This window comes from Klebsiella michiganensis, from assembly GCF_002925905.1.
Taxonomy (GTDB): Bacteria; Pseudomonadota; Gammaproteobacteria; order Enterobacterales; family Enterobacteriaceae; genus Klebsiella; species Klebsiella michiganensis.
Map to the genome: position 1 here is coordinate 516,025 of NZ_PRDB01000002.1, position 230,686 is coordinate 746,710.

Annotated in this window: 199 protein-coding genes, 5 tRNA genes, 4 pseudogenes and 1 other annotated feature (2 of these 209 running past the window's edge); of the genes and pseudogenes, 89 read left to right on the forward strand and 119 right to left on the reverse strand. The window is 54.8% G+C overall.

The window, feature by feature from the left end; all coding sequences use genetic code 11:
- The 5 genes in view from CDA56_RS09575 to drpB are tightly spaced (at most 56 nt apart) and all read right to left on the reverse strand, a layout consistent with a single transcriptional unit that may run on beyond the window.
- Positions 1 to 144: the 5' portion of a very short patch repair endonuclease gene (locus CDA56_RS09575; RefSeq protein ID WP_025106100.1), read on the reverse strand. The gene continues 351 nt to the left of window position 1, outside the view; 144 of the gene's 495 nt are visible here — the first part of the coding sequence; it begins with the start codon at positions 142 to 144; the stop codon falls past the left edge of the window.
- Positions 125 to 1,558 carry a DNA cytosine methyltransferase gene (locus tag CDA56_RS09580; RefSeq protein WP_025106099.1) on the reverse strand — a complete coding sequence of 478 codons (1,434 nt, stop codon included), beginning with the start codon at positions 1,556 to 1,558 and terminating at the stop codon, positions 125 to 127. The genes CDA56_RS09575 and CDA56_RS09580 overlap by 20 nt, the downstream gene beginning before the upstream one ends.
- A gap of 56 nt (positions 1,559 to 1,614) precedes the next feature.
- A complete protein-coding gene (locus CDA56_RS31665; protein ID WP_422875597.1) occupies positions 1,615 to 2,001 on the reverse strand; it encodes an HD domain-containing protein in 387 nt (128 codons plus the stop codon).
- A complete protein-coding gene (locus tag CDA56_RS31670; protein WP_422875596.1) occupies positions 1,905 to 2,309 on the reverse strand; it encodes an HD domain-containing protein in 405 nt (134 codons plus the stop codon). The genes CDA56_RS31665 and CDA56_RS31670 overlap by 97 nt, the downstream gene beginning before the upstream one ends.
- A 42-nt stretch (positions 2,310 to 2,351) precedes the next feature.
- Positions 2,352 to 2,633, reverse strand: coding sequence for a cell division protein DrpB (gene drpB / locus CDA56_RS09590; RefSeq protein WP_004852229.1), 282 nt, complete (start codon positions 2,631 to 2,633; stop codon positions 2,352 to 2,354).
- A 627-nt stretch (positions 2,634 to 3,260) separates the two neighbouring features.
- Here drpB and CDA56_RS09595 point away from each other — a divergent pair.
- From CDA56_RS09595 to CDA56_RS09610, 4 genes are all read left to right on the forward strand, one after another.
- The gene (locus CDA56_RS09595) at positions 3,261 to 4,331 is read left to right on the forward strand and encodes a porin (RefSeq protein ID WP_025106098.1); all 1,071 of its coding nucleotides are present in this window, start codon (positions 3,261 to 3,263) and stop codon (positions 4,329 to 4,331) included.
- Between the two features lie 644 nt (positions 4,332 to 4,975).
- Complete coding sequence (locus CDA56_RS09600) at positions 4,976 to 5,365, forward strand: GtrA family protein (RefSeq protein WP_064375799.1); 390 nt, start codon at positions 4,976 to 4,978, stop codon at positions 5,363 to 5,365.
- A complete protein-coding gene (locus tag CDA56_RS09605; RefSeq protein ID WP_102803762.1) occupies positions 5,362 to 6,354 on the forward strand; it encodes a glycosyltransferase family 2 protein in 993 nt (330 codons plus the stop codon). The genes CDA56_RS09600 and CDA56_RS09605 overlap by 4 nt, the downstream gene beginning before the upstream one ends.
- Positions 6,351 to 7,808 (forward strand): glucosyltransferase domain-containing protein, encoded by a 1,458-nt coding sequence (locus CDA56_RS09610; protein ID WP_104011307.1) that lies wholly within the window; start codon positions 6,351 to 6,353, stop codon positions 7,806 to 7,808. The genes CDA56_RS09605 and CDA56_RS09610 overlap by 4 nt, the downstream gene beginning before the upstream one ends.
- Before the next feature lie 441 nt (positions 7,809 to 8,249).
- Here the strand turns inward: CDA56_RS09610 and CDA56_RS09615 are convergent.
- A tRNA-Ser gene (locus CDA56_RS09615) sits at positions 8,250 to 8,339 on the reverse strand.
- A gap of 90 nt (positions 8,340 to 8,429) precedes the next feature.
- On the opposite strand from CDA56_RS09615, the gene mtfA reads away from it, so the two are divergent.
- Together mtfA and CDA56_RS09625 are read left to right on the forward strand one after the other, a co-directional pair.
- Positions 8,430 to 9,230 carry a DgsA anti-repressor MtfA gene (mtfA, locus tag CDA56_RS09620; protein ID WP_161505340.1) on the forward strand — a complete coding sequence of 267 codons (801 nt, stop codon included), beginning with the start codon at positions 8,430 to 8,432 and terminating at the stop codon, positions 9,228 to 9,230.
- Between the two features lie 100 nt (positions 9,231 to 9,330).
- Positions 9,331 to 9,406: transfer RNA gene (locus CDA56_RS09625), tRNA-Asn, on the forward strand.
- A 280-nt stretch (positions 9,407 to 9,686) separates the two neighbouring features.
- Here CDA56_RS09625 and CDA56_RS09630 read toward each other — a convergent pair.
- From CDA56_RS09630 to CDA56_RS09640, 3 genes are read right to left on the reverse strand one after another with little or no spacing between them, the layout of a single operon-like run.
- Positions 9,687 to 10,898: an aminotransferase class I/II-fold pyridoxal phosphate-dependent enzyme gene (locus tag CDA56_RS09630; protein WP_102803809.1), complete on the reverse strand. Its 1,212-nt coding sequence runs from the start codon at positions 10,896 to 10,898 to the stop codon at positions 9,687 to 9,689.
- 21 nt (positions 10,899 to 10,919) lie between these two features.
- A complete protein-coding gene (locus CDA56_RS09635; RefSeq protein WP_102803810.1) occupies positions 10,920 to 12,251 on the reverse strand; it encodes an LLM class flavin-dependent oxidoreductase in 1,332 nt (443 codons plus the stop codon).
- A gap of 4 nt (positions 12,252 to 12,255) precedes the next feature.
- Positions 12,256 to 13,341, reverse strand: coding sequence for an iron-containing alcohol dehydrogenase family protein (locus tag CDA56_RS09640; protein WP_102803811.1), 1,086 nt, complete (start codon positions 13,339 to 13,341; stop codon positions 12,256 to 12,258).
- A gap of 366 nt (positions 13,342 to 13,707) precedes the next feature.
- On the opposite strand from CDA56_RS09640, the gene purB reads away from it, so the two are divergent.
- From purB to CDA56_RS09660, 4 genes are all read left to right on the forward strand, one after another.
- Positions 13,708 to 15,090 (forward strand): adenylosuccinate lyase, encoded by a 1,383-nt coding sequence (purB, locus tag CDA56_RS09645; RefSeq protein ID WP_102803812.1) that lies wholly within the window; start codon positions 13,708 to 13,710, stop codon positions 15,088 to 15,090.
- Positions 15,087 to 15,623: a GNAT family N-acetyltransferase gene (locus tag CDA56_RS09650; protein WP_102803813.1), complete on the forward strand. Its 537-nt coding sequence runs from the start codon at positions 15,087 to 15,089 to the stop codon at positions 15,621 to 15,623. The genes purB and CDA56_RS09650 overlap by 4 nt, the downstream gene beginning before the upstream one ends.
- Complete coding sequence (locus CDA56_RS09655) at positions 15,624 to 16,808, forward strand: amidohydrolase (RefSeq protein WP_102803814.1); 1,185 nt, start codon at positions 15,624 to 15,626, stop codon at positions 16,806 to 16,808.
- 238 nt (positions 16,809 to 17,046) lie between these two features.
- Positions 17,047 to 18,381, forward strand: a complete 1,335-nt coding sequence (locus CDA56_RS09660) for an MmgE/PrpD family protein (RefSeq protein ID WP_048260957.1) — start codon at positions 17,047 to 17,049, stop codon at positions 18,379 to 18,381.
- A 2-nt stretch (positions 18,382 to 18,383) separates the two neighbouring features.
- On the opposite strand, the gene CDA56_RS09665 is transcribed toward CDA56_RS09660, so the two are convergent.
- The 5 genes from CDA56_RS09665 to CDA56_RS09685 all read right to left on the reverse strand — a co-directional run bounded on the left by CDA56_RS09665 (position 18,384) and on the right by CDA56_RS09685 (position 22,771).
- On the reverse strand, positions 18,384 to 19,145 hold the full coding sequence (locus CDA56_RS09665) for an amino acid ABC transporter ATP-binding protein (RefSeq protein WP_102803815.1): 762 nt from the start codon (positions 19,143 to 19,145) through the stop codon (positions 18,384 to 18,386).
- Positions 19,138 to 20,076 (reverse strand): amino acid ABC transporter permease, encoded by a 939-nt coding sequence (locus CDA56_RS09670; RefSeq protein ID WP_064375754.1) that lies wholly within the window; start codon positions 20,074 to 20,076, stop codon positions 19,138 to 19,140. The genes CDA56_RS09665 and CDA56_RS09670 overlap by 8 nt, the downstream gene beginning before the upstream one ends.
- Positions 20,073 to 20,969 carry an ABC transporter substrate-binding protein gene (locus CDA56_RS09675; protein ID WP_025106085.1) on the reverse strand — a complete coding sequence of 299 codons (897 nt, stop codon included), beginning with the start codon at positions 20,967 to 20,969 and terminating at the stop codon, positions 20,073 to 20,075. The genes CDA56_RS09670 and CDA56_RS09675 overlap by 4 nt, the downstream gene beginning before the upstream one ends.
- Positions 20,970 to 21,373: 404 nt before the next feature.
- Complete coding sequence (locus tag CDA56_RS09680; RefSeq protein WP_102803816.1) at positions 21,374 to 22,333, reverse strand: quinone oxidoreductase family protein; 960 nt, start codon at positions 22,331 to 22,333, stop codon at positions 21,374 to 21,376.
- A 42-nt stretch (positions 22,334 to 22,375) separates the two neighbouring features.
- Positions 22,376 to 22,771: a RidA family protein gene (locus tag CDA56_RS09685; protein ID WP_025106083.1), complete on the reverse strand. Its 396-nt coding sequence runs from the start codon at positions 22,769 to 22,771 to the stop codon at positions 22,376 to 22,378.
- A gap of 142 nt (positions 22,772 to 22,913) precedes the next feature.
- Here CDA56_RS09685 and CDA56_RS09690 point away from each other — a divergent pair, with 142 nt between their 5' ends.
- The gene (locus CDA56_RS09690; protein WP_048260953.1) at positions 22,914 to 23,834 is read left to right on the forward strand and encodes a LysR family transcriptional regulator; all 921 of its coding nucleotides are present in this window, start codon (positions 22,914 to 22,916) and stop codon (positions 23,832 to 23,834) included.
- A gap of 59 nt (positions 23,835 to 23,893) precedes the next feature.
- Here CDA56_RS09690 and CDA56_RS09695 read toward each other — a convergent pair whose 3' ends face one another.
- Entirely contained in the window at positions 23,894 to 24,796 is a 903-nt protein-coding gene (locus tag CDA56_RS09695) for a LysR family transcriptional regulator (RefSeq protein ID WP_029946881.1), read from the reverse strand.
- A gap of 127 nt (positions 24,797 to 24,923) precedes the next feature.
- On the opposite strand from CDA56_RS09695, the gene CDA56_RS09700 reads away from it, so the two are divergent.
- On the forward strand, positions 24,924 to 25,331 hold the full coding sequence (locus CDA56_RS09700) for a cupin domain-containing protein (RefSeq protein ID WP_049070312.1): 408 nt from the start codon (positions 24,924 to 24,926) through the stop codon (positions 25,329 to 25,331).
- Between the two features lie 73 nt (positions 25,332 to 25,404).
- Here CDA56_RS09700 and CDA56_RS09705 read toward each other — a convergent pair whose 3' ends face one another.
- The 3 genes from CDA56_RS09705 to CDA56_RS09715 all read right to left on the reverse strand — a co-directional run bounded on the left by CDA56_RS09705 (position 25,405) and on the right by CDA56_RS09715 (position 29,692).
- Positions 25,405 to 26,334, reverse strand: coding sequence for an alpha/beta hydrolase (locus tag CDA56_RS09705; RefSeq protein ID WP_049083415.1), 930 nt, complete (start codon positions 26,332 to 26,334; stop codon positions 25,405 to 25,407).
- Positions 26,335 to 26,522: 188 nt separating this feature from the next.
- Positions 26,523 to 29,210, reverse strand: coding sequence for a cation-transporting P-type ATPase (locus CDA56_RS09710; RefSeq protein ID WP_014838863.1), 2,688 nt, complete (start codon positions 29,208 to 29,210; stop codon positions 26,523 to 26,525).
- A 50-nt stretch (positions 29,211 to 29,260) separates the two neighbouring features.
- Positions 29,261 to 29,692 carry a universal stress protein gene (locus tag CDA56_RS09715; RefSeq protein WP_014229901.1) on the reverse strand — a complete coding sequence of 144 codons (432 nt, stop codon included), beginning with the start codon at positions 29,690 to 29,692 and terminating at the stop codon, positions 29,261 to 29,263.
- Between the two features lie 533 nt (positions 29,693 to 30,225).
- Here CDA56_RS09715 and CDA56_RS09720 point away from each other — a divergent pair.
- The 3 genes from CDA56_RS09720 to CDA56_RS09730 are packed head-to-tail and all read left to right on the forward strand — an operon-like array spanning position 30,226 to position 35,335.
- A complete protein-coding gene (locus tag CDA56_RS09720) occupies positions 30,226 to 31,311 on the forward strand; it encodes an efflux RND transporter periplasmic adaptor subunit (RefSeq protein WP_103815211.1) in 1,086 nt (361 codons plus the stop codon).
- Positions 31,311 to 34,373, forward strand: a complete 3,063-nt coding sequence (locus CDA56_RS09725; RefSeq protein ID WP_102803818.1) for an efflux RND transporter permease subunit — start codon at positions 31,311 to 31,313, stop codon at positions 34,371 to 34,373. Before CDA56_RS09720 ends, CDA56_RS09725 begins: the two co-directional genes overlap by 1 nt.
- Before the next feature lie 38 nt (positions 34,374 to 34,411).
- Complete coding sequence (locus CDA56_RS09730; protein WP_165795146.1) at positions 34,412 to 35,335, forward strand: acyltransferase; 924 nt, start codon at positions 34,412 to 34,414, stop codon at positions 35,333 to 35,335.
- A gap of 34 nt (positions 35,336 to 35,369) precedes the next feature.
- On the opposite strand, the gene pagP is transcribed toward CDA56_RS09730, so the two are convergent.
- Positions 35,370 to 35,945 (reverse strand): lipid IV(A) palmitoyltransferase PagP, encoded by a 576-nt coding sequence (gene pagP, locus CDA56_RS09735; protein WP_025106074.1) that lies wholly within the window; start codon positions 35,943 to 35,945, stop codon positions 35,370 to 35,372.
- 226 nt (positions 35,946 to 36,171) lie between these two features.
- Here pagP and CDA56_RS09740 point away from each other — a divergent pair, with 226 nt between their 5' ends.
- Complete coding sequence (locus CDA56_RS09740; RefSeq protein ID WP_014229906.1) at positions 36,172 to 37,104, forward strand: nucleoside recognition domain-containing protein; 933 nt, start codon at positions 36,172 to 36,174, stop codon at positions 37,102 to 37,104.
- Here the strand turns inward: CDA56_RS09740 and CDA56_RS09745 are convergent.
- On the reverse strand, positions 37,096 to 38,637 hold the full coding sequence (locus CDA56_RS09745) for an alpha/beta hydrolase (protein ID WP_103815217.1): 1,542 nt from the start codon (positions 38,635 to 38,637) through the stop codon (positions 37,096 to 37,098). The two genes, CDA56_RS09740 and CDA56_RS09745, sit on opposite strands and share 9 nt — an antisense overlap.
- A gap of 169 nt (positions 38,638 to 38,806) precedes the next feature.
- On the opposite strand from CDA56_RS09745, the gene CDA56_RS09750 reads away from it, so the two are divergent.
- Together CDA56_RS09750 and CDA56_RS09755 are read left to right on the forward strand one after the other, a co-directional pair.
- Positions 38,807 to 39,064, forward strand: a complete 258-nt coding sequence (locus CDA56_RS09750) for a histidine kinase (protein WP_014229908.1) — start codon at positions 38,807 to 38,809, stop codon at positions 39,062 to 39,064.
- Positions 39,065 to 39,196: 132 nt separating this feature from the next.
- Entirely contained in the window at positions 39,197 to 40,651 is a 1,455-nt protein-coding gene (locus CDA56_RS09755; protein ID WP_014229909.1) for an AMP nucleosidase, read from the forward strand.
- A gap of 760 nt (positions 40,652 to 41,411) precedes the next feature.
- Here the strand turns inward: CDA56_RS09755 and CDA56_RS09760 are convergent.
- The 3 genes from CDA56_RS09760 to CDA56_RS31675 form a co-directional block, all read right to left on the reverse strand.
- Positions 41,412 to 41,487: transfer RNA gene (locus tag CDA56_RS09760), tRNA-Asn, on the reverse strand.
- A 125-nt stretch (positions 41,488 to 41,612) separates the two neighbouring features.
- On the reverse strand, positions 41,613 to 43,070 hold the full coding sequence (locus CDA56_RS09765; protein WP_102803820.1) for an EmmdR/YeeO family multidrug/toxin efflux MATE transporter: 1,458 nt from the start codon (positions 43,068 to 43,070) through the stop codon (positions 41,613 to 41,615).
- An 8-nt stretch (positions 43,071 to 43,078) separates the two neighbouring features.
- A complete protein-coding gene (locus tag CDA56_RS31675; protein WP_219538927.1) occupies positions 43,079 to 43,258 on the reverse strand; it encodes a DUF5951 family protein in 180 nt (59 codons plus the stop codon).
- Positions 43,259 to 43,264: 6 nt separating this feature from the next.
- Here CDA56_RS31675 and CDA56_RS09770 point away from each other — a divergent pair.
- A tRNA-Asn gene (locus CDA56_RS09770) sits at positions 43,265 to 43,340 on the forward strand.
- A 52-nt stretch (positions 43,341 to 43,392) separates the two neighbouring features.
- Here CDA56_RS09770 and CDA56_RS09775 read toward each other — a convergent pair.
- A pseudogene (locus CDA56_RS09775) lies at positions 43,393 to 43,572 on the reverse strand (type II toxin-antitoxin system PemK/MazF family toxin); the annotation flags it as partial.
- A 3-nt stretch (positions 43,573 to 43,575) separates the two neighbouring features.
- On the opposite strand from CDA56_RS09775, the pseudogene CDA56_RS09780 reads away from it, so the two are divergent.
- Positions 43,576 to 43,862 (forward strand): annotated as a pseudogene (locus CDA56_RS09780) (molybdopterin-dependent oxidoreductase); the annotation flags it as partial.
- A gap of 161 nt (positions 43,863 to 44,023) precedes the next feature.
- On the opposite strand, the gene CDA56_RS09785 reads toward CDA56_RS09780, so the two are convergent.
- Positions 44,024 to 44,938 carry a LysR family transcriptional regulator gene (locus CDA56_RS09785; protein WP_102803821.1) on the reverse strand — a complete coding sequence of 305 codons (915 nt, stop codon included), beginning with the start codon at positions 44,936 to 44,938 and terminating at the stop codon, positions 44,024 to 44,026.
- A gap of 100 nt (positions 44,939 to 45,038) precedes the next feature.
- Between CDA56_RS09785 and CDA56_RS09790 the strand changes: the two genes are divergently transcribed.
- A complete protein-coding gene (locus CDA56_RS09790) occupies positions 45,039 to 46,037 on the forward strand; it encodes an aldo/keto reductase (protein WP_014229982.1) in 999 nt (332 codons plus the stop codon).
- Between the two features lie 37 nt (positions 46,038 to 46,074).
- Here CDA56_RS09790 and CDA56_RS09795 read toward each other — a convergent pair whose 3' ends face one another.
- A complete protein-coding gene (locus tag CDA56_RS09795; RefSeq protein ID WP_025106068.1) occupies positions 46,075 to 47,001 on the reverse strand; it encodes a LysR substrate-binding domain-containing protein in 927 nt (308 codons plus the stop codon).
- A 179-nt stretch (positions 47,002 to 47,180) separates the two neighbouring features.
- Between CDA56_RS09795 and CDA56_RS09800 the strand changes: the two genes are divergently transcribed.
- A complete protein-coding gene (locus tag CDA56_RS09800) occupies positions 47,181 to 47,786 on the forward strand; it encodes a glutathione S-transferase family protein (RefSeq protein WP_047723405.1) in 606 nt (201 codons plus the stop codon).
- 121 nt (positions 47,787 to 47,907) lie between these two features.
- Here CDA56_RS09800 and ldtA read toward each other — a convergent pair whose 3' ends face one another.
- The 3 genes from ldtA to nac all read right to left on the reverse strand — a co-directional run bounded on the left by ldtA (position 47,908) and on the right by nac (position 50,902).
- Positions 47,908 to 48,849 carry a L,D-transpeptidase gene (gene ldtA / locus CDA56_RS09805; RefSeq protein ID WP_009653331.1) on the reverse strand — a complete coding sequence of 314 codons (942 nt, stop codon included), beginning with the start codon at positions 48,847 to 48,849 and terminating at the stop codon, positions 47,908 to 47,910.
- A 78-nt stretch (positions 48,850 to 48,927) separates the two neighbouring features.
- Entirely contained in the window at positions 48,928 to 49,878 is a 951-nt protein-coding gene (gene cbl / locus CDA56_RS09810) for an HTH-type transcriptional regulator Cbl (protein ID WP_103815219.1), read from the reverse strand.
- A 106-nt stretch (positions 49,879 to 49,984) separates the two neighbouring features.
- Positions 49,985 to 50,902, reverse strand: a complete 918-nt coding sequence (nac, locus tag CDA56_RS09815) for a nitrogen assimilation transcriptional regulator NAC (RefSeq protein WP_046878091.1) — start codon at positions 50,900 to 50,902, stop codon at positions 49,985 to 49,987.
- 330 nt (positions 50,903 to 51,232) lie between these two features.
- On the opposite strand from nac, the gene CDA56_RS09820 reads away from it, so the two are divergent.
- Positions 51,233 to 51,308, forward strand: a tRNA-Asn gene (locus CDA56_RS09820).
- A 150-nt stretch (positions 51,309 to 51,458) separates the two neighbouring features.
- On the opposite strand, the gene CDA56_RS09825 is transcribed toward CDA56_RS09820, so the two are convergent.
- Positions 51,459 to 51,944 (reverse strand): hypothetical protein, encoded by a 486-nt coding sequence (locus CDA56_RS09825; protein WP_014229986.1) that lies wholly within the window; start codon positions 51,942 to 51,944, stop codon positions 51,459 to 51,461.
- Positions 51,928 to 52,749, reverse strand: coding sequence for a winged helix-turn-helix domain-containing protein (locus CDA56_RS09830; RefSeq protein ID WP_064358839.1), 822 nt, complete (start codon positions 52,747 to 52,749; stop codon positions 51,928 to 51,930). Before CDA56_RS09830 ends, CDA56_RS09825 begins: the two co-directional genes overlap by 17 nt.
- A gap of 803 nt (positions 52,750 to 53,552) precedes the next feature.
- Here CDA56_RS09830 and CDA56_RS09835 point away from each other — a divergent pair.
- The 9 genes from CDA56_RS09835 (at position 53,553) to CDA56_RS09875 (ending at position 62,217) form a co-directional block, all read left to right on the forward strand.
- A complete protein-coding gene (locus CDA56_RS09835; RefSeq protein WP_009653324.1) occupies positions 53,553 to 54,053 on the forward strand; it encodes a helix-turn-helix transcriptional regulator in 501 nt (166 codons plus the stop codon).
- A 39-nt stretch (positions 54,054 to 54,092) separates the two neighbouring features.
- Positions 54,093 to 54,635, forward strand: coding sequence for a type 1 fimbrial major subunit FimA (gene fimA / locus CDA56_RS09840; RefSeq protein WP_014229989.1), 543 nt, complete (start codon positions 54,093 to 54,095; stop codon positions 54,633 to 54,635).
- Between the two features lie 72 nt (positions 54,636 to 54,707).
- Entirely contained in the window at positions 54,708 to 55,247 is a 540-nt protein-coding gene (gene fimI, locus CDA56_RS09845; protein ID WP_014838896.1) for a type 1 fimbrial minor subunit FimI, read from the forward strand.
- Positions 55,248 to 55,293: 46 nt separating this feature from the next.
- On the forward strand, positions 55,294 to 56,004 hold the full coding sequence (locus tag CDA56_RS09850) for a fimbria/pilus periplasmic chaperone (protein WP_102803822.1): 711 nt from the start codon (positions 55,294 to 55,296) through the stop codon (positions 56,002 to 56,004).
- 74 nt (positions 56,005 to 56,078) lie between these two features.
- Positions 56,079 to 58,718 carry a fimbrial biogenesis usher protein gene (locus tag CDA56_RS09855; protein ID WP_103815221.1) on the forward strand — a complete coding sequence of 880 codons (2,640 nt, stop codon included), beginning with the start codon at positions 56,079 to 56,081 and terminating at the stop codon, positions 58,716 to 58,718.
- A gap of 10 nt (positions 58,719 to 58,728) precedes the next feature.
- Positions 58,729 to 59,256, forward strand: a complete 528-nt coding sequence (gene fimF / locus CDA56_RS09860) for a type 1 fimbrial adaptor subunit FimF (RefSeq protein WP_014229993.1) — start codon at positions 58,729 to 58,731, stop codon at positions 59,254 to 59,256.
- 12 nt (positions 59,257 to 59,268) lie between these two features.
- The gene (gene fimG / locus CDA56_RS09865; RefSeq protein ID WP_102803432.1) at positions 59,269 to 59,772 is read left to right on the forward strand and encodes a type 1 fimbrial minor subunit FimG; all 504 of its coding nucleotides are present in this window, start codon (positions 59,269 to 59,271) and stop codon (positions 59,770 to 59,772) included.
- Between the two features lie 17 nt (positions 59,773 to 59,789).
- Positions 59,790 to 60,695: a fimbrial protein gene (locus tag CDA56_RS09870; protein ID WP_014229995.1), complete on the forward strand. Its 906-nt coding sequence runs from the start codon at positions 59,790 to 59,792 to the stop codon at positions 60,693 to 60,695.
- Positions 60,682 to 62,217 (forward strand): EAL domain-containing protein, encoded by a 1,536-nt coding sequence (locus CDA56_RS09875; RefSeq protein WP_177986813.1) that lies wholly within the window; start codon positions 60,682 to 60,684, stop codon positions 62,215 to 62,217. The genes CDA56_RS09870 and CDA56_RS09875 overlap by 14 nt, the downstream gene beginning before the upstream one ends.
- On the opposite strand, the gene CDA56_RS09880 is transcribed toward CDA56_RS09875, so the two are convergent.
- Positions 62,196 to 63,524 carry a 6-phospho-alpha-glucosidase gene (locus CDA56_RS09880; protein WP_014838902.1) on the reverse strand — a complete coding sequence of 443 codons (1,329 nt, stop codon included), beginning with the start codon at positions 63,522 to 63,524 and terminating at the stop codon, positions 62,196 to 62,198. The two genes, CDA56_RS09875 and CDA56_RS09880, sit on opposite strands and share 22 nt — an antisense overlap.
- 11 nt (positions 63,525 to 63,535) lie before the next feature.
- Entirely contained in the window at positions 63,536 to 65,068 is a 1,533-nt protein-coding gene (locus CDA56_RS09885) for a PTS transporter subunit EIIC (protein WP_102803430.1), read from the reverse strand.
- A 259-nt stretch (positions 65,069 to 65,327) separates the two neighbouring features.
- Between CDA56_RS09885 and CDA56_RS09890 the strand changes: the two genes are divergently transcribed.
- Positions 65,328 to 66,026, forward strand: coding sequence for a GntR family transcriptional regulator (locus CDA56_RS09890; protein ID WP_102803429.1), 699 nt, complete (start codon positions 65,328 to 65,330; stop codon positions 66,024 to 66,026).
- Between the two features lie 92 nt (positions 66,027 to 66,118).
- On the opposite strand, the gene CDA56_RS09895 is transcribed toward CDA56_RS09890, so the two are convergent.
- From CDA56_RS09895 to CDA56_RS09910, 4 genes are all read right to left on the reverse strand, one after another.
- Entirely contained in the window at positions 66,119 to 66,457 is a 339-nt protein-coding gene (locus tag CDA56_RS09895; protein ID WP_049079461.1) for a DUF1869 domain-containing protein, read from the reverse strand.
- 1 nt (position 66,458) lies between these two features.
- Positions 66,459 to 66,791, reverse strand: a complete 333-nt coding sequence (locus CDA56_RS09900) for a TehB family protein (RefSeq protein ID WP_049079460.1) — start codon at positions 66,789 to 66,791, stop codon at positions 66,459 to 66,461.
- 205 nt (positions 66,792 to 66,996) lie between these two features.
- The gene (locus tag CDA56_RS09905; RefSeq protein WP_025106060.1) at positions 66,997 to 68,922 is read right to left on the reverse strand and encodes a putative bifunctional diguanylate cyclase/phosphodiesterase; all 1,926 of its coding nucleotides are present in this window, start codon (positions 68,920 to 68,922) and stop codon (positions 66,997 to 66,999) included.
- A gap of 10 nt (positions 68,923 to 68,932) precedes the next feature.
- The gene (locus tag CDA56_RS09910) at positions 68,933 to 69,430 is read right to left on the reverse strand and encodes a putative pterin-binding protein (RefSeq protein ID WP_025106059.1); all 498 of its coding nucleotides are present in this window, start codon (positions 69,428 to 69,430) and stop codon (positions 68,933 to 68,935) included.
- 303 nt (positions 69,431 to 69,733) lie between these two features.
- Between CDA56_RS09910 and shiA the strand changes: the two genes are divergently transcribed.
- Positions 69,734 to 71,059 (forward strand): shikimate transporter, encoded by a 1,326-nt coding sequence (gene shiA, locus CDA56_RS09915; RefSeq protein ID WP_025106058.1) that lies wholly within the window; start codon positions 69,734 to 69,736, stop codon positions 71,057 to 71,059.
- Between the two features lie 18 nt (positions 71,060 to 71,077).
- Complete coding sequence (locus tag CDA56_RS09920) at positions 71,078 to 71,809, forward strand: lipoyl protein ligase domain-containing protein (protein ID WP_170064936.1); 732 nt, start codon at positions 71,078 to 71,080, stop codon at positions 71,807 to 71,809.
- On the opposite strand, the gene CDA56_RS09925 is transcribed toward CDA56_RS09920, so the two are convergent.
- Positions 71,802 to 72,719 carry a LysR family transcriptional regulator gene (locus tag CDA56_RS09925; protein ID WP_004852363.1) on the reverse strand — a complete coding sequence of 306 codons (918 nt, stop codon included), beginning with the start codon at positions 72,717 to 72,719 and terminating at the stop codon, positions 71,802 to 71,804. The two genes, CDA56_RS09920 and CDA56_RS09925, sit on opposite strands and share 8 nt — an antisense overlap.
- Positions 72,720 to 72,831: 112 nt before the next feature.
- Here CDA56_RS09925 and CDA56_RS09930 point away from each other — a divergent pair, with 112 nt between their 5' ends.
- Positions 72,832 to 73,221 (forward strand): tautomerase family protein, encoded by a 390-nt coding sequence (locus CDA56_RS09930; protein WP_102803427.1) that lies wholly within the window; start codon positions 72,832 to 72,834, stop codon positions 73,219 to 73,221.
- On the opposite strand, the gene CDA56_RS09935 is transcribed toward CDA56_RS09930, so the two are convergent.
- The 6 genes from CDA56_RS09935 to CDA56_RS09960 form a co-directional block, all read right to left on the reverse strand.
- Complete coding sequence (locus tag CDA56_RS09935; RefSeq protein WP_032693836.1) at positions 73,218 to 74,222, reverse strand: LacI family DNA-binding transcriptional regulator; 1,005 nt, start codon at positions 74,220 to 74,222, stop codon at positions 73,218 to 73,220. The two genes, CDA56_RS09930 and CDA56_RS09935, sit on opposite strands and share 4 nt — an antisense overlap.
- Before the next feature lie 123 nt (positions 74,223 to 74,345).
- The gene (locus CDA56_RS09940) at positions 74,346 to 75,287 is read right to left on the reverse strand and encodes a sugar phosphate isomerase/epimerase family protein (RefSeq protein ID WP_032693837.1); all 942 of its coding nucleotides are present in this window, start codon (positions 75,285 to 75,287) and stop codon (positions 74,346 to 74,348) included.
- Positions 75,284 to 75,733, reverse strand: coding sequence for a PTS mannitol transporter subunit IIA (locus CDA56_RS09945; protein WP_014230008.1), 450 nt, complete (start codon positions 75,731 to 75,733; stop codon positions 75,284 to 75,286). Before CDA56_RS09945 ends, CDA56_RS09940 begins: the two co-directional genes overlap by 4 nt.
- 23 nt (positions 75,734 to 75,756) lie before the next feature.
- On the reverse strand, positions 75,757 to 76,767 hold the full coding sequence (locus CDA56_RS09950) for a Gfo/Idh/MocA family protein (protein ID WP_014230009.1): 1,011 nt from the start codon (positions 76,765 to 76,767) through the stop codon (positions 75,757 to 75,759).
- 21 nt (positions 76,768 to 76,788) lie between these two features.
- On the reverse strand, positions 76,789 to 78,213 hold the full coding sequence (locus tag CDA56_RS09955; protein WP_102803425.1) for a sugar porter family MFS transporter: 1,425 nt from the start codon (positions 78,211 to 78,213) through the stop codon (positions 76,789 to 76,791).
- 379 nt (positions 78,214 to 78,592) lie between these two features.
- Positions 78,593 to 79,324 (reverse strand): HPP family protein, encoded by a 732-nt coding sequence (locus CDA56_RS09960; RefSeq protein WP_102803424.1) that lies wholly within the window; start codon positions 79,322 to 79,324, stop codon positions 78,593 to 78,595.
- A 185-nt stretch (positions 79,325 to 79,509) separates the two neighbouring features.
- On the opposite strand from CDA56_RS09960, the gene CDA56_RS09965 reads away from it, so the two are divergent.
- The gene (locus CDA56_RS09965) at positions 79,510 to 80,619 is read left to right on the forward strand and encodes an adenosylhomocysteinase (RefSeq protein ID WP_046877346.1); all 1,110 of its coding nucleotides are present in this window, start codon (positions 79,510 to 79,512) and stop codon (positions 80,617 to 80,619) included.
- A gap of 368 nt (positions 80,620 to 80,987) precedes the next feature.
- Here the strand turns inward: CDA56_RS09965 and cobS are convergent, their stop codons facing one another.
- The 8 genes from cobS to dacD all read right to left on the reverse strand — a co-directional run bounded on the left by cobS (position 80,988) and on the right by dacD (position 89,131).
- Positions 80,988 to 81,728 (reverse strand): adenosylcobinamide-GDP ribazoletransferase, encoded by a 741-nt coding sequence (cobS, locus tag CDA56_RS09970; protein ID WP_014230013.1) that lies wholly within the window; start codon positions 81,726 to 81,728, stop codon positions 80,988 to 80,990.
- 70 nt (positions 81,729 to 81,798) lie between these two features.
- A complete protein-coding gene (locus CDA56_RS09975) occupies positions 81,799 to 82,011 on the reverse strand; it encodes a bifunctional adenosylcobinamide kinase/adenosylcobinamide-phosphate guanylyltransferase (protein WP_004852374.1) in 213 nt (70 codons plus the stop codon).
- A 193-nt stretch (positions 82,012 to 82,204) separates the two neighbouring features.
- The gene (locus tag CDA56_RS09980; protein WP_004103624.1) at positions 82,205 to 82,540 is read right to left on the reverse strand and encodes a DUF496 family protein; all 336 of its coding nucleotides are present in this window, start codon (positions 82,538 to 82,540) and stop codon (positions 82,205 to 82,207) included.
- Positions 82,541 to 82,708: 168 nt separating this feature from the next.
- Positions 82,709 to 83,767 (reverse strand): FUSC family protein, encoded by a 1,059-nt coding sequence (locus CDA56_RS09985; protein ID WP_004103626.1) that lies wholly within the window; start codon positions 83,765 to 83,767, stop codon positions 82,709 to 82,711.
- Positions 83,768 to 83,865: 98 nt separating this feature from the next.
- The gene (sbmC, locus tag CDA56_RS09990) at positions 83,866 to 84,339 is read right to left on the reverse strand and encodes a DNA gyrase inhibitor SbmC (protein ID WP_014230015.1); all 474 of its coding nucleotides are present in this window, start codon (positions 84,337 to 84,339) and stop codon (positions 83,866 to 83,868) included.
- A gap of 81 nt (positions 84,340 to 84,420) precedes the next feature.
- Positions 84,421 to 85,908 carry a group II intron reverse transcriptase/maturase gene (gene ltrA, locus CDA56_RS09995; protein WP_161952885.1) on the reverse strand — a complete coding sequence of 496 codons (1,488 nt, stop codon included), beginning with the start codon at positions 85,906 to 85,908 and terminating at the stop codon, positions 84,421 to 84,423.
- A gap of 466 nt (positions 85,909 to 86,374) precedes the next feature.
- Positions 86,375 to 87,811, reverse strand: a complete 1,437-nt coding sequence (locus CDA56_RS10005) for a capsule assembly Wzi family protein (RefSeq protein ID WP_047723374.1) — start codon at positions 87,809 to 87,811, stop codon at positions 86,375 to 86,377.
- A 153-nt stretch (positions 87,812 to 87,964) separates the two neighbouring features.
- Positions 87,965 to 89,131 (reverse strand): serine-type D-Ala-D-Ala carboxypeptidase DacD, encoded by a 1,167-nt coding sequence (gene dacD / locus CDA56_RS10010; protein WP_064404619.1) that lies wholly within the window; start codon positions 89,129 to 89,131, stop codon positions 87,965 to 87,967.
- A gap of 180 nt (positions 89,132 to 89,311) precedes the next feature.
- On the opposite strand from dacD, the gene sbcB reads away from it, so the two are divergent.
- A complete protein-coding gene (gene sbcB, locus CDA56_RS10015; protein WP_102803423.1) occupies positions 89,312 to 90,736 on the forward strand; it encodes an exodeoxyribonuclease I in 1,425 nt (474 codons plus the stop codon).
- Between the two features lie 105 nt (positions 90,737 to 90,841).
- Here sbcB and fusA read toward each other — a convergent pair whose 3' ends face one another.
- Entirely contained in the window at positions 90,842 to 92,944 is a 2,103-nt protein-coding gene (gene fusA, locus CDA56_RS10020; protein WP_025107724.1) for an elongation factor G, read from the reverse strand.
- 238 nt (positions 92,945 to 93,182) lie between these two features.
- Between fusA and CDA56_RS10025 the strand changes: the two genes are divergently transcribed.
- On the forward strand, positions 93,183 to 93,494 hold the full coding sequence (locus CDA56_RS10025; protein ID WP_014230020.1) for an ArsR/SmtB family transcription factor: 312 nt from the start codon (positions 93,183 to 93,185) through the stop codon (positions 93,492 to 93,494).
- An 18-nt stretch (positions 93,495 to 93,512) separates the two neighbouring features.
- Here CDA56_RS10025 and nifJ read toward each other — a convergent pair whose 3' ends face one another.
- A complete protein-coding gene (gene nifJ / locus CDA56_RS10030; protein ID WP_102803422.1) occupies positions 93,513 to 97,028 on the reverse strand; it encodes a pyruvate:ferredoxin (flavodoxin) oxidoreductase in 3,516 nt (1,171 codons plus the stop codon).
- Positions 97,029 to 97,432: 404 nt separating this feature from the next.
- Between nifJ and nifH the strand changes: the two genes are divergently transcribed.
- The 14 genes from nifH to nifM all read left to right on the forward strand — a co-directional run bounded on the left by nifH (position 97,433) and on the right by nifM (position 110,802).
- Positions 97,433 to 98,314 (forward strand): nitrogenase iron protein, encoded by an 882-nt coding sequence (nifH, locus tag CDA56_RS10035; protein WP_004852391.1) that lies wholly within the window; start codon positions 97,433 to 97,435, stop codon positions 98,312 to 98,314.
- Between the two features lie 16 nt (positions 98,315 to 98,330).
- Positions 98,331 to 99,779 (forward strand): nitrogenase molybdenum-iron protein alpha chain, encoded by a 1,449-nt coding sequence (gene nifD / locus CDA56_RS10040; protein WP_014230022.1) that lies wholly within the window; start codon positions 98,331 to 98,333, stop codon positions 99,777 to 99,779.
- A gap of 55 nt (positions 99,780 to 99,834) precedes the next feature.
- Positions 99,835 to 101,397: a nitrogenase molybdenum-iron protein subunit beta gene (gene nifK / locus CDA56_RS10045; RefSeq protein ID WP_004852393.1), complete on the forward strand. Its 1,563-nt coding sequence runs from the start codon at positions 99,835 to 99,837 to the stop codon at positions 101,395 to 101,397.
- Between the two features lie 39 nt (positions 101,398 to 101,436).
- On the forward strand, positions 101,437 to 101,655 hold the full coding sequence (nifT, locus tag CDA56_RS10050) for a putative nitrogen fixation protein NifT (RefSeq protein WP_004122392.1): 219 nt from the start codon (positions 101,437 to 101,439) through the stop codon (positions 101,653 to 101,655).
- Positions 101,656 to 101,665: 10 nt separating this feature from the next.
- Positions 101,666 to 102,328, forward strand: a complete 663-nt coding sequence (locus CDA56_RS10055; RefSeq protein ID WP_104011308.1) for a NifB/NifX family molybdenum-iron cluster-binding protein — start codon at positions 101,666 to 101,668, stop codon at positions 102,326 to 102,328.
- Positions 102,329 to 102,666: 338 nt separating this feature from the next.
- Positions 102,667 to 104,040 (forward strand): nitrogenase iron-molybdenum cofactor biosynthesis protein NifE, encoded by a 1,374-nt coding sequence (gene nifE, locus CDA56_RS10060; RefSeq protein ID WP_104011309.1) that lies wholly within the window; start codon positions 102,667 to 102,669, stop codon positions 104,038 to 104,040.
- A 10-nt stretch (positions 104,041 to 104,050) separates the two neighbouring features.
- The gene (nifN, locus tag CDA56_RS10065; RefSeq protein ID WP_104011310.1) at positions 104,051 to 105,436 is read left to right on the forward strand and encodes a nitrogenase iron-molybdenum cofactor biosynthesis protein NifN; all 1,386 of its coding nucleotides are present in this window, start codon (positions 104,051 to 104,053) and stop codon (positions 105,434 to 105,436) included.
- Positions 105,423 to 105,893 carry a NifB/NifX family molybdenum-iron cluster-binding protein gene (locus tag CDA56_RS10070; RefSeq protein WP_014230028.1) on the forward strand — a complete coding sequence of 157 codons (471 nt, stop codon included), beginning with the start codon at positions 105,423 to 105,425 and terminating at the stop codon, positions 105,891 to 105,893. Before nifN ends, CDA56_RS10070 begins: the two co-directional genes overlap by 14 nt.
- A 194-nt stretch (positions 105,894 to 106,087) precedes the next feature.
- Positions 106,088 to 106,912, forward strand: coding sequence for a Fe-S cluster assembly protein NifU (gene nifU, locus CDA56_RS10075; protein ID WP_014230029.1), 825 nt, complete (start codon positions 106,088 to 106,090; stop codon positions 106,910 to 106,912).
- 30 nt (positions 106,913 to 106,942) lie between these two features.
- Positions 106,943 to 108,145 carry a cysteine desulfurase NifS gene (gene nifS / locus CDA56_RS10080; RefSeq protein ID WP_102803417.1) on the forward strand — a complete coding sequence of 401 codons (1,203 nt, stop codon included), beginning with the start codon at positions 106,943 to 106,945 and terminating at the stop codon, positions 108,143 to 108,145.
- A gap of 14 nt (positions 108,146 to 108,159) precedes the next feature.
- Complete coding sequence (gene nifV / locus CDA56_RS10085; protein ID WP_104011311.1) at positions 108,160 to 109,302, forward strand: homocitrate synthase; 1,143 nt, start codon at positions 108,160 to 108,162, stop codon at positions 109,300 to 109,302.
- Positions 109,302 to 109,562 carry a nitrogenase-stabilizing/protective protein NifW gene (locus CDA56_RS10090; protein ID WP_014230032.1) on the forward strand — a complete coding sequence of 87 codons (261 nt, stop codon included), beginning with the start codon at positions 109,302 to 109,304 and terminating at the stop codon, positions 109,560 to 109,562. The genes nifV and CDA56_RS10090 overlap by 1 nt, the downstream gene beginning before the upstream one ends.
- Complete coding sequence (locus CDA56_RS10095; protein WP_046877504.1) at positions 109,559 to 110,005, forward strand: nitrogen fixation protein NifZ; 447 nt, start codon at positions 109,559 to 109,561, stop codon at positions 110,003 to 110,005. The genes CDA56_RS10090 and CDA56_RS10095 overlap by 4 nt, the downstream gene beginning before the upstream one ends.
- A complete protein-coding gene (gene nifM / locus CDA56_RS10100) occupies positions 110,002 to 110,802 on the forward strand; it encodes a nitrogen fixation protein NifM (protein ID WP_046877505.1) in 801 nt (266 codons plus the stop codon). The genes CDA56_RS10095 and nifM overlap by 4 nt, the downstream gene beginning before the upstream one ends.
- 22 nt (positions 110,803 to 110,824) lie before the next feature.
- Here nifM and CDA56_RS10105 read toward each other — a convergent pair whose 3' ends face one another.
- A complete protein-coding gene (locus CDA56_RS10105; protein ID WP_025107735.1) occupies positions 110,825 to 111,355 on the reverse strand; it encodes a flavodoxin in 531 nt (176 codons plus the stop codon).
- Positions 111,356 to 111,675: 320 nt separating this feature from the next.
- Here CDA56_RS10105 and nifL point away from each other — a divergent pair, with 320 nt between their 5' ends.
- From nifL to CDA56_RS10125, 4 genes are all read left to right on the forward strand, one after another.
- The gene (gene nifL, locus CDA56_RS10110; RefSeq protein ID WP_104011312.1) at positions 111,676 to 113,163 is read left to right on the forward strand and encodes a nitrogen fixation negative regulator NifL; all 1,488 of its coding nucleotides are present in this window, start codon (positions 111,676 to 111,678) and stop codon (positions 113,161 to 113,163) included.
- A complete protein-coding gene (gene nifA, locus CDA56_RS10115) occupies positions 113,160 to 114,734 on the forward strand; it encodes a nif-specific transcriptional activator NifA (protein WP_009654466.1) in 1,575 nt (524 codons plus the stop codon). Before nifL ends, nifA begins: the two co-directional genes overlap by 4 nt.
- A gap of 164 nt (positions 114,735 to 114,898) precedes the next feature.
- On the forward strand, positions 114,899 to 116,305 hold the full coding sequence (nifB, locus tag CDA56_RS10120; RefSeq protein WP_104011313.1) for a nitrogenase cofactor biosynthesis protein NifB: 1,407 nt from the start codon (positions 114,899 to 114,901) through the stop codon (positions 116,303 to 116,305).
- Positions 116,305 to 116,808 carry a nitrogen fixation protein NifQ gene (locus tag CDA56_RS10125; RefSeq protein WP_004852408.1) on the forward strand — a complete coding sequence of 168 codons (504 nt, stop codon included), beginning with the start codon at positions 116,305 to 116,307 and terminating at the stop codon, positions 116,806 to 116,808. The genes nifB and CDA56_RS10125 overlap by 1 nt, the downstream gene beginning before the upstream one ends.
- A gap of 73 nt (positions 116,809 to 116,881) precedes the next feature.
- Here the strand turns inward: CDA56_RS10125 and CDA56_RS10130 are convergent, their stop codons facing one another.
- The 4 genes from CDA56_RS10130 to CDA56_RS10145 all read right to left on the reverse strand — a co-directional run bounded on the left by CDA56_RS10130 (position 116,882) and on the right by CDA56_RS10145 (position 120,281).
- Positions 116,882 to 118,240 carry an APC family permease gene (locus CDA56_RS10130; RefSeq protein ID WP_004122426.1) on the reverse strand — a complete coding sequence of 453 codons (1,359 nt, stop codon included), beginning with the start codon at positions 118,238 to 118,240 and terminating at the stop codon, positions 116,882 to 116,884.
- The gene (yoeI, locus tag CDA56_RS31680; protein ID WP_096335043.1) at positions 118,230 to 118,292 is read right to left on the reverse strand and encodes a membrane protein YoeI; all 63 of its coding nucleotides are present in this window, start codon (positions 118,290 to 118,292) and stop codon (positions 118,230 to 118,232) included. The genes CDA56_RS10130 and yoeI overlap by 11 nt, the downstream gene beginning before the upstream one ends.
- Positions 118,293 to 118,527: 235 nt before the next feature.
- The gene (locus tag CDA56_RS10140) at positions 118,528 to 119,418 is read right to left on the reverse strand and encodes a LysR family transcriptional regulator (protein ID WP_104011314.1); all 891 of its coding nucleotides are present in this window, start codon (positions 119,416 to 119,418) and stop codon (positions 118,528 to 118,530) included.
- Between the two features lie 38 nt (positions 119,419 to 119,456).
- Positions 119,457 to 120,281: an SDR family oxidoreductase gene (locus tag CDA56_RS10145; protein ID WP_004852412.1), complete on the reverse strand. Its 825-nt coding sequence runs from the start codon at positions 120,279 to 120,281 to the stop codon at positions 119,457 to 119,459.
- Between the two features lie 175 nt (positions 120,282 to 120,456).
- Here CDA56_RS10145 and hisL point away from each other — a divergent pair, with 175 nt between their 5' ends.
- From hisL to hisIE, 9 genes are all read left to right on the forward strand, one after another.
- Complete coding sequence (gene hisL, locus CDA56_RS10150; RefSeq protein ID WP_009654477.1) at positions 120,457 to 120,507, forward strand: his operon leader peptide; 51 nt, start codon at positions 120,457 to 120,459, stop codon at positions 120,505 to 120,507.
- Positions 120,483 to 120,605 (forward strand) — a sequence feature (His leader region). Its footprint overlaps the gene before it by 25 nt.
- A 46-nt stretch (positions 120,606 to 120,651) precedes the next feature.
- Entirely contained in the window at positions 120,652 to 121,551 is a 900-nt protein-coding gene (hisG, locus tag CDA56_RS10155) for an ATP phosphoribosyltransferase (protein WP_014230042.1), read from the forward strand.
- 39 nt (positions 121,552 to 121,590) lie between these two features.
- Positions 121,591 to 122,895 carry a histidinol dehydrogenase gene (gene hisD / locus CDA56_RS10160; protein ID WP_032719822.1) on the forward strand — a complete coding sequence of 435 codons (1,305 nt, stop codon included), beginning with the start codon at positions 121,591 to 121,593 and terminating at the stop codon, positions 122,893 to 122,895.
- Positions 122,892 to 123,953 carry a histidinol-phosphate transaminase gene (gene hisC / locus CDA56_RS10165; RefSeq protein ID WP_009654461.1) on the forward strand — a complete coding sequence of 354 codons (1,062 nt, stop codon included), beginning with the start codon at positions 122,892 to 122,894 and terminating at the stop codon, positions 123,951 to 123,953. The genes hisD and hisC overlap by 4 nt, the downstream gene beginning before the upstream one ends.
- The gene (hisB, locus tag CDA56_RS10170; RefSeq protein ID WP_025107741.1) at positions 123,950 to 125,017 is read left to right on the forward strand and encodes a bifunctional histidinol-phosphatase/imidazoleglycerol-phosphate dehydratase HisB; all 1,068 of its coding nucleotides are present in this window, start codon (positions 123,950 to 123,952) and stop codon (positions 125,015 to 125,017) included. Before hisC ends, hisB begins: the two co-directional genes overlap by 4 nt.
- Positions 125,017 to 125,607, forward strand: a complete 591-nt coding sequence (gene hisH / locus CDA56_RS10175) for an imidazole glycerol phosphate synthase subunit HisH (protein WP_046877512.1) — start codon at positions 125,017 to 125,019, stop codon at positions 125,605 to 125,607. Before hisB ends, hisH begins: the two co-directional genes overlap by 1 nt.
- Positions 125,607 to 126,344, forward strand: a complete 738-nt coding sequence (hisA, locus tag CDA56_RS10180) for a 1-(5-phosphoribosyl)-5-[(5-phosphoribosylamino)methylideneamino]imidazole-4-carboxamide isomerase (protein ID WP_025107742.1) — start codon at positions 125,607 to 125,609, stop codon at positions 126,342 to 126,344. Before hisH ends, hisA begins: the two co-directional genes overlap by 1 nt.
- A complete protein-coding gene (gene hisF / locus CDA56_RS10185) occupies positions 126,326 to 127,102 on the forward strand; it encodes an imidazole glycerol phosphate synthase subunit HisF (protein ID WP_004852424.1) in 777 nt (258 codons plus the stop codon). The genes hisA and hisF overlap by 19 nt, the downstream gene beginning before the upstream one ends.
- Positions 127,096 to 127,695 carry a bifunctional phosphoribosyl-AMP cyclohydrolase/phosphoribosyl-ATP diphosphatase HisIE gene (hisIE, locus tag CDA56_RS10190; RefSeq protein ID WP_004852427.1) on the forward strand — a complete coding sequence of 200 codons (600 nt, stop codon included), beginning with the start codon at positions 127,096 to 127,098 and terminating at the stop codon, positions 127,693 to 127,695. The genes hisF and hisIE overlap by 7 nt, the downstream gene beginning before the upstream one ends.
- Before the next feature lie 83 nt (positions 127,696 to 127,778).
- Here hisIE and CDA56_RS10195 read toward each other — a convergent pair whose 3' ends face one another.
- From CDA56_RS10195 to CDA56_RS10225, 7 genes are all read right to left on the reverse strand, one after another.
- Positions 127,779 to 129,098: a glycosyltransferase gene (locus tag CDA56_RS10195; protein WP_104011315.1), complete on the reverse strand. Its 1,320-nt coding sequence runs from the start codon at positions 129,096 to 129,098 to the stop codon at positions 127,779 to 127,781.
- A gap of 131 nt (positions 129,099 to 129,229) precedes the next feature.
- Positions 129,230 to 130,375, reverse strand: coding sequence for a glycosyltransferase family 4 protein (locus CDA56_RS10200; protein WP_025107744.1), 1,146 nt, complete (start codon positions 130,373 to 130,375; stop codon positions 129,230 to 129,232).
- Entirely contained in the window at positions 130,376 to 131,269 is an 894-nt protein-coding gene (locus CDA56_RS10205) for a glycosyltransferase (protein ID WP_032693856.1), read from the reverse strand.
- Positions 131,266 to 132,420 (reverse strand): UDP-galactopyranose mutase, encoded by a 1,155-nt coding sequence (glf, locus tag CDA56_RS10210; protein ID WP_004852435.1) that lies wholly within the window; start codon positions 132,418 to 132,420, stop codon positions 131,266 to 131,268. Before glf ends, CDA56_RS10205 begins: the two co-directional genes overlap by 4 nt.
- An 18-nt stretch (positions 132,421 to 132,438) precedes the next feature.
- Positions 132,439 to 134,331: a DUF4422 domain-containing protein gene (locus CDA56_RS10215; protein ID WP_104011316.1), complete on the reverse strand. Its 1,893-nt coding sequence runs from the start codon at positions 134,329 to 134,331 to the stop codon at positions 132,439 to 132,441.
- Between the two features lie 13 nt (positions 134,332 to 134,344).
- Complete coding sequence (locus tag CDA56_RS10220; RefSeq protein WP_104011317.1) at positions 134,345 to 135,085, reverse strand: ABC transporter ATP-binding protein; 741 nt, start codon at positions 135,083 to 135,085, stop codon at positions 134,345 to 134,347.
- The gene (locus CDA56_RS10225) at positions 135,085 to 135,852 is read right to left on the reverse strand and encodes an ABC transporter permease (protein WP_004138730.1); all 768 of its coding nucleotides are present in this window, start codon (positions 135,850 to 135,852) and stop codon (positions 135,085 to 135,087) included. The genes CDA56_RS10220 and CDA56_RS10225 overlap by 1 nt, the downstream gene beginning before the upstream one ends.
- Positions 135,853 to 137,157: 1,305 nt before the next feature.
- Between CDA56_RS10225 and CDA56_RS10230 the strand changes: the two genes are divergently transcribed.
- The 4 genes and pseudogenes from CDA56_RS10230 to CDA56_RS10245 all read left to right on the forward strand — a co-directional run bounded on the left by CDA56_RS10230 (position 137,158) and on the right by CDA56_RS10245 (position 142,838).
- Positions 137,158 to 138,165, forward strand: a complete 1,008-nt coding sequence (locus CDA56_RS10230) for an NAD-dependent epimerase (protein WP_104011318.1) — start codon at positions 137,158 to 137,160, stop codon at positions 138,163 to 138,165.
- Positions 138,166 to 138,328: 163 nt separating this feature from the next.
- Entirely contained in the window at positions 138,329 to 139,564 is a 1,236-nt protein-coding gene (locus CDA56_RS10235; RefSeq protein WP_197710594.1) for an alpha/beta fold hydrolase, read from the forward strand.
- A gap of 233 nt (positions 139,565 to 139,797) precedes the next feature.
- Positions 139,798 to 140,918, forward strand: a protein-coding gene (locus tag CDA56_RS10240; RefSeq protein ID WP_104011319.1) for an IS3 family transposase whose coding sequence is annotated in 2 segments (ribosomal slippage) — positions 139,798 to 140,056 and positions 140,056 to 140,918 — 1,122 coding nt in all. Because the reading frame shifts where the segments join, the coding sequence is not laid out codon by codon here.
- A 407-nt stretch (positions 140,919 to 141,325) separates the two neighbouring features.
- Positions 141,326 to 142,838, forward strand: a pseudogene (locus CDA56_RS10245) (IS3 family transposase).
- Between the two features lie 38 nt (positions 142,839 to 142,876).
- On the opposite strand, the pseudogene CDA56_RS31685 reads toward CDA56_RS10245, so the two are convergent.
- Positions 142,877 to 142,951: pseudogene (locus CDA56_RS31685) on the reverse strand (hypothetical protein); the annotation flags it as partial.
- A gap of 92 nt (positions 142,952 to 143,043) precedes the next feature.
- Between CDA56_RS31685 and CDA56_RS30695 the strand changes: the two are divergent.
- On the forward strand, positions 143,044 to 143,166 hold the full coding sequence (locus CDA56_RS30695) for a small membrane protein (RefSeq protein WP_139536111.1): 123 nt from the start codon (positions 143,044 to 143,046) through the stop codon (positions 143,164 to 143,166).
- A 130-nt stretch (positions 143,167 to 143,296) separates the two neighbouring features.
- On the opposite strand, the gene CDA56_RS10255 is transcribed toward CDA56_RS30695, so the two are convergent.
- The 22 genes from CDA56_RS10255 to galF all read right to left on the reverse strand — a co-directional run bounded on the left by CDA56_RS10255 (position 143,297) and on the right by galF (position 170,936).
- A protein-coding gene (locus CDA56_RS10255) for an IS3 family transposase (RefSeq protein WP_170064937.1) occupies positions 143,297 to 144,525 on the reverse strand; the annotation gives its coding sequence in 2 pieces (ribosomal slippage) (positions 143,297 to 144,210 and positions 144,210 to 144,525; 1,230 coding nt in all).
- A gap of 412 nt (positions 144,526 to 144,937) precedes the next feature.
- Entirely contained in the window at positions 144,938 to 146,104 is a 1,167-nt protein-coding gene (gene ugd, locus CDA56_RS10260) for a UDP-glucose 6-dehydrogenase (RefSeq protein WP_104011322.1), read from the reverse strand.
- 193 nt (positions 146,105 to 146,297) lie between these two features.
- Positions 146,298 to 146,852 (reverse strand): dTDP-4-dehydrorhamnose 3,5-epimerase, encoded by a 555-nt coding sequence (rfbC, locus tag CDA56_RS10265; protein ID WP_104011323.1) that lies wholly within the window; start codon positions 146,850 to 146,852, stop codon positions 146,298 to 146,300.
- A gap of 15 nt (positions 146,853 to 146,867) precedes the next feature.
- Positions 146,868 to 147,758, reverse strand: coding sequence for a dTDP-4-dehydrorhamnose reductase (gene rfbD, locus CDA56_RS10270; protein WP_104011324.1), 891 nt, complete (start codon positions 147,756 to 147,758; stop codon positions 146,868 to 146,870).
- Between the two features lie 32 nt (positions 147,759 to 147,790).
- The gene (gene rfbA, locus CDA56_RS10275) at positions 147,791 to 148,660 is read right to left on the reverse strand and encodes a glucose-1-phosphate thymidylyltransferase RfbA (RefSeq protein ID WP_104011325.1); all 870 of its coding nucleotides are present in this window, start codon (positions 148,658 to 148,660) and stop codon (positions 147,791 to 147,793) included.
- A 16-nt stretch (positions 148,661 to 148,676) separates the two neighbouring features.
- Entirely contained in the window at positions 148,677 to 149,741 is a 1,065-nt protein-coding gene (rfbB, locus tag CDA56_RS10280) for a dTDP-glucose 4,6-dehydratase (protein WP_104011326.1), read from the reverse strand.
- Positions 149,742 to 149,979: 238 nt separating this feature from the next.
- Positions 149,980 to 151,386, reverse strand: coding sequence for an NADP-dependent phosphogluconate dehydrogenase (gene gndA / locus CDA56_RS10285; protein WP_104011327.1), 1,407 nt, complete (start codon positions 151,384 to 151,386; stop codon positions 149,980 to 149,982).
- 216 nt (positions 151,387 to 151,602) lie between these two features.
- Positions 151,603 to 153,048, reverse strand: coding sequence for an MOP flippase family protein (locus CDA56_RS10290; RefSeq protein ID WP_104011328.1), 1,446 nt, complete (start codon positions 153,046 to 153,048; stop codon positions 151,603 to 151,605).
- Positions 153,049 to 153,202: 154 nt separating this feature from the next.
- Positions 153,203 to 154,243, reverse strand: a complete 1,041-nt coding sequence (locus tag CDA56_RS10295) for a glycosyltransferase (protein WP_104011329.1) — start codon at positions 154,241 to 154,243, stop codon at positions 153,203 to 153,205.
- Between the two features lie 27 nt (positions 154,244 to 154,270).
- Positions 154,271 to 155,032: a glycosyltransferase family 2 protein gene (locus CDA56_RS10300; protein WP_104011330.1), complete on the reverse strand. Its 762-nt coding sequence runs from the start codon at positions 155,030 to 155,032 to the stop codon at positions 154,271 to 154,273.
- Between the two features lie 98 nt (positions 155,033 to 155,130).
- Entirely contained in the window at positions 155,131 to 155,994 is an 864-nt protein-coding gene (locus CDA56_RS10305) for a beta-1,6-N-acetylglucosaminyltransferase (RefSeq protein ID WP_104011331.1), read from the reverse strand.
- A 24-nt stretch (positions 155,995 to 156,018) separates the two neighbouring features.
- Positions 156,019 to 157,074, reverse strand: a complete 1,056-nt coding sequence (locus tag CDA56_RS10310) for a glycoside hydrolase family 43 protein (protein WP_170064938.1) — start codon at positions 157,072 to 157,074, stop codon at positions 156,019 to 156,021.
- A gap of 521 nt (positions 157,075 to 157,595) precedes the next feature.
- The gene (locus CDA56_RS30700) at positions 157,596 to 158,444 is read right to left on the reverse strand and encodes a hypothetical protein (protein ID WP_139536109.1); all 849 of its coding nucleotides are present in this window, start codon (positions 158,442 to 158,444) and stop codon (positions 157,596 to 157,598) included.
- 20 nt (positions 158,445 to 158,464) lie between these two features.
- Positions 158,465 to 159,352 (reverse strand): glycosyltransferase, encoded by an 888-nt coding sequence (locus CDA56_RS10315; RefSeq protein WP_170064939.1) that lies wholly within the window; start codon positions 159,350 to 159,352, stop codon positions 158,465 to 158,467.
- 270 nt (positions 159,353 to 159,622) lie between these two features.
- Entirely contained in the window at positions 159,623 to 160,834 is a 1,212-nt protein-coding gene (locus CDA56_RS10320) for an EpsG family protein (RefSeq protein ID WP_104011334.1), read from the reverse strand.
- Positions 160,835 to 160,854: 20 nt separating this feature from the next.
- Positions 160,855 to 162,279 (reverse strand): undecaprenyl-phosphate galactose phosphotransferase WbaP, encoded by a 1,425-nt coding sequence (wbaP, locus tag CDA56_RS10325; RefSeq protein ID WP_104011335.1) that lies wholly within the window; start codon positions 162,277 to 162,279, stop codon positions 160,855 to 160,857.
- A 109-nt stretch (positions 162,280 to 162,388) separates the two neighbouring features.
- Positions 162,389 to 164,569: a polysaccharide biosynthesis tyrosine autokinase gene (locus tag CDA56_RS10330; RefSeq protein WP_104011336.1), complete on the reverse strand. Its 2,181-nt coding sequence runs from the start codon at positions 164,567 to 164,569 to the stop codon at positions 162,389 to 162,391.
- Between the two features lie 17 nt (positions 164,570 to 164,586).
- Positions 164,587 to 165,021: an arsenate reductase/protein-tyrosine-phosphatase family protein gene (locus CDA56_RS10335; RefSeq protein WP_104011355.1), complete on the reverse strand. Its 435-nt coding sequence runs from the start codon at positions 165,019 to 165,021 to the stop codon at positions 164,587 to 164,589.
- Complete coding sequence (locus tag CDA56_RS10340; protein WP_104011337.1) at positions 165,021 to 166,160, reverse strand: polysaccharide export protein; 1,140 nt, start codon at positions 166,158 to 166,160, stop codon at positions 165,021 to 165,023. Before CDA56_RS10340 ends, CDA56_RS10335 begins: the two co-directional genes overlap by 1 nt.
- A 73-nt stretch (positions 166,161 to 166,233) precedes the next feature.
- Positions 166,234 to 167,667, reverse strand: a complete 1,434-nt coding sequence (locus CDA56_RS10345) for a capsule assembly Wzi family protein (RefSeq protein ID WP_104011338.1) — start codon at positions 167,665 to 167,667, stop codon at positions 166,234 to 166,236.
- A gap of 1,173 nt (positions 167,668 to 168,840) precedes the next feature.
- Positions 168,841 to 169,470: a phosphatase PAP2 family protein gene (locus CDA56_RS10355; RefSeq protein ID WP_104011340.1), complete on the reverse strand. Its 630-nt coding sequence runs from the start codon at positions 169,468 to 169,470 to the stop codon at positions 168,841 to 168,843.
- Between the two features lie 578 nt (positions 169,471 to 170,048).
- Positions 170,049 to 170,936 carry a UTP--glucose-1-phosphate uridylyltransferase GalF gene (galF, locus tag CDA56_RS10360; protein ID WP_104011341.1) on the reverse strand — a complete coding sequence of 296 codons (888 nt, stop codon included), beginning with the start codon at positions 170,934 to 170,936 and terminating at the stop codon, positions 170,049 to 170,051.
- Positions 170,937 to 171,610: 674 nt separating this feature from the next.
- Here galF and CDA56_RS10365 point away from each other — a divergent pair.
- Positions 171,611 to 173,197, forward strand: coding sequence for a TerC family protein (locus tag CDA56_RS10365; protein ID WP_104011342.1), 1,587 nt, complete (start codon positions 171,611 to 171,613; stop codon positions 173,195 to 173,197).
- A 1,956-nt stretch (positions 173,198 to 175,153) separates the two neighbouring features.
- On the opposite strand, the gene asmA is transcribed toward CDA56_RS10365, so the two are convergent.
- The 4 genes from asmA to alkA all read right to left on the reverse strand — a co-directional run bounded on the left by asmA (position 175,154) and on the right by alkA (position 179,305).
- Positions 175,154 to 177,001, reverse strand: a complete 1,848-nt coding sequence (gene asmA / locus CDA56_RS10370; protein WP_104011343.1) for an outer membrane assembly protein AsmA — start codon at positions 176,999 to 177,001, stop codon at positions 175,154 to 175,156.
- Positions 177,002 to 177,028: 27 nt separating this feature from the next.
- Entirely contained in the window at positions 177,029 to 177,610 is a 582-nt protein-coding gene (gene dcd, locus CDA56_RS10375; RefSeq protein WP_004852489.1) for a dCTP deaminase, read from the reverse strand.
- A 90-nt stretch (positions 177,611 to 177,700) separates the two neighbouring features.
- Positions 177,701 to 178,342 carry a uridine kinase gene (udk, locus tag CDA56_RS10380; RefSeq protein WP_004122537.1) on the reverse strand — a complete coding sequence of 214 codons (642 nt, stop codon included), beginning with the start codon at positions 178,340 to 178,342 and terminating at the stop codon, positions 177,701 to 177,703.
- A 114-nt stretch (positions 178,343 to 178,456) separates the two neighbouring features.
- Positions 178,457 to 179,305, reverse strand: a complete 849-nt coding sequence (alkA, locus tag CDA56_RS10385; RefSeq protein WP_104011344.1) for a DNA-3-methyladenine glycosylase 2 — start codon at positions 179,303 to 179,305, stop codon at positions 178,457 to 178,459.
- Between the two features lie 136 nt (positions 179,306 to 179,441).
- On the opposite strand from alkA, the gene yegD reads away from it, so the two are divergent.
- A complete protein-coding gene (yegD, locus tag CDA56_RS10390) occupies positions 179,442 to 180,794 on the forward strand; it encodes a molecular chaperone (RefSeq protein ID WP_104011345.1) in 1,353 nt (450 codons plus the stop codon).
- A gap of 97 nt (positions 180,795 to 180,891) precedes the next feature.
- On the opposite strand, the gene CDA56_RS10395 is transcribed toward yegD, so the two are convergent.
- Positions 180,892 to 182,175: a citrate synthase gene (locus CDA56_RS10395; protein WP_025107768.1), complete on the reverse strand. Its 1,284-nt coding sequence runs from the start codon at positions 182,173 to 182,175 to the stop codon at positions 180,892 to 180,894.
- Between the two features lie 841 nt (positions 182,176 to 183,016).
- On the opposite strand from CDA56_RS10395, the gene CDA56_RS10400 reads away from it, so the two are divergent.
- From CDA56_RS10400 to CDA56_RS10410, 4 genes are all read left to right on the forward strand, one after another.
- Positions 183,017 to 184,978, forward strand: coding sequence for a sensor histidine kinase (locus tag CDA56_RS10400; RefSeq protein ID WP_224272324.1), 1,962 nt, complete (start codon positions 183,017 to 183,019; stop codon positions 184,976 to 184,978).
- Positions 184,975 to 185,673, forward strand: a complete 699-nt coding sequence (locus CDA56_RS10405; protein WP_104011346.1) for a response regulator transcription factor — start codon at positions 184,975 to 184,977, stop codon at positions 185,671 to 185,673. The genes CDA56_RS10400 and CDA56_RS10405 overlap by 4 nt, the downstream gene beginning before the upstream one ends.
- A gap of 366 nt (positions 185,674 to 186,039) precedes the next feature.
- Positions 186,040 to 186,180 (forward strand): small membrane protein, encoded by a 141-nt coding sequence (locus CDA56_RS30705; RefSeq protein ID WP_139158507.1) that lies wholly within the window; start codon positions 186,040 to 186,042, stop codon positions 186,178 to 186,180.
- A gap of 108 nt (positions 186,181 to 186,288) precedes the next feature.
- On the forward strand, positions 186,289 to 186,906 hold the full coding sequence (locus tag CDA56_RS10410; RefSeq protein ID WP_104011356.1) for a helix-turn-helix transcriptional regulator: 618 nt from the start codon (positions 186,289 to 186,291) through the stop codon (positions 186,904 to 186,906).
- Between the two features lie 296 nt (positions 186,907 to 187,202).
- Here the strand turns inward: CDA56_RS10410 and CDA56_RS10415 are convergent, their stop codons facing one another.
- The 7 genes from CDA56_RS10415 to CDA56_RS10445 form a co-directional block, all read right to left on the reverse strand.
- Positions 187,203 to 188,477: a dicarboxylate/amino acid:cation symporter gene (locus tag CDA56_RS10415; protein ID WP_004852509.1), complete on the reverse strand. Its 1,275-nt coding sequence runs from the start codon at positions 188,475 to 188,477 to the stop codon at positions 187,203 to 187,205.
- A 234-nt stretch (positions 188,478 to 188,711) separates the two neighbouring features.
- On the reverse strand, positions 188,712 to 190,226 hold the full coding sequence (locus tag CDA56_RS10420) for an ABC transporter substrate-binding protein (protein ID WP_025107772.1): 1,515 nt from the start codon (positions 190,224 to 190,226) through the stop codon (positions 188,712 to 188,714).
- Positions 190,207 to 191,241 (reverse strand): ABC transporter ATP-binding protein, encoded by a 1,035-nt coding sequence (locus tag CDA56_RS10425; protein WP_180343614.1) that lies wholly within the window; start codon positions 191,239 to 191,241, stop codon positions 190,207 to 190,209. The genes CDA56_RS10420 and CDA56_RS10425 overlap by 20 nt, the downstream gene beginning before the upstream one ends.
- A complete protein-coding gene (locus tag CDA56_RS10430) occupies positions 191,241 to 192,215 on the reverse strand; it encodes an ABC transporter ATP-binding protein (protein ID WP_104011348.1) in 975 nt (324 codons plus the stop codon). Before CDA56_RS10430 ends, CDA56_RS10425 begins: the two co-directional genes overlap by 1 nt.
- Positions 192,212 to 193,057: an ABC transporter permease gene (locus CDA56_RS10435; RefSeq protein ID WP_014838967.1), complete on the reverse strand. Its 846-nt coding sequence runs from the start codon at positions 193,055 to 193,057 to the stop codon at positions 192,212 to 192,214. The genes CDA56_RS10430 and CDA56_RS10435 overlap by 4 nt, the downstream gene beginning before the upstream one ends.
- Positions 193,054 to 193,992 carry an ABC transporter permease gene (locus tag CDA56_RS10440; protein WP_032750562.1) on the reverse strand — a complete coding sequence of 313 codons (939 nt, stop codon included), beginning with the start codon at positions 193,990 to 193,992 and terminating at the stop codon, positions 193,054 to 193,056. Before CDA56_RS10440 ends, CDA56_RS10435 begins: the two co-directional genes overlap by 4 nt.
- A complete protein-coding gene (locus tag CDA56_RS10445) occupies positions 193,992 to 194,891 on the reverse strand; it encodes a proline iminopeptidase-family hydrolase (RefSeq protein ID WP_104011349.1) in 900 nt (299 codons plus the stop codon). The genes CDA56_RS10440 and CDA56_RS10445 overlap by 1 nt, the downstream gene beginning before the upstream one ends.
- Positions 194,892 to 195,093: 202 nt before the next feature.
- Between CDA56_RS10445 and CDA56_RS10450 the strand changes: the two genes are divergently transcribed.
- Together CDA56_RS10450 and CDA56_RS10455 are read left to right on the forward strand one after the other, a co-directional pair.
- The gene (locus CDA56_RS10450; RefSeq protein WP_049106536.1) at positions 195,094 to 195,846 is read left to right on the forward strand and encodes a helix-turn-helix transcriptional regulator; all 753 of its coding nucleotides are present in this window, start codon (positions 195,094 to 195,096) and stop codon (positions 195,844 to 195,846) included.
- A gap of 84 nt (positions 195,847 to 195,930) precedes the next feature.
- The gene (locus CDA56_RS10455; protein WP_009653988.1) at positions 195,931 to 196,827 is read left to right on the forward strand and encodes a proline iminopeptidase-family hydrolase; all 897 of its coding nucleotides are present in this window, start codon (positions 195,931 to 195,933) and stop codon (positions 196,825 to 196,827) included.
- A 7-nt stretch (positions 196,828 to 196,834) separates the two neighbouring features.
- Here the strand turns inward: CDA56_RS10455 and CDA56_RS10460 are convergent, their stop codons facing one another.
- On the reverse strand, positions 196,835 to 197,953 hold the full coding sequence (locus CDA56_RS10460; RefSeq protein ID WP_004852529.1) for a succinylglutamate desuccinylase/aspartoacylase family protein: 1,119 nt from the start codon (positions 197,951 to 197,953) through the stop codon (positions 196,835 to 196,837).
- A 14-nt stretch (positions 197,954 to 197,967) separates the two neighbouring features.
- Here CDA56_RS10460 and CDA56_RS10465 point away from each other — a divergent pair, with 14 nt between their 5' ends.
- A complete protein-coding gene (locus CDA56_RS10465; RefSeq protein WP_004122605.1) occupies positions 197,968 to 198,423 on the forward strand; it encodes an Lrp/AsnC family transcriptional regulator in 456 nt (151 codons plus the stop codon).
- Here CDA56_RS10465 and CDA56_RS10470 read toward each other — a convergent pair whose 3' ends face one another.
- From CDA56_RS10470 to CDA56_RS10485, 4 genes are read right to left on the reverse strand one after another with little or no spacing between them, the layout of a single operon-like run.
- Positions 198,424 to 199,149 (reverse strand): ABC transporter permease, encoded by a 726-nt coding sequence (locus tag CDA56_RS10470; protein WP_004122607.1) that lies wholly within the window; start codon positions 199,147 to 199,149, stop codon positions 198,424 to 198,426. It lies immediately after the preceding gene.
- Positions 199,146 to 199,838, reverse strand: a complete 693-nt coding sequence (locus CDA56_RS10475; protein ID WP_004852534.1) for an ABC transporter permease — start codon at positions 199,836 to 199,838, stop codon at positions 199,146 to 199,148. The genes CDA56_RS10470 and CDA56_RS10475 overlap by 4 nt, the downstream gene beginning before the upstream one ends.
- Before the next feature lie 58 nt (positions 199,839 to 199,896).
- The gene (locus CDA56_RS10480; protein ID WP_049074035.1) at positions 199,897 to 200,670 is read right to left on the reverse strand and encodes an ABC transporter substrate-binding protein; all 774 of its coding nucleotides are present in this window, start codon (positions 200,668 to 200,670) and stop codon (positions 199,897 to 199,899) included.
- A gap of 28 nt (positions 200,671 to 200,698) precedes the next feature.
- Positions 200,699 to 201,460 carry a dimethylarginine dimethylaminohydrolase family protein gene (locus tag CDA56_RS10485; RefSeq protein ID WP_009653947.1) on the reverse strand — a complete coding sequence of 254 codons (762 nt, stop codon included), beginning with the start codon at positions 201,458 to 201,460 and terminating at the stop codon, positions 200,699 to 200,701.
- A 382-nt stretch (positions 201,461 to 201,842) separates the two neighbouring features.
- Between CDA56_RS10485 and CDA56_RS10490 the strand changes: the two genes are divergently transcribed.
- The 8 genes from CDA56_RS10490 (at position 201,843) to yegS (ending at position 215,781) form a co-directional block, all read left to right on the forward strand.
- Entirely contained in the window at positions 201,843 to 203,096 is a 1,254-nt protein-coding gene (locus CDA56_RS10490; protein WP_086531187.1) for an MdtA/MuxA family multidrug efflux RND transporter periplasmic adaptor subunit, read from the forward strand.
- Positions 203,096 to 206,218, forward strand: a complete 3,123-nt coding sequence (locus tag CDA56_RS10495) for an MdtB/MuxB family multidrug efflux RND transporter permease subunit (protein ID WP_004852541.1) — start codon at positions 203,096 to 203,098, stop codon at positions 206,216 to 206,218. Before CDA56_RS10490 ends, CDA56_RS10495 begins: the two co-directional genes overlap by 1 nt.
- Positions 206,219 to 209,296, forward strand: a complete 3,078-nt coding sequence (gene mdtC / locus CDA56_RS10500) for a multidrug efflux RND transporter permease subunit MdtC (protein ID WP_104011350.1) — start codon at positions 206,219 to 206,221, stop codon at positions 209,294 to 209,296. It abuts the gene before it with no gap.
- 1 nt (position 209,297) lies between these two features.
- On the forward strand, positions 209,298 to 210,713 hold the full coding sequence (gene mdtD, locus CDA56_RS10505) for an MFS transporter (RefSeq protein WP_004852546.1): 1,416 nt from the start codon (positions 209,298 to 209,300) through the stop codon (positions 210,711 to 210,713).
- The gene (gene baeS / locus CDA56_RS10510) at positions 210,710 to 212,245 is read left to right on the forward strand and encodes an envelope stress sensor histidine kinase BaeS (protein ID WP_009654018.1); all 1,536 of its coding nucleotides are present in this window, start codon (positions 210,710 to 210,712) and stop codon (positions 212,243 to 212,245) included. The genes mdtD and baeS overlap by 4 nt, the downstream gene beginning before the upstream one ends.
- Positions 212,242 to 212,964 carry an envelope stress response regulator BaeR gene (baeR, locus tag CDA56_RS10515; protein WP_004852549.1) on the forward strand — a complete coding sequence of 241 codons (723 nt, stop codon included), beginning with the start codon at positions 212,242 to 212,244 and terminating at the stop codon, positions 212,962 to 212,964. The genes baeS and baeR overlap by 4 nt, the downstream gene beginning before the upstream one ends.
- Before the next feature lie 317 nt (positions 212,965 to 213,281).
- A complete protein-coding gene (trhP, locus tag CDA56_RS10520) occupies positions 213,282 to 214,643 on the forward strand; it encodes a prephenate-dependent tRNA uridine(34) hydroxylase TrhP (RefSeq protein WP_009654001.1) in 1,362 nt (453 codons plus the stop codon).
- A 244-nt stretch (positions 214,644 to 214,887) separates the two neighbouring features.
- Positions 214,888 to 215,781: a lipid kinase YegS gene (gene yegS / locus CDA56_RS10525; protein WP_009654032.1), complete on the forward strand. Its 894-nt coding sequence runs from the start codon at positions 214,888 to 214,890 to the stop codon at positions 215,779 to 215,781.
- Here the strand turns inward: yegS and CDA56_RS10530 are convergent, their stop codons facing one another.
- From CDA56_RS10530 to dalD, 12 genes are all read right to left on the reverse strand, one after another.
- Positions 215,782 to 216,252: a hypothetical protein gene (locus CDA56_RS10530; protein WP_014230103.1), complete on the reverse strand. Its 471-nt coding sequence runs from the start codon at positions 216,250 to 216,252 to the stop codon at positions 215,782 to 215,784. It lies immediately after the preceding gene.
- On the reverse strand, positions 216,239 to 217,039 hold the full coding sequence (locus CDA56_RS10535) for a winged helix-turn-helix domain-containing protein (protein ID WP_032719859.1): 801 nt from the start codon (positions 217,037 to 217,039) through the stop codon (positions 216,239 to 216,241). Before CDA56_RS10535 ends, CDA56_RS10530 begins: the two co-directional genes overlap by 14 nt.
- A 416-nt stretch (positions 217,040 to 217,455) precedes the next feature.
- On the reverse strand, positions 217,456 to 218,229 hold the full coding sequence (locus CDA56_RS10540; protein ID WP_014230105.1) for an ABC transporter ATP-binding protein: 774 nt from the start codon (positions 218,227 to 218,229) through the stop codon (positions 217,456 to 217,458).
- 10 nt (positions 218,230 to 218,239) lie between these two features.
- Positions 218,240 to 219,103: an ABC transporter ATP-binding protein gene (locus CDA56_RS10545; RefSeq protein ID WP_032719918.1), complete on the reverse strand. Its 864-nt coding sequence runs from the start codon at positions 219,101 to 219,103 to the stop codon at positions 218,240 to 218,242.
- Positions 219,075 to 219,980, reverse strand: a complete 906-nt coding sequence (locus CDA56_RS10550; protein ID WP_032719861.1) for an ABC transporter permease — start codon at positions 219,978 to 219,980, stop codon at positions 219,075 to 219,077. The genes CDA56_RS10545 and CDA56_RS10550 overlap by 29 nt, the downstream gene beginning before the upstream one ends.
- The gene (locus tag CDA56_RS10555) at positions 219,977 to 221,014 is read right to left on the reverse strand and encodes an ABC transporter permease (protein ID WP_103814578.1); all 1,038 of its coding nucleotides are present in this window, start codon (positions 221,012 to 221,014) and stop codon (positions 219,977 to 219,979) included. The genes CDA56_RS10550 and CDA56_RS10555 overlap by 4 nt, the downstream gene beginning before the upstream one ends.
- On the reverse strand, positions 221,011 to 222,633 hold the full coding sequence (locus CDA56_RS10560) for an ABC transporter substrate-binding protein (RefSeq protein ID WP_064357849.1): 1,623 nt from the start codon (positions 222,631 to 222,633) through the stop codon (positions 221,011 to 221,013). Before CDA56_RS10560 ends, CDA56_RS10555 begins: the two co-directional genes overlap by 4 nt.
- Before the next feature lie 119 nt (positions 222,634 to 222,752).
- Positions 222,753 to 223,907: a mandelate racemase family protein gene (locus tag CDA56_RS10565; RefSeq protein WP_103814580.1), complete on the reverse strand. Its 1,155-nt coding sequence runs from the start codon at positions 223,905 to 223,907 to the stop codon at positions 222,753 to 222,755.
- A 299-nt stretch (positions 223,908 to 224,206) separates the two neighbouring features.
- Complete coding sequence (locus CDA56_RS10570) at positions 224,207 to 224,869, reverse strand: HAD family hydrolase (protein ID WP_047723268.1); 663 nt, start codon at positions 224,867 to 224,869, stop codon at positions 224,207 to 224,209.
- A 48-nt stretch (positions 224,870 to 224,917) separates the two neighbouring features.
- Positions 224,918 to 226,195, reverse strand: a complete 1,278-nt coding sequence (dalT, locus tag CDA56_RS10575; RefSeq protein WP_025107791.1) for a D-arabinitol transporter — start codon at positions 226,193 to 226,195, stop codon at positions 224,918 to 224,920.
- 69 nt (positions 226,196 to 226,264) lie between these two features.
- Positions 226,265 to 227,728 (reverse strand): xylulokinase, encoded by a 1,464-nt coding sequence (gene xylB, locus CDA56_RS10580; protein WP_103814582.1) that lies wholly within the window; start codon positions 227,726 to 227,728, stop codon positions 226,265 to 226,267.
- 9 nt (positions 227,729 to 227,737) lie between these two features.
- Complete coding sequence (gene dalD / locus CDA56_RS10585; protein ID WP_032693709.1) at positions 227,738 to 229,105, reverse strand: D-arabinitol 4-dehydrogenase; 1,368 nt, start codon at positions 229,103 to 229,105, stop codon at positions 227,738 to 227,740.
- Between the two features lie 206 nt (positions 229,106 to 229,311).
- Here dalD and CDA56_RS10590 point away from each other — a divergent pair, with 206 nt between their 5' ends.
- A complete protein-coding gene (locus CDA56_RS10590; RefSeq protein WP_064380163.1) occupies positions 229,312 to 230,253 on the forward strand; it encodes a sugar-binding transcriptional regulator in 942 nt (313 codons plus the stop codon).
- Positions 230,254 to 230,267: 14 nt separating this feature from the next.
- Here the strand turns inward: CDA56_RS10590 and CDA56_RS10595 are convergent, their stop codons facing one another.
- Positions 230,268 to 230,686, reverse strand: partial view of a LacI family DNA-binding transcriptional regulator gene (locus tag CDA56_RS10595; RefSeq protein ID WP_025107794.1) — the end only. It continues 583 nt past the right edge of the window; 419 of the gene's 1,002 nt are visible here — the last part of the coding sequence; the start codon falls outside the window, past its right edge; its stop codon occupies positions 230,268 to 230,270.

The following is a 230,686-nucleotide window of genomic DNA, read 5'->3' on the forward strand; positions in this document are numbered from 1 at the left end:
GCCGGGCAGCGCGGCATCCTGTACGGTAAAAGAGAATCCGGCGCCCGCCAGTAGCCCAGCCAGCCGTTTCTCTATTGCCGTATCGCGGGTGCCTATCGCGCGCATGTTTTTACTGCGGGTGGCTTTATCGTGAACGTCGGCCATGGTTAATCTCTTGCTCACGCCTGGCAACCGCTTGTTCAATACGCGGCGCCAGCAGCTTCGCCACCGCCGCAAATACCGGCACGACGACGGAATTGCCAAACTGGCGATAGGCCTGGGTATCCGAGACCGGAATACGGAAGCGATATCCCTGCGGCGTCTCAAAACCCATAAGCCTCGCGCACTCGCGGGGCGTCAGCCTGCGCGGACGACGAAGCTGGTTTTCAGGGTCATCAAAATGCTTTTCGCCCAGAGGCCGATCCCAGCCCCGGTCAATGAGGATTTCCGCGCCATCTTTGTAATAGCGCGCAGAGAGCGTTCGCGCCACGCTGTGCGGATTCGTTGGGTCGACGAGCCCGTAGCCAAAACCGTTCCCCCGCTCCTGGTGCTTACGCGCGTAGCGATAGAGATACTTCCACAGCACCCTGGTGAGAATAAATTTGTCGTCAACCGCGGGCTCCAGCAGCTCGCCAAAGGTCGGCCGGCGAGTGGGATAGAGAGCGGCGATATCGCGCAGGGTAAATCCCTCATGCAGCTGGAGATCGCGCCGGAAACCCACCAGCACAATACGCTCCCTGTGCTGGGGTAAAAAATAGCGCCCGTCGATGACTTTAGGGTCATCCGCCCCGGTATGCGCCGCGTCGGCAACCTCGTACCCCAGCTCATCCAGCGTCTGCATAATGATACGAAACGTCCGCCCCCGATCGTGACTCTTCAGGTTTTTGACGTTCTCCAGAACAAAAATCGGCGGCTGACGGGCGGCGATAATCCTGACCACGTCAAAAAACAGCGTCCCCTGCGTTTCGCAGGCAAAGCCGTGAGCGCGACCAAGGGCATTCTTCTTCGACACGCCGGCGAGAGAAAACGGCTGGCAGGGGAAGCCGGCCAGTAAAACGTCATGCTGCGGGATAGTCTGGCGTATATGCTGCGCGGCTTCTTCCTCGCTCACCTCAGGGAGATGACTCAAAGTCACATCGCGGATATCTTCATTGAAACGATGCTGCTCAGGATCGCAGTACCAGTTGGCTTTATAGGTGCGCACCGCATGTTTATTCCATTCGCTGGTAAACACGCATTGCCCGCCAATCGCTTCAAAACCGTGGCGAATACCGCCGATACCAGCAAACAGATCGACGAAGCGGAACCCATAATGCGGATGATGCGCCGGCGGCTCCGGCAGGAGCGTGCGCAGGTGGGCCTGCTCCTGGCGGGTGATACGACCTGCCGCGCGCGCTACCGTCGCAACGCGCTTGAGGATAGCCGGGCTCCAGTGCTGCTCGCCGACGGCAATTAACTGCGCGACCAGCGTTTTGACATCGTATATCGCCATTAGCTGACGCAATAGCGCCTGCGCGTCTTCTCCGGTATGTTCAACCTTCAAAGACGGGGGATTTTCCTTGGATAAATTTTGCGCCATAACCTCAACCAGCCCGACTATTTTTGCAGAGGTTACCATAAATAGCGCGGTCAGTTTTATGCTAGTGGATCAAAGCGCTGCAAAACCTCAGCATCAAGCGCCATCGGCTCTCCGCGAAGCTCTGCGCTCAGCTTGGCCATAAACTGCACCAGAAAACGCGCATTGTGCACCGCCATTGCCCTGCCCTTTTCTGTCTGCATCGTTTTCGGTAAACGCAGCAGCTTGCACTGGAAGTGATCCAGCGCATACGTTTTGTCATCCAGTTCCCGCCGGTCAGCAAAGGGATCGCGGGCATCAAACAAGCTATTGTTCAGCGCGCCGGACACCGCAAATACGCGCGCCAGCCCTATCGCCCCCAGCGCCTCAAGGCGATCGGCATCCTGGACGATTTTCGCTTCTTCACTTTGCGGTGCAATTGCCGCGCTAAAACTGTGGGCTTCAATCGCGTGTAAAACCGCCGCGTAGCGTTCCGGGGGAAATCAGGAAAAGCGGACTGAAGGATAGCCAGCGTTTTTTCCGCCGCCATCGCGGAAGAACGGCTTCGCTCAGGATGGTTTTTCGCCAGACTGACAATGTCATGAAAGTAGCAGGCAGTGAGGATCACCAGACGGTCGGCAGCGGTCTCTTCGGCCAACTGCTGCGCGGTAGCCCATACCCGGCGGAAGTGTGAAATATCGTGAGCAGCATCCTCTTGCCCGTGATGTTGGCTTAGCCAGGCTTCAAATCGTTGCTGCCAGTGATAAAGGTCCATGCGAGTTCCTTTGATATAAGGCCAGCAACGAGCATAGCAATTTTAATCGTGATGTTCATACATCTGCGGATTAGGACGCGTGTACCAGGCGATCGCCCCGAGAAGGGTCCCGACAATACCCAACACAAGAAAACCCAGCAGCGCACCAATCCATTTTCCTGCCGTTGAGCCGAGCTCGCCGTCAATCGTCGCTCCGGGCACGCTTTCAATCTTCCCCACAACCCACCAGTAACGCGCCATCGCCCACAGGAAATAGCCGCAAAAGGCGTAAAATGCCCACAGCGCCAGTTTCCCGCCAGGACTTCTTTTCGCTTTATCTTCCATTCATTTGTTCTCCATCTACTTCACAACCCCTATCACCCACCGGTAAAAAATGTGATATTGGTCACATTATATAGCGAAAACGCCTGCAAAACAGCAGATCCCTCTCTCACGGGTTCGATTTTGCGCACTGGTCGGGAGCACGACCCTATCGCCTGCTACATATAGTCAATGAATTCATTTCGTTTTTAAATAATACAAATTAATGAATATAACTGAATTTCTGAGACCATATCCCCCCCACCTTCCCTGCCTCAAATATCATATTTGCTTGCTCGCCCTTCGCTTTATCTTTACAGAAAAGCGGCGGCAATAAGAGATTGAGAAATAAACATATAACATATAAATACAACCCCGCAATTCATAGAGCACATGAAGCTTATGGACAACAAAAATCATACAAAACCAATCATAAACCAATGTTATTAAAAGACATAAACACAATAAATAAATTTTCAAACACCAATAAAATTTAAATATAATGAATAGAACAGAAACATTTTGTAATATTAGATATAATTTAGTTACATTTTTAATTTAAAGAAAAATGAACTTCGTCGTTAGTATTTAATAGTCACCCCGGAAGGAATGACACAATTCATATTAATTATAATCAAAAGGGAATATATAATGAAAAGAAAAGTACTGGCAATTCTGGTTCCAGCTTTATTAGTTGCTGGCGCGGCTAATGCAGCAGAAATCTATAATAAGAACGGCAACAAACTGGATTTCTACGGCAAAATGGTTGGCGAACACATCATGACCCATGATGGCGGCAACAACAACTCTGACGATACCTCCTATGCGCGTTTCGGCGTCAAAGGCGAGACCCAGATTAGCAATGAACTGACCGGCTATGGCCAGTTTGAATACAACATCAAAGCGGACAAACCGGAAGGTCAACAGGGCAGCGCTACTCGTTTAGCATTCGCCGGTCTGAAATTCAGCGACTACGGTTCATTCGATTATGGTCGTAACTACGGCGTGGTTTATGACGCGGCGGGTTACACTGATATGCTCGTTGAGTGGGGTGGTGACGGTCTGGTTTACACCGATAACTTCATGACCGGCCGTACCAACGGCGTAGCAACCTACCGTAACACCGACTTCTTCGGCATGGTGGATGGCCTGAACTTTGCTCTGCAGTATCAGGGTAAAAACAACGATACCACCGCGAAAAAATCAAACGGCGACGGTTTTGGTTTCTCCGTTAACTACAACTTTGACGGCTTCGGTTTCGTTGGCGCCTACAGCAACTCTGACCGTACTGATGAACAAGCTGCGGACCGCAGAGGCGAAAAAGCTGAAGTCTGGAACCTGGCGGCTAAATACGATGCAAATAGTCTGTATGCATCAGTCATGTACGGTGAATCCCGTAACATGACTCCGCTGGAGAAAACGACTTTTGGCAGCTTTGCCAATCACACCCAGAACATCGAAGCCGTTGTTCAGTATCAGTTTGATTTTGGCCTGCGTCCATCCCTGGGCTATGTCTACGCGAAAGGTAAAGACCTGGGCGCCAAAGAAGACACTAATGCGGATATCATGAACTACGTTGAATTGGGTGCCTGGTACTATTTCAACAAAAACTTCAACGTTTACACCGCATACAAATTCAATCTGATCGATGATGAAGACGCGGCGGTTAGTGGCGCAGCCACCGACGATCAGTTCGCCGTGGGTATCACCTACCAGTTCTAAGACTGCCTGGTTAATCTAAAGCCCGCCTCGTGCGGGTTTTTCCGTTTTTACCAACGACTCCTCGTCCTGCATCGCGAATATCGCTACACGGCAGAAAGATGAGGCGTTGCGATCTATTAACGATTGCTCCGCAGTAAATCATGAAGATGATAATTATAGCCCCTTCGAGGCGTGATATCCTTTTTGACGGGAGACGTTGGAAGAAAATTACGTCATCATGCAAATGATATAATTAACAATAAAAAACAAAAAACTCACAATATTTTCACTCCCCTCCCTCAGCCCTATCCGGGAGATTTAAACTGTTTTTTCTTCTTGAGCGCAGCAACGTCCGCGCATAAATACCGTAACAGTAGACAAGTTAATACCGCAGCTCTGCCTGGTATGACCGCACCAGAGCACACGCCTCCGATTGCTTTCTGGCTTTTATATCACCGCCATTCGGCATTATCATATTCATACAAGCTCGGCCAGAGAAACGTAAAACAATACCCGCCGAGGAATATGTCCACGGTAATAAAAACCCGGGTTGACACCGACCACGAGTTGGCGTCAAATACTTATACTCCAGGGGCTCATTGCTTATATCGACCGTGCATTCAGTCTCTTAACCGCCCCTTTGCAAAATTGATGTAAATCAATAAATGATTAATTACACCTTGAAAAAAAATATATCCAGAGAAGCGGTCAGGTACATTATCGTTGGCCTGGCAAATACAGCCATTACGGCAGTTGTTATATTTGGCCTGATGCATGCCGGCGTGGGAGTCTACCCTTCAAATGCAACAGGTTATGTCGTTGGCATTATTTTCAGTTTTGTTATGAATGCGAAGTTCACTTTCTCAACGACATTAAGCCCCCTGAGATTTATCAAATTCCTGTCCACATGCGCTTTTTGTTACATTTTAAATTTAATAGCAATGAAAGTTTTTTTCATCGTCATACCTGATGCTATTTATACAGCGCAAGTTGTAGGTATGATTATTTACACAACAGCTGGTTTTATTCTAAACAAATACTGGTCAATGAAATGAAAGAAATTAATATAAACCACACGAGGAGCAAAATACCTTCGTTAGCAATCGTTGTTCCTTGTTATAATGAAAAAGAGGCCTTTCCATACTGCCTGGAGGGGCTTACCACGGTATTACAAAACCTCCTTGCAAAAGAAAAAATCGCTCGAAATAGTTATATCCTCTTTGTCGATGATGGCAGTAAAGACAACACCTGGGAACAAATTAAATCCACATCACAGGAAAAGTCATTCGTCCGCGGTCTGAAATTATCAAGGAACCGGGGCCATCAGATAGCCCTGCTGGCGGGGTTGGCAAACGCGGATACGGACGTTACCGTAAGTATTGATGCAGACTTGCAGGATGATATAGGTTGCATTGAGAAAATGATCGACAAATATCATGAAGGGTTTGAGATTGTTTATGGCGTACGCGACAACAGGAGTAGTGACTCAGTATTCAAAAGGGCAACAGCCAATAAATTTTATTCTCTGATGTCATGGCTGGGTGTCAATCAGGTTCCTAACCATGCGGACTTCCGGCTTCTTAGCCGTACAGCGTTGACAGCATTAAAAGATTTTAAAGAACAAAATTTATATTTAAGGGGGCTAATTCCGCTGTTGGGTTATAAGTCCAGCAGCGTTTATTATAGCAGAGATGAAAGGGTTGCAGGCGAATCAAAATACCCCTTAAAAAAGATGGTAGCACTGGCGTTAGAAGGAATAACGTCTCTGACAATTACTCCATTACGTATGATCGCCGCCGCTGGGGTTGCCACATGCCTTCTATCTTCACTAGCTGCAATCTATGCCTTCATTGAGAAGCTCCTGGGAAATACCGTTGCGGGTTGGACATCGGTAATGATTGCGATTTTCTTCCTTGGCGGTGTCCAGATGCTTTCTTTGGGGATAATTGGCGAATACGTTGGGAAAATATATATGGAATCCAAAAATCGGCCCAAATATTTTATCGAAGAGGTAGCAAAACACGAAATGAGAGGCGAGCAATGAACACTGAGGACGAACGGATGACGTCTTACTCTAAAAAAATTATTGCAATGCTTTACCTCGCGGCAATTTTCTTAGTTTATAGCCCAACGATTATATTTAGTTACGCATTTTCAGATGACTGGTCGACACTTTCCGATGTTTTTTCAGGGAAAGGTTCTCCGTTTCAATGGGATATGCAATCCGGCAGACCCTTGTATGCCGTTGCCAGACGACTTGCCTTTACGCTAGTTCACAATATCGATGACCTTGCCTATCTTAGATTTTTTACCGTAATATCGGTATTTGTGCTTTGCTTTTTCCTTTTTTCATTTATAGAAAAAAGAAACATATTCGAGCGTAAGATAACAACAATCGTATTCCCTTTACTAATATGCCTGACGCCCGCAGTACAGGTTTATAATTCCTGGGCAACATGTTTCCCTTTTGTACTATCTATACTCCTTGCCGGAATAAGTTATGCGACATTAAAACCCACCAATAAGAAAACGACAATTATAAGATTTGCAGCATCCGTCATTATTTTATGGTTTGCATTTGCCATATACCAACCAACGGCGATGGCATTTTTATTTTTCGTCATGCTTGATAACTGTCTGAAAAAAGACAAACCCTTTTCCATCCACATTGTTTTAATCAGTGGCGCAGTTTTATTTATCGGCATGCTTGGTAGCCTGCTATTTTCAAAATTTGTACCTGTATGGTTATATGGCAGTTCAATTGCACGTGCCGAGCTAACTAATAATCCACTTGAGAAGTTACGATGGTTTCTAAAAGAACCGTTGATTAACGCTATCAACAACTTTAATATAACTCCCGGCACCTTTTTCACAACGCTCTCATTAATAATTTGCGCAATAGGTTTACTTTCAATAATAAAAGGCAAATCAGGCCCGATTAAGGTTCTCATGTTTATTATCATGGGGATTGGCGCCTATTCTCCAAACTTATTAGTCAAGGAAAACTGGGCTGCATATAGATCACTGATAGCACTGGAATTCTTCACATGCGCTCTTGTTATTATTGGGTTAGATGCCTTGACAAGCAAACTCAACATAGCAAAAAAAGCGCTACCCATATTGACGGTATTCGCGATGATCGCTGCATCATACAATATCTTTAATGGTTTCATTATCCCACAAAAATCGGAGTTAAACGCATTAGCCAGCGCGCTGTCCTACAAGGTGGGGAAAACATTTACAGGGGATGTTCTTTTTGACATTCAAGATCCTGCCTATAACGCCTTTACTAAAACACAACGTTATGACGAGTTTGGCAATATTTCCCTTGCGGCTCCCTGGGCTATCAAGGGGATGGCGGAGCAAATCTTAATTAGCAAGTCAATGCATTTCAGGCTTCCCGAGAATGTTATTCTGACGGCAAAGGAGCAATGCGCCAGTGATTGCATCATTATAAACACGGGCGATGCGATGAGGAGTTCAACCTCTAACTATTGAAACTTTTCGCCACCACGCATACCGGTATATGATCCCGCGCCAGATCCGCGCGGGATAGTTTTTATCCCGGCAGCTCGGGCCTGGGTCATAAGTCTCTCTATCACCTCACAGCGCTCGACAGTCAACCATGCTTCCAGTGCTTTTCTGAGTCCGCTTCTTTTCATCCATCATCCCTTCTCTTGAGGATATCCTTACAGAATCCGTGTGTAGCAAGGGCCGTTAACTGCTTTGTTATCTGTGATACAAGACGGGCTAAGCTATTGTAAAGAGTGTGAGCTTGTGAACTAAAGAGGATAAAAGTGGATGCCCAACAAGAGGCAACATGGTAAAAAAGACAATGTTAGAGGCGAGAAAACAGAGCGATAGAAAGAAATTTTAATGCAGGGATTCATGCAGGGCAAAATCAAAAGCGCTTTGCGACTGACTGATTTTGTTGAATAGTGGCGGAGAGAGGGGGATTTGAACCCCCGGTAGAGTTGCCCCTACTCCGGTTTTCGAGACCGGTCCGTTCAGCCGCTCCGGCATCTCTCCGCTGTTGAGGTTGCTATAATGCCAGGTTCTTTGGCATTTTAATAGTTCCTGTCTCTTTAATTCAGTTCAAGTGACGACTTTGCGAGCAATATGATGTTTAAATGGCCCTGGAAAGTAGATGAAGAGTCCGGCAACGCGGAAATCCCCTGGGAAAAGGCGCTTGCTATCCCTGTATTAGCCAACCTCTCCGACCATGAGCAGCAGCAGCTGGCGCAAATGGCATCCCGCTTTTTGCAACAGAAGCGTCTGGTTGCATTACAGGGGCTGGAGCTCACTCCCCTACAGAGCGCTCGTATCGCGCTCCTGTTTTGCCTGCCGGTTCTCGAACTGGGCATCGAGTGGTTAGATGGTTTTCACGAAGTTCTTATCTACCCTGCCCCCTTCGTTGTCGACGACGAATGGGAAGATGATATCGGCCTGGTGCATAGCCAGCGAATCGTGCAATCAGGGCAAAGCTGGCAGCAAGGGCCCATTGTTCTAAACTGGCTGGATATTCAGGACTCCTTCGACGCTTCCGGTTTCAATCTGATTATTCATGAAGTGGCGCATAAGCTGGATACCCGCAATGGCGATCGCGCGAGCGGCGTGCCGTTTATCCCCCTGCGCGAGGTGGCAGGCTGGGAACACGATCTCCATGCTGCCATGAACAATATTCAGGATGAGATCGATCTGGTCGGTGAAAGCGCCGCCAGTATTGACGCCTACGCGGCCACCGATCCTGGCGAATGTTTCGCCGTGCTCTCTGAATACTTCTTTAGCGCGCCAGAGCTGTTCGCCCCGCGTTTTCCCGCGCTTTGGCAGCGTTTTTGCCTGTTCTATCGTCAGGATCCGCTGGAGAGATTACGTGAGAATACCCCACCGGATGACGGCAATAGCCCGGCAGTACACTAAAACAACGACCTGCACTAAATTTAGCCATTTGAATCAGCGAGTTAAATTTAATGTTGACACAAAAATCCGAGACCAGTAGTATTCGCCCCGTTCACACGATTCCTCTGTAGTTCAGTCGGTAGAACGGCGGACTGTTAATCCGTATGTCACTGGTTCGAGTCCAGTCAGAGGAGCCAAATTCTTGTTTTCATGCATCTTCACGAATCTTTATACGATTTAGATTCAACAGGTTAGCGTGAAAAGTCTTCCTGATGCATTTTCATTTTCCCCTGCGCATCGGGCAAGATTGGTGGTCTGATTTGGGGTCATTTCAGTTCGATTATGGAGTGGCCACCCTATGCCTCTGAACGACACTAAAATCCGCAGCTTAAAATCATCCGCTAAACCTTTCAAAGTTCCGACTCTCGTGGCCTGTACCTTTTAGTCAATCCAGGCGGTTCAATAATTACGTTGAATTTACTGAGCGGTGCTGAGTTTCGCGCAAGCCGATGCAATACGCCGCCCGGCTTCAGCTACTGTAGCGTTATCGGTGGCAATCGATAAGCGGAAATAGGGCGACAAGCCGTATGCGCTGCCGCCAACGCCGGACACGCCGCTTTCCAGCAGATAATCCAGCACGTCAGCTTCGTTTTCGATTTTTGTCCCGTCAGGCCGGTAACGTCCGATTAATCCGGCGCAGCGGCAAAAGACAAAGAAACCGCCCTGCGGCACCCGCAACTCCAGCCCATCAATATTCGCCAGAATGTCGGTTATCACATCGCGCCGTTGTTGATACGCCGCAACCTGTGGTGCAATAAAATCCAGCCCGCCGTTAAAGGCTGCAAGCGCAGCCGCCTGACTCACCGAACTGGCACCGGAACTGATTTGCGACTGCACCACGGTCATGGCGGTAATAAGCGCCTTCGGCCCGGCACCGAAACCAATCCGCCAGCCGGTCATCGCATAGGTTTTGGATACGCCGCCCACCAGCAGGCTACGCGCCTGAAAATCATCGGCCACGTTGAGCAGATTCTGATGTTCACAGCCATCAAACAGAATCTGCTCATATAAGTCATCGAGCATGACCAGCACCTGCGGATGCCCGCGCAGGACCGCGGCCAGCGCCCGTAATTCAGCGGTAGAATATACCGCACCGCTCGGGTTTCCCGGATGATTGAGTACCAGCCAGCGGGTACGCGACGTAATGCTGGCAGCCAGTTGTTCCGGCGTCAGTTTGTGACCCTGCTCCAGATGGCATTCGATAAACACCGGCGTGCCGCCGTTAAACCGCACGCTGTCCGGAAATGTCGGCCAGTACGGCACCGGTACAATCACTTCGTCGCCATCATTAAGCGTGGCGGCAAAGGCATTGAAAATGACCTGCTTGGCACCGTTGGCAATAATGATGTCTGCAACAGCGAATTCCAGCCGGTTTTCCCGCTGTAATTTCTGCTGCACCGCCTCACGCAACGCCGGAATCCCCGGCGTCGGCGTGTATTTAGTTTCGCCACGCGCAATCGCCTCGTATGCTGCCTGTTTGATGTGATCGGGTGTATCAAAATCCGGTTCGCCGGTGGTGAGATCCAAAATATCCACCCCGGCTTTTTTCAGGTCATTGGTGCGCTGTTTCGCCGCCGCATTGGCGGAAAGTGACGCGCGCTGAACGCGGTCTGACAAAGAAATCGTCATCGTAATTTTCCAACGCTAAAGTTAACTCTGAGGGTTAAAGTCAGGCTCAGGCAGACCGAGGTTTTCACGCAGCGTGCTGAATTCGTATTCTTCACGGAACAACCCACGGCGACGCAATTCGGGGATCACCAGCTCAACAAACAGCGAAAGCTGTTCCGGCATCACTGCAGGCATGATGTTGAAACCGTCTGCTCCGCCTTCTTCCAGCCAGTGCTGGAAATCATCGGCGATATCTTCCGCCGTACCGACCAGCACGCGATGCCCACGCGAACCGGCAGCAATTGCGGCCAGTTCACGTAAGGTCAGATTTTCGCGATATGCCAGATCGGTCAGCAGTTTCACACGGCTCTGATTACCTTCACCGGCAGGCACATCCGGCACCGGCCCGTCGAGCGGAAACACGCTCAGATCCATATTAAAGCGAGTGGACAGCTGGCGGATGCCGTTATCAATATCCACCAGCGAATTCAGTTCGCGCCAGGTTTCGCGCGCCTCTTCCCGCGTGCGGCCGACAATGGGCATTACACCCGGCAAAATCAGCACATGCTCCGGATTACGTCCGGCCTCTTTCACCTGCTGTTTCTGCGCACGGTAAAATGTTTGCGCTTCTTCCAGCGTTGCGGCAGCGGTAAACACGACTTCGGCGGTGGCCGCAGCCAGTTTCTGGCCGTCAGCGGAGGAACCCGCTTCGATAATTACCGGACGCCCCTGCGGCGAACGGGTAATATTCAGCGGCCCCTGTACCTGGAAATACTTGCCCTGATGGTTCACCGGTTTGATTTTCTCATTGACGAAATACTGACCGCTGGCATTGTCCGGCTGTACCGCCCCTTCCTGCCAGCCTTCCCACAGTTTGAACGTCACCTCGAGAAACTCATGCGCCACGGCGTAACGTTCGGCATGTGCGGGCATATCGTCACGGCTGAAATTACGCGCCACGTCCGTTGAAAACGACGTCACCACGTTCCACGCCGCCCGGCCGCGGCTGATGTGATCGAGAGAAGAAAAGCTGCGTGCCAGATTAAACGGATCGCTGAATGTCGTTGAAGCCGTGGCGGCCAGCCCGATATGGCGGGTTTGTACCGCCAGCGCCGACAGCAAGGTCAGCGGTTCAAGCCGCGCCATGGTGGACGGTAAACGGTAGACGCTGGTCGCCAGGGCATCGCCGATGAAGAACATATCGAATTTACCCGCTTCGGCTTTTCTGGCGATCCACGTCAGCCAGTCGATATCGGTCGGCGAACCGAGGTTTTCAGTTAAGCGCCAGCCACTGACGTGATGCCCGAGCGGCTGCACAAACAGACCAAGACGCAATTTACGCGTGTTTTCTGAAGAATATGAAGAAGAGGTCATGGCGTTATCCCTGAGAATAATGATGAACTTCAGTTGCCCGCAGGGCTTTTTCGATATTTTCCGCTGCCACTGAGAACGGCAAACGGTCGGCATTTTCGGTGGAGAATTTCACTTCGCGGGCAATGGCCGCGATGATCGTGTCCCGGTCGCCATTCAGTGGCGGCAGTGCCAGCGGCGCGCCATATTGACGCAACAACCCCAGCAACTGCAGCTCCGGCTGGCCGTTATAGCTTTCCATCAGCGACTGCACCAGCAACCCGAAACCCACTTTCTCGCCGTGCAGCCAGTCATGCAATTCCGGCTGATGGGTGAAACGGTTGTGGATCGCGTGCGCCACGCCCGGCGCGGGGGTTTCATCGCGCATGCTGTTAGCCATACCTGCCACCGCGATATTAGCGTCGATAACTTTCATCAGCGCCGGCGTGACTACATGGCGGGCGTTGTCTTTCACCGCCTGAGCGCCATATTGTTCAAAGACGTCCACCGCCAGTTGTGCTGCCTGCACTTTCAGGTTCAGCGCCAGACTATCGTCGCTTTTCTGTTTATACGGGCGGAATTCGTACCATTTAGCCAGCGCATCCACAATGCCTGCTTTGAGATAACGCACATCGTTTTGCGCAATCACATTCGTGTCGACCAGCAGCATAAGTGGCATACGCGACAATGGCTGGCTGCGCACATGCCCGCCGTGCTCATTATAAATGATGCTGACCGGCGACCAGGCGGCGCAGGTCGCGGCAACTGTCGGTATTGTCACCAGCCCGACGCCGGTCAGCAGGTTCGCCACCGCTTTGGCACAATCAAGCACCCGCCCACCGCCAATGCCCAGCACCAGCGTGGCGTTTTGTTCCCGCACGCTGACCAGATGTTTTTCGATAGCCGCATCGGTGCATTCCGTGGTGAGAAAATTGACCTGCCAGCGAATACCGGCTGCCTTCAGGCTGGTTTCCAGTTGCGGATTCACTGCCCGCCACGCTTTCGGGCTGGTGATGATCGCGATATCGGAGGAATGAACGGCAAGCAGCTCACCGGTACGTGAAAGCAGGTCGGGCTGATGATGATAGGTCTGCGGTGATTTTATGGCGAACACATCGATGCCCTGTATTTGTCGTCTGGTTAAAGAGAAACTGCCCGTAATTAAACAGGAATTTGATATGGGATATATTCAAGTGTTATTAAAAACATCCTACGAGAATTGAAAAAATTAACAAAGTGCTAAGTGGGGATTCTTATTAACTTATTCTCAATAGCATAGATTGATTTTTGCTATAGTCGATAAACCCCTTGCATGCTGTGCTGGATCAAAGAAATGATAGTGTCAGGCAGGGCTAATTTAACGCAATGAAAACAGACGCATCTGGCATCTTCCTATACCTGATACGCTATTTCGATGATTTGTTTTTAATTACGGCCTTAAAAACAACGTTAATTAACCCTTATATAAGAAGAGAGTATTATGTCCTCACATCCGATAGATTTTCTTTTACTTGGTAACAATTTTGGCACACCAGAAATGCGGGAAATCTGGTCAGAGCAAAATCGCCTGACACAGCAAATCAATGTCGAAGTTGCGCTGGCATTAGCTGAAGGTGAACTGGGTGTAATCCCGCAACAGGCCGCGCTGACCATTGCGGAGCTGGCCGATGCCAGCCAGCTGAATATTGAGGATATCGCCGCTTCTGGCGCGCAGATGAAGCATTCCCTGATGCCGGTGCTCAGCGCACTACAACAGCAATGTGGTGACGCAGGGGAATACATTCATTACGGCGCGACCACGCAGGATATCGTCGATACCGCCACCGTTTTACAGCTGGCACAAACCCTGAAAGCGATCGTCCGTGACAGCACCGCCGTGGCGAATGTGCTGAAATCTCTGGCGTGCGAGCATCAGTACACGCTGATGGCTGGCCGCACCCACGGCATGCAGGCGCTGCCGACCACATTTGGTTTTAAAGTCGCCGTCTGGCTGGATGAATTTATCCGCCATCTCGACCGCCTGAACGCCATCACGCCGCGCCTGCTGACCGGCAATATCAGCGGAGCGATCAGTACCTACGCCGCACTGGGCGAAGCGGGTCCGGAAGTTGAACGCCGCACACTGGCGCGCCTGAACCTTAATACACCGAATATCGGCTGGCAGGCCGCGCGTGACCGCTTTTCTGAATACGCCTCGGTGGCGGTGCTGATCAGCGGCACGCTGGGCAAAATTGGCAACGAACTTTACAACCTGATGCGCACCGAAATTAATGAAATCGAAGAACCATTCAGCAGTGGAAAAATCGGCTCCACCACCATGCCGCACAAACGCAATCCTGCAGCCCTCGAAGGTCTCGCCAGCCTGACCCAACCGTTGTTGCACAGCGCATCTCTGATTTATCAGTCAATGCACGTGGAGCATGAACGTGATGCGATGAGCTGGCGCGCCGAGTGGATCACCCTGCCGGAAATCTCGATTTATCTCTCTGCCCAGTTGCAAAATGCCCAAGCGATTCTCTCCGGCCTGACGGTCAATAAAGCCCGTATGCTGGCGAATTTACAGATGCAGGACGGCCTGCTGCTGTCCGAAAAAGTGATGTTTGAGGTCGGTAAAAAACTCGGCAAACAAACTGCACATCATCTGGTGTATGACTGTGCCATGCAGGCGTTTGAAAAACGGCAATCATTTAAAACTGTTCTGCTTGCGCATCCGGTGCTGGCAGCCAGTATTACTGAACAGGATCTTGACCACTGGTTAGATCCGGCTCATTACACCGGCTGCGCCGCGCAAAAAGTCGATGACGTCATCCGTTTTGCCGTGCAGTCCGGTCATCTGAGTTCTCCTGAGGAGCACGGGTTATGACGCACCATTTCAGGCGTCTGACGCTGGATGATAAACACGATTATCTGGCGCTGATGCTGGCCGCCTACGCGCCCATTAAAGCGCTCGGGATTCAGTTTGACGCGGCCACCGCCGATCTGGCACGCGTGACGCAACATCTCGACGATCATGCGGTGTTTGCGCTGTTTGATGACCAGCGAATGGTCGCTTCTGTCACCCTGCGTTTCCCGTGGGGCGCAATGCCGGGGCCGATGGGCCTGCCGCATATTGGCTGGTTCGGCACGCATCCGGACTACACCGGTCAGAGCCTCGGCAAAAAACTGCTGGGCTGGCTGGAAAACAACATTCTGATCCGCGAACTGAAAGCCCCGGCTTACTCCCTCGGCACCGCCACCAGCCATCCGTGGCTGCGCGACATGTACCTGAAACTGGGTTTTCAACCGGTCTTCGAAAGAGACCTCGGCAAAGGGCATATCACGCTGTACCTGAAAAAAATTCTCGATGAAAAAAGCCACACCCGCTGGCTGGAACGTCAGCCACCTACAGGAGTTTAAATGTCAGATATCACGCAAGACCATCAGTCTGTGGCGGCGTTCATTCAGGATTTCCGCCACCACATGCACCGCTATCCGGAACTGTCCAACGAAGAAGTTAACACCACCGCCAGCATCAGGGAGGCACTGGAGAAGTATCAAATCCGCGTGTTGGATTTGCCGCTCAAAACCGGTCTGGTAGCAGAAATTGGCGGCATCAATCCCGGTGAACTGGTGGTGCTACGTTCTGATATCGATGCTCTGCCAATTGAAGAACAATCCGGCGTGGATTACACCTCGCAAAATCCCGGTGTGATGCACGCCTGCGGCCACGATTTCCACACCTCGGCGGCGCTCGGCGCGGCGATTTTGCTGAAAGCGCAGGAAGAGTCGCTTTTCGGCACGGTGCGCATACTGTTTCAGGCGGCGGAAGAAACCGGTCACGGAGCCCCGGCGCTGATTGATACCGGCGCGCTCGATAACGCCGCCGTCATTTTCGGCATTCATAACGATCCCTCTTTGCCGGTCGGCGTTATCGGCAGCAAAGACGGCGCATTAACAGCGGGCGTGGATCGCTTTGCGATCGCCATTTCCGGTACCGGCAGCCACGCGGCACGTCCGCACGAAGGCAACGACCCGATTATTATCGCCGGACAGGTGATTTCCGCACTGCAAACCCTGATCGCCCGCAACGTGCCGTCCGCACACAACGCGGTGATATCCATCACTCAGGTTCACAGTGGCAGTACCTGGAACGTAATCCCGGATTCCGCCTGGCTGGAAGGCACTGTCCGCACCTTTAATCAGGATACACGAGAACTGATCGAGCGCCGTTTCCGGCAGGTTCTCGCAGGCATCGCTGCGGCATTTGATACCGACATCAGCCTGGACTGGCAGCCAGGCCCGCCGTCAGTGGTCAATACGGCTAAGTGGGTGGATTTCGCGCTGGCGCGAGGCGAAGGCTCCGGCTTCGAAGCCCGTCGCGTTGAAGCCAGCCCGATTGGCGAAGACTTCGCGTTCTATCAGCAAAAATTACCCGGCGCGTTCATCATGATCGGCTCCGGTGGTCCTTACGCGCTGCATCATCCGCAATTTCGCGTTGACGATCGCGCCCTGTTTCCGACTGCACATTACCTGTCGCAACTGGCGGTACAGGCACTGCAAACGCTGAGTGCGGAAATTCTCAGCAAAGAAAAAAAAGATTGAATAAGCAGAGACATTTTTCGGCGCAATGACTTCGTCAGCAAGCCATGATCATTTTTACCGGGTGGGGAATGCCCAATATCGGGCATTTCTTTCTGGCGCTGGATACGGCCGCGTTTGGTGATCCCGATGTGTTTAGTTTCAGACGCCCTTCTGGCGCAATTGCATGCTCTTTGCGAGCGTGAACATTTCGTTGATTTATTATCTCCGGTCATTCGGGCCTGAAGCGGGAAATACACCTATGACATTAACGCAGTCGCTGGCGAAACTTATCGTCAGTTCATCCCCTACTCCAGCCGCTCATGAGGCAGCCCGCGAAGGGTTACTGGATTTTCTGGCGGTTACCCTGCCGGTTTTACGCGGCGATTTACCCGATGCAGGGCTAAACAGTTTGCATCAGGTTTACCGCGCTGGCGATCGGGCCACCCACGCGTTACTGCTCGGATATGCCGGTCACGCGCTGGATTTTGATGATTTCCATCCCGACTTTCGCGGCCATCCCGGCGTGGTGATTTTGCCCGCGCTGTTGGCGCTGGCCTCACAACGGCCAGACATCAGCGGCGGGCAGTTTCTCGATGCGTACGTGACCGGCGTGGAAATGGCCGGACGCCTCGGGCTGGCCGCCGGTTCTCAGCATTACAAACTCGGTTTTCACAATACCGCCACGCTCGGCACGATTGCGGCCTCCGCTGCCTGTGCGCGGCTGGTGGATGCCACTGAACGGCAAACGGCGTTGATTCTGGGTTTAGCGGCGACGCAGTCCGCAGGGTTACGTGCGCAGTTCGGTAGTGACGTCAAACCGCTGCACGCCGGGCTGGCGGCGCAGACCGCCGTCATTGCCACACAGCTGACGCTGGCAGGCTTTCACGGCCAGGCAGACAACGTGCTTGACAGCTTTTTATCGGCTTACTGCGCCGGTCAGCAACAGCCGGAAAAACTCATTTCAGACTGGGGCGCGCCGTGGCGGATTGTCTCGCCCGGTCTGGAATTCAAACCCTATCCGACCTGCGGTGGCACGCACAGCGCTGCCGATGCCGCGCGGACTATTCGTTATGACTGGCTGCAAACCGGTCAAGGCACAGATGCACTGATCGGCGCCATCGAACGGATAGAGGTGTCTTTCCCGCCGGGCGGTGATATTGCGGCGTCGGTACGAAAACCGGCAACCGGCGTTGAAGCGCGGTTCAGCCTGGAATACGTGATTGCAGCCTGTCTGCTGCGCGGAGACTTACGCTTAGAGGATTTCACCCCGCAAGCGGTGGAAGCCGACATTGCCGCACTGGCAGAGCGTGTCTCGCGTTGCCCGGATTTCTCCGCACCGCCGGACGAGCTGAACCCCGCTGCGCGTTTTCATCAGGTGACGGTATTCCTGCGCGACGGCACTCTGCTGCAACGGCGTTTCACCCGTCAGCAAAGTCTGGCGATCCCGTTTGATTTGCCGGCGAAACTGCGCACCTGTTTGCCGGATTTCACTGACGCACAGCGGACAGAAATCGTGGCACTGAGCAGGCTGGAAAGCCGCGACAGTCTGCCACGGCTTGCAGAGATGTTGTTTGGGAAACGGGTTAAGGAATAACGTTATAAAACAGTCGACAGAAAATGGCGGACACGGACGTTCTCCGTTTCATCCAGCACGCTTTTCGTCGGCCCTGACGCCACAATTTTTCCGCCCTCCATAAAAATGACATTATCCGCCACTTCACGTGCAAAGCCGATTTCGTGGGTGACGATCACCATCGTTATCCCTGAATGCGCCAGCTTTTTGATCACCTGCAACACTTCGCCCACCAGTTCGGGATCCAGCGCGGAGGTCGGTTCATCGAATAACATCACTTCCGGGTCCATCGCCAGCGCACGGGCAATTGCCACGCGTTGTTGCTGGCCACCGGAAAGCTGCTGAGGCCAGTCATCTTCGCGGTTGTCTAAGCCGACCTGCCGGAGCAACGCGCGGGCTTTACTGACTACCTGCTGACGGTTTTGCTTCTTCACCCGCAGCGGTGCATCGATAATATTTTGCAAAACCGTACGGTGCGGAAACAGGTTAAATTGCTGAAACACCATGCCGGTACGGCTGCGCTGTGCGGCAATTTTGCGGCTGCTCAGTTCATACAGCGCGGAACCTTTCTGCTGATAACCGACCAGTTCACCTCCGATACGGATTGTGCCGCCATCGAGTTTTTCAAGATGATTGATACAGCGCAGCAAGGTGGATTTCCCTGAACCAGAAGGCCCGAGGATCACCGTGACCGAACCGGCCGGAATATCGAGGCAGATTTCATCCAGTATGGTATTACCGGAGAAACGCTTGGTGACTTTGCGAAATTCAATGGCCTCACCCATGGCTGGTTTCTCCTGCGCTGAGACTGACGGTGCTGACCGTGCGGGCTGCGCCGGTTTTCGTGACTTTACGTTTTACCTTCCTGTGGCTGCTGCGGCTGAAATGTCGTTCGACGTAATACTGAATCACCGACAGCAACGACGTCAGCAACAGGTACCATAATGTGGCGACCAGCAGCAGCGGGATCACTTCATAGGTGCGCTGATAAATAATCTGCGCCGAGAACAGCACATCCTGTAATGAAATCACCGAAACGACCGCGGTGGTTTTCAGCTGACCGATCACTTCATTCCCCGCAGGAGGCAGAATAGCCCGCATCGCCTGCGGCAAAATGGTGTGGCGGAATATCTGTGACGGGCGGTAACCCAGGGCGCGTGCCGCCTCGACTTGCCCGGTGCCGACGCTCTGAATACCGGCGCGGATAATCTCTGCGGCATAGGCAGACTGATGCATGACTAATGCAATCACGGCGGCACTGAACGGGCTAATCAGTGAGTTCGCGGAAGCGCTCCAGATTTCACCTGCCCACGGCAGAGAAATCGAAATATTCGGGTAAAGCGCGGCAATGTTGTACCAGAGAAACAACTGGACCAGCATCGGCACCCCCCGGAAAAACCAGGTATAACCCCAGCTGACAGCGACCAGCACCGGATTGGATGACAGGCGCATCAGAGCAAGAACCGTGCCGCCTGCAAAACCAAAAACCACGGAAATTGCGGTCAACCGCAACGTCATCAGTACGCCCTGAATGATTGACGGACCGGTAAAGTTTTCGGCGATTACCGACCATTCAAAACGCGGATTGCTGAGCATGGAGTTCCCCATAGCCAGCAATATCAGCAATACGATCAGGGCGCTTATCCAGCGCCCGATATATTTTTTACCGACGATCCGTAGTTCCTCCGCCTGCTGATCGTGTGTTTCACTGCTCATCCGAAAATCTCTTCATTACGTTTTGACTCTTTGACTGCGCCAAAACCGATGGACCATTTATCGAGGATCTGCTGGTAAGTGCCGTCTTTGATCAGCGAGTTCAGGGATGCCTGCACCGCCTCTTCCAGCCCCGACTGTTTAGGGAACGCCACAGATACAGGCGCATCATCCACATGAATGGTGCCGGTCAGCGTCAGCGGTTTGACCTGACTAACCTGATACGTCAGACCTTCATACGGGCCGAAGAACATCGGTACCCGACCGCTGACCACGGCCTGTACGCCTGAAGGGCGATCCGGGAATACGGCAATCTTGATCGGGGGTTTACCGGCATCAGTACAAATTTTGCTGGCCGCTTCAAGGCGCCCGATCTGCGTAGTACCCGCTCCTGCGCCCACTTCCTGCCCGCACACGGCGTCAAAAGAGGTAAATGGCGCAATGTTTGCGTCTTTACGCGAGATCACCCCCAGGCGCGACGCATCGTAATAACTGACGAAATCGACCTGCTCGAGACGTTTTTTGGTGGCATTGATATTGGATAGCGCGACGTCATAGCGACCGGATTTCAGCCCCGGAATGATGTTGTCGAAACCGCCGGTATCCTGCCAGCGCACTTCCACACCGAGCCTTGCCGCCACGGCATTCATCACATCAATCTCGCGTCCGGCGAGCGTTTTATTGTCTTCCTGGAAAAAAGTGGTTGGCGGAGTATTCGGGTTGGTACCTGCAACAATATATCCGCGTTTGGCGATGTCCGCCGGAAGCTTACTTTTCAGCGCATCATCAGCGGTGACATGAAAGGTGGTCGAAGACGGAACAACCTGCTCCGCAGCCCATGCAGAAGAGAGATTCCCGGCAATCAGCAAAGGGAGCAGTAATTTAGATAACGTCATAAAGAAGCCTTTTCCTGGTTAAAAGCTGTGAAAACCACAAAAGAGGTGCGGTAAAAGAGGCAAGGCCATCAGAGGGGTTTTATCATTTATAGAGCAACACCCGCCCTGCCTTAGACCTGATTTTGCGGGCATATACCTTTTATTGACAAATGAGAAAAAGAGATAAAGATTTCGAAAAAGTGGGAAAGTCAGGGGCAGACTTAAGAGCTCTTTTAATTCAAATTCAATGTCCACACCGTGGGCTTGCCGCCCACACTGGCCCAAAGGGTTGGCAGACTGATACGCGTCAATTATCGTATGAACCCTGACCGGATTTAACGCCTCAAAATCAGAAAGTTAGTACCATCCGAAAAACGCTGCTAATAGCATCCTGCCGCCACGCACTCATCCTGGTCAAACGCGCGTCATGGCTTCATCACGATCCGGCCAAGCGGTTTCGCTGTCTCAGCAAATTCGTGGGCCGCGGCAGCGTTAGCCAGGGGGAAGATGCGATCAATGACAACCGTGACGCGCCCTGCTGCTACAGCCTGCAGCATGTCGTCCACGCTTGTTCGAACTCCATGCCTTGCAAAAAGAGGTCCCATGAATACCCCCATGAGCGTCTGGTTAGACTGCATTGCCGGCCATAAGTCGACAGTCAGACTGTTGCCGCCGGCATTACCGACGAAGACCAGACGTCCTTCCGGAGCGAGTGCAGAAAGCGAAACAGGCAACGTCGTTCCCACCGGATCGATGACGAGGTCAACACCGGTACCATGGGTGTACTGTCGGACACTGTCCACGATGTTATCCTTTGTACGATCCACAACATGATCGGCACCAAGTTCACGCAACCGACCTCGTCGCTGCGTTCCGCTTACCACGGCGATGACCGTTGCGCCTGCTTGTGAGGCAAGCTGAACGGCCGCGAGCCCCACGCCACCCGCTGCGGCCTGAATAAGAACGGTTTCTCCCTGCCGGAGCATGCCTCGCGTGAAAAGGCAATGATGCGCGGTTCCAAATGAAATCGGCAATGCCGCCGCTTCTGCCATTCCCACCCCATCGGGTATAAGCCAGGTGCGTTCCGCGGGCACAGCCCAACGTTCCGCATGCGATCCCTGCATGTGAAAAGCAGCGACTCTGTCCCCAACCGTACGGCTTCGGACTTTCGATCCGACGGCAACAACTGTGCCCGCGGCCGCGTAGCCAACGATCCATGAAGGAAGCGGCGGCGGCGTTGAACGGCGGTTGATCAAATCGCCACCCTCAATCGAGATAGCCTCGACAGAAATCAGAATGTCGTCGGGCCCTGTGACCGGCTCCGGGACATCGACATATTTCAGGACGCCGGGAGCGCCTTCCACGTCATAGACCGCTGCTTTCATAAATTTTCCTCTGTCTTATCTTTTGACTGGCGGAAAGCCCCGTCACGCGCAGGGCAGCCTGGCAATCACCTTAATCTCAAACTGGAATCCGTAAAGCCACGTCACGCCGATCCCGGTCAACGTAGGGTAAGGCGCTTCCCCCCAATATTCTGGCAGGATACTCCAGATAGCGTCGAGATTTGACTCGGGGTCGACAACAAAGAGAGTCACGTCAACCACGTCACCGAACGTGCAGCCCGCAGCCGCGAGAACAGCATTGAGATTATTGAATGCCAGCCTGACCTGCGCTTTTAGATCGGGCTCAGGCGAACCATCCTCGCGGCTACCAACCTGCCCGGAAACGAACAAGAAACCATTGGATTTGATGGCCGGTGAATAGCGATTGCGCTCATAGAGCGCCTGCCGACCGAGGGGAAAAACGGCTTCGCGTGCTGTCATGTTTGTACCTCTGCAATGGGGCAAAATCAGCCCGGTGAACGTAAAGGCACTTTACAGGTGCGGGATCGGGCGGATAAACAAGCGACTTTGTCCATCATTGTTTGTAAAATCCAAACAATCGGTGAAAAGGGGGGGGTAAGGAATGGATCGTTTCGATGCGATGCGCGCCTTTGCTCGCGTGGTGGAAGCAGGGAGCTTCACAAAGGCTGCCCAAACGCTTCATATGAGTAAAACCACGGTGACGCAGCTCATTCAGCAGCTGGAAGCGCGCCTGCGCGTCAAGTTGCTCCATCGCACCACCCGCAGGCTCGGCGTGACTGCCGATGGCGCGGTCTACTACGAGCGCGTCATCCGCCTGCTGGCGGACATGGAGGATGCTGAAAACAGCCTGTCCAGTGCGGCGATGACGCCCAGGGGACGGCTACGGGTGGATGTGCCCAGTCCGCTGGCCCGCCTCGTCCTGGTACCGGCGCTACCGGCTTTCCACGCGCGCTACCCTGACATCCAGTTCGACATGGGCGTCAGCGACCGGGTGGTGGACCTGATCGGCGACAACGTGGATTGCGTCCTGCGCGGTGGCGACATCAACGACCAGTCCCTGATCGCGCGCCATGTCGGCGATTTGCAAATCGGCGTCTACGCCGCCCCTGGCTATGTGGAGCGCCTTGGCGCCCCTGCGCACCCGCGAGAGCTGGAAAACACCGACCATCGCATAGTGGGATTCTTGTCCTCGCGCACCGGTAAGATTGAGCCTCTGGTCCTGCGCAGTGGGAGTGAACATATTGAAATCACAGGCCGCTATGTACTTGCCGTGGATGATGGCAATGCTTACCTCGAAGCGGGGCTCACTGGCTTAGGCGTGATTGCGCTGCCAACCTATATGGCGGCAAAACATCGGGCCAGTGGCGCTTTGATTCCGTTATTTGAACAATGGCGTATCAGTCCAATGCCATTGTACCTGGCGTTTCCGCCAAACCGCCATGTCAACGCCAAACTGCGTGTTTTTATTGATTGGATCGTTGAATTGATGCAGAAGCATGTTCCCAATTCCAACAATAAGTAACGCCATCCCGGTCAGAGGATCCCTGTTTAAGAAGCCCGGCAGCCATCGCGCAGCCGGGATCACCCCCTGCGGTGCCAGCGCAGCGCGTCGACCACCAGCGTAAACGCCGCCGGAAGATGCTGTCGGCCCGGGTAGTAAAGATAGTATCCCGGGAAATGAGGGCACCAGTCGGCAAGTAGCGGTACCAGTTCCCCCGTGGCGATATATTTCGCCGCTAAGTCGTGAGGAACATAGGCAATCCCTGCTCCGTCCAGCGCGGCCTGAATCATCAGAAAGGTATTGTTAAAAACGGTTTGCCCATCAACGCGAACGCTGGTCTTTTGACTTCCCTTTTCAAACTCCCAGGCGTAAAGCCCGCCATGGGTGGGCAAACGCAAATTAACGCAGTTATGCGCCATCAGATCCTCAGGACGTCTTACTGCCGCCCTGCCGGCAAGATAAGCGGGGGCGGCAACCACCGCCATCTGCACATCGGGCGTGATGCGCACCGCAATCATGTCCTTATCCACCTGATCGCCCATCCGTACGCCGGCATCAAAACGCTGGGCGGCAATGTCGGTCAGCTCGTACCCGACGCTGAACTCAATATGAATATCCGGGTATTGCGTTAATAAAGGCCGCAGACGGGGCCACAGCACGGTGACGATGGCATGATCGTTGGCGGTGATGCGTACCGTTCCGGCGGGTTTATCTCGTGAAGCGCGCAGAGAAGCCAGTTCAGCTTCGATTTCATTCAGCCGCGGCGCCAGAACGGCCAGCAGACGGTTCCCGGCATCGGTTGGCGAAACGCTGCGCGTGGTGCGGATTAACAGCCTTACCCCGAGACGCGCTTCCAGAGCCAGCAGCGTATGGCTCAGCGCTGACCGGGAAACACCCAGAATCGCGGCCGCCCGGGTAAAGCTGCGCTCGTGAGCCACCGTGGCAAAAGCCTGCAGGTCGTTGAGTTTTTCTTTGCTCATCATTGGTGAATTCTGTGCACCAGTGTATTCATATTTGCGCATCTTATCATTTAATCAAACCTTCTCTACACTTTGTTCAACGAGTCGTAAGGGGCCGCTTAAAAGCCCGAAACTGAAATGTGGAGACATCATGAACCAACAATTTGACGGTAACGGTATCTTCCCCAAGGGGGAGAAAAACGAGGCCTATGCGCAGTATTTTCAGGGTACCAGCTACCTGAATATGCTCTCCACGGAAGGGGTCAATATCGGTAACGTGGTCTTCGAGCCCGGCTGCCGTAACCACTGGCATATCCACCATAAAGGCGGGCAAATTTTACTGGTGACCGGCGGTCGCGGCTGGTATCAGGAGTGGAATCAACCGGCGCGCGAGCTTACCGCTGGGGACGTCGTGAATATTCCCGCCGGCGTCAAGCACTGGCACGGCGCGGCCGCCGATAGCTGGTTTGCCCATATCGCCGTTGCCGTCCCTGCCGAAGGTGCGTCTAACGAATGGCTAGAGCCGGTCGCCGACGACGCCTATCGTCAGCTGCCTTAAGCATCGAAACAGCAGGGCTCGCCAGTTAATGCGCCCTGCTCTCATTCGGCGGTATGCGAAAATGCATCATCGACTAATTGCCCGAGCCCCGGGGAAAACCGCTCATCGCCAGCAGCGCGCTTTGCAGCGAGGCGCTAAACATCTCCCCGTGAGACAGTCCGGGATAGGGCCACCAGTTGACCGCCACGCCATTTTTCTTGAGCAGGGAAACCGTCTGCAGAACGTTGCCCCGGATCTCTTCTGCCCCTGCGAAAGAGGCCCGCTGGGTCGCAACCGCCCCCTCCATCAGGTACAGGGACTTCCGGTTAAACGCATCCGACTTCGCCTCGGCCATTTTTGCTAACAGCGAGGCGTTGCCCCGTCCCAGAGAAGGACTGGCAGAAAAATAGATTTGGAAGCGGGATGACGCCAGCCAGGCGTCAATGATGAATAATCCGCCATAGGAGTGCCCCCAGATAGCCCGCTGCTGAGGGTTGATCGCGATCCCGCGCTCAACTTTTTCCACGATGGTATTTTCTAATAGCTGGCGAAATGCCTCGCTGCCGCCGCTTTTCCGTCGGTCCCATCCGGCGTCGGCAGGATTCTCCTCTACTTTCGGCCGGTAGTCATAGGCTCGGGCGGGCTGATCGAAAGGCAAATTCGTTTGATAGCCGATGGCCACAATAACGGGCGGCGTTTTTTGCGTAAACGTCTCAAGCAGCGAGTCGGACAACCGGTCCATCACCGCGTTGCCGTCCAGGGCGTACAGAATCGGATACCCCTGCGCGGGCGGCGCCGCGTTCGGTATCGCCGTCCAGACCTTATAATGCCGTTCGCCATCAAGGGAATCGAAATAAGCAACGTTGAAGTGATAATACGCGGAACCGCGGTCGGCGATATTCGGCCCCAGCGGGCGCATATCCGGCCTGGCGTAAGCGTTAATGCCATAAAGCGTGGAGACCAGCGCGGCGATAAAAATCCGCCCTTTCGGCGGAGAAGCAAAACAAAATTTGCGAAGCGACATCGGTTAATTGTTTCCAGCACACCCTCGGTAGTGATAATGATTGCTAATATCAATCTCAATTGCAAGCAACGAGGTTATCCCGGGAGCGGCGCGTTGCGCCTGCCCGGGGAACCCATCATCACATTACGGGTAGCCCGGCTCGCGCTGCGCTTAGCCGGGCTACCGGGAATGCCGCGTTCTGCTCAATATCAGGCCGTACGCCATCTCCGGGTCAGCGGCTTCTCGACTTCCACAATCAGGAACATCACAAAACCGATAATAAAGGTGATAACCCAGTAGCGGAACGGCAGCGCTTCGGTACCAAACAGCATCTGCATAAACGGCGCGTAGATAATCAGCAGCTGCAGCACCAGCAGCACCCCGCTGACAATCCAGATCCCCCGGTTCGCCAGCAGCCCTTTACTCAGCGAGAAGCCGTCCGCCACCCGGCAGTTGAGCATATAGAACCACTGGGCGGTGACCAGCGTCTGCAGCAGCACCGTGCGGATAAACTCAGGCGAATAGCCGCGCGGCTGTAGCCAGGCTTCAAGCACAAAGGCGCTGACGGCAATCATCGAACCGACAAAAATCACCCGCCAGATAGCAAAGCCGTCCATTACGTGCAGTTTGGGATCGCGCGGCGGACGCCGCATGATGTTCTTCTCGCCCGCTTCGAACGCCAGGCCGAACGACAGCGTGGCGGAGGTCGCCATGTTCATCCACAGGATCAGCACCGGCGTCAGCGGAATTAAATTCCCCGCCAGCAGCGCGATAATGATCAACAGCCCCTGCGCCAGGTTGGTCGGCATAATGAAGAGAATGGTTTTCTTCAGGTTGTCGTATACCCGACGCCCTTCCCTGACGGCGCTGGCGATGGTGGCGAAATTATCGTCGGTCAGCACCATATCCGCGGCCTCTTTGGTCACTTCGGTGCCCTTAATCCCCATCGCGATACCGACATCGGCCTGCTTGAGCGCCGGGGCGTCGTTCACGCCGTCGCCGGTCATCCCGACCACCTCTTTCCTGCTTTGCAGCGCCTGCACCAGGCGGAATTTATCTTCCGGGCTGGTACGCGCGAAAATATCGAATTTCTGCGCCGCTTCGCTGAGCTGGGTATCGTCCATCACCTCCAGTTCTCTGCCGGTGATGGCGTTTTCCGCATTGCCGATCCCCAGCATCTTGCCGATGCTCATCGCGGTTTGCGGGTGGTCGCCGGTGATCATCTTCACGCGGATCCCGGCCTGCAGGCAGTCGCCGATCGCCGTAATCGCCTCCGGTCGCGGCGGATCCATCATCCCGGCAACCCCCAGCAGAATGACGCCCTGCTGCAAATCCTCATGGCTAAGCTCCGTTTGCCCGTCGGCTGCCGGTTTCCACGCCGCCGCCACCATCCGCAGCCCTTCCCGCGCGTACTCTTCGATTTTCGCTTCCCAGTAAGGCTGATCGAGCGGCGCCAGGCCATGGTCGGTTTGCTGATGCTGACACAGACGGAACAGGACATCGGGCGCGCCGGTAATCAAAATCATCTCTTCATCGCCGATGCGGTACAGCGTCGACATATATTTATACTGTGAATCAAAGGGGATTTTGCTGCGCAGCTCGGTGTTGACCGTCGGGAGCGGGACTTTCGCCGCCAGCACCTTCAGCGCCCCTTCGGTCGGGCCGCCGGTAATTTTCCACAGCCCGCTTTCGTCTTTGATAAGCTGACTGTCGTTACACAGATCGATGGTGCGCAGATAGCGTTCCAGCAGCGTGCCGGGGGCAACGGTTATCGGATCGGGCTCATCGATCGGATGAATATTCCCTACCGGTTCGTAGCTGTCGCCCTCTACGCGATAAACGTTATCAGCGGTAATAACGGCCTTCACCGTCATCTCGTTCATGGTCAGCGTTCCGGTTTTATCCGAGCAGATCACCGTCATCGCCCCAAGGGTTTCCACTGTGGGCAGCTTGCGGATAATCGCCTTCTGACGGGCCATGGTTTGCACGCCGAGCGAGAGGATTATCGAGATAATCGCCGGTAAACCTTCCGGCACCGACGCCACCGCGAGGCTAATCAACGACAGCATCAGCTCAGAAACCGGCATATCGCGGAACAGCAGGCTGAAGACAAACAGCGCGGCCATCATCACCAGAATGATGATAAAAATGGCTTTGCCGAGCTTATCCATTTGCACCAGCAGCGGCGTACGGTGTTTTTCGATATCCGACATCATCTGGTTAATATGGCCCAGCTCGGTATCGCCGCCGGTGGCGACCACCAGGCCTTTTCCGCCGCCCGAACTCACCGTGGTGCCGGAAAACAGCAGATTGGTACGATCGCCTAGCGGCAGTTCGCCGCTGAGCGCCTCGGTGCTTTTCTCCACCACCGTCGATTCGCCGGTCAGAATCGCCTCTTCCACCCGCAGGTTATGCGCTTCGATCACCCGCAGGTCGGCGGGAATGCGATCGCCTGCGCGGATGACGACGATATCGCCGGGGACCAGAGCGGTTGTCGGGATCGTTTCATGGTTGCCCTGACGAATAACCACCGCCTCGCTGGAGAGCATGTTGCGAATGCTCTGAAGCGATTTTTCCGCATTGCTCTCCTGGATATGGCCGATCAGGGCGTTAATCACCGCCACGCCGAGGATCACCAGGGTATCCACCCAGTGCCCCATGACCGCCGTCAGCAGCGCCGCCGCCAGCAGCACATAGATCAGCACATCGTTAAAATGCGCCAGAAAGCGCAGCCACGCCGGCTTTCCCGCCTTTTGCGGCAGCGCATTTTCGCCATACTGCTGCAAACGCGTCGCCGCCTCGGCGCCGCTGATGCCCTCCGGAGTGCTGTTGGTGCTGGTCAGGGTTTCTTCTACGGAGAGCTGATAGAACGGGCCGCCCGGTTTTTCTGTATTCATAGTTATCTCCTCACTCCTGTAACGGAAATCAGGACAGCCACAGGCCGCCCTTAACGCACCACAAAAACCGGAACATGGGCATAGCGAACGATTCCTGCCGCCTCCGACCCCAGCAGATGCGTCTGAATATTCGGGTTACGCGAACCGATGATCACCACATCCGCTTTCAGTTCATCGGCCAGTTTGGTCACTTCATCGCGAATGTTGCCGCTGCGAATGTGAATCTGAATATCCTTTTCCGTCAGCGCGAGTTTCTTGATCAGCTCTGCCAGCTTTTCCTTAGCAGTATTAATCAGATAGTCTTCCATTTTTCGTGCATCGGAAATAAAACCGCGCGTCAGCACCGGAGAAAAAGAGGGAATGATGTGTACCAGATGAATCTGTCCCGAAGAGCTTTGCGCAAGGAATTGGGCGTGGGACAAGGCCTTGTCCGCCAGACCGATTTCAAACACATCAACCGGCACGAGGATATTTTTATACATAGAGACAATCCTTTTATTACCTATAAAAAAAGGTGGTGAAAACAGCCCGGGCAATGGCGCTGAGGAAAAGATCTCAAGAACAAAATCTGCAAGACGTGTAGGTATAATTAAACGTAGCACACCACGATAAACATTATTAAGTCGCCAATTAATATATTGAAAAATATCACAGAGTCAGGCGCAGCCAGACAATTCGACTACAAACCCCGTAAAATCGTCGCCATCGCCGTAATTTTTGCTCTTTTTAACATTTCCGTTTTACTACGACTATCCTCATTATCAGTGGCTTGTTCACTTTCTGTCGCCCCACAATAATTATTACGATAAGAATTTACTTAGCTAAGCGTTAGCGCTAAAGGAGGAACGATGTTCGGTTACAGTCTGTTTCGCCTGAGCCTGTTTATTGCCCTGGCAATAATCGCCTGTACGGCTACCGGTTTAATTACCTATTTCGTTGTCTCGGCCCTCGCTGAATAAATACAGCGATTGTGAATAATATGTAAAACATAGCCTTTTACTTCGAGGGGAATACAGTGAACCGTTATTTTTCTCTCATTCCGCTTGTTATTTTAATAACAACGGCTTGCGATCGGAAAGCGCCTCAAATTACCCCGCTACCGCGGATGGTTAAAGTCGCCGAGGTGGTTACCATCGGTGATTCACAGCAGCGCGTATTCCCCGCCCGCATTGAGTCCGGGGACTCCACCGATTTATCTTTTAAACGCGGCGGCCAGATTGAATCGCTTGATGTGCGTCAGGGAGCCGCTATTACTCAGGGGCAGCCCCTTGCCAGGCTCAGCGCGCGGGAAGCGCAGCAGCGCGTGAATGAACGGCAAACCGCTGCCACCCTCGCCCAGCGGCAGTTCGATCGCTTCCAGACGCTGGCCGGGCGTCAGGCGATTTCGAAGGCGGAAATGGATATCCAGCGGGCCAACCGCGACGCCGCTAACGCCGCGCTGAAAATCGCCCGCGAAGAGCTGTCGCAAATGACGTTGACCGCCCCGTTCAGCGGCGTTGCCGCCAACGTGCCGGTACGTAACCACCAGGTTGTCGCCGCCGGACAGCCCATTGTGACCCTGACGCGAACCGATCTGCTCGACGTGGTGTTTAGCGTTCCGGAAAACCTCTTTACCGCGTTGGATATTCGCAACGCGCAGTATCGTCCTGTCGTCAAAATTAACGCCATGCCGGACCGCCAGTTTACCGCTGAATATAAAGAGCACACTGGCAGCAGCGACAGCAGCACGCTCACCTGGCAAATCATACTGACTATGCCGAGGCCGGCCGACTTTCCCTCGGTGGGCGGCGTAAGCGGAACGGTGACGGTCAATCTGGCAAACCTGCCCGCCAGCGCCGGTCAAAACGCGGTGGTGGTGCCGGTTGAAGCGGTGTTTAACCCGGATAATCGCCCGCGCAATGAGCCCCACGTCTGGGTGGTACAGGGAAGCGGCGACCAGCTCAAGCTGGAAGAGAGAAAAGTCGGCGTGGGCCCGGTGACCTCTCAGGGCGTGGTGATTACCGAAGGGCTCAGCGTCGGCGAGCGCGTAGTGGCGGCAGGCGTCAGCGAATTGCATGCGCAACAGCCGGTTCGTATCTGGACGCGTGAACGAGGTTTGTAATGGATATCTCCCGCCAGTTTATTAACAACCCGGTCCGCGTCTGGCTGACCATTTTGCTGCTGGGCATCGGCGGGATCTTCGCTCTGCTGAATATTGGCCGCCTGGAAGACCCGGCGTTTACCATCAAAACCGCGGTGGTGATCACCCATTATCCCGGCGCGTCGGCGCAGCAGGTGGAAGAAGAAGTCACCCTGCCGCTGGAAAACGCGCTGCAGCAGCTGCCGTATCTCGACAACGTCAGCTCAATTTCCTCCAACGGCCTGTCGCAAATTACCGTCAATATCGCCTCGCGCTACCACTCCCGCGAGCTGCCGCAAATCTGGGATGAACTGCGCCGCCGGGTGGGCGACGCCACCCGCCAGTTCCCTCCCGGCGTCGCCGCTCCGTTTGTGAACGACGATTTTGGCGATGTCTTTGGCTTCTTCTTTGCCCTCTCCGGCGAGAGCTTTACCAACCCTGAGCTGGTTCGCTATGCCGAGCAGCTGCGTCGTGAACTGGTGCTGGTCCCCGGCGTCGGCAAAGTCGCCATCGGCGGGGCGATCCCCCAGCAAATCAACATCGATGTCTCGCTGGCGAAAATGGCCGCCCGCGGAATCACGCTCAACCAGCTGGCGGCGATACTGAGCAGGTTGAACGTGGTGTCTAACGCCGGTGAGATTAAATCCGGCAGCGAATCGATCCGCCTGCATCCCACGGGCGAGTTTGCCAACCTCGACGAGCTTGGCGACCTGTTAATCAGCCCGCACGGCTCGGCAACGGCGACGCGGCTGCGCGATATTGCCACCCTCTCGCGCGGGCTGAGCGAATCGCCTTCCAGCATTTACCACGCCAACGGCCGACAGGCGGTCACTATGGGGGTGTCGTTTATACCCGGGGTTAACGTGATTGACGTTGGCCGCGCGCTGGAAAGCAAGCTGGAGCAGATGTCGGCGGAAAAACCGGCCGGGATCAACATTGACCTGTTCTACGATCAGGCGGCGGAAGTCGCCCATTCGGTCAACGGCTTTATCACCAACTTCCTGATGGCGCTGGCGATTGTGGTTGGCGTGCTGCTGATCTTTATGGGCGTACGCAGCGGCATTATTATCGCCCTGTCGCTGGCGCTCAACGTGCTCGGTACGCTGCTGATCATGTACCTGTGGGGTATCGAGCTGCAGCGTATCTCGCTGGGGGCGTTGATTATCGCCCTGAGCATGCTGGTCGATAACGCGATCGTCATCGTCGAAGGCGTGCTGATCGCCCGCCAGCAGGGGTCAACGCTGCTCATGGCGATTAACTACGTGATCCGCCGTTCGGCGCTGCCGCTGCTGGGGGCCACGGTGATTGCCATTCTCGCCTTTGCGCCGATTGGCCTGTCACAGGACTCAACCGGGGAATACTGTAAATCGCTGTTCCAGGTGCTGCTGATTTCGCTCATGCTGAGCTGGTTCTCGGCGCTGACCATTACCCCGGTGCTGATTAAATGGTGGCTGTTTAAAAATCAATCACAGCCGGTAGCGCGGGCCGACGCCAACCCGTACGGCGGGCGCTTTTACCGTCTGTACCAGCAGGCTCTGCGTGCTCTTCTGCTGCGCAAAACCATTACGCTGACCGTCATGGCGGCGCTGCTGGCCGCCGCTATCTGGGGATTCGGCTCGGTGCGGCAAAACTTTTTCCCCTCGTCAAACACGCCCATTTTCTTTGTCGATCTCTGGCTACCCTACGGTACCGATATCGCGACCACCGAAAAGATGACCAGCGATATTGAGACCACCATTAACGGCCAGCCGGGCGTGGTCACCACCGTGGCCACCGTCGGTCAGGGCAGCATGCGGTTTATCCTCACCTACAGCGGGCAACGGCAGTACAGCAACTATGCGCAGATCATGGTGCGCATGGACGACCAGCGCAGCATTGCCGCCCTGACGCAGCATGTGGATCGCTATATTGCGCGCAACTACCCGCAGGTAAACGCCAGCACGAAGCGCGTGATGTTCGGTCCCTCCGGCGACAGCGCCATCGAGGTGCGGATTAAAGGTCCGGACCCCGACCGTCTGCGCCTGCTCGCCAGCCAGGTTGGCGATATCCTCTCCGCGGACCCGGCCACCGACGGCGTTCGCAACGACTGGCAAAACCGTAGCAAAGTTATTCGTCCGCAGTACTCCCCCGCGCTTGGGCGCGAGTTAGGCGTTGATAAACAGGATATTGATAACGCCCTGGAGATGAACTTCTCCGGCAGCCGCGTTGGATTGTACCGTGAGGGAGCCGACCTGCTGCCGACGATCGTCCGCCCGCCCGCCGCCGAGCGCCAGGACGCGAATCACCTGAATAACGTGCTGGTCTGGAGCCAGAGCCGCCAGCAGTATATTCCGCTCAGTAACGTGGTCAGCGGCTTTCACCTCGAATGGGAAGATCCGCTAATCCTGCGCCGCGATCGCAGCCGGGTGCTGACGGTACAGACCGATCCCGACCCGCTCAGCCACCAGACGTCGGGGGATATCCTGTCCCGCGTGAAGCCGCAGATTGATGCGCTCGCTCTGCCGCACGGTTACAGCATTGAGTGGGGTGGCGATGCGGAGAACTCCAGCGAGGCGCAGCAGGGGCTGTTTACTACCCTGCCGCTGGGTTACCTGGTGATGTTTGTCATCACCGTCCTGATGTTCAGTTCGCTGAAAAATGCGATCGCCATCTGGCTGACCGTGCCGCTGGCGCTGATTGGCGTAACGCCGGGCTTTTTAATCACCGGGATCCCTTTTGGGTTTATGGCGTTAATCGGTCTGCTGAGCCTGAGCGGAATGCTGATCCGTAACGGCATCGTGCTGGTAGAAGAGATTGAACAGCAGAAACAGGAAAAAGCGCAGCAGGAGGCGATTATTGATGCCGCCACTTCGCGTCTGCGCCCTATCCTGCTGACGGCGTTCACCACCGTGCTCGGCCTGGCGCCTTTATTACTCGACGTTTTCTTCCAGAGCATGGCGGTCGTTATCATGTTTGGTCTGGGTTTTGCTACTATTCTGACGCTGCTGGTTCTGCCGGTAATCTACGCCTGTTTCCACAATCAGAATATGAAGCGACAACCATGAACAGTACCGGATTAAATATTATTAAAACGCTGGGATGCATGACGGCGGTGACCTTCTTCACCATTTACAACACCTGGGATAGCTATGATTATGACTATCACTGGATCCTCGGGTTTTTGACGTTTATTTCCACTATCGCCACGCCGCTGTTTTTTGTGGTGGCGGGATATCTGGATTCACAGTCTCGCCACGACTCACAATGGCAGTTGGGCAAAATCAAAAGCGTGGTGATCGTCTTTCTGTTCTGGATGACGGTGTACTATCTCTGGGAGCCCTACCAGCGCGGCTATCTTATCCAGCCGTGGTTTGTGTTTGCGTTTATTGTCATTTATACCTTTCACCCGGTTATCGAGTGGCTCAGCCAAAGACGCACAGCGTTCTTTGCCGCGGTGTTCACGCTGCTGCTGCTCTCGTATGGTTACGATCTTTTGTCCGCGCTGTACCCGGATGTTCATGCGCTGAGCCTGGCGCCGCAGTACCGCCTGTGGACCTGGCTGCTGTTTTATCTGACCGGTCAGCTGTTCAGCGACCCGCTGGTCGCCGACTGGCTCAGGCGAGAAAAAGTGGTCAAAGGCGCGATGATCGCCATTCCGTTTATTTACCTTTTTACCTGGTTTTACGAGCGGCATTTCTTTTTCGCCCTGTTTAAGGCCGACAGAAATGCGTTCATTCTGACCGGTTCACAAATCTATGTTCTGGTGGTTGCGCTGGTTATTGCCGCCAACGGCGTGCGGTTTCGCAAAAACAGCGAGTTTAAAGAGACCCTTCTCGCCACCATTAGCAAAACGATGACCGGCGTCTATATTCTCCACTACTCCGTTTTTCACCTGCTCACCGCGTTTATCCCGATTAACTCGCTGGGGACAAAATTAATGCTGATTGTCCTTACGTTTATCACTTCGGTACTGATTTCGATGCTCGCGCTGTCCAATTCGGTGGTCAAAAAAGTGATTACGATTTGACGCTCGCCGGTTCAGGTCATGGCCGCCTGCGCATTTAAAAACCGTAGCGCAGCCAGGCAAACAGTACGTTGCCGTTATTATAGGTGCCGGGAATATAGGTGAACTGCACGCTCAGACGGCGGTAGCTGGCGGAGAAGAGCGGCAAAATAATCGGCAGAGGTACGTAGTTGGCAAAGTCATCGCGGGCGGTGATCCCGGCGGTGACGCCAAGACCCAGGCGAAAGTCACGACGGCTATCAAGATACCAGCCCTTTTCCCAGCCGTAGCCAACAATCGGCTGCCACTCGTTGTGCGAATCTTTGAACATCATGGCGTAGAGCGAGCTCCAGTTACCCTCCGCGTTATATCTGGAAACGCCGAAACCTCCACCCCACGGCATTTCATTATAGTTATCCGTTTTCTCTTTATCGTACATAAAGCGGTTGTGCCAGCTGAGAAACGGCAGATATAAATCGTAGTTTTGCGGCTCATTCCAGGTCTGCGAGACGTCGTTTTTCAACCAGCTCCACCAGCCGCTGATGCGCTGCTCGCCATAGACCTTCGTTTCAGCCTGTACCGACAAGGCGAAAATAAACGCTATTCCCCACGCTAGCCGCAGACAACGTCGCATCGTTTTATCCTTAAAGAAAGTCGCCCGGTGTTCATTCAGTTTGGGAACAAAAAACAGGCTTTGCAAATATCAACCAACAAATTTTCTGCACCGTCCCGGGCTAATTGCAAGTCCAGTTAAACGCCCGTTTCAGGACAGAGAGCGCCGCCGCGGTGATTTCATTTCCTTGCCGCTGGGATTATGATGGCGCTAATTATCCTTTCTGCCCGCAGTGATTGAGAAATAGATGGACTTCATCAGCATTATTATGTCGGCGGGGAAAACCTCCGTCGATGTGGCGCTTTATACGCTGTTGCCAATCATGGTCGTCATGCTCATCGTGATGAAATATCTGGAGGTCCGCGGGGTACTGGACGCCATCGTTCGCTGGCTCGCCCCGCTGCTTAAGCCGTTCGGCTTAACCGGGATGAGCGCTTTTGCCCTGATTCAGATGAATTTTGTCAGCTTCGCCGCCCCGCTGGCGACCCTCGCGATTATGGATAAACGCGGCGCTTCGGACCGGCATATGGCCGCCACGCTGGCGATGCTTTTCGCCATGGGTCAAGGCAACGTTTTCTACCCGTTAACGCCCTTCGGCCTGCACTGGCTGGCCTCAATCATCATTTCGATTGTCGGCGGGCTGTGCGCCGCCGCGGTCACCTGGCATATCGCCGGCCGCAGGCTATCGATGGTTGAAAACGTGCGGGCCGACGCGCTGCCTGAGGCGGAGCAAAATAGCCAGGGGATTATCGCCGTTATCAACAGCGCCGGTGCCGACGCCATCCGCCTGGCCCTCGGCGCGGTGCCCATGCTGATCCTGTCGCTGGCCATCGTCGGATTTATGCAGGCGGCAGGCCTGATTGAGATGCTCCAGCGCCTGCTGCTGCCGCTGCTGCTGTGGCTGAATATTCCGGTTAACTTCGTGCTGCCGGCGCTGGTCAAATGCGTTGCCGGCGGTACGGCCTATTTCGGCGTGGTCTCCGAGCTCGTCCAGCAGGGTAAAGCGACCGTAAGCCAGATCAACGCCTCGGCGGGCCTGCTAGTGCAAACGTTCGATCTTCCCGGCATCGGCATCTTTCTGGGCGTCAGCTCGCGCTTCGTACGCCTGTTCCGCTTCGCCGCGATTGGCGCTATCGCCGGGATCGCCATCCGCACCGTGATGCACCTCACGCTATTCTGAGGCCGCCTCCTGCGAACGGAGACAGGCAGCGATATCCGCCTGCTCGCTACAGGCGATATGATGGTTAATGCGCGCCATCATCCATGGGAAAAACGGGTTGGACGTGACGCGCATCAGCGTATCCAGCCCGACGCTCAGGGTTGAGGTTTCCCCACGCAACGAGATCGTGCCGATGCTGATCCCGTAGCGATTTTTCTCCGCCGGTTCGCGGCCATAGAGCGAGTCGGTCAGCGGGAACGGCACCGCCACGTGCGATAGTGAATACATATCCTGCGGCCAGGCGATATTCAGCGGCGTCACGGTTTCGCTTCGCGTCCCGGCAAGCGTGGTGCGGGCCACCGTCTCGTAGGTGTCGGGCGCGGCGTTGGTAATCACCGTGGTGCCGTAGGGCCGAGGCGCCGGCGGCAATAACGTATTGACCGCCGAATAGAGCAAGGGACGAAATAGCGCGCGCAAATTCGCCGCCTGGTTAATATCGAAAATCACCAGTTCGCTACCGTTATCCGGCAGATAACGATAGAGCGAATCCACCACCGCCCGGGTGCTCACCGTTGAATCCATCACCGACTGAAAAGTTAACACCGGTGCCAGTTCAGAAAGCCGCTGACGCTGCGCTTCCTGCACGATTTGCTGCTGCAGCGCCTGCGACAACAGCCATGACTGCCTTGCCGCCTTCACCGGGAACGAATTGTATTTATAGGGATTAAACTCCGGGACGACGTTCAGCCACGCCGCGCGGGCGAAAGCCGGAAATACAGAAGGTAGACCGGCCAGCCCGGCAAAACGCGCAAACGCGGTAACGCCAATCATCGGCGACAGCAGGATGACCTGCTGCGGCCGGCGCAGCGATTTATCCTCAAGGCTATCGAGGGCGTACTTCAGCGCCAGCGCCCCGCCGTTGGAGTAGCCCACCACGTGCAGCGGCGCGTCATCCCCCGCCAACCGCGTCGCTTCGCGCACCGCAAGCCGGGTCGTCGCGATCCACTCTTCGCGGTCCACGGCGGTGAGCGCGCCGGGGGCGGTACCGTGTCCGGGCAGCCGCGGCGCGACGGCGACAAATCCCTGTTGCTGGTAGCGTTGCGCCAGGTAATGCACGCTGTAGGGCGAATCCGTCAGGCCGTGCAGCAGCACCGCCGCGCCGCGCGGTTTGCCCTGCGGCAGCAAAATAAAGGAACGGTTCCAGTCGGGATGAAACTTATCCGGATAGACCAAGCTTTGCGAGTAAAAGCGGTTAATGGCCGTTTTTTCAACGTCGCTCAGCGTGTCGGTAATGCTGCTTTTCATATCGCGGAAAATCGCCGCTTCCCGCGTCTGGTATTCGGCAAAAGTGGCGCGGTCAATCTCGCTGGCGCTCATTTCATTCGCCGTCCAGGTATGCCAGCGGTGCAGCGCCGGACCGCGCTGCGATTCGTAAATACGGCCAATAAAAAAGACGATCACGACCACCAGCAGCCCAATGATGGCTTTTTTCGCCACCGAGACTAATCTTAATCCCGACTTATTCAGCAGCCGGGTAAAACGCATCATTGCCATATTTCTGTCCGAATTATCTCTTTAGCTGCCAGGGCGGGCTATTATGCAGAAGGAATCCGATCCTGCGATTCACTTATTAAACATAGACTAAACCAACCGCCTGTTCTTATTGTCAGATGAGGAGCAAACATGAATTATCGCCGGAGTGTAACAGGTCAGGAATAAACAAATGGAATGGTGGATTAAGAAACTACGCGAGGCCTCGACGTCTACACATACCCACGCGGTTCTGCAAAGCGGCCAGCTAACCATCATTGCGGAACTCACTTCCTGCGGCCGGCGTCTACAGGAGGGCGATAAGCTGACGCCGTTGGCTAACGCCCTGTACTGCATTAACGACAATAAGTCGATCACCCTAAAAGTGCTCAACGCCACGCATTTCAGCGCTGAACGCTGGGGCGCCATCGCGAATATCACCGCGCATTAATCGACATCCCCCAGCATCAACTGGTTCTAATCTCAGTACTTTCTCAACTAAGCGGGTTAAATTGTCCTGCGCCTTTTTCAGTCTGTGACATACTAAGCAAAACGTCAGCAGAGCAGAAACAAGGAGTACGTCATGAATCAGAAAGCCGCCAGGCTGACCCCAGAACAGGCGCTTACGCAGCTCGAAGCGCTCTATGAAAAATCGGTCAATGCGCTGCGTAAAGCCCTCGGCGATTATATTCACCATAATATCCTCCCCGAGAATAGCGCCCGTGCGGAAGGACTGTTCGTTTACCCGCAGCTGTCGGTGTCGTGGGACGGAGCGGAACATAAAGCGTTAAAAACCCGGGCCTGGGGTCGCTTCACCCATAGCGGTTGCTATACCACCACCATCACCAACCCTAAACTGTTTCGCGCCTATCTGCTGGAGCAGCTCACCATGCTGTATCAGGATTACGATGCCGCGATTACCGTCGGGCTGTCGCAGCATGAGATCCCCTATCCGTACGTTATTGATGGCTCTGAACTCACGCTCGATCGCTCAATGAGCGCCGGCCTGACGCGTTTTTTCCCCACCACCGAGCTGTCGCAAATTGGCGATGAAACCGCCGATGGCCTGTTTCATTCGACGGAATACTATCCACTTTCCCACTTCGACGCCCGCCGCGTCGATTTCTCGCTGGCGCGCCTGCGCCACTATACCGGCACGCCGGTTGACCATTTCCAGCCGTATATGCTGTTTACCAACTACACCCGCTACGTCGATGAGTTCGTGCGCTGGGGCTGTAGCCAAATTCTCGATCCCGAGAGCCCCTATATCGCCCTCTCCTGCGCGGGCGGGATCTGGATAACGGCGGACACGGAGGCACCGGAGGAAGCGATTTCCGATCTGGCGTGGAAAAAGCACCAGATGCCCGCCTGGCATCTGATAACCAAAGACGGACAGGGGATCACGCTGATTAATATTGGGGTCGGCCCGGCAAATGCCAAAAATATCTGCGACCATCTGGCGGTGCTGCGTCCGGACGTCTGGCTGATGATTGGCCACTGCGGCGGCCTGCGTGAAAGCCAGAATATCGGCGACTACGTGCTGGCCCATGCCTATCTGCGCGACGACCACGTGCTGGATGCGGTGCTGCCGCCGGATATCCCTATTCCGAGCATCGCCGAAGTTCAGCGCGCGCTCTACGACGCCACGAAGCAGGTCAGCGGCATGCCGGGCGAAGAGGTAAAGCAGCGGCTGCGTACCGGAACGGTGGTCACTACCGACGATCGCAACTGGGAGCTGCGCTACTCGGCCTCAGCGCTGCGCTTTAACCTCAGCCGCGCGGTGGCTATCGATATGGAAAGCGCAACCATTGCCGCCCAGGGCTATCGCTTCCGCGTTCCTTACGGCACCCTGCTGTGCGTCTCCGATAAACCGCTGCACGGCGAGATTAAGCTGCCGGGACAGGCTAACCGATTCTATGAAGGGGCCATTTCCGAACATTTGCAGATTGGTATTCGGGCGATTGACCTGCTGCGCGCCGAAGGCGACCACATGCATTCGCGCAAGCTGAGAACCTTCAACGAACCGCCGTTCCGCTAAGCGCTGATATCATACGAGCAGAATACACTCAGTCCGGATCGCGTAAAATATTTACGCGGCCACCAGCCGGACTGAGCGTTATAAAATAAAGCGTTTATTTTTGTTAGGGGTAAAAATTTCTCAGAACACATCCATATGGTATATCCGCGCAATATTATTATTGCTATGCCAATTAAAAAATAAACATTTTATTAACATATAAGCATCATTTGCCACGTGGTCATAAAACGCTCAACCGGGGTCTGATTAACACTTGAATTGAGTCTCGTAACCTATTAAATTAATTAGATAAATTCACATGTCACAAAAAAGCGGTACAAAATAGCCAGCGCCAGGGAGAGATTAAAATAATCAAAGAGTTACCTATGGGCGCTACTCTACTCTGGAATCATCCTTTAATAGCGACAGGTTGTTTGCAACAAATACCTTGTTACTAAATTACCAGAGATAAAATTGCGCATGTCGACAGTAAGCAACCATGGATATGCTTATCTATCGCGACCGGCAATGTACTATTTTCGTAAAAGTATGGACGACAGCTTTATGAAATTAACCGTAGGGAATATCCGCCTGTTTATTTTATTAGCAACTCTTTTTTTCTGGACTGCCGCGATCGGGCTAATTTCCCTTATTGTATCCTGGTTTTAAGACCCTGACGGTGCGCAGGGAATGTTCTTGTGCCCCGGCGTTGCCACCATCGTGACTATGGAATAGAAAGCAAAAAGCCCGCTTAAGTTTCCTTAAGCGGGCTTCTTAAATATGGCTCCTCTGACTGGACTCGAACCAGTGACATACGGATTAACAGTCCGCCGTTCTACCGACTGAACTACAGAGGAATCGTTTGAACGAGGCGCATATTATCGATGGCGCCCCACCTTGTCAAAGGCTGTTTTCACATTTCAAACCGTTTGCCGAATAATTCTCCACTTTGGGCGAAAAGTCCCGTTTCGCCCACCGCATGTTACGTTTCTTCAACCTGCGCGCGGGTCTCGTCGGCCTGCGCTTTCGTTCGCGGATACTTCCACAGCCAGCGCCCGCTGACCATCCGGCAGTAAAACAAAACGCCGCGCACCGCCCAGTCAAGCACCATACCCAGCCAGACGCCGATCACCCCCATGCCCAGCACAATCCCCAGCGTGTAGCCCGCCACCACGCGACAGCCCCACATGCCGAGCATTGAGACCCACATGGTGTAACGCACGTCGCGCGCTCCTTTAAAGGCGCACGGCAGCGTCCAGGCCATCGCCCAGATCGGCATAAAGAAGGCGTTCAGCCACAGCAGCTCTTTCACCACCACTTTGACGTCCTCTTCGCTGGTATAGAACGAGGCGATCAGGCCGGCAAGCGGCGCGGTTCCCCAGGCGATCGCCGTCAAAATGATGGTCGACAGCCAGAAGACGTGCCACGCCTGACGCTCCGCCTGAGCGATCTGCCCTTTTCCGAGGCGTCGGCCGGTGATAATAGTCGATGCTGAACCGAGCGCGTTCCCCGGCAGGTTGATCAGCGCGGCCACGGAGAAAGCGATAAAGTTACCGGCAATCACGTTGGTCCCCATCCCGGCAACAAACATCTGCGTCAGCAGCTTACCGCCGTTGAACAAAACCGATTCAATGCTGGCGGGGATCCCTATGCCCATCACTTCCCAGATAATGGCGAAGTTAAACGGCTTAAAATAGCTCTTCAGCGAAATGCGCAGCGCCGGGTTAAAACCGATCATTAGCACCCAAATGGTGGCCACCGCGCCAATGTAGCGGGCAATCGTTAATCCCAGCCCCGCCCCGACAAACCCCATGCCGGGCCACGAGAAAATGCCGTAAATCAGGATGCTGCTGATAATAATATTGAGGATATTCATCCCGCCGTTGATCAGCAGCGGAATTTTGGTGGTCCCGGCGCCGCGCAGCGCGCCGCTGCCGATCAGGGCGATTGCCGCCGCCGGATAGCTCAGCACCGTCAGCTCCAGATAGGTCAGCGCCAGATCTTTTACTTCTTCTGTCGCATCCCCGGCGACAAAATTAATGATTTCCGCGCCGAAGGCATGGATGACCGCCGCGAGAATAATCGAGAACAGGGTCATTATCGCCAGCGACTGGCGCGCTGCCGCTCTTGCCCGCCGCCGGTCCCGTTTGCCCAGGCTAAACGCCACCACCACGGTCGTACCGAGGTCGATGGCGGCAAAAAAGGACATGATCACCATATTGAAGCTGTCGGCCAGGCCTACGCCCGCCATGGCCTCTTTACCGAGCCAGCTGACCAAAAAAGTACTCAACACACCCATCAGCAATACGCAGGCGTTTTCCAGCAAAATGGGGACCGCAAGCGGGCTGATTTCACGCCAGTAGAGGACGCGATAGCTCTTGCGTTTTTTAAACCAGGACGTGCGTTCGACGGACTGGCGTAATGCGGCGGTGACGTTCAAGGGAGACCTTAGTGAGAAAAGTTGAAACTACATTTCAAATGATGATAGAGAAAAGCTAATCCTGCAAAGCATTTTTCCCGATAAATTGTCGATAATGGCGACAATTTGTTGATGGATGCGCCAGTTGAGCCTCGGACGGCGAATAGATGTTTGACAAAAGTTTTTTCGCCGCTAAGATACGACTCCACAACGATTCCTCTGTAGTTCAGTCGGTAGAACGGCGGACTGTTAATCCGTATGTCACTGGTTCGAGTCCAGTCAGAGGAGCCATATTAGAAAAGCCTGCTTTTGAAGCAGGCTTTTTGCTTTTCTGCGTCCTGCGTTAACGTAAAATTGCATCCAGCCTGGCAAGCACTTCATTTACCACAGCGTCTGGTATGCGTTCCAGCCGCTTGCCGTTCCGGGCAGCCATATCAATGGTTCTGGGCTGGTCGCAGCGAATAACGCCCGTTGTTTTTGTCCCTGCCCCTTCCAGTGAAACGGTGAAACCAGCCGTGCGAGCAAAGTACCGCTAAAGCGCTTCCTGCTGCATGTCGGCGCCGATCTCAGCGCGCTTGTCGACTTTCAGTGCGCGGATCGCTTGATATGGCCACCGCGCTGCATCCGAAAACCCTTCTGGCGCTGGATTTTGCCGGTAAGTCGTTGGCTGTGGAGTATGGTTTTCCGCTACGATTACGGGAGCCGACCAAACTGAGGTTCAAAAACGCCAGGTATATCGCCGCCATTTTCGTCAGCGATACCAACCCCGGCGGCTACCGGGAGGATCGGGGCTACAACGGGTTTAGCGGTATTAGCGCTCGCACTGCCCCGGTATCACGGAAGCGGGCAGCGCTAACGGCGCGGGATGGCGACCGGATGATAAAGCCGCAGAAGCGTCAGGCGTATCGACCGTGCAAAATAGCGTGATAAAATCAGTTTTTCATCCCGTCTATTTTCACCCGCCGTTTCACATGCTATTGCTCCAGGATATTTTTATTCATCGACATCACCCATGTTATAAATGTTCTCAGGGGGACCGGGATATGTTTGCGGCTCGGATAGTAAATATTAAAATGATCGGCAGGATAACGATAATCAGACAGTAAGCGGACAAGCCCGCCTTCTTTAATTTTATCCTGAACCAGATTCTCATATACAAAGGCAATACCTAATCCGGATTCCGCAGCCTGTATCATCGCCGCATCGGAATCCATCACCAGATCGCCCTTCACAGCCACTTCCGTTATAACGCCCGTAGCGCTAATAAACTCCCATCGGTACAGATCCCCACCTGGAAAGCAACGATTAATGCATCTGAAATTAACGAGATCTTTTGGTGAAGAGGGTGCGCCGCATTTATTTATAAAATCCGCACTCGCCACTGGAATAAGAGATAGCGGCTCTCCAAAGGGTATGGCAATCATATCTTTAGGCACATCTTGCGTATAGCGTATACCCGCATCAAATCCTGAATCTATAATATTGACTTTTCTGTCCGTGGTGAATAACTCAAGTTTAATATCCGGATACTCATTTTTGAACGGTGCGAAGTAACGTTGAAAGAAGAGATCCAGCACAATGCGTGGCAAATTTAGTCTCACCACCCCTTCCGGCTTTGCTCTGTGCTCATTAAGGTTATCAATCACCCGCCTGTAGTCATTGAGCACAGGAGTAACGTCATTCAGAAACTCCTGGCCGATAGCGGTCAGGGAAAGACTGCGCGTAGAACGATTTAAAAGCCTCGCGCCCAGTTTCTCTTCCAGATTATTTATGGCAATAGTTAACGTTGGTGGAGAAATATTCAACTCTTTTGCTGCCTGACGAAAACTTCCATGCTTCACAATAAGAATAAGCATTTCTACATGTTGCAATTCGGGAATATTTTTCATTGTTAACATCCGTAAAATACTGCATTAGAAAGAGATTAATTGTTGTGAGTGGAAAAGGGAAGTATATATTTCAGCACATTGTACGAGTGAGGAAAATAAAATGGAAACACGTTATCTGGGAAAGAACAAATTTCAGGTGTCGGCATTAGGTCTGGGTTGTATGGGAATGAGTTTTGCCTATGGCGGAGCCGAAGAGTCGCAGGCAATTAACACCATTCACGCTGCGGTTGATTTGGGCGTCACCTTCCTTGATACCGCAGAAGTTTATGGCCCATTTGAGAATGAAGTGCTGATCGGAAAAGCAATCAAAGGCGTTCGCGATAAGGTACAGATTGCGACCAAATTTGGTTTCCGCATTCTTCCTGGCGGTCAGGGGCTTGAGCGTATGGCCGGCGTTGACAGCCGTCCTGAACATATCCGCGAAGCGGTAGAAGGCTCCCTAAAACGTCTCAACGTCGAGACTATTGATCTCCTTTATCAGCACCGCGTTGATCCCACCGTCCCCGTTGAAGACGTAGTGGGAACAATGGCAGATCTGGTCAAGGAAGGGAAAATTCTCCATATCGGACTTTCCGAGGTCTCTGCCAATACTTTACGCCGGGCCTGTGAAGTTCATCCGATCGCCGCCGTTCAGACTGAATATTCTCTCTGGACCCGCGAGCCGGAAGAAAACATTCTTAAAACTTGCCGCGAATTAGGGGTAGGATTTGTGCCCTATAGCCCGCTGGGTCGTGGATTCTTAACCGGCAAAATCACCGATCGGTCCGGCTTCGCCGAGGATGATTTTCGGCGCAATCTTCCTCGCTTCCAGCACGATGCCATGCGGAAAAACCAGCAGCTACTCAGCCAGCTGCGGGATGTGGCCGATAAATATCGCTGTACCCTGGCCCAGCTCGCTCTCGCGTGGGTGATGAGTAAAGGCGATGATATTGTCCCCATTCCCGGCGCGCGCCAAATCGCGCATTTGCAGGATAATGCCGGCGCGGCCAGCCTGGCTATTTCCGATGTGGATATTAAACTCATCGATCGCATCTTTACCCCTGACAATATTCACGGATTAAGATATACCCAGGGTGATTTTCATTTAATCGATAAGTAACATCCTGCTATAAATTCTCCCGCCTTTCCGGCGGGAGCTAAGATTTACCGTCTCGCGCACATCTCTCCTCCACCGCGCCAGTTTGCTGGCGCCACGCGGTAACCTCCTCATCAAGCCAGGCCTTAAATAGAACGGCTTCGTTTTTCTGCTCTGCGCCCTGCGATGAAACCAGCCAGTAAGGCCACGGATAAGGGGCGGTGAAAGACGTAAGCTGTACCAGCTCACCTCTGGAGAGCGCATCCTGAACTAAAGAGCGGCGTTCCAGCGCGATACCTTTACCGAGCCGGACGGCCTCCAGCACCAGGTTTGAGTCGTTGATGCACAAACCGCCTGGCACAATCTCTCTTTCAAGCCCCGCGTTGATACACCATGCTTTCCACGACTCCATGGAAAAGATAATGTTGCTCTTCGCTATCTCTGACGGCGTACGGGGGAGCACGCCGCCGTTATAGGTTGGCGCGGCCACAACGATAAGCTGATCGGAGAAAAGGTAATGGCTCTCCGTTCCTTCCCAGTCGCCTTTTCCCATGCGTATAGCCAAATCCGCCCCTTCCTGCTGCATGCTGGTTATCGCCAGGCTCGCCTGTATTCGCAGCGAGATATGGGGGTATTTCTCCCGAAACCGTTCCAGGCGAGGCAACAACCAGTGGCAGCCGAACGAGGGCACCATCGCCAGGGTCAGCTCCTGCCGGCGGGGGTTGACCTGCACCAGCCGGGTGGCATCAGCAATATGGTGCAAAGCCTCGCGGACCTGTAAGGCATAGAGCCGCCCTTCTTCATTAATCTGCACGCCGCGGCCGTGACGGATAAACAGCTTGAGGCCGACCATCTCCTCCAGCACTTTAATCTGCTGGCTGATGGCTGAATGCGTAACGTGTAGCTCTTTCGCCGCCAGCGTCACGCTGCCAAGACGCGCCACGGCTTCAAAACTACGTAAACTCGCAATAGGGGGAAAATCCGCCATGTTACCGCTCCCACAACCTGACGCGTAAAACGTGACCCACAATCTGTCAGTAATACTAACCCAACCCGTAAGATACTGAAGATATTCGCCATGACGAATTTACTGTACTGTTTCTTCACCGCCGGCAATGAAGCATTAACCCCAGCCTATTTCACCAGCACAGGAAAACAGGAATCATGATGAAGCTTATTGGCATGATGGATTCGCCTTATGTAAGGCGCGTGGCGATTTCCCTTGAACTCTACGGCGTCGAGTTTGCAAGTCACCCGCTGTCCGTATTCAGCAGCTTTGAAGCCTTTTCCAGGATAAACCCTGCGGTCAAAGCGCCGACGCTGGTGCTGGATAACGGAATTCGCCTGATGGATTCGTCGCTGATACTCTCTTATTTTGAAGCCCAGGCCGCCCCGGGGCGCAAGCTGCTGCCGGTCGCGCCGGACGCGCTGGCAAGCGATCTGCAAACGCTGGGCTTTATTCTCGCCGCGGGTGAAAAGGCGGTACAAAATGTCTATGAACACAATCTGCGCCCGGCGGAAAAGCAGCATAATCCGTGGATAGCGCGCATCACGACTCAGCTGCTGGCAGCCTGCACGGAGTGGAACAGGCTACTGGAGGAGCGTCCGGCGGCCGCGGTTCCCGATCAGGTGGCCGTAACAAGTACGGTTATCTGGACCTTTATTCAGTCAACGATCCCTCACGTGGTTCATGCGGGAGACTTTAATCATATCCGGTCCGTTGCCGAATTATTTGAAACCCATAGCGCCTTTAAAAAACATCCCTTTAGCTAAAGCATCAGCTCAATGCGATGAAGCTAAACCCTGAACGTGAATCGCCACGACAACCGAGAGCGCCCGGCAACCGCGGGCGCGTTATCCTGATGGAAGAAATCGCCTGGCGTGAGGGAAAGGGTTAAAAACCGCTACCGGCGTGCAGTGCTGCACGACCAATTTCCACCGGCATCCCTGAACGGCGTTCAAGCGCCTGCTCCGCGTGATTCACATCCACCCCCTCGCCCTTCACAAAGGCCTGAATCGCCGGCGTGATAGGGAGCGGCACCTTCCGGTCCGATTCATACTCCGCGCGGTTACGCGACAACGGTTCGTGAACTTCAACCCAGCGGCTGCCGTCCGGCTCGGCGGTATACTTCACCGGCTGGTCGATGATTTGCACGCGCGTCCCGACCGGAACGGTATCAAACAGGTATTTGATGTCGTCGTTACGCAGGCGGATGCAGCCCTGGCTCACGCGCAGGCCAATGCCGAAATTGGCGTTGGTGCCGTGGATCGCGTAGAGCCTGCCGATGTAAATCGCGTACAGGCCCATGGGATTATCCGGCCCTGCGGGCACAAACGCGGGCAGGCTTTCGCCACGGCTGGCGTATTCACGACGGGTATTGGCGGTGGGCGTCCAGGTCGGCGCCTCCTGCTTACGCTCCACGGCGGTGACCCAGTTACGCGGGGTTTCGCGTCCTGCCTGGCCAATACCAATCGGCAGAACGTCAACCGTTGTGCCATCGGGCGGATAGTAGTAGAGACGCATTTCAGCCACGTTGATCACGATCCCGTTGCGAACCGTGGCGGGCAGGATAAGCTGCTGCGGGACCACCAGCGTGGAGCCCGACTTCGGCAGGTACACGTCGACGCCGGGGTTGGCCTCAAGCATATTGCTCAGGCCCTGACCGTACTGAGCGGCGAAGGCCTCCAGCGGCTGGGTATTGTGTTGCGGAATGGTGATGGTCAGCGGGCTGCCCACCAGGCGGCTTCCTTCCGGCGGTAACGGGTAGCTCACCGCCAGAGCGCTCTGGCTGGTGAGGATCATAATAAGAGAACAAAGCAGTTTCACACGCCGCACAATTTCCCTTCCTTTGTGGCGATAATCGTGAATAAATTATAGCTTCGTTTACTCTCTCATATCTGATTTATCATCCTGCTAAATCTGATAATCGATTGCGGCCTCTTCCGGCTCCATCGCCTGACGTTTAATTTCCTCCAGCGACAGCCCTGCGTTACACAGTTCAATAAAGCGCCAGACGTAATTTCGCTGCAGCTGACCGCGCTTCAGGCCCAGCCAGACGGTATTGGCATCGAACAGATGGCGGGTATCGAGACGCGTAAAGGTATCAGATTCCCGCGCGTCGCCTGACTGTTCCGCCACCAGCCCCACGCCCAGCCCCAGCTCGACGTAGGTTTTGATAACGTCGGAGTCCTGAGCGCTTAATACGATATCCGGCATCAGCCCTTTACGGTTAAAGGCTTCGTCAATACGTGAACGCCCGGTAATCCCCTGGCGATAGGTAATAAGCGGCCAGCGGGCGATGGCATCGAGGGTTAACGGCGTCACCTGGGTCAGCGGGTGATCTTTGGGGACCAGCAGGCTGTGGTGCCAGCGGAACCAGGGGAAAGCCACCAGCGTCGGGTCGTTGCTCAAGCGCTCGCTGGCGATGCCGATATCCGCGCCGCCGTTGTGCAGCAGCGCTTCAATTTCCTGCGGCGTCCCCTGAACTAATTCAAGACGTACGTCGGAAAAGAGTTCGCGGAAGGCTTTAATCACCGGCGGCATGCTATAGCGCGCCTGGGTGTGGGTGGTGGCGATGGTTAAGACGCCGGACGCATCGTTGGTAAACAGGTCCGCCAGGCGACGAACGTTGCTGGCTTCATTCAGAATACGCTCGGCAATCGACAGCAACGCTTTGCCCGGCTCCGTCATCCCCAGCAGGCGTTTGCCGCGGCGGATAAAAATCTCGATCCCCAGCTCTTCTTCCAGTTCACGAATATGACGGCTGACGCCCGATTGCGATGTATAGAGCATATTGGCGACTTCCGTCAGGTTGTAATCCTGACGGGCCGCTTCACGAATAATTTTGAGTTGCTGGAAGTTCACCCTTTCCTCCGGGCTATCAGACATAACATATGCACTATTGTTAAAGTCTGTTGTCCCTGCTAACAAATAATAAAAACCAGCAACTTATTCCATTCAGGAATATAGCCTAACTTACTAACAATAATTCACGGTTTTCCAGCGACGGACGGCTCACCAGCGACATTAAAATTTCCTTAACCGCCTGCGCCTGCGGCGACAGACTGCCGCGTGCCGACATATTGACCGACAGCGACAGGCTCATTGACGGCGTGCTGATGCGCGCCATCCAGCCATTCGCCGCGCTGCACAGCGAACGGGCGGCGGACTCAGGCAGAACGGTGACGCCCATGCCGCTGGCAATAGCCGCCGTCAGGGTGGTAATGGATTCAATTTCGCCGATAATTTTTGCCGACAGTCGACGCAGAGTGAAGGCTTCGGTGACCCTTGCGCGAACGGCGCTATAATCACGCGGCAGGAACAGATTCATTTCCGCAACCGCCGTCAAATCCACGCTCTGCCCCGGGCAATCCCGGGTTCCGACCAGGTAGAGATCTTCCTTCAGCAGCGGCTGACTGACGATCCCGGCGACCGGAGAACGTTCATAGAGCACGGCCATATCCAGCTGACCGTCGATAAGCTTCTCGTTGAGGATCGTTCCGCTGCTTTCCTGCAGATAGACCATAACTTCCGGAAGCTCGTTACGCACCGTTTGCAGCAGCGGCATGGTAATGGCCGAAGCCGCCGTGCCCGGAGCCAGCCCAATTGACACCTGGCCGCTTAGCGTCTGACCGACGTTGTTAACCGCCAGCTGCGCCTGCTCGCACTGGCGCAGGATAGTCCGGGCGTGGGTGTAAAGGATCTTGCCCGCTTCGGTCGGCGTCACGCCGCGCTTGGTGCGGATCAACAGCTGCTGGTCCAGCTCGCCTTCCAGGGTCGCAACCTGCTGGCTCAGCGCCGGTTGTGCGATGTGCAAGACTTCAGCGGCCTGGGTCAGACTGCCGATATCGACGATTTTCACAAAATACTTCAGTCGTCTTAAGTTCATTTTGCCTCCTGTAAGGAACACCAGTACCAACACTGGCCGTTTAGATGCAGAAGGTTTTGCAATTTGCTTGCCAGCTTTTTTGCAGGGACGCAAATGCCGCTGCAGGCCGCGTAATAAGGGATACTGATAGCAAACCGCGATTTTGTTGCCCGGTAAGCGGATTGCGGTATGCCCCATTAGGGGTATAAATGCACCGCAACGGTGCATCCGGCGGCGCAATGCCGTAAAAACAGGCACTCTGCTGAAATTGTCGGCAAACGAACAAGTTAAGGTGATTCAGGCTTTGACAAGGGGGATGGTCATCGTTAATATGCGCCCCGTTCACACGATTCCTCTGTAGTTCAGTCGGTAGAACGGCGGACTGTTAATCCGTATGTCACTGGTTCGAGTCCAGTCAGAGGAGCCAAATTTAAGAAGCCTGCTTTCGAGCGGGCTTTTTGCTTTCTTACTCTCTCATTTCAGCCAGATCGTCTTCTTTGGTAACCCCCCGCACGCGTTCTGCACCCGCCTCACTCCTCTGGCTGTAACAGAGGAAAAACCCCATAACTTATTAATATCAATTGTTTACGCAAATAAACGAGGGTGAGTACAGGCTGCGGACGATCCAGCCATTTTTCATCTTTTGTATCTTAATATAGCGACCCGAGTCCGGATCGGGGCTAAAAAAGACTTTTTGCATCATTCCCTCGATCATATTGTCGGCTTTCCGCTTCGAGATGGTCGTTTGGGTTAAGTGGTAAATGTTATTGGCTTTCTTTGCATAGATGAAATGATACGATCTTTCGACATTGTACTTGACGTTATCGACGATCACTTTTCCGGAAACGTCAAAATAGCCGCTGTTATTTCCCCGCATCAGCAAGAAAGTTTTAAAGTTTGCATCAAAGCCAAATGAGCCCGATTCAATTCGCAAATTTGCGGAACAATCAAAATCGTTTTGCTGATGAAAATGATTTATCAGCCAGCCGCAAACAAAAACAGCAAATAAAATTGACAACAGAACATAAACGCTTTTTACCTTAACGTTATTCAGGAATTTCATAATCAGGCCTATAGTAGTTCTCACATGAATACAGCGCACCTGGTTTTATTTTTGAGTAGATACAGTGGGCCAAAAAAATCCTTCCCTCATTGGCTTTTAATACAGATTCCGAAATATTAAAGTAAAAAACGCTGTTGCCTAAGCACACCATTTTCTGCTTTGCGATCAGCTGGCGGACCAGAACCATCATCTTTTGCTGTTGCTCATTCGGTATGGCGTTAAAAGTTCTGACCGGGCAAGAATCAATGCTTCCCAGATAATAGCCTTCATCCTGGCCAGCCGCAAAAATCAGGCGATATCGGTCGGCACTCACGCTCCAGAAAAGGATAAGCAACACAAATAGCGCAAGCAGCGCATAGCCAGACTTTTTTGCCCATCCCGCAGAAAATTTACGTGTTCCCTTATGTGTACAGCCGCTGCTGCTTAACGCAATAGCTTCCGCATCGTTTTCATTACGTATGACAGGGGCTGAATTATCCACCCTCTCAATCAGTATGCTCGCGGACACCATAAACCCAACCCGGGGCACGGTAACGATAATCTCCTCGACACAGCCCATATTCCTGAAGATGGCTCTCAGGTCAGAAATATATTTATTGAGGCTATGGCTAGAGGTCCGCAGCCCATGCGCATCCCAGACTTTTTCAAGTATCTCGTTCCTGTAAACCACATGCTCCCTGTGGTCTAAAAGGAACTTAAGCAGGCGGCTTGTGGTGGCTGTCAGCGTGACGCATGAGTCTTCATCGAGCCATATCAGCCCGTCATCGCTCCTGAAATGGATCGTTCCTTGAATTTTGTAGATCATAAACCAGCCTTACAAATAATCCTCAGTCGCACACAATCCGCACATCAGGCACATGCGCAGTATTTTATACTGATAATAACCTTAACTTTATTGTAAATTGAATTTTAACACCTAAAAACCAATAAAAGAGAATACATATAACTAAAAAAAAACACAATGCTATTATTGCCTTCATCGAAACACACGGCGTAACCAGGCCCATCTGAGCTAACCTTGCGCCTGAAACAATATAGACCACCAGAACATCATTCGGGATGTATGAGCTGAACGCGTCCTGAAGCTGTGAGAACCGAGGAGATAAATGATGATTAAATAATACCATCACGCAATTAACTACCTGATACATGAAATGACCAGGGATGATATTTTCACCGCCTGAATTAGCGTCCTGAAGACAGCGTAAAAGCGAGAATCCGGACACCTCTATAGGGATATACACAGGCAGATAAAAAGAAATCTGATTGGCTAAAGATAAAGATGTCAGACGTTTATCAAGGAATGTTCCCTAAGAAAATTCCAATACAAAGAGTGTGCCTATTGTTCAGAGCTTAATGATAACTCAACCCTATCATTTTTAATTTACAAAAACCTATAAAAAAACAAATTATAAACCTTTAACGCCACTTACAATGAAAATCACAAACAAAACACCCACAAAATGATAACTTTGTAGTGGTTACATCTTTTAGAGCCTCAGCTGCATGCCTCATTGAGACGGGTGATGTTAGATTACTCTCAATTCGCTGAATGGTTTTATTAACGATGAGTTAAAGGTCAACCCAAGGATGAGATCGCGTTCAGATATGAATCTATCAACTAATATTTTATCTAAGGATAAATATTTCACTCTGGGCCTGATTGAACTGCTTGGAGTAGAGTTTATTGACAATTTCTTTTTGATTATAGATTTGGACTCTAACGACCTTTCGGGTTCGGAGTGGATTTATTTTTCAAATAAAAACATTGTTGCCTTCGCCTCCAGCGACTTAGCTTTTTATAAGTCCGAGCTATTTGAAAAAATAACCGTACTGGACAAAAAAAGTAATACCAGAAGCATCCTGAATTTCTTTTTAAAGAAAGAAACCTCAGGAAATTATCATACAAAGTACCGGCTAAGCCTGCGTGAAAAGCAGATGTTAAGCATGTTAAGCAGAGGGGAAAGCAACCAGGAGATCGCAGAAGAGTTTGGCGTGAAACTTAAGACTATTTATACGCACCGCCGCAACCTGATGAATAAATTAGGTTGTAAAAACAGGATTACGTTTCAAAAGTTATTTTTCAACAATAAATGTTTTTTTAAGTGAAGCATAGCTTCAGGATTATTCATAAACAGGAGTTTTATCATGAACAAATTAGCACTTATCGTTATTTCAGCACTGTCCCTGAGTTCTGCTGCGGCTCTGGCCGATACCGTTACGGTGAACGGCGGTACGGTGCATTTTAAAGGGGAAGTGGTTAACGCGGCCTGCGCAGTCGATGCTGGTTCTATCGACCAGACCGTTCAGTTAGGCCAGGTTCGTTCTGCAAAGCTGGCGACCGCAGGCAACACCAGCACGGCTGTCGGCTTCAATATCCAGCTGAATGATTGTGATACCACCGTCGCCACCAAAGCCTCCGTCGCGTTTACCGGCACGGCGATTGACAGCGCCAACCCAACGGTACTGGCCCTGCAGAACTCCGCCGCGGGCGGCGCGACTAACGTCGGCGTACAGATCCTTGACCGTACCGGTACCCCGCTGGCGCTGGATGGCGCCGCCTTCGGCGCGCAAACCACGCTGAACGATGGCACCAACGTTATCCCGTTCCAGGCTCGCTACTACGCGACTGCCGCAGCCACTGCCGGTACCGCTAACGCTGACGCCACCTTTAAAGTGCAGTACGAGTAATTTTTTCATCAGGCAGGGAAGCGCGTCGGGCCAGGACGGCCCGTTATCCGAATAAGAGTAAGGGTGATAACGATGCAAAGAATGAAGTCTGGTCTGTTGATTTTATTGCTCCCACCGCTGGCGCTGGCAGGAAACCAGTGGGACACCATGCTGCCCGGCGGGAACATGCGCTTTCAGGGGATAGTCATTGCCGAGTCCTGCCGCGTTGAAGCGGGCGACCGGCAGATGACGGTCAAGATGGGGCAAATCAGCAGCAATCGGTTTCATTCGGCCGGGGAGGACACCAACCCCGTCCCCTTCGATATTCACCTGCAGGAGTGCAGTACCGCCGTGAGCCAGCGCGTTGGCGTGGCGTTTCACGGCGTCGCCGATGGTAAAAATCCGGACGTCCTCTCGGTTGGCGAGGGTCCGGGGATCGCGACCGGCATTGGCGTTGCCCTGTTTGATAAAACCGGCAGTCAGATCCCGCTCAATGCGCCCGCAGGGGCATGGACGCAGCTGCACACGGGGCCAACGACGCTGCATTTTGTCGCCAAATATCGTTCCACCGGGAATCAGGTCACCGGAGGAGCGGCAAATGCTCAGGCCTGGTTCTCCCTGACCTACCAGTAATCAGCGCCGGTAACAGGAATTCACCGTGAGAAAGAAAGAGATAAGCATGAAAAATAGACGGGCTACCACGCGCGGGATGCGCGGTTTACTGGCAGGACTCCTGCTGCTCTCTACCGCCGGTTTTACCGCTCAGGCACAGGCCGGCGTGGCGCTGGGCGCGACCCGCGTGATTTATCCGGCCGGGCAAAAACAGGCTCAGCTGGCGGTGACCAATAACGACGACAGCACCTATCTGATCCAGTCATGGGTAGAGAACACCGATGGCGCGAAAGACGGGAGCTTTGTCATTACCCCGCCGCTGTTCGCCATGCAGGGGAAGAAAGAGAATACCCTGCGCATCCTCGATGCCACCAACGGCCAGCTGCCGCAGGACCGGGAAACGCTGTTCTGGATGAACGTCAAAGCAATCCCATCGATGGATAAATCAAAGCTCAGCGAAAACACGCTACAGCTGGCGATTATCAGCCGTATCAAGCTTTATTACCGCCCGGCCAAACTGGCGCTACCGCCGGATCAGGCCGCGGAAAAGCTGAAGTTCCGCCGCAGCGGAAGCTCACTCACGCTGATTAACCCAACCCCTTATTACCAGACGGTCACCGAGCTCAACGCCGGAACCCGGGTGCTGAAAAATGCGCTGGTCCCGCCGATGGGCGAAGCCAGCGTCAGTTTACCGTCCGATGCAGGCCGCGAGATTACATACCGGACGATTAACGACTACGGCGCACTCACCCCGCGTATGAAAGGCGTCATGCAGTAACTGACCGGGGAGCAGCGCTCTCCCCCTGAACGAAAAAAATAACGATGGCCGGGCGACTTTGGACCGGAGGGACTATGTCACATCTGAAATATGGACTCGACCACTTGGGCTCCCGGCGAATGACTCCAGGATCTGCTCGCGTATTCGCGCAGATCCCCCTTGCCCTTTTACTTTCCTCACCGGCTTTTTACGCGCAGGCGGAGCTCTATTTCAACCCACGCTTTCTGGCGGACGATCCCGCCGCCGTGGCGGATCTGTCCGGTTTTGAAAAGGGCCAGGAGCTGCCGCCGGGTACCTATCGCGCGGATATCTACCTGAATGACGGGTATATGACCACCCGCGATATCACCTTTAATGCCGCTGAAAATGGCCACGGGCTGGCCCCCTGCCTGACCCGCGGACAGCTGGCCAGCATGGGCGTGAATACCGCGGCCATTGCCGGAATCGACGTGCTGGCGGCGGATGCCTGCGTACCGCTAACCGAGATGATCAAAGACGCCACCACCCGCTTTGATGCCGGGCAGCAGCGGCTGTATCTGACCGTGCCCCAGGCGTTTATGGGCAACCGCGCCCGCGGCTATATTCCGCCTGAGCTCTGGGACCACGGAATTAACGCCGGGCTACTGAACTACAACTTCACCGGCAACAACGTGCACAACGACGTCGGCGGCAGCAGCAACTACGCGTACCTGAACCTGCAGAGCGGGCTGAACCTCGGCGCCTGGCGCCTGCGCGACAACACCACCTGGAGCTACAGCAGCAGCAGCAGCAGCAGCAGCAGTTCGACGACCAATGAAAACAAATGGCAGCATATCAACTCGTGGCTTGAGCGTGATATTACGCTACTGCGTTCGCGCCTCACGCTGGGCGACAGCTACACCAACGGCGACGTCTTTGACGGCATTAACTTCCGCGGCGCGCAGCTAGCTTCCGACGACAACATGCTGCCGGACAGCCAGAAGGGTTTCGCCCCGGTCATTCACGGGATTGCCCGCGGCACGGCTCAGGTCTCGGTCAAACAGAACGGCTATGAGATCTACCAGAGCACGGTGCCGCCCGGCCCGTTTACCATCAACGATCTCTACGCCGCAGGCAACGGCGGCGACCTGCAGGTGACCATCAAAGAGGCCGACGGCAGCAGCCAGGTCTTCTCCGTCCCCTACTCGTCCGTTCCGGTGCTCCAGCGCGAGGGCCATACCCGCTATGCCGCTACCGCCGGCGAGTACCGCAGCGGCAGCAATCAGCAGGAAAAACCGAAATTTTTCCAGGGCACCTTGCTCCACGGCCTCCCGGCGGGCTGGACGCTGTACGGCGGCACCCAGCTGGCGGACCGCTACCGCGCCTTTAACCTCGGCGTGGGGAAAAACATGGGGGAGCTGGGCGCGCTGTCGCTGGATATCACCCAGGCCAACGCCACCCTGCCCGATGACAGCGAGCATCAGGGGCAGTCGGTGCGTTTCCTCTATAACAAGTCGCTGACGGATACCGGCACCAATATTCAGCTGGTGGGCTACCGCTACTCGACCCGCGGCTACTTCAGCTTCGCCGATACCACCTACAACAGGATGAGCGGCTACAACGTCGAGACCCAGGACGGGGTGATTGAAGTGAAGCCTAAATTCACCGACTACTACAACCTCGCTTACAACAAGCGCGGCAAAGTGCAGCTTAGCGTCACCCAGCAGCTGGGGCGCACCGCCACGCTCTATCTGAGCGGCAGCCACCAGACCTACTGGGGCACCGGCAAGGCCGATCAGCAGCTCCAGGCAGGACTCAACGCCGCCATCGACGATGTCAACTGGACGCTCAGCTACAGCCTGACCAAAAACGCCTGGCAGCAGGGGCGCGACCAGATGCTGGCGGTCAACGTCAATATTCCGTTCAGCCACTGGCTGCGTTCCGACAGCAAGTCGGCCTGGCGGCACGCCAGCGCCAGCTACAGCATGTCCAACGATCTGAACGGCAGAACCACCAGCCTCGCCGGGCTGTACGGCACGCTGCTGGAGGGCAACAACCTGAGCTACAGCATGCAGACCGGCTACGCCGGCGGCGGTGAGGGCAACAGCGGCGGCACCGGCTACGCGGCGCTGAACTACCGCGGCGGCTACGGCAACGCCAACGTCGGCTACAGCCGCAGCGACGGTATCAAACAGCTGTACTACGGCCTGAGCGGCGGCGTGCTGGCCCACGCCGACGGCGTCACGCTGAGCCAGCCGATGAACGACACGGTGGTGCTGATCAAAGCCCCCGGCGCAGACAACGTCAAAGTGGAAAACCAGACCGGGGTTCAGACCGACTGGCGCGGCTACGCCGTGCTGCCCTACGCCACCGAATACCGGGAAAACCGGGTGGCGCTGGACACCAACAGCCTGGCCGATAACGTCGACCTGGACGATGCGGTGGCCAGCGTGGTGCCGACCCACGGCGCGATTGTCCGCGCGGAATTTAAGGCCCACGTCGGGCTCAAGCTGCTGATGTCGCTCATCTATAACGGAAAGCCGGTTCCCTTCGGCGCGCTGGTGACTTCTGACGGCAGCCAGGCCAGCAGCATCGTCGCCGATAACGGCCAGGTCTACCTGAGCGGGATGCCCCTGGCGGGCAAAGTGCGGGCGAAATGGGGCGAAGGTCCGAACGCCAGCTGCGAGGCTGACTACAGCCTGCCGCCGGAAAAACAGAACCAGCTGCTGATCCCGCTGTCCGCCGAGTGCCGCTAAGGAGACCATGATGAGAAAAACCCTGTATCTGCTGAGCGCCCTCGTATCGCTGGCGGTCAACAACGCCAGCGCGGCGGACAGCACCATCACCATCAGCGGCTACGTTCGGGATAATGCCTGCGCCGTGGCGGGTGAGTCGAAAGATTTTACCGTCGACCTGATGGATAACGCCGCGAAGCAGTTCCATGCGGTTGGGGCGACCACGCCGCTGGTGCCGTTTCGTATCGTGCTGTCGCCCTGCGGCAGCTCGGTTACCGCGGTGAAGGTCGGCTTTGTTGGCGTTGCCGACAGCATCAATACCGACCTGCTACAGCTCGACGGCGGCGCCTCAGCGGCGGCGGGGATGGGCGTGCAGATCCTTGACGCGCAGCAGACGGCGCTGCCGCTCAATGCCGCATCGTCAGCGATCCCCTGGACCACGCTGACCCCCGGCCAGACCAACACGCTGAACTTTTACGCCCGGCTGATGGCCACCCGGGTACCGGTGACCGCCGGACACGTTAATGCAACCGCAACATTCACGCTTGAATTTCAGTAACCGGAGGCGCTGATGAACCCGACCTATTCCGGATGGCTGCTGGCCGCGATGCTGGCGGCGTCCTCCCCGACGCTACAGGCCGCCGACGTCACCATTACCGTTAACGGCAAAGTGGTGGCCAAACCCTGTACCGTTTCCACCGTTAACGCCACCGTCGATCTCGGCGATCTCTATACCTTTAGCCTGGTCTCCGCCGGCGCCGCTTCGCCCTGGCACAGCGTGGCGCTCACCCTGAGCAACTGCCCGGTCGGCACGTCGCGGGTCACCGCCAGCTTCAGCGGTACGGCGGACGCCACCGGCTATTACAAGAACCAGGGTACCGCCGGCAACATCCAGCTTGAGCTGCAGGATGAGGGCGGCACCACGCTGAACACCGGCACGAGAAAAGAGGTACAGGTCGACGACGCCACCCAGTCCGCCAGCTTCCCGCTACAGGTCAGAGCGCTGACGGTCAACGGCGGTGCGACGCAAGGAACTATTCAGGCGGTGATTAACGTCACCTATACCTACGCCTGAGCCAGGAGAACAGAGTAATGAAAAAGATAATCACCCTGCTGTTAACGCTGCTGCTGGCGGGCTGGTCGCTTAACGCCTGGTCGTTCGCCTGTAAAACCGCCGCCGGGGTGACAATCCCCATCGGCGGCGGATCGGCGAACGTTTACGTGAACCTCGCGCCGGCGGTCAGCGTCGGGCAGAACCTGGTGGTGGATCTCTCGACGCAGATTTTCTGTCATAACGACTTTCCGGATTCCATGATCGACTACGTAACGCTGCAGCGCGGCTCGGCCTACGGCGGGGTGCTGTCGAGCTTTTCCGGCACCGTCAGGTATAACGGCATCAGCTACCCGTTTCCAACCACCAGCGAAACGGCGCGTATGACCTATAGCTCCATTGTTGATAGCCCCTGGCCTACCGTCCTCTATCTGACGCCCGTCAGTAGCGCAGGCGGCGTCGCCATTTCCGCCGGGTCGTTGATCGCGGTCCTGATCCTGCGTCAGACCAACAACAAGGATAACGACGACTTCCAGTTCGTGTGGAACATTTACGCCAACAACAACGTCGTGGTGCCAACCGGCGGCTGCGACGTTTCTGCTCGCGATGTGACGGTGACGCTGCCGGAATATCCCGCATCCGCCGCCATTCCGCTGACGGTTTACTGCGCGCAAAACCAGAATCTCGGCTATTACCTCTCCGGCACCACGGAGAACGCGGGCAACTCGATATTTACCAATACCGCCTCAGCGTCCCCTGCCCAGGGGGTGGGCGTTCAGCTGACGCGTAACGGTAGCGTCGTACCCGCCAACAGTACGGTGTCGTTAGGCAACGTAGGCACCTCGGCGGTCAGCCTCGGATTAACCGCCAACTACGCGCGCACCAGCGGGCAGGTGACCGCGGGTAACGTGCAGTCGATTATCGGAGTGACTTTTGTTTACGAATAATCTCCCGCCCCCCGGCGGCGGGCAGCCGCTCGTCGCTATCCTGTCGCCCTGTTCGCTGGCTGCCGAAGGGCTGAGCGGGATAATAGCGAAGGGAGGAGCCAGGCCCGTTGTGCTGCCCCCGGAGACGCCGCCCCTGCCTGCCGGCGTTCGCCGCGTGGTGGTGTTTCTCCCGGAAGGCCCCGCCGGGCTACTGGCAACCCTGAAGCGGGCCGCCGAGCTGCTGGCGCGGTCCCCCACGCCGCTGCCCATGCTGTTCCTGAGCCGCAGCCCGGCAAGCTGGCTGTGGCCCACCCTGGTGCATCAGGTCGCAGACCGGCGTTTGCTTACCGCCGTACGGGCCGCCGCTTCCGATTTGCCGGTCCCCTGCCTGGCGGCGCTGCTGCGCGACGCCGTGCTCGAAGAATACCCCTCTCTTGAGCAGCTGGCAGAGGATGAAACGCGAGCGCTCGGCAAGCGCCCCGCCGGGATCACCCGGCCGGAGCTGGACGCTATCCTCGGTTTACTCTGCGGCTACCGCGCCAGCGCTCAGGCTCAACGCCGCGGCATCAGCCACAAGACGCTCTACAATCAAAGAACCGCAGGATTAAAAAAAATGGTGGAACACCACCCTGAAATGGCCGCCCGCTTTCCCGGCAGTCAGATAAGAGACCAGAAAAGCGAGAGCATCGCCGCCCTTTCCGCTTTCGAGCGTGAACTTGTCCATGCGATCCACAGCCGCCAGATTTTTCCGGTATTTCAGCCCATTACCGATGAACACCATCAGGTAAAGGGAATGGAGATCCTCTCCCGCTGGAACCGAAACGGCAGCGTGCTGGCTGCCGGCGATTTTTTACCGCAAATACGCTCGGAATATGCCTGGCTGGTGCTCACCGCGTTTGTCCTTCAGGAAGCGGTGCAGAATATTAATCAGCATTCCGGCGAGTGTTATTTCGCCGTGAATATTCCCGCCGCCGTCGCCGGCAACGAGAACCTGCTTCGCATGATGGAAACCGCGCGCCAGCAGCTGCGTCAGCCGCACAGGTCGCAGAGGCTGGTGCTGGAGTTTGCTGAAAATACCGACCTCAACGGTCACGGCAAAATCGCCGAAAATATCGCCCGCCTGCAAAAGCGCGGCTTCCCTATCATGCTTGATGACTGCTTCTCGCAAAGCAGCGTGATGTTTCCGGTGCGCACGATGAGATTCAGCGCTTACAAGCTGGATATGAGCATCGTCAACGATATGCAGCGCGATCCGCACGCGCTGGCGCTGATCAGAAGCCTTATCTTCTACTGCCAGCTGACCGGCAGCCGCTGTATTGCCGAAGGCGTAGATAGCCTGGAGAAATTCAACAAACTGCAGGCGCTGGGAGTCGACCGCTTTCAGGGCAACTACCTCTCGGCGCCGGTAGGCAGGGAGAACGTGGCGGAGCTTCTTCTGCCGCTTTCGGGCGAGGCGGAGCATCGCTCCGCCATCGCGGTACCGGTAACGCCCGATGGAAAACATCGGGCATTGGCGACACTTCAGCGCAGCTCCGGCCAGTAGCCACGGTTGGCGACGATCAGTTCATCAAGGATAGCTTTTGCGACCGAAGCGCTGGGTACCGTTTTGGACAGGGTCATCGCCTGCCAGAGCTTCTGATAGCTTCCTTCAACCCAGGCGTCGACCACCAGTTTTTCAACCGCCACCTGCTGCTCCATCATCCCCTTTTGAAACAGCGGGATCTTACCCATCGCCAGCGGCTCGGGGCCATTAACGCCCACCAGGCAAGGCACTTCAACCATCGCGGTATCGTCAAAATTCGCGATAGCGCCGTTGTTTTCCACAATCAGCAGCATTCTCTCCTGGGTGTTAAAGGCGATGGCGCAGGCGAGGTCGACGATAAAGGTCGCATGCGCCCCGGCATGGAAATGCGCCTCTTTGGCACTTTGCCGGGCGACGATCTCTCTGGCCATATCAAACACCTCCTTCTCTCTCCCCGCCATCACTTCATTGGCGCGAGTAAAGTCAGGGTCTGAATGGGCAACCTCATAGTCGGCATAAAAATAGTACTTCAGATAAGTATTGGGTAACGTATCGGTATCCAGCGCAAAAACGTCCTTCACCTTTTTGAAGGTCTCAATCCAGCTCGGCGCTTTATGCTGAAAATCCTCTTTCGGACTGCAATAGCCCAGCTCGGCAACGTGGTTTTTTAACGCCGGCATTAAATCGTTGCCGGCCTTATCGGTAATGCTGGTCCACCAGCCGAAATGGTTGAGGCCAAAATAACGGACGTTCATCTCTTTACGCGATTTCAGCCCGAGAATATCGGCGAATAACCCTTCAATAGCCACCGGCATATCGCAGATATTAATAATTTTGGCCGTCGGGCGTAGCCGACGCGTGGCCTCGGCAACGATCGCCGCCGGATTGGAATAGTTGAGCATCCACGCGCCCGGCGAATACGTTTCCATGTAGTCAACCAGCTCAAGGACGCCGGCGATAGAGCGCATACCATAAGCGATACCGCCCGGGCCGCAGGTTTCCTGGCCAATCACGCCATATTTAAGCGGAATTTTCTCGTCTTTCTCGCGCATCTCATAGAGGCCGACGCGAATATGCGCCATCACGAAATCGACGCCCGTAAAGGCTTCCTGCGGGTCGGTGGTGAAGCTAAAAGCAACGTGCGGATAATGTTCAGCCACCAGAATCGCACAGGCTTCGCCAATCACGCGCTGGCGATCGTGATGATTATCATAGAGACGAATTTCGCTTAACGGAAACCTGTCCATATTTTCCAGCAGCATCATAACAATCCCTGGGGTATACGTACTGCCGCCGCCGGCTATGGTCACAACGAATTTATTTTTCATCTTCCACCTCATTATTCATGTACATCTAAATAGCGATTCACGGCATTACGGATTTTATTAACCCCTAAACCATAAATAACCTGAACGTGATTGCCTTTGATAATGACGCTGGTACCGCCGCTGGTCTTCAGAATGTGTTCCTGAATTAATGCGGGGTCCCGCACGTCAACCCGAAGCCGCGTAAAACAGTTCTCGACCGAACAGACATTTTCTTTGCCGCCAAGGCCCAGAATGACCTGCTCGCCGGAAGCCCTGTCAGGCGCGCTTACGCTTGCCGGTTGGTTAGCCCCCTCCCCCTGCTGCTCCTGGCCCGGCGTACGCATTTTGAAACGCAGAATCAGAAACTTACCGATATAAAACATCGTCGCGGTTTCCATTAACCCCAGCGCGACAAACACAGGCCAGCGCGTGAGATGCGCTCCCGCCGGAATGTTGTAAACAATAAAATCGATAATGCCGTTGGTGGCGCAGACCCGCACATCAAGCAGCCACGCCAGCATCTGGAAAAAACCGTCCAGTAATGAATAAACCAGCCATAGCAACGGTGCGGTAAAGATAAATAAGAACTCAAAAGGTTCGGTGATCCCCACCAGGAATGAAGTCACAATCAAAGGAATCAGCGTGATTTTCAACTTTTGCTTATTTTCCGGCCTGGCGGTTGTATAAAAGGCCAGGGCCATTCCGGCGGTACCGAAAATTTTCACCATACCGTAGGTGAGAAATCGCGCCGAGTCGCTTAACGGCCCGGCGCTATGGGCAATTTCAGCGAGGAAAATCGGTTTTGCCCCCACCACCGTCTGGCCATCAATCAACAGCTGTCCGCCAATGGAGGTAAAGACAAAGGGCGACCAAATCAGGTGGTGTAGCCCGGTCGGGATAAGAAAACGATTGAGAAAACCGTACAGAAAAACGCCGACGGCGCCGAAGGTTTTCATCACCCCGGTCAGCGCCGATATGCCGTGTTCAACAATCGGCCAGACGTACACCGTGGCGATGGCAAACACGCCGACCAGCGGGATCATTACGATCAGAACCAGCTTGCTGTTGCCGTAGATAGAGAAGGCGCCGCGAAACTCGATATCGACAAAGCGGTTATGAATGAAAGCCACCGCGCAGCCCAGAATGATGCCAAGAAACACGCCCATATCAATGACCTGGAAGCCAAAAATAAAGGTTTGCCCGCTGCCGTAGAGCTGCGCGTTGCTGCTGCCGGCGGCCAGGCGCTGCGTCAGGGTTAGCCAACTATTATTCGCCGCCAGGTACATAAACCAGGTCATTGCGGCAACAAAAGCCGCTTCCGCTTTTCGGGTTTTTGCCAGCCCGCTGGCCAGCCCGAGGCAAAAGAAGAAGCCAAGATTGTTCATGATGGCCCAGAGCATGCTGGAAACGTATTTCCCCAGCAGATAAAGCGAGCTCTCTTCCGCGACCCAGATTTTATTGGTTGTCATACTAAACAACGCAATCAGCAGACCAATAACCGGCAGATACAAAACCGGCCCAATCATGGCCTTCGAAAAATCCTGTAATTTTTTTACCCCGATCATCCTCACCCCCTGTCCCGCACATCGGCCGTCAGCGCCCGATACATGCGTTTCAGCCTATGCGCCGGCAGACATAATTCAGAGCGGTGAAATCGTCATCTGTGATGAAAGTCATATCTCTCTTGCGGCAACAGATATATAAGTAAAAGCAGATAAATAGATGACAGAGACAAAACAACGCCCCACGATGATAAAAATATGTTAATTATCAACAAGATAAAATAATAATCCGCTGACAGAACACACCACGAGAAATCTATAAGTGATATATAAAACAATCGCAGACAGGCTAAAAAATCGCATCAATAGCGATGAATTCGAGGTGGGAGATGCGCTACCGAGTGAAAAAGCGCTGGCCGGGGAGCTGCAGGTCTCCGTCATGACCCTGCGCAAGGCGCTCACGCTGCTGGAAAGTGAGAAGCTGATCGTCAAACGCCACGGCAGCGGTTCATACGTGGCGCGTAAGAGCAATTATCGCGGCGGGGAACTTGACGGCTTCAACTACCAGATGCACATCGGCGGCGTCACCAACTATCGCAATAAGGTCATTGAGTTCACGATGATCGATGCGCCTTTGGCTATCGCACAACAGTTGAAAATTGAGCCGGGAGAGAAGGTCTATTACGTCAGACGCATTCGGATGATTGACGACGTACCTATTCTGATTGAGAACAGCTATATACCGGTGGCGATTTTTCCCTGGCTAAGCGTTGGAAATCTGGAAAGATCGAAATTTAACTATTTCAAGAAAGAGTGCAATATCACCATCCTGGAGAGCCACCGCAGCTATACCCCGGTTCTGGCCACCCGGGAGCAAGCAGAGCTCTTACAGGTTCCACAAAACAGCCTGCTGCTACGGGTGCAGTCGATCAGCTATGCCCATAACAATATCATTGTTGATTTATCCGACATTTACCAGAATACCAACAAATACAATGTTAAACATATTACGCGCCGCTAAATACCGCGGGATACGGCTGACGCAGGCCACCGAGAGCCGTCCAGCGTCAGCTGACGATAGACGGCAGCTGACGATTCTGCGTTGGCAAATGACTACCAGCCGCAGACGTTAGTCTCTTCGTCGGACTCGTAGCCGCGGACAATATTAATCAGATCTTTTACCGCATCGGCCGCCGTCTGCGGATCCTGCAGCTCAGCCAGAGAAGCAAACTCGCTATCGACCGAGACGCCGTTATTATTGTTGGTCACCGTCAATATAAACCCCTTTCCTCCGGCGTTTTCCACCGACAGCGTGGAAATAAGCTCAGCCACGGCCTGGGTGGCAATATCAGGGACATAAAGGGCCATCGGCTTAAGATACACTTTTTCTTTTTTATCTTTATTATTCCCGTTGATCAGCGCTAACGCATAGCCTTTATTTTCACTGTTCATATTATCCCTCGATAAGAATTTTAGGATCAACGTAAAAGTCCACGTTAAATACGGTATCCTCGGTTAGCGCCTCGATGCGGTGCCACTTTTCGGGCGGAAAAACGCCAAATTCACCTTCGGCAATGGTCAGGGTTTCCACCGGTTCCGCGCTGGTTTCATCGGCATATCCGAGATAGCGTATCGCCCCTCGCATCACCGACAGGCGCGGATAGACGCCCTGCCGGGTACCGGCATCCAGATGCCGCTTCCAGATTGAGGCCGGCGCCGTCCGCTTCGTCCACAGCGGCGTGCTCCGGGTATGCACATAGTGGGTAGGAATAATGATTCGCTGCATGATTTCGCCTCTCTTAACGCACCACATATACGGTCGAAAATGGGAAAATATGTTGCATATGATATACCCCTTTTAATCATTGCGGGTATTATTTTTTACCGATACGTTTTCCTACCCCTTATTGTACTCATTAGGGATTAGATCTATTCAAAAATAAATATGGGCGATTTTAGATAAACTAGAACCGCCCATATTAAAAGGCAAATTACTTATTTTCAGGTGAACTGAGCGGTCCCGGTTTACCGATTAAATACCCCTGTACCAGGTCACAGCCTAATTTGCGTAAGGACTCCAGCTGCTCTTCTGTTTCGACGCCCTCGGCCACGATGCGCATATGCAGACTTTTACCCATGCTGATAATCAGCCGCACGATATCGAGGTCATCTTTCTGATCGGGAATGTTAATCACAAAAGAGCGGTCGATTTTTATCTTATCGAACGGGAAATAGCTTAGCCGCGATAGCGAAGAATAGCCGGTGCCAAAATCATCAATGGAGATCTGCACCCCGAGCTCGCGCAGCTGGCTCAGGATCTCGAGAGAACGGGTATTTTCGTTAAAGACGTCAGACTCGGTAATTTCCAAATCCAGCCGATACGGATCCAGCCCGGTTGTTCTTAAGATGGTTACCACGGTATCGGTCAGTGAACTGTTCATTAACTGAACCGGCGACACGTTAACCGACACTTTGAGCGGCGACGACCAGCTGGCGGCCGCTTCGCAGGCGGTTCGCAGCACCCACTCGCCCAGCTGATTAATCAGGCCAATCTTTTCCGCTACCGGAATAAATTCGGTCGGCGGGACGCTGCCGCGCAGCGGATGAAACCAACGCACCAGCGCTTCGTAGCCGTAGATTTCACCGTTCATGGTGTCGGCTATCGGCTGGTAATAAACCCTGAACTCACCTTTGTTCAGCGCCTGCATCAGGTCATCTTCAAAGGATTTATTCTCCTGCTGGCGCTGAAGCAGTCCGGGACGGAATACCTGAACGTTGCCGGAACCCTCTTTTTTCGCTTCATACAGCGCCAGGTCGGCGCATTTGTATAAATAGTCGGTACGGCTTTCCCCGTCAGAGATCACAATCCCGATACAGGCGCCAATCTGGATCAGCGAGTCGTAAATCTGATACGGCTGGCTGATCTTTTCCCGGATCACCTTCGCCCGCTCCAGCGCCATCTCTTCGGTTAAATCATGGGAAACCAGGGCAAACTCGTCCCCTCCCAGCCGGTAGAGCGTTTCTGACGTTTTGCGAAAAAAGGAGAGACGGCTGGCCAAATCCTGCAGCAGCTTATCCCCGGCATCGTGACCCTGGGTATCGTTGACGTCCTTGAAATTATCCAGGTCAAACAGCATCACGACCGCCGAGCCGTTATAGGGCCGCACCTGATTGACGACCTCCTGCAGACGTTGCCAGAAAGAGAGACGGTTGGGCATCCCGGTCAGCGAATCATGATAGGCATCGTACTGCAGACGGCGGTTCTGCACCTGAAGCTTTTCTTTTGAGGCCTGCAGGTCGGTCGCCAGTAATTTCATCCGCACGTGGGCGCGACGCAGGGTGTTATTCTGCTTCAGCATCAACAGCCCGAGCGTGATACAGAGAACAATCAGCAGAATGGAAATCGCCGAATAGATGTAATAGAGATTTTGTATTTTATCGTGGGTCAGATTAACCAGATTAAAATCCTGGGCGAGCGAGGTGGACGCGAGTGAGGTCAACGGCCCGTCCAGGGTACTCATCTCCTGCAGCATCAGCTTCAGCTGCGCTGTCGTCATGGTGTCCAGCTGCTTATCCAGCCGGTCCAGAAGATCAATCAGGCTGTTAACTATTGCCTTACGGTGAGGATCTTTGCCGATAAACTTTCCCAAATCACCCTGCTGCAGCAGCGCAATCTGGCTCATCATAATTTCCAGACGCAGGCGCACCTCATCGTGGTCGCTTCCCTTCACCCCCAGCCCCATCGCGCTGAGTCGCGCCTCGAGGCGCATGTACTCGGAGACTATCTGGGAAACGGACCACGAATCAGTATAACGGGTTAATTTTTGCAGCTCACTTTGCCGCTCATGCACCAGATAAGTTATGTAACCGGTCACAATGAAGAGCGACAAAATAATGGCAGTGAGTATTCGATTCAAGATCAAACCCTTACTCAATTATAATCTTCGAAACCTGCCATGCCGAACGGGAATAATAAATCTGATTCTGCAATTCCGGGCTACTGTCGTAAGGATAAACAATAAATAAGGGCCCTTTATCACGAATGCGCATATATTCGCCGTTCATTTTTAAAGCCAAAATTACCGGAAATTTATGAAAGTCGTCCAGGGGGACAATCGTGGTGTAATCGTTGAGCGCCAGCACCCGGGCTGACTTGCCTTTGGCGCCGACTAAATCCATGAGTTTACTGAGGGAAATGCCGTCAAAGCGGACCTTGCCCGAATACCATGGCGTGGTCGTCACCAGCGTTTCCATCCCCAGCTTTTCTAATGCGGCGAGATCAAAAACGGCGGTATCGCCCTCATTCGTATTAGCAATCAGGCCGGAAATAGTTAAAACGGGTTTGCCGACAGGCGCTGGCAGTTTTTCTGCAAAAGCGGAAGGCGAAACCATGACACAAAATAAAGCTGCAAAAATTAAACGCATTTAACTCACCCTTCCGAAATTGGAGACTTGTTAATTGTAAACCATTTAAGTCATTTCTTAAAAGGTGTCCCCGTTGGGTTCAAAAATTAAAATTAAAAACAATAAGCGAAGTCCTAAGCTCGCATTCTGAACGGGCTACAAGGGCGTTCATCCCCCGGCGAAGCAAACGCTTTATGCCTTTAAACGCCCAGAGCAGGTAAAAATCTTTTCACATGCCCTTCTGCGCGGTAGTCTCAGGACAGGCGCGAATTCGGAAAGCGTCTCATTCCAATAATTAAAAACTCAGCAACAGACAGGACAGGTATGGACTCAACGTTAATTTCTCAGCGCCCCGGCAAGGAGGCATGTTCACTCAACCGCGCCCGCAGAGCGGCCTGGGGCAGCTTCGCCGGGGCCGTGGTCGACTGGTACGACTTTCTTCTCTATGGCATCACCGCCGCGCTGGTATTTAACCGGGAATTTTTCCCGCAAATCAGCCCGGCAATGGGCACCCTCGCCGCCTTTGCCACCTTCGGCGTCGGCTTCCTCTTCCGCCCGCTGGGCGGCATTATCTTCGGCCATTTCGGCGATCGCCTCGGGCGCAAACGCATGCTGATGCTGACGGTATGGATGATGGGGATCGCCACCGCCTGTATCGGTCTGCTGCCCTCCTTCAGCCAGATTGGCTGGTGGGCGCCGGTTCTGCTGGTCCTGCTGCGCGCCGTCCAGGGCTTTGCGGTGGGCGGCGAATGGGGCGGCGCGGCTCTGCTGGCGGTAGAGAGCGCGCCGAAAAATAAGAAGGCGTTCTACAGCAGCGGCGTGCAGGTGGGCTACGGTGTCGGATTGCTGCTCTCTACAGGGCTGGTGTCGCTGATAAGCTCCTGCACCACCGATGAACAGTTCCTCAGCTGGGGCTGGCGTCTGCCGTTCCTGTTTAGCGTCGTGCTGGTGCTGGCGGCGCTCTGGATCCGCAACGGCATGGCGGAATCCGCCGAATTTGAACAGCAGCAGCGCGAACAGCAGCTGCAGCCGAAGAAAAAGCGGCTGCCGGTCGTGGAAGCGCTGTTCCGCCATCCGGGCGCGTTCTTAATGATTATCGGCCTGCGCCTGTGCGAGCTGCTGACGATGTATATCGTCACCGCCTTCGCGCTTAACTATTCCACGCAGAATCTCGGCCTGCCGCGCGAGCTGTTTCTGAATATTGGCCTGCTTGTCGGCGCCATCAGCTGCCTGACGATCCCCTGCTTCGCCTGGCTGGCGGACCGCTTTGGCCGTCGCCGCGTCTATATCACCGGGGCGCTGATCGGCACCCTCAGCGGCTTCCCGTTCTTTATGGCGCTCGAAAGCCAGTCATACTTCTGGATCCTGTTTTTCGCGCTTATGCTGGCAAATATTGCGCACGATATGGTGGTTTGCGTTCAGCAGCCGATGTTTACCGAAATGTTTGGCGCCAGCTATCGCTACAGCGGGGCCGGCGTGGGGTATCAGGTTGCCAGCGTTGTCGGCGGCGGTTTTACGCCGTTTATCGCCGCCGCCCTGGTCACCTTATCCGGCGGCGCCTGGCATAGCGTCGCTATCTACTTGACCGCAGGCTGCCTGCTCTCCGCCCTTACGGCGATGCTGATGAAACCCAGCCGCCATGGCGAATAGCGTCGATAAGGAGAAATCATGATTCAGGAACCCTGCTGGCCGCTGCGCTTTAGCCACCAGCAGCTACCGGTTGGTTACTTTGCCGATCCCACCCTTGCCGAGCAGCCGCTGTTTGCCCGGGCGCTCGACGGTGAGGCGGTGGCTCAGCTCTGGCAGGCCCCGCAGGGGTTTGTGGTGCCGGGAAGCTACCGGAAATTTGCCGAACTCCCTGCGGTGAGCGAGCAGTTCGCCGGCCAGGGATGGCCGGTCTGGCAGCGCCGCTCCGGCGGCGGGCTGGTGCCGCAGGGGCCGGGAATTGTCAATCTCAGCCTGGCCTGGCCGGTCTATCACTCGCTGGGCGAAGCCGCAGAGCCGATTTATCTTTTCCTCTGCGGCCTGTTGCAGCGCACGCTGGTGACCTTTGGCGTGGCCAGCCACTGCCGGGCGGTTAGCGGTTCATTTTGCGATGGTCGCTATAATCTGGCCTGCGGCGAGGGCGAGGAGGTGCGAAAAATAGCCGGCACGGCCCAGTACTGGCGACCGATGGCGGAAGGTCGAGGCCATGTGGTTCTCGCGCACGCGGTGGTATTGCTGGATGCCGACCTGGCGGCGGCTCACCGGGCGGCCAATGATTTCGAAGCCCGGCTTGGCAGCGGGCGGGAATACCGCGCCGATAAAACCGTGACCCTGGCGGAGCTGGTTTCAGAAGGCGCCGATTTGCTGCCCCGCTTTCGCGAGGCGCTGGCGCAGCAGCTGGAAAATATCAGCTGAAGGTCGCCTTCAGATAGCGGCTAAACGTCTCTACCGCCCGCGATACGCGCGGCGTGTAGGGGCGAATGACGTACAGACTTTCCGCAAACGCATCCACCGGCCGCCATCCCGGCAGCAGCTCCTGAACCAGCCCGCGGCCAATCGCCTCCCTGGCGCTAAAATCCGGCAGTAAGGCAACGCCCAGCCCCGCCAGCACCGCGTCGCGCAGGGATTCGCTGTTATTGGTGGCAAACGGCCCCTGCACCTTCACGCTCACCCGCTCGTCGTCGCGCTCAAAGGTCCAGTGCGGGCTTTGCGGCCCGCGCGGATAGGTGAGGCATTGATGCTGACGCAACGCGTCAGGCGAATCGGGGCGGCCAAAGCGGCGAATATAGTCCGCCGAGGCGACCACCAGGGTAGCCGTACGGCACAGCGGCCAGGCCACGTGGGTCTCCGGCAGCAGCTCGCGGCGACAGTGGCGAATAGCAAGGTCGAACCCCTCGCTGGCGAGCGACACCAGTCGGTCGGTCACCTCCAGCTGGAGATGAAGCTGCGGATGCTGGTGCAGAAAAGGGGTGATGGCCGGGACCAGCTGCTGACGTGAAAATGCGACCGGCGCGGTCAGGCGCAGCGTACCGCGCAGGGGGCCGCCTTCCTCGTCGCAGGTGCCGGTAAAGATCTCGCGAATCTGCCCAAACGGCTCGTTCAGCTCCGCCACCAGCCGCAGACCATCTTCGCTTAAGGTCACGCTGCGGGTGGTTCGGTGCACCAGCGTCTTACCGGTAACCCGCTCCAGCTCGCTGATTTTCTGGCTGATGGCGGATTTGCTGACCGCCAGCTTTTCCGCGGCGCGGGTATAGCTTTTTTGCTCCTCCAGCACCGTAAGCCAGTACAGGTGGGTCCAGTAAATTTCCGGGCGGATCTCGCGCATAGTAATTGTTCACAGATAAAAACAATGAGTTCAAATATAGCGGTTTTTGCCGGCTTCAGCACGGGTTAGCATCTCTCTCACTGAGGTAATCCGACAATAAGGACCATCTGCTATGCCATTACTGACGTTTGATATCATTGAAGGACGCAGCGAAAGCGAGATCAAAACCCTGCTGGATGCGGCACATCGCGCCGTGGTGCAGGCGTTCAAGGTGCCAGAGCGCGATCGCTACCAGATTGTTCACGAAAACAAAGCTCATCATATGATTATTGAAGATACCGGGCTGGGGCTGACGCGAAGCCGGGACGTGGTGGTGGTGAGGGTATATACCAGCCCGCGCAGCGAAGAACAGAAGCAGCTTTTTTATGCCACCCTGCTGGCTGAGCTCCGGGAGCACTGCGGGCTGAGCGGCGATGACCTGATGATCTCGGTAATCAGCAACCATAAAGGGGACTGGAGTTTTGGCCGCGGCGTAGCGCAGTACATCACCGGCGAACTTTAGCCCTGGCGGCGATGGGACTGGCGCACGATGGGTTCCCCGGTGCGCCAGGTCGCCGTCGGCCCTTCAGCTGCATCGATGAGCCGATTCAACGCCTCTTCCACCAGCCGCTCGCGCCGCTGATCGTAAGTAGTAAGCTGCCATTCCGGCGCCGCCGCTTCATCGATATTATCGAAACCGACAATACCCATCGTTAAATCGCGCTCGCGCAGCGCCTGAAGCGCGCCTATCGCCAGAATATCATTTTCACAGAACAGGGCATCCACTCTTTCGCCTGCGGACGTCGCGTCCAGATACTCGCTCATTGCCGCATATCCCCGGGTACGTAAATACTGTCCGGCAACCAGCAGAGTATCAAGCCGGCAACCTGCCTGCTCCAGCGCCGCTTCGTATCCTTCCATCCTCATTAAATGGTGCGAGGCGGTATCCGGCCCTTTCATATAGCCAAAAGTGCGATGCCCCTGCGCCAGCAGCAGTTCGGCAAGCTGTTTTCCGGCAATCCAGCCGTCAATATTGACCACCTGGATTTCCGGATGATCGGTATTACGGCCAATCTGCACCAGCGGAACGCGATGAATTTCAGTGGCAATCGCGATGAGTTCCGGCGTCAGGACCGTGGCCATAAACAAGATACCGTCAACCTGGAGCTGGTAAGCCAGCGCCATCGCCGTGCGGGTGTTTTCTTCGTCGGTAACGTTAATCACCAGCGCCATGTAGCCGCGATTCTGCAGCTGGCGGGTCACTTCGTTAAGCAGTAGCACCATATTGGGATTGCGCAGCTCGTCTACCGCCACGCCGATAATATGCGTTTGCTTTTGCGTCAGGCTACGCGCCAGTAAATTTGGTCGATATCCCAGAATATTAGCGGCTTTCATCACCTCTTCCCGGGTTTTGGGCTGGATAGAAGCCCCGGGGGTAAATGCCCGGGAAACCGTCCATTTGGAGACGCCAGCCAGTAACGCAACGTCGCTGGCGGTCGCTTTTTGTCGTTTAGGGGCGCTCATACTCGGTTTTAACGTTCCTGATAAAAAACATCCAATAGAACGTAAAATACAGCAAGATAAAATCCGCTCAACAAAAAACGCGCCGCGTTCTCCCGCCCCCCGGAGGGAAAACGCGGCCCGTTGTCACTGACTTAATGTGGCGTTGAGGGCATCAATAGACGTCCGTAGCCCTGCTTCAACGCTCATCGTCAGGTCCTCCATCTCCAGCGACACATAACCGTTATATCCGGTCATGCGCAGCACCGAGAAGAACTCTTTCCACCACTTCAAATCCTGTCCACAGCCAACCGCCACGTAGTTCCAGGTGCGGGTTTTGGTCTGCGTAACCGGCTGGTATTCCAGTAAGCCGTCGACATCCGCCAGCCCGCGTTCAATACGCGCGTCTTTGCCGTGGACGTGATAAATCACCCCTTCAAGCTTACGGGCTGCGGCAATCGGGTCTGCCCCCATGGCGATCAGATGCGACGGATCGAGATTCATGCCGATGATGTCGCCAACCGCCTCACGCAGGCGCAGCAGCGTGCTCGGGTTGTAAACCAGCTGGCTGGGGAATTCCTCGAGGGCAATCTGTTCGATGCCGTGTTCAGCCGCATGGCGGGTAAAAGCCTGCCACCAGGGAATAGCAACCTCGTTCCACTGGTAATCGATCACGCCTGGCATATAGTCCGGCCAGGAAACCGTCGAGGTGATCCAGTTAGGGATTTTATCGTCCGGCCCGCCGCCCGGCAGGCCGCTCATCATGACTATCTTTTTCACTCCCAGCTTCGCCGCCAGCTCGACGGTACGGTAGCTGCTGGCGGTGTGCTTCTCGCCAAGGGCGCCGGGGGCCAGCGGGTTACCCGAACAGTTCAGCGCGACGATCTCCATTCCGCGCTTTTCCAGCTCGCCGCGAAACGCCGCCAGCGCTGCCGGAGAAGCCAGCAGTTCTTCAGTTTTAACATGCGGACAAGGCGACCAGCCGCCTGCGGTCATCTCCACGCCCTCAATGCCGTACTGCTTGACGCGATCGAGCATTTCCGGGAACGCCAGGCCGGCGAGAACATCGGTACAGAGTGCCAGTTTCATATTCTATCCTTCTTAAATGAGTGTCCTTCGAGGATCTGCATAAACGCGTCTTTGCTGTCGGCGCTGGCCAGCAGCGTGGTTTTCACTTCGTCATCAAGCAGGTCTGCCAGATCCGCTATAACATCAATGTGTTCATTGTTTTTTGCCGCCACGGCGACCACAAGGAAGGCCACTTTACCCTCCCCCCAGCCCACGCCATCCGGAAACTGAAGCAGCTGGAAACCGGTTTGCCGCACCAGATCAATACCCTCCTTGCTGCAGTGGGGCATGGCGACCCCCGCCCCGAGCCAGGTAGAGAGCGCCTTTTCGCGCTCCACCATTGATTCAAAAAAACCCTCGCTGACGTAGCCGCTGGCCTGCAGGGAATCCGCGGCAATACGCAGCGCCTTTTTCTTTGAATTCGCCCGACAGCCAATAAAAATATCTTCTGGTTTCAGAGTTAACATGCGCCTCTCCCTTCGTTAATGGGTCAGCGGTAGAGCGCCGGACACTCCGGCAGAGAGACGGCGTGCTTTTCGCCATCCTTCAGCGACGCCAGGCCGGCATCACATACCATCGCCACGACAAATCCGTCCCACGATGATGGCCCGCTCATCTCCGCCCCCAGGTTTACCCGGTCAACGAAATTCTGCACCTCGCGATCGTAGGCGGTGGCGAAACGTTCCATGCAGGTTTTGGGGATAGCGCGGCTATAACCCTGCGCCGAACGGACGGTGGTAAGTGCCTGTTCGGTCAACGCGCTGATGGCATTTTCGCCAATCACTTCACAGCGAATGTCGTAGCCGTAATCGCAGTTAACAAACAGCTCATCATCAATACGTACGCCGGATTCAGTTTCAAAAATCACAATCAACGGATCCTGCAGATGCGCGCAGGCTCTGCGCGTTTTCTTCTGCGGTTTATCGACGCGCACCGAAACGATATTTTCGTTAAGCAGATAGCGGATAATATCGATTTCATGGGTCGCCGAATCGTTAATCGCCATCTCCAGGGTGTAGCTCTCCGGCACGGAGGCGTTGCGATGGGCGCAGTGGATGAGCAATATTTCCCCCAGTTCACCGCTATCCAGAGTGGCTTTTAGCTGGTTGTACCCCGGGTCGAAACGGCGCATAAAGCCCAGCTGCAGCATACGTTTGCCGTAGGCTACTTCAGCATCAATAATCGCTTTGGCTTCATTCGCGGTCGGGGTTAGCGGCTTTTCGCAAAACACCGGTTTACCTGCTTTAATGGCCGCCAGAATTTGTTCTTTATGTACCGGGCCAATAGAGCAAATAAAGATCGCATCCACGTCGTCTGATTGAATCATCTCGACTGCATCGTAATAGGGCTGAGCGCCATATTCGCGGGCAATAGCGTCGGTCACATTACGATTGATATCGCAGACGGCGCTGACCCTGGCGTTCTGGATAACCGTCTGGAAACGCTGGAGATGGTCGCGCCCAATCATACCCAAACCAATTAAACCGATATTAACTGTCATATATTCCTCCACGTTGCTAAATCAGAATCTGAATTTTTGTTCAATTTGTTCGAGGGTTAACCCGCGGGTTTCCGGCAGGAACTTCACCAGCAGAATCAGCATTATGACGTTGGTAGCCGCGAAGAAGCCGAAGGTCATTCCGCCGCCGTAGCTGTTGAGTAAAATCGGGAAAATAGACTGAATGATGAAGTCAAATATCCATAAACCGAATACCGCAAAACCCATTCCCAGACCGCGCATCCGCAGCGGGTAGATTTCCGCGAGCATCAGCCAGAATACCGGTGCGATCCAACCCTGCATAAAGGTCAGGAACACCAGCATCAGGGCGAGAATGATGTAGCTGGCACCGGTAAAGTTGGCGTGCAAGCCGCTGACGCCATCGACGGTTTCCATATGGAAGAAGAGCTTGAACGAGAGGCCAATCAACACCAGGCTAAGGGTGACGCCGATCTGTCCGGTAAAGAACATTTTCCGTCGGGAATGCCTGCCAATTAACAGCATCCCCAGTAGCGTGGCCAGAATAGAGACGACGCCATTAGCCACGGCGCCGGTCACCGCCGCCGCATCGCCAAGTCCGGTGGCTTTCAGCACCGTCGGCGCGTAGTACATAATGGTATTCACGCCGGTTACGCGCGTTGCCAGCACAATCATCAGGCCGATCAAAATCAGCTGCAGTACCCATTTTCTCTTCAGCTCGTCAACAAATCGGCCATGGTTGATGCCAATCTGGCTCACCTGCTGGATATCGCGGATCTCCTGCTCCACCTCTTCGGGCCGACGAATCGTTTTCAGCACCGCAACCGCTTTGTCTAATTGCCCCTTACGCACGAAGAAGCGCGGAGACTCCGGCATTACCAGCATACCAATCCACAGCAGCGCGCCGGGTAGCGCCGGAATGGCCAGCATCAGCCGCCAGTTGTGCGACATGTCGGGATAGAAATTGACAATGGAAGCGTTGACGGAGTAAGCGAGAAACTGCCCGGTGACGATCATCAGTTCGTTGACCGTCACCAGCCGTTCACGCTGCGCGGGTCGCGCTAGTTCTGAAATATAAATCGGTACCGTCACTGACGCACAGCCAACCGCCAGGCCAAGAATAAAGCGGGCGATTATCATCGACGACATATCCCAGGCGACGGCGGTACCGAGGGCGCCAAAGATAAAAATCACCGCCACCCACAGAATATTTTTCCGCCGTCCCTGTCGGTCGGACAGCCAGCCGCCGCCGACAGAGCCGATTGCCGCGCCGAATAATAAAAACGATGTCACCAGCCCTTCCTGCAGAGGAGTGAGGCCAAGATCGTTTTTCATGAAAATCAGCGCGCCGGAAATAACCCCGGTGTCGTAACCAAAGCACAGTCCACCGATGGTTGAGACGAGGGTTATTAATCTGATTTTCTTATCATTATCTGTTTTACGACTTTCAGTTATCACATGATCGGTCATTTTGTTGTCCTGTCAGGGATGAGCGTTCTATCGTTTTGTTTTTATGAATAAAAAGATCACATTGCCGAACCAGATACGGCAGGTTCTGGCATCAGGAATACATTTGCACCTTTTTGCACCCGGGTGCATTATTTAACAACTTGTTATACTCTGCCGGATTAAAAAATCCATAAAAAGTTATTTTGAAATATTCATTTCGTTAAGGGCGTCAACTTTTTGCTCATTGAATGGCCAATTTTGTCGATCGCAGTCACGATCCGCAGAGCTTGTTGCTTTCGGGGGAGAAAAATGCCTGGTTCAGGCTAATGGCCGGGGAGGAAGGCAATAAAAAGGGGAACCCGTGGGTTAATCCGCGTTCCCCAGAGAGCCGAAAAGCTCATCAGGATCGCCGGGCGCCGGCGATACGCTGTCTGGCTTTTTGTTCAATATTTTCCAGCAGCTCCTGCACGTCGTCTTCATCGATATCGAGAAACTGGCCGTCCAGCAGGGCCGCGTGAATATCATCGCGGGTCACCGACAGGCCCAGCGGTACGGCTTTGGCCTTTACCTCTTCTGCGGCCAGCGGGTGCGGGTAGCGTCGTCCCACCAGGTTGTTGAAGACGATGGCCAGCAGCGCCAGCATCAGGGAATTGAGCAATACCGGCGTCAGAACAAAGTGGTAGCCTTCACTCTGCACCCCCGCCCCGCCGAGGATCGCCGTTAACGCCACCGCCCCACCCGGCGGATGCAGGCAGCGCAGGAAATACATACCGGCGATCGCCAGCCCCGCCGCCACGCCGCAGGCCAGCGCCAGGTTCGGGATCGCCATTCCCACTGTCACGCCAATCAGCGCCGAGAGCACGTTGCCGCCGACAATCGACCACGGCTGGGCCAGCGGACTGCTCGGGACGCCAAACAGCAGCACTGCCGATGCGCCCATTGGCGCGATAAACCAGATATTGACCTCGCCTAACAGCCAGTGGCTGAACATGCTGGTCACCGCCAGTCCCGTCCCGGCGCCGAGAGAGGCCAGAACAATATGTTTTCTGGCAACCGGCAGGGCGTGCGGCTTGAGGCGACCGAGGAAAATGCGGATCCGCGAAAAGAGCGATCCGGGTAAAACGCTTAACATCGTGTAGCTCGCTTACGTCATAATAAGAACTTATGTTTCATTTTCTTTTTTTAACCTTATTTTAACAACCATGTCTTTGTCGTGGCTTTTCGTCATTCATTTTGTGAATGTAAAAACGGCGCGCGCTACGTTAAAATCCCCTCACCTCTGGGTATCAGCATTCTATGGATTGAAGGTCAAACACGTTGAATAACAAGATAAAATTAGAGAAAGAGATCGCATGGGCCAGTCAGAATATGCCGCGCACCCTGCGTCAGGTCGCCGCCCTGCCGGATCTCAGCCAGGTGCGTCTCGCCTGCTGTATGCACCTCGATATGAAAATGATCCCCCTGGTGCAGGGAATTCTGGAGAAAGGGGCGAAGGTTTTTCTTACCACCTGTAACCCAACGACGGTGCAGGATGACGTGGTCGCCTGGCTGGTAGAGCGCGGCGCGGAAGCCTGCGCCTGGCGGGATATGAGCGACGCCGACTGGCAGCAATCCTGGGAAAAAGCGATTGCCTGGCAGCCGACGCATCTGTGCGAAATGGGCGCGGATATTACCACCCTACTGCATCAGCGCGGGGAGTTTGGCAACATCGTCGCGGGCCTTGAGGCGACCGGCTCTGGCGTTAGCCGCCTGGGCGATATTCGCCCCGGCTACCCGATTTTTAACTGGGATGATTTGCCGGTTAAGGAAGGTCTGCACAACCGTCATATGGTCGGCCTGACCGCCTGGCACACCTTTTTCCAGACGACCCACCTGACCCTGCATGAGAAAAAAGTGCTGGTCATCGGCTATGGTCTGGTTGGCCAGGGGGTTGCGGCGGCGGCGAAGGCCTTCGGCGGCCAGGTGATGGTGGCGGAAATCGACCCGGCGCGGAGACTACAGGCGGCCTACGATGGCTGGCACGTCGTTGAATTACAGGAGGCGATTGCCTCCGCGGATGTGGTGGCCACGGCGACCGGCGGTAAAAAAGTCGTTAACCGCCAGGCGCTGGATAAGTCCAAAGACGGGGTGTTTATTCTCAACGTGGGTCACGTGGCGGAAGAGATTGACTGTGAGTACCTGCGCCAGTTCCGTCATGAAGAGGTCATGCCCTATATCAACGCTTACCGGATGGGCGATAAAACCGTTTATCTGATGGCGAACGGTTCAATGCTCAACCTGACCGCGGGCTTTGGCGATAGCCTGAACGCCTTTGATGTGACCCTGGCGGTAATGGCCAGCGGCATTCAGCATATCGTGACCGACGGCATGACGGCGCCGGCAGATGTTTACCTCCTGCCGCAGAGCGTATGGCAAAAAGCGCTGTAAGCACGTGCGCTGAATAATTTTCCCGGAGGCGGCGCGCTGCGCCTGTCCGGGCTACCAGCCCGCAGACGGTGATGCACCCGTAGCCCGGTCATACAGCAGCGCCACCGGGAAGAAGCCGCACCGATACATTAATCCCGGCACATTCCCCGGGTTGCGGCGCTGCGCGCCTTACCCGGGCTACCGGTCCGCAGACGGCTGTAACCCCGTAGCCCGGCTAAGCGCAGCGCGAGCCGGGAGAAACCACGCCAATCCGTCACTCCGACACATTCCCCGCAGGCGGCGCGCTGCGCCTTGCCCGGGCACCGGCCCGCAGACAGCGGTGGACTGGTAGCCCGGTCAGCGCAGCGCCACCGGGAATAAAACAATGCCTACAGCAGGGCCAGCAGAAATATGACTTCGCCCAGCTCAATCGCCGCGCCTAATGTGTCACCGGTTTGCCCGCCCAGGGTACGCTTCAGCGCCTGACCCAGCGCCCAAACCAGCACCAGAGTGATAAGCGCCGCCCGCAGACCGTTGACCCCGAGCAGCAGCGTCGCCAGCGCCAGCGCGATCCCCATGGTAATCAGCATCTGCCGCAGCGTGATTTTGCCGATAAATAAGTTGCCCAGCCCCTCTTCCCGGGCGTAGCGCTGACGATACATCAGCAGCACCGCCATACCGCGGCCGACGGCGCAGGCGGCAGCCAGCGCGGCAAGCGCCGACGTGCCGCGCAGCGCCACTTCGCTGACCACCAGCACTTTGGCAACCAGCACAAAAATCAGCGCCAGCCCGCCGTGAGTGCCCAGCCGACTGTCGCGCATGATTTCCAGCATCCGCTCGCGGCGGCGGGCGGAAAAGATGCCATCGCAGGTATCCGCCAGCCCATCAAGATGGAACCCGCCGGTCAACAGCGCCAGCGCCAGCACGCCGAGCAGCGCGGCGAGCGGGCCGCCGCACCACGGCTGCAGCAGCATCACAACGGCGCCAGCAATCGCCCCCAGCAGCAGCCCCACCAGGGGAAATGTAATGATACTGCGTTGATATTGTTCAATTTCCAGCCCCTGGGATAAACGCGCCGGGACCGGCAGGCGGCTGATAAATGATAATGCGGTAAAAAAAGACTTAATCATTGAGTGATGACTCCTGTCGATAAACCCCGCGGCAGCGGTTATTCACGCCCGCCACCGACCGTGACCTGACTTATCCGCGCGGCTGCCGCGCGGAGAAAGCCTGCCCGCGTTCTTCCAGCCGCCAGTGGGCAAGCCGGGTATCACGGTGGTGTTGAATGCGCGCGGCCATTTGGTTGTCGGAGAGCCGGGAGGTAGCGATGAAGATCGCCGAAACGAAAGAGTTGAGTAAAGATTCGGCGTCACGGCGTTGGCCGCTAAGCGCGTCGCCGGTCATCAGTATCATCGCGGCGGCACCTGTTGCAGGGACAGCATGAGATAAACCCTTCCGATATCAATATGTTTACGGCGGAAGTATACCAAATTCCTGGGTAAAGGTTCAGCGTCGCGCGGGCGGTTTTGCTAAGGAACTGTGAGGTCACGCAAGAGGAAGAAGAGAAACTCCGGCAGCGAGCGCCGCCGGAGCGCATTAACGGGGCTTACTCGGCAGATTTATCTTCGACTTTCGCTTCGCCCATCGCTTTCAGCTTTTTAGAGATATCGCGACGTTCTTTGGAGATCTCGGCGTTTTTGATGATGTAATCGTCAACGCGATCTTCGTAATCGCTCTTCATGCTGGCGATGATGCCCTGAATAGCTTCAACGCTCATGCCCGGCTTGATGTAGTCGCTCAGGTTGTCCAGCAGCAGTACGCGCTTCTGGTTATCACGGATCTTTTTCTCAACGTCCTGAATTTCACGCTGCAGTTTGTTCTTACGACGGTACAGGCGAACAAACTCCAGTACGTCCTGGAAAGAAGGCTTAGTTGTTTCCATTTTTATACCCCTAATATTTGAGATTCGGATTCGCTAAAGCGACTGCTACATAGGGCTAACATAACTGTTAGCAGCCGCTGATGACAATGTTTTTTCCTTTGCCGTTATCATAACCCTAAACGCTGCTGAATCGAAGCAAGCGATGGAAAAACCACGTGAGTCTGGTCTTTATTTACGCAACGCACGGCAGATTAAATGCGACAGCAGTTCGAGCTGGCGCGCCAGCTCGATAGTTAACCAGACATAACCGTGAATGGGCGTTTCGGAGAAATTGTCGTCCTGCTGCTCTTTGATGAGCTGGCGCAGTTCGGCCACAATTTCGTTGAGCTTTTCATTGTTGGCAAGAATCGGCTGCGGATTGCCCTCATACAATGCGTGGGCGATAGTCAGCAATGTTTGCTGGGTCATTTGCTGAGTTTCGCGCAGCGTATGAGCGTTAAGCATCACGAAGTGGCCGGGACGCGACGCCCAGTAGGCGTTGATTTGCAGCTCCAACATGCACACCAGGTTACGGCTGACGGTCTGGATCGCCTCAAAGATGGCCTTCTGGATATGCGTCTCTTTGCTGGCAGGAGTAATTAATCCGCGCATTTTCACCACGTCGTTAAGCACCTTCTGCATATGCTTTTCCAGACGCGGACGCTCAACGAGGTTCGGCGAGAAGCCCGCCTGATACAGACGGTTGAAGGCGGTGACGTAGCTGGCCATCTGGATGCGCCAGTGCAGGAAAGCCCGCTGCGGCCAGATACCGGTAAACAGCATCGCCAGCAGGGAGCCGAAGATAACGTCGCCGCTTCGCCACAGCGCGGTGGTCATGTCGCCCGGCGGCGCGCCGACCACTACCGCCAGGGTGATGCCGATCAGCAGCGCCTGGTAGGGCTTTTTGCCCAGCGCCAGCCAGCCGCAGAGGAACATCGCCACCGCGCACCACAGCAGCATAATGGGCAGAGAGATAAGCTCCAGCTTGAGCGCCACCAGCCCGAGCGCCGAGCCGAGGATCGTGCCGCCGATACGTTCAAACGCGCGCGGTACGACGTTTCCCCAGAAGGAGATAGGCCCCATCACCACCACCAGGGTGATGAGGGGCCAGGTGCCTTCAGGAACGTTAAGCAGGCGCACCAGCACAAAGGTGAGCACAAAGGCCAATGCTATTCGCACGCCATGGACGATGCGGTAATGGCGATACAGCCGAATTTCAAATGGCTTAAGTGATTTATCCGCGCGCACAACCTACTCCGACACAACGAAAAGGCCAATTGTAACTGCTTTTTCGCCGCAAGCATCACGCGAATGTAATAAACCTTGTCAAACGAAGGGACAATGTTCTACTTCACCGCCGGCTCGACCGCGACATACATATCAATATCCCAGTAGCCGTCCTGGTTACCATCGTTAAGATAGACTTCAAAACAGGGCTTCATCGCCATCTGATGGGTTTTGCTTTCCATCAGGCTCTCGAAGAACTGGTACCACGGCGTCGCAAAGTCAAAATTCTCGACTCTGGCACGGGCAACCGCATAATCCCCGCCGGCGATTTCGGTCATCATCACGCCTTCGCTACCCTCAGGAATCTGGTAGTCGTCCGCCACCGTGACGGCGGTATCGCAGCGCAGCTTTTCCGCCGGGACTTCGTCCGGGTTGTCGTAGTAAACGGCCACCCACTCCTGCGCCGGCACCTGGCTGTTATCGACCCACATCATCAGCTGTTCAAACCCCTGTTTTACCGTCTGCTCCCAGGGACCGACCAGATGAAAACCAGCAATTTTCTTCTTGCCTACGGATTTAACGTTATAGTCCATGCTGCCTCCACTGTTGATAAAATGTCGCGGTAGGGATACCCGTTACCGGGTACCCCCCGCACAGATCCCGGCGTGCGCTATTCACGCACCGGGCTCCTGCCTTGGGTGTCTGGCGGTGAACCGCTCCACAGGCCATGGATGCAGAACCCGAACCTTCGGCAGCCATACGGCTGCCAGTCTGTTTGCTTTCGTCCATGTCGTATCATCCTGCTGGCTCCTGCGCCTCAGCGCCCGTCGCCAGAGGTCTGTTACGTATATCCTGAACTTCCGCATCATGGGATAGTTGCCCGGGACTGAGTGGTAGTTCAGGTATCCCTGAACCACTCTCCTGAGCCATTTTCCCTGTTCGGGGATTGAGTAATGCCAGCGCTTTCGTAGTCCGTCCTTGATCGCTTTCAGTGTCGCCGTCATCCTGTCCCGGCGTGTCTTTCGTATCAGCATGAACCTGCCACTACGATCTTTCCCACTGATATGCGTGAACCCGAGGAAGTTGAACGTTTCTGGTTTACCTTTTCCCCTGCTGGCGCGGTTTTCGGCTGCGAAGCGGCCGAACTCCATCAGTCGGGTTTTCTTCGGATGTACCGTGAGTCCGAACTCCTTCAGTCTGCGCTGCATGGCTATACGAAAGCATTGAGCGTCGATTCGCTTGTCGAACCCGATGACTATGTCATCTGCGTATCTGACCATGACCACATTGCCTGTGGCATGGCGGCGTCGCCACTGATGCGCCCACAGATCGAAGACATAGTGGAGGTAGATGTTTGCCAGCAGCGGCGAGATAACCGCACCCTGTGGGGTGCCTTCCTCCGATGCCCGCCATTCTCCTTCCTCTGAGGTCCCGGCTGTGAGCCACTTTCGTATGAGCCTGATTACCCTCTGGTCGCCGATTCTGTGTTCTATGAACCTGATTAGCCATTCATGGCTTACCTTGTCGAAGAACTGACTGATATCGGCATCCAGTACCCAGTTTACATTGGTCCGAACCAGCCCTGTGGCCAGTGCGTCCAGCGCATTGTGCTGGCTTCGCCCGGGTCTGAACCCGTATGAAAACCCCATAAAGTCATTTTCGTAGACTGCATTCAGGATCTTAACCAGCGCATACTGGACGATTTTGTCCTCCAGTGAGGCGATGCCGAGCGGGCGCTGTTTTCCATCCGCTTTCGGGATGTAGTGCCGCCTGCCGGGCTGAGCCCTGTAACTGCCCTGATGAAGCCTCCGGTGCAGATCTGCTATGTTGACCTTCAGGTTTTCGGCGTAGTCCTTCCACCTGACACCATCAACTCCGGCAGCCGCTTTCCTGCTCAGGGAGAGGAATGCGTTCTCCAGTGCCTCTGCTGTCAGGAGGTGGAACAATGCGGTAAACCGTTCTTTCTTCCGCTGCTTCGCAGCTTCCCGCACGCGTGACAGCCTCTGTGACATACTTTCCCGGCTCTGCGTCCGGCGCATGTGTGGCTGTTCCGCGTTTCCCTTGGCCCCGCTCCTTCGCTCCACTGACTCCGCTCCTTGCGGATTGTTCGCCAGCTTCGCAGCTACTATGAGCAAGTCCGACTTCTCCTCTCCGTACATCACCGGCTTCGGCTCCTCGCCTTCCCGGTGCGGGCCATCTCCGGCACTGGCAGATGGTCAGAGGGGAGATCTCCCGGTTCCCGCGTAAAGATCGTATTGACATGCCAGGGTCTCAGACCCCGCCGGGTCCATATGGCACTCGCAGTAACGCACCCTATGATGTTGCCTTCCGTAAACAGTACAACGTCGGCACCCGGGAATTTAATATACATTTCGTGGCTCAATGGCTGGCCTGTCAACACCCCTGTCAACGCTTCGCCCCATACCTCACGGTATACAACGCATGACTCAGGGACCCTGTGGATTGCTGGTCCTTCAATGGTCGGGGACTTTCACCCCTTGATCTTTACCGGTCTCCCGGCGCACACTGTATGTATATACACATAAATTAGCAGTACTATCACCCACAGTATGTGCGGCAATTCACAAATCCGCGCGGCAAGAAGATGAAAAAATCGCCGCCATACGGTTATAAACTGAACGGTAGCTCAACGCCGATGCTGGCCCCAACATCGTCGCTGGCGCTGTGGTTAGCGTCGGTGTACCACAGGGAGGTATTCAGGCGTACCGTTGGCATAACATCGCCGCTCCAGCCCAGCTGTACGCCCTTCAGCGTATCGGCGCGCGGGAAGGCTTTATTGATTCGCTGGTTTTTTGGATTGACCTCAGCGTAGACCAGCCGCGCGCTCCAGCGCTGATTCTCTTCGGTTACCAGCTCCACCTTACCGGCATATAAACGCCCGTCGCCGCCCATCGCATCGCCCAGCGGATAGCCCTGCTGGTAGTAGCCGTCTTTATAGATAAAGTGGTTATAGATGTAGTTAGTACGGCCCATGTTCGAGCGGGTATCGTGGGCTTCCAGATACCAGTTAACCGCATTGCTGTTCCACTGGTGATGCCCTTCCACGCCGCCAAGATAGAGGTGCGCCGAGGGTAAATATCCGGCTTCGTCCTCGCCAATCATCTGGCCGTAAATGCTCACCGGCCAGCCGAGGGTGGGCGCCAGCTTCAGCTTGAAATCAAAACCGGCCAGCTGGTTGCCGGGATCGTCGGCCGAGTCGCCGGTGTTATCATTGCCGGTGAGGCCGTCCCAGAAGCTGCTGAATGAGGAAGGTCGCCCTTCGCCGCCCCACTGCATAACGCGCGAGGCTCCCAGCTCCAGCGAGGTGAGCGGTGAAAAAGTCAGGCGACCACCGAAGATTTTGGTATGCGGTACGGCTGCGTACTGGTTCATCTGGCTGGCGGAAAGCTGGTACTGCCAGGGGCCAATCCAGCTTAGCCATGAGGTTTCCGGCGCCCGCTGTTCGGCGCGCTGCAGCAGAAAACCGGTCATGGGACGCGCGGCATCGGAGCGGATCAGGCTACCTTCATAGCCCGGCCCCCACCACTGGGGGATTTGCCCGAACGCCAGCCACTGGTTCCACAGCTTAACCGCGCCGTATGCGCCGTTGGCGTTCACGCTCGAACCGTTACTGATGCGCTTGTCGCCTTCAACATTGCCCTGCAGGTGCAGATCCCACCATTCGCCGCTGTTGTTCAGGGCGAGAGAAAGCGACTGGTCGGCGGGGTAAGACTGGGCGAACCCCTGCGGCGTGCCCGGCTTATCAGTGGAGCTGTAGCCGGTAACGCGCACGTCAGCTTTCAGCGCGCTTAATCGCTGATTTACCCGACCCAGTACCACCCGCTCTGCGGACGTTGTCGGATGGGCATTGGCCAGCGCGCGCTTAATCTCCTCTTCGCTCAGAGGCCAGGTCGACAGGCTCAACGAGAGGGTTCCACGGTCGGATAACCAGGCTAAATCATTGCGGAATTCGTTATCGGCCAGAACGAGGCCGGAGGCAAAACCAGAAGTGCTAAAAACGGTGAAAAGTCCCAGAGAAAGCGCACTACGCGCAAAGTATTTCATCTTCCCAGCTCCATTTATGGCGCACAAGCGCCAGGCTTTTTCCTGAAGGGTGACCGGGTAAGGTAATGGAGTGAAAGTAAACGAAGCGCCAACCGAAGCGGCATAATAATCAAACAGCTACGAGATGCCGCTCCGGGCGGAGCGGCGGAGAAGTTACAGTTTTTGATGCAGATAATCGCTAAAGCGCGACAGCACGCCGCCCTTGCCAACGCTTTCCAGCGTCACCAGAGGCCAGTGGGCCACCACTTTATCACCATCGTAAAGGGAGATTTCGCCAACCCGCTGATGGGCGGCGATCGGCGCTTCCAGCACTTTGTTATCCAGCACGTATTTGGCCTTAATGCGCGAGACTTCCGACTTCGGCAGCGCTAGCCAGAAGTCCTGATCGGTCCCCAGCTTAATCTGCTCTTTATCGCCATACCAGATACGCTCAACGCCGACCTGCTTGCCGTCCTGCAGGACCTGGACGGTATCGAAGTTTTGCTGGCCCCAGTGCAGCAGCTTCGCCGCCTGCTGTTCACGCCCTTTCGGGCTGTCGGCTCCCATCACCACCGCAATCAGCCGGCGCTGGCCGTCCACCGCGGAGGCAATCAGGTTGAAGCCGGCGCCCGAGGTGTGGCCGGTCTTCAGACCATCGACGTTCATGGTCTTATCCCACAGCAGACCGTTGCGGTTCTGCTGGGTAATGCCGTTCCAGGTCAGGCTCTTCTGGCTGTACATATGGTAGACGTCCGGCTCGCCGTGAATAATCGCCCGCGAGAGCACCGCCAGATCGTAGGCCGAACTGTGCTGACCCGGCGCGTCCAGACCGTGGACGGTTTCAAAATGGGTATCCTGCAAATGCAGTTTTTCCACGTAGCTGTTCATCAGCGCGACGAACTGCGGCTGGCCGCCGGCGACGTAGTCCGCCAGCGCCACGCAGGCATCGTTGCCGGAGTCAACGATCAGCCCGCGGCTTAAATCGCGTACGCTGACCCGATCGCCGGGCTTAAGGAACATCAGCGAAGAACCATTAAAGACCGGGTTACCCTGCGCCCAGGCGTCTTTCCCGACGGTGACGATGTCGTCAAAGGTGATGCGCTGGCTGTCGATAGCGCGATCGACCACGTAGCCGGTCATGAGTTTGGTCAGGCTGGCGGGATTGCGCTGCTGATGCTCGTTACCGGCGGTCAGGATCTGGCCGGTGGTGTAATCCATCAGCACCCAGGAACCGGCCTGAATAGAAGGAGGCGTCACGTTGACGGGAAAATCATTGGCGGCAAATGCGCAGGAAACGCTCGCAGCGAGCAAAGATACAGCAATAAAAAAACGGCCTTTCAACGGCATATCCTCTAAATTGACAGATTCGCCGTCCTTTTTACGGAACTTCTCGTTTCAAATCAGGGTTTAATTGCAAGAAAATATGACATCGCCGACGCGTGACAAAGGGGATACCCTTCTGATGGCCCGGCAAATCGTTTACCATGAAGGCTGCTCGCCACCAGGAATAATGAACAGATTATGCAAGATAGCGCCAGCCAGCCCGGATTTTTATTTCACGATTACGAGACCTTCGGCACCAGTCCCTCGCTCGACCGACCGTCGCAGTTTGCCGCCATTCGCACCGATGAAGACCTGAATATCGTCGGCGAACCCGAAGTCTTCTACTGCAGGCTCGCCGATGACTATCTGCCGCAGCCGCAGGCGGTCATGGTCACCGGGATAACGCCGCAGGAGGCGAACGCCAGGGGCGACAACGAAGCCGCTTTCGCCCGCCGCGTTCACGATCTGTTCACGGTGCCGAAAACCTGCATCGTCGGCTATAACAACGTGCGCTTCGATGACGAAGTGACGCGCAACATTCTCTATCGTAATTTTTACGATCCCTACGCCTGGAGCTGGCAGCACGACAACTCCCGCTGGGATCTGCTGGACGTGATGCGCGCCTGCTATGCGCTGCGCCCCGAAGGGATCAACTGGCCGGAAAATGAAGAGGGCTTACCGAGCTTCCGGCTGGAGCATCTGACCGTCGCTAACGGCATCGAACACAGCAACGCCCACGACGCGATGGCCGACGTTTACGCCACCATCGCCATGGCGAAGCTGGTGAAAACCCAGCAGCCGCGCCTGTTCGACTATCTTTACGCCCACCGCAACAAGCGCAAGCTGGCGACGCTGATTGACGTGCCGCAAATCAAACCGCTGGTGCATGTTTCCGGCATGTTCGGCGCGGCGCGCGGCAACACCAGCCTGGTCGCCCCGCTGGCGTGGCACCCGGACAACCGTAACGCGGTGATTATGGTCGACCTGGCCGGAGACATCGCCCCCCTGCTGGAGCTCGATGCCGACGCCCTGCGCGAGCGGCTGTATACGCCGAAAAGCGAGCTGGGCGACCTGCCCGCGGTGCCGATTAAGCTGGTCCACCTGAATAAATGCCCTGTGCTGGCGCAGCAAAACACCCTGCGTCCGCAGGATGCCGACCGGCTGGGCATCAATATCCAGCGCTGTCTGGAGAACGCCCAGCTGCTGCGGGCCAATCCGCAGGTACGCGAGAAAGCGGTGGCGATTTTTGCCGAAGCGGAGCCGTTTGTGCCGTCCGATAATGTCGATACGCAGCTGTATAACGGCTTTTTCAGCGATGCCGACCGCGCGGCGATGAAAATCGTGCTCGAAACCGAGCCGCGCAACCTGCCGGCGTTGGATATTACCTTCGCCGATAAGCGTATCGAGCGCCTGCTGTTCAACTATCGCGCACGCAACTATCCCGGCACGCTGGATGAAGCCGAGCAGCAGCGCTGGTTAGAGCACCGTCGCCAGGTCTTTACGCCGGAGTTTTTGCAGGCCTACGCCGATGAGCTGCAGATGCTGTATCAGCAGTATGCGGACGATAAAGAGAAGCTGGCGCAGCTGAAGGCGCTGTGGCAGTACGCGCAGGATATTGTTTGATTGGCAGAAATTCCCGGGTTGCGGCTAACGCCTTACCCGGGCTACAAACGATGGCAGGACTCGTAGCCCGGGCAAGACGCCTCGCGTCGCACCCGGGAACGTTGCTTAGCCTTTGGCGCGGCTGGCGATAATCGCCTCAGCCACGTTGCGCGGGGCTTCCGCGTAGTGGTGGAACTCCATGCTGTAGGTCGCCCGGCCCTGGGACATTGAACGCAGCGTGGTGGAATAGCCAAACATCTCGGCCAGCGGCACGTCGGCGCGGATAATCTGGCTGCCGAACCGCTCCTCCATCCCCTGCACCATTCCGCGACGGGAAGAGAGATCGCCCATGATATTCCCGGCGTACTCTTCCGGGGTCTCCACTTCCACGTGCATCACCGGTTCAAGAATAACCGGGTCGGCCCTGCGCGCCCCTTCCTTGAAGCCAAATATCGCCGCCATCCGGAAAGCCATCTCCGACGAGTCGACGTCGTGATACGAACCAAACGTCAGGGTCGCCTTGATATCCACCACCGGATAGCCCGCCAGCACGCCGGTGCCCATCGCTTCGCGCAGCCCTTTTTCCACTGAAGGGATGTACTCGCGCGGCACCACGCCGCCTTTGGTCGCGTCCTCAAACACGAAACCGCTTCCCGGCTCCAGCGGTTCAAGGGTCAGCACCACGTGACCGTACTGCCCTTTACCGCCGGACTGGCGGACAAATTTGCCTTCCACCTCTTTGACCGTTTTGCGGATCGTCTCGCGATAGGTCACCTGCGGACGCCCGATATTCGCCTCGACGCCAAACTCACGCTTCATGCGGTCGACGATAATCTCCAGATGCAGTTCGCCCATCCCGGAAACGATCGTCTGGCCGGACTCCTCGTCAGTATGCAGACGAAACGACGGATCTTCCGCCGCCAGCCGCTGCAGGGCGATACCCATTTTCTCCTGATCGGCTTTGGTTTTCGGTTCAATCGCCAGCGAAATCACCGGCTCCGGAAACTCCATCCGTTCGAGGGTAATCACCGCATCCGGGTCGCACAGCGTGTCGCCGGTGGTGACATCCTTCAGGCCGACGCAGGCGGCAATGTCCCCGGCGTGCAGTTCGTCCACCTCATGGCGATCGTTGGCCTGCATCAGCACGATGCGTCCGATGCGCTCTTTCTTACCTTTCACCGGATTCCACACCGCATCGCCTTTTTTCAGCGTCCCGGAATAGACGCGGATAAAGGTCAGCTGTCCAACGTAGGGGTCGGTCATCAGCTTGAAGGCCAGCGCCGAGAACGGCTCGTCGTCGCCCGGATGACGTTCAGCGGGCCGCCCTTTCTCATCCACGCCCTGAATCGCCGGGATATCCAGCGGCGACGGCATCAGCTCAACCACCGCATCGAGCATCCGCTGCACGCCTTTGTTTTTAAACGCGCTGCCGCACAGCACCGCCTGGATTTCCCCCTTCACCGTGCGCTGGCGCAGACCGGCGACGATCTCCGCCTCGTCCAGTTCACCGGTTTCGAGATATTTGTCCATCAGTTCGTCGCTGGCTTCCGCCGCCGCCGAGACCATTTTCTCCCGCCACAGACGGGCGGTTTCCACGAGGTCGTCAGGCACCGGCGCATAGCTGAAGGTCATCCCCTGGGTGGCGTCATCCCACAAAATGGCGCGCATTTTGATGAGATCCACCACCCCGGTGAAGTGCTCTTCGGCGCCAACCGGGATCGCAATCGGCACCGGATTGGCCTTCAGGCGATCGATCATCATCTGCACCACGCGGAAAAAGTCCGCGCCGGGGCGGTCCATCTTGTTGACGAAGGCCAGCCGCGGAACGTGGTATTTATTCGCCTGCCGCCAGACGGTTTCCGACTGCGGCTGCACGCCGCCGACGGAGTCGTAAACCATCACCGCGCCATCCAGGACGCGCATGGAGCGTTCCACTTCGATGGTGAAATCCACGTGCCCGGGGGTATCGATGATGTTAATCCGGTGCGGCTCGAAGCTGCGGTCCATGCCGGGCCAGAAGCAGCTCACCGCCGCGGAGGTAATGGTGATCCCGCGCTCCTGCTCCTGCGCCATCCAGTCGGTGGTTGCCGCGCCATCGTGTACTTCCCCCAGCTTGTGGCTCATCCCGGTATAAAACAGGATGCGCTCGGTGGTGGTGGTTTTGCCGGCATCGATATGCGCGGAGATACCGATGTTGCGATAACGTTCGAGGGGGATGGGTCGGGGCATGATGCGTCCTTAGTCATTGTGACTGTTAACAGGCGGCCGGAATTGGCCGCCGTTCATATAACGGCATCTATCATAGTACAACTGTACGAGTATATTCGAACTATTTTTGCTATCGTTACTATTGGTGAAGCTGCGACGACCCGCGTGGCTTTAGAAAAGCAGTTTCGGTATATTACCGGCCAGCCGCCGATACGGGCTGCTGCTCACGGAGCTGCGCCGCCGCCGACACAGGAATATTATGATCGCCAATCACCCCGAACGTGAACAAATTCGCCTCGAAAATGTCCTTTTCGCTCTCGGCAACCCGCTGCGGCTTGAGATTATCCGTATCCTTGCCGACGGCAGCGAGCAGAGCTGTAACGCCCTGCGTCATGAAGATGTGGCGAAGTCGACCATGACCCACCACTGGCGCGTCCTGCGCGACAGCGGTGTGATCTGGCAGCGGCCTCAGGGGCGGGAGAATTTGATTTCGCTGCGCCGGGAAGATTTAGACGCGCGCTTTCCCGGCCTGCTGGATACGCTGCTTAAGGTCATGCAGCACGATAGCTAAAGGCCTGCGCGCCGGCCCCTACTCCTCACCGGCCAGCCGCCGATACTGAGCAAAGCGGGCGCGCGCATCCTCCTCGGTTCTGCTAAAAAGCGCATCCGCGAGATGCGGCGTCGTTTTGTGCAGCGAGGCGTAGCGCACTTCGCCAAGCAAAAAGTCGCGGAAGCTCTCCTCCGGCTCTTCGGAATCGAGCATAAACGGCGTCTTGCCCTCCGCTTCCCGCTGCGGATGATAGCGCCACAGGTGCCAGTATCCCGCCTCAACCGCCCGTTTCGCCTCGCGCTGGCTGCAGCGCATACCGGCTTTCAGCCCGTGGTTAATGCAGGCGGCGTAGGCAATCACCAGCGACGGTCCCGGCCAGGCTTCAGCCTCGGCGATCGCGCGCAGCGTCTGATCTTTATCGGCGCCCATGGCGACCTGGGCCACGTACACATTGCCGTAGCTCATCGCCATCATGCCAAGATCTTTTTTCCGCGTGCGTTTGCCCTGCGCGGCAAACTTCGCGATGGCCGCCACCGGGGTCGATTTAGACGACTGCCCGCCGGTATTGGAGTAAACCTCGGTATCAAACACCAGAATATTCACGTCTTCCCCGCTCGCCAGCACGTGATCGAGACCGCCGAAGCCGATATCGTAGGCCCAGCCGTCGCCGCCGAAAATCCACTGCGACCGGCGCACAAAATAGTCGCGGTTCTGCCATAGCTGCTCCAGCAGCGGCACGCCCTCTTTTTCCGCCGCCAGCCGTTCGCTGAGCCGGTCCGCGCGCTCGCGGGTACCCTCGCCTTCATCCTGCTTCGCCAGCCACTGGCGCATCGCGTCGCTAAGTTCGTCGCTGACCGGCAGCGCCAGCGCGGCGGTCATATCATCGGCGATTTGTTGACGCACCGCCTGGCCGCCGAGCATCATGCCGAGGCCAAACTCCGCGTTATCCTCAAACAGCGAGTTCGCCCATGCCGGGCCATGGCCGCGGTGGTTGGTGGTATAGGGAATCGACGGCGCGCTGGCTCCCCAGATTGAAGAGCAGCCGGTGGCGTTAGCGATCAGCATCCGGTCGCCAAACAGCTGGGTTATCAGGCGGGCATAAGGCGTTTCGCCGCATCCCGCGCAGGCGCCGGAAAACTCCAGCAGCGGGGTTTCAAACTGGCTACCTTTGACCGTCGTCTTCCGGAACGGATTGCTCTTCGGCGTCAGCGCCAGCGCATAGTCCCAGACCGGCGCCATCTGGCGCTGGCTATCAAGAGACTGCATTTTTAACGCCTTGCCGCGCGAAGGACAGATATCCACACAGTTGCCGCAGCCGGAGCAATCCAGCGGCGAAATAGCCAGATGGTAGTGGTACGCCTTCGCTCCCTGAGCGGGTTTGCTCAACAGCCCGGCCGGCGCGGCGTCCTGCTCTTCGCCGTTGAGCAGCGCCGGGCGGATCGCCGCGTGGGGGCAGATAAAGGCGCACTGGTTACACTGCGTGCAGCCCTCCGGCTGCCAGACCGGCACTTCCAGCGCGATCCCGCGTTTCTCCCAGGCGGCGGTGCCCGAGGGAAAGGTGCCGTCTTCCATGCCGACAAACGCGCTTACCGGCAACTGGTCGCCGCACTGGCGGTTCATCGGCTGCAGAATATCGCAGATGAAATCCGGCATCATGGCTGAAGCCTGCGCCACGGGCTCATCCAGCGTCGCCCAGTGCGCCGGAATGGTCACCTGATGCAGCGAGGCCATGCCCAGCTCGATCGCCCGCTGGTTCATCTCGATCACCGCCGCCCCTTTGCTGCCGTAGCTTTTTTCAACCGCCTGCTTGAGGTAATCCGCCGCGGTCTGCGGGTCGATAATCGCCGCCAGCTTAAAGAACGCCGCCTGCATCAGCATATTAAAGCGCCCGCCCAGCCCGAGCTCGCGGGCGATATCCACGGCGTTCAGGGTATAAAAATGGATATTTTCCCGCGCCAGATAGCGTTTAAAGCCGACCGGCAGATGCTGTTCCAGCTCCGCATCGGACCAGCTGCAGTTGAGTAAAAAGGTCCCGCCCGGCTTTAACCCATCCAGCAGGTCATAGCGCTCCACGTAGGACTGCTGCGAACAGGAGATAAAATCGGCCCGATGGATCAGGTAGGGCGAATTGATCGGCCGGTCGCCGAAGCGCAAATGCGAAACGGTAATGCCGCCGGATTTTTTCGAGTCATAGGAAAAGTAGGCCTGCGCGTAGAGCGGCGTTTTGTCGCCGATGATTTTGATCGCGCTTTTATTGGCCCCGACGGTGCCGTCCGAGCCCATGCCCCAAAATTTACAGGCGGTGATGCCGGCATGAGAAACCGCCAGCGTCTGCTGGCGCGGGGGCAAAGAAGTAAAGGTGACATCATCAACAATCCCGAGGGTAAACCCGTCCATCGGCAGCGGTTTATTGAGGTTGTCAAAGACCGCCGCGATATCGTTGGGCAGAACGTCCTTACCGCCAAGCGCGTAGCGGCCGCCGACAATCAGCGGCGCATCGTCGTGGTGGTAGAAGGCGTTTTTCACATCCAGGCACAGCGGTTCAGCCTGAGCGCCGGGCTCTTTGGTGCGGTCAAGGACGGCAATCCGCTGTACGGTTTTCGGCAGCTGGGCGAAGAAGTGGGCCAGCGAAAAAGGGCGAAACAGATGCACGCTGAGCAGCCCGACCTTCTCTCCCGCCGCGTTCAGCGTATCCACCACTTCCTGAACGGTGTCGCAGACCGACCCCATGGCGATAATCACCCGTTCGGCATCCGCCGCGCCGGTGTAGTTAAACAGATGGTACTCCCGGCCGGTGAGCGCGCTGATTTGCGCCATATAGCTTTCGACAATATCGGGCAGCGCCTGATAAAAACGGTTACCCGCCTCTCTTTCCTGGAAGTAGATATCCGGGTTTTGCGCCGTTCCGCGGATGACCGGATGATCCGGATGCAGCGCGTTACGGCGGAAGCTGTCGAGCGCGGCCCGGTCCAGCAGCGTCGCCAGCTGGTCATATTCCAGCACCTCGATTTTTTGAATTTCGTGCGAGGTGCGGAAACCATCGAAGAAGTTAACAAACGGGATGCGTCCCTTAATCGCCGCCAGATGCGCCACCGCCGACAAATCCATCACCTGCTGCACGTTGTTCTCCGCCAGCATCGCGCAGCCGGTCTGGCGAACCGCCATCACGTCCTGGTGATCGCCAAAAATATTCAGCGAATTGGTCGCCAGCGCCCGGGCGCTGACGTGAAAGACGCCCGGCAGCAGTTCACCGGCGATTTTGTACATGTTGGGGATCATCAGTAGCAGCCCCTGGGAAGCCGTATAGGTGGTGGTGAGCGCCCCGGCCTGCAGCGCGCCGTGTACCGCGCCTGCCGCGCCGGCTTCCGACTGCATCTCCATTAAGCGCACCGGCTGGCCAAAGAGGTTCTTTTTCCCCTGCGCCGCCCACTCGTCGACGTTTTCCGCCATCGGCGTGGAGGGGGTAATGGGGTAAATCGCCGCGACCTCGGTAAAGGCATAAGAGATCCAGGCCGCCGCGGCGTTGCCATCCATTGTTTTCATTTTTCCGGACATTGTTCAATCCTCGAAGGTGAGAGGCATCTTCGCCGCCTCAAATAAGCGGCAAACCCAGTTGTTGCCTCAAGCACAGCCTGTGCCAGCTCGCGGATGACAGAATAGTTGGCGCGAATTCAAAGCGTTATGAAGATAAAGGCAACGCAGCGCGCCGAGAGATTGCGTGGAACAAGACACAGGGGACGACAAGCTGTTGAACAGACGACAAACCGCCACAATGGCCCCGGCAGGCGGAATTGTTCTGTTTCCCACATTTGGTCGCCTTATTGTGCCGTTTTGTTTTACGCCCTGCGCGGCAATGAATTAATAAATTCATAAAAATCATATAAATAAATAAACAGGCACGGCTGGTATGTTCCCTGCACTTCTCTGCTGGCAAACACTCAACAACAGGAGAAGTCACCATGACCATGCGTCAATGCGCTATTTACGGTAAAGGCGGTATCGGTAAATCCACCACCACGCAGAACCTCGTCGCCGCGCTGGCGGAGATGGGTAAGAAAGTGATGATCGTCGGCTGCGATCCGAAGGCGGACTCCACCCGCCTGATCCTGCACGCCAAAGCACAGAACACCATTATGGAGATGGCCGCGGAAGTCGGCTCGGTCGAGGACCTCGAACTCGAAGACGTTCTGCAAATTGGCTACGGCGACGTGCGCTGCGCGGAATCCGGCGGCCCGGAGCCAGGCGTCGGCTGTGCGGGACGCGGCGTGATCACGGCGATCAACTTTCTTGAAGAAGAAGGCGCCTACGAGGACGATCTCGATTTCGTGTTCTATGACGTGCTCGGCGACGTGGTCTGCGGTGGCTTCGCCATGCCTATCCGCGAAAACAAAGCCCAGGAGATCTACATCGTCTGCTCCGGCGAAATGATGGCGATGTACGCGGCCAACAATATCTCCAAAGGGATCGTTAAATACGCTAAATCCGGCAAGGTGCGCCTCGGCGGCCTGATCTGTAACTCACGCCAGACCGACCGTGAAGACGAACTGATTATGGCCCTGGCGGAAAAGCTCGGGACCCAGATGATCCACTTTGTCCCCCGCGACAACATCGTGCAGCGCGCGGAGATCCGCCGCATGACGGTGATCGAGTATGACCCCGCCTGCCAGCAGGCCAACGAATACCGCACCCTGGCGCAGAAGATCGTCAACAACACCATGAAAGTGGTGCCGACGCCCTGCACCATGGATGAGCTGGAGTCGCTGCTGATGGAGTTCGGCATCATGGAAGAGGAAGACACCAGCATCATTGGTAAAACCGCCGCCGAAGAAAGCGCGGCCTGAGCACAGGACAATTATGATGACCAACGCAACGGGCGAACGTAATCTGGCGCTGATCCAGGAAGTCCTGGAGGTGTTCCCGGAAACCGCGCGAAAAGAGCGCAGAAAGCACATGATGGTCAGCGATCCGCAAATGGAGAGCGTCGGCAAGTGCATTATCTCTAACCGCAAATCACAACCCGGCGTGATGACCGTGCGCGGCTGCGCCTACGCCGGTTCCAAAGGGGTGGTATTCGGGCCAATCAAGGATATGGCCCACATCTCGCACGGGCCGGTCGGCTGCGGCCAGTATTCCCGCGCCGGACGACGCAATTACTACACCGGGGTCAGCGGCGTCGATAGCTTCGGCACGCTGAACTTCACCTCTGATTTTCAGGAGCGCGACATCGTCTTCGGCGGCGATAAAAAGCTCAGCAAGCTGATTGAAGAGATGGAGCTGCTGTTCCCGCTCACCAAAGGGATCACCATTCAGTCGGAATGCCCGGTAGGGCTGATCGGCGATGATATCAGCGCGGTGGCCAACGCCAGCAGCAAAGCGCTGGATAAACCGGTGATCCCGGTACGCTGCGAAGGCTTTCGCGGCGTCTCGCAGTCGCTGGGGCACCATATCGCCAACGACGTGGTGCGCGACTGGATCCTTAACAATCGCGAAGGACAGCCGTTTGAAACCACCCCTTACGATGTGGCGATCATCGGCGACTACAACATCGGCGGCGACGCCTGGGCCTCGCGCATTCTGCTGGAAGAGATGGGGCTACGGGTGGTCGCGCAGTGGTCCGGCGACGGCACGCTGGTGGAGATGGAGAACACCCCATTCGTCAAGCTGAACCTGGTTCACTGTTACCGTTCGATGAACTATATCGCCCGCCATATGGAGGAGAAACATCAGATTCCGTGGATGGAGTACAACTTCTTCGGGCCGACCAAAATCGCCGAATCGCTGCGCAAAATCGCCGACCAGTTCGACGATACCATTCGCGCGAACGCCGAAGCGGTGATCGCCAGATATGAGGGGCAGATGGCGGCGATTATCGCCAAATATCGCCCGCGCCTGGAGGGGCGTAAGGTGCTGCTCTATATGGGCGGCCTGCGGCCACGCCACGTTATCGGCGCCTACGAGGATCTCGGGATGGAGATCATCGCCGCCGGCTACGAGTTTGCCCATAACGATGACTACGACCGCACCCTGCCGGATCTGAAAGAGGGCACGCTGCTGTTCGATGACGCCAGCAGCTATGAGCTGGAAGCGTTCGTCAAGGCGCTGAAGCCCGACCTTATCGGCTCCGGCATCAAGGAAAAATATATCTTCCAGAAAATGGGCGTGCCGTTCCGCCAGATGCACTCGTGGGACTATTCCGGCCCTTACCACGGCTACGATGGTTTCGCCATTTTCGCCCGCGATATGGATATGACCCTGAACAACCCGGCGTGGAACGAACTGACCGCCCCGTGGCTGAAGTCTGCGTGATTGCCCACTCACTGTCCCGTCTGTTCACCGATTTGTGGCGCGGGAGGAGAACACCATGAGCCAAACGATTGATAAAATTAATAGCTGTTATCCGCTATTCGAACAGGATGAATACCAGGAGCTGTTTCGCAATAAGCGGCAGCTGGAAGAGGCGCACGATGCGCAGCGCGTGCAGGAGGTCTTTGCCTGGACCACCACCGCCGAGTATGAAGCGCTGAACTTCCAGCGCGAGGCGCTGACCGTTGACCCGGCGAAAGCCTGCCAGCCGCTTGGTGCGGTGCTTTGCTCGCTGGGATTTGCCAACACCCTGCCGTACGTGCACGGCTCTCAGGGGTGCGTGGCCTACTTTCGCACCTATTTTAACCGCCATTTCAAAGAGCCGATCGCCTGCGTCTCCGACTCGATGACCGAAGACGCGGCGGTCTTCGGCGGCAACAACAATATGAATCTGGGCCTGCAGAACGCCAGCGCGCTGTACAAACCGGAGATCATTGCGGTGTCCACCACCTGCATGGCGGAAGTTATCGGCGATGACCTGCAGGCGTTTATCGCCAACGCTAAAAAAGATGGCTTCGTCGACAGCAGCATCGCCGTGCCCCACGCCCATACGCCAAGCTTTATCGGCAGCCACGTCACCGGCTGGGATAACATGTTTGAAGGCTTCGCCAAAACCTTTACCGCGGACTATCAGGGGCAGCCGGGCAAACTGCCGAAGCTCAATCTGGTGACCGGCTTTGAAACCTATCTCGGCAACTTCCGCGTATTAAAGCGGATGATGGAACAGATGGCGGTACCGTGCAGCCTGCTCTCCGATCCGTCGGAAGTACTCGACACGCCCGCCGACGGCCACTACCGGATGTATTCCGGCGGCACCACGCAGCAGGAGATGAAAGAGGCCCCTGACGCCATCGATACGCTACTCCTGCAGCCGTGGCAGCTGCTGAAGAGCAAAAAAGTGGTGCAGGAGATGTGGAACCAACCCGCCACCGAGGTCGCCATTCCGCTGGGGCTGGCCGCCACCGATGAACTGCTGATGACCGTCAGCCAGCTTAGCGGCAAGCCAATTGCCGACGCCCTCACCCTTGAGCGCGGCCGGCTGGTTGACATGATGCTCGATTCCCACACCTGGCTGCACGGCAAGAAGTTTGGCCTGTACGGCGATCCGGACTTCGTGATGGGCCTCACCCGCTTCCTGCTGGAGCTGGGCTGCGAGCCGACGGTGATCCTGAGCCATAACGCCAACAAACGCTGGCAAAAAGCGATGAAGAAAATGCTCGATGCCTCGCCGTACGGGCGCGATAGCGAAGTGTTTATCAACTGCGATTTGTGGCACTTCCGTTCGCTGATGTTCACCCGTCAGCCGGACTTTATGATCGGCAACTCCTACGGCAAATTTATCCAGCGCGATACCCTGGCGAAGGGCAAAGCCTTTGAAGTGCCGCTTATCCGCCTCGGCTTTCCGCTGTTCGACCGCCACCATCTGCACCGCCAGACAACCTGGGGTTATGAAGGGGCGATGAACATTGTGACGACGCTGGTGAACGCCGTGCTGGAGAAACTGGATAGCGATACCAGCCAGCTGGGCAAAACCGATTACAGCTTCGATCTCGTCCGTTAACCATCAGGTGCCCCGCGTCATGCGGGGCCAGGAGGGAGTATGCCCATCGTGATTTTCCGTGAGCGCGGCGCGGACCTGTACGCCTATATCGCGAAACAGGATCTGGAAGCGCGAGTGATCCAGATTGAGCATAACGACGCTGAACGCTGGGGCGGCGCGATTTCGCTGGAGGGGGGACGCCGCTACTACGTGCATCCGCAGCCGGGGCGTCCCGTCTTTCCGATAAGCCTGCGCGCGACGCGCAATACCTTGATATAAGGAGCTGGTGATGCCCGACAACGATACCCTATTCTGGCGTATGCTGGCGCTGTTTCAGTCCCTGCCGGACCTGCAGCCGGCGCAAATCGTCGACTGGCTGGCGCAGGAGAGCGGCGAGACGCTGACGCCAGCGCGTCTGGCGACCCTGACCCAGCCGCAGCTGGCCGCCAGCTTTCCCTCCGCGACGGCGGTGATGTCCCCCGCACGCTGGTCGCGGGTGATGGCGAGCCTGCAGGGCGCGCTGCCCGCCCATTTACGCATCGTTCGCCCTGCCCAGCGCACGCCGCAGCTGCTGGCGGCATTTTGCTCCCAGGATGGGCTGGTGATTAACGGCCATTTCGGCCAGGGACGACTGTTTTTTATCTACGCGTTCGATGAGCAAGGCGGCTGGCTGCACGATCTGCGCCGCTATCCCTCCGCCGCCCACCAGCAGGAGGCCAACGAAGTGCGCGCCCGGCTTATTGAGGACTGTCAGCTGCTGTTTTGCCAGGAGATCGGCGGGCCCGCCGCCGCGCGGCTGATCCGCCATCGCATCCACCCGATGAAAGCGCAGCCCGGGACGACGATTCATGCGCAGTGCGAGGCGATCAATACGCTGCTGGCCGGCCGTTTGCCGCCGTGGCTGGCGAAGCGGCTTAACCGGGATAATCCTCTGGAAGAACGCGTTTTTTAATCCCTGTTTTGTGCTTGTTGCCCGCTGACCCCGCGGGCTTTTTTTTGCGTATGGACGCTCTTCCCGCGTGAGGGTCAGGCATTATTCCGTTCAGGGGAATATTCCGTTCACGGTTGTTCCGGGCTTCTTGATGCGCCTCCCCCCCTCGCTGCCAGCCTTCCAGCAACAAATAGCCATGCCAGCGCGATAGGTCGTAAAGCATTACATGCCGTCAATCCCTTGTCCGATTGTTGGCTTTGTCGCAAAGCCAACAACCCTTTTTCTTTAAATATCAAGGCACCGCTTATGGAGCGCGAATTGCATCTTCCCCCTCATCCCCCACCGTCAACGAGGTCACTATGAAGGGAAATGAAATTCTGGCGCTGCTGGATGAACCGGCTTGTGAACACAACCATAAACAAAAATCCGGCTGCAGCGCGCCCAAACCCGGCGCCACCGCCGGCGGCTGCGCGTTCGACGGCGCGCAGATAACCCTGCTGCCCATCGCCGACGTGGCGCATCTGGTCCACGGCCCGATCGGCTGCGCCGGAAGCTCATGGGATAACCGCGGCAGCGCCAGCTCCGGCCCCACCCTTAATCGGCTCGGGTTCACCACCGATCTCAACGAACAGGACGTGATTATGGGCCGCGGCGAACGCCGCCTGTTTCACGCCGTGCGCCATATCGTCACCCGCTATCATCCGGCGGCGGTCTTTATCTACAACACCTGCGTACCGGCCATGGAGGGCGATGACCTCGAAGCGGTATGCCAGGCCGCGCAGACCGCCACCGGCGTACCGGTTATCGCCATTGACGCCGCCGGTTTCTACGGCAGTAAAAATCTCGGTAACCGGCTGGCCGGCGAGGTCATGGTGAAACGGGTAATCGGTCAGCGCGAGCCCGCGCCCTGGCCGGAGAGCACGCCCTTTGCCCCGGAGCAGCGTCACGATATTGGCCTGATTGGCGAATTCAATATTGCCGGCGAGTTCTGGCATATTCAGCCGCTGCTCGACGAGCTGGGGATCCGCGTACTCGGCAGCCTCTCCGGCGATGGCCGTTTCGCCGAGATCCAGACCATGCATCGGGCGCAGGCCAATATGCTGGTCTGCTCGCGGGCGCTAATTAACGTCGCCAGAGCCCTGGAGCTGCGCTACGGCACGCCGTGGTTCGAAGGCAGCTTCTACGGGATCCGCGCCACCTCCGACGCCCTGCGCCAGCTGGCGGCGCTGCTGGGCGACGACGACCTTAGCCAGCGCACCGAAGCGCTGATTGCGCGGGAGGAACAGGCGGCGGAACTGGCGCTACAGCCGTGGCGCGAACGGCTGCGCGGCCGCAAAGCGCTGCTCTATACCGGCGGGGTGAAATCCTGGTCGGTGGTCTCGGCGCTGCAGGATTTGGGCATGACCGTGGTGGCAACCGGTACGCGTAAATCCACCGAAGAGGATAAACAGCGGATCCGCGAGCTGATGGGCGAAGAGGCGGTAATGCTGGAAGAGGGCAACGCCCGCACGCTGCTGGATGTGGTCTATCGCTATCAGGCCGACCTGATGATTGCCGGCGGACGCAATATGTACACCGCCTATAAAGCCAGGCTGCCGTTTCTCGATATCAATCAGGAGCGCGAACACGCCTTTGCCGGCTACAAGGGGATCGTCACCCTCGCCCGCCAGCTGTGTCAGACCATCGACAGTCCCATCTGGCCGCAAACCCATGCCCGCGCCCCGTGGCACTAAGGAGTTCACCATGGCAGACATTTTCCGCACCGATAAACCGCTGGCGGTCAGCCCGATCAAGACCGGCCAGCCGCTCGGCGCAATCCTCGCCAGCCTCGGGATCGAACACAGTATCCCTCTGGTCCACGGCGCGCAGGGATGCAGCGCCTTCGCCAAAGTCTTTTTTATTCAACACTTCCACGACCCGGTTCCCCTGCAGTCGACGGCGATGGACCCCACCTCGACGATTATGGGCGCGGACGGCAATATTTTCACCGCCCTGGATACCCTCTGCCAGCGCAACGCGCCGCAGGCTATCGTGCTGCTCAGTACCGGGCTGTCTGAGGCTCAGGGCAGCGACATTTCCCGCGTGGTTCGCCAGTTTCGCGAAGAGTATTCCCGGCACAAGGGCGTGGCGATATTAACCGTTAACACGCCGGATTTTTATGGTTCCATGGAAAACGGCTTCAGCGCGGTGCTCGAGAGCGTCATTGAGCAGTGGGTTGCGCCGACGCCGCGCCCGGCTCAGCGCAATCGCCGGGTCAACCTGCTGGTCAGCCACCTCTGCTCGCCGGGCGATATCGAGTGGCTGCGCCGATGCGTCGAAGCCTTTGGTCTGCAGCCGATAATCCTGCCGGACCTGGCGCAATCGATGGATGGGCACCTGGCGCAAGGCGATTTCTCGCCGCTGACCCAGGGCGGGACGCCGCTGCGCCAGATAGAACAGATGGGACAAAGCCTGTGCAGCTTCGCCATTGGCGTCTCCCTCCACCGCGCGTCATCGCTGCTGACCCCGCGCTGCCGGGGCGAGGTTATCGCCCTGCCGCACCTGATGACCCTCGATCGCTGCGACGCTTTTATTCATCAACTGGCGAAAATTTCCGGACGCGCCGTTCCCGCGTGGCTGGAGCGCCAGCGCGGCCAGCTGCAGGATGCGATGATCGACTGTCATATGTGGCTTCAGGGCCAGCGCATGGCGATAGCGGCGGAAGGCGATCTGCTGGCGGCGTGGTGTGATTTCGCCAACAGCCAGGGGATGCAGCCCGGCCCGCTGGTGGCCCCTACCGGCCATCCCAGCCTGCGCCAGCTGCCGGTGGAACGCGTGGTGCCGGGAGATCTGGAGGATCTGCAAACGCTGCTGTGCGCCCAACCCGCCGACCTGCTGGTGGCCAACTCCCACGCCTGCGACCTGGCGGAGCAGTTTGCGCTGCCGCTGGTGCGCGCGGGTTTTCCGATCTTTGACAAGCTCGGTGAATTCCGCCGGGTGCGTCAGGGGTACTGCGGAATGCGCGATACGCTGTTCGAGCTGGCAAACCTGATGCGCGAGCGCCATCACCACCTCGCCCGCTACCGATCGCCGCTTCGCCAGAACACCGAATCTTCACTCTCCACAGGAGGCGCCTATGCCGCCGATTAACCGTCAGTTTGATATGGTCCACTCCGATGAGTGGTCTATGAAGGTCGCCTTCGCCAGTTCCGACTATCGTCATGTCGATCAGCATTTTGGCGCCACGCCGCGGCTGGTGGTATACGGCGTCAAGGCGGATCGGGTCACCCTGATCCGGGTGGTTGATTTCTCCGTTGAGAACGGCCACCAGACGGAGAAGATCGCCAGGCGGATCCACGCCCTTGAGGATTGCGTCACGCTGTTCTGCGTGGCGATTGGCGACGCGGTTTTTCGTCAGCTGTTGCAGGTCGGCGTCCGCGCCGAACGCGTTCCCGCCGATACCACCATCGTCGGCTTACTGCAGGAGATCCAGCTTTACTGGTACGACAAAGGTCAGCGCAAAAATGCGCGCCAGCGCGACCCGGAGCGCTTTACCCGTCTGCTGCAGGAACAGGAGTGGCATGAGGAACCGGACCCGCGCCGCTAGCCGTGTCGTTTGTGTGACAAAGCCCACAAAACATCCCGACACTGTCGGGCGCGTCTTGTCAGGGCAAAATATAACAAATTGAAAATATTGCATTTTATTCTCTGGTATCGCATTTGCTAGTTCGTTAACGCCACCGCACTCCTGCGGTGAACCGCGCCCCGGCGTTTTCCGTCATCATCCCTGGAGCTGACAGCATGTGGAATTACTCCGAGAAAGTGAAAGACCATTTTTTTAATCCCCGCAACGCGCGCGTGGTGGACAACGCCAACGCGGTAGGCGATGTGGGGTCATTAAGCTGCGGCGACGCGCTGCGCCTGATGCTGCGCGTTGACCCGCAAAGCGAAATTATCCAGGAAGCGGGCTTCCAGACCTTCGGCTGCGGCAGCGCCATCGCCTCCTCCTCCGCGCTGACGGAGCTGATTATCGGCCATACCCTGGCCGAAGCCGGGCAGATAACCAATCAGCAGATTGCCGATTATCTCGACGGGCTACCGCCGGAGAAAATGCACTGCTCGGTGATGGGCCAGGAGGCCCTGCGCGCGGCTATCGCCAACTTTCGCGGCGAAAGCCTGGAGGAGGAGCATGAGGAGGGCAAGCTGATCTGCAAATGCTTCGGCGTCGATGAAGGACACATTCGCCGCGCGGTGCAGAACAACGGCCTGACCACCCTTGAAGAGGTGATCAACTACACCAAAGCGGGCGGCGGCTGCACCGCCTGCCACGAAAAAATCGAGCTGGCGCTGGCGGAGATCCTCGCGCAGCCGCCGCAGACGCCGCCCGCTGCGGCCAGCGGCAAAGATCCGCACTGGCAGAGCGTCGTCGAGACCATCGCTGAACTGCGCCCGCATATTCAGGCCGACGGCGGCGATATGTCGCTGCTCAGCGTCGCCAACCACCAGGTGACCGTCAGCCTCTCCGGCAGCTGTAGCGGCTGCATGATGACCGATATGACCCTGGCCTGGCTGCAGCAAAAACTGATGGAACGTACCGGCTGTTATATGGAAGTGGTGGCGGCCTGAGCCGCGGTTAACTGACCCTAGGGGGACAAGATGAAACAGGTTTATCTCGATAACAACGCCACCACCCGTCTGGACCCAATGGTTCTGGAAGCGATGATGCCCTTTTTGACCGACTTTTACGGCAACCCCTCGTCGATACACGATTTTGGCATACCGGCCCAGGCGGCTCTGGAGCGCGCGCATCAACAGGCTGCGGCGCTGCTGGGCGCGGAGTATCCCAGCGAGATCATCTTTACCTCCTGCGCCACCGAAGCTACCGCCACCGCCATCGCCTCGGCCATCGCCCTGCTGCCGGAGCGGCGCGAAATTATCACCAGCGCGGTCGAACATCCGGCGACGCTGGCGGCCTGCGAGCACCTGGAGCGCCAGGGCTACCAGATCCATCGCATCGCGGTGGATAGCGAGGGAGCGCTGGACATGGCGCAGTTCCGCGCCGCGCTCAGCCCGCGCGTCGCGCTGGTCAGCGTGATGTGGGCGAATAACGAAACCGGGGTGCTTTTCCCGATCGCCGAAATGGCGGAGCTGGCCCATGAACAAGGGGCGCTGTTTCACTGCGATGCGGTACAGGTGGTGGGCAAAATGCCGATTGCCGTGGGCGAGACCCGCATCGACATGCTCTCCTGCTCGGCGCATAAGTTTCACGGACCAAAAGGCGTAGGCTGCCTCTATCTGCGCCGGGGAACGCGCTTTCGCCCGCTGCTGCGCGGCGGTCATCAGGAGTACGGTCGGCGCGCCGGGACGGAAAATATCTGCGGAATCGTCGGCATGGGCGCGGCCTGCGAGCTGGCGAATATTCATCTGCCGGGAATGGCGCATATCGGCCAGCTGCGCGACAGGCTGGAGCATCGCCTGCTGGCCTGCGTGCCGTCGGTCATGGTGATGGGCGGTAGCCAGCCGCGGGTGCCCGGCACGGCGAATCTGGCCTTTGAGTTTATTGAGGGTGAGGCCATTCTGCTGCTGCTCAACCAGGCCGGGATCGCCGCCTCCAGCGGCAGCGCCTGCACGTCAGGCTCGCTGGAACCCTCCCACGTGATGCGGGCGATGAATATCCCCTATACCGCCGCCCACGGCACCATCCGCTTTTCCCTCTCGCGCTACACCCGGGAGAAAGAGATCGATTACGTCGTCACCGCGCTGCCGCCGATTATCGACCGACTGCGCGCGCTGTCGCCCTACTGGCACAACGGCAAGCCGCGCCCGGCGGACGCCGTCTTCACGCCGGTTTACGGCTAAGGCGGAGGTGGCTGATGGGACGCGTGCTGATTAACGATACCACCCTGCGCGACGGCGAACAGAGCCCCGGCGTCGCCTTTCGCACCAGCGAAAAGGTCGCCATTGCCGAGGCGCTTTATGCCGCAGGGATTACGGCGATGGAGGTCGGCACCCCGGCGATGGGGGACGAGGAGATCGCGCGGATCCAGCTGGTGCGTCGCCAGCTGCCCGACGCGACGCTGATGACCTGGTGCCGGATGAACGCGCTGGAAATCCGCCAGAGCGCCGATCTGGGCGTTGACTGGGTGGATATTTCGATTCCGGCTTCAGATAAGCTGCGGCAGTACAAACTGCGCGAGCCGCTAACGGTGCTGCTGGAGCGGCTGGCGATGTTTATCCACCTTGCGCATACGCTCGGTCTGCAGGTATGCATCGGCTGCGAGGACGCCTCGCGCGCCGGGGGCCAGGCCCTGCGCGCTATCGCCGAGGTCGCGCAGCAGTGCGGCGCCGCCCGCCTGCGCTATGCCGATACGGTCGGCCTGCTCGATCCCCTCACCACCGCGGCGCAAATCTCGGCCCTGCGCGAAGTCTGGGCCGGGGAAATCGAAATGCACGCCCACAACGACCTGGGTATGGCCACCGCCAATACGCTGGCGGCGGTAAGCGCCGGGGCCACCAGCGTGAATACGACGATCCTCGGCCTCGGCGAGCGGGCGGGCAACGCGGCGCTGGAAACCGTCGCGCTGGGCCTGGAGCGCTGCCTCGGCGTGAAGACCGGCGTGCATTTTCCAGCGCTGCCCGCGCTCTGTCAGAGGGTCGCCGAAGCCGCCCAGCGCGCCATCGACCCGCAGCAGCCGCTGGTCGGCGAGCTGGTGTTTACCCATGAATCAGGGGTCCACGTGGCGGCGCTGCTGCGCGACAGCGAGAGCTATCAGTCGATCGCCCCTTCCCTGATGGGCCGCAGCTACCGGCTGGTGCTGGGTAAACACTCCGGGCGTCAGGCGGTCAACGGCGTATTTGACCAGATGGGCTATCACCTTAACGCCGCGCAAATTAACCAGCTGCTGCCCGCCATCCGCCGCTTCGCCGAGAACTGGAAGCGCAGCCCGAAAGATTATGAGCTGGTGGCTATCTACGACGAGCTGTGCGGTGAATCCGCCCTGCGGGCGAGGGGGTAATGATGGAGTGGTTTTATCAAATTCCCGGCGTGGACGAACTTCGCTCCGCCGAATCCTTTTTCCAGTTTTTCGCCGTCCCCTACCAGCCCGAGCTGCTTGGCCGCTGCTGCCTGCCAGTGCTGGCAACCTTTCACCGCAAACTGCGCGCCGAGGTGCCGCTGCAAAACCGGCTGGAGGAAAACGCCCGCGCTCACTGGCTGCTGGCGCGACGACTGCTCGCAGAGAGCTATCAGCAACAGTTTCAGGAGAGCGGAACATGAGACCGAAATTCACCTTTAGCGAAGAGGTCCGCGTCGTACGCGCGATTCGTAACGACGGCACCGTGGCGGGCTTTGCCCCCGGCGCGCTGCTGGTCAGGCGCGGCAGCACCGGCTTTGTGCGCGACTGGGGCGTTTTTTTGCAGGATCAAATTATCTACCAGATCCACTTTCCGGAGAGCGATCGGATCATCGGCTGCCGCGAACAGGAGCTGATCCCCATCACCCAGCCGTGGCTGGCCGGAAACTTGCAATACGGTGATAACGTCGCCTGCCAGATGGCGCTCGCGGTCAACGGCGAAGTCGTCGTGGCCGTCGGCCAGCGGGGACGCATCGAGGCGACCGATCGCGGAGAGACCGGCGACAGCTACACCGTGGACTTTAGCGGCCGCTGGTTCAGGGTTCCGGCGCGGGCCATCACCCTTATAGAGGAGAGAGAAGAATGAACCCATGGCAACGTTTTGCCCGGCAGCGGCTGGCGCGCAGCCGCTGGAATAGCGACCCGACGGCCCTGGAGCCGGACGATACGCAGGCTTTTGAACAGGCCTGGCAACGTCAGTGCCGCATGGAGCAGGCGATCGTCGCGCGGGTCCCGGAAAGCGATATTCCGGCGGCGCTGCTGGAGAATATCGCCGCCTCCCTTGCCGTCTGGCTCGACGAGGGGGAATTTACGCCGCCGGAGCGCGCAGCCATCGTGCTGCATCACGCCCGACTGGAGGTCGGCTTTACCGATATCGCCCGCCAGGCGCCGCAGCCGGATCTCTCCACGGTGCAGGCCTGGTACCTGCGCCACCAGACGCAGTTTATGCGCCCGGAGCAGCGTCTGACCCGCCACCTGCTGCTGACGGTCGATGGCGACCGCGAAGCCGTACACCAGCGGATCCTCGGCCTGTATCGGCAAATCAACGCCTCCCGGGACGCGTTTGCTCCGCTGGCTCGCCGTCATTCCCACTGCCCAAGCGCCCTGGAAGAGGGCCGTCTGGGCTGGATTAGCCGCGGGCTGCTCTATCCCCAACTCGAGACCGCGCTGTTTTCACTGGCGGAAAACGCCCTGAGCCTCCCCGTCGCCAGCGAACTGGGGTGGCATCTTTTATGGTGTGAAGCAATTCGTCCCGCCGCGCCCATGGAGCCGCAGCAGGCGCTGGAGAGCGCGCGCGATTATCTTTGGCAGCAGAGCCAGCAGCGCCATCAGCGCCAGTGGCTGGAACAAACGATTTCCCGTCAGCCGGGCCTGTGCGGGTAGCCTCGCGGCTACCCGTTAACGCCTACAGCACCGCGCGTTTAATTTCCTCAAGCCAGCTCGCCAGACGCGCTTCGGTCTGGTCGAACTGGTTATCCTGATCCAGCACCAGCCCAATAAAGCGTTCGCCTTCCAGCGCCGCAGAGGCGCTGAATTCATAGCCCTCATTTGGCCAGCTGCCGATTATCTGCGCGCCGCGCGCGCGCAGAGCGTCGTACAGCGGACGCATCCCGCTAACGAAGTTGTCCGGGTAGCCTTTCTGGTCGCCGAGGCCGAACAGCGCCACGGTTTTCCCGCTCAGGCTGGCGTCGTCGAGGCCGCTGATGAATTCGCTCCATGATTCGCCTTCGCATCCGGCCTCAAGCCCCGGCAGCTGGCCGTCGCCGAGCGTCGGCGTGCCCAGCAGCAGCACCGGATAGGCCATAAAGTCGTCCAGCGTCGTGCGGTTAATGTTGACCGGGGCATCCGCCAGCTCGCCCAGCTGTTTGTGGATCATTTTCGCGATTTTGCGGGTTTTACCGGTATCGGTGCCAAAGAAAATACCAATGTTCGCCATATTGCGCTCCTGTCGGAAAGGGGGTTAAAAACACGCGTTCTCGCAGAGGTATTGCGAAGGTTGTGCCAGGTTTCTTTGCACTATCGCGGCTCACCCCTGCCCCAAAACGATCGCTTCCGCGCCCGCCCGCCGCCCGCAGCGGGGCCGGCGGGCCGCTTAAAATGAAAAAAGCGCTGGGTTTTCCCCTACCGGATCAATGTTTCTGCTTATCACGCCGATAAGGGCGCACGCTTTGCATGGTTATCGAGATTCGACAAACGCCGCGGCGTTCTCGTCACGGTGTCGGACAAATTGTCATAACTGCGACACAGGAGTTTGCGATGACCCTGAATATGATGCTCGATAACGCCGTACCCGAGGCGATTGCCGGTGCGCTGACTCAACAACATCCGGGGCTATTTTTTACGATGGTCGAACAGGCATCGGTAGCCATTTCCCTCACCGACGCCCGGGCGAATATTATCTACGCCAACCCGGCGTTTTGCCGCCAGAGCGGATATTCGCTGGCGCAACTGCTCAATCAAAACCCGCGCCTGCTGGCCAGCAGCCAGACGCCGCGAGAAATCTACCAGCAGATGTGGCAAACCCTGCTTCAGCGCCAGCCGTGGCGCGGCCAGCTGATTAATCAGCGCCGCGACGGCGGCCTGTATCTGGTGGATATCGACATCACGCCGGTGCTGAATCCCCAGGGCGAGCTGGAGCATTATCTGGCGATGCAGCGGGACATCAGCGTCAGCTATACCCTGGAACAGCGACTGCGCAATCATATGACGCTGATGGAGGCGGTGCTCAACAACATCCCCGCCGCCGTGGTCGTGGTGGATGAGCAGGATCGGGTGGTGATGGATAATCTCGCCTATAAAACGTACTGCGCGGACTGCGGCGGAAAAGAGCTGCTGGTCGAGCTCCAGATTTCACCGCGCAAAATGGGGCCCGGCGCGGAGCAAATCCTGCCGGTAGTGGTTCGCGGCGCGGTGCGCTGGCTGTCGGTGACCTGCTGGGGGCTGCCCGGCGTAAGCGAAGAAGCCAGCCGCTATTTTGTCGACAGCGCCCCGGCGCGCACGCTGGTGGTGATCGCCGACTGCACCCAGCAGCGCCAGCAGCAGGAGCAGGGCCGTCTCGACCGTCTGAAGCAGCAGATGACCGCCGGAAAGCTGCTGGCCGCCATTCGCGAGTCGCTGGACGCGGCGCTGATTCAGCTTAATTGCCCGATCAATATGCTGGCGGCGGCCCGTCGGCTGAACGGCGAAGGCAGCGGCAACGTGGCGCTGGACGCGGCGTGGCGCGAAGGCGAAGAGGCCATGGCGCGACTGCAGCGCTGCCGCCCTTCTCTCGAGCTGGAAAGCAGCGCCGTCTGGCCGCTTCAGCCCTTCTTTGACGACCTGTACGCCCTCTACCGCACCCGCTTTGACGATCGCGCGCGGCTGCAGGTGGACATGGCATCACCGCATCTGGTCGGCTTCGGCCAGCGTACCCAGATGCTGGCCTGCTTAAGTTTATGGCTCGATCGGACGCTGGCCCTCGCCGCCGAGCTGCCCTCCGTACCGCTGGAGATCGAGCTTTATGCCGAAGAGGACGAGGGCTGGCTCTCGCTGTATCTCAACGACAATGTCCCGCTGCTGCAGGTGCGCTACGCCCACTCCCCCGATGCCTTAAACTCTCCCGGCAAAGGGATGGAGCTGCGGCTGATCCAAACGCTGGTCGCCTACCACCGCGGCGCGATTGAACTGGCTTCGCGCCCGCAGGGAGGCACCAGCCTCGTTCTGCGATTCCCGCTCTTTGATACCCTGACCGGAGGTGAGCAATGATCCATAAATCCGATTCGGACACTACCGTCAGGCGCTTCGATCTCTCCCAACAGTTTACCGCCATGCAGCGGATAAGCGTGGTGCTGAGCCGCGCTACCGAAGCGAGCAAAACCCTGCAGGAGGTGCTGAGCGTTTTACATAACGATGCGTTTATGCAGCACGGGATGATTTGCCTGTACGACAGCCAGCAGGAGATCCTGAGCATCGAAGCACTGCAGCAAACGGAAAACCAGACGCTGCCCGGCAGTACGCAAATTCGCTACCGGCCGGGGGAAGGACTGGTCGGTACCGTACTGGCGCAGGGCCAGTCGCTGGTGCTGCCGCGCGTCGCCGATGACCAACGCTTTCTCGATCGTCTGAGCCTGTACGACTACGACCTGCCGTTTATCGCCGTTCCGCTAATGGGCCCCCATTCCCGGCCCATCGGCGTACTGGCGGCGCAGCCGATGGCGCGTCAGGAAGAGCGGCTGCCCGCCTGCACGCGCTTTCTCGAAACCGTCGCCAATCTGATCGCCCAGACGATTCGCCTGATGATCCTGCCTACCTCCGCCGCGCAGCCGCCGCAGCAGAGCCCCAGAATAGAGCGCCCGCGGGCGTGTACCCCTTCGCGCGGTTTCGGCCTGGAGAATATGGTCGGCAAAAGCCCGGCGATGCGGCAGATTATGGACATTATCCGTCAGGTCTCCCGCTGGGATACCACGGTGCTGGTACGCGGCGAGAGCGGCACCGGGAAAGAGCTGATCGCCAACGCCATTCATCATAATTCCCCGCGCGCCGCCGCCGCATTCGTCAAATTTAACTGCGCGGCGCTGCCGGACAATCTGCTGGAGAGCGAGCTGTTCGGCCATGAGAAAGGCGCGTTTACCGGCGCGGTGCGCCAGCGGAAAGGCCGCTTTGAGCTGGCGGACGGCGGCACCTTATTCCTCGATGAGATCGGCGAAAGCAGCGCCTCGTTTCAGGCCAAGCTGCTGCGAATTCTGCAAGAAGGAGAGATGGAGCGCGTCGGCGGCGATGAAACCCTGCGCGTCAACGTACGCATCATCGCGGCGACCAACCGCCACCTGGAAGAGGAGGTACGGCTGGGGCATTTCCGCGAAGACCTTTACTACCGCCTGAACGTGATGCCTATCGCGCTGCCGCCGCTGCGCGAGCGCCAGGAGGATATCGCCGAACTGGCGCATTTCCTGGTACGAAAAATCGCCCACAGCCAGGGGCGAACGCTGCGCATCAGCGATGGGGCAATTCGCCTGCTGATGGAGTACAGCTGGCCGGGAAACGTCCGCGAACTGGAAAACTGTCTCGAACGTTCGGCGGTGATGTCGGAAAGCGGCCTGATCGACCGGGACGTGATTCTGTTCAACCATCGCGATAACCCGCCGAAAGCGCTGCCCAACGGCGGCCAGACGGAAGATGGCTGGCTCGACAACAGCCTCGACGAGCGCCAGCGGCTGATTGCCGCCCTGGAAAAAGCGGGCTGGGTGCAGGCCAAAGCGGCGCGGCTGCTCGGGATGACGCCGCGTCAGGTGGCGTATCGCATTCAGATCATGGATATCACCATGCCGCGACTGTGAAGCGTTATGTGAGATTCAGGACATTGTCGCCAGCGCGGCGGAATTGCGACAATTTTACCTGGCCGGCTGTCAGCTAAAGCGTTTATTTTTCATAGCATTGCAAAAAACCCCTCTGGTATAGCATTTGCAGCAGGAAGGTATCGCCCAACCACGAAGGTACGACCATGACTTCCTGCTCCTCTTTTTCTGGCGGCAAATCCTGCCGCCCGGCGGATGACAGCGCCCTGACGCCGCTTGTGGCCGATAAAGCTGCCGCGCACCCCTGCTACTCTCGCAATGGGCATCACCGTTTCGCGCGGATGCATCTGCCCGTCGCGCCCGCCTGCAATTTGCAGTGCAACTACTGTAATCGCAAATTCGATTGCAGCAACGAGTCCCGCCCCGGGGTATCGTCAACGCTGCTGACGCCTGAACAGGCGGTCGTGAAAGTGCGTCAGGTCGCGCAGGCGATCCCGCAGCTTTCGGTGGTGGGCATCGCCGGGCCCGGCGATCCGCTCGCCAATATCGCCCGCACCTTTCGCACCCTGGCGCTGATCCGCGAACAGCTGCCGGACCTGAAATTATGCCTGTCGACCAACGGACTGATGCTGCCAGACGCGGTGGACCGCCTGCTGGATGTCGGCGTTGACCACGTCACGGTCACCATTAACACCCTCGACGCGGAGATTGCCGCGCAAATCTACGCCTGGCTATGGCTGGACGGCGAGCGCTACAGCGGATGCGAAGCGGGAGAGATTCTGATTGCCCGTCAGCTGGAGGGCGTGCGCAGGCTGACCGCCCAGGGCGTGCTGGTGAAAATAAATTCGGTGCTGATCCCCGGCATCAACGATAGCGGCATGGCCGACGTGAGCCGCGCGCTGCGGGCCAGCGGCGCGTTTATCCATAATATTATGCCGCTGATCGCCAGGCCGGAGCACGGCACGGTGTTTGGCCTCAACGGCCAGCCGGAGCCGGACGCAGAGACGCTCGCCGCCACCCGCAGCCGGTGCGGAGAAGTGATGCCGCAGATGACCCACTGCCACCAGTGCCGCGCCGACGCCATCGGGATGCTTGGCGAAGACCGCAGCCAACAGTTTACCCAGCTTCCGGCCCCGGAGAGCCTCCCGGCCTGGCTGCCGATCCTCCACCAGCGCGCGCAGCTGCATGCCAGCATTGCGACCCGCGGCGAATCTGAAGCCGATGACGCCTGCCTGGTCGCCGTGGCGTCAAGCCGCGGGGACGTGATTGATTGCCACTTTGGCCACACCGACCGGTTCTCTATCTACAGCCTCTCGGCCGCCGGCATGGTGCTGGTCAACGAACGGTTTACGCCCAAATATTGTCAGGGGCGCGAAGAGTGCGAGCCGCAGGATAACGCGGCCCGGTTCGCGGCGATCCTCGAACTGCTGGCGGACGTTAAAGCCGTATTCTGCGTGCGTATCGGCCATACGCCGTGGCAAATGCTGGAACAGGAAGGCATTGAACCGTGCGTTGACGGCGCATGGCGGCCGGTCTCCGAAGTGCTGCCAGCGTGGTGGCAACAGCGTCGGGGGAGCTGGCCTGCCGCGTTGCCGCATAAGGGGGTCGCCTGATGCCGCCGCTCGAATGGCTGCGGCGCTTATGGCTGCTGTACCACGCGGGTCAAGGCAGCTTTCCTCTGCGCATGGGTCTTAGCCCGCGCGACTGGCAGGCGCTGCGCCGGCGGTTGGGCGAGGCTGAAACGCCGCTGGACGGCGAGACGCTCACACGCCGCCGCCTGATGGCGGAGCTCAACGCCACCCGCGAAGAGGAGCGCCAGCAGCTGGGCGCATGGCTGGCGGGCTGGATGCAGCAGGAGGCCGGGCCGATGGCGCAGATTATCGCCGAGGTTTCGCTGGCGTTTAACCATCTCTGGCAGGATCTGGGCCTTGCGTCGCGCGCCGAACTGCGCCTGCTGATGCTCGACTGCTTTCCGCAGCTGGTGGCGATGAACGAACACAATATGCGCTGGAAAAAGTTCTTTTATCGTCAGCGCTGTTTGCTGCAGCAGGGAGAAGTTATCTGCCGGTCGCCAAGCTGCGACGAGTGCCGGGAGCGCAGCGCCTGTTTTGAGTAGCGGTTACCCGAAGGGGGACTGCAAACAAAAAAGCCGGAGGTTTCCCTCCGGCTTTTCACATCATCAAACGTGATTACGCGACGTCTTCGTACTGCGGTACCGGGTTGCGGAAGCTTTTGGTCACGCAGGCCAGGTAGACCAGACCAATACCGCCCCAGATCAGGCCGAGAACCATGGAGCTCTCTTCGAGGTTGATCCACAGTGCGCCGACGGTCAGCGCGCCGCACACCGGCAGAATCAGATAGTTGAAGTGGTCTTTCAGCGTTTTGTTGCGCTTTTCACGGATCCAGAACTGGGAGATCACCGACAGGTTAACGAAGGTGAATGCCACCAGCGCGCCGAAGTTAATCAACGCTGTCGCCGTGACGAGGTCGAATTTAATCGCCAGCAGGGCAATCGCGCCAACCAGCAGTACGTTCCACGCCGGAGTCCGCCATTTCGGATGCACGTAGCCGAAGAAACGCGTCGGGAACACGCCGTCGCGGCCCATCACGTACATCAGACGGGAAACGCCCGCGTGCGCGGCCATGCCGGACGCCAGTACGGTAACACTGGAGAAAATCAGCACGCCCCACTGGAAGGTTTTGCCCGCCACGTACAGCATGATTTCAGGCTGCGATGCGTCCGGATCCTTAAAGCGCGAGATATCCGGGAAGTACAGCTGCAGAAAGTAGGAAGCGCCGATAAAGATCAGGCCGCCAATCAGCGCGGTCAGGAAGATAGCCTTCGGGATCACGCGCTCCGCGTCTTTGGTCTCTTCAGACAGCGAAGAGATACCGTCGAAGCCGAGGAACGAGAAGCACAGGATGGTCGCGCCGGTAATCATCGGCACCACGTGCGCGCCTTCAGACCAGAACGGACGGGTGCTGGTCAGCGTGCCCGCGCCTTCACCGTGCATAACGCCGTAGATAATCAGGCCAACAATCACCGCCACGATGCCCATCTGCAGGATAACGATCAGGGTGTTGAAGTTCGCCACGGTCTTGATGCTGCGCAGGTTAGAGATGGTCATAAAGGCCACCAGCGCGACAACGAAGATCCACGATGGAATAGAAGGCACCAGCGCTTCAAAGTAAATTTTCGCCAGCAGAATGTTGATCATCGGCATGAACAGGTAGTCCAGCAGCGATGACCAGCCAACCATAAAGCCAACGGCCGGGCTAATGGATTTCTGCGCGTAGGTATAAGCGGAACCCGCCGACGGGAAACGGCGAACCAGTTTACCGTAGCTCAGCGCCGTGAAAAGAATGGCGATCAGCGCGAAGGCGTAAGCCGTCGCAACGTGACCATCAGTCAATCCAGAGACGATACCAAACGTATCGAACAGCGTCATCGGCTGCATATAGGCCAGGCCCATCATGACAACCGGAATCAACGTAAGCGTTTTACGTAATTCCACGCGAGAGGTTTTTGGAGTAGCGTTATGCGACATAGTTATCCCCTTTTACGGTGAACGCCAGCGCGTAAGCAAAAAATTGCCCCATTTCTTTGTATTCCTCAGCGACAACCACTGTCGGTTTTTAGTAAATATCTATCCGGTACGAAGCCCGGCCTCTTGGTATTGAATGATGTGTCTTTCAACCAAAAAAATAACCGACACTTTAAAAAAGCGTCGGCCAGTTTCTGATTTTCAGGACGCGTATTTTGCAACAACTACTGGCACGATGACAAGATGTTACAAGGCTTAATAATCACGACGATTCTCTAACAGATTAATATTCATACGATTTTAGTATTATAGACCTGATGGATAGCACTATTTGCTAATATCTCCTTTCGCCACCACTCGCCCGCCTGGCCGCAAATATCTTCATTCCAGCCTATCCACGCGCGATTGACCGGTTCAGGCACCGTGGTTTTTAATATTTGTAGCTCGCCGCGGGCGATGAAAGGCTGTACCTGAAATAGCGGCAAATAGCCCCATCCCAGTCCGGCGCACAGCAGCGTCAGCCGGGCGGAAAGATCGAATACCGCCAGGCTATCCTGAGCGTCAATCTGCGGCCACGCGCCGTCGGCCACAATCGCCCGATGACGGCGCAACGTCCGCCAGCCCAGCGGGCCGGCAATCTGCGCAAGCGGATGCCGGGGCGCAACAACAAACGCCTGCGCCACTTCTCCCAGCAGAACAGAGCCGCAGCCGCTGAGCGCCGGCGGGTCGCCCAGCACGCCGAGCAGAAGATCCGCCCGCCCTTCCATCAGCATCTGCCAGTTTGCGCCCGGGGTATCGCGGCGGAATTCAAGGCGGGTGGCGTGATGCTGGTGATAAAACGCCGCGATCGCGGGAGCCAACAGCGGGAACGGAAAGGTGGCGTCGACGTTGAGTATCAGCGCATTTTCCCAGCCCTGCTGCAGCCTGACGGCCAGCTTTTCCAGTTCGCGGGCGGTGTGCAGCACCTCGCGCCCCTTTTCCAGCAGCATCTGCCCGGTACGGGTAAAGCGCGCCCGGTGGCCGCTGCGGTCAAGCAGTTGAATATTGAGATCGCTTTCCAGCTTATGAATGGTGTAGCTCAGCGCCGACGGCGTTTTATAGAGCTTCGCCGAGGCGGCGGCAAAACTGCCCTCTTTGTCGAGGGCATCAAGAATGACGAGCACATCCAGCAGTGGTTTCATCGCTACCCCCTTACGGTACGCGATTCACCGCTGGCGCATTACTCCATCGGCATGACCAGCGGGTCGGGGTACTGGTACTCAAACCCCAGTTCGTTGCAAATACGGCTGCCATCTACGATCTTACCGCTACCGTTCTCCGGGTTATCAGAGAATACGGGGACGGGAAGCCCAAGCTCGCGGGCCATCTGCGGATAAAAGACGCCGCGCGCGGGATGCTTAGGCGCACATATATTATAGATGCGCCCGCCTTTCGGAGCCTGCAGTAACAGTTCGATCGCGGCAATCACATCCTGAAGATGCACCAGATTGACGCCGTGCTGGCCGTCCGGCGCGGATTTTCCGGCAAAAAAGCGCCCCGGATGACGAGACGGCCCCACCAGCCCGGCGAGGCGCAGAATGTCCACCGAGGTACCGGGAAGGTTATGCAGCCAGTCCTCCAGCTCTTTCAGCACCCGCCCGCTGGCGGTTTGCGGGTTGCGGGGCGAGTTCTCTTTCAGCGTGCCGCTGGCGTTGCCGTAAACCGACGTTGAGCTGGTGAATATGATGCGCGGCACGTGATGCGCCAGCGCGGTATCGACGATCTCCTGTACCGCCTGAAGATAAAAGTCCTCTCCCGGTCCGGTTCGCCGCGCCGGTAAGGTAATGACCAGCGCGTCAACGTTCATTAAGGCATCCAGATCTTCGGTGTCGCAGACCAGCTGCGGCTCCAGACGCAGCGGATAGCCGTCGATGCCGCACATCCGCGCCGCCTCGACGCCATCCTGCGTGGTCTTACTGCCGGTCACCTGCCATCCCCGCGACATCAACGACAGCGCAAGCGGCATACCCAGCCATCCTAAACCTACAATTGCGACCTTTTTCATCCCCTTGCTCCTGAATTTTCGCTGTGCTGACTTAAGGCTACGCCAGCCGGCGGCAGCTGACAATTTCTTAGGTCAATATGAAATCAATTAATGATAGAAAAAAGCCCTTGCTTTATGCGAGTGAAGTGGTTTAGGTTAAAAGGCATCAAATGCATAGTCATTCACAGAGAATTTTATGAACAGCGTTCAATTTAAAAACCACCATCATCACCATCATCCTGACTAGTCTTTCAGGCGATGTGTGCTGGAAGACGTTTGGATCTTCCAGTGGTGCATGAACGCAAAGAGAGCCCCCGGAAGATTCACTTCCGGGGGCTTTTTTTTGGACCGAATTCGGACAGATTCAGACAGGTTACAGAGGAAAATAAGAATGTTAGACAACAGCCGTTTACGCATAGCTATTCAGAAATCAGGGCGTTTAAGCGAAGATTCACGCGAATTACTCAGCCGCTGCGGCATCAAAGTGAATCTGCACACCCAGCGCCTGATCGCGCTGGCGGAAAATATGCCCATCGATATTCTGCGCGTGCGTGATGACGATATTCCGGGCCTTATCATGGACGGCGTGGTCGATTTGGGGATTATCGGCGAAAACGTGCTGGAGGAAGAGCTGCTGAGCCGCCGCGCTCAGGGCGAAGACCCGCGCTACTTCACCCTGCGCCGTCTCGACTTCGGCGGCTGCCGCCTGTCGCTGGCGACCCCGGCGGATGAACCCTGGGACGGCCCGGCGGCGCTGGACGGCAAACGCATCGCCACCTCCTACCCGCACCTGCTGAAGCGCTACCTTGACCAGAAAGGGATCTCGTTCAAATCCTGCCTGCTGAACGGCTCGGTTGAAGTGGCTCCGCGCGCCGGTCTGGCCGACGCGATTTGCGACCTGGTATCAACCGGCGCGACTCTCGAAGCAAACGGCCTGCGCGAAGTGGAAGTGATGTTCCGCTCCAAAGCCTGCCTGATCCAGCGCGACGGCGAGATGGCCGATAGCAAACAGCAGCTGATCGACCGCCTGCTGACCCGTATTCAGGGGGTGATTCAGGCCCGCGAATCAAAATACATCATGATGCACGCGCCGACCGAGCGCCTGGAAGAAGTGGTCGCCCTGCTGCCCGGCGCCGAGCGCCCGACTATTCTGCCGCTGGCGGGTGACAAGCAGCGCGTGGCGATGCACATGGTGAGCAGCGAAACCCTGTTCTGGGAAACCATGGAAAAACTGAAAGCGCTGGGCGCCAGCTCCATTCTGGTCCTGCCGATTGAGAAGATGATGGAGTAAACCGGCGGGTCGGTCACGGGATAAACAGGGGAAACAACCATGAGCTTCAACACAATTATCGACTGGAACGGCTGTAGCGCAGAACAACAGCAACAGCTCTTAACGCGCCCGGCTATTTCCGCCTCCGAGAGCATCAGCAAGACGGTGTCGGAGATCCTGAATAACGTTAAAGACAACGGCGATGCGGCCCTGCGCGAATACGGCGCGAAGTTCGATAAAACCGACGTCAAGGCGCTGAAGGTCAGCGATGAAGAGATTGCCGCCGCCGGCGCGCGCCTGAGCGACGAGCTCAAGCAGGCGATGGCCGTGGCGGTCAAAAATATCGAAACCTTCCACAACGCGCAGCGGCTGCAGGCCGTCGATGTGGAAACCCTGCCGGGCGTACGCTGCCAGCAGGTGACCCGCCCTATCGCCTCCGTCGGCTTATATATTCCCGGCGGCTCGGCGCCGCTGTTCTCCACGGTGCTGATGCTCGCCACGCCGGCGCGCATCGCGGGCTGCCAGCAGGTGGTGCTATGCTCGCCGCCGCCGATTGCCGATGAAATCCTCTATGCCGCCCAGCTGTGCGGCGTGCGCAATATCTTTAACGTCGGCGGCGCGCAGGCGATTGCCGCCCTGGCGTTCGGCACCGAATCGGTAGCGAAGGTCGATAAAATCTTTGGCCCGGGCAACGCCTTCGTGACCGAAGCCAAGCGCCAGGTCAGCCAGCGTCTTGACGGCGCGGCTATCGATATGCCCGCCGGGCCGTCGGAAGTGCTGGTGATCGCCGACAGCGGCGCCACTCCGGATTTCGTCGCCTCTGACCTGCTTTCCCAGGCGGAGCACGGCCCGGATTCGCAGGTGATCCTGCTGACGCCGGATAGCGAGATGGCCACCCGCGTCGCGCAAGCCGTTGAGCGCCAGCTGGCCGCGCTGTCCCGTGCGGAAACGGCCCGCGGGGCGCTCTCCGCCAGCCGCATCATCGTGGCTCGCGATATCGCCCAGTGCGTGGAGATTTCCAACCAGTACGGTCCGGAGCACCTGATTATTCAGACCCGCAACGCCCGCGAACTGGTCGACGGCATTACCAGCGCCGGTTCGGTATTTCTCGGCGACTGGTCGCCGGAGTCCGCCGGCGATTACGCCTCCGGCACCAACCACGTGCTGCCGACCTACGGCTACACCGCCACCTGCTCCAGCCTCGGCCTGGCGGATTTTCAGAAACGCATGACCGTGCAGGAGCTGTCGCGCGACGGGTTTGCCGCCCTCGCCTCAACGATTGAGATTCTGGCCGCCGCCGAGCGTCTGGACGCCCACAAAAACGCCGTTACGCTGCGCGTCGCAGCCCTTAAGGAGCAAGCATGAGCATCGAAGATTTAGCCCGCGCCAACGTCCGCGCGCTGACGCCGTATCAATCTGCTCGCCGTCTGGGCGGTAAAGGCGACGTCTGGCTGAACGCCAACGAATTCCCGACCGCGGTCGCGTTTCAGTTGACCGAGCAGACGATGAACCGCTATCCGGAACCGCAGCCGAAAGCGGTCATTGAACGCTACGCGCAGTATGCGGGCGTCAAGCCGGAGCAGGTGCTGGTCAGCCGCGGCGCCGATGAAGGCATTGAACTGCTGATCCGCGCCTTCTGCGAGCCGGGCCAGGACGCGGTGCTCTACTGCCCGCCGACCTACGGCATGTACAGCGTCAGCGCCGAAACCATCGGCGTGACCTGCCGTACGGTGCCCACCCTCGCCGACTGGCAGCTGGATCTGCCGGGTATCGCGGCCAATCTTGACGGCGTGAAAGTGGTGTTCGTCTGCAGCCCGAATAACCCGACCGGGCAGATTATCAACCCGAAAGATTTTCGCACCCTGCTGGAGATGGCGCGCGGTAAAGCCATCGTGGTCGCGGATGAGGCCTATATTGAGTTCTGCCCGCAGGCCACGCTGGCGACCTGGCTCAACGAGTATCCGCACCTGGTGATTCTGCGTACCCTCTCCAAGGCCTTCGCCCTGGCCGGACTGCGCTGCGGCTTTACCCTCGCCAACGCCGAGGTGATTAACGTGCTGATGAAGGTTATCGCACCTTATCCGCTCTCGACGCCAGTCGCCGACATCGCCGCCCAGGCGCTCAGCGCGGAAGGCATTGCCGCCATGCGGGCGCGCGTGGCGCAGATCCTCGCCGAACGCGATTATCTGGTCAGCCAGCTGCGCAGCATTGCCTGCGTTGAAGAGGTGTTCGATTCCGAGAGCAACTACGTTCTGGCGCGGATCACCGCCTCCAGCGCGGTATTTAAATCTTTGTGGGATCAGGGCATTATCTTACGTGACCAGAATAAACAACCTTCATTAAGCGGCTGTTTGCGTATCACTATCGGTACCCGTGCAGAGAGCCAGCGCGTCATTGACGCTTTGACTGCGGAGAATGTATGACCCAGAAGTTTCTCTTTATTGACCGTGACGGTACGCTGATTTCCGAACCACCGGTTGATTTTCAGGTAGACCGCTTCGATAAGCTGGCGTTTGAGCCGCAGGTGATCCCGGCCCTGCTGAAGCTGCAGCAGGAAGGGTACAGGCTGGTGATGATCACCAATCAGGACGGGCTGGGAACCGCCAGCCTGCCGCAGGACGAGTTCGACGGCCCGCACAACCTGATGATGCAGATTTTCGCCTCGCAGGGCGTCAACTTTGACGAGGTGCTGATTTGTCCGCATCTCCCGGCGGATAACTGCGACTGCCGCAAGCCGAAAACCAAACTGGTGCTGCCGTGGCTGGAGCAAGGGGTGATGGACACCGCCAACAGCTACGTGATTGGCGACCGCGCGACCGATATCCAGCTGGCGGATAACATGGGCATTACCGGCCTGCGCTATGACCGCGAAAAGCTGGACTGGCCGACCATTTGCGAACAGCTAACCCGCCGCGACCGCTACGCCCACGTTGAGCGCATCACCAAAGAGACCCAGGTGGATGTGAAAGTGTGGCTGGACCGCGAAGGCGGCAGCAAAATCTCCACCGGCGTCGGCTTTTTCGATCATATGCTTGACCAAATCGCCACCCACGGCGGCTTCCGCCTGGAGATTAACGTCGGCGGCGATCTTTATATCGACGATCACCACACCGTGGAAGATACCGGGCTCGCGTTGGGCGAAGCGCTGAAGCTGGCCCTCGGCGACAAGCGCGGTATCGGCCGTTTCGGCTTTGTGCTGCCGATGGACGAATGCCTGGCCCGCTGCGCGCTGGATATCTCCGGCCGTCCGCACCTCGAATACAAAGCCGACTTTACCTATCAGCGCGTTGGCGATCTGAGCACCGAGATGGTGGAACACTTCTTCCGCTCGCTCTCCTATACCATGGCGGTCACTCTGCACCTGAAAACCAAGGGCAAAAACGACCACCACCGCGTAGAGAGCCTGTTTAAGGCCTTCGGCCGCACGCTACGCCAGGCGATTCGCGTCCAGGGCGACACGCTGCCGTCTTCGAAAGGGGTACTCTGATGAACGTGGTGATCCTCGATACCGGCTGCGCCAACCTCAATTCGGTGAAATCCGCGGTGAGCCGCCACGGCTACGAGCCGCAGGTCAGCCGCGACCCGGATGTGGTGCTGCGCGCCGATAAACTGTTTCTGCCGGGAGTGGGCACGGCTCAGGCGGCGATGGACCAGCTGCGCGAGCGCGATTTGATCGAGCTGATTAAAGCCTGTACCCAGCCGGTGCTGGGCATTTGCCTCGGCATGCAGCTGCTGGGAAAACGCAGCGAGGAGAATAACGGCGTTGACCTGCTGGGCATTATCGACCAGGAGGTGCCGAAAATGACCGACCACGGCCTGCCGCTGCCGCATATGGGCTGGAACCGGGTATACGCCAAAGCGGGCGATCGTCTGTTTCGCGGCATTGAAGACGGGGCGTATTTTTACTTCGTCCACAGCTACGCGATGCCGGTCAACGTCAATACCATCGCCCAGTGCAGCTACGGCGAGGCCTTCACCGCGGCGGTGCAGAAAGATAACTTCTTTGGCGTCCAGTTCCACCCTGAACGCTCCGGCAGCGCCGGGGCGCAGCTGCTGAAAAACTTCCTGGAGATGTGATGATTATTCCTGCTTTAGATTTAATTGACGGCACGGTCGTCCGTCTCCATCAGGGCGATTACGCTCAGCAGCGCGACTACGGTAACGACCCGCTGCCGCGCCTGCAATCCTATGCCGCCCAGGGGGCCGAAGTGCTGCACCTGGTCGACCTGACCGGGGCGAAAGATCCGGCGAAGCGCCAGATCCCGCTGCTGAAAACCCTGGTTGCCGGCGTGAACGTGCCGGTGCAGGTTGGCGGCGGCGTGCGGACGGAAGAAGACGTGGCCGCCCTGCTTGATGCAGGCGTGGCGCGCGTGGTGGTGGGTTCGACGGCGGTGAAGTCGCCGGAAGTGGTGAAAGGCTGGTTTACGCGTTTTGGCCCGCAGCATCTGGTGCTGGCGCTTGACGTGCGGATTGACGCGGAAGGCAGCAAGCAGGTGGCGGTCAGCGGCTGGCAGGAGAACTCCGGCGTAACCCTGGAGGAGCTGGTGGAGAGCTATCAGTCCGTCGGCCTGCAGCACGTGCTGTGTACCGATATTTCCCGCGACGGGACGCTGGCCGGGTCTAACGTCTCGCTGTATGAAGAAGTCTGCGCCCGCTATCCGCAGGTCGCGTTTCAGTCTTCCGGCGGCATTGGCGATCTGCATGATATCGCCGCGCTGCGCGGAACCGGAGTGCGCGGGGTGATTGTCGGCCGGGCGCTGCTGGAAGGTAAATTTAACGTAACGGAGGCCATTCAATGCTGGCAAAACGGATAATCCCCTGTCTCGACGTTCGCGACGGCCAGGTAGTGAAAGGCGTGCAGTTCCGTAATCACGAAATCATCGGTGATATCGTCCCGCTGGCAAAACGCTATGCCGACGAAGGCGCGGATGAGCTGGTGTTCTACGATATCACCGCCTCCAGCGACGGCCGCGTGGTGGACAAAAGCTGGGTGTCGCGGGTCGCGGAAGTGATCGATATTCCGTTCTGCGTTGCCGGCGGCATTAAGTCGCTGGACGATGCGGCGCAAATCCTCTCCTTCGGCGCGGATAAAATCTCCATCAACTCCCCTGCCCTGGCGGATCCGACGCTGATTACCCGCCTGGCCGATCGGTTCGGCGTGCAGTGTATTGTGGTAGGCATTGATACCTGGTTTGACGCCGCGAGCGGCAAGTATCACGTCAACCAGTATACCGGCGATGAAAGCCGGACGCGGGTGACGCAGTGGGAAACCCTGGACTGGGTGCAGGAAGTGCAAAAGCGCGGGGCCGGCGAGATCGTCCTCAATATGATGAACCAGGACGGCGTGCGTAACGGCTACGATCTGGCGCAGTTAAGCAAGGTGCGCGCCGTATGCCGCGTGCCGCTGATTGCATCCGGCGGCGCGGGCACCATGGAGCACTTCCTGGAAGCCTTCCGCGACGCCAACGTCGACGGCGCGCTGGCCGCCTCGGTGTTCCACAAGCAAATTATCAACATTGGTGAACTGAAAACGTACCTGGCAGCACAGGGCGTGGAGATTAGGGTATGTTAAGTGAACAGCTGGATTGGCAAAAAACCGACGGTCTGATGCCGGTCATCGTGCAGCACGCCGTTTCTGGTGAAGTGCTGATGCTGGGCTATATGAATCAGGAGGCGCTGGCGAAAACCGAAGAAACCGGCAAAGTGACCTTTTATTCACGGACCAAACAGCGTCTGTGGACCAAGGGGGAAACCTCGGGCAATTTCCTCAATGTGGTGAGCATCACCCCGGATTGCGATAACGATACCCTGCTGGCGCTGGTTAATCCGATTGGCCCAACCTGCCATAAAGGCACCTCAAGCTGCTTTGGCGAAACCGGCCATCAGTGGCTGTTCTTATATCAGCTGGAGCAGCTGCTGGCGGAACGCAAACACGCCGACCCGGAGAGCTCCTATACCGCGAAGCTGTACGCCAGCGGCACCAAACGTATTGCGCAGAAGGTGGGAGAGGAAGGCGTGGAAACCGCGCTGGCCGCAACGGTGCATGACCAGTTCGAGCTGAAGAATGAAGCGTCGGATTTGATGTATCACCTGCTGGTGCTGCTGCAGGATCAGGGGCTGAATTTGACGGATGTGGTGGAAAACCTTCGGAGCAGGCATAAGTAAGTCATCAAAGGGAGGCGGCACAACGCCTCCCTTGCAATATCAACATCGCCAGCGCGCTGTTTGATATCACCTGTTTATCGTTGTCATGACTTTTTTCGTGCAGTTATTTCTTTAACTAGCCTCAATGGTTTCGTCATTTTCCACGATAAAGATGAAACCAAATCTGTATAGCGCTGGGTCAGTTCATGGTACGCATTTTCGATGCTGAGCAATCTCTGTTGTTGAGTTTGATACTCGTCCTCTAAACGCGTATTGCGCTGTTCAAGCTCGTGGATAATGGTGGTTTTATCGCTAACCTGCGCCTTCAGCACATCAATTTCACTTCGCTGAGATACCGTCGACTGTTTAAGAGAAGTCATTTCTTCCTGCAGCGTTGAGTTCATCATTTGTGCATGTTCAAGCTCGCGTAACGCTCTGTCTTTCAGAGAAAAAATATACTCTTCCGCTGACTGATTAACGATCCGGCCGTACGCAGCTTTGATAAAGTCATCATAAAAATCATCACGATCGATTTCTAAAGATAAGATGAACGACTTTACTTGGTTAAACAACGGGTTAAACGTACTGCCAGAAATCGTATTGAGATGCCACTCAAGAAAAACAACGGCGTAATTATTAAAATCACGACTTCTGGACGCCAGTAAATCACGATCTTGCATAAACAAACGTAGCGAAGTTAATGCCTCCAGCGCGCAGTGCCACGAATCTTCTCTGGTGGAGGAAAGCGACTCAGCGCGGTGGATAGTATGAGAGATTAAGATCTCATCAACCAGAGAGATGCGATTTGCTAACAGCATGAAACAACTCACAAAGTACAGGTCGTTTGTGGTTCTCAGCGGTTGAAACTCCAGGCCCATTGCCAGGATAGCTTCGCGTCTGAAGAGCTTATCCCATGGCCACCATATAAAGGCTCTGAAAAAATCGTCAGCAATTTCCCGTGAAGAGAAGACCTCTTTTTCAGGCAGTAAATCCTCACGCGCCGACAAAGGCATGAGAGAACGGGTATTGGTTTGCAAATCGACTGACTGGCACCGGCAGATAACAACATCCGTTTGCAGGGCCGTAGCCCGGTCGGACATTCTCTTTAACATCTCTTTATCGGCGTAATCGTCATCGTCGAGGAAAATGATATATTCGCCGGTCGCTACTCGTAAGCCGATATTTCGCGATTCGCCGCCACCGACGTTGCTCGGATTGGTGATAACCCGGACTCGCGAATCTTCACTGGCTATTTTAGTGACAATATCCAGCGTATTATCCGTTGAGCTATCGTTAACAAGGATAATCTCAATCTCTTTTAAAGACTGGGCTAACACCGTAGTAAGCGTCTCAGCAATATATTCCGCGGCGTTATGGACAGGGATAATAACGGATACAATAACGTTACTTGATTCATCAGACATTCAATCACCTTCAAAATAAGAGGCACGCAATCATTAAACTCATCATGCGTTTGCTGAGCAGTTACATAGCTTAAAATGCAACCGCTTCGGAGGTGTTTGATTTACATGAAGCTGTAATCTCTTGCGTTACATCATCCCTGAACCACATCATGATAAGTCTTTAAGGTCTTGCTAATGATCATACCGCTAGAAAACTTATCCTGAACGCGTTGCCGTCCTTTGATACCCATCTCTACTCGTGCTTTGGGATTGGCTAACAAGAATTCAAGCTTATCGGCCAGCTCCTGCGGAGAGTTACTTTTCACGATAATGCCGTTATCGTTATTAATGATCAGGCTATCGCAGCCGCCAACATCGTAGGCAATGCAGGCCCGGCCAACCGAGGAAGCCTCAAGCAGAATACGCGGCACGCCTTCGGAATAGATCGAAGGTAATGCCACAATGTTCGACTCCTCGATCAAGTCGCAGACGTTAGAGCTGTGCCCCAACCAGTTAATCAGACCTTCTTTATGCCATTGCTGGATCACCGCAAGGGATATAGCATCCTTATCGTTTTCAACGAGTATCCCGGCAACGTTTAGCGTAAAATGAATATTTCTTGCTTCGAGGATTTTCTTGGCTTCAATTAAATCCCCGAGCCCTTTACTCCAGAGCATTCTGCTGGCAAACAGCACAACCGGAACGTCACGCTCCTGCTCCAGAGAATATTTATAGATCTCCGGATTGATACCCGCGCCATCGATGACAATAGTCTGTTGATAGTCAATCCCGACAAAACCCGCCAGTTTTTTACGATCTTTATCGTGCTCAAACATAAATATACTGCGCTTATTACTGGCAATATATTTGTAGGCCATGATGGTGATATTGCGCAATAGCTTAAGCAAACCCGTATCACCTGAAAATACACGACCCAGACCGACAAAACTCACGATGACGGGACGGTTGTTTGTCCTGGACAGGAGCCCACCGATCAGACAGGGTTTAATAGTGATACAGTGTAAAAGGTCGGGATTAATTTCTTTAATGAGCTTTCGGGAGGCAAAAAAGGCCCGAAAGAAAGTTAATGCATTAAATGATTGAGCATCAAGTGGGACATTATGACACTTAAAACCGAATGTTTTAAATTTATTCAGCACTTTACCGTCGACAAAATGACTGATGATGTGAATCTCATAACCAGCATCTCGGGCGGCGATCGCACGATCAATCCAGTGCAAATCAAAATACCAATCCGAGTTTATGAAATAACACAGTTTTTTCATTGCTATATCCACTTAATGATTCTTACCGCTGATTCCTTTTACACCATGGATAATTCCACGACGCAAGTATTTAAAATATAACAATTTATTGCGTTGCCATGGCAATATTGATACATATTTAATCAACCGTAAAAGGATTGAGAGACGGCTAAAAATGGCAACTCGCGGAAAAATTCTCTTCGCCAAAATAAGATTTCGACAAAGATAATAAACCTTCCATTCGGGAACAATACATTTCCCCTGGATACTCACATCGTGGGTAAAGATGACCTCGGGAGAATAGCGAATAGCTTCGCCATCTAATGTCAGCTGATAGCCAAAATAGAGATCGTCAAAATATAAAAATAACTCGTCGTGAATACTGTGGAGATGCTTTTGCAGCACATCTCGCTGAATAATCATACCGACAAAGGAAACCGTCTGTACCGCACACGCCCGGGAAACCGACGGAAGAAACTCCGCAGGATTTCTGATGTAGCGTAATGTGTCCATAAACGATGACGGAACTTTGGCAAAAGGCATGTTCATCGGACAGGGTTGCCCCTGAAGATCCTTGACCAAAGCGGTGAACACCCGACAGTTAGCCTTTTCTAGCTGGGCAAATTTTTCCAGCGCATCGCTCTCGGGCCAGGCGTCATCATCGTAAAAGAAAACCCAGTCGCTATCGACGTTGTCGCATAAATATTGACTCCCGGCCTTAAAGCCACCCGCGCCACCGCTGTTGGATGGCAGATTAAGAACAATCACTCGCGGGTCGCTAAGGGTGGCTAACCAGGCCTGGGTTCCATCCGTGGACCCGTTATTGACAACAACGATCGCTGTAAAATTTAATTTCACCGTGTTGGCAATAGTCAGCTTTAACTTCTCTAAACGATTATACGTGACTATTAATGCGGAGCAATTCATCGCACAGAAACCGTAAATACTGGCATAGACTCATTACTGCTAAGGGAGGACAAGTACTTATCGGCTGTATTTAATGCTTCTGCGATAGTGACATCCATATCCAGATATCGATAGGTTCCAAGGCGGCCAACAAACGTCATATTCTTTTCATTTTCCGCGAGGGACAAATATTTATCGAGTAAAGCCATCTCTCCCATCTGACGAATCGGATAATAAGGGATATCCTTTTCGCCACATTCGCGGCTGTATTCCTTGTAACAGACCGATCCCTCATGGGATTCCCAGGGCGAAAAGTACTTATGTTCAGTGATACGGGTATAAGGAACATCCAGCGAGCAGTAATTCATTACCGCGCAGCCCTGATAATCGCCCTGCCAGGTGAATTTTTCAAAATCCAGAGTACGATAGCCCAGGCGACCATATTGATAGGAATAAAAAGCATCCAGCGGCCCGCTATAGAACACGTGATCGTACTGTTCTCTCTCTTCAGCGTTAAACGATTGCTGAAGTTCGATGGTAATATTTTCATGATTGGCGATTGACTCAATCATTTTCGTATAACCCAGTTTCGGCATGCCCTGAAATCTGTGGTTAAAGTAATTATCATCGTAGTTAAAACGAACCGGCAGACGCTTAAGAATCGACGCGGGAAGCTGCGAAGGCTCCATCCCCCACTGCTTGATGGTATAGCCCTTGAAGAACGCCTCATAGAGCTCTTTGCCGATAAAACGCAGAGCCTGTTCTTCAAAGGTCTTCGGTTCCAGGATCGAACTGTCCCCTTTTTCGGCAATAAGCGCCCGGGCCTCATCTGGCGAACAGGTCTTCGCAAAAAACTGGTTGATGGTATGCAGGTTGATCGGCAGAGAGAACACCTGGCCATTCACGGTTGCTTTGACACGGTTCACATACGGCATCATCTCAGCGTGCTGAGTCACATAGTTCCACACAGTTTCATTATCGGTGTGAAAGATATGCGGGCCATAAACGTGAACCATAACGTCAGTTTGCGGATCGCGCGCATCATAGGAGTTACCGCCTATGTGGTCACGCTGGTCAATAATTCTGATGTGATGACCTTGTTCAGCGAGCTGGCGTGCGATAACCACGCCGGAAAAACCCGCTCCGACGATAAGAATATTTTTACTGTTCATAATATAACTCCAGCAGCCTTAACCAAGAATTGAGCGTCTAACTTTATAGTAGTATTTTGTTATCGTGTTTCGCCTCGGTGAACCGACAGGAGCATATTTATTAAGGAAAGGCATCAACGCTTTTTTGATCTTAGTCTGAAGCAGAACTGGCGTTTGCCCTGCAGTTTGCGCAGGACTTGATGAATTTACCGGAGATAACTGACGGAAATAGGTCTCTTTTTCCCATGGCGTATTGATGACGTTTTCCAGGAAATCGTCATAAAAGTCAACCTTGTCCGTATTCCACGGTTTATTCTCTCCGGCATAGTGAATCATATTCGGGTTCATTCTGGCTTTTAAAAAGCGCATATAGGTTGCGAACTGGAGATTGGGGAAAAAGTCATCCGTATTGCCATTACCGTGATAGACATTCCACTCCAGCGGTAAAAACTCAACCCGGCCATAGAAGACTTTGTTCATGATGTCCTGGTCGAGGAACCAGTATTTCTTCTCTTTGAGCGTCTTAATCAGCGCGGAGAAGGTATCTTCCTGCACCATCTGGGCAACGTTAAAAACGATAATTCCCGCCTGGAAATACTCATCTGGATTGGTCATTTTAAGCGTTTTTTGCAGATACTCGCCGGCGGGCATCACACCATCTGCCGACTCCGACATCGCACCAAACTTGACGAAGCCTTCCATCACGATATCTTTAACGGCGGCAACAAGGTTTGTGCCGAGGTCGACATTGAGCAAAGTCGCAAGATCGGCCTTCACCACAGTATCGGAATCGATAAAAATGACCTTCTCATATTCACGGAAAAGCTGCGGAATAAACAAGCGAGCATAGGTTGATGCGCTAAAGTGCGCGCGGGTATGTACGCCATTCAATTCAGTAAAGGCATTCACATCAAAAAATCGAAGTGAAAAGTTTGTATGGGCCGAGACCAGTTTTATTAAGCGCTGCTTGTTAAGGTTACTCACCTTATTTTCCAGCACAACAATATCGTAATGGGTGTTTTTATCAGAATGGCGAACAATGGAGTTGATTAAGGCTCCACCGCTGATGGCATAGTTGTCATCAAAACTGATGACTATCGGCGCAGCGTGAGGAAAAACCGGTTCCAGCTTGCCGTTGAATGTCTCATTCGTCACGAAAGTGCGCTGAAGTTCTTTAACTTTCAGGGCCCGGTCTTGCTGCTGCTTAATAATATAAATGTTAAAAAGACGCTCAGCAATATGTCCAATAACACGCTTTTCTTGCGCGTTATAATTATTCATAGAGATGCGGCTTTCAAGATTAGTCAAAATCACGAAGAGCCATTCTGAATAATCTACGAACATATCTTTGTGCATCACAAACATGTTCGTATAATAGCCATCTGTGGCATTGTTAAACTGCTGAATAGCCGCTTTATAATCCGGATAAAGTTCTTCGACAACCTCCAGGGCAGCCAGATAGTCCTTTATATGTAAAAACTCACCTTTCTCATAATGATCGAGGTTATTTTTACTGCCGGCAGAGGTTACAGACCACTTCTTTGGTAACAGCAGGTCAAACCCTGAAATACAACCCTGGATTGCCGTGTCGGTTAAACCAAACTGCTTTTCGTACTCTGCATCAATAACGGGTGAATTAACGACGCCCCAATTATCTTCCGGAAAGCTCTGCTCTGAGGAAAAGTTCAGATGTCGGCGATAATGCATAAAGCCGACATAATCAGAAAGAGATTCATTTTTCCAAACCCAATAATGTGCTGTCAACTCACAGTAAAAAGGGTTTTTAAACGAAATATTATCACCTGTATCATCGCCAATACAGCCGATATCATTATAGGAGTTGGCTTTACCTACATGCAATGGTTTGATAATCGATGCATTAAGGAATGCGCTCGGCTTATGATGACAGGTATAGATCTTAATACTATTCATTTAATTACCAGATTTAGGCCATTGCTTGTTTATAAAGTTCGATGATTCTTTCAGCAGAACCGATTTCCCGCAGACGATGATTTTCGATCCAGACAACCCGATCGCATATCTTTTCCACATCACTCATGTTGTGGCTAACAAACAATATTGTCACGCCACGATTTTTGAACTCTTTAATCGTCTTGATACATTTGGCCTGAAAAGAAATATCGCCGACGGCAAGCACTTCATCGATAATCAAAATATCAGGCTCAACTTGACTGATAACAGAAAAACCAAGCTTCGCTAGCATACCGCTAGAATAGACGCGGATCGGCTCATCGATAAATTCCCCTAATTCCGAAAATTCAATGATGCGCTCCATTCGCTGCTGCACCTCTTTACGGCGTAACCCAAGAAGTGTGGCATTAAGAAAAATGTTCTCGCGCCCCGTCAATTCTGGATGAAAGCCGCCGCCCAGCTCAAGCATTGAAGCGACTCGCCCACGCGTGGTGACCGATCCTTTTGTGGGTTTTATCACGCCGGCAACCAGCCCCAAAGATGTGCTTTTACCTGCGCCATTTCGCCCGATGAGCGCAACGGCCTCTCCTTTACCGACCGTAAAAGAAACATCCTGAATAGCAAGATATTTGCGGCCCTTCAGTAATTGAAATGCTCTTTTGGGATAAAATATTAAATCTTTAATACCTGAGCCAATATGATGGTAAAGTGGATACTCTTTTGTCACATTATTAAAATCAATTACTGGTTCCATCACAAGATCTCTGCAAAGCGATATTTTAATTTATTAAAAATACTCAAACCGATAACCGTCAGCACTATACCCGTCAAATATAATACTGAAATATGCTCATAGTTTAAAACCCCATCCATAAATAAGTTGCGCCAGCTTAAAATCATACTCGCCAGAGGGTTATAGTCAATAACCCAGCTATATTTTGCCGGAATCATATCGGATGCGTATAAAATGGGCGTACAGTAGAACATCAACATAATACCGAGAGTCACAAATCTTTCCAGATCTCTAAAAAATAGATTCAACGTTGAAAAGATTATGGATATGCCAAAGGTGAATATCACCTGCCCGATAGCAATGAGCGGTATTCCCCACAGCCACGAAAGCGAAGGACGCATACCGTAGACAAAAAGAAAAGCGACGATGACAGGAATGGTACACAAGAAGTGTAACCCTTCCATCATGACATTACTGAGCGGGATAACTGAGCGCGGAAATACAGTTTTTTTAATAATTTGCGCATTAGCAATAAATGAAAAAAGTGAATTTGTTGCTGAGCTTGCAAACCACTGCCAGGGAAACAGCCCCGTTATTAGAAAAAGGGTATAATTAGGTATCTGAACACGCATGATCAGTTTAAAAATAAAATAGTAGATCATCGCAAAAAGCAAAGGATTGGCAATTGACCATAAATAACCAAACACGCTACTTTTATACCGTACCTTTAGATCTTTATTAGTGATAACAACAAGCAGGTCAAATAAATACCCTAGATTATACTTCATTTTTATACTCATAAATTATTCTACGAAATTTTAAGCATTTTGTTATGCACTTTAGATTTCGCGCTGTAGCTGACTAAACCCCCGTCAGCTGCGATAGCTCTAACGCCCGAACTTATAGATTGCCGGTAGATACCGTGACTTGTGCATCCGAGCTGAAAACCTAAGCACATAGATTAAAGCAAGATTTTCCCGAGTTTTGTCTCCGCTTTAATGCACTGGCAGCAGCCGACCATTGTAGATCTTGCATACCGAACTGGGACAAGTGAGATGCTGACCTGGAGATGACCAGTTAATGTGCTGTTTCATGGCAAACAGTAAAAACTGCTATTTTTCAGTCAGATACCCCCTCCCCTTAATGTTATGAGATAGCTTTAAATCACGCTACCGCCCTTGGCTGTCGCAACCAAACTGCGTAATGATTCATCTATCTTGTCTGTCAGAACCTCCAGCGCCAGTTATCACAACCACAGCGCACTGGCTCAACGCCGTCCTGAGGTTAAACAGCGGCTGTCGAAAAAGTGGCCGCCCGTGACACCGGGTGTTGCTCGCTTGAAAACGATAAAGATTCAAGCAGGGGCACACTCTCGCTGTTTGCTTTCGCCTCATCCATCAGGAATTTCTCAATTCGCTCATCCGACAAGCCTGTTTTTCATGCGTCACAGGGCTCTGTCTCCGTTATCTGCCCATTCATCTTCTGATGAATCAGCGCAAACTGTGCTCCAATATTGATTGAAATGACGCCAACAATCAGTTTAGTGTCATATTTAATGCTGCGCACAGGATAGCTGATTAAGCTGACAACACAATGGTCATGCAAATGAGCAGCAGCATTATAGCGCTGGTCTATAGGAATAAAAATGAAAATACGTTGCCAATCAATTCATATTGCAAATGATTCAGGAGGTAAACATAATTTAAACAAAATTTAGAAAAGAAAACAACCCTCTGATTTAAAAAGAAAAATCTTAAAAACCCGCCTTCAATGTGAAATAATTGTAAACTCAAACATAAAATCAATTTTAATCTGCGTTATTTCTCCGGGGCATAAACCATCCGGGCAGAACAGGGAATCCTGAGTACGCGATCAAACCATACGCAATCATTATCTTGCTAATCATAAAGCACAGATAATGAATTTCATTCAAACTACAGAACGCCAGTACAAACCCATTGATATCCGGACGCCAGCGCTTCCCCAACGAACATATGAACATAATCAGCAACGGTAAAGCAGGTGATCCACGCGGCAAGCCAGTGTAAAATCAACGAATAGATAGCGGGACACAGTCACCCCAGAGGATGAATATGAAATTTTTAGTAACTGGAGCCGCAGGATTCATCGGCTTTCATACCTGCAAGCGCCTTCTGGAGGCGGGTCATGAGGTTGTCGGCCTCGACAACATGAACGACTATTATGACGTCAATCTTAAGCAGGCCCGTCTGGATTTACTGCAATCTCCCCTGTTCAGTTTTCACAAAATCGATCTCGCGGATCGTGAAGGCATCGCCCAACTTTTTGCTCACGAGAAGTTTAACCGGGTGATCCATCTTGCCGCCCAGGCTGGCGTTCGCTACTCCCTGGAAAATCCGTTCGCTTATGCCGATGCGAACCTGATCGGCTACCTGAACATTCTGGAAGGCTGCCGTCATAATAACGTTGAGCACCTGATCTATGCCTCATCCAGTTCGGTTTATGGTTTAAACCGCAAGATGCCATTCTCGACCGACGATTCGGTTGACCATCCGATTTCTCTGTATGCCGCGACGAAGAAAGCCAATGAACTGATGGCGCATACCTATTCCCACCTTTACGGTATTCCGACTACCGGGTTGCGCTTCTTTACCGTCTATGGCCCATGGGGCCGACCGGATATGGCGTTGTTTAAGTTCACCAAAGCCATGCTGGAAGGGAAAAGTATCGACGTCTACAACTACGGGAAGATGAAGCGCGACTTCACCTATATTGACGATATCGCCGAAGCGATTATTCGTGTTCAGGATAAGATACCGCAAGCGGATCCGACATGGACAGTTGAAGCCGGGTCGTCGGCAACCAGCTCCGCGCCCTATCGGGTATATAATATTGGTAATAGTTCTCCCGTTGAATTAATGGACTATATCACTGCTCTGGAAGAGGCGCTGGGACTTGAAGCGAAAAAGAACATGCTGCCAATGCAGCCTGGCGACGTACTGGAAACCAGCGCTGATACCCAACCGCTGTACGATCTTGTCGGGTTTAAACCGCGAACGTCCGTTAAGCAGGGGGTGAAGAACTTTGTGGAGTGGTATAAAGCATATTACCGGGTAGCATAACAGGCCGTTAACAAGCGGTCTCCGCCTGGTAGCGCCCACTTTTCCTGTTGCCTGGATCAACATTGTCTTTTCGGCGGGATAGTTTGCTGGAGCCCGGTATTTTTTGGGCATACCGGATACGTGTCTGCGGTAATCGTTACCGCCGGTGGGATGGGGTCTTACTTTGAAACGGTGGCAGAGCGTGCGGAAAAAAACGTTGTTAGTACTTAACATCATTCATCATGCGCTGATGCGACGAGCAAGAAACATTGCCGGAAGCCTGCCTTGCTGGGTGGCTACGTTTGAGCAACGCTGCCCACAAAGCCGCCATCTGAAGTCGCTCATCATCGGCGGCGCTATGCTCAGTATTTGTCACAATGCGTGGTCAACGACGCCACCTGCCGCACATCAACACCCGCAGCAGCACCTTAGCGCATCGGTCAAAGCCGTTGCGAACCAACGAATATGGGTCGAAACGCCATCAGGCAACGGCCAATTACCTGTTTTCGCCGATCGTCCAATAAACCAGGCGGCCCCTGACGTTGTGCGGATTTTCATTGTCATCCATGGCACGCTACGCAATGCTGACGCGTATTACGCAACCGGGCGCAAAGTCGTTAAAAAGGCCGGGGATGCAGGTAAAGGCACCATGGTGGTTGCTCCGCAGTTCCTGACCGGCCCAGATCTCAAGGCATTTTCGCTACCGGCTCCCGTTCTCGCCTGGACTCAGGAAGGCTGGAAGGACGGAGCGCCAGCCCTGACCCCTGCGCCAATAAGCTCCTTCAGCGCACTTGATGCGTTACTGACGCATTTCGCCAACCGCGCGCTTTATCCTTCGTTATCAACGATAGTGATTATGGGCCATTCAGCAGGTGCCCAATATGTACAGCGGTATGCCGTTGTCGGCCATAAAAATGAGAAACTGGCGCAAACCGGCGTGACCGTGCGTTATGTTGTCGCCAATCCGTCCAGCTACCTATATTTCACCGACGACAGGCCTGAGAGCAAGGCGATAGCGAACGGAGCCTGTCCGCGCGCAACAGAATGGAAATACGGCTTTAAATCGGCCCCGCCCTATGTGGCGTCGCAGGATGTCAGTAAGCTTGAATCACAATACCCCTCACGCGATGTGGTGTATCTGCTCGGCCAAGCAGATACAAACCCGTATACCCATTATATCGACCGTTCGTGCGCCGCAATGGCGCAGGGTCCTTACCGACTCGCCCGGGGATTAGCCTACTTCAGCTATCTGCAAAGTCGACACCCAACCGATCTGGAGCAAAAAATTGTCGAGGTGCCGGGCGTCGGGCACGATCATTCCGCGATGTTTACGTCCGATTGCGGCATCGCCGCGTTATTTAAGCTGAATTTGCCGCAAACTTGCCCTGTTGTTGGAAAATCGGAGCCGACCACCCGGTAACTCGAGAAATGTTCGTGGGTCATTATTGTATCTGAATCAGTGTCCGGTTTTAGTTAACCATGACAGGTTCTTTCGGACCAAGTGTTTGGAAGAAGACGCTGAAATCGGCTACGATCTTGCCACCAATGCGATCAATCACAAAATACCGAAGGCAAATATCTTTGACCTGCTCCCCGTTGATTAATACACCGTGATGTTAGTAATGTCTTCATAAGCCACATGAGGACACCCCCATGAAGAAGCGTTTTTCCGACGAACAGATCATCAGTATTCTCCGCGAGGCTGAAGCCGGGGTCTCTGCCCGTGAGCTCTGCCGCAAGCACGCCATTTCCGACGCCACCTTTTACACGTGGCGCAAGAAGTATGGCGGTATGGAAGTGCCCGAGGTTAAGCGCCTGAAGTCGCTTGAGGAAGAGAACGCCAGACTCAAGAAGCTGCTTGCCGAAGCCATGCTGGATAAGGAGGCACTCCAGGTGGCTCTGGGGCGAAAGTACTGACGACAGACCAGAAGCGGGAAACCGTTGAGTTTATGTGTGATGCGACCGGTCTGTCGCAACGTCGTGCCTGCCGGCTTACAGGTTTGTCCCTGTCGACCTGCCGTTATGAGGCTCAGCGTCCGGCGGCTGATGCGTATTTATCAGGGCGCATCACTGAGCTGGCACTGGAGCGCAGGCGTTTTGGCTACCGCCGCATCTGGCAGTTACTGCGCCGTGAAGGCTTTCATGTTAATCACAAGCGTGTGTACCGCCTTTATCATCTGAGCGGGCTGGGCGTAAAACGCAGGCGACGTCGTAAAGGGCTGGCTACAGAACGTCTGCCGCTGCTCCGCCCGGATGCGCCTAACCTGACCTGGTCGATGGATTTTGTCATGGATGCACTTGCCAGCGGCCGCCGGATTAAGTGCCTGACTTGTGTGGATGATTTCACGAAGGAGTGTCTGACGATCACCGCTGCTTTCGGTATTTCAGGTGTTCAGGTCACGCGTATTCTGGACAGCATCGCGCTCTTTCGTGGCTATCCGGCGACAATAAGAACCGATCAGGGCCCGGAGTTCACTTGCCGCGCACTGGATCAATGGGCTTTTGAGCATGGTGTTGAGTTGCGCTTAATCCAGCCAGGTAAGCCAACGCAGAACGGATTTATTGAGAGTTTCAACGGTCGCTTTCGGGATGAATGCCTGAATGAACACTGGTTCAGCGATATTCTTCATGCCCGGAAAATCATTAACGACTGGCGGCAGGACTACAACGAGTCCAGACCCCATTCATCGCTGAATTACCAGACGCCGGCTGAATTTGCAGCAAGCTGGAGAAATGGAAAATTAGAAGGTAAACAAACGGACATTACTAACTGATCGTTGTATCTAATACTGGGGGCAGGTCAGCGTCATTGTAGTCTAAATTCTCTCTCAAGGCACCATTCATTATATATGCTCACTTCTTCTCATCACCGCTCTGAGCGCCTATCGGAGCAATGGTTCTGCTTTGTTCCATTGCGCCTTCCCTTCAGAGAAGCCCTCATCACAGGAGACGGAAAGCCCAGGATGTTAAGCTAATTGCGTATAACTGAGCACATATATACCCGTCAATACTTCAAGTTGCAGGTGTGTTGGCTATGTTACTCGGCCTGCGGCCACGCCCCTCAGGCTGCGTGCAGTCAGTCCACGCCGCGATGGCAGACTCATCAAGCCAGACCGTCCCCCTCTGGCAGGGTAGTTGACACCCCATACTGAAAATCCCTATGGGGGCAACGGAGCTTGATATGAAACGCTATTCACCGGAACGTAAAGCCGCCGTTTTGGCCAAATTACTGCCGCCTTACAATATGACCGTCACCGCACTTGCACGCCAGGAAGGGATATCGGAAGCTACCCTTTATCATTGGCGAAACCAGGCCAAACGGGAGGGAAAACCGGTGCCCGGAGCTAACAAAACCACCGACCTCTGGTCGACAGAAGCGCGCTTTGCCGTCATCGTCGAAACCGCCACACTCAGTGAAGCCGAACTGAGTGAATACTGCCGTCGCAAAGGCCTTTATCCTGAACAAATCGCCCAGTGGAAGCAGGCTTTTCTCCAGACGCCACAAGCGGATACCCGCCAGTCGCAAAAGCAGGCCCAAAAGAAAATCAAGGGGCTGGAGCGCGAACTGGCGCGCAAAGAAAAGGCCCTGGCGGAGGCGGCAGCGTTGCTGGTCTTGCGAAAAAAGCTGAATCACTATTACGGTGTGGAGGACGAGGACGACTGACCCCCGCTCACGAACGCACGCAATTTATCCAATGGATACCGCCGGCGCTCGTCTGCTCTGTGCTTGCCGGGAAGTGGGGTTAAGCCTGAGCACCTGGCGGCGCTGGAACGGCCAGGCTGAAGACCGTCGGCCCACGGTCGTGCGTCCGGTCCCGGCCAATAAACTGACGGCTGAAGAAGAGCATCAGATAGTCGCGGTATGTAACGAGCCGGAATATGCCAGCCTGCCGCCGGCACAGATCGTGCCACGTTTGGCGGATAAAGGCATTTACCTGGCCAGTGAGTCGACGTTTTACCGGGTGCTCCGGCGACACGGGCAGGTTCATCACCGTGGCCGCAGTCGGGCACCACAGAAAGTGAATAAACCGACCACTTATCAGGCTATTGAGCCATGCCAGGTGTGGACGTGGGACATCACCGGGTTAGCCTCACGGGTTCGTGGTCGCTATTTTTATCTGTATTTAATAGAAGATATTTTTAGCCGAAAAATCGTCGGTTACGAGGTTCATGAAGAGGAAAACGGCGAGCAGGCCGCCGCGCTCCTGCACCGCACGGTATTACGTGAAGGGTGCTACCGACACCCGTTAGTGCTTCATGCCGACAATGGTGCGCCAATGAAATCCCAGACGTTGAAAGCGAAGCTGGAAGAACTGAAGATCACCGGCTCGCACAGTCGCCCACGAGTGAGCAACGATAATCCGTATGTGGAGTCGCTGTTCAGGACGCTAAAATATGTTCCGTCGTGGCCGTCATCAGGCTTCCTGGATCTGGATGAAGCACGGCGTTGGGTCGAGGAGTTCAGGCGGTGGTATAACGAAGAGCACCGGCATAGCGCCATCGGTTATGTGACCCCGGGCCAACGGCATCGAGGGGAAGATATAAGCCTGCTGGCAAAACGAAAAGCCTTGTATGAGACGGCTCAAAAAGCCCGACCGGAACGGTGGTCAACCTCATGCCGTCAATGGCAGCGGGTCGGGGTAGTGATGCTGAATCCGGATAAGCCAGAAACTGGGTTGAAAACGGCAGCATAAAAACGAATAAGGGTGTCAACTTCGTTGACAGCTACCGCCGTCAGGGAGCCGCGCTGCCTGAGCGCTTTGTTGTAGGTGGGCCAGTTGGTGATTTTAAACTTTTGCTTTGCCATAGGAGCCCGATGCTGAAACAACTGTAACGATCAGATCCGCCAGTCACCTAAAAGTTCGATTTATTTAACAAAACCTCATTTTGGTACCAATGATGGCAAACATCATTTTTTTGGTCGTCGATGCCATCCTGCTAATCGCTTCAGTTTGTTTTCTGATTTCTTATATCAAAGTTCGGAAAAAGACTAAGCTGAATTTTAACAAACGCAAGTGGTGAAACGATAGCTTAATATAATAATTCCGTCATACTTTTGGCAGTATCGTTATTGGTTGTCTCCGCCCGCTAAATGCCGGGATAATAGTTATTACCCTCATGCACTTTCCGTACGCCCATCGTGGATTGGCCCCTATATTTCCAGACACTTTTTATCGCTTAACCCATTACTGGTTCGCCGCCGCAGATATTCCCGTGGCGAACGATATCCCAGTGCACTGTGCGGATGCCATTCGTTGTAATGTTCGAAGGCCTCCGCAAGGTTCTTTACCGCTGTTAACCCGTCAGGTTTTGGCATGATGCTGATGTAGTCGCGCTTCATCGTTTTCACGAAGCTCTCCGCCATTCCGTTGCTTTCCGGGCTACGTACCGCCGTATGTTTTGGCTCCAGTCCTACCATTCTGGCGAACTGACGCGTCTGATGAGCACGGTAGGCTGAACCGTTGTCTGTCAACCACTCAACGGGGGATGTCGGCAGCCTGTTGCCGAAGCGACGCTCTACCGCACCCAGCATGACCTCCTGCACGGTTTCACTGTCATACCCACCGGTACTGGCCGCCCAGTGAAGTGCCTCGCGATCGCAACAGTCCAGCGCGAACGTGACCCGCAGTTTTTCACCGTTATCACAGCTGAACTCGAAGCCGTCGGAGCACCACCGCTGGTTACTTTCTCCAACGGCCACTTTCCCTGTATGCGCCCGCTTCGAGGGCGGTATTGCCGGTTTACGCTCAAGCAGCAGCGCATTCTGACGCATGATGCGGTATACGCGTTTGGCATTGATCACCGCCATGTCGTCAGTTTCTGATTGTCTGCGCAGCAGTGCCCATACACGACGATAACCATAGGTGGGCAGATCGCCGATAACAGTATGGATACGGGCCAGCGCTTCAGTATCATCAGGCTTGCGCTTGCACCGACGATCCTGCCAGCCCTTCGACCGACGGGCCATGGCATGCAGTTGCGCACGTGAGACCCTGAGGCAACGACTGACAAGGCTTATTCGCCATCCTCCGGCAACAAGGGCACGTGCGCTATCCACTTTTTTTGCCGGCCATACTCAACGGCTTCTTTAAGTAGCTCATTTTCCATTGTTTTCTTTCCCAGCAGGCGCTGCAGCTCTTTGATTTGCTTCATCGCAGATGCCAGCTCCGACGCAGGTACAACCTGTTCACCCGCGGCAACAGCAGTGAGACTGCCTTCCTGATATTGCTTACGCCACTGGAACAGCTGACTGGCAGCAACGCCATGCTGACGGGCGACCAGCGACACGGTCATTCCGGGCTCAAAGCTCTGCTGAACAATGGCGATTTTTTCCTGAACGCTGCGCCGTCTGCGCTTCTCTGGACCTAGAACATCAATCATCCGGACTCCAACGACTAGTCTAAAAACTAGTATTAAGACTATCACTAATTTAAGTGATACCAACTGTCTGGAGATTCATGGGGCCAGTCTACATCGACTGTATCTATGCATAAGCAAGGACTCAGATACCATAAAAGCCTGCAAGCAGGCTTTTATTTTACCTTCTGGCGCTTATCTCCAGCATCTACATCTCAGTGACGGTAGCTCTTCACAAGGTTGACTTAACATATCCAACCTCAATGATTACGGCAAGGTGAGCAATTAAAGAATATAAGCGAGGTCACGTTTTTAGGCTCTGTAGCCTGAATGGAAGAACAGTAAGATTTGTCAGACGAATAGTTGGACGGTTCAGAAGGGAAATAACAGAGGAGAAGTTCAGGCCAGCAGCGGAGAGCACTGGCCAGAGAAAGAATCAGTCGCTGCCAAACAAATCGCGGGTATACACTTTATCAGCAACATCCGACAGCTCTTCAGCCATGCGGTTTGAGACAATCACATCCGCTTCTTGCTTGAAGGCATCAAAATCACGAACCACGCGGGAATTAAAGAACTCATCTTCCTGCATGACCGGTTCATAAATAATAACCGGGATACCTTTAGCCTTGATGCGCTTCATAATGCCCTGAACAGAGGAAGCACGGAAGTTATCGGAGCCGCTCTTCATAATCAGGCGATAGATGCCAACAACTTTAGGCTTACGCGCCAGGATAGAGTCGGCGACAAAATCTTTGCGCGTGCGGTTAGCGTCGACAATCGCGCCGATGATGTTATTCGGCACAGATTCGTAATTCGCCAGCAGCTGCTTGGTATCTTTCGGCAGGCAGTAACCACCGTAGCCAAAGGACGGATTATTGTAATGATTGCCGATACGCGGGTCGAGACAAACGCCTTCGATGATCTGCTTACTGTTCAGGCCCTGGCTTTCAGCATAGCTGTCCAGCTCATTAAAGTACGCTACGCGCAGCGCCAGATAAGTATTCGCAAATAGCTTGATCGCTTCTGCTTCAGTTGAATCAGTAAACAGCGTCGGAATATCCTGCTTAATGGCCCCTTCTTTCAGCAGGTTGGCAAAACGCTCAGCGCGTTCCGAACGCTCACCAATAACGATACGAGACGGATGCAGGTTGTCATAAAGGGCACGGCCTTCACGCAAAAACTCAGGGGAGAAAATAATATTATCAATCCCCAGGCGTTCTTTAATATCACGAGTGAAGCCGACGGGAATGGTTGATTTAATAATCATTACCGCGTCGGGATTAATTTCTGTAACATCACGAATAACGGCTTCAACGGTCGAGGTATTGAAGTAATTTGTTTTCGGATCGTAGTCAGTCGGCGTGGCAATAATGACATAATCAGCATTACGATAGGCGTCATGCTTGTCCGTTGTCGCACGAAAATTCAACGGTTTTTCCGCCAGATATTCCTGGATCTCCTTATCGACAATCGGAGAAATCTTTTGGTTGATCATATCAACTTTGGACTGAACAATATCCAGCGCAACCACTTCGTGGTTTTGCGCAATCAGGATGCCGTTCGACAAACCAACATAGCCGGTACCGGAAATAGTAATTTTCATTCGATCACACTTTAATTAGTTAACTGGATGGCGGCGAGTAGCCGCTAATTAATCAAAACTGTTGATGTTTCTACTCTTAGAAAGAATGTAAGTCAAGTAAGGTACGATATGGCGCAAGAGAGACCAGACAGGCTCTGGAAATCTGGACAGGCCCATTGCGAGCCTGTCCAGTAAGCGAAGATATATTTAATGACTATTTATATACTTCGGCAGTCTCTAAAGTATGAGCCTGCAAATCCTTCTCAGATAAAGAGAGCGCACAGCCTGCCAGCTCCGGCCACTCGATATTAATCTGCGGATCGTTCCAGATAATACTCCGCTCCGACTGCGGCGCGTAATAGTTCGTCGCCTTATACACAAACTGCACCGTCTCACTCAGCGCCAGAAAACCATGGGCAAACCCTTCCGGGATCCACAGCTGACGCTTGTTCTCCGCGCTCAACACCGCCCCCACCCATTTGCCGAAGGTCGGTGATGAGCGACGGATATCCACCGCCACATCGAACACCTCCCCTTCCACGCAGCGCACCAGTTTTCCCTGCGCATGCGGTGCCAGCTGATAGTGCAGCCCGCGTAGCACGCCTTCCTGCGACTGCGAGTGGTTATCCTGTACAAACTCCACCTTGCGACCTGCTGCTTCATCAAAGACCTTGCTGCTGAAGCTTTCAAAGAAAAATCCACGCGCATCGCCAAACACGCGCGGCTCAAAAATCAGCACTTCAGGAATGTCCGTCTTGATAATATTCATGTCTTCTCTGCCCGTTTACTTGCCCAGTACTTCTGTCACCACCCGCGCCACGCCCTGGCGCCAGTCCGGCAGCGTCACGCCAAACGTCTGCTGAAACTTCTCATTCGACAGCCGTGAGTTCAGCGGCCGTTTCGCCGGCGTCGGGTAGGCCGTGGTCGGGATACCGCTCACGTCCTTAATCGCCAGCGCCGCACCCTGCGCCCGCGCCACCTCAAAGACATATTTCGCGTAGTCGTACCAGCTGGTTTCTCCGCTCGCCACCAGGTGATAAATCCCGGCGACCGCGCGGTTGCGCTGCTCTTCACGGATGGCTATCGCCGTGCAGTCCGCCAGCAGCTCCGCGCCCGTTGGCGCACCGTGCTGGTCATTAATAATCGACAAGGATTCTTTCTCTCCCGCCAGACGCAGCATCGTTTTCGCAAAGTTGGCCCCGCGCGTCGCATACACCCAGCTGGTGCGGAAAATCAGATGCCGCGGATTACCCTGCTCCAGCGCGATTTCCCCGGCGCGCTTGGTTTCGCCATACACGTTCAGCGGCCCGGTCGCTTCATCTTCCCGGCGGTAATGACTCCCCTCACCGTCAAACACGTAGTCCGTGGAGTAATGCACCATCAGGGCATCCAGCTTCGCCGACTCCGCCGCCAGTACCGCCACCCCTTTATCATTCAGCAGGTCCGACAGCTCCCGCTCGCTTTCCGCTTTATCCACCGCCGTATGCGCGGCCGCGTTCACCACCACATCCGGTCTGACCGTGCGCACCGTCTGCGCAATCCCCTCCAGATTAGTCAGGTCGCCACACAGCTCTTTATCAAAAAAGTCCACCGCCACCACGTCACCCAGCGTGGACAGTGCGCGCTGCAGCTCCCAGCCCACCTGGCCATTTTTGCCAATCAGTAAAATTTTCATTCGTTTGATACCCTGTTTATGACCAGCAGCTATTAACGCTCGTTAAGCAGACGTTTCAGATACGCACCATATTCGGTTTTCTTCAGACGTTCCGCCTGCGCCGCCACGCCTTCTGCTGACAGCCACTGCCTGCGGTAAGCAATTTCTTCCAGACAGGCCACCTTCATTCCCTGGCGCTTCTCAATGGTATGGATAAACTGCGAGGCCTCAATCAGGCTGTCGTGCGTCCCCGTATCCAGCCAGGCAAAACCACGCCCCAGCAGCTCCACCTGCAGGTCGCCACGCTCCAGATACATCTGGTTCAGGGTGGTGATTTCCAGCTCACCACGCGCAGAAGGCTGTACTGCTTTCGCCATCTCTACAACATCGTTGTCATAAAAATAGAGCCCGGTCACCGCCCAGTCGGACTTCGGCTTCTGCGGCTTCTCTTCAATCGACAGCGCCTTAAAGTTCTCGTCAAACTCCACCACGCCAAAACGTTCGGGGTCGAGAACCTGATAACCGAACACGGTGGCTCCGGACGTTTTGCTGGCCGCCGCATCCAGTTTCCTGCCAAAACTCTGGCCAAAATAGATGTTATCGCCCAGTACCAGCGCACAGGCATCATTGCCGATAAACGTCTCGCCGATAATAAAGGCCTGGGCCAGACCGTCCGGCGACGGCTGAATCGCGTATGAAAAATTCACCCCGAACTGCGAACCGTCACCCAGCAAACGCCGGAACGACGGCATGTCATCCGGAGTCGAGATGATCAGGATGTCACGAATACCCGCCAGCATCAGCACCGAAACCGGATAGAAAATCATCGGTTTGTCATAAATCGGCAGCAGCTGCTTGGAGACGCCCTGAGTGATCGGATATAAACGCGTACCGGAGCCACCGGCCAGAACAATACCTTTCATTCTGCTTTCCTTTTTATTAGTTGTTCAGGCCAAGACGCTCACCGGCATAGGAGCCGTCCAGCACGCGCTGCCACCAGGTCGGGTTATTCAGGTACCAGTGGACCGTTTTCTCGATCCCGCTTTCAAAGGTCTCTTCCGGCACCCAGCCGAGATCGCGCTGAATTTTCGCCGCATCAATGGCGTAGCGCAGGTCATGACCCGGACGGTCCTTCACAAAGGTGATCAGGTCGGCAAACTGGCTGATATTGCCCGGCTTCTGCTCAACCACTTTATCGAGAATGGCGCAGATGGTGCGCACCACGTCGATATTCTTGCGTTCGTTATGCCCGCCGATGTTGTAGGTTTCACCGCTCCGGCCTCCGGTCGCCACTCTGTACAGCGCCCTGGCGTGATCTTCCACGTACAGCCAGTCGCGGATCTGCTCACCGTTACCGTAGACCGGCAGCGGTTTCCCGGCCAGGGCATTGAGGATGGTCAGCGGGATCAGTTTTTCCGGGAAGTGGTACGGGCCGTAGTTGTTGGAGCAGTTGGTCACCACCACCGGCAGACCATAGGTACGGTTCCAGGCGCGGACCAGGTGGTCGCTGCCCGCCTTGGAGGCGGAGTACGGGCTGCTGGGCGCGTACGGGGTCTCTTCGGTGAACAGGTCGTCGGTGCCGTGCAGGTCACCGTAGACTTCATCGGTGGAGATATGGTGGAAGCGGAAAGCCTGCTTCTGCGCCGCCTCAAGAGTTGACCAGTAGTGACGGGCCGCTTCCAGCAGGGTGAAGGTGCCGATCAGGTTAGTCTGGATAAAAGCTGCCGGACCGTCGATGGAGCGGTCGACATGGCTTTCCGCCGCCAGATGCATGACGATATCCGGGCGGAAATCGCTGAACTGCTCTGCCACGGATTTAGCATCGGTGATATCGGTCTGAGAAAACGAGTAGCGCGCATTGCCGGATACCGGTGCCAGCGACTCAAGATTACCGGCGTAGGTGAGGCAGTCTATTACGCGAACTTCATCCAGGGTATTGTCAATAATATGACGAACAACAGCAGAGCCAATAAAACCCGCACCACCGGTGACAAGAATCTTCATATTTAATTTACCTTTAATTACTTATACGAAAAGGAATAGAATCACATACACTCAATCGAACTAAAGTGATTATGATTTTTGTTTCATGAAAATATTATTGTAATAACGAATAAAAATAAATAGCCCAATTCTTAATTATTAGATAATAATGACAAAGAACTATTATCTAAAATTTATTCTCTTTATTGTTTTAATAAAACCCTCAGGGAAACCCCGAGGGTCTGAAACAACGGCGTACTTAATCTAACCACTCAGTATGGAATACACCTTCTTTATCGGTACGCTTATAGGTATGGGCACCGAAATAGTCGCGCTGAGCCTGAATCAGATTGGCAGGCAGCACCGCAGAACGGTAGCTATCGTAGTAAGCAATCGCAGCAGAGAAGGTCGGAACCGGAATACCATTCTGCACAGCGTAAGCAACGACATCGCGCAACGCTTGCTGATAGTCATCGGCAATCTGCTTGAAATAAGGTGCCAACAGCAGGTTGGCAATACCCGCGTTCTGCTCATATGCATCCGTGATCTTTTGCAGGAACTGTGCACGAATGATACAACCCGCACGGAAGATTTTAGCAATCTCACCGTAGTTCAGATCCCATTTGTATTCATCGGATGCTGCGCGCAGCTGGGAGAAACCCTGAGCGTAAGAGACAATCTTGCCCAAATACAGAGCACGACGAACTTTCTCAACAAACTCAGCTTTATCGCCTGCAGTCTTCGCTTGCGGTCCGGTAAGGACTTTTGAAGCGGCGACGCGCTGATCTTTCAGAGAGGAGATGTAGCGAGCGAATACGGACTCGGTAATCAGCGATAACGGTTCACCCAGGTCCAGAGAGCTCTGGCTGGTCCATTTACCGGTACCTTTGTTTGCAGCCTCATCCAGAATCACATCAACCAGGTATTTACCCTCTTCATCCTTTTTGGTGAAGATGTCTTTGGTGATGTCAATCAGGTAGCTGCTTAGCTCACCTTCATTCCATTCTGTGAAGGTCTGCGCCAGCTCTTCGTTAGAAAGCGCGAGGCCACCTTTAAGTAAGGCATAGGCTTCAGCAATCAGCTGCATATCACCGTATTCAATACCGTTGTGGACCATTTTAACATAATGACCCGCACCATCCGCACCGATATAGGTTACGCACGGCTCACCGTCTTCTGCGACAGCCGCAATCTGCTTAAGAATTGGAGCAACCAACTCATAAGCTTCTTTCTGGCCACCAGGCATAATCGATGGACCTTTCAACGCCCCCTCTTCGCCACCAGAAACACCGGTACCGATAAAGTTGAAGCCTTCTGCTGAAAGCTCACGGTTACGACGGATAGTGTCCTGGAAGAAGGTATTGCCACCATCAATGATGATGTCACCTTTATCCAGATACGGTTTCAGGGAGTTGATGGCGCTATCAGTACCTGCGCCCGCTTTCACCATTAACAGGATACGACGCGGCGTTTCGAGCGACTCAACGAACTCTTGCACTGTATAGTAAGGGACCAGTTTCTTGCCAGGATTCTCGGCAATCACTTCTTCGGTCTTTTCACGGGAGCGGTTGAAAACGGAGACGGTATAACCACGGCTTTCGATATTGAGCGCAAGGTTGCGCCCCATCACTGCCATACCGACAACCCCGATCTGTTGCTTGGACATTACATACTCCTGTCAGGTGTGGTCACTGCGACAAGTTCGCAGCTTAAATGTGATGGTTATGTTAGCTTAAAGCTTTTCAATCGTATAGACTAAAAACCCAAACTCAAAAGAGAAACAAAAAATTACATTATTATTGGATATACTGTCAGCTATATCATAAATATTGAAACCAACTTTGCATACCAATCTGAAAGATATTACTTTAATTCTGCATAATTATTTTAACTTTTTTATATTTATGTACTTATTTAATGCAGAAAATAATTTTTTATCAGCAACCATCATACACATCACGTAAAATAAGAAAGATAAGATACTAAGTGAAACTAATTTATAAAAACCATCTATATACTGCCAAAAAGGAACATACGAGGTTAACATGTTAATAAAAACTATCATCAACACTGTTGCTAATATTAATTTATAAATTTTCAAAAAAAACTCACCAAGAGAACCATCTAAAATATTTAGCACACACCACATAACAGGAATAAAGTTTAAAACATTAGCAATAAAGTAAAATTTTGCAAATGTTACTATATCAAATTGTACACCTAAAATAAATGAAGAAACCTGAAGAACCATTCCCAAAATGCCCAACTTCATTAAGGTATATGTTTTACCCTTAGCCATGAAAATAGTTCCTGACGTACTCAATACAGCCTGAATAATTCCTGTCGGAGCCAGCCAAGTTAAAATCGAGGCCGTTAAAATCCATTTATCTCCAAACACTAAATTAATGAATGGCTTACTCAAAATAGCAAGGCCAGTCATTAATGGAAAGACAAGAAAAAGTATGTAATACAAGGTGCTATAGTAAGTTCTTTTTAATTTTTCGTTATCATCTTGATACTCACTAAACACAGGATAGAGTGCTCTTGAGGCAACAAAGGTCATATTTTGCACTGGGAAAAGCATAATTCTATATGCTAAAGAGTAGGCCCCAAGAATGGCAGAAGATAAAAAGTGACCAATAATAATGCTATCGGCATTTCTTGAGAAATAGTTGATGAAGTTAAAAATTGTTAAATTACCACTAAAGCCAATCAGTTTTTTTATTTCAGGGATATCAATAATAGTTTTTGTATTTGGTCTCCACTCGGATTTAAACCAAAATTGAATAGTTGACATCAATGAGAGCAATATGCTCTGGAAGACTAGACTATAGACGCCAAACCCCACATAGGCAAGTATGATAGCAGTTGAGACTGCAACTACAGATGATGATATTTCAATAAAAGCGATTTCCTTGAATCGAGATTTTTTTTCCAATAAGGCAAGATGTGCGGATGCGGTACTAGCGAGAGGGAAACTTATGGATAATAAGCATAAGACCATAACTAATCTCTGCTCATGAAACACCATTGATATCACCGGTGATGATAAGACTATTATTATAGCGATTGTGATACCCATGCAAACATTAAGCCAAAATATAGCATTGACAGTTCGTTCTTGAAGATTTTTCTTCTGTATTATTGCTGCTGCCGTGCCTAAATCTCTTACTAAACCAGCAAAATTAGTTACAACTAATGCCATAGCCATTAATCCATATTCGGCAGGTGGTATTAGTCGAGCTAAAACAACAATATTCAATAACTGAACACCCACTTTAATTCCCTGTGAAAGGGCAACCCATTTAGTGTTTGATAAGAGTCCCATAAAACCTCAGTAAAGATCAAAAAAATCAGAAAGATCTTTTAAATTAGCTATAATAATAAATTATTAAAGCTAATTTATTATTATAAAAATGCCACATTATTTTTACTCTTAGCCTTTTGATTACTAAAAAATCATAATCAAAGAACACTGAACACTACGATATTAATGACATCCATTTATTCTTTATTTCTTGGCTATCAAATCTAGCAGACGTTACTTTTGCACTAGCACTTAGTTTATAATAACAATCATCATCAATAGATAAAAGATTCATTTTTTCAATAAATAGTTCTTTATTATTTACTGGAATTAAAAAACCATCTCTTTCATTCTCAATAATCTCACGAGGTCCCGTTGGACAATCAAAAGCGATAACAGGCAATGACCAAGATTTTGCCTCTAGCAATGCTAATGGCAACCCTTCATAACGTGATGTCATAAGTAACATATCACTCTGGGCATAATACTTATCAATATCTTTAACCTTACCAACTAACGTGACAGTATCTCCAATATCATAATTTTTAATCATTTCACTAAGTTGTTGCCGCAGTACGCCATCACCAGCGATGAAAAGCTTCCAATGCTTATTATTTTTAGAAAAGGATCGCCAGATATCAAGTAATAAATCAAATCCTTTTTGATACTCCAGTCGGCCTACTGCTAAAGCATGATACGACCTTTTCTGTCTATTAAAATTCTTGAAAGAAATAGGATTAACTATTGTCAAAGATTTAATACCCCATTTTTTTAGAGTTCGTTGGTCTTTATCAGTTAAAACTATTACTTTGTCATAAAATCTTAAAAAAATAAATTTCAAGAAACGCACAATGAAATTAAATGAATGGATAGCAACATGCTCACAAGCAAAAGTCTTACAGTCTTTATGTTTATTGTTAGCAAAAAGACTCCAAAAAGAGTACATAACACTCAACTTACCCATGCTTATAACAAAAACATAATCGAAGTTGTTTTCATTTATATCTTGAACAATTTTTTTTATCGAATTTTTGCAACCCTGATAACTAATTACTTTTTTTATGCTTTTATATGGATAAAAAGTTTCTCCTTCTCCAGAAACAGAAAATATAGTCATGTCATATGACTCACCATAACATTCCGTCATAAAATTACATATATTTTCCGTTCCTGCATATGAATATGCATCGTTGATTACAAACGCAATTTTCTTCAATTTACCACCCTCAAAACAAAGATTGAATTAACGATTTACCATTAAAAAAACAACAGCATTGAATATATACCAAGAGAAAAAATACATTATTTTAAAAGGATTTTGATTATATCTTTTCCTGAGAATATGGAAATGCCATTTTATTGCACTTTTTTTATTAGATGAGAGCGAATTGTTTAAAACAAAATAATTAACTAAAGATTCTTCAATTATATAAGCATGATCGTAGACATCAAAATAGTTAGCCAAGTAAATGAAATCTTCATGCCCCTGATTTTCAAAATAAACATCTACATTAGTACGTCGGATACAAACAGATGAGAAGCATACGCGAAAGTCCTTTTTTAAAAAATTATGTTTCTTTAAAATATTTGAATCATATTTAATTAAATGTTCCTTGCCATTAACTTTATAAAAATACCACGACAGCACAATGTTATATCCCTTGGATATAACATTCATTTGTTTTTCTAATTTATCAGGTAGCCACTGGTCATCACTATCCAAAAAAGTTATAATTTCTTCATCCGCAATTTTTAGACCAACATTCCTAGACTCAGCAGCACCTAAATTAACAGAATTATTAATTATTTTTATTTTATCAGACTCATAATTTTTCTTAACCAAATCTAATGAATGATCAGTAGAGCAGTCATTTATAATATACAGATGCCAATGAGTATATGTTTGCGAACATACAGATTCGATAGCTCTGATAATTGTCTTCTCTGCATTGAACATAGGCATAATAACTGCAACACTTTTTTCTTTTTCATCAACTTTGTCCATAAATTTCCCCCAAAGTGAGTATACAAATGTTAGAGCCACACATTTATATATATGTAAAAATTACATTTCCCAAAATAATAAATTTACTATTAATAAAATTAATCAAGCATTTTTATTACATCTTGATTGTAATCATTAAATTTTCTTGCAAAGTAAGGTGAATATTTTACAGCATATGTCTCATTATAAAAAAATTCATTTTCTTTGAATAAAGAGATATGTTTTTCAGTTAATGCCACTGGAGGATTTTCACCATTCCAATCAGTATACCAAATACCTGGCCTTACATTAGTAAGGAAATCAGAATTACCTATAATAGTAGGAAAAAAAGATTCTTCTGCACACCAAGATGTCTTAAAGAAGCTAACAAAAGAAGGATTCTTATCCATAAAATCAAGTATATATTCTACACAAGCAGCAGAAAGAGCACACCATGTAGAACCATGATAAATTTTACTAAAAGGATATTTTTTCTTCTTATAAAATACTCTTAAAATTCTTTCGGCAATCTTATAACTTACTGTTTTTAGTGATTTACTACGTCTATCAAAACAATCAAAATAATGATACTTAATACGTTCTTCTGGCTTTGTAGGATGAAATCCTTGCATAATAGTAATATACTCTTTTTGTTTCCCTAACAATTCCAAAAGATCAGAACGGTCTCTGATTGGATAATCCTGACCACTCATAATTACATAGTAATCAGGTTTATCTTTTCTGGCCACACTAATTAAGTCTAAAATCGCTTGTTGATGGGACCATCCCCCCCACCATACTTTTACAGTTCTAATAACAATTAAGTTTTCTTCATTTTCAGAAAAGATTGTAAAAAAATCAGGAATTATAGTTTTCTTATCTATATGGACATATACCCGAGAATTATCAACTTTAATTTTTTTAATCAACGTAATTAAATGATTGAAATTATTATAAGCCGTTATTAAATAAGCTATTTGCATTATATCACCGTATATAAATTTGAACTAATACTTCCAATTATTCTTCCACTCAATTACTGGAGAACCATTATCCCAATAAATAGGTAGCCAAACATATGAACTATCTTTCAGATTTTTTATATTCCAACGATCGGCCATAAAGATATATTTATTATTAGGGCCAACATTCTGAATTACAAAGGTCCCTTGAGAAGAAAAGGTTTTCCTGATATCATCAATATTAGTTGAACGCGTAGGATTTCCTAAAGGAAACCACGGTCCAAAAATATTATCACTATACGCACTCCTTGCATCGGTGGGGCTGAACCCTTTTAAACCGGAAGTGATCATATAATATCTTTTTTTATACTTGAAAATTGTAGGGGCCTCATTCTTTAGCCCAACTAAAACTCTGGAATATTTACCAGTAAACCCCTTGTAACTATCATTTAATTCTGCAATTTGTATCGAGTAATTCCCTTCAGACTCATAAATTATGTAGGCAGTTGAATCATCATCAACAAAAAGAGTCATATCCCTAAACATCTGACCTCGAGAATAATTATTTATAAAATTTTCATCTGCTTTGGATACATTATTATAATAATATTTATCGTTAATATCATGCTTATCAATATAAATTGGTTGCATTGACGCATTAGGCCAGAAATCACTATAAAAAACATAAGGCCCTGTGATTTTTTCCGCGACAGCCACTCCTGCTTTACCTGTGCTATATTTCCCTCCCAACTCTTCGTGAAACCACATTATAAACTCTTTATTCTTTTTATTATAAATGACTTTAGGTCTTTCGACTGCGATTTTTTCGACTCTAGATGAAAGATCTAAGGCAATTCCTTCATTATGCCACTTATATAAATCAGTTGAAGAATATACACTCACTTTCCCTGTATTTGTTCTTCCTTCAGTTCTAACCTCACCAAACCAATAATATTTATCTTTGAATTTTAACACCCCCCCCCCATGAGCATTAATAATCTGTCCATCACTGTCATACCATGGTTCTCCTGGTTTAAACGTTGATTCACTAAAAGATGGAAAAGAAAGAAATATTAATATAAAAAAAATAGCTCTTGTCATAGGATAACCTCTTGGGTAAATAACCCTTCCCAATAATATCATCTTGTGGTAACTCAGTTTTTAGTTAAATGATCTAATTAATAGAATATATATCAAAGCAAGGAATTGAGTATGGCGATGCAGAATAATAACTGTATCGAACGACGCATTATGCTACGGACCAGTAATAAGTTACACGATAAAAAGTATGTAGAGAGAACATTTTCCTTATACTAAAAAGGCCGATCTTAAAGCCAAAATATCCAATAGATAATCGTTCCATTCCTGTTTTCATGCTATATAGTAATCACAGAGTAGCAACTCATTCACAGAGGCAGCAAAGAGAAGTGCTTTTGCAGCAGTTCATCACGAAACGAAGGTATTTATACTCGGCTTGTAGCTCATCAGTAACAACAACATCGCTATAATTGATGAGCGCGACCTCCTTGCTGTGACATATTCAATGATTACATCAATCTATTAATTTAATCATATTAGAATATTTAAAGTATAATGGGGATTTCAATAACAAATTATCATCACTATTTACACCGAGGATGTTTTCTTATCATTAGCACATTAATAATTGTTTTAATATTATTAGTGTTTAACTTCAGTGCATTAATGAATAATAGTTTAGATATACTATATATTATTTTATAAAGCGGTGAATAAAATAATATACTTAGAACAGTATCGATTAAGCGTTCATTCTGCCGCCATAAACTATCATTAGAATCAGTTCTTGATAGTGAATGCCATAGAAATGACTTGCATTGTATATTAATTATTTCCCCTCTATCTTTTAATCTTTGTATTCTTCTAAAGAGGCTAAAATCGACACCGTACAACGCAAATCGCTCATCAAATAAAGTAAGATTGTACTGATTAAATAAGCTAATCAATTTTGAATATATAATTAAACCAGAACCTATAGATAATATATACTCATTATTCCCAAAGGAACGCTCACTAAATATCACTTTAGAATTGGCCGCAGGGTAAAATATTTCATCTGTTGTTTTAGATTTAATTAAAGGAAGCTGAAGATCTATATCAGAATGTTTTAAACTGCTATCGATGTCAGAAAAAAAACCACCTGGTATTATAGTATCATCATCAAAGATTATAAACCGGTCATAAGCTTTATTATTACTAAAAAAATCATTATATACAATACTCAGAGGTTTATTTGATATGTCTTGATATAGGTTTATACTATTTAATTTAACTTTCAAATCATTAAATAGTGGATCATCTCCTAATAGATTAGGTCCATTATTATATATGACCAAGTCATAGTTTGTATATTCGTTATCCTTTAATGAAATTAATGTTTCAGACTCATCGATAGCCTTATCATACAGTAAAACGAGAATAATAGTTTTCATAGCGCTTTTTATAAATTTATTTATTTCATAATTTTTTGATATATGCCATACAACTTCGGAAACCTATATGTCATCTGATACTTCATTACTCTATTGAATATTTCTGAGCATTGTACTAATTCACGATTAATAATAGGTATATTTTGCTTCCTGTTTAGCATATCCATATATTTCAGACTGATAAAATCTTTCTCATCCAGGCTATCTTTATGCTTCTCTATAAATTTCTTATATCCTATATATGCTTTGCTACTTGTTGTTATTCGTTCTCTATTAGCACCATCATCTAAATACATTGTACAGGCATTTAACTTATATGCCTCACCAAAATCTTTTATAATTCTAAACCACGTATCATAATCTTGCCATGCTGGCATGTCAGGGTCAAAACCACCTACAGCATTAAGAATGGATTTCTTTACGAATATTTGATTACCAACACAATTATACTGCTTAATATCTTTAAATGTAATTATCTTTCCTCCATCACCGAGTTTTTCAGGTTGTTTATTAATAATATTATCATCTAAAAGCTTAACATTAGAACATACTAAAGAAAATTTATCTTTATCGATAAAATTGATAAAACGCTCCAACCTTTTACTGTGAAAATAGTCATCATCATCCAATCCTGTTATATACTCACCTTGTGCAAGTTGTATTGCTTTATTTCTACTTACACATGCCCCTTGTTTTGTTTCATTTACAATATAGTTAAACTCATGAAAAATATTTTGAAACTCTTTTATAACTTTTGCGTAATCATCGGTATGGACTTCATCTGATGCATCATTGCATACTATCACCTCAAAATTTTTATATGATTGTTCCTTTAATGAGAGCAATGCTCTTTTTAGTAACTGAGGCCTATTTTGTGTCGTGATATACACTGTAATTAATACACTCATTTTTACCACCATGTAATTAAAAATATAACGATACTTTTCGTTGCTGACTCGTTATTTTATCCGATTACCATCATTGTCGTTTCATTCTAAATAAAAAATCGTCTGATCTATAATTTTTAATAGGAAAATGACTGGTATATAAATCGTCTCTAAGCTTGAGGGAGAAAATATTTTTCACTTAAATTACATTTATATTTTTCTATAAATTTTAAATATATTCGATGAGCATAGTAGCGTATTATTTCAGCCGAGCTAAATTATTCCTAGTATTTATAGTAACGATCCATACCATGGATAGGAACTCCACAAGCACAGAGCTGCTTCATGACAATTTGTGTCATAATATGGCCCTAATGTTATGATCCGATAGATACTTAGCGCTATAATTATCAGTACATATACATGCTTGATTTTATAAAATGCATGATACACTACAATTCCTAAATAAAAAATCACAAGCACCATGAGTGTCCTATCTGATGCGAATGGAATATTGATTAAGCAAATATAAATTATTGTACCATAATATAATAACGATTTATAGCTATCATTCTCATCATTCCGTTTAGAGAAGAAAAAATATACTACACATAATATGAGTAGTATCCTCCAGTAATATGCAGATGCAATCCCGCTATCAGTATTTTGATTGTAATATAAAAACTTACTTGCTATTATCGAAGAAACTGCTCCGGATGACATAACACCCAAAAATACGCTAAATAACACCCCAAAAGCAATAAAACATCCAACAATAATTATTTTTATTTTCTTTTTACCATGCATTAGTTGATAAAAAAGAAAAACAAATGGTAGAGCCGTAATATGAAATATACACCCTATAATGCAACATATATAAGCTTTTTTACGATTTCCTTCTGAAAGATAAGATAGTGAATACAAAATAAAAACAGATGATAAGGCCTGCCTAATTAATTGCGTTGTAATAAAAAAACCAAAAAAAAGCAATGCAGAGGCCAAACACAGTGTTATATCCCTACCTGATAGCCTCGATACAATAAATCGCTCAAACCATATATAATATAGAAATACACATAAAAATGAAACTATGAAAAATATCTCCCAATAGGTGGCCGTGGGATTAAAGAAACCTATTACCTTGTATATTGCAGCCAAACCAAACTCAACTCCGCCACCAAATTGAGATGAAAATATACTCGCTCCTGAAGACAATGACTTGAATAGAGGATAGTACTGATTAGAAAAATCATCTCCTCCTAACTCTACTGGATGTACGAATCTAGATGCATATATAGCAACTCCAGAAATCAATGCAAGCATTGCAAATAAAAACCTAATTAATCTCTCATCTATTCTAATTAAAGAAAAAAATACTATTAGGCCAAAAAAAGATAGTACAGGGGAAACGATGAACATTATAATGAAGAATATTAAAATGAGCATCAACGTAATTTGTTGCTGCTGACCTTGCAAAATACTAAAATGTTGCTCACTTACCATTTTTACATTCTCATTCAGAATTAATATGCACCATTTTTATTAAGAACAACACTTATTGTTTTAAATATAATAGCTATATCATTCCACATAGACCAGTTTTTAACATACCACGCATCAAGGTAGACTCGGGTTTCATAATCAACATCACTACGACCACTTACTTGCCATAGACCAGTCATACCAGGTTTACTTAAAAGATAATAATCAACTTCATCATTATATCTTTCCAGTTCAGCAGTAATAATCGGCCTTGGTCCTACAAGGCTCATCTCACCTTTTAATACGTTGAATAGCTGGGGCAACTCATCTAGGCTTGTTCTACGTAAAAAACCGCCGATTTTAGTAATACGTGGATCATTTTTTAATTTAAATGTTGCATCCCACTCTTTTTTCGCTTCAAGATCAGTCGCTAATAAATTATCAAGGACTTCTTTTGAATTGATTACCATTGAGCGAAATTTAAGACATTTAAACGGTTTACCATCTTTACCGATCCGTTCATGACCATAAATAGCAGGCCCACCATCTTTTTTTACTTTTCTACTGATATAAAACAATATAGGGGATAAAACAATAATAATCGCGATAGATCCGGCTATATCAAATAAACGCTTCAGGGCACGCGATGACCACTTCGCCAGATTCTGCTGTACACGGAAGATCATCACTTCATGACTAAAAATGAATGACATATCGGTGCTGTCCAGTGGCATCCCACGTAATGTAGGTATAACTGAGACATAACGGAAACCTTTAATCATGAAATTGCGCAACCAGCCATTACGCATTTCACTTTGGTGAGATTCAACGGCAACAATAAATTGGGTCTTTTTATCCTTAGCTGCTAACCAGTTTATATCATTGGGTAACACGCCAACACCATCAATTTTCTCTCCTGCGGATATTCCACCTTCGCTGGCAATAAAGCCTACAATATTCAAACCAAGGTTTCGCTCGCTGCTGATGGCTTTATAGGCTTCATATGCATTCTCTCCGCTACCGATAATCCATGTATCGCGTTGCCAATAGCCAAGTGTATTCAGGATACGCTTGGTTAGCATCCGAGATGCGGGAACAAGGAGCAAAACAAATACCCAGGTCAACATCCAAAGAGAGCGCGAATATGACCATGTCGTAAAAGAAATAACAGCAATTTCAATAACGGCGAAAATCACCAGGGTTCTGAGTATTTCTTTTAATTCAAACCAGAATGTTTTCCGATAGAAATAATGGCGTAACCGCATGCCATACCACCCGACACAGCAGAATGCCAATAACCAATGCAGGGTAACCCATCCCTCGGTTTGCCCCGAAATATTATACTCATTCTGGCTAAATGTAATTGATACCAACGCTATAGCTAAATAGATAGAGATAATGAAACTAATAAAGTCAGATAACGCAAGCGCTGTACTAACTAAAATATTCCTGCCGAGGAGCGTCATGATTCCCTCTCAATATATAATCTTCTATATATTATAATTAACAGTGGATGTTATAAAATTACTGAGAAAAACTGATAAGCCGGATCATTAATGAACCGGCTTATGTCATTTACTTCTTGTCAGTATAAGAATATCCATAGTGGCTATATCCATAGTGGCTATATCCATAGCCATAATAGCTACTGGCTTTTTTCACTATACCATTCAGGATACAGCCTTTAACCACAATACCACTTTGCTCAAAACGTTTAAAACTGACTTCGATTTCTTTGGTTGTGTTCTGCTCAAACCGAGCGATCATTAATGTCGTACCAACATAATGACCGATAATCGCCGCATCCGTTACGGCTAATATCGGAGGAGTATCTAGTATAACAATATCATAATGCTGACTTGCCCAAGTTAGGAGTTCACCCAAGCGTCGGTGCATTAATAACTCTGCCGGATTAGGTGGAACGACACCTCGAGAAATATAATCAAAACCTGCGTTTGAAACAGACTTTATTGCCTTACCATTATCAATTTTCCCAGACAGAATATCGGAAAGCCCATTATCATTATTTAACTTAAATAAATTATGGGTGTATCCTTTTCGCATATCCATATCAATAAACAGGACCTTCTGCCCCGTCTGCGCTATTACCGCCGCAAGGTTAGAACTGACAAACGTTTTCCCCGCATTAGGACTGGCCCCGGAAATCATCAGAACATTGTTCCGTGCTTCCATCATCGCAAAATGCAGACTGGTACGTAAACCACGGATAGCCTCGATCGCTAAATCCGCTGGATTTTCAACTGCCAGGAAACTTTCGTATTCACCATCCGCTTTTTTCTTCAACCTCAGAGACTGCACGCTTCTTTTAGCAAAGGTTTCTGAAACAGGTATACTGGCATAAACGTTAATGCCTAGCTCTTCCAGTTGTTCCGGGCTTTCAATTCCCCGACGCAAGAACACTCTCAACAACACCAGTCCGACAGATACCATTCCGCCCAAGATAATGCCCACTAATAAAATTATAACCTTCTTGGGTTTTACCGGTTTAGGCTGAGCTACAGCATTATCAATAATACGCACATTACCGATGGCGCTGGATTTAGCTATATTAAGCTCCTGCTGGCGGTTTAAAAGTTGCATATAAACCGCTTGCCCTGAATCAACATCACGGCTTAATTGCAATATATCCTGCTGGGTTTTTGGCATTCCTGAAACACGTTGATTAAGCTTTGCCTTTTCATCCTGCAAAGTCTTGCGTTTCTCCATTAATGCTTTATACGTTGGATGTTCTTTCGTATACAGCTGTGAAATCTCTGACTCGCGGAACGTTAGTTCATTTAACTGATTATCGACATTGACTATCTGCTCAAGAACCGATTTTGCTTCTAAAGAGAGATCGACAGAATCTTTCTGTCGGCGATATTGGTTTAGCTTATCTTCCGCAATATCTAAATCATTGCGTACTTTAGGTAACTGCTCATTAAGAAACTCCAGGCTCTTTGCGTCCTGCGCCGCCTGGCGCGCCACATTTTGCGCCAGATAATTACTACTGATGCTATTGAGTATTTTCTCCAGTAGCAGTGGGTCCGGACCCGTTAATGACAGATTTAAAATCCCGGTATCTTTCCCCTGATCGGCTACTGCTAACGTCTCTTGTAAATCTGTAATCGCCTTCAGTTTACTCACATAAGAAATGATAAATGTTGCACCAGGCTCTGCATCAATATTATCAACCTTAAGAGCAATACCATTACTATCCAGTAGAACACCAACCTCTCCCGACATCTGCTTATCGTTAAAAGTCACGTTGTAATGGTTTTTATCCTTTACGGTTAGCTCCAGCTTGGGAATATCCTGGCCACTATCCGATGGTAAATAGAGTCTGCTTACTGCCAAACTACCCGGTTGTTTACCGGTTAACCGTGCCCAGCCTTTACCCAGTAAGGGGAAATAATCCTGTTCTACCCGAGCCTGTAAATTGAGATCATCGACCGTTTTTCCCAGAATCATACGCGACTGCAACAACGCTATTTCCGGCGCCGATTGCGGCTGGCTATCAGGCAACATCTGGCTCAGACTATTAAGAATCGCATTTCCCTGTTTTTGCTCTACCTGTAACAGTGCATCGGCCTGGTAGATAGGAGTCGCGAATAGTGCATACAGAAGCGCAATTAGCGTAAATAGCGAAGTAACGGAGATAATGAGCTTCCTGTGGTCAATAAGTTCCCCGACCAGACGCCCTAAGTCGATTTCATCCGCCTCTTTCTCGACGGCTCTGTTTTTAACTGATGACATGCAATGATTCCTGATAATTATGCGCCTAACTTTTCGACCCAGCGTAAGCCAGCCTGCTCAATTAACTGATATACTGAAGCAAATGCTTCATCGCTTTTTCGATAAGGATCGGGGATTTCCTTTTGGTTTAACCATTGACCGAACAGCATCGTTTTGCCTCTCACTTCGGGAGCAATCCGTCCAATTTGTTCAAGATGAGATTTTTCCATTACCAGAATCAACTCATACTGACGACCAAGCGCCGAGGTAAATTGCCGTCCTTGATGTCCCGCTAATGAAATACCGTGCTTTTCCGCAATCCTTATCGCGCTATCATCAGCGCTATGACCAACCAAAGCACCGGTACCCGCTGACTCAATTTTTTTATTGGGCAATGCCCGGCGTAGATACCGTTCACCAATCGGTGAACGACAGATATTTCCCGTACATACAACTAAAATTGAATCAAACATTAGTTTGGCCATCTCTTAATGTAACGAACAGTCTCAGTCATATCATGAACCCCGGTAATGGTCGGTACCAACTGCGAAATTACACGATTCCAACGTACCAACGGTGCAGTAGTGACATAGACGATATCATATGGCTGTAGCTGGAACTCTGTCCCCAGTACCATCGCCGAGGCATCCTGCGCATTGAGCTGATAGATATTGGCAATCTTACCCTGCTTGTCTCCCTTCAACTGGCGAATAACAAACACACCCGTCGCATCGCTGAATGCTTGCGACATTCCCTCTGCATTTCCTAACGCTTCGGCAACAGTCATGCCGCTACGGTCCATTTTAAGAGTGCTCTGTTTACCCACTTCACCCATAACGAAGACTTTGAGATCGTCATTACGCGGCACAAACAGAATATCGCCAGGATAAAGCAGACGGTTTTGGGTTAAATCACCTTTCTGCATCAAAGCATACAGCGAGATTTTGGTATCCTTACCATTATGCGTCAGCACCACATTTCGCCAGTCAGCATTCTCAGCTAGCCCACCTGCCGCGTTGATGGCATCCATTACGGTGAGAGGAATATTGGTAATTGGCTGTTGGCCTGATTTGGAAACTTCTCCGGTGACATAGGCTTTCTGCGAACGAAATGCCGCGATACTCACATCCACCTGTGGGCTTTCAATATAGGTGGTTAAGCGGCTGGCAATCTCCTGGCGCACCTGGCTGAGGGTTTTACCCGCCACCTGAACCTTGCCAATATAAGGATAGAAAATAGTGCCGTCAGAATTTACCCAGTTGCCGGTATCGCTGGCGCTACGGTACTGGCCTGCAGGGGTTGTCAGCTCTGGATGATCCCACACGGTGACCATCAGTACATCCCCCACGCCAATACGATACTCATAGCTATTTAATAATTTATCCAATTCTGGGTTGGGCCTTGCCAATATTGTTTCCGGGCGAAGCTGCTCAACAAGACCCGGCGTCATCGGATAAACATTCACCAGCTTATCCAGGTCATAATCGCTATCCGGTAGCTCAACTACATTCTTCCGCAGGCTATTTAGCCCCTGCCCCGGCATAATGGTACAAGCTGACAAAACCCCTATTGCTAATGCCAATGCCGAAAATCTAACCATTTTTTTCTTCATAATGTCATATCATCAGTAAACCAAAAGTTTCGCATTCCCTAACAACAGTCTATTTTTAGCCGCTGTGTTAAGGCTATAAATTAAAGGGGATTTCGATCCCTGCACTTGCACCCACATCATCACTGTCACTGCTGTCCGCATCGGTATACCAGAGCGAGGTGTTCAGTCGTACCGATTTGTACACATCGCCACTCCAGCCCAGTTGCACACCTTTTAATGTATCCGAGCGGGGAAACGCTTTATTAATTGACTGATTTTCGGGGTTTACCCTGGCATACGCCAGGCGTGCGCTCCAGCGCTGGTTATCCTCCGTGACCAGTTCAACTTTACCGGCAAAGAGCCGACCATCGCCTCCCATCGCATCCCCTAGCGGATAACCCTGCTGATAATACCCACCCTTGTAAATATGGTGTGTATAAACATAATTAGTACGGCTCATATTAGAACGCGTATCGTGCGCTTCAACGTACCAGTTAACCGCATCTTTGCCCCAGCCATGGTGGCCTTCAATTCCTCCAAGGAAAGTGTTCGCCGAGGGTAAAAAGCCTGCCTCATCCTCACCGATCATTTGTCCATAGACGCTAATCGGCCATCCAAGCGTAGGCTCTAGCTTAAATTTAAAATCAAAGCCTGCCAGTTGGTTGCCCGGTTCATTATCCGTCCCGGTATTATCCTGCCCGGTAAAGCCATCCCAGAAGCTGCTAAGCCCTTCAGGTCTCCCCTCCCCGCCCCACTGCATAATGCGTGAAGCGCCTAATTCAAGAGACTGGAACGGAGAGAACGTCAGACGGCCGCCGATAATTTTGGTGTGCGGCACGGCGGTATATTGATTCATCTGGCTGGCGGAAATCTGATACTGCCACGGGCCAATCCAGCGCAGCCACCAGGTTTCCGGCGCGGCCTGTTCGGCGCGCTGCATTAAAAAGCCGGTCATCGGACGCGCGGCGTCACCGCGGATCAGGCTGCCTTCATAACCTGGCCCCCACCACTGCGGCATCTGTCCAAAAGAAAGCCACTGGTTCCAGAACTTCACCGCTCCGTATGCGCCGTTAGCATTAAAACGTGAACCGTTGCTGATGCGCTCGTCGCCTTCAACGTTCCCTTGCAGGTGAACATCCCACCATTCGCCGCTGTTATTAAAGGCAAGAGATAGAGAGCTGTCTGCAGGCTGGTTCTGACCAAACCCCTGCGGCGTGCCGGGCTTATCCGTTGAGGTATAGCCGCTCACGCGAAAATCCGCTTTCACAGAATCGAGGCGCTGGTTGATTCTTGCCAGAACGACCTGTTCAGACGAGTAGGAGGGTTTTGCTTTCTTAAGCGCCCGACTAATCTCTTCCTGACTCAGGGGCCAGGTCGACAGGCTGAGGCGAATAACGCCGCGATCGGAGAGCCACGCCAGATCGTTACGCAGTTCATTGTCATTCATCACTAACCCGGAGGCATAAGCAAGCGAGCTGGCAGAAGAGAGCAGCCCTAATGCGAGTGCAATTCGCGCAATTTTTATCATTGTACAAGATCCATTTAAAGCCCCGTTTCCGCGAGCCAACGCGACAAAGGGGACACTGATAGAGCAGCGCCCTCTGACGCCAGCCTTAAGTATGTTCGGTCTGCAGGTTTTATTCTGGCTACGGCAAACCGGGCATAAGCGCTATTCAGCGCTCATACCATAATCCGCTTTCAGCTTATAAATCCACCTGCAGTACACAATGTAGGCGAAATCGTTATTGAAGGCCATTCCATAGCGCAGGGGGCCTGCGGTTTTTCTTGTTCTATACTCGTCATACTTCAAGTTTCAGGTGTGTTGGCTTTGTTACTCGGCTCATCCATGAGTCTCGCCCTTACGGGCCGCCGCTACACGGCGTTCAAATCTGTTCCGGACAGATTTGTCGTTCACCCCAATCACATAGTTATCTATGCTCCTGGGGATTGACTCGCTTGCCGCCTGCCTGCAAGTCGAATTATTTTGGGTATACAGGTTGTAGGGATAATCACCGACAGGAAGGCCATTCCAGGGATTTCTGCCGCATGATATATGATAAACAGAAAACGTCCGCCAGCATGTACGCTACCGCCCTTGGCTTAACAGCAACCAATGCACTGTACTTCTTTCCATTTAAATTCAACCACAGATTTCAGACAATCAGCAGTTCACTCATCAAAGCCATCAATTTCGCGGCAACAAGTTTACGAGATTCCGCTCTTAATTGGGAGCCTAATCTTAAATTATTCACGGCATAACCAACGATATGAACAGATCGCCCTGAAACAATATTTTCTCGTCAGGGACGTATAAGCATAACTTACGCCCAACGGCACTAAAATCATAACAACATGATTTTAGTGGTTTTTTACCCCCAAAAACAGTGCTAAGCCACTTTCAAAATAATGATAATTAGTCAACTCCAAAATTTAATAGTAAGAAAAGTCATGCCAGTATGTTGTTATCATTAATAAATTTGAGACTTAGCGCAAAAAATTATTTAGGATATATCCTGGTTGATTATCATATCCGCTGAATATTGCACAAAATATCATATTACTGTTCTATTTCATGATTATGAAACCGTACTAACCTGGACACTTGCATCATCATTTCCCATATTGCGTACAGTGCTGCTTACAATGTGAACATAAAAAGTACGGTTGCCCACCCCTTTCACGATTGCCTGCATCACCTGAGTCAATAAAAACGCTTATGCAAATCAGCTCTGGTAAACGGTTTTTCCAGTGGTCCAAGCTTTACCGCAATCTCACTTAATAGAGATTGAGTTGGCGCTTTCGCCCCCGTATTCAACAACAGCGCCGGGATTATAACCACGCTTGCCAGGCTTCCCCATGACAGCTTTAAGGTATGAGTACCGCTAACACGCGACTGCATCAGCAGGAACAACGCGCTTCCCGCAGCACCCAGCAAAAAACCGGCAATCACCTCTGAGCTTGAATGGGCATGGATCATTAATCGTGAGTAACCTACCAGCCCGGCTAATGCATAACCCACGATGACCGAAGCAAAACGAAAGACAGATGTTGCTCGTGCGCACAGTAGCCACAAGAGAATTGGCCAAAAAGCAGTGGAAAGCGCCGTGTGCCCGCTAAAGCCGGTAAAGTCCAGCTCGCGAATGCCCATCCCCCAACCCATAAATGCCAGTTTTGATGCGCAAACAATCGCGCCAGTGATACCGAACAGCAGCGCCCAGCGCCAGGCCGCCTGCTTTGAATCTTTTCGCTGAAAAAGGACGATAAACAACACGGCCGCACTGGGTAACAGTACGGTACTATCGCCAAAAAAAGTGACAAGCTGCCAGTTCATTTACCTTTCATCCTTTGACGCTCTCTGCTCTGTAACGTTTTTCCGCGACATCTATAGGGGTATATACCCGTCATACTTCAAGTTGCATGTGCGTTGGCTTTATTACTCGGACTGCGGCATCGCCCCTACAGGGCCAGCGCAGTTCAAGACACAAGCACCTGTCCTGCAACCCGAATCATTTAAGATATACACATTCAGTAATTTCACATTTTTATGCATGCGTTACCGTTGTTTAATGTCCAAATATGATCTCAGTCAAGTTTTATTTTTATATCGTAGCCCGATCGCCGCTTATTTATCTAAGAAGAATCTGAGTAACTAATTATTAGCAAAGGCTAAAATTCAGCTAGTCCGACCATTCCATCATGCCCCCGTCTGACGACCAGAAGTCTCCTGACGTGCTTCGTATAATAAAACAATACAACATAACAAAATAAAATCTAACCCATTAAATTAAAACAAAAAATTAAAAAAACACCACGACAGATCAACGTAATAAACGGAGGGAAACACCCTTACTTATTGACGAGATTGCCGCAACCATCTATTTTCATAAACAAAAAATCCACAGCAGCACATTACGCTAACAATTTTTTAATACTCTCGCGGAATTTCGCCCCTTCTTTATTGTTACGCAACCCGTAGTTAACAAAGGCCTGCATGTAGCCCATTTTTTTACCGCAGTCGTAGCTTTCGCCAGTCATTAGCATGGCATCAACTGACTGTTTTTTCGCCAACTCAGCGATAGCATCGGTTAATTGAATACGTCCCCAGGCGCCAGGCTCGGTACGTTCAAGCTCAGGCCATACATCGGCGGAAAGCACATAGCGGCCCACAGCCATCAGATCGGACTCCAGCGTCTGCGGCTCATCCGGTTTTTCGATAAACTCAACGATGCGTGCAATCTGCCCGGGAGATTCCAGTACATCTTGAGTCTGAATAACGGAGTACTCGGAGAGATCGCCTTCCATACGTTTTGCCAGAACCTGGCTACGGCCCGTTTCGTTGAAACGCGCCACCATCGCGGCAAGGTTATAGCGCAGCGGATCGGCGCTGGCGTCATCAAGGATGATATCCGGCAGCACAACCACAAACGGGTTGTCGCCAATAATCGGACGCGCGCACAGGATCGAGTGGCCTAATCCAAGCTGCTGCCCCTGCCGCACGTTCATGATGGTGACGCCTGGCGGGCAAATTGCCTGAACCTCCGCCAGCAGTTGGCGCTTGACGCGTTGTTCAAGCAACGCTTCCAGTTCATAGGAGGTGTCAAAATGGTTTTCCACGGCATTCTTTGAAGAATGGGTGACCAGCACGATGTCTTTGATCCCTGCAGCTACAATTTCATCAACGATATACTGCACCATTGGTTTGTCGACGATCGGCAGCATCTCTTTTGGGATAGCCTTGGTCGCAGGCAACATATGCATTCCAAGTCCTGCTACTGGTATCACTGCTTTCAAGCTCATCTATTGTCCACCCGTATGATTATAAATCTCGATTCCTGTCAGATTGTATGTATCACTGGCATTTATACATAATGATACACAGCCATCATCTATCCTACTACCTGCCAAATTCTTAAATTACACGTTTAATTTAAGAATACACGTAAAGAATACAAACCCATAGATGGATCCAAGAAAATTCTTACCCGCAATCGATTAAAAAATATTCTCAATATTTACAATACGTTATCATTATCCCTTCTAAAAAACGGGGATAACACTGACATTATCGCCCCATAAAAATGGATATACGGCAATCTACGGCATTAAGTAGTATAAAAATCTAATTTTTTCGAAAACAACATCGCATACACCAAATCGAACGATTAATACCCAGCCTGTTTCTCCACTTTTTACCTTTCATTTAAAATAATACCAATTAGTTAATATTAATAATGATATAATTGAAAAATAAAATAGATATGCCTTAAAAAATGTCATCTATTGCTGAAACTGTAAGGACTATCCATGATTGTTAAGTGGTTATTTCATCACCGCTAAGAAGAATATTTTGATGGTTGACGCGCAATCAGCCCAACGGACCAATGGTACAGAGCAGAAAATATTGCATTTTATCTATGGGTTATTCATGATCGGTGCATGGCGCTCTTCGGTTGTAAAGGCTTTAACTCATTATGGAATGGATTGCCGACCCCTCTATCTGGGCCGGTCTCATAACGCTTGTCGTTATTGAGCTGGTACTTGGTATTGATAACCTGGTTTTTATCGCGATTCTTGCGGAAAAACTCCCTCCGGCACAGCGTGACCGCGCGCGCGTCACCGGCCTGCTGTTAGCAATGGTGATGCGCCTGCTGCTGCTGGCCTCTATTTCCTGGCTGGTCACTCTCACTAAGCCCCTGCTGACCTGGCATGACCTGAGCTTTAGCGCCCGCGACCTGATCATGCTGTTCGGTGGTTTATTTCTGCTCTTTAAAGCCACCGTTGAGCTTAACGAACGACTGGAAGGGAAAGATAGCGATAACCCCACCCAGCGTAAAGGGGCGAGATTCTGGGGTGTTGTCGCGCAAATTGTGGTGCTCGATGCCATCTTCTCCCTCGACTCGGTGATTACCGCGGTCGGGATGGTTGACCATCTGCCGGTTATGATGGCGGCGGTGATCATTGCCATTAGCCTGATGCTGATGGCCAGTAAAGCCCTGACCCGCTTTGTTAACAGTCATCCGACGATAGTTATCCTCTGTCTGAGCTTCCTGCTGATGATTGGCTTTAGTCTGATAGCAGAAGGCTTCGGCTTCCCGATTCCGAAGGGCTACCTGTACGCGGCCATCGGTTTCTCGGTGATGATTGAATCCTTTAATCAGCTGGCGATTTTCAACCGCCATCGCTTTCTCTCAGCCAACCTGACGCTGCGCCAGAGAACCACCGAAGCGGTAATGAACCTGCTAAGCGGCCGTAAAGACAACAGCGATCTGGACAGCGATACCGCCTCGCTGGCTGTCGATCGCGACGAAAACTCGCTGTTTAATCCTCAGGAACGGCGAATGATTGAGCGCGTGCTCAATCTCAATCAGCGCACCGTCAGCAGCATAATGACCTCGCGCCATGATATTGAACATATTGATCTCCGCGCGCCGGAAGATGATATCCGCGCCCTGCTGGAAAAAAATCAGCATACTCGTCTGGTCGTCACCAGCGGCAATGACGATGACGATATGGTCGGTGTGGTGCATGTGATCGACCTTCTACAACAATCGTTGCGTAACGAACCGCTGAATCTGCAGGTGCTGATCCGTCAACCGCTGGTATTCCCGGAAACGCTTCCTCTGCTTCCCGCACTGGAGCAGTTTCGCAACGCCAGAACCCATTTTGCCTTTGTTGTCGATGAATTTGGTTCCGTTGAAGGAATTGTAACGCTCAGCGACGTGATGGAAACCATCGCCGGGAATCTGCCCAATGAAGCGGAAGAGATTGATGCCCGCCACGACATTCATAAAAACAGCGACGGTAGCTGGACGGTCAACGGCCATATGCCGCTGGAAGATTTAGTTCAGTACGTGTCTCTCCCGCTGGATGAAAAGCGTGAATACCATACGGTTGCCGGTTTGCTGATGGAATACCTGCAACATGTCCCGCAGGAAGGTGAAGAGGTGAAAATTGATGGGTATGTTCTGCGCACGTTGCAGGTAGAGAGCCATCGGGTGCAAAAAGTACAGATAGTACCGCCAGTGCAGGAAGAGGATGCTCCGGATTATGAAGTGTAGCGTCTTTGGCGTTGCCGTTGAGTACAACCACTTCTGACAGATTTGTCCTTCCCCCCCAGCGGTCCAGCGATATAGTTATCCATACACCCGGAGATAAAAAACCAGCCCAGTTGCAGCAATAACGGAGTTGCTGAATTAACGCGGGCTGGCAGCGAGGGGTTCAGGCGCGTCAGGAAAACGGGCGGGAACGCAGGCGCACATCAAGGACTGACGGCCAGGACGGCCGTCAGAGGGCAGGTCGAGACAGGGATGTCGAGTCCTGCCCGCTCCGCCAGATGAAGCCGGCGTGGAGCGAACCGCGCAGCGGCCGTTTTCAGCGCAATGCCGGGGGTCACGGGGGGCGGGCGAAACGCCCCCGTGCCGTTCACACGCAGCGGGTGTGAGAAAATCCCCGGATTCACCGTGAACTGAATAGTCCACAGGGCATTCCCCGGAATATTCCACATAATACGGCAAGCCCCTATTCACCCAACCCACCCGAAAAAAGAAAGCGCCAGCAATATGGGGCTAATGACAAGCCGGGTTTAGTCAGGCGGTCGTATTCTTGTCGGGTGGCGGTTCCAGCGGGGCGTACTTTGTCAGCAATCTGATATGAGCTGTTCATGCCAGAACCCGTGATAACCAGACACCCAGCAATAACGGAGTTGCTGAATTAACACAGGCTGACCGCAAGGGGGTTCAGGCGCGTCAGGAAAACGGGCGGGAACGCAGGCGCGCATCCAGGACTGACGGCCAGGACGGCCGTCAGAGGGCAGGTCGAGACAGGGATGTCGAGTCCTGCCCGCTCCGCCAGATGAAGCCGGCGTGGAGCGCACCGCGCAGCGGCCGTTTTCAGCGCAATGCCGGGGGTCATGGGGGGCGGGCGAAACGCCCCGTGCCGTTCACACGCAGTGGATGTGAGACCCCCCCGGATTCACCGTGAACGGAATAGCCCACAGGGCATTCCCCGGAATATTCCACATAATACGGTAAGCCCCTATTCACCCAACCCACCCGAAAAAAGAAAGCACCAGCAATATGAAGCTGATGACAAGCCGGGTTTAGCCAGGCGGTCGTATTCTTGTCGGGTGGCGGTTCCAGCGGGGCGTACTTTGTCAGCAATCTGATATGAGCTGTTCATGCCAGAACCCGTGATAACCAGACACCCAGCAATAACGGAGTTGCTGAATTAACACAGGCTGACCGCAAGGGGGTTCAGGCGCGTCAGGAAAACGGGCGGGAACGCAGGCGCGCATCCAGGACTGACGGCCAGGACGGCCGTCAGAGGGCAGGTCGAGACAGGGATGTCGAGTCCTGCCCGCTCCGCCAGATGAAGCCGGCGTGGAGCGGACCGCGCAGCGGCCGTTTTCAGCGCAATGCCGGGGGTCATGGGGGGCGGGCGAAACGCCCCCATGCCGTTCACACGCAGCGGGTTTGAGAAAAGTCCCGGATTCACCGTGAACGGAATAGCCCACAGGGCATTCCCCGGAATATTCCACATAATACGGTAAGCCCTCTATTCACCCAACCCACCCGAAAAAAGAAAGCGCCAGCAATATGAAGCTGATGACAAACCAGATTTAGCCTGGGGTCATATTGTCGAGTCCTGCCCGCTCCGCCAGATGAAGCCGGAGTGGAGCGGACCGCGCAGCGGCCGTTTTCAGCGCAATGCCGGGGGTCATGGGGGGCGGGCGAAACGCCCCCCGTGCCGTTCACACGCAGCGGGTGTGAGGAAACCCCCGGATTCACCGTGAACGGAATAGTCCACAGGGCATTCCCCGGAACACTCCACAGCGCGAGCAGCAAAAAAACACTTCGCCCAAACCACCCAAAAAAGAAAGCACCGACGCTATGAGCGTACGGTAACTTTATATTCCCTCTGGATATCCATTCAGTGACACCCCACGCAAGGCTTAAGTGAACGGCATCAGGAATGTTTACCCCGGATCATCATACCGATACGGCAACCTGTTACCCTCACAGCTTATCAAGCAGCTTCTTCACATCCTTCCCGTCCTGAGTATTTTTATTGCGCTCGGCCCATTCACTAAGCCGCTTTTTCGCCTCATCCTGCAGCTGTTTACGCAGTATCTGGTCAACCTGCAGGCTGTAACTCAGCGTCTGCCAGTTACCATAAATACGCAGCGGGATCGCCGTCTGTTTCAGTCGTTCAATCAGCTTGCTCTCTCCCTTCCAGCCACCCAGCACCCGCACGTTGAAGAGCATATCACAATCTTCTTTCAGCAGGTTGAGCTCACCCTGACCGGTCAGCGCCATCATGTCAGATTGGCCCTGCATATGCGTCAAGGTGACCAGCCCATTATTCAGCGCAAACTCGGTGCTGACAGAATCCAGTCGGGTCGCATTGTCGTAATTTTCCTGCGCCTGAACGTTGGTGCTGCGCTCGACGGCCTGCTGTACCAGCTGCTGGAAGTTGAGCCCTTCAGTGCGCGTATCAGTGAGCTGCGTTACCGCCTGCCCCTGCCAGCTGCGGCGGAACTCGTCGGCATCGATCTTACCGCCGGAGAACTCGCCGGTCAGCGAGAGCTTGCCGGTGAGGTTTATCGAATAATTAAACGCTTTCAGAATCGAGCCGATCTCGACGTTGTCGAGTTGCGGCTGGAAAGAGGCATGCGGCGTTGCGCCCCGCGCGTCGAGCGAGCCGGGGAGCGAGAGTCGTCCACCGTCCAGGCTCCCCTGCATCTGGTGAATCGTCAGCAGCCCCTGCTGGTTGCTGATTTCACTTTTCACCTGGGTAAAGTGCATTCCCCGCCACTGCAGCTGGTCAGCCGTCAGGTTCAGCCGGGCGTTAAACCCGCGCAGGGCGTTGTAATCCTGCTGAATATCGTTATCCGCAATAACCGGGCGCAGCTGCCTGTTCTGGCTTTGCCCTTGCTGGTTAACGCTATTATCGCCAGAGGCGGAGGCATGAGAAAGCAGGCTATCGAGGTTGAGCGTGCCCGCCTGAAGGTTCAGCGTCCAGTCAGGCTGGTCGCCCAGCACGACGCTGCCGTTGCCGGCAATGGTGCTGCCGTTAGCCGTTAAGTTCAGCCCATCGAAGCTGAGCTTTTTCGCATCCTCGACCCAGCTGGCCTGCATGCTGGCCTGGCCGCTAATCCCTTCGGGGGGAAGCTCCGCGCCGCGAAGCTGCCAGTTCAGTTGTGAAATATCCGCCTTCAGAGAATGAGGATAATCACCGCCCTGCACCTGGGCGGAGAAGGAAAGCGCCAGATCGCGCTGATCGCGGTTCACCCGGCCAGAGAAATCGACCGTGGCGCGATGGCTGCTGTCCTGCTCCATCTGCAAACGGATATCGCGCACCGTAACCTGCTCGCCATCTTCATGCTGAAAAAAGAGCACGCTATCGGCAATCTGTAGCTTCTGGACATCATACGACCAGCCGCGATCCTCCGGCACCTGAGGCAGCGTGTTGTCGTGCGGGACGACCGGAGCCCCCTTGCTACGCACGGCTTCGGTTTTGGAGGTCAGCTGGATCACCGCGCCCTTCAACATCACCTGCTTGACCTGCAGCTGATGGGAGATCAGCGGCAGCAGCCCGACGTCAAGGCGCATATTATCCGCGCGAATAACGGGTTCTTCAGCACCCGGCGCGGTCAGGGTCATGCGGCCTGAGAGAATACTGAGCTGCGGCCAGACGTGCCAGCGCAGCGGCCCATTGAGCTCGAGCTGATAGCCGCTACGATCCGCCACCTCTTTGACCATATAGGCGCGAAAATCGTTGGGGTTGACCAGCAATACCAGCGCGGTAAGACCGGCGACAACTACCGCCAGTAAGATCATCAGCGTGGTCAGAATTCGTCTCATGGCATCCTCAGCAAACCGCTAAAATTATCAATCCTTGTCGATTCGACTCGCTACCGCGCCCTGCTGGTCGCGATATTTCGCATCTTCGCGGCGATTATAAGGCCGCATCGCCGGCCCGGATAACGGCTCAAAACTTAACGCGCCGATCAGCATCCCCGGACGCAGCGCCAGCGGCAGCTTACCCGAATTATAGAATTCCAGTACGATGCAGCCGGACCAGCCCGGATCGATACGGTGCGCGGTGACGTGCACCATCAGGCCCAGACGCGCCAGCGAAGAGCGGCCATCCAGCCAGCCGACGAGATCCGGCGGCAGGGTGACCGATTCAAAGGTCACCGCCAGCGCCAGCTCGCCCGGATGCAGGAAGAACGCTTCACCATCCGGCAGAACAATCTCTTCGCTCATCACGCGATCCAGCGCAGCGCTGACTTCCGCTTTAGGCCCGCTCAGGTCAATAAAGCCCGCCGTGTGCCCGCGGAAAGTCCGAAACTTATTTCCCAGCCGAACATCGACCGTCGCGCCGTTAATGCGCTCAACGGGCGGGCGCGGGTTAATGGCCAGACGCCCCTCATCCAACCAGGCTTCTATATCTCGGTCGCACAGACGCATGAACGTTCTCCTTTAAGGCATTGCGCCCCTACGCCTTCCGGGGATAAGGGCAAATTGGCTTCTCTTTGCACGTTACACAATTCGTTCGTGTTATTCAAAGAACTGACTGATTTTGGCCTTCAATATATCGATGGCGATACGGTTCTTACCGCCGCGAGGCACGATAATATCGGCATACTGTTTGGAAGGGTCGATAAACTGCAGGAACATCGGGCGCACCGTTTTCTGGTACTGCGCCATTACCGAATCCATCGAACGCCCACGCTCGTTAACGTCTCGCTTGATGCGCCGCATCAGGCAGATATCCAGCGGGGTGTCGACAAAAATGGAGAAACTGAGTTCGTTGCGCAGGCGGGCGTCGGTCAGCAGCAGAATCCCTTCGAGAATGATGACTTTCTTCGGTTCAATATGGATGGTTTCCGGCATACGGGTATGCTCAACGTAGCTATACACCGGCAACTCTATCGGCTGGCCGCTTCTCAGCATCTGCAAATGCTGAAACAGCAGACTATGATCCATGGAACTTGGGTGGTCATAGTTGGTTTTTACACGCTCTTCCATCGACAGATGACCTTGATCCTTGTAATAGCTGTCTTCCGGAATAACGCCGATATGTTCATCGCCGACCTGTTCACGTAATTCACGATATAGCGTACTGGCGATAAGGCTTTTGCCCGAAGCCGATGCGCCGGCGATGCCTATAATGACGCACTGATGAGACGTATCAGTCATAAATTTTTGCGACCTGATTAACCTGGGAATGTAGGAAGGGTGGCGGTTGACCGCCAAACGCCGCAATTATAGGGATTTCAGCGCGTCGATACCAGTGCTAAGCGCCTCCCGGGTCTATTCCTCCTCCGGCGACCAGCCTTGCGTATACCAGATATGCAGTAAAGCGTACGAGCGCCAGGGGTGCCAGCGGCTGACATAGCGCGCAATCCGCGCCGGCGTCATGCCGGGAAAACGCTGTTTAATCAGATAATCATCCGCCAGGAAGATATCCGGCGCCTGCCAGCCGCGCAGCGCGAAATAGTTCGCCGTCCAGCGGCCTATGCCGGGCAGCGTCTGCAGCTGCTTTATTCCGGCGTCAATATTCTCCGGCGCGGAGAGAGGGAGATCGCCGCGGATAGCCGCCTGCGCCAGGTGGATCAGCGCCTCCGCGCGCCGCAGGGGCATGCCCAGCGCCTTTAGCGCCAGCGGATCGGCCTGCGCCAGCCGCTGCACGCTCGGGAAGAGATAAAAGCCCGGCGCGTCGGACAACGGTTCCCCGAAGGCGGCCACCACTTTCCCGGTGAGCTTTGCCGCCATGGCCACGCTCACCAGCTGGCCGAGCACCGCACGTACCGCTTGTTCAAACGCATCCAGCGAGCCCGGCAGACGAAGCCCCGGCCTTGGCAGCGCAAGCCTTCCCAGCGTCAGGGCGATCTGCTGCGGGTCGCAGGACAAATCAAATAAGCGCGCAACCCGCGCCAGGCACGCCTCCGCGACCGGCTGTAGCCCGGCGGAAAGCGTCACCCGCATGCCCTGCGCGGCGTCATCCGGCGTCACCGTGATGAGTCCGGCGTGGCCATTCAGGGCGAAGCTGCGGCAATAGCTGTCGCCGGCAAAAGTTTCAATCCCCTGCACCGTACGCGCGCCAAGAAAATGAAACATCCATTGCCAGTCGTAGGGGGAATGCCAGGGTAGCAGCGTCATCATTTCTCCTTTTTTAGCGCTTCAATCATAGCGGCTCCGCGCCGCCTGCGCCTTGCTTTTAAATTCCAGTTGTCGCAGTGCCGTCAATCCGCTAAAGTCGCCCCCCTTCTTCACCGGCATGGGGATTTTGCAGGCTATGTTTATTGGTTTTGACTACGGTACCGCTAACTGTTCAGTGGCGGTGATGCGCGACAATACGCCGCAGCTGCTGACGCTGGAAAACGGCAGTTCACTATTGCCATCAATGCTTTGCGCGCCGACCCGCGAAGCGGTCAGCGAGTGGCTCTACCGCCATCACGACGTCCCGCCCAACGGTGATGAAAACCAGGCGCTGCTGCGCCGCGCGATAAGCTTCAACCGCGAGGAAGATATCGACGTACTCGGCAACAGCGTGCAGTTTGGTCTCGCTTCGCTGCATCAGTACGTTGAAGATCCGCAAGAAGTCTACTTCGTAAAGTCGCCGAAATCGTTTCTCGGCGCCAGCGGGCTCAAGCCGCAGCAGGTAGCGCTGTTTGAAGACTTAGTGTGCGCCATGATGCTGCATATCAAACTCCAGGCGCAAACGCAGCTGCCGGACGCCATCGACCAGGCGGTTATCGGCCGCCCGATTAACTTCCAGGGACCGGGCGGCGATGATGCCAACGCCCAGGCGCAGGGCATTCTCGAACGTGCGGCAAAGCGCGCGGGCTTTCGCGACGTCGTGTTTCAGTTTGAACCGGTCGCCGCCGGTCTGGATTTCGAAGCGACGCTGAGCGAAGAAAAACGCGTGCTGGTCGTCGATATCGGCGGCGGTACCACCGACTGTTCGCTGCTGTTGATGGGGCCGCAGTGGCGGGAAAAAGCCGATCGCCAGCAAAGCCTCCTCGGCCACAGCGGCTGCCGCGTCGGCGGTAACGACCTGGATATCGCCCTGGCCTTTAAATGCCTGATGCCGCTGCTGGGGATGGGCGGCGATACCGAAAAAGGCATCGCGCTGCCGATTCTGCCGTGGTGGAATGCGGTGGCCATTAACGACGTGCCGGCGCAGACCGACTTTTACAGCGCCGCCAACGGTCGCCTGCTTAACGATTTGCTACGCAGCGCCCGAGACAGCGAAAAAGTCGCGCTGCTGCTGAAGGTCTGGCGTCAGCGTCTGAGCTATCGCCTGGTGCGCAGCGCGGAAGAGAGCAAAATCGCCCTTTCCGCGCAGCCGAGCGTCACCGCGGGGCTGCCGTTTATTAGCGACGAGCTGGCGACAGCCATCAGCCAGCAGGGTCTGGAAGCTGCGCTGGATCAGCCGCTGGCCCGGATCATGGAGCAGGTTCAGCTGGCGCTGGATAACAGTAATGAAAAACCGGACGTGATTTACCTGACCGGCGGCAGCGCTCGATCGCCGTTGATTAAAAAAGCGCTGGCGGCACACCTGCCGGGTATTCCGGTTGCCGGAGGCGATGATTTTGGCTCGGTTACCGCCGGGCTGGCCCGCTGGGCGCAGGTGATGTTTCGCTAAACATCCGCTGCGTTCCCGCACCACAGAACGCAGTGAATTTGTAGCCCGGCTCAGCGCAGCGCGAGCCGGGCTAAATCTTCCCGATTGCCCCCTGCTGTCACCCTTCACGCCGCGAAACGTAATCCCGCCGCTTTTCGCCGGTATAAATCTGCCGGGGGCGATAAATATTCAGCGGCGCTTCGTGCATTTCGTTCCAGTGCGCCACCCAGCCAAGCGTTCTGCCTACGGCGGTAATTGCCACAAACATCGATGAAGGCAGCCCCATCGCTTTAAGGATCACCGCGGTGTAGAAATCCACGCTCGGCGACAGGCCATTTTCAACAAAGTAGGGGTCGGTCAGCGCCACCTCTTCAAGAGCCATCGCCACCTGTAGCGGCATATCGGACATCCCCAGTTCCTTCAGCACCCGGTGACAGGTTTCGCGCAAAATAGCGGCGCGCGGATCAAGATGACGGTAGCGAGAGTTACCGAATCCCAGACGACGAAACGCCTGCGGATCGCGTTTCGCTTTGCTCAGGAACGCCGGAATTTGGTCGACGGTGTTGATCTCCTCCAGCATCCGCATACTGGCTTCATTCGCCCCGCCGTGGGCCGGTCCCCATAAAGAAGCGAGTCCGGCGGCAATGCAGGCAAAAAGATTCGCCCCGGAGGAGCCCGCCGCCCGGACGGTGGTCGTCGATGCGCACTGGCCGTGGTCGGCGTGGAGCACCAGGATCTGGTTCATCGCCTGCTCAATCACCGGATTCAGCTGATACGGCTCCGCGGGGATAGCAAACAGCATATGCAGGAAATTCCCCGCGTAGGAAAGATCGTTGCGCGGATACTGCGCCGGTTGCTCAATAGAAAACTTATAGCTCATCGCCGCCAGCGTCGGCATTTTCGACAGCAGGCGGGTGGCGGCCAGCGCGCGGTGCTCGGGATTTTCAACGTCCAGCACATCGTGATAGAACGCCGCCAGCGTGCCCACCAGAGCGCACATTAAGGCCATCGGATGCGAGTCGCGCCGAAAGCTGCTGCACATGCGGCCAATCTGCTCGTGTACCAGGCTATGGCGGGTAATCGTGTTTTTGAACGCCTGATAGCTGGCTTCGTCAGGCGCATCGCCCCGCAGCAGAATCCAGGCTACCTCAAGGAAGTCGCACTGGCGAGCCAGCTGATCGACCGGATAGCCGCGGTGCAGCAAAACGCTGTTTTCGGTATCAATCCAGGAGATGGCCGACGTACAGCCTGCGGTGTTAGCAAAACCGGGGTCGAAACTGCATATACCTGCGGACGCCAGCGGACGAATATCCATGCCGGGATAGCCCTGCGTCCCTGAGACCGTACTCAACGGAATGGACTGTTGTTCATCCAAAGACAGCGTTAGCGATTTCGTCGTCATCCTGTCAGGTCTCCTTGCACAACGAGTGAATGATTTACCTGGTCATTTTTCCAGGCGGAATAACCAACATAACCACAGTCGTCCGCGGATTCTTTGATGTAAATAACCAAAACATTGATAAAGGACCGCTATTACGGGTGGGGAAGAAACAGAAAATCGCCCTTTCAACCGCATAAAATACGCTTACCCCGAAATTACCCTCATCTAAATTCTACTATCACGCCTTAGAATACTGATTTTATTTCATCACAGGTCAATATATAACCATTTTATTTTTTTGCCCGCATAAATCCGCTACTCGCACGCGGTGCCATGGACTGCCGGTGTCAGTTTTTTATCACACGCTCGTCGGCGGTCTTTTATGAGGGTCTGTGCGACCGGTCATCCCATCAGCCGCGGTGGATTCATCGCCAAATGCGCCTCACTCGCCGCAGATATTGTCCGTTATCGTTATTTCAGCGTAAATTAAACTTGAATATAACCCGCTGCTTTTATATGCGCTGATTAAATAATCTAATGCCAATTTTATATAGCTATCGCGTCAATTTATGGCATAACATCATAAACCCGTATGCTGTGCCTGAACTTTCAGGTTGCTTATTATGCACCTCCCCCCTACGTTAACGTTGATTGAGAATCTTCTTACGGCAGGTCTGGCCAGTTACCCGGCGTGCAGATAACGCTGGAATAATATCTTCGGCACCAGCAGAATGCTGCGTTGCCCGGCCCTGGACGTTTATTTCCCGAATGCGGAGGGGTACCTGTGCCTGCGGCAGCGTTCCTCTGCGTTTATACCGTCTGATTGATTAATCCATGCCACAAGGGGGCGTGATTGAATCGTTTGTGCGCTTTTTATGATCTTATTCGCAGGAGCCGCAGCGCGCATTTCTGGGCATGGTGCGGCGTCATTATCGCTCTGCAGATAGGGGCGCCAGCCCGCGCGGAGGTCCGCCAGCTGGGTATTGATATTCCGGTCTACTGGTACGCCGACGCCAGCGACACGCTGACCCTCAACGCCTTTCTTTCGCTCCCTGAAGAGGCGCTAAAAACGGCGCCGCTTATCCCGTCGTTCGGCTACTCGACAAAGGCCTACTGGCTACGTACTTCGCTCCCGGCGGCCTTATTTGCTGGCGAACAGCGCTGGCTGCAGCTCGGTCCGTCGTTTGTCGATCGTTTGACCGTGTTTTATCGCCCCTACGGCAGCGACAGTCCATGGCGACAGAAAGAGTTTGGCGACCATGCGTCTGCCCGGGATAACGATCTCGACTACCGCGAAAGCGTACTGATTTTGCCGCCCCCGCCGACGGCGGCTGGCTACGAGATGGTATTCCGTCTCCAGAGCAGCAGCACCCTGATTCTGCTGGCGACGCTCTCCTCGCCGCAGGAGTTCGTGCGTTCGGCCACGCTCGATACCGCTTTCTGGAGCTTCTATTTTGGCCTGGCGGTAATTGCCAGCGGCATCGCCCTGTGGCTTGCCATCGCGCTGCGTCGGCGCCTGCTGTGGGGGATCTGCCTGTTCTCGCTAAACTATCCGCTCGTCGCGGCCCTGCATGGCTACCCGGAGTGGTTATTTGGCAGCGCCCTGCTGCCGGTTCAGGATTATATGATCAGCTGCCTGTCGCTGGTGAGCTACGCCACCGCGCTGTGGCTGCATAGCGAAGTTTTCGATCTCAAGAAAAATATGCCGCGGCTGCATCAACTGCTGCTGGCGGCGATCGGTTTAAACATCGTTCTGCAAATCAGTATTCCGCTGGGCTTTTACGGCCTGGCGATGCAGATAGAGGCCGGGATATTTTTTATCGCCGCCCCTATTCTGTTGATCACGTCATGGATGCTGTGGCGGCGCAAAGCGATTGATATCAATACGCTGCTGCTGGGGCTGCTGCCGCCGATATACGTCGTCTCCGCCGGGCTGGCGCTGCTCTCTATCCACGGCGTCATTCCGTTTCATAATGGGGTCTATTCCACCTGGCAGTACGCGCTGATTATTCATATCGTCACCGTCCTGATCATCGCCGTACTGCGGGTGCGGGCGGAAAACCGGACTCTGGTGCGCAAGCAGCAGCTGGCGCGAGAGCTACAGATTGAACGCGAGGCCAGCTTCCACCAGCGCCAGTTTATGGGAATGGTGGCGCATGAGTTCAGAACGCCGCTGGCGATCCTCCAGGCCGCGCTGGAAAACCTGCGCCTGTGCCCCGCAACGGTGACGCAGAGCTCGCGCCTCGACCGCATGCAGCGGGCGACAACCCGTCTGGTACAGCTTACCGATAATTGCCTGGCCGACGCCCGGCTCTCTTCGAGGGACCTGCACGCCGACAGGCAGGATGCAGCGCTGCTGCCGGTGATCTATATGGCCGCGACGGTCGTGGATCTTTCGCTTAACCATTATCTGGATGTCACCCTTGAGGGGCAAACTGTGGGTCCGGACTCCCCTTCACCGGTGCTGTTTATTGATAGCGGGCTACTGTGTATCGCCATCGCCAACCTGCTCGACAACTCGGTGAAATATGCCGCCTCCGGGGAGATAAGCATCGAGATTTATCCGCAGGAAAAACACGTGGAATTACGCATTGGCGATCGCGGTCCCGGCATCCCGCCTGAACAGGTCGAGCATATTTTCGAGCGCTATCGGCGCGGCGAAACGGATACCGCAACGCCGGCCGGGACCGGGCTTGGCCTGTATGTCGCCCGACAAATCATCCAGGCTCACGGCGGGGACCTGTGGCTGGCAGAGAACACGTCGGCCGGATGCAAATTTGCGCTCACGCTCCCGGCTAACGGACAGCAGAAGGACAAATCATGACATTACGCGTCGCAATCATCGAAGATAGCGCTGATTTACTCGACGAGCTGCTGGCTTTTTTGCGCCATCGCGGCTTCGATGCCTGGGGCGTGGGCAGCGCCGAAGCCTTCTGGCGGCAGCTGCATCGCGATCCGGTTGATATTGTGCTTATCGATATTGGCTTGCCGGGTGAGGACGGCTTTAGCGTGCTGGACTATTTGCACGAAATTGGCCAGTTCGGCCTGGTGGTGGTGACCGCCAGAGGGCATGAGCAGGATCGGCTCCAGGCCTTAAACGCCGGCGCCGATCTCTATCTCATCAAGCCGGTCAACTTTTCCGACCTCGCGGAGAGCATCCAGGCGCTGGGCTCCCGGCTTCGCCAGCAACAACCGGCGGAACGCGTCAATCCGCCGCTATCAGCAGAGCGGCCAGCGCCGTCTCACTGGGTACTCCAGAGCGAGCGCCTTGTGGCGCCGTCTGGGCTGGCCCTGCCGCTCACGCAGCAAGAGTATCGGCTGCTGGAAGTGTTAATGCGTAACCGCAATGAGGTCTTCAGCAAGGTTGACCTGCACACCTCTCTGTTTACCGATGAAGGCGAACCGGAACTGCACCGAATCGACGTCGTGATCAGCCGCCTGCGCCACAAGGCCCGCCTTCATGGTATCACCCTGCCGATTCGCGCGATTTTTGGCAAAGGGCTGGCGTTTCTCTCCTGACCTTTCCCCGGCCGGCAGCAGCAGCGCTGCCGGTCAGTATTCCGCCATCCGCGCGGCGTCATTGCGAAGTTGTTTTCAGTTTTGCTCCTCTTGTTAATTTTTTTCAGTTTTTGAGAGGAATGAGAGAAATGAGACTGACAGCACATTAAGAATTTTCTTACATTGACATGGCGTCGTGAGCGTTTCGACACAAAGCGGCCTGAGCTAACAGGTTGTTGCTGTATTCAGCACGAGCCGAATGCAGGCCGCTTGTCAGGCGCATTTCGTCCGCGTATCGCGAGCACGGTTTAACAAAGAGTATAAAAATATTCCCGTGCCTGCGAGATACATTTTTAACACCAAAAATCAAGATAAAGGATCTCTATTATGGCCATGCAAACATGGTTAGCCTTATTGCTGTGCGTATTTTGCCTTTGCGTTTCTGTTTATAGTCTTGTGTCGTATATCCGCGACAGGCGAAAACAGAAATTTCCGTTTTCAGCAAAGAACTCTACGCGCAGAAAATAACTAAAGCCACATTAATAATAACCAAATCTGCATAGCAACAATCACCGCTTACGCCCGGAGGATTGATCACAACATGGCGTTATGTTGATTTATCAGGGAAATAACGCCATGAAAAAAATAAACATCGCCATCAACACCAGGAATACCTTTCTCCGAGAGTCGTTGGTTGCCATAGTCAATGAGCTCATCAGCCGCAGCGGTAACCTTAAAGCCGCTTTTTCTTATAAGCATAATGATTTTTTAGATAAGGATATCATCATTGCTGAAGTTCTTCCCGGCGAGATCTATCTGTGCAATACCAGTATAAAGAACCGTAAAAAAAACAGTTCGGTGATTATATTGCACAGCTATGACAAACTTCCGGAAAAGGAGCTGATCGTCAACTGCCTTAAGGGCGTTATCTTTGTCTCAATCAAAGCCGTTAATATCGATAAGATGTTTGAAATCATTGGCCACGAGCTGAAAAGAAGTGAACTTCTTCCTCTGACGCAGGAGATGGACTCACCGCTAATTTGCACTCACTGCCCGCATAATATGTTGTCCAAATCGCAGGTAGCCGTCGCCACCGGCATTATTCATGGCTTTGATATCGGTAAAATTTCTGCTCTCAACAAAGTCACCCCCAAAACCATCACCTGGCACAAAAGCAAAATTATGGAAAAATACAGCCTTAATAACAATTATGACTTTTTCCAGTTTATTAACTTATTAAAAGAGCGCTGGTAAACGCGCGCACGCGCCATCGACGATCGCATTATGTACCGTAAAATTAAGAATTTGCTGGCTTGCGAGGAACGGGATTCCGAAAAAGATCGGTAAAATGAAAAACATCTACTCAGGCGTTACGGGCAGCGGGTAACATGACCCGGTTCCCTGGTATGAAAATACCGGAGCGTATTTTTATACAATAAAAAATGCCTCTACCAGGGAATCTGTTACTTCGTCACATTGCCCCTGGCGTGCCTGTCAGGGGCCTCTTTTTCTGCGCAAAAAGCGACCCCGTCAGAGAGGCCGCCCGACGATCAGGCTTGCGCCTGCTGAGGCGCGACTTCAGCCTCGGGTACCTCATTCTGCGACAGACCTTCATTTTTTGACAGCATCGCCGTCGCAATCCCGTTACCCAGCACGTTAATCGCTGAACGCCCCATATCGAGGAAATGGTCAATCCCCATCAGCAGTAAAATACCCGCCACCGGAATATTGAAGCTCGGGATGGTCGCCGCCAGCACCACCAGCGCCGAACGCGGTACCCCGGCAATCCCTTTCGAAGCCAGCATCAGCGTCAGCATCATTACGGTAATCTCGCTAAAGCTCAGCTGAATATTGTAAGCCTGGGCGATAAACATGGCGGCAAAAGAGCAGTAGACCATTGAACCGACCAGATTAAAGGAGTAGCCAATTGGCAGCACAAACGACGCGATATTACGCGAGCAGCCAAATTCCACCAGACGCTCCAGGGTCTTCGGATAGGCCGCCTCGGAGCTGCTGGTCGTGAACGCCACCAGCACCGGATCTTTGAGCATGTTCAGCAGGCGAAAAACCTCTTTTTTGAGCACCATATACCCCACCGCCAGCAGCACCGCGCTGGTCAGCAGAATCGCGACATAGTATCCGCCGATAAACGAGGCGTAATTAAGCAGGATCCCCAGCCCCTGCGAGGCGATAACCGAAGAGATCGCGGCGAAAATCGCCAGCGGCGCGACGTACATCACGTACCCGGTCACCTTCAGCATAATATGGGAAACCACGTTCAGCGCCGCCACCAGCGGGGCGTTGAATTTCTCCCCCAGCGATGCCCCGGCAATACCGAAGAACATCGAGAACACCACGATTTGCAGAATCTCGTTGTTGGACATCGCCTCGGTAATGCTGGTGGGGATGGTATGGGTCAGAAAGCCTTTCAGGCTCATCCCGCTCACCGCCAGCCCAGTATCCACGGACTCTTTCGGGATCGCCAGGTTCAAACCGGCGCCGGGATGCTCGAGGGTAACAATCACCAGCCCGACCAGAATGGAGAGAATGGACGAGGTAATAAACCACACCATGGCTTTACCGCCGACCCGCCCAATGGTCGCCGTTTCGCCCAGCCGCATAATACCCACCGTCAGGGTACTGAACACTAACGGCGCAATGACCATCTTAATCAGGCGCAGAAACACGTCGGTAAGCAGCGTAATGTTTTCCGACCATGCGGTAATGGTCGTTTGCCCGGCGTAAGCGTGGATGGCCGCGCCGGAGAGGATCCCCAACAGCATGAAGATGACGATGAACAGCGTGAGTTTGTTTGCACTTGCCACAAAAATTAACCCCTGATTTATTTAACGTGTTGTTTTTTAATGTATATATGCTTTATTTATTGGAATACATTAAACATTCACCACATAAATTGAATAAAAGCAGGCGGGGTTACAACTCTTTTTTAGTTTTTATAGTAAAAGTTAATGTGCTCGTTGATATGCATCAAACCGTGTCGCGCCGCCGGTAAGATGAAAAAGGCGCCGGCGTCAGAGGACAACCGGCGCAAAGAGGCATTAGTGTTTTACGGTATCCTCCAGGAAGAAACGTCCCAGCGGATTCTGATAAAAACCGTCGATATTTTTGCGGCTGACGTTGCGGTACGGGCTGTAATACAGATCGACCCAGTTCACGTCGGCCTTAGCCATTTTTTGCAGGTCGATATACATCTGCTCGCGCTTTTTACTGTCCATTTCAACGCGCGCGGCGGCCACCAGCGCTTTAACCTGGTCGTTATGATAGCGGGTCATATAGTTCATATTGGCATCGTGACCCAGCACGAAGGTGGTTTTCTGATCGGGGTCGAGAATATCGTTGGTCCAGTACATCACCGATATATCGTACTCCCCGGCCACCAGCATATCCCAGCTCTGGCTCGGGTCGACTTTTTGCAAATTCACCGTCACCCCGGCTTTTGCCAGCTGCTGTTGTAGCAAAATGGCAATTTGCTCATCGACTTCATCCCCGGCATTGACCACATAGTTCAGCTTCAGGTCGGCAGCGCCCGCCGCTTTCAGCATCGCTTTGGCCTTTTGCGGATCGTATGGCCGGCGAAGATTATCCTGATAGTGGTAAAGCGCTCCGGCGGGAATATAGGAATTGGCCACCTGACCGTAGCCAAAGGTCACGGTTTTCACAATCGCGTCTTTATCAATCGCGAAGTCCAGCGCCTGACGGACTTCCACCTTGCCCAGCGCGCCGTGAGAATGATTGATCAGCAGATGGTCCTCGCGAGTAGAAGGATCCAGCTCCACCTTCAGATTGGCATCCTTTTGTAACGATGCAATGCGCGAGAAAGGCACGGTCAGCGCAGCGTCAAGTTCGCCGGCCTGCACTTTCAGCATGCGGGTATTGTCGTCCGGAATGGTTAACCACTCCACGCCATCCAGGCTGACGTTTTTCGCCTGCCAGAAGTTCGGGTTCTTCACCAGTACGATCTTTTCTCCGCGCAGCCACTCTTTCACGCTAAACGCGCCGGAGCCCACGGGCTTTTCGGCAAACGCCTCTTCGCCTTCCGCCTTCATCGCCTGCTGGGAAATCACCGAAGCGTTCGGCAGCGCCAGCTGCGATAAGAACGGCGCTGAAGGCGATTTCAGCGTCACCACCAGCGTGCGCGGGTCCGTGGCTTCCGCTTTGGCAATAATGCTATAGGAATCCCGCCACAGCGAGCCTTCATCATCGCGGATACGGATCAGGCTAAACGCCGCATCGCTGGCGGTCAGCGGCGTACCGTCCGAGAACCGGGTTTCGCGAATTTTGAAGGTATAGACTTTGCCATCCGGGGAAATCGTCCAGCTCTCGGCCACGCCCGGCTCCAGCTTCGTCCCGCTTTTATCCACCCGCACCAGCGGGTCAAAGACGTTGGAAAAGACCCAGTTATCCGCATTTTGCGCCGATTTTATCGGGTCAAACGTGGTACTATCCTCCCGGCGGCCAATGGTCAATACGCCGGCCGCCTGAGCTATTTCACTCACCACGCTGAGCGCCAGAAAAACGCTCGCCGCCAGTAACTTAATCTGCCTGTGCTTCATCAAAAGATCCCCCAGTTAAAGGAAAAACGGTCTCATCGCCCGCGAGGTTGAGCACGCAGGCATAAGCGCGATCGGCAATCTGCCGGGTTGGTGGTGGTGCGCCGGTGCGGCACTGCACCTGCGCATAAGGGCAGCGCGGATGAAATGCACAGCCTTGTGGAACGGCTACGGGACTGGGCGGCTCGCCCCCCAGCAAATTTTTCGGCAGCGGTTTATCCGGGTCGATTTCCGGGATCGCCGAGACCAGCGCGGCGGTATAGGGATGCAGCGGTCGAGTGAAGACCGCTTCTGCCGGCCCCTCTTCCACAATTCTCCCGAGATACATCACCGCAACGCGATCGCAGAGTCGCCGCACAATCGCCAGATCGTGGGCGATAAACAGAATCGCCAGCCCCATCTTTTCCCGCAGATCCATCAGCAGGTTGACGATCTGTCCCTGAATAGAGACGTCCAGCGCCGCGACGCACTCATCGGCCACGATCAGCCGCGGCTCCATGGCCAGCGCTCTGGCAATACCGACGCGCTGGCACTGGCCGCCGCTTAGCTGAGACGGTTTCGCGCTGGCCTGCTGCGGACGCAGGCCGACCAGGGTGAGCAGTTCCGCAACCCGCAGCGCTTCCTGCCCGCGCGGGACTTTCTGATGCACGCGCAGCACCTCGGAGATGCTTTCTCCTACGGTCTGCCTGGGATTTAACGAGGCATAGGGATCCTGGAAAATCATCGCGCTTTGCTGGCGCAGACGGGCAATATCGCTGGTTAAGCCATGGGTAATGCGCTGTCCGGCGAACCGCACCTCGCCATCGGCAACCTGTTCAAGCTGTAACAGCGCTCGGCCAAGCGTGCTCTTGCCGCTGCCGGACTCGCCGACCAGACCGAGGGTTTCGCCGGGAAAGATCTGCATCGTGATCTGGTTCACCGCGTGCACTACCCGCTTCGGCTGCCAAAGACCGCCCGATACCGGGAAGGTGACGCAAAGATTATCGGCCTCAAGCAGCGGCCAGCGAGCGTTAACCATTATCCCTCCTGCCGTGCTGGCAAAATGTGATGGCAGGCCACCGCATGGCTATGGCAACCCTGCCCGTAACGCAGCAATGGCTGGCTCTGACACGCTTCATCGGCGCGGCGGCAGCGCGGGTGAAAGCGACACCCTGATGGGAAGTGGTCGGCGCTGGGCGGCTGGCCGTCGATGATCGTCAACCTCCCCTGCCCGCCTTCGCTGGCCGGCTGACAATCAATGAGCCCGCGGGTATAGGGATGCAGGGGCCCGCCAAGCACTTCGCGTTTGCCGCCCACTTCACACAGTCTGCCGCCGTACATCACCGCGATCCGGTCGCAGGTTTGCGCCACCACCCCGAGATCGTGGGTGATCATAATGACCGCCAGCCCCAGCTCGGCGCGCAGGTCGCTGAGCAGGCGCAAAATCTGCATCTGCACGGTGACGTCCAGCGCGGTGGTCGGTTCGTCGGCAATCAGCAGCCGGGGTTCCGGCGCGAGGGCAACGGCGATCATCGCCCGCTGGCGCATGCCGCCGGAAAATTCGTGCGGATAGTTATTGAGCCGATTCTGCGGGTCCGGGATACCGACCTGGCGCAGCAAGGCCAGCGCATCCTCCCGCGCCTGACGGCGGTTTGCCGCAAAGTGAAGGCGCCGGCTTTCTGCAATCTGTTCTCCAATGGTCATCACCGGATTGAGATGGCTGGTCGGGTTCTGGAAAATCATGCCGATTTCCCGGCCGCGCACCGCCGACATTTGCCCTTCGCTGAGGGACAAGATATCCCGGCCGTCCAGCAGAACCTCACCGCCGGTAATCTGCAGTCCGGCCCCCGGCAGCAGGCGCATCAGCGCCCGGCAGGTCACGGTTTTCCCCGACCCGCTTTCGCCAACCAGCCCAAGCATCTCCCCGGCTTCAAGCGTTAACGAGACGTTATCCACCAGCGCGACATCCTCGCCGCGCATGACCGTCAGCTGATTTACCTTCAGCAAGCTCATACGCGTTCCCCTAGCTTATCGCCCAGCCCATCGGCCAGCAGGCTGAAGCCCATCGCCAGCAGCACGATGGCAAGCCCCGGAAAGGTGGTTATCCACCATGCGGTGGTGATAAAGCTCTGCCCTTCGGCCACCATAATCCCCCATTCGGCGGTAGGAGGCTGCACGCCGAGCCCGAGATAGCTCACCGAGGCCCCGTTCAGCAGCACCAGAACGCAGTCGGACATCGAAAAAATGATGGCTCCGGTTAGCGCATTGGGCAGCAGATGGCGGAACAAAATCCGCAGATGGCCGTAGCCCAGACTGCGGGCCGCCAGAATAAAATCGCGCTGTTTCAGCGTCAGTACCTGAGCGCGTACCAGCCGGGCGTAGGAGACCCAGCCCACCATCGCCATCGCCATATAAAAGCTGCTCAGCCCCGGCCCGAGGATGGCGATAATCGCCAGCATCAGCACCAGAAACGGAAAGGCCAGCACGATATCAATAATCCGCATCACCAGCGCGTCGGCCACGCCGCCGAGATAGCCCGCCAGCGCCCCAAGGGTGGTGCCGAGCATAAAGGGGAACAGGACCCCCAGCAGGCAGATTTGCAGATCGACCCGCGCCCCCCACAGCACGCGGGAAAAAACGTCGCGGCCAAAGTTGTCGGTACCGAAGAGATGCACGCCGCCCGGCGGCAGCAGGCTGGAAGAGGCGTCCTGGGCAATCGGATCGAACGGCGCTATCCACGGCGCCAGACAGGCGACCAGTAGCCATAGTCCGACTATCGCCAGCCCGGCGAAGAGCGCCTGCTGACGCGGGATCGCCCGCTGACGCAGGCGGGAAAAGGTCGCTATCGCCTTCATAGTTTTATCCTCGGGTCGAGGGCCACGGTCAGGATATCCGCCAGCAGGCTGACCACCACGGTGGCAAGGGCAAAGACCATTACCACGCCCTGCACCACCATGTAGTCGCGGCTAAAAATCGCCTTAACCAGCAGCTGTCCGAGGCCGGGGATGGCAAACACGCTTTCAATCACCACCGTACTGCCTATAAGCCAGCCAATATTCACCGCCAGCAGATTGATGGTCGGCACCAGCGAGTTCGGCAGCACGTGCCGCCAGAAGATACGTCTTTCCTGCTGCCCGCGCGCCCGGGCCGCCACCACATAGTCGCTATTCATCTCCATCAGCAGGCTGGCGCGCAGGTTGCGAATCAATACCGCCGACAGCGCCAGCGCCACGGTCAGGCACGGCAAAACCATATGGTGCAGCTGGTCTAAAAAATCGCTGCCGTAGCCGGAGACCGGAAACCAGCCGAGCACGATACTGAACAGCAGAATCAGCATGATGCCGAGCCAGAACGCCGGGAATCCGAGCCCGGCGGTCGTAAACAGACGAATCAACCGATCGGCGAGACGCCCGCGCTGGCGTGCGGCTATCGCCGCCAGCGGCACCGTCAACGCTACCGCCAGCAGAACGCTGCCGAGCACCAGCCACAGCGTCGGTTCCAGCCGCGAGGCAATCAGCTTCAGGGTATCCACCCGGTATACAATCGACTTCCCCAGCTCGCCCTGCAGCAGGTTGCGCAGAAAATAGCCGTACTGAACCCACAGCGGTTCATCGAGGGCAAACTGCGCGCGAATGCGGGCCAGCGCCGCCGGCGTGCTGCGCACCCCCAGCAGAATACGCGCCGGATCGCCGGGGATCGCGCGCACCATCATGAAGGTGATCAGGCTGATACCCAGCAGAACCGGCAGCAGCTGTAGCGGGCGAAAAAGCAGAAAGCGGTAACGATGCATTAACAGCCTCCCGCGTCGCGCTGGCTCGCCAGAAAATCGAGCAGCACCGGGTAGTAAGCCTGCGGCTCTTCGTAAAACGGCATGTGGCTGCTGTTGGCAAAAATGGCTATTTCAGCGTTCGCCAGCCCCTGCTTCATTTTCAGGGCGCAGGCGGGCGTCAGTTCATCGTGCTGGCCGCTGGTGATCAAACAGGGCACGCGAATTGACGCCAGCTCAGCGCTGCGGTTCCAGTTTTTTAAATTACCGGTATAGAGGAATTCGTTCGGTCCCTGCATGGTGATATACGGGCCCATATTCCAGTCCCCAAGCGAGCGGGTAACCGGTTCTGGCCAGACGTCAAGACGGCACACGTGGCGGTAATTCAGCAGCGTAATCGCCGCCTGATAGGCCGGATGGTCTAGCCAGCCGAGCGCTTCGTAGCGCTGCATCATCGCGACGGTTTCTGGCCCCAGCGCCCCGCGCAGACGGTTCAGCTCCTGTACCAGATGCGGCATATCGGCGACGGTATTTTCCAGAATCAGCGAGCGAATTGCGCCAGGATGGTGCAATGCCACTTCAATCGCCAGCCATCCGCCCCACGAGTGACCAAGCAGATGCACCTGACCAAGGCCCAAAGTCCGGCGGACGGTCTCCACTTCACGCACATAGCGCGCCATCGTCCACAGGCTGGCGTCATCCGGCCGGTCGGACTTTCCGGTCCCCAACTGGTCAAAGGCGATCACCCGATAGCCGTGCTGTTTCAGGCAGGCGTGGGCTTCGCGCAGATAGTCGCAGGGCAGCCCCGGTCCGCCGTTGAGGCAGAGAACGGTCTCATCGCCGTCGCCAAACTGATAGGCCACGACGTTATAGCCTTCCACCGCAATGTTATGGCACCGATCGGGCGCTATTTCGCTCCACATGGTCTATTCCTCATCGTCGATGGTAAGCGGGTTGGGTCTGTCTTAACGCTAACGGCAACCCCGGACGCTGAACAGTTAGCAAAAATACTAGTTTTGCGCCGCGCCGGGACGGCACCGGAATTGCATGCCTTTTGCGCTAACTATTGACGGATTTGCACAAATCGTGCCCGTCGCAGGTCTCGTTTTAGATGAAGGGGGTTATATGCGACTGGAATTTGAACGCCCCGGCAGCGCGCGGGCGGCCAGCCTGGATGACGCATTCAGCGGACTTTTTCAGGCAACCCGGAAGTTAGGATTTGACGCGGTCATTTACGACTACACGCCGGTTCCGCGTTCTCTGGAAGGGGAGCTGATTACGCCTTCGCTGCTGAAAACGTGCAATGTTCCGGAAGATATGCGCCAGCTATGGTGCGAGCGCGGATATTACCAGGTTGATCCGGTGCAGCACTGCGCGCTAGAAAGCTGCGCGCCTTTTGTCTGGTCCTATCAACGGCCGGACAGCAGCATGCTGCGCGGGAGGCTGGACAATCATCCCACCGCGGTCACCGACTATATGCGCGAACACAATATGCCCTGCGGCGCGACGGTTCCCCTGCATCTCCCCAACGGAGGATTCGTGACCCTCACCGGCATCCATACCGGCCAGCGTCAGGAACGGGAAATCAGCGCCACCCTGGCGCAGCTGATGCTGCTCGCCCACCAGTTTCAGGAGTCGGCGTTTCCGCTGTTCGACAGCACCCTGCTTACCTGCCGTCATGTGAAGCTAAGCAACCGCGAGCGCGAATGTCTGGCGTGGTCCGCCGAAGGACTTACCGCCAAAGAGATCGCCCGCAAGCTGCACCGCTCGGTGGCGACGGTGACGCTGCATCTCAATACCGCGGCCAAAAAGCTCGGCGCCAGCAACCGCGTGCAGGCGGTGGTCCGCGCCCTGCACTACCGCCTGCTCGACAGCTAAGAACTAGCATTTTTGCTAGTGTTCAGCCGCGGTTGCCAGCCTTTACCCTGAAAGCCGGTCCACTTAGCAGGGTAAAGATGATTCATGTATACCATCCGCGAAGGTTACGCCCCGTTTCGGCACTATCAAACCTGGTTTCGCGTTTGCGGCGATATCGACAGCGGACTCACGCCGCTGGTCGTCGCCCACGGCGGGCCGGGGTGCACGCATGATTACGTCGATGCGTTCCGCGATATCGCCCTCAGCGGGCGGGCGGTGATCCACTACGATCAGTTAGGCAACGGGCGCTCAACCCATTTACCGCAGCAGCCCCCCGACTTCTGGCAACCGGCGCTGTTCCTCGACGAACTGGCTAACCTGCTGCTGCATCTCAATATTGCCGATAATTACGTCCTCCTCGGCCAATCGTGGGGAGGTATGCTCGGCGCGGAACACGCCGTGACGCAGCCAAAGGGGTTAAAGGCGCTGATTATCGCCAACTCCCCGGCATCGATGGCCCTGTGGCTGCAGGGTGCGGCAAAGCTACGGGCGCAGCTGCCCGCCGATGTCCAGCAGACGCTGCTGGACCATGAGGCGGCGGGAACGCTGGACAGCGCGGAATATAAGGCGGCAAGCGCTGTATTTTATCAACGCCACGTCTGTCGGCTCGATCCCTGGCCGGCGGAAGTGCGGCGCACCTTCGATGCCATGGATGCCGACCCGACGGTTTATCACGCTATGAATGGCCCCACCGAATTCCACGTTATCGGCAGCATGAAAGCGTGGACGATTATCGACCGCCTTGCGCATATTCACGTTCCGGTCCTGCTGATTTCCGGGCGCTACGATGAAGCCACTCCGGAGGTGGTACAGCCCTTTATGGACCACATCCCCGACGCGCGGTGGGTCATTTTCGAAGCCTCAAGCCATATGCCGCACGTCGAAGAGCGCGAGCTGTGCATGAAAACGGTGAACGATTTTTTAAGCCGCGCGATACCATAAAAGCCGCTTACAGCGCCAGCCCGCCTCCGCCGCTGAACGGCCGCTCGCCGGCGATTTTCATCACTTCAGCCCCTAAAGTGACAAACGGCGCCCGACGGCTGGCATAAATCAGCCCGCCCGATGTCGGGCGCACCGCTTTGACCATATCGGTCAGCGGATCGATGATTTCCGCGACCACATCGTCGGCGCTGACCCACTCGCCGGGCTGTTTTAGCAGCACCAGGATGCCGGTGGCCGGGGCGGTAACAATCTCCCCGGCGGCAAACGGCAGCATTACCGTTTCCTGCAGTGGAATCTCAGGCTTCGCGCCGGCCAGTACGCCGCGGTACTGCAGGTAACGGTAAATGCGTTCGGCGTCGTCGCAGGCGGTGGCGTGATTCACCTCCTGCTGGCCGCGCAGCTCGACGGTCACCGCCATGCAGCCGGGCTGCTGCTGGCGCCACGACGGATTCCTCGCGCAAAGACGCTGCCACGGCAGGCCGCAGGCTTCATCAAACGAGTTGCCCCCGCTCTCCTGCGACAGCAGCACGGCGCCAATACCGAGAAAAGCCGCCAGAACTTTCGCCTCGCGTTGCCAGACCGGGTCAGCGTAGAGATGTAAAATCGCCTGGTCATCGCAGTGCAGATCGAGCACCAGATCGGCATCGCAGGCGAGACTCAGCAGATGGTGGCGCAGAGCCTGAACTTCGCTGACGACGGGCAGCGCCGCCAGCGCATCCCGCATCGCCGCGCGCACCTGCTGCAGATAATCGCGGCGCGAGCCGGGAGATGGCGGACGCAGACAGGACTGCGCCAGGGCAGCCAGATCGGGGAAGTCGCGGTTAAAATTACGCCCGCTCGCCAGATCGAAACGACCTACGCCGCCGCTGAGCAGCACCTGGGCCAGCCCCGGCGGGTTGGCCACCGGTACGAGAATGATTTCGCCGCGCAGTTCGCCGCGCCGTTCCGCCTGGCTGAGTAATCTTTTAAGATAATGCAGAACCAGCATGCCCGGAATTTCATCGGCGTGCAGCCCCGCCTGCAGATAGACCTTCTCTCCCGTGCCGGGCGCGCCGAAATGAAAATGGCTTAATTGCCGCTGCCCACCGAGTGCATGTTCAGGTAATGTATAGTGTTTAATTTTCATTGGACGTCCTGGTTGTGGAAAAGAAAATCCGGCTTGACCGTATCGATCACAAGATCCTTGAAATCCTGCGCCGGGATGGCCGCATTTCTTATCAAAAGCTCTCGGAGCAGGTAAACCTTACCGCCCGTCCGTGCCTGGAACGGGTGCGCAGCCTCGAGCGCGACGGCATTATTCGCGGCTATAGCGCCATTGTAGAACTGCCCGAGCCGGAGCACGCGTTTGTGGTGCAGGCGCAAATCGCGCTGGCCGACCACGGGCGATCGCAGCCGGTGTTTGAACAGGAGATGCGCCAGACGCCCGAAGTGCTGGACTGCTGGCTGGTCAGCGGCAGCTTCGACTTTCTGGTGCGTATCGGCTGCCGCAGCATGGCGCACTACTGCCAGCTGGCGGATAGCTGGCTGACCAGTAAAAAGTTTCACGTTGATAAAATCGTCACCCTCACCGAACTGCAGGCCATTAAGCGCTCCTGACTAGCCGCGACGGATAAACGCCAGCCAGCGCCGCTCGGCGCGCGCGAAGGTGAAAATCAGCAAAAAGGTGCAGAGCAGATACAGCGCCGCGGCCATCAGAAACGGAATAAACGGCGAATAGGTCATGGCGTAGAACGCGCGGGCCACGCCGGTAATATCCAGCAGGGTCACGGTACTGGCCAGCGACGTGGCGTGCAGCAAAAAGACCATTTCATTATTCAGCGCCGGGATCCCGCGCCTCAAGGTCGCGGGCAGAACCAGACGGCGAATAATCTGCCATTTCCCCATCCCGTAGGCTTCTCCGGCGACCCACTCCTGGCGAGGGAAAGTCACCATCATCCCCGCCAGCAGCTCCGCGACGTACGCGGCAGTGTTGAGCACCAGCGCCAGGGTGGCGCAGAAGGTCGCATCGCGAAACAGCAGCCAGAACGGCTGGTCGTTCATCCAGCCCGTCTGTACGATATCGAACTGCGACAGGCCGTAGTAAATCAGCATCAGCTGGAGATAGAGCGGCGTGCTGCGAAAAAAATATGTAAACGCGCGAATGGGTAGCGCCAGCCCGCGCGGGCCGTACACCTGCCCCACCGCCATCGCTATCGCCAGCGCCATCCCGGGAACGATGGAGAGTAAAAACAGCTCCGCCGTTACCGCCAGCCCGCTGGCGGCGCCGTTGCCGTCGCTCCACAAAAAGCTCGGGATCGCATCGATAAAGGTTTGCAGATTCATAAGGCCGCCCCCGCCGTGGAAGAGCGCAGCGCGTAACGCTTTGCCAGGCGGCTGAACAGCCAGCTGGAGAGCGCGGTAATCACCATGTAAATCAGCGAGACCAGAAAGTAGAAGAGGAACGGCTTTTGCGTGGCGCGCCCGGCCTGTTCGGCCAGCCAGACCATATCCTCGAGGCCCAGGATCGACACCAGCGCCGACGCTTTCATCAGCCCCAGCCAGTTGTTGTTGATGCCCGGGATCGCGAAGCTCAGCATCTGCGGCAGCATCACCCGGCGGAACACCGTCCAGGGTCGCATCCCGTAGGCCTGCGCGGCTTCGGTTTGCCCGCGATCGACAGTCAGAAAGGCGCCGCGAAAAGTCTCGGTGTAATAGGCGCCGAAAACAAAACCAATCGCCAGCACGCCGGAGATAAAAGTATTGAAGCGTACCGGCCCCAACCCCACCAGACCCAGCAGCAGGTTAACCAGCATCTCGCCGCCGAAAAACAGCAGCAGCATAATTACCAGCTCCGGGATCCCGCGTACCAGCGTGGTGTAGGCGGTGGAAAACAGGCGCAGCCACGGCGGGCCGAAGAGCTTAATCAGCGAGTTAATCAGCCCCAGCAGCAGAGCGACCAGTAATGAAGAGAGCATCACGCACAGCGAAAGCGCCGCGCCGCGTAACAACAGGGGTAAATAGTCTGCGACCATATTCAGCCTTCCGCGGAGGTCGTAAAGGGGCGCAGGCCATCGCCCGCGCCTTTACAACTTATTTGCCATAAATATCAAAGCTAAAGTATTTTTTCTGGATCGCGTCATAGGTCCCGTCGGCGCGGATTGCCTTAATGGCCCCGTTCAGCGCATCGCGTAGCGCCGGATTGTCTTTATTGACCGCAATCCCGACGTCCGAGGAGATCCCGCCATCCTGGATAACCGGGCCGGCAAAGGCGAATTTCTGCCCGCGCGGCGTATCGATAAAGCCGGTCGCCGCCTGGATATTATCCTGCAATGCAGCGTCGATGCGCCCGGAGAGCAGGTCGAGATAGACGTTATCCTGGTTAGCGTAACCGACAATTTTCACGCCGTGGTTGGCCCAGTTGGCCTTCGCAAACGCTTCATGGGTGGAGCCGGTCTGGACGCCGACGGTTTTGCCTTTCAGGCTGCCGGCATCCGGCAACAGCGGGCTGCCTTTGCGCGCCACCAGCTGCGCCGCGCTGCGGTAGTAGCGGTCGGTGAAATCCACTTCCTTTTTACGCTCATCGGTAATATTGAGCGAAGCGATAATGGCATCGAACTTATGCGCGTTGAGGGCGGCGATCATGCTTTCGAACGGCTGCTTCACGAAAACGCATTTGGCTTTTAGCTGGGTGCACAGCGCATTGGCGATATCAATATCAAAGCCGGTAATTTCACCGCTGGGCGCCAGCACGTCAAACGGCGGATAGCCGCCATCGACGCCAAAGCTGATGGTGTCAAACTGCTGGGCGGCCAGCGGCGCGCTGAGCGCCATACAGGCCAGTAATGCGGCAAGGCGTATTTTCATTTCGATCTCCCCGGTGTTGGCGCGATGATTAAAAACGCAGTGAGAGGCAGGTCAGGCCGCCATCCATTTTCTTAAATTCGCTGGTGTCGAGCTGCACGATAGGCATTCCCAGCTTGCTGATTTCACCGAGGGTATGGGGATAGCCCTGCGGCGTAATTAAGGTATCGTTGATCCACAGGGTATTTCCGGCGTAGGCCTCCTCTTCCGGGATCACGATGCTGTTGAAGCCGCTAAAAGCCGGATGGTTAACGTAGCCTTCCGTCAGCAGCAGCGTATTGCGGCCCACATAGTTGACGATCGATTTCAGATGCAGACCGGCGCTCACTTCAATCGCCGCGACCTGATAGCCGTGTGGCTCAACGGCGGCGGCAAACTCGCGGATCCCCTGCTCATCGGTGCGCGCCGTCAGGCCGATAAAAAACTGCTTATCCACTAACAGCACGTCGCCACCGTCCATATGCCCGCGCTCGCTCATCCGCGCCAGCGGACGGAACCCCGCCAGCACCGGCGCAATGGTATCGACCTCGCCCTGACGGCTCGGCGCGCCCGGATGGGTAATCACCGCCAGTTCCGGCATCACCACCGCGGTATCTTCAACAAAGTGCGCATCAGGATAATCCGCCGCCGCGGGCAGCACCGTGACCTTCAGGCCAAGCTGCAGCAGGGTTTCTACATAGGCGAGAAACTGGCGGGTGGTGGCGGCGATATCCGGCGCGCCCAGCCGGGCGGTAGTTTGTCCTGCGCCGCAGGTGGCGGCCGGGAGACGGGCGATAGCCTGGGTAAAATGCATAAAGAACCCTCTGGTAGTGGTCGCATTGTTAAGGCAAAACGGTGAGTGAATTTGATTATTAATCAGATGCCGCCGCCAATCAGGCTGAATCACTTCCCCGGGCCGCTTATTCACGCTGTATATCAGTTCAGATTCGACGTATTCCGCTGTGACCCTTAAGAATCAGCGGATGACGGGCAATAACTAACCGGAGTCATCTCCCGGCTAAGCAAAATCGTTAAGCGAATTTTACGCCTAACTATTCATCGTAACCGGCTCTGCGAAAAGCGTTTTTTACAGACATATCTGGACAGTCTTTTCATAATTCCTCCATTTTTAAGCGGCGTTCGCTGGCTAAACTAGTATCATTCCGTGAAACGTTTCAGGATGAGATAGCAAATTAATGAAAGGTAGCAATAAAAGCCGTTGGGCTGCGGTGCTGGTGGTCGCGATCGTCGCGGGCGCCGCGTACTGGTTCTGGCAGGGTCGCGAAGCGGCAAACAGCGGCGCGCCGACGGCAACAGGCGCGCGCCAGCAGGGGCCCGGAGGCGGACGCCCCGGTCGTTTTGGCGCCGCCCTCGCGCCGGTACAGGCGGCCACCGCCACCAGCGAAGCGGTACCGCGCTACCTTTCCGGCCTCGGCACCGTGACGGCGGCGAATACCGTCACCGTCCGCAGCCGCGTCGACGGCCAACTGCTGGCCATCCACTTTACCGAAGGCCAGCAGGTCAAGGCGGGCGACCTGCTCGCGGAAATCGATCCCAGCCAGTTTAAAGTGGCCCTCGCCCAGGCCGAAGGCCAGCTGGCGAAAGATCGGGCCACCCTGGCCAACGCCCGTCGCGATCTGGCGCGCTACCAGCAGCTGGTCAAAACCAATCTGGTTTCCCGGCAGGAGCTGGACACCCAGCAGTCGCTGGTCAGCGAAACCCAGGGTACGATCAAAGCGGACGAAGCCGCCGTCGCCAGCGCCCAGCTGCAGCTCAACTGGAGCCGCATTACCGCGCCGATCGACGGCCGGGTCGGCTTAAAGCAGGTGGATATCGGCAACCAGATCGCCAGCGGAGATACCACCGGGATCGTGGTGCTAACGCAAACTCACCCTATCGACGTGGTCTTTACGCTGCCGGAAAACCAAATCGCCACCGTAGTACAGGCGCAAAAGGCGGGGAAAAAGCTGGTCGTCGAAGCCTGGGACCGCACCAATAAACAGAAAATCAGCGAAGGTTCACTGCTGAGCCTCGATAATCAGATTGACGTCACCACCGGTACCATCAAGCTGAAAGCGCGCTTTACTAACCAGGACGATGCCCTGTTCCCGAATCAGTTCGTCAACGCCCGTATGCTGGTCGATACCGAGCAGAACGCAGTGGTGATCCCAACCGCCGCGCTGCAAATGGGTAACGAAGGCCATTTCGTCTGGGTACTGAACGATGAGAACAAGGTCAGCAAGCACACCGTCACGCCGGGTATTCAGGACAGTCTGAAAGTGGTGATTAACGCCGGGCTTTCCGCCGGCGATCGCGTCGTAACCGACGGGATCGATCGTCTGACCGAAGGCGCAAAAGTTGAGGTCGTCGAAGCCCAGGATGCGGCTACCGCCGCCGAGCCGGAAAAAGCCACCAGCCGCGAGTACGGTAAAAAAGGAGCGCGCTCCTGATGCAAGTGTTACCGCCGAGCAGCACGGGTGGCCCTTCCCGTCTGTTTATCATGCGCCCGGTCGCCACCACGCTGTTAATGGTGGCCATTATGCTGGCCGGGATTATCGGCTATCGTTTCCTGCCGGTTTCGGCGCTGCCGGAAGTGGACTACCCGACCATTCAGGTGGTAACCCTCTATCCCGGCGCCAGCCCGGACGTGATGACCTCGTCGGTGACCGCCCCGCTGGAGCGCCAGTTTGGCCAGATGTCCGGCCTCAAGCAGATGTCCTCCCAGAGCTCCGGCGGCGCGTCGGTGGTGACGCTCCAGTTCCAGCTCACGCTGCCGCTGGACGTCGCGGAGCAGGAAGTGCAGGCGGCCATCAACGCCGCCACCAACCTGCTGCCTTCGGACCTGCCTAACCCGCCGGTCTACAGCAAAGTTAACCCCGCCGATCCACCGATTATGACCCTCGCGGTCACCTCTTCCGCCGTGCCGATGACCCAGGTAGAGGATATGGTCGAGACCCGCGTGGCGCAGAAAATCTCCCAGGTTTCCGGCGTCGGGCTTGTCACCCTCGCGGGCGGCCAGCGCCCGGCGGTACGCGTCAAGCTCAACGCCCAGGCCATCGCCGCCCTCGGGCTGACCAGCGAAACGGTGCGCACCGCGATAACCAGCGCCAACGTCAACTCGGCGAAGGGGAGTCTTGACGGCCCGTCGCGGGCGGTCACCCTCTCCGCCAACGATCAGATGCAGTCGGCGGAAGATTACCGCCGGCTGATTATCGCCTGGCAAAACGGCGCGCCGATTCGCCTCGGCGACGTCGCCACCGTGGAACAGGGCGCGGAAAACAGCTGGCTTGGGGCATGGGCGAACAATCAGCGGGCGATCGTCATGAACGTCCAGCGCCAGCCGGGGGCCAACATTATCTCGACCGCCGACAGCATCCGCCAGATGCTGCCGCAGCTCACCGAAAGCCTGCCGAAATCGGTTAAAGTGCAGGTACTTTCCGACCGTACCACCAATATCCGCGCCTCGGTCAGCGACACCCAGTTCGAGCTGATGCTGGCCATCGCCCTGGTGGTGATGATTATCTACGTCTTTCTGCGCAACGTCCCGGCGACGATTATTCCCGGCATCGCCGTACCGCTATCGCTGGTCGGCACCTTTGCGGTGATGGTGTTTCTTGATTTTTCGATTAACAACCTGACGCTGATGGCCCTGACCATCGCCACCGGTTTTGTGGTCGATGACGCCATCGTGGTGATTGAAAACATCTCGCGCTATATCGAGAAAGGCGAAAAGCCGCTGGCCGCCGCCCTGAAAGGGGCCGGAGAGATTGGCTTTACCATTATCTCGCTGACCTTCTCGCTGATTGCGGTGCTGATCCCGCTGCTGTTTATGGGCGATATCGTGGGCCGTCTGTTCCGCGAGTTCGCCATTACTCTGGCGGTGGCGATCCTGATTTCCGCGGTGGTGTCGCTGACCCTGACGCCGATGATGTGCGCCCGCATGCTCAGCCATGAATCGCTGCGCAAGCAGAATCGCTTCTCACGCGCCAGCGAACGCTTTTTTGAGCGGGTGATCGCCGTCTATGGCCGCTGGCTGAGCCGGGTGCTGAATCATCCGTGGCTGACCCTGAGCGTGGCCCTCGGTACCCTGGTGCTGTCGATTATGCTGTGGGTGTTTATTCCGAAGGGCTTTTTCCCGATTCAGGACAACGGCATTATTCAGGGTACGCTGCAGGCGCCGCAGTCGGCGTCGTTCGCCAATATGGCCGAGCGCCAGCAGCAGGTGTCGGCGGCAATACTTCAAGATCCGGCGGTGGAAAGCCTGACCTCCTACGTCGGCGTCGACGGCACCAACCCGGCGCTGAACAGCGCCCGCCTGCAAATCAACCTTAAGCCGCTCGATGAACGCGACGATCGGGTGCAGACGGTGATTGGCCGCCTGCAGAACGCGGTGAGCGGCATTCCCGGGATTGAGCTTTACCTCCAGCCGACCCAGGATCTGACCATTGACACCACCGTCAGCCGCACCCAGTACCAGTTCACCCTGCAGGCCAACTCGCTGGACGCGCTCAGCAACTGGGTCCCGCAGCTGCTGGCCCGGCTGCAGGCGCTGCCGCAGCTCTCCGACGTCAGCAGCGACTGGCAGGATAAGGGCCTGGCGGCGTATATCAACGTTGATCGCGATAGCGCCAGCCGTCTCGGCATCAGCATGGCGGACGTCGATAACGCCCTGTATAACGCCTTTGGGCAGCGTCTGATTTCCACCATCTATACCCAGGCGAACCAGTACCGCGTAGTGCTGGAGCATGATACCCAGGCCACGCCGGGGCTGGCGGCGCTGGACAATATCCGCCTCACCAGCAGAGACGGCGGGATCGTGCCGCTCACCACGATCGCCAAAGTCGAACAGCGCTTTGCTCCGCTGTCGATTAACCACCTCGATCAGTTCCCGGTCACCACCATCTCGTTTAACGTGCCGGACAACTATTCGCTGGGCGATGCGGTCGATGCGATTCTTAGCGCCGAGCAGGCGCTGGAATTCCCGAGCGATATCCGTACCCAGTTCCAGGGCAGCTCTCTGGCTTTCCAGTCGGCGCTCGGCAGCACCGTCTGGCTGGTGGTTGCCGCGGTGGTGGCGATGTATATCGTCCTCGGCGTGCTGTATGAGAGCTTTATTCACCCGATCACCATTCTCTCCACCCTGCCGACGGCGGGCGTCGGCGCGCTGCTGGCGCTATGGCTGGCCGGGAGCGAGCTGGACGTTATCGCCATTATCGGCATCATTCTGCTGATCGGCATCGTCAAGAAAAACGCCATCATGATGATCGACTTCGCGCTGGCCGCCGAACGCGAACAGGGTATGCCGCCGCGCGAGGCAATCTACCAGGCCTGCCTGCTGCGCTTCCGCCCGATCCTGATGACCACCCTCGCCGCCCTGCTCGGCGCGCTGCCGCTGATGCTCAGTACCGGCGTCGGCGCGGAGCTGCGGCGTCCGCTGGGGATTGGCATGGTCGGCGGTCTGATGCTCAGCCAGGTGCTGACGCTGTTCACGACTCCGGTTATCTATCTGCTGTTCGACCGGCTGTCGCTGTATATGAAGAGCCGCTTCCCGCGGCGTGAGGAGGAGGCGTAGGTGAAGTTTTTCGCCCTCTTCATTTACCGTCCGGTGGCGACGATTCTGCTTTCGCTCGCCATTACCCTGTGCGGCATCCTCGGCTTCCGCCTGCTGCCGGTGGCGCCGCTGCCGCAGGTGGATTTCCCGGTGATCATGATCAGCGCCTCGCTGCCCGGCGCGTCGCCGGAGACCATGGCCTCTTCGGTGGCGACGCCGCTGGAGCGCTCTTTGGGGCGGATTGCCGGGGTCAATGAGATGACCTCCTCCAGCTCGCTCGGCAGTACGCGAATCATTCTCGAGTTCAACTTTGACCGCGACATCAACGGCGCGGCCCGCGACGTGCAGGCGGCGATTAACGCCGCGCAAAGCCTGCTGCCGAGCGGGATGCCGAGCCGTCCGACCTACCGCAAAGCCAACCCGTCCGACGCGCCGATCATGATCCTCACCCTCACCTCGGATACCTGGTCCCAGGGTGAGCTGTACGACTTCGCCTCTACCCAGCTGGCGCAGACCATTGCCCAGATTGACGGCGTCGGCGACGTGGACGTCGGCGGCAGTTCGCTGCCCGCGGTACGCGTCGACCTCAACCCGCAGGCGCTGTTTAACCAGGGCGTGTCGCTGGACGCGGTGCGCACCGCCATCAGCAACGCCAACGTGCGTAGACCGCAGGGAGCGCTGGAGGACGCGACCCACCGCTGGCAGGTAGCGACCAACGACGAGCTGAAGACCGCCGCCGAATACCAGCCGCTGATCGTACACTACAATAACGGCGCGGCGGTGCGGCTCGGCGACGTCGCCAACGTCACCGACTCGGTACAGGACGTGCGCAACGCCGGGATGACCAACGCCAAACCGGCGATTTTGCTGATGATCCGCAAGCTGCCGGAAGCCAATATCATTGAGACGGTGGACAGCATTCGCGCCCGCCTGCCGGAGCTGCAGCGCACCATCCCGGCCTCTGTCGATCTGCAAATCGCCCAGGACCGTTCGCCGACCATCCGAGCCTCGCTGGAGGAAGTGGAGCAAACGCTGGTGATTTCGGTGGCGCTGGTCATCCTCGTGGTCTTCCTGTTCCTGCGCTCGGGCCGCGCGACGCTGATCCCGGCGGTGGCCGTTCCGGTATCGCTGATCGGCACCTTCGCCGCCATGTACCTGTGCGGCTTCAGCCTCAATAACCTGTCGCTGATGGCGCTGACTATCGCCACCGGCTTCGTGGTCGATGACGCCATCGTGGTGCTGGAGAATATTTCCCGTCATCTCGAAGCCGGCATGAAGCCGCTGCAGGCCGCGCTGCAGGGGAGCCGGGAAGTCGGTTTTACCGTGCTGTCGATGAGCCTGTCGCTGGTGGCGGTGTTCCTGCCGCTGCTGCTGATGGGCGGCCTGCCGGGAAGGCTGCTGCGCGAGTTCGCCGTCACTTTGTCGGTGGCGATCGGCATCTCGCTGGCGGTCTCCCTGACCCTGACGCCGATGATGTGCGGCTGGCTGCTGAAAAGCGGCAAGCCCCACGAGCCGACGCGCAAGCGTGGTTTTGGCCGCCTGCTGGTGGCGATTCAGGGCGGTTACGGTAAGTCGCTGAAGTGGGTGCTGAAGCACAGCCGCTTAACCGGCCTGGTGCTGCTCGGCACCATCGCGCTAAGCGTCTGGCTCTATATCTCGATACCCAAAACCTTCTTCCCCGAGCAGGACACCGGGGTGCTGATGGGCGGTATCCAGGCGGACCAGAGCATCTCGTTCCAGGCGATGCGCGGCAAGCTGGAGGACTTTATGAAGATCATTCGTGAAGATCCGGCGGTAGACAACGTCACCGGTTTTACCGGCGGCTCGCGGGTCAACAGCGGGATGATGTTTATCACCCTGAAGCCGCGCGATGAGCGCCATGAGACGGCGCAACAGATTATCGATCGGCTGCGCAAAAAGCTGGCGAAGGAGCCGGGGGCCAACCTGTTCCTGATGGCGGTACAGGATATCCGCGTCGGCGGCCGTCAGGCCAACGCCAGCTACCAGTATACGCTGCTGTCGGACGACCTCGCGGCGCTGCGGGAATGGGAGCCGAAAATCCGCAAAACGCTGGCGGCGCTGCCGGAGCTGGCGGACGTTAACTCCGACAGTCAGAATAACGGCGCGGAGATGGACCTGATCTACGATCGCGATACCATGTCGCGGCTCGGCATCAGCGTGCAGGACGCCAACAATCTGCTGAACAACGCCTTCGGCCAACGGCAGATCTCCACCATCTACCAGCCGCTGAACCAGTATAAAGTGGTGATGCAGGTCGACCCGGCCTACACCCAGGACGTCAGCGCCCTCGATAAGATGTTTGTGATCAACAGCGAAGACAAGCCGATTCCGCTTGCCTATTTCGCTAAATGGCAGCCGGCCAACGCGCCGCTGTCGGTGAACCACCAGGGGCTGTCGGCGGCATCGACCATCTCCTTTAACTTGCCTACCGGCAAGTCGCTGTCGGAAGCCAGCGATGCCATCAACCGGGCGATGACCCAGATTGGCGTGCCGTCCAGCGTCCGCGGGTCGTTCGCCGGGACCGCGCAGGTGTTCCAGCAAACCATGAACTCGCAGGTGCTCCTGATACTGGCGGCCATCGCCACGGTCTATATTGTGCTGGGGATCCTCTATGAGAGCTACGTTCATCCGCTGACCATTCTGTCGACCATTCCGTCCGCGGGCGTCGGCGCGCTGCTGGCGCTGGAGCTTTTCGATGCCCCGTTCAGCCTAATCGCGCTTATCGGAATTATGCTATTAATTGGCATCGTGAAGAAAAACGCCATCATGATGGTCGATTTCGCCCTTGAGGCGCAGCGCAACGGCAACCTGCCGCCGGAAGAGGCGATCTTCCAGGCCTGTCTGCTGCGCTTCCGGCCGATAATAATGACCACCCTGGCGGCGCTGTTCGGCGCGCTGCCGCTGGTTATCTCCGGCGGCGACGGCTCCGAACTGCGCCAGCCGCTGGGGATTACCATTGTCGGCGGCCTGGTGATGAGTCAGCTGTTGACCCTGTACACCACGCCGGTGGTCTATCTGTTCTTCGACCGTCTGCGGCTGCGTTTTTCGCGAAAAGTCCCTCAACCGGTAAGCGAATAACATGACAGATCTTCCCTCCAGCGTGCGCTGGCAGCTGTGGATAGTGGCCTTCGGCTTTTTTATGCAGGCGCTGGATACCACTATCGTTAACACCGCCCTCCCCTCCATGGCGCAGAGCCTCGGGGAGAGCCCGCTGCATATGCATATGGTTATCGTCTCCTATGTGCTAACGGTGGCGGTGATGCTGCCCGCCAGCGGCTGGCTGGCGGACCGGGTCGGGGTGCGGAATATCTTTTTTAGCGCCATCGTGCTGTTTACCGCCGGCTCCCTGTTCTGCGCGCAGGCCGCCACGCTCGATCAGCTGATACTCGCCCGCGTGCTGCAGGGCGTCGGCGGCGCGATGATGGTGCCGGTTGGCCGCCTGACGGTGATGAAAATCGTCCCGCGCAGTCAATATATGGCGGCGATGACCTTCGTCACCCTGCCCGGCCAGGTGGGTCCGCTACTCGGCCCGGCGCTCGGCGGGATGCTGGTGGAGTACGCCTCCTGGCACTGGATCTTCCTGATCAACATTCCGGTCGGCATCGTCGGCGCCATCGCCACGCTGTGCCTGATGCCCAACTACACTCTGCAAACCCGGCGCTTTGATATCTTCGGCTTTATTCTGCTGGCCGCCGGCATGGCGACGCTGACCCTGGCGCTCGACGGTAAAAAAGGACTCGGGCTCTCCCCCCTGTGGCTGACTGCGCTGGTGGCCATCGGCGCGGGGTCAATGCTGTGCTATCTGTGGCACGCGCGCGGCAACCGCAACGCGCTGTTTAGCCTGAAGCTGTTTACCAACCGCACCTTTTCTCTCGGCCTTGGCGGCAGCTTCGCCGGGCGTATCGGCAGCGGCATGCTGCCATTTATGACGCCGGTGTTTTTACAGATCGGCCTCGGCTTTACGCCGTTCCACGCCGGGCTGATGATGATCCCGATGGTGCTCGGCAGCATGGGAATGAAGCGCATTGTGGTCCAGGTGGTCAACCGCTTCGGCTACCGTCGGGTGCTGGTGACCTCAACTATCGGCCTCGCGCTGGTCAGTCTGCTGTTCATGGCCGTCGCCCTCGCTGGCTGGTACTGGCTGCTGCCGGTGGTGCTGTTCCTGCAGGGGATGATCAACGCCAGCCGCTTTTCTTCAATGAATACGCTGACCCTGAAAGATCTGCCCGACGATCTGGCCAGCAGCGGCAATAGCCTGCTGTCGATGGTCATGCAGCTGTCGATGAGTATCGGCGTCACTATCGCCGGTATGCTGCTCGGTCTCTACGGTCAGCAGCATATCAGCGCCGATGCGGCGATCGCTCATCAGGTCTTTCTCTATACCTACTTAAGCATGGCGGTGATTATCGCGCTGCCGGCGCTGATTTTTTCCCGCGTACCGGACGACACCACGACCAATACCGTGATTCGTCGCCGTAAAAGGAGTGAGTCTTGAAGTTCTGGCGTCCCGGCATTACCGGCAAGCTGTTTATCGCGATCCTCGCCACCTGCATCGTGCTGCTGATCAGCATGCACTGGGCGGTGCGTATCAGCTTTGAACGCGGCTTTATTGACTATATCAAGCGCGGCAACGAACAGCGCCTGACCATGCTCGGCGATGCCCTGAGCGAGCAGTATGCCCAGCACGGCAGCTGGACGTTTCTGCGCAACAACGACCGCTTTATTTTCCAGCTGCTGAAAACCTTTGAACGCGACAACGATGACCGCTCGCCGCCGGGCCGCGGTATGAGCCGCGGTCCGATGGATGAGCCGCACGGTGGCCCCGGCCCGGAAGAGATGCCGCCGGACGCCGCGCCGGACCGGCCGCTCGACGGTCCACGCGGCGATCGTGGCGACCGCGGTCCCGGCCCCGATATGCCTCCGCACGGCTGGCGCACGATGTTCTGGGTGGTCGATCAAAAAGGACGCGTACTGGTGGGCCCGCGCGAACGCGTGCCGAAGGACGGTACCCGGCGCAGTATTATGGTCGACGGCGTCGAGGTTGGCGCGGTCATCGCCTCGCCGGTTGAACGCCTGACGCGCAACACCGATATCAACTTTGACCGCCAGCAGAAACGTACCAGCTGGCTGATTGTCGCCCTCGCCACGCTGCTGGCGGCGCTGGCCACCTTCCCGCTGGCGCGCGGTCTGCTCGCGCCGGTTAAACGCCTGGTTGAGGGGACGCACCGTTTGGCGGCCGGCGATTTCTCCACCCGCGTCGCCGCCACCAGCAGCGATGAGCTGGGGCGTCTGGCCAAAGATTTTAACCAGTTGGCCAGCACCCTGGAACGCAACCAGCAGATGCGCCGGGACCTGATGGCCGATATTTCCCACGAGCTACGCACGCCGCTGGCGGTGCTGCGCGGCGAGCTGGAGGCGATTCAGGATGGGATCCGCAAATTTACCCCGGACTCCATCGCCTCCCTGCAGGCGGAAGTCGCCACCCTCACCAAACTGGTCGATGACTTACACCAGCTGTCGATGTCCGATGAAGGCGCCCTCTCCTACCGGAAAACCCCGGTGAATATCATCAATCTGCTGGAGGTCGCCGCCGGCGCGTTTCGCGAGCGCTTCGCCAGCCGCGGGCTGTCGATCGGCGTTTCGCTGCCGGAAAGCGCGACGATTTTCGGCGACCGGGATCGCCTGATGCAGCTGTTTAATAACCTGCTGGAAAACAGCCTGCGCTATACCGATAGCGGCGGCGGCCTGCAGATTAACGCCAGCCAGAGCGGGGATATGCTGGTTCTCGATTTTGCCGATAGCGCCCCCGGCGTCACCGATGAACAGCTGGAGCGGTTGGTTGAGCGTTTTTATCGTACTGAGGGGTCGCGCAATCGTGCCAGCGGCGGCTCTGGTTTAGGGCTGGCGATTTGCCTTAACATTGTCGCGGCCCACGGCGGCACTTTGCGTGCCGGCCATTCGCCTTTGGGCGGGGTTAGCATTAAAGTAGAACTACCTCTGGAACGTAATTTATCGAGAGACGTATGACTGAATTACCTGTTGATGAAAACACGCCACGCATTCTTATCGTGGAAGATGAGCCCAAGCTGGGTCAGCTGCTGATCGATTATCTTCAGGCGGCGGGCTATGCCCCGACGCTGATTGATCACGGCGATCGGGTTCTGCCGTACGTTCGCCAGACGCCGCCGCACCTAATCCTGCTGGATCTGATGCTACCCGGCACCGACGGGCTCACCCTGTGCCGGGAAATCCGCCGTTTCTCTGAGGTTCCGGTGGTCATGGTCACCGCCAAAATCGAGGAGATCGACCGCCTGCTGGGGTTAGAAATCGGCGCCGATGACTATATCTGCAAGCCCTACAGCCCGCGTGAGGTGGTGGCCAGGGTCAAGACCATTCTTCGCCGCTGCAAACCGCAGCGCGATCTGCAGGCGCTGGATGCGGAAAGCCCGCTGATTGTCGACGAAGGTCGTTTTCAGGCTTCCTGGCGCGACAAGCTGCTGGACCTTACGCCCGCCGAGTTCCGCCTGCTGAAAACCCTCTCCCAGGAACCGGGTAAAGTCTTCTCGCGCGAACAGCTGCTGAATCATCTGTACGATGATTACCGGGTGGTGACCGACCGAACGATCGATAGCCATATCAAAAACCTGCGGCGTAAGCTGGAGTCGCTGGACGCCGAGCAATCGTTTATCCGCGCCGTTTACGGCGTAGGGTACCGCTGGGAAGCCGACGCCTGCCGGCTGGCATAGTTAGCCCCTGCCCGACTTTTCCCCGGCTCGCGCTGCGCTTAGCCGGGCTACAGGCTCACCGCCGTCTGCGGGGCAGGTAGCCCGGACAGGCGCGTCAAGCGCCGCCTCCGGGGAAAAGCAGCGGCTGAAACCGGCAGTTAGCGACCGCGCGATTCATGCCCTGTAAAGATTTGCCGCCCGCTTATCACCAAAGATACCCGACTGATATTTACTCCCCTCCCCCACGGCGCTACAATGCCCGCCCTTAATGTGGGGGCACTCCCCAACTCGCCGTACCGGGTGCGGCGAATCTGACCTGTCATCAGAACGAGAAAATCATGTTTAAACCGGAACTCCTTTCCCCGGCGGGAACGCTGAAAAATATGCGTTACGCTTTCGCTTATGGCGCAGACGCCGTTTACGCGGGCCAACCGCGCTACTCCCTGCGCGTGCGTAACAACGAATTCAATCACGAAAATCTGCAGCTCGGCATCAACGAAGCCCACGCGCTGGGTAAAAAATTCTATGTGGTGGTTAACATTGCCCCGCATAACGCCAAGCTGAAAACGTTTATTCGCGATCTGAAGCCGGTGGTGGAAATGGGGCCGGACGCGCTGATCATGTCCGACCCGGGGTTGATCATGCTGGTGCGCGAAAATTTCCCGCATATGGATATTCACCTGTCGGTACAGGCCAACGCCGTCAACTGGGCGACGGTCAAGTTCTGGCAGCAAATGGGGCTCACCCGCGTTATTCTCTCCCGCGAGCTGTCGCTGGATGAAATCGCCGAAATTCGCAGCCAGGTGCCGGAAATGGAGATCGAAATTTTCGTTCACGGCGCGCTGTGCATGGCCTACTCCGGCCGCTGCCTGCTCTCAGGCTATATCAACAAACGCGACCCAAACCAGGGGACCTGCACCAACGCCTGCCGCTGGGAGTATAACGTCCAGGAAGGCAAAGAAGACGACGTCGGTAATATCGTGCATAAGCACGAACCGATCCCGGTGCAGAACGTCGAGCCAACGCTGGGTATCGGCGCGCCGACTGACCAGGTGTTTATGATTGAAGAGGCCAAACGTCCGGGCGAATACATGACCGCTTTCGAAGACGAACACGGCACCTACATCATGAACTCGAAAGATCTGCGCGCGATTGCCCACGTTGAGCGCCTGACCCAGATGGGCGTCCACTCGCTGAAAATCGAAGGCCGCACCAAATCACATTACTATTGCGCCCGTACCGCTCAGGTCTACCGCAAGGCCATTGACGATGCTGCCGCTGGCAAACCGTTCGACACCTCCCTGCTGGATACCCTGGAAAACCTCGCGCACCGTGGCTATACCGAAGGCTTCCTGCGTCGCCATACGCACGATGACTACCAGAACTACGAGCACGGCTACTCCGTTTCCGAACGCCAGCAGTTTGTCGGCGAATTTACCGGCGAGCGCAACGGCCAGCTGGCGGCGGTGGCGGTGAAAAACAAATTTTCCGTCGGCGACAGCCTTGAGCTGATGACCCCGCAGGGCAACGTTAACTTTACCCTCGAGCATATGGAAAACGGCAAAGGCGAACGCATGCCGGTCGCGCCGGGCGATGGCCACACGGTATGGTTGCCTGTTCCGGAAGATATGGCGCTGCAGTATGCGCTGCTGATGCGTAATTTTACTGGCCAGACGACCAGAAACCCGCACGGTAACTAGTTAATTTGGGTTATTTTTTCACGATGTAAAGATATTAGAAACGGATCACATACCGGTTCGTTCAAAGCAGATATCATCCATTTCGCTGAAAAACATAACCCATAAATGCTAGCTGTACCAGGAACCACCTCCTTAGCCTGCGTAATCTCCCTTACGCGGGCTTATTTTTTTATCACTCTCCCGGCCTTCCCTTTCCGCATGCGGTACACTTTATGCATCATTGAGCAACAAAGGTCCCCTGATAATGTCCACGTTTCCAGCCAGCTTACTGATTCTGAATGGTAAAGGCGCCAATGAACCGTCCCTGCGAGAGGCGGTTAAACTGTTACGCGACGAAGGTATCGATATTCACGTCCGCGTCACCTGGGAAAAGGGCGATGCCGTTCGGTTTATCGATGAAGCCCTGACGCTGAACGTCGAAACGGTGATTGCCGGCGGCGGCGATGGCACCATCAATGAGGTGGCGACGGCGCTGGTGGAGCGCGACGGCAATCTGGCGCTGGGAATTTTACCGCTGGGCACGGCGAACGACTTCGCTACCAGCGTCGGCATCCCTCAGGATCTGGCCAGCGCCCTGAAGCTGGCCATCGTTGGCCGCGATGTGGCGATAGATGTTGCACGGGTTAACGATAAGACCGGTTTTATTAATATGGCCACCGGCGGTTTCGGCACCCGAATCACGACCGAAACCCCGGAGAAGCTCAAGGCCGCGCTGGGCGGCGTCTCTTATTTAATCCACGGCCTGATGCGCATGGATACGCTTAAGCCGGACCGCTGCGAAATCCGCGGCGAGAACTTTCACTGGCATGGCGACGCGCTGGTCATCGGCATCGGCAACGGGCGCCAGGCCGGCGGCGGCCAGCAGCTGTGCCCGGAAGCGTTAATCAACGACGGCCTGCTGCATCTGCGCATTTTCACCGGCGAAGAGCTAATCCCCGCATTGTTCAGCACCCTGGCCAATCCGGAAACCTCGCCGAATATTATCGACGGCGTCTCATCGTGGTTCGAGATCACCGCACCCCACGAGATGACGTTTAATCTCGATGGTGAACCGCTAACCGGCAAAACCTTCCGTATGGAGCTGTTACCGGCCGCGCTACGCTGCCGACTGCCGCCGGACTGCCCGCTGCTACGTTAATCAGGTTTCGCAAAGCAAAGACGGCGCCCGGCTGGTATACAGCAGCCGGGTACGTTCATTGAGCCGCTGGATGTTAAGGTAAAACGGCACCTGCGGCTGGAGGAAAAACGCTGGCAGGATACGCTTTACATGCTCCTCCTGCTCGGTCTCGCCGATGCTGGCTGAGACGGTTTCCGAACGCAGGAAGTAGTGCTGGCCGTCGCGGGTAAAGCTAAACCAGATGTTCTGATTAATGGTAAACGCAGCGCCCTGCGGCGGCGTAATTTCCCCCCGGACCATCGCCAGCCCGCGGCTGCTATCAAATACGTAGCGTAAGGAAATATCGCCCTGGTAGCCTGCGTTAATTAGCCGCATCTCGCCGCTGCACTGGAAATGATTGCGCTGCCAGTATTGCCAGGATTTTATCATTATTCCGCTAAGCACCCCGATAAATACGATAGCGATTAACCATTTAATTTCACGCGGGCGCATTGGCTACCTCCTTAATGTAATATTTGGTGAGGCATTGATTATCACGCCATTGACTAAATGGCTGACGGCAGCGAATCACCGACACCCGCGCTTGCCCGGGATAAAGCGTCAAATAAATCCACGAGTATTCTTCACATTCAAATTTGCTGCGCTTGATAAAATTGACATGACGAACGTGATCAACCACATCATTATTGGCAAAGAAATGACATTGTTGCGAAAGTTTAGCAATTATGGGCGAATAAGTTTGCAAATAAGAGTCGAATTCTGTTTGCCACGCAACAAAACCGCCGACCAGACAGCTCAGCAGCGCCGCAAGCCCCCATAACAGAGAGCATCGCGGCCTTAACCGCTTTTTTTCAGGCACACTCGCAGCCGCGACCTCCTCGTGCACGGGCCCGTCTACGGGCACCTGTGGCTCCGGCGCCTTCTCCATCTCGCACGGCTGAGACTCCGTCACCGATATTGTCGCATCCAGCCTGACGCCAACCCTCGGCAGCGTAATAATAATATCGCCCTCCATGCCCAGCTCTTTAAATGCCCGGCGCAGCAGAGAAATATTCTGGTAGAAACCGTTGCTGGTTACCTGGGAGCCATGCTTTATCCACACTTCCTCGAAAAAGGTTTCGCGGGCAACGGTTTTGCCATCCTGCTGAATAAGCAGCAATAAACAACGGCTGGCCGGCATATTTAATGAAACCGTTTTCGTCTCGTCAGCAATGAGTATTAGAGCACCACGTTGAGGAATAAATGTAATTATTCCATTAATCGTATATGTTTTTTCCATCCTGTTCCCTGAGAATAGTAATCAAGTGGATAAGCGGCATGGGTACCCTACTCTAAATACGGTAATCCTTTATGACGCAGCTGATAACTTAAGATTATTCGCAGGCGAGTTTACTCTATTACTCAGCGGATCTGGAGGCGTAATACGCAGTTTTTCCTTGCAATTAGCAAGGTTTAAATGAATTTACAGCATGGAATATTTTGAGATTTGAAGCAAATCTGGTTATTTATTTCAAAGTGAATAATAAACACAAGTTATGATTCCATATATTTTCATTCATACAACAGATACTTTCATTTTAGATCTAAACACCACTTTTACATTAATAGACGATATTTATAACTATTAATACATATCATTTCAAAGTTTTATCCAAAAACAGGGCGCATTGCCCGCGAGACAATGCGCCATATCGCTTAGTATGCCGCCACCTCGCGCGCCATTTCGCGCGTATATTGCCGGCTGGCGTTTACCAGCATCTGCGTATAGGCCGTTTGCGCCTCGCCGTTGACCAGCGCATCGACCGTCAGGGTTTCAAGGATTTTCCCGTACTGCATTACCGCCACCTTCTGGCATAAATGGGCAATGACGCCCAAATCGTGGGTCACCATCAGGTAAGTGAGTTTAGCCTCCTGCTGCAATTCTGCCAGCAGGTTGAGGATCTCGGCCTGCACCGACACATCCAGCGCCGACGTCGGCTCATCCAGCAGCAGCACCTGCGGCTCAAGGATCAGCGCTCTGGCAATCGCCACGCGCTGCCGCTGGCCACCGGAAAGCTGATGCGGATAGCGTTCGCGAAACGCACGATTGAGGCCCACTTTGTCCAGCAGCGCATGAATCCGCCGGTCGCGATCGTGAATGCGATGAATCTGCAGCGGCTCTTCAAGGATATCGCCAATGGTGTGACGGGGATGCAGCGATCCGTACGGGTCCTGAAATACCATCTGCACCTGACGGCAGCGCTCGCGGCTAATCTCATGCCCTAAGCGCTGCCCGTCAATGGTTAACTCCCCCTGCCAGTGGGTAAACAGCCCCGCCAGGCACTTCAGCACCGTGGTTTTGCCGGAGCCGGACTCCCCTACCAGACCGTAGATCTCGCCGGGCTTAACGTGGAAATTAACGTCGTACAGCACCTGGTTACGCTTCTCCCCTTCGCCAAACGCGAGGTTGAGACGTTGAACTTCAATCATCATCCACTCCTTATTCCGTTAACCAGCTGGCCTGGCGCTGCAGCACCGGCAGTATCGGGCGACGATGCTGCATATCCGGCAGCGAGTTAATCAGCCCCTGAGTATAGGGATGGCGGGCGTTATCGAGATCGCAGGCGGCAATAGACTCCACCACCCGTCCGGCGTACATCACCAGCACGCGGTCGCAAAAGCTGCGCACCAGGTTGATGTCGTGGCTAATAAAAATCAGCCCCAGCCCGCGCGACTGAACCAGATCATCCAGCAGGCCCAGTACCTGCAGGCGCACCGACACGTCCAGCGCGGAGGTCGGCTCATCGGCAATCACCAGCTCCGGGTCGGTAATCAGCATCATGGCAATCATGATGCGCTGCCCCTGTCCGCCGGATATCTCATGCGGATAAAGCTGATAAACGCGCTCCGGCTGGCGAATACGCACCACCTCCAGCATCTCCAGCGCCTTTGCCTTCGCCTCATCTTTGCGTCCCGGATGATGGGTCAGCCAGGCCTCGGCGATTTGCTTACCGACGCAGACCACCGGATTAAGCGAATATTTCGGGTCCTGCATAATCATGGAGATACGTTTGCCGCGCACGCCGCGCATCTGCGCTTCAGTAAGATGCAGCAGATCGAGGTTGGCAAACTGCATCCGGCTGGCGCTGACGCGGGCCTTTTTCGGATGCAGCTGCAGCAGGGCGCGCCCAACGGTGGATTTACCTGAACCGGACTCGCCGACAATGGCCAGCTTTTCGCGCCCCAGCTGGAAGGAGACGCCGCGCACGGCATGGGTCACCGCGCTGCCGTTAACAAAGTCGACGCACAGATCGCGCACATCGAGCAGCGGAGCATTATTCGCTGCGGGGATCGAGGATGTCACGTAGGCCATCTCCTAAGAAGTTAAACGCTAAGCTGTTGATCAGAATCGCCAGCCCCGGAATCGTAACCACCCACCAGCACTCCATCATGTAAGTGCGCCCGCTGGAGATCATCGCCCCCCACTCCGGCTCCGGCGGCTGCGCGCCGAGCCCGAGAAAGCCCAGACCGGCCGCGGTCAGAATGATCCCGGCCATATTCATGGTGATACGGATAATGACCGAGGGCAGACACAGCGGCACGATATGGTGCCAGAGGACGCGGGCCGATGATGCGCCCTGCAGACGTACGGCGGAGATAAAATCGGCCTGGCGCAGAGAGAGCGTTTCGGCGCGCGCCAGGCGGGCTATCGGCGGCCAGGCGGTGAGCGTGATGGCGATAACCACGTGCTCCAGCCCCGGACCTAAGGCGGCGACAAACGCCAGCGCCAGGACCAGACTCGGGAAGGAGATGAAAATATCGGTGACGCGCATCAGCACCATATCGACCTTACCGCCAAAATAGCCGGCGCTGACGCCGAGCAGCAGCCCGAGCGGACCGACGGTCACCGAGACCAGCAGCACGATATAGAGCGTGATGCGCGAGCCGTACACCAGGCGGCTAAAGATATCCCGGCCAAACTCATCGGTGCCGAACCAGTGCTGCGCGTTCGGCGCGACCAGCGCGCTGTTCAGGTCCTGCACCAGCGGGTTATACGGAGCAATCAGCGGCGCGAAAATCGCCACCACCAGCAGCAGAAAGATAATTCCGCCGCCGATGGCCGTTAGCGGGTTGCGCGCCATTTTGCCGATAAACCCGACGGCCCGCGCCGCCGCGCGTTGCAGCCGCTGACGGCCTTCGCCCGTGCCGCCCGAAAGCGGCGAATCCAGAGAAACGGTCATGATTTTGTCCTCGGGTCAAAGAATTGATACAGCATGTCGGAGAGCAGGTTGAGCATCACGAAGATCGCCCCCACCAGCAGCACGCAGCCCATTACCGCATTCATATCGCCCAGCAGCAGGCTACCGGTGAGGTAGGAGCCGAAACCCGGCCACGAGAAGACGGTTTCAATCAGCACCGCGCCTTCCAGCAGCGCGCCGTAGGCCAGCGCCACCACCGTCAGCAGCTGTACGAGGATATTGCGAAACGCATGGTTCCAGATGACCTGACGCTCGGTCAGCCCCTTCACCCGCGCGGTAATAATGAACTCCTGCGACAGCTGGGCCAGCATAAAGCTGCGGGTCATGCGGCTGATGTAGGCCAGCGAGTGAAAGCCCAGCAGCGAGGCGGGCAGAATCAGGTGATTAATTGAGTTCCAGAAGACCTGACCGTTGCCCGCCAGCAGCGCATCAACGGTCATCAGCCCCGTGCGGCGCGGCACCATACCGTCCAGACCAAGGTCCACCCGTCCGGCGCCGCCCACCCAGCCGAGCCAGGCGTAGAAGACTAAAAGCCCCATCATCCCGACCCAGAAAATCGGCGTCGAGTAGCCCGCCAGGCTGATAATGCGCACGACATAATCGGAGACGCTATTGCGCCGCGCCGCCGCCAGCACGCCCAGCGGAATACCGAGGCCCGCGCCGACGAGAATCGCCATCGTCGCCAGCTCCATGGTGGCCGGGAAGACGCGGATAATGTCGTCCACCACCGGTTTCCCGGTCAGCAGCGCGTTGCCCAGATCGCCGTGCAGCAGGTTGACGAAATAGATGCCAAACTGGGTGGTCAGCGATTTATCAAACCCCAGCTGATGGTAAACCTGCTGGTATGTACTCTGGTCAGCGTCCGGGCCAACAATCGCCAGCACCGGGTCGATGGGCATGACGCGGCCAATAGTGAAGGTCAACAGCAGCAGGCCGAACAACGTAATCACCACCTGCAGCAGCCGTTTTGATAAGCGCCGGCCGCGTGAGCCGGGCGCAAGAATTGCGATACTCATCCTTTCTCTCCTTCGCGGACTTTATCGACGTCACGCAGAAAAGTGGTGGCTGAGGGGTGCGGCTGATACTGCCGTACCTCATTGCGCACCACCACGGAATCGACCATCTGCGAAAGCGGAATGAGGGCCGGGACCAGCTGGTCGTAGCGCGTCTGGATGGCCTGGTAGTCGGCCACCTGTTTTTGCGGATCGCGTTCCAGCAGGGCGCGGTCAATCATCGCGTTGAGCTGCGGGTCGTAAAAGCCGGTGCGCCAGCCCTGGAAGTTGGTCAGGCGCGCCTCATCGCTGTTATCCGGGTTATAGACCAGCGCGCGCAGGCTGGAGTGCGGGTGCGGCTCCATTCCGCTGCCGCCGCGTCCTATCAGCAGGTCAAATTTACGCTCGCGCATCGCGCCGTAGATCTGGTTACCGGTGCCGGTGATAATTTTGGCGTTAATCCCCGCCTGCATCAGCGTCGACTGCACGGCGATTGCAATGTTCAGGAACGGCTGATCCGAGAGGACCCGCAGCGTGGTATCAAAGCCGTTGGGATAGCCTGCTTCCGCCAGCAGCTTTTTCGCCCGCGCCACGTCCAGCTTATAGCCCGGGTCGGGCAGCGTTGACGGCATGCCCGCCTTAATCGGCCGCTGGTGCAGCACCCCGTAGCCCGGCATCAGCGCTTTATTGATGCCCTGGTAGTCAATCAGATAGCGCACCGCTTCGCGCACTTTCGGATGGGCGAAGTGCGCCTCTTTCATGCTCATCGCCACGTAGTACATGGTGCCGCGCTGCACCGCATCGACGGTCAGCTGGGGGTCGCTGCGCAGGGCGTTGATGTCGGAAACCGCCATATTGTTGGCAATATCGAGGTCGCCTTTTTCGATCATCAGGCGCAGGGTTTGCGACTCCTGGAAATGGCGCAGCACCACGCGGCTCATTTTCGCCTCGCCGCGCCAGTAGTCAGGATTGCGCTTCATGCGCAGCACATCTTTCGCCTGCCAGGTTTCCAGCGTGAACGGCCCGGAACCGGCTTCATGGGTGGTCAGCCAGCGGTTACCCCAGTCGTTATCCTGCTGGTGGCTTTGCACCGTTTTGCTGTCGAGCACTCCGAGGTTGCCCAGCGCCGCCAGCGAGTAGATCACCAGCTGCGGGTCGTTATCTTTAGGCAACACGATCTGCACCGTGAAGCTGTCCGGCGCGCTGACCTGGCCGTCGATGTTTTTCTGACTGAAGCCGTAGGATTTCCATACCGAGGCCTGCGCCAGGTTGAGGTGCAGGATGCGCCGCATCGACCACACAACGTCGGCGGCGGTCAGCGGGTTGCCGGAGTGAAATTTCACGTCGTCGCGCAGATGAAAGGTCAGGGTTTTGCCGTCGGGGCTGATATCCCAGGATTTCGCCAGCGCGGGCTTAACGTTGGTGAGCTGCTCAGGGTCAAGCTCCACCAGCGAGTCGTAGAGGTTGACCACGATCCCCACCACTTCATTACCGGTCATCGCCGCCGGGTCCAGGGTGAGCAGGTTATTCATATTCATACCGATGATGAGCTGGTCGGGCGGCGTTTTCGCCATCGTCGCCCCGCTCCCCATCGACACGGCGAGCGCGAGTAAGCACGCTGCCAGTCGGGAGGTTTTTTTCATATCTCTGTTTGCCTGTACTGTAGGGTACATGTTGCCGGATGACGGCATTTTCGCCTTATCCGGTCTACCGGGCCGCAGGCCCGATAAGCGCAGCGCCATCGGGCATTTATTTTTTTGAATCAGTCGTGGCTAACGGTATTGGCTTCGATATACGCAAAATTAATGTCTTCGCCGAGGCCCGGACGTTGTGACAGATGCACAAAGCCCTGGTCATCCATCGGGTCAACAATGCTATTGAGATAAGCCGCCGGTTCATCGTAGTCGAGGAACGGATGCAGCAGGCCGCGCTCGTACCAGCGGCAGTTGCGGATCGCCCCGACCACCGCCAGGCTTGCCGCGCCGTTGCCGTGGACTTCGCAATCCATGCCGAAAGATTCCGCCAGCGCCGCGACCTTCATGGTCGGGGTAATACCGCCCACGCCGTTAGCGCCGGCGCGCAGAATGTCGCAGGCTCCGGCTTTCACCCATTCGGCGCGCATGCGGTGCTTACCGCCGAAGCTCTCCGGCCCGACGATGGGGATCGACAGATTTTCCGCCAGCCACGCGTAGGAGGACATCGAATCCTCCTCCATCGGCTCCTCAAACCAGGCGAAGTTGAGTTTTTCCAGCTCTTTGCCGATCCACAGCGCCTCGGCGCGGCTGTACCAGTGATAGCCGTCAATCATCAGGTCAATATCCGGCCCCACCGCTTCGCGCACCGCCGCGCAGGCTTTAATGTCCATTTTGGGATTGGGCGCAAAAGAGATTGGCGGCATCCAGGTGTGCAGCTTGATGGCCTTGTAGCCGCGGGCGACCAGCTTTTCGGCAAAGGCGGCATACTCCTCCGGGGTCGACAGACCGCCCGGCAGATCGTCGCCGCACATCGTGCTGCCGTAAGCCGGGACGATGTCGCGATAGCCGCCGAGCAGCTTGTAAACCGGCATCTTAAGGCTGCGGCCTAGCAGGTCCCACAGCGCCTGTTCAATAAACGACAGCGCGCGCTCGGTCAGCTGGTGAGCGCTGCCGCGCTGCCAGTGGTTAAGATCCTGCCAGATACGCTCGCGGTTAAACGGGTCCTGCCCCACCAGCACCTTGCGGAAAAAGGTATTCACCACGAACGGGCGCACCACTTCCGGAGGCGCAAACGAAAAGCCCTGCGCGCCATCATCGGCGGTGATGGTCAGCATCGCCATTTTGGCCATGCTTTCAGCCCCCGGATGGGAGTGCCCGGCGCTGTCGGAAACCCGACGCGTGGGATACTGGAAAACGGTGACATTTACAGATTCAATTTTCATGCACGGTCCTTATCACGGCCAAATCCGATCGATAGAAGCAAATCGGCAAAGTGGTTTCACATTATTGAAAATATGTTTCAATATCTAATCTAAGCACAATTACGCAGCAGTGCCTCGGACAAACACCGCTAAGCAAGGCAATAAATTTGGGCATTGGCACAACAAGGCGTGACTGTTTTCACAAAAGATAAGCGAAATGTGAGGCGGATCGGCATGGTGAAAAAGGGGGGCGTGAGCGCAGAAAAGAGAGTAACCGACCGTGTACATCCCGGGATTTTCTGCGCTCACGAAAGGGTGAGTTATTCGACCGCCTCTGGCTCGGCGGTGAGGGCTTCCAGCAGTTCAGGCAGCGCCCGATAGCGGCCAGCGGCGCCCTGAAAACGCGCATGCTGGCTATCTTCGGCAATCACTATCGTGGCAATCCCCGCCGCCCGGGCGGCGCTAAAGCCGTTGAAGCTGTCTTCGATCACCAGGCACCGGCTGGCGTCGAGATTCAGCTTATCCAACGTTGTCAGATACACCGCCGGATGCGGCTTGCCCTGCGCTTCATCATCCGCGCTGCAAATCACATCAAAATAGTGCCAGAGCGAGAGCTTGTTCAGCACGGCGGCGATAACCTGCCGGGACGAGGAGGTGGCGAGGGCAATTTTATAACCGGTATGGCGAAAATAGCGTAACGCCTCATGCACGCCGCGCATCGGCTCGCCTTCGGCGGCGATCAGGCCAGTAATACGCTGCAATATCGCGGCCTCAAGCCGCTGCGGGGCAAGCTCAAGCTGGCAATAGCGGCACCAGGTGCGGGCAATATCGTCGAGGCGTTTGCCTTTGGTCAGGGTTTCGCACTCCTCGACGCTCGCCGTTGCTCCCCACTGCGCGAGGGCGTCGATTTGCGCCTGCCGCCACAGGGCTTCGGAATCAATAATTACGCCATCCATGTCAAAAATCACTGCCTGAATACTCATCATCCACCTCATTAAGGCCGGCATGCCTGGCATGCCGGCCGCATCACCTTAAGAGAACTCCACCTGCTCGCTGGCCGGCGCTTCCTTGTGGGTAAAACCCGGCTGCTCGACGCGAATAAACGCACAGAGGAAAAAAGCCGCCACGTACAGCGCGGTATAGGCGATCACCACTCCGATGGTGCTGAAGAACGGTAGCAAAATTACTGCAATGGCCGGCGCGAGAAAGTTCGACATCCCCGCCGACAGGTTATATACCGAAATGGCCGCGCCTTTGTGCTTCGGCTCCAGCGCCGGGAAAACGGCCGCCAGCGGTACGAACGCGGCGACAAAGATCCCCAGGGCGATAGCCGGAAGCAGCGCCATCGCGAAGTTATGTCCGAAGTGCTGCGGAATGTAATAAAACGCCAGGCTGGAGAGCGCCATGCCGATGCAGCCGAACCAGCGCACCACCTTCATCCAGCCCAGTTTTTCACCCAGAATGCCCCACAGCACGTTCGAAAAAATGGTGGTGAAGAAGAAGACCGCCCACACCTGCAGCCATTCCGAGGTAGTAAAGCCCAGCTCATCGACGAACATCATCGGCATAATCACCGCAAAGCCGAACAGCGACAGGGTGTTGATAATTCGCACCATGCTCGACAGCAGAATATTGCGGTTGGTATAGAGCAGCGTCGCCGCGCGGCCCAGTTCGGCAAACTTCTCGCGGGTGGTCAGGTTCTGCATATGGTGCGGCGTTTTAATATGGCGCAGGGAAGCCAGCGCAATGATGCCGCCGGTGACGCAGAAAGCCAGCGCCAGCCACAAAGTCCCCAGCTCGCCGATATGCGGGATGGTAAAGCTCGGAATATAGCTGCCGAACACGCCGATGCCGATCGAGTAAACTGCCCAGAACCAGCCGATCGCCGAGCTGGCGTTATCGCTTTTCACGTTGTGGATAATGGCGACGATAAACGAGTAAAGGAACAGCGGATACGCGAAGCCGCGGATGCCGTAGAAAACCAGGATCAGGGCATAGTTCGCGTGACCAAGGCCGAAAACGAGGAACAGCACGTGGAACACGCACCACAGCACGAAGCCAATCATCATGGTCTTCAGCGGCGTGATGATTTCCGCCACCACGCCGGAGATCCACGCCGACAGCGCGGCGGCCAAGCCGTAGAGGGTAAAGGCGAACGATGCCTGCGCCGGGGAGAACCCGAGCTCTTTGATGTAGTGCGACAGGAATGCCAGTTCAAAACCGTCGCCGGTCATAAATACGGCAATGGCGATGTATCCCCAGAGCAGGTTCAGGGGTAAACCGAGCCACTGTTTATTATTGATGGACATAATGACCTCGTTTTTAGGGTACAGGAGGCCGCTCCGGTCAGTTCACCGGAGCGGTTATGGTGATAAAAATTAATGCTGCCGATAGTTCAGATCGTTTAAATACAGGGTCTTAAACTGCGCATAGCGCCGCATCAGGGTTTGATGGCGTACCGGGTCCGCGCGCCAGGTCAGCCAGATCTCCGGTTTTTCACAGACTTCGGTAATCGGTTTGCCCGCCGCCAGGCAGGCCAGCCGCGCCGCGCCCAGCGCGCCGCCGGTCTCACCGCCTTTGTGGGTCACCACCGGCATATCGAGGATATCGGCCAACAGCTGCGCCCAGAACGGGCTGCGGGCGCCACCGCCAACCAGCGAACATTGTTCGATCTGCGTACCGCTCTCTTTCAGTACCTGCAGACCGTCGCTGATGCCGAAGCTCACCCCTTCCAGCACCGCGTAGCCGAGCTGGGCGCGCAGGCTGGAGTGGGTCATGCCCCAGAACATGCCGCGCGCGTCAGGATCGTTGTGCGGCGTACGTTCGCCGGAGAGATAGGGTAAGAAGAACGGCGCGTGGGACTTCTCCTCTTCGCTAAGTTCGGCAATCTCCTCCAGCAGCGCCACTTCCGTGGTGCCGGTCAGGCGGCAGAACCACTGCAAACAGCTGGCGGCGCTGAGCATCACGCTCATCTGATGCCACAGATTCGGCAGCACGTGACAAAACGCATGGACCGCCGACTGCGGAGCCGGACGATAGGCGTCGGTCACCACAAACAGCACCCCGGAGGTACCAAGCGAAATAAACGCATCCCCCGGTGAAACCGCCCCGACGCCGATCGCGCTGACCGCGTTATCGCCGCCGCCTCCGGCTACCGCTACCGAGGCGTTCAGCCCCCAGCGTTCGGCCACCTGCGGGTCAAGGGTGGCGGAAACCTCGCAGCCTTCAACCAGGGTCGGCATCTGGCTGCGCGCCAGGCCGCATTTATCCAGCAGAGCGTCGGACCAGTCGCGCTTCGCCACGTCCAGCCACAGCGTCCCGGCGGCGTCGGACATATCGGAGACTTTTTTACCGGTCATCCGGTAGCGCAGATAATCCTTCGGCAGCAGCACCGTGGCGGTGCGCTGAAAGTTTTCCGGCTCATGGCGACGCACCCACAGCAGCTTCGGCGCGGTAAAGCCGGGCATCGCCAGGTTTCCCGCCACCTGATGCAGCTCCGGCGCCCTCTCCTCCAGCTCCGCGCACTCCGCGGCGCAGCGGGTGTCGTTCCACAGGATTGCCGGGCGAATCACCTCCCCCTCGGCATCCAGCAGGACCGCGCCGTGCATCTGCCCGGAAAGGCCAATGGCCTTAATAGCCGGCCAGTGCTGGGCGCATTTTTCCCGCAGCGTGGTCATCAGATATTCCGTCGCCTCCCACCATGACTGCGGCGACTGTTCTGACCAGTGCGGATGGGGCCGCTGAATGCTCAGCGGCGCGCTATGGCTGGCGATAACCTCATTGTTCTCATCAATGACCAGCGCTTTGACTTCCGATGTGCCGAGATCGATACCCAGATACATAGCCACCTCTTAGTTAATCAGCGTATAAACGGCCGCCACTTTTTCGCGCATCAGCGCGAGGAAATCGGCGTTTTCGGCCAGTTCGCCAAACAGCGCTTTATCGCGGGCGTAAAGGGCCAGCGGATCGTTGGCTTCAAACATCTGATGCACCCCCTCGGCGTCGAGGATGCCGTCCTGGTACTCATACGGCAGGGTGCCCTTGTGCCACTGCTCCATAAAGACGAAGAACAGCGCGGGCAGCATGGCGGTGGCTTGCGGGCGAACGCCGCGCTGGTAGCACTCCTGCAGGGTTGGGGCGATCATCGCCGGAATTTTCGAGAAGCCATCGGCGGCGACGCGCTGGTTGGTGTCCTGGATATATGGGTTGGTAAAGCGTTTGAGCACCACGTCGCGATAGGCCGGCAGGTCAATGCCATTATCGCCGAGGCATGGGATCACATCTTCCGTAACGTAGCGGTCGGCAATGGCGTAGATGAAATCCGTTAGCGTGCTTTCATGAATGTACTGCTGGCCAATTAACGTTCCCGCCCACGCAATGCAGCTGTGCGAAGAGTTCAGAATGCGAATTTTCGCCTCTTCGTAAGGAATCACCGACGCCACCATCTCAACCCCGACCGCTTCCAGGTTCGGGCGTTCATCGCGGAAGTTGTTTTCCACCACCCACTGGATAAAGGTCTCGCCCATCACCGGCGCTTTATCGTCAATGCCGGTCTGCGCTTTGATGCGCGCGGGCAGGTCCGCCGCCGGGCGCGGGGTGATTCGGTCGACCATGGTGTTCGGACAGGTGGTGTTGGCGGCCATCCAGTCAATCACCGCCTGCTTGCCGGTTAGCTGCAGGAACTCAACCATACCGTCGTGGAAGCGTTCGCCGTTATGGCGCACGTTATCGCAGTTCAGCAGAGTCAGCGGCCCGGCGTTGTCCGCCATACGCTTTTCCAGAATCCGCGCGATAGTGCCGTAAATCGTTTTGCACTCCCCTGCCAGATCGGCCTGCAAATCAGGGTTGCTGGTTTCCAGCTTATGGCGGGTATTCAGGTAGTAGCCACCTTCCGTCACGGTGAAGGCGATGACTTTGGTCTGCGGGTTTGCCCCTTCGTTAATCAGCGGCTGCAGCCCGGCCTGCCACGGCAGCAGTTTCTGAATGGAGGTGATCTCTTCATATTCACGTTCCCCTTCCGGGCTGACGGTTTCCAGCACATAGCGCCCGCCCTGCGCCGCCAGCGCCTGAACCACCTGTTCGGCGTCGTTGCGGATATTCCCCGCCGCGATGTGCCAGCGTTTATCTCCGGAAGCGATCAGACGATGCAGATACCACGCCTGATGCGCGCGATGAAAAGAACCCAGACCAATGTGAAGCCATGTGAATTGATTGTTCATGTTCCGCTCTCCTTGAGTTGATGGCCTCACTGTAAATGATCAATTGACCAAAATAAGAGCCACGGATCACAAAAGAACAATTACCCAATAAAATTACAAATGACCAGAAAAGAGCAAAAGCTTGCCAGTTTTCCCGACCACGGCGAGAATGCGGGTATTCGCCGGGCGAAATTATCGCCGCGGCCCGACACTTAGGGCAGGAAAGCATGAGCAAAGAAGATGATATCCGGCTGGATCAAAAGGTCCGCGCCGCGTGGATGTACTACATCGCCGGGCAGAATCAGAGCGAGATCGCCAACCAGCTTGGCACGTCGCGGCCGGTGGTACAGAGGCTGATCGCCGCCGCGAAAGAAGAAGGGATTGTGTCGATTAGCCTGCACCACCCGGTGGCGAACTGCCTCGACTATGCGCAGCTGCTGCAGGAGAAGTACCGGCTTATCGAGTGCAATATCGTCCCCGCCTTTAACGAAGAAAGCACCCTGGATAGCGTCTCCTTCGGCTGCTATCAGCTGATGGCCCGCTATCTGCAGGATGATAAAGAGAAAATCATCGGCCTGGGTTCCGGCCTGACCCTGAAAAAAGCGCTGCAGCGCATCGACTTCGACAGTCTGAACACCCGCTGCGTCGCCCTGATCAGCGCCATGGACGCCGACGGCCAATGTAACTATTACGATGACGTCCCGCTGCTGCTGACCAGCAAAATTAAGGCCAAGTACTATCAGTGGCCCGCGCCGCGCTACGCGCAGACCCAGGACGAGTACGACATGTGGTGTACCAGCCGGCTGTTTCGCAGCGTTTCCGCCGTCGCCCGCCGGGCGGACGTTATTTTTGTCGGCATTGGGCCATTAGGTACCCAAAGCCCCATCTTCAAAGATGGCTTTATCAATCAGGCGCAGATGGATGAGCTGACCGCACGCGGCGGCATCGGCGAGATCATGGGACGCTTTATCGATGCCGAAGGCGGCGTGGTGGAGAGCGAAATCAACAGAATGATCACCAGCTACGATATCCGCCAGAACCAGTGCCCGCGCATCGCGGTGGCGTGCGGCGAGTACAAACGCCCGGCGATTCTGGCGGCGCTTAAAGGCGGCTGGATCAACGGTCTGGTGACCGACGAGCATACCGCCCGCTGGCTGCTGACGCGCTAACGGCGGCAGCCGGATCAGCGGCTGCTCATCAACAGCGGCGGGATTTCAATCCGCTGCTGCCCGGCCTCGCCGGCGTCAATAATCGTGAACACCGCTTCCAGCATCGCCGGCACGTCCTGCTGCACCATGTCGATATCGTGCCCCAGCAGATAGACAAACGGGTCCCAGTCGAAGCAGCCCATCGGCGGCTGCTCGCTGCCGGTAAGTCCCGCCTGCGACAGCCAACGCACCACCCCTTCCAGCGATATTGTCGAGTTGACAAATAGCCCCGGCAATGGGGTCTTTGCGGTAGCAAACCGCTCCTGCAGGCAGGCCTCAACTTTGCCTTTTGAATAGCCGGGCGCCAGGATATTTTCCTGCGGCACGACCAGCCCCTGCTCCCGATGCGCATCGTGGAAGCCGCGTAAACGCTCGCGGGTGTTATGGTCGCTGC

Excerpts from the sequence above, each read along its gene's own strand:
- CDA56_RS09850 (WP_102803822.1), top strand. The coding sequence starts at position 55,294 with ATGAAAAATAGACGGGCTACCACGCGCGGGATGCGCGGTTTACTGGCA.
- CDA56_RS10340 (WP_104011337.1), bottom strand. The coding sequence starts at position 166,160 with ATGAAGAAAAAAATGGTTAGATTTTCGGCATTGGCATTAGCAATAGGG.
- CDA56_RS10195 (WP_104011315.1), bottom strand. The coding sequence starts at position 129,098 with ATGTCTGATGAATCAAGTAACGTTATTGTATCCGTTATTATCCCTGTC.
- CDA56_RS10055 (WP_104011308.1), top strand. The coding sequence starts at position 101,666 with ATGCCCGACAACGATACCCTATTCTGGCGTATGCTGGCGCTGTTTCAG.
- CDA56_RS09725 (WP_102803818.1), top strand. The coding sequence starts at position 31,311 with ATGGATATCTCCCGCCAGTTTATTAACAACCCGGTCCGCGTCTGGCTG.
- CDA56_RS10365 (WP_104011342.1), top strand. The coding sequence starts at position 171,611 with ATGGAATGGATTGCCGACCCCTCTATCTGGGCCGGTCTCATAACGCTT.
- CDA56_RS09885 (WP_102803430.1), bottom strand. The coding sequence starts at position 65,068 with ATGATCGGGGTAAAAAAATTACAGGATTTTTCGAAGGCCATGATTGGG.
- CDA56_RS09600 (WP_064375799.1), top strand. The coding sequence starts at position 4,976 with ATGATTAATTACACCTTGAAAAAAAATATATCCAGAGAAGCGGTCAGG.
- purB (WP_102803812.1), top strand. The coding sequence starts at position 13,708 with ATGTCCTCACATCCGATAGATTTTCTTTTACTTGGTAACAATTTTGGC.
- CDA56_RS10440 (WP_032750562.1), bottom strand. The coding sequence starts at position 193,992 with ATGCATCGTTACCGCTTTCTGCTTTTTCGCCCGCTACAGCTGCTGCCG.
- CDA56_RS10335 (WP_104011355.1), bottom strand. The coding sequence starts at position 165,021 with ATGTTTGATTCAATTTTAGTTGTATGTACGGGAAATATCTGTCGTTCA.
- CDA56_RS10095 (WP_046877504.1), top strand. The coding sequence starts at position 109,559 with ATGAGACCGAAATTCACCTTTAGCGAAGAGGTCCGCGTCGTACGCGCG.
- CDA56_RS09960 (WP_102803424.1), bottom strand. The coding sequence starts at position 79,324 with ATGTTAAGCGTTTTACCCGGATCGCTCTTTTCGCGGATCCGCATTTTC.
- CDA56_RS09945 (WP_014230008.1), bottom strand. The coding sequence starts at position 75,733 with ATGTTAACTCTGAAACCAGAAGATATTTTTATTGGCTGTCGGGCGAAT.
- CDA56_RS09830 (WP_064358839.1), bottom strand. The coding sequence starts at position 52,749 with ATGATCTACAAAATTCAAGGAACGATCCATTTCAGGAGCGATGACGGG.
- CDA56_RS10125 (WP_004852408.1), top strand. The coding sequence starts at position 116,305 with ATGCCGCCGCTCGAATGGCTGCGGCGCTTATGGCTGCTGTACCACGCG.
- CDA56_RS09690 (WP_048260953.1), top strand. The coding sequence starts at position 22,914 with ATGGATCGTTTCGATGCGATGCGCGCCTTTGCTCGCGTGGTGGAAGCA.
- CDA56_RS10220 (WP_104011317.1), bottom strand. The coding sequence starts at position 135,085 with ATGGAACCAGTAATTGATTTTAATAATGTGACAAAAGAGTATCCACTT.
- CDA56_RS09715 (WP_014229901.1), bottom strand. The coding sequence starts at position 29,692 with ATGTATAAAAATATCCTCGTGCCGGTTGATGTGTTTGAAATCGGTCTG.
- CDA56_RS09895 (WP_049079461.1), bottom strand. The coding sequence starts at position 66,457 with ATGAACAGTGAAAATAAAGGCTATGCGTTAGCGCTGATCAACGGGAAT.
- pagP (WP_025106074.1), bottom strand. The coding sequence starts at position 35,945 with ATGCGACGTTGTCTGCGGCTAGCGTGGGGAATAGCGTTTATTTTCGCC.
- CDA56_RS10410 (WP_104011356.1), top strand. The coding sequence starts at position 186,289 with ATGAAAAAAATAAACATCGCCATCAACACCAGGAATACCTTTCTCCGA.
- hisF (WP_004852424.1), top strand. The coding sequence starts at position 126,326 with ATGCTGGCAAAACGGATAATCCCCTGTCTCGACGTTCGCGACGGCCAG.
- CDA56_RS10460 (WP_004852529.1), bottom strand. The coding sequence starts at position 197,953 with ATGAAAATTAAACACTATACATTACCTGAACATGCACTCGGTGGGCAG.
- CDA56_RS09975 (WP_004852374.1), bottom strand. The coding sequence starts at position 82,011 with ATGATACTGATGACCGGCGACGCGCTTAGCGGCCAACGCCGTGACGCC.
- CDA56_RS10320 (WP_104011334.1), bottom strand. The coding sequence starts at position 160,834 with ATGGTAAGTGAGCAACATTTTAGTATTTTGCAAGGTCAGCAGCAACAA.
- CDA56_RS09610 (WP_104011307.1), top strand. The coding sequence starts at position 6,351 with ATGAACACTGAGGACGAACGGATGACGTCTTACTCTAAAAAAATTATT.
- CDA56_RS10530 (WP_014230103.1), bottom strand. The coding sequence starts at position 216,252 with ATGCGCCCGCGTGAAATTAAATGGTTAATCGCTATCGTATTTATCGGG.
- CDA56_RS10565 (WP_103814580.1), bottom strand. The coding sequence starts at position 223,907 with ATGAAAATTGAATCTGTAAATGTCACCGTTTTCCAGTATCCCACGCGT.
- CDA56_RS09705 (WP_049083415.1), bottom strand. The coding sequence starts at position 26,334 with ATGTCGCTTCGCAAATTTTGTTTTGCTTCTCCGCCGAAAGGGCGGATT.
- CDA56_RS10130 (WP_004122426.1), bottom strand. The coding sequence starts at position 118,240 with ATGTCGCATAACGCTACTCCAAAAACCTCTCGCGTGGAATTACGTAAA.
- hisD (WP_032719822.1), top strand. The coding sequence starts at position 121,591 with ATGAGCTTCAACACAATTATCGACTGGAACGGCTGTAGCGCAGAACAA.
- CDA56_RS09680 (WP_102803816.1), bottom strand. The coding sequence starts at position 22,333 with ATGAAAGCAGCGGTCTATGACGTGGAAGGCGCTCCCGGCGTCCTGAAA.
- CDA56_RS09755 (WP_014229909.1), top strand. The coding sequence starts at position 39,197 with ATGAATCAGAAAGCCGCCAGGCTGACCCCAGAACAGGCGCTTACGCAG.
- rfbB (WP_104011326.1), bottom strand. The coding sequence starts at position 149,741 with ATGAAGATTCTTGTCACCGGTGGTGCGGGTTTTATTGGCTCTGCTGTT.
- CDA56_RS09880 (WP_014838902.1), bottom strand. The coding sequence starts at position 63,524 with ATGAAAAATAAATTCGTTGTGACCATAGCCGGCGGCGGCAGTACGTAT.
- CDA56_RS09750 (WP_014229908.1), top strand. The coding sequence starts at position 38,807 with ATGGAATGGTGGATTAAGAAACTACGCGAGGCCTCGACGTCTACACAT.
- CDA56_RS09665 (WP_102803815.1), bottom strand. The coding sequence starts at position 19,145 with ATGGGTGAGGCCATTGAATTTCGCAAAGTCACCAAGCGTTTCTCCGGT.
- CDA56_RS09630 (WP_102803809.1), bottom strand. The coding sequence starts at position 10,898 with ATGACGATTTCTTTGTCAGACCGCGTTCAGCGCGCGTCACTTTCCGCC.
- hisH (WP_046877512.1), top strand. The coding sequence starts at position 125,017 with ATGAACGTGGTGATCCTCGATACCGGCTGCGCCAACCTCAATTCGGTG.
- CDA56_RS30700 (WP_139536109.1), bottom strand. The coding sequence starts at position 158,444 with ATGAAAACTATTATTCTCGTTTTACTGTATGATAAGGCTATCGATGAG.
- CDA56_RS09595 (WP_025106098.1), top strand. The coding sequence starts at position 3,261 with ATGAAAAGAAAAGTACTGGCAATTCTGGTTCCAGCTTTATTAGTTGCT.
- CDA56_RS10450 (WP_049106536.1), top strand. The coding sequence starts at position 195,094 with ATGCGACTGGAATTTGAACGCCCCGGCAGCGCGCGGGCGGCCAGCCTG.
- nifB (WP_104011313.1), top strand. The coding sequence starts at position 114,899 with ATGACTTCCTGCTCCTCTTTTTCTGGCGGCAAATCCTGCCGCCCGGCG.
- CDA56_RS10315 (WP_170064939.1), bottom strand. The coding sequence starts at position 159,352 with ATGAGTGTATTAATTACAGTGTATATCACGACACAAAATAGGCCTCAG.
- CDA56_RS09605 (WP_102803762.1), top strand. The coding sequence starts at position 5,362 with ATGAAAGAAATTAATATAAACCACACGAGGAGCAAAATACCTTCGTTA.
- fusA (WP_025107724.1), bottom strand. The coding sequence starts at position 92,944 with ATGCCCCGACCCATCCCCCTCGAACGTTATCGCAACATCGGTATCTCC.
- mdtD (WP_004852546.1), top strand. The coding sequence starts at position 209,298 with ATGACAGATCTTCCCTCCAGCGTGCGCTGGCAGCTGTGGATAGTGGCC.
- CDA56_RS30695 (WP_139536111.1), top strand. The coding sequence starts at position 143,044 with ATGGCAAACATCATTTTTTTGGTCGTCGATGCCATCCTGCTAATCGCT.
- nifS (WP_102803417.1), top strand. The coding sequence starts at position 106,943 with ATGAAACAGGTTTATCTCGATAACAACGCCACCACCCGTCTGGACCCA.
- hisA (WP_025107742.1), top strand. The coding sequence starts at position 125,607 with ATGATTATTCCTGCTTTAGATTTAATTGACGGCACGGTCGTCCGTCTC.
- CDA56_RS10205 (WP_032693856.1), bottom strand. The coding sequence starts at position 131,269 with ATGAATTGCTCCGCATTAATAGTCACGTATAATCGTTTAGAGAAGTTA.
- CDA56_RS31670 (WP_422875596.1), bottom strand. The coding sequence starts at position 2,309 with ATGGACCTTTATCACTGGCAGCAACGATTTGAAGCCTGGCTAAGCCAA.
- nifK (WP_004852393.1), top strand. The coding sequence starts at position 99,835 with ATGAGCCAAACGATTGATAAAATTAATAGCTGTTATCCGCTATTCGAA.
- CDA56_RS10590 (WP_064380163.1), top strand. The coding sequence starts at position 229,312 with ATGAGCAAAGAAGATGATATCCGGCTGGATCAAAAGGTCCGCGCCGCG.
- CDA56_RS10105 (WP_025107735.1), bottom strand. The coding sequence starts at position 111,355 with ATGGCGAACATTGGTATTTTCTTTGGCACCGATACCGGTAAAACCCGC.
- trhP (WP_009654001.1), top strand. The coding sequence starts at position 213,282 with ATGTTTAAACCGGAACTCCTTTCCCCGGCGGGAACGCTGAAAAATATG.
- yegS (WP_009654032.1), top strand. The coding sequence starts at position 214,888 with ATGTCCACGTTTCCAGCCAGCTTACTGATTCTGAATGGTAAAGGCGCC.
- CDA56_RS09795 (WP_025106068.1), bottom strand. The coding sequence starts at position 47,001 with ATGGCGGATTTTCCCCCTATTGCGAGTTTACGTAGTTTTGAAGCCGTG.
- CDA56_RS10430 (WP_104011348.1), bottom strand. The coding sequence starts at position 192,215 with ATGAGCTTGCTGAAGGTAAATCAGCTGACGGTCATGCGCGGCGAGGAT.
- fimG (WP_102803432.1), top strand. The coding sequence starts at position 59,269 with ATGAACCCGACCTATTCCGGATGGCTGCTGGCCGCGATGCTGGCGGCG.
- CDA56_RS10570 (WP_047723268.1), bottom strand. The coding sequence starts at position 224,869 with ATGAGTATTCAGGCAGTGATTTTTGACATGGATGGCGTAATTATTGAT.
- CDA56_RS10540 (WP_014230105.1), bottom strand. The coding sequence starts at position 218,229 with ATGATTGAAGTTCAACGTCTCAACCTCGCGTTTGGCGAAGGGGAGAAG.
- udk (WP_004122537.1), bottom strand. The coding sequence starts at position 178,342 with ATGACTGATACGTCTCATCAGTGCGTCATTATAGGCATCGCCGGCGCA.
- CDA56_RS10480 (WP_049074035.1), bottom strand. The coding sequence starts at position 200,670 with ATGAAAATACGCCTTGCCGCATTACTGGCCTGTATGGCGCTCAGCGCG.
- nac (WP_046878091.1), bottom strand. The coding sequence starts at position 50,902 with ATGAACTTAAGACGACTGAAGTATTTTGTGAAAATCGTCGATATCGGC.
- CDA56_RS10485 (WP_009653947.1), bottom strand. The coding sequence starts at position 201,460 with ATGCATTTTACCCAGGCTATCGCCCGTCTCCCGGCCGCCACCTGCGGC.
- nifT (WP_004122392.1), top strand. The coding sequence starts at position 101,437 with ATGCCCATCGTGATTTTCCGTGAGCGCGGCGCGGACCTGTACGCCTAT.
- CDA56_RS09730 (WP_165795146.1), top strand. The coding sequence starts at position 34,412 with ATGACGGCGGTGACCTTCTTCACCATTTACAACACCTGGGATAGCTAT.
- CDA56_RS10555 (WP_103814578.1), bottom strand. The coding sequence starts at position 221,014 with ATGAGTATCGCAATTCTTGCGCCCGGCTCACGCGGCCGGCGCTTATCA.
- CDA56_RS10070 (WP_014230028.1), top strand. The coding sequence starts at position 105,423 with ATGCCGCCGATTAACCGTCAGTTTGATATGGTCCACTCCGATGAGTGG.
- rfbA (WP_104011325.1), bottom strand. The coding sequence starts at position 148,660 with ATGAAAGGTATTGTTCTGGCCGGTGGCTCCGGTACGCGTTTATATCCG.
- nifJ (WP_102803422.1), bottom strand. The coding sequence starts at position 97,028 with ATGTCCGGAAAAATGAAAACAATGGATGGCAACGCCGCGGCGGCCTGG.
- CDA56_RS09675 (WP_025106085.1), bottom strand. The coding sequence starts at position 20,969 with ATGACGTTATCTAAATTACTGCTCCCTTTGCTGATTGCCGGGAATCTC.
- CDA56_RS09835 (WP_009653324.1), top strand. The coding sequence starts at position 53,553 with ATGAATCTATCAACTAATATTTTATCTAAGGATAAATATTTCACTCTG.
- galF (WP_104011341.1), bottom strand. The coding sequence starts at position 170,936 with ATGAGCTTGAAAGCAGTGATACCAGTAGCAGGACTTGGAATGCATATG.
- rfbD (WP_104011324.1), bottom strand. The coding sequence starts at position 147,758 with ATGAAAATTTTACTGATTGGCAAAAATGGCCAGGTGGGCTGGGAGCTG.
- CDA56_RS09655 (WP_102803814.1), top strand. The coding sequence starts at position 15,624 with ATGTCAGATATCACGCAAGACCATCAGTCTGTGGCGGCGTTCATTCAG.
- CDA56_RS09700 (WP_049070312.1), top strand. The coding sequence starts at position 24,924 with ATGAACCAACAATTTGACGGTAACGGTATCTTCCCCAAGGGGGAGAAA.
- baeR (WP_004852549.1), top strand. The coding sequence starts at position 212,242 with ATGACTGAATTACCTGTTGATGAAAACACGCCACGCATTCTTATCGTG.
- gndA (WP_104011327.1), bottom strand. The coding sequence starts at position 151,386 with ATGTCCAAGCAACAGATCGGGGTTGTCGGTATGGCAGTGATGGGGCGC.
- CDA56_RS10495 (WP_004852541.1), top strand. The coding sequence starts at position 203,096 with ATGCAAGTGTTACCGCCGAGCAGCACGGGTGGCCCTTCCCGTCTGTTT.
- nifA (WP_009654466.1), top strand. The coding sequence starts at position 113,160 with ATGATCCATAAATCCGATTCGGACACTACCGTCAGGCGCTTCGATCTC.
- CDA56_RS09940 (WP_032693837.1), bottom strand. The coding sequence starts at position 75,287 with ATGAAACTGGCACTCTGTACCGATGTTCTCGCCGGCCTGGCGTTCCCG.
- CDA56_RS10420 (WP_025107772.1), bottom strand. The coding sequence starts at position 190,226 with ATGAAGCACAGGCAGATTAAGTTACTGGCGGCGAGCGTTTTTCTGGCG.
- CDA56_RS09825 (WP_014229986.1), bottom strand. The coding sequence starts at position 51,944 with ATGAAATTCCTGAATAACGTTAAGGTAAAAAGCGTTTATGTTCTGTTG.
- CDA56_RS10345 (WP_104011338.1), bottom strand. The coding sequence starts at position 167,667 with ATGATAAAAATTGCGCGAATTGCACTCGCATTAGGGCTGCTCTCTTCT.
- wbaP (WP_104011335.1), bottom strand. The coding sequence starts at position 162,279 with ATGACGCTCCTCGGCAGGAATATTTTAGTTAGTACAGCGCTTGCGTTA.
- nifH (WP_004852391.1), top strand. The coding sequence starts at position 97,433 with ATGACCATGCGTCAATGCGCTATTTACGGTAAAGGCGGTATCGGTAAA.
- CDA56_RS09650 (WP_102803813.1), top strand. The coding sequence starts at position 15,087 with ATGACGCACCATTTCAGGCGTCTGACGCTGGATGATAAACACGATTAT.
- CDA56_RS10290 (WP_104011328.1), bottom strand. The coding sequence starts at position 153,048 with ATGGGACTCTTATCAAACACTAAATGGGTTGCCCTTTCACAGGGAATT.
- CDA56_RS10405 (WP_104011346.1), top strand. The coding sequence starts at position 184,975 with ATGACATTACGCGTCGCAATCATCGAAGATAGCGCTGATTTACTCGAC.
- CDA56_RS09660 (WP_048260957.1), top strand. The coding sequence starts at position 17,047 with ATGACATTAACGCAGTCGCTGGCGAAACTTATCGTCAGTTCATCCCCT.
- CDA56_RS10225 (WP_004138730.1), bottom strand. The coding sequence starts at position 135,852 with ATGAAGTATAATCTAGGGTATTTATTTGACCTGCTTGTTGTTATCACT.
- CDA56_RS10145 (WP_004852412.1), bottom strand. The coding sequence starts at position 120,281 with ATGAAAAAGGTCGCAATTGTAGGTTTAGGATGGCTGGGTATGCCGCTT.
- CDA56_RS09870 (WP_014229995.1), top strand. The coding sequence starts at position 59,790 with ATGAAAAAGATAATCACCCTGCTGTTAACGCTGCTGCTGGCGGGCTGG.
- nifE (WP_104011309.1), top strand. The coding sequence starts at position 102,667 with ATGAAGGGAAATGAAATTCTGGCGCTGCTGGATGAACCGGCTTGTGAA.
- CDA56_RS10550 (WP_032719861.1), bottom strand. The coding sequence starts at position 219,980 with ATGACCGTTTCTCTGGATTCGCCGCTTTCGGGCGGCACGGGCGAAGGC.
- CDA56_RS09800 (WP_047723405.1), top strand. The coding sequence starts at position 47,181 with ATGAAGCTTATTGGCATGATGGATTCGCCTTATGTAAGGCGCGTGGCG.
- CDA56_RS10470 (WP_004122607.1), bottom strand. The coding sequence starts at position 199,149 with ATGAATCTGCAAACCTTTATCGATGCGATCCCGAGCTTTTTGTGGAGC.
- CDA56_RS10305 (WP_104011331.1), bottom strand. The coding sequence starts at position 155,994 with ATGCAAATAGCTTATTTAATAACGGCTTATAATAATTTCAATCATTTA.
- drpB (WP_004852229.1), bottom strand. The coding sequence starts at position 2,633 with ATGGAAGATAAAGCGAAAAGAAGTCCTGGCGGGAAACTGGCGCTGTGG.
- CDA56_RS09955 (WP_102803425.1), bottom strand. The coding sequence starts at position 78,213 with ATGACCGATCATGTGATAACTGAAAGTCGTAAAACAGATAATGATAAG.
- CDA56_RS10435 (WP_014838967.1), bottom strand. The coding sequence starts at position 193,057 with ATGAAGGCGATAGCGACCTTTTCCCGCCTGCGTCAGCGGGCGATCCCG.
- CDA56_RS10560 (WP_064357849.1), bottom strand. The coding sequence starts at position 222,633 with ATGAAAAAAACCTCCCGACTGGCAGCGTGCTTACTCGCGCTCGCCGTG.
- fimA (WP_014229989.1), top strand. The coding sequence starts at position 54,093 with ATGAACAAATTAGCACTTATCGTTATTTCAGCACTGTCCCTGAGTTCT.
- shiA (WP_025106058.1), top strand. The coding sequence starts at position 69,734 with ATGGACTCAACGTTAATTTCTCAGCGCCCCGGCAAGGAGGCATGTTCA.
- CDA56_RS10310 (WP_170064938.1), bottom strand. The coding sequence starts at position 157,074 with ATGACAAGAGCTATTTTTTTTATATTAATATTTCTTTCTTTTCCATCT.
- cobS (WP_014230013.1), bottom strand. The coding sequence starts at position 81,728 with ATGATTAAGTCTTTTTTTACCGCATTATCATTTATCAGCCGCCTGCCG.
- hisIE (WP_004852427.1), top strand. The coding sequence starts at position 127,096 with ATGTTAAGTGAACAGCTGGATTGGCAAAAAACCGACGGTCTGATGCCG.
- CDA56_RS10005 (WP_047723374.1), bottom strand. The coding sequence starts at position 87,811 with ATGAAATACTTTGCGCGTAGTGCGCTTTCTCTGGGACTTTTCACCGTT.
- CDA56_RS09910 (WP_025106059.1), bottom strand. The coding sequence starts at position 69,430 with ATGCGTTTAATTTTTGCAGCTTTATTTTGTGTCATGGTTTCGCCTTCC.
- dcd (WP_004852489.1), bottom strand. The coding sequence starts at position 177,610 with ATGCGTCTGTGCGACCGAGATATAGAAGCCTGGTTGGATGAGGGGCGT.
- CDA56_RS09745 (WP_103815217.1), bottom strand. The coding sequence starts at position 38,637 with ATGGCAATGATGCGTTTTACCCGGCTGCTGAATAAGTCGGGATTAAGA.
- nifM (WP_046877505.1), top strand. The coding sequence starts at position 110,002 with ATGAACCCATGGCAACGTTTTGCCCGGCAGCGGCTGGCGCGCAGCCGC.
- CDA56_RS09710 (WP_014838863.1), bottom strand. The coding sequence starts at position 29,210 with ATGAATACAGAAAAACCGGGCGGCCCGTTCTATCAGCTCTCCGTAGAA.
- yegD (WP_104011345.1), top strand. The coding sequence starts at position 179,442 with ATGTTTATTGGTTTTGACTACGGTACCGCTAACTGTTCAGTGGCGGTG.
- fimI (WP_014838896.1), top strand. The coding sequence starts at position 54,708 with ATGCAAAGAATGAAGTCTGGTCTGTTGATTTTATTGCTCCCACCGCTG.
- nifL (WP_104011312.1), top strand. The coding sequence starts at position 111,676 with ATGACCCTGAATATGATGCTCGATAACGCCGTACCCGAGGCGATTGCC.
- CDA56_RS10140 (WP_104011314.1), bottom strand. The coding sequence starts at position 119,418 with ATGAAACCACTGCTGGATGTGCTCGTCATTCTTGATGCCCTCGACAAA.
- CDA56_RS10230 (WP_104011318.1), top strand. The coding sequence starts at position 137,158 with ATGAAATTTTTAGTAACTGGAGCCGCAGGATTCATCGGCTTTCATACC.
- CDA56_RS09925 (WP_004852363.1), bottom strand. The coding sequence starts at position 72,719 with ATGCGCGAGATCCGCCCGGAAATTTACTGGACCCACCTGTACTGGCTT.
- CDA56_RS10455 (WP_009653988.1), top strand. The coding sequence starts at position 195,931 with ATGTATACCATCCGCGAAGGTTACGCCCCGTTTCGGCACTATCAAACC.
- hisB (WP_025107741.1), top strand. The coding sequence starts at position 123,950 with ATGACCCAGAAGTTTCTCTTTATTGACCGTGACGGTACGCTGATTTCC.
- CDA56_RS09900 (WP_049079460.1), bottom strand. The coding sequence starts at position 66,791 with ATGCAGCGAATCATTATTCCTACCCACTATGTGCATACCCGGAGCACG.
- dalD (WP_032693709.1), bottom strand. The coding sequence starts at position 229,105 with ATGAACAATCAATTCACATGGCTTCACATTGGTCTGGGTTCTTTTCAT.
- rfbC (WP_104011323.1), bottom strand. The coding sequence starts at position 146,852 with ATGAATATTATCAAGACGGACATTCCTGAAGTGCTGATTTTTGAGCCG.
- CDA56_RS10215 (WP_104011316.1), bottom strand. The coding sequence starts at position 134,331 with ATGAATAGTATTAAGATCTATACCTGTCATCATAAGCCGAGCGCATTC.
- CDA56_RS10395 (WP_025107768.1), bottom strand. The coding sequence starts at position 182,175 with ATGACGACGAAATCGCTAACGCTGTCTTTGGATGAACAACAGTCCATT.
- nifN (WP_104011310.1), top strand. The coding sequence starts at position 104,051 with ATGGCAGACATTTTCCGCACCGATAAACCGCTGGCGGTCAGCCCGATC.
- asmA (WP_104011343.1), bottom strand. The coding sequence starts at position 177,001 with ATGAGACGAATTCTGACCACGCTGATGATCTTACTGGCGGTAGTTGTC.
- xylB (WP_103814582.1), bottom strand. The coding sequence starts at position 227,728 with ATGTATCTGGGTATCGATCTCGGCACATCGGAAGTCAAAGCGCTGGTC.
- CDA56_RS10535 (WP_032719859.1), bottom strand. The coding sequence starts at position 217,039 with ATGGAAAAAACATATACGATTAATGGAATAATTACATTTATTCCTCAA.
- CDA56_RS10425 (WP_180343614.1), bottom strand. The coding sequence starts at position 191,241 with ATGGTTAACGCTCGCTGGCCGCTGCTTGAGGCCGATAATCTTTGCGTC.
- hisC (WP_009654461.1), top strand. The coding sequence starts at position 122,892 with ATGAGCATCGAAGATTTAGCCCGCGCCAACGTCCGCGCGCTGACGCCG.
- CDA56_RS09950 (WP_014230009.1), bottom strand. The coding sequence starts at position 76,767 with ATGACAGTTAATATCGGTTTAATTGGTTTGGGTATGATTGGGCGCGAC.
- CDA56_RS09635 (WP_102803810.1), bottom strand. The coding sequence starts at position 12,251 with ATGACCTCTTCTTCATATTCTTCAGAAAACACGCGTAAATTGCGTCTT.
- CDA56_RS09790 (WP_014229982.1), top strand. The coding sequence starts at position 45,039 with ATGGAAACACGTTATCTGGGAAAGAACAAATTTCAGGTGTCGGCATTA.
- nifV (WP_104011311.1), top strand. The coding sequence starts at position 108,160 with ATGGGACGCGTGCTGATTAACGATACCACCCTGCGCGACGGCGAACAG.
- CDA56_RS09785 (WP_102803821.1), bottom strand. The coding sequence starts at position 44,938 with ATGAAAAATATTCCCGAATTGCAACATGTAGAAATGCTTATTCTTATT.
- CDA56_RS09920 (WP_170064936.1), top strand. The coding sequence starts at position 71,078 with ATGATTCAGGAACCCTGCTGGCCGCTGCGCTTTAGCCACCAGCAGCTA.
- CDA56_RS30705 (WP_139158507.1), top strand. The coding sequence starts at position 186,040 with ATGGCCATGCAAACATGGTTAGCCTTATTGCTGTGCGTATTTTGCCTT.
- CDA56_RS10445 (WP_104011349.1), bottom strand. The coding sequence starts at position 194,891 with ATGTGGAGCGAAATAGCGCCCGATCGGTGCCATAACATTGCGGTGGAA.
- CDA56_RS10090 (WP_014230032.1), top strand. The coding sequence starts at position 109,302 with ATGATGGAGTGGTTTTATCAAATTCCCGGCGTGGACGAACTTCGCTCC.
- hisG (WP_014230042.1), top strand. The coding sequence starts at position 120,652 with ATGTTAGACAACAGCCGTTTACGCATAGCTATTCAGAAATCAGGGCGT.
- CDA56_RS10330 (WP_104011336.1), bottom strand. The coding sequence starts at position 164,569 with ATGTCATCAGTTAAAAACAGAGCCGTCGAGAAAGAGGCGGATGAAATC.
- CDA56_RS09670 (WP_064375754.1), bottom strand. The coding sequence starts at position 20,076 with ATGAGCAGTGAAACACACGATCAGCAGGCGGAGGAACTACGGATCGTC.
- CDA56_RS09980 (WP_004103624.1), bottom strand. The coding sequence starts at position 82,540 with ATGGAAACAACTAAGCCTTCTTTCCAGGACGTACTGGAGTTTGTTCGC.
- CDA56_RS10300 (WP_104011330.1), bottom strand. The coding sequence starts at position 155,032 with ATGGACAAAGTTGATGAAAAAGAAAAAAGTGTTGCAGTTATTATGCCT.
- CDA56_RS10025 (WP_014230020.1), top strand. The coding sequence starts at position 93,183 with ATGATCGCCAATCACCCCGAACGTGAACAAATTCGCCTCGAAAATGTC.
- glf (WP_004852435.1), bottom strand. The coding sequence starts at position 132,420 with ATGAACAGTAAAAATATTCTTATCGTCGGAGCGGGTTTTTCCGGCGTG.
- CDA56_RS09685 (WP_025106083.1), bottom strand. The coding sequence starts at position 22,771 with ATGACAGCACGCGAAGCCGTTTTTCCCCTCGGTCGGCAGGCGCTCTAT.
- alkA (WP_104011344.1), bottom strand. The coding sequence starts at position 179,305 with ATGACGCTGCTACCCTGGCATTCCCCCTACGACTGGCAATGGATGTTT.
- CDA56_RS10475 (WP_004852534.1), bottom strand. The coding sequence starts at position 199,838 with ATGGTCGCAGACTATTTACCCCTGTTGTTACGCGGCGCGGCGCTTTCG.
- CDA56_RS09930 (WP_102803427.1), top strand. The coding sequence starts at position 72,832 with ATGCCATTACTGACGTTTGATATCATTGAAGGACGCAGCGAAAGCGAG.
- CDA56_RS09580 (WP_025106099.1), bottom strand. The coding sequence starts at position 1,558 with ATGGCGCAAAATTTATCCAAGGAAAATCCCCCGTCTTTGAAGGTTGAA.
- nifU (WP_014230029.1), top strand. The coding sequence starts at position 106,088 with ATGTGGAATTACTCCGAGAAAGTGAAAGACCATTTTTTTAATCCCCGC.
- ugd (WP_104011322.1), bottom strand. The coding sequence starts at position 146,104 with ATGAAAATTACTATTTCCGGTACCGGCTATGTTGGTTTGTCGAACGGC.
- CDA56_RS10490 (WP_086531187.1), top strand. The coding sequence starts at position 201,843 with ATGAAAGGTAGCAATAAAAGCCGTTGGGCTGCGGTGCTGGTGGTCGCG.
- CDA56_RS09740 (WP_014229906.1), top strand. The coding sequence starts at position 36,172 with ATGGACTTCATCAGCATTATTATGTCGGCGGGGAAAACCTCCGTCGAT.
- CDA56_RS09935 (WP_032693836.1), bottom strand. The coding sequence starts at position 74,222 with ATGAGCGCCCCTAAACGACAAAAAGCGACCGCCAGCGACGTTGCGTTA.
- mtfA (WP_161505340.1), top strand. The coding sequence starts at position 8,430 with ATGATGTTTAAATGGCCCTGGAAAGTAGATGAAGAGTCCGGCAACGCG.
- sbmC (WP_014230015.1), bottom strand. The coding sequence starts at position 84,339 with ATGGACTATAACGTTAAATCCGTAGGCAAGAAGAAAATTGCTGGTTTT.
- fimF (WP_014229993.1), top strand. The coding sequence starts at position 58,729 with ATGAGAAAAACCCTGTATCTGCTGAGCGCCCTCGTATCGCTGGCGGTC.
- CDA56_RS09855 (WP_103815221.1), top strand. The coding sequence starts at position 56,079 with ATGTCACATCTGAAATATGGACTCGACCACTTGGGCTCCCGGCGAATG.
- nifD (WP_014230022.1), top strand. The coding sequence starts at position 98,331 with ATGACCAACGCAACGGGCGAACGTAATCTGGCGCTGATCCAGGAAGTC.
- sbcB (WP_102803423.1), top strand. The coding sequence starts at position 89,312 with ATGCAAGATAGCGCCAGCCAGCCCGGATTTTTATTTCACGATTACGAG.
- dalT (WP_025107791.1), bottom strand. The coding sequence starts at position 226,195 with ATGTCCATCAATAATAAACAGTGGCTCGGTTTACCCCTGAACCTGCTC.
- CDA56_RS10355 (WP_104011340.1), bottom strand. The coding sequence starts at position 169,470 with ATGAACTGGCAGCTTGTCACTTTTTTTGGCGATAGTACCGTACTGTTA.
- CDA56_RS09695 (WP_029946881.1), bottom strand. The coding sequence starts at position 24,796 with ATGATGAGCAAAGAAAAACTCAACGACCTGCAGGCTTTTGCCACGGTG.